Source organism: Enterobacter sp. DTU_2021_1002640_1_SI_PRY_ASU_LCPMC_013 (genome assembly GCF_032389435.1).
In the GTDB taxonomy this organism is placed as follows: domain Bacteria; phylum Pseudomonadota; class Gammaproteobacteria; order Enterobacterales; family Enterobacteriaceae; genus Enterobacter; species Enterobacter hormaechei_C.
Genome location: NZ_CP135594.1, coordinates 4139479 through 4370164 on the forward strand (window position 1 = coordinate 4139479; position 230686 = coordinate 4370164).

Genomic DNA, 230686 nt, shown 5'->3' on the forward strand with positions numbered 1-230686 from the left:
CGCCTTTCTCCTGTAGCCAGTTACGCCGGTCTTCAGAACGTTTCTTGGCCAGCAGCATGTCCATCACGGCGTTGGTTTGCTGTTCGTCTTCATCGCTGATGGTCAGCTGCACCAGACGGCGGGTGTTCGGATCCAGCGTGGTTTCACGCAGCTGCATCGGGTTCATCTCGCCCAGCCCTTTAAAGCGCTGAACGTTCGGTTTGCCCTTCTTGCGTTTGAGCTGCTCCAACACGCCCGCTTTCTCTTCTTCCGTCAGCGCATAGTAGACTTCTTTGCCAAGGTCGATACGGTACAGCGGCGGCAGCGCCACGTGGACGTGACCGTTTTTCACCAGCGTGCGGAAGTGCTTCACGAACAGCGCACAGAGCAGCGTGGCGATGTGCAGACCATCGGAGTCCGCATCCGCGAGGATACAGATCTTGCCGTAGCGCAGCTGGCTCAGATCGTCGCTGTCCGGATCGATGCCGATCGCCACGGAGATGTCGTGTACTTCCTGCGAGGCCAGCACTTCATCAGACGAGACCTCCCAGGTGTTGAGGATCTTACCCTTGAGCGGCATGATCGCCTGATATTCACGATCGCGCGCCTGCTTGGCCGATCCGCCTGCCGAGTCCCCTTCCACCAGGAACAGCTCGGTGCGGTTGAGATCCTGGGCGGTACAGTCCGCCAGCTTGCCCGGCAGCGCGGGGCCGCTGGTCAGCTTTTTACGCACCACTTTCTTCGCCGCGCGCAGGCGACGCTGGGCGCTGGAGATGGCCATTTCAGCCAGCATTTCTGCGGCCTGAACGTTCTGGTTCAGCCACAGGGTAAACGCATCTTTCACCACGCCGGAGACGAACGCCGCACACTGGCGTGACGACAGGCGCTCTTTAGTCTGACCGGCAAACTGCGGATCCTGCATCTTCACTGAGAGCACGTAGGCGCAGCGGTCCCAGATATCTTCTGCGGAAAGCTTCACGCCGCGCGGCAGAATGTTGCGGTATTCGCAGAACTCGCGCATCGCATCCAGCAGCCCCTGACGCAGGCCGTTGACGTGCGTCCCGCCGAGCAGCGTTGGGATCAGGTTGACGTAGCTTTCCGTCAGCAGCTCACCGCCTTCCGGCAGCCACAGCAGCGCCCAGTCCACCGCTTCGGTGTCACCTTCGAAATTCCCGACGAACGGTTTTTCCGGCAGGGTCGGCAGGCCGTTAACCGCTTCGCACAGGTAGTCGTTCAGACCCTTTTCGTAGCGCCAGCTCTGTTCGGTGTTGTTTACGTGATCTTTAAAGGTGATTTCCACGCCCGGGCACAGCACCGCTTTGGCTTTCAGCAGGTGCGTCAGGCGAGAAACGGAAAAGCGTGGGCTGTCGAAGAAGCTTTCGTCAGGCCAGAAATGGACGCTGGTGCCGGTGTTGCGTTTACCGCACGTCCCGACGACCTGCAAATCCTGCACTTTTTCGCCGTTTTCAAACGCGATGTTATACACCTGGCCATCGCGACGAACGTTCACTTCCACGCGCTTTGACAGGGCGTTAACCACGGAGATCCCCACGCCGTGCAAGCCGCCGGAGAACTGGTAGTTTTTGTTGGAGAACTTACCGCCCGCGTGCAGACGACAGAGGATCAGCTCAACGGCGGGAACACCCTCTTCCGGGTGGATATCTACCGGCATGCCGCGGCCGTCGTCGATAACTTCCAGCGACTGATCGGCGTGCAGGATAACGTCCACGCGTCTGGCATGGCCTGCCAGCGCTTCGTCCACACTGTTATCAATTACTTCCTGGCCCAGGTGGTTTGGGCGCGTCGTATCGGTGTACATCCCCGGGCGGCGGCGAACCGGCTCAAGCCCGGTGAGTACCTCAATGGCATCAGCGTTATAGGTTTGCGTCATGATTTAAGCTAGCAATTCGCATTGATTGTCAGTGGCTGTGCAGTCCAAGAAAATCGACAATCTGGGTGAAATGATCTTCAAAGCCCGTGAAAGCATGGTTACCGCCCTCTTCTACAGTCTGGCGGCAGGATGCGTAATACGCCACTGCCTGGCGGTAATCCAGCACTTCATCTCCCGTCTGTTGCAGCAGCCAGATAAGATCGGGCGCTTCAAGCGGGTCGACCTGCATAACTTTGAGATCGTAAATATGGCGTGACTCTAGCACATATTGTTGGCCGGTGTAGGGGTTCTCGTTTTCGCCAAGAAAGTCCCTTAACAGCTCAAATGGCCGGACCGCCGGGTTGACGACGACAGCGGGTAACATAAAGCACTGCGACAGCCAGGTGGCGTAGTAGCCGCCGAGCGACGACCCGACAACGCCAAACGATTCGCCGCCGTGTTCAAGCACGATCGATTCCAGCATCTCTGCCGCATCCGCCGGATAAGGGGGCAACTGCGGAATAATCATCTCCACGTGGGGATGATTCGCGCTCAGCCACTGGCGAAGCTGCGTCGCTTTCGCCGATCGCGGTGAGCTGTTAAACCCATGCAGATAGAGAAGCGTCGACATCAATAGCCTTCCGAAGCGGTATCCGGGCGGAATTGAGCCCCGGTCAGACGGCAAACTTCGGTGGTCAGCGAGCCATCGGCATGCAGCTCCAGCCAGCGCCAGCCCGGTGCGATGGTATCCAGCGTAAAGTTGGCGCAGTGCGGCTTAAACTGCACGCAGGTAGAGGGCGTCGCGAGCAGGCGGCGACCATTCCAGTCGAGATCCTGTTCCTGGTGAATGTGCCCGCACAGCAAATTTTTCACGCGCGGAAATTTCGCCAGTACGCCGTCCAGCGCCGCAGAGTTGCGTAAGCTGTGCTGATCGAGCCAGCTACAGCCCGCCGGCAGCGGGTGATGATGCAGCAACAGCAGCGTATTGCGATTCGGTTCGGCGGCCAGTTTTGTCTCCAGCCAGTCAAGCTGATAGTCGCTCAACTCACCGTGCGGAACGCCAAACACCTGACTGTCGAGGAGCAGAATTTGCCACTGGTCCCCCGCAAAGACACATTTTGCCGGTGAAATCCCCGCCTCCTGAAGCGAACTGTACATAGCGGGTTGAAAATCGTGATTGCCCGGTAGCCAGACGCAAGGCACGCTAAAGCTCGCAATCCCTTCAGCAAAATGCTGATAGGCTGCGGAGGATTGATCCTGCGCCAGATCGCCCGTCGCGACGATCAGATCGCATGGCCGCTTTTCAGCATGGATCGCGTCAAGAACCGCCTGATAACTCTCCCAGGTGTTCACGCCCAGAAGCGTCTCATGCTTTTCGGCAAAAAGGTGGGTGTCGGTGATTTGTAATATCCTGACTGGCGCCCCACCAGCAACAGTCAGGTTCAACAGGCTTTCCAAATGGTGTCCTTAGGTAGGTTTATGACGCTAACAAACCGGAATCGCCATTGCTCCATGTGCTAAACAATATCTTAGCCAGTCGGCTAAAAACTGGTTAATTTGATGCTTTTCGTCGCGTTGATGCAACTTTTTATTCGGGTAATCATACCGCGCTTTAAAGCGAAAGATCTGCTGGCTTGAACACACTTCAGCGACCATCGCGTCATGATAAAGACGTACCGTCATCGACGGCAGGCTCCAGTAGCTGATGCTCGGCGCCGTTTGCTCAATCTCCACCAGCGTAGTGTAGCGCGTTGATTCTGTTATCGTTAACCGATACTGCGCGTTGCTCACCTGATAGCTCACCGTTTCGCCGGGCGCATCGTTTCGCGGCAGCAGGCGGCGCAGCTGGGCGAAATTGGTTTCGCACAGGCGCATCATTTCTGGGAAGTCAGGTGTATAACGCTTCATTTTTTCCACTCGTGTCGTAATGTCTGATAATGCAGCTGTAGCCATTGCAGGGCGATGACAGACGCTGCGTTGTCGATTAAACCCTCTTCTACCCACTGGTAAGCCTGCTCCCGACTCACCACATGAACCCGAATATCTTCGTTTTCATCTGCCAGACCGTGGATCCCTTCCGCTGTCTTGGCGTCCACTTCGCCCACCATAATAGATGAACGTTCCGTTGTCCCACCCGGGCTTGCCAGGTAGCTCAACACCGGTTTCGTCCGGCCGATCGCCAGGCCCGCCTCTTCCAGCGCCTCACGGCGAGCGACGTCTTCGACCGACTCACCTTCTTCGATCATCCCGGCCACCATCTCCAGCAACCACGGCGTATCGCTGGTATCATAAGCCGCAATACGCACCTGTTCGACCAGCACCACTTCATCACGCACTGGGTCATAGGGTAGCAACACAGCCGCATGCCCGCGCTCAAAAATTTCGCGTTTGATTTCACCGCTCATCTCACCGTTAAACAGACGATGCCTGAAACGGTAAAGTTCCATTGAAAAAAAACCGCTATAAAGCGTTTCTCGTGCAATAATTTCTACATCGTTTTTGGCGAAGGTGACAGGCACGTTTTCTGGTTTTTGCATCGGTCGAGTCCTGGTAGCAATGGTGATGAAATTGTGAATTTCAAGGCTGTTTGGCTGCCGTTTGTATGGCTATATGGTAGATTGGAGCAAATTACCGCCAGATGGCACGTTACGCCAACCTTTTGGTGTGGATGATTCTGTTAGAATCGGCAATTATTTTTAATTAGATCAGCGCTAATACTGCTTCACAACAAGGAATGCAAATGAAGAAATTGCTCCCCATCCTTATCGGCCTGAGCCTGACGGGCTTCAGTGCAATGAGCCAGGCAGAAAACCTGTTACAGGTCTACCAGCAGGCACGTCTGGGCAACCCTGATTTACGTAAATCAGCGGCCGATCGTGATGCTGCGTTTGAAAAGATTAACGAAGCACGTAGTCCACTGCTGCCGCAGTTAGGCTTAGGTGCAGATTATACCTACACTAACGGTTTTCGCGATAACAATGGCATCGATTCGAATGCCACCAGCGCCTCTTTACAGCTTACACAAACCCTGTTCGACATGTCCAAATGGCGGGAACTGAGCTTGCAGGAAAAGAGCGCCGGCATTCAGGATGTCACCTATCAAACCGATCAGCAGACGCTGATCCTGAATACCGCGACCGCCTATTTCCAGGTTCTGAGCGCGATTGACGCCCTCTCCTACACCGAAGCGCAGAAACAGGCGGTTTACCGTCAGTTAGATCAAACCACCCAGCGTTTTAACGTGGGCCTGGTCGCCATTACTGACGTGCAGAACGCCCGTTCACAGTACGATACCGTACTGGCTAACGAAGTGACCGCACGTAACAACCTCGACAATGCCCTGGAAGCACTGCGTCAGGTCACCGGTAACTACTATCCTGAGCTGGCCTCTCTGAACGTGGACAGTTTCAAAACGGACAAACCGCAGGCGGTTAACGCCCTGCTGAAAGAAGCGGAAAACCGCAACCTGACCTTGTTGCAGGCTCGCCTGAGCCAGGATCTGGCGCGCGAACAGATCCGTCTTGCACAGGATGGTCACCTGCCAACTCTGAGCCTGAGCGCCTCTACCGGCGTATCGGACACCAGCTACAGCGGGTCTAAAACGACCTCTCAGGCCTATGACGACAGCAACGTTGGCCAGAACAAAGTGGGTCTCAGCTTCTCTCTGCCGCTGTACCAGGGCGGGATGGTTAACTCTCAGGTTAAACAGGCGCAGTACAACTTTGTGGGCGCCAGCGAGCAGCTGGAAAGCGCACACCGCAACGTGGTGCAGACCGTGCGTTCTTCCTACAACAACGTAAATGCCTCTATCAGCAGCATCAACGCCTATAAACAGGCCGTCGTCTCTGCCCAGAGCTCACTGGATGCGAACGAAGCGGGTTACTCCGTAGGTACGCGTACCATCGTGGACGTGTTAGACGCAACGACCACGCTGTATAACGCGAAACAGCAGCTCTCCAGCGCACGTTATCAGTATCTGATTAACCAGCTGAACATCAAGCAGGCGCTGGGTACGCTGAACGAGCAGGATCTGCAAATGCTGAACAGCACGCTAGGCAAACCGGTCCCTACGTCGCCTGACAGCGTCGCGCCGGAAAATCCACAGCAGGATGCCGCCGTTGATAATTTCACCCCTAACAGCAGCGCCCCGCTTGCGCAGCCAGCGGCAGCGCGTAGCACCGCACCTGCCAGCAGCGGTACGAATCCGTTCCGTCATTAAGCCTTGCCCGATGGCGCTGAGCTTATCGGGCCTACTTAATCGTAGGCCGGGTAAGCACAGCGCCACCCGGCGCAAAATCACACCTGAACGTAAGCCAACGTAAAGATCCCCCGCATTTCGCCCCTCTTCGCTTCATTTTCAACCACTCATCCTCTATCCTGAGCGTTATTACCACTGGGTCCTGGAAGACAAATATGAAACGGACAAAAACGATGAATCACGCGTCGTTCCGCAAAAGCTGGAACGCACGCCACCTGACACCTGTCGCGCTGGCGGTCACCGCCGTCTTTATGCTGGCAGGCTGTGAGCAAAACGACGAAACGGTTTCGCTGTATCAAAACGCCGACGACTGCGCGAGCGCAACCGGTAAAGCCGCTGAGTGTACGACGGCCTATAACAACGCCCTCAAAGAAGCGGAACGTACCGCGCCGAAATATGCCTCTCGCGAAGACTGTGTAGCCGAATTCGGTGAAGGCCAGTGCCAGCAGGCACCTGCTCAGGCGGGTATGGCACCGGAAAACCAGGCGCAGGCACAGTCCAGCGGCAGCTTCTGGATGCCGCTGATGGCGGGTTATATGATGGGCCGTTTGATGAGCGGCGGTGCGGGCTACCAGCAGCAGCCGCTGTTTAGCTCCAAAAACCCGAACAGCCCGGCCTACGGTAAATACACCGATGCCACCGGCAAGGGTTACGGTGCTGCAACGCCAGGCCGTACGATGACCGTACCGAAAACCGCAATGGCGCCGAAACCAGCCACCACCAGCACCATTACCCGTGGCGGCTTTGGTGAGTCTGTTGCCAAACAAACCACCATGCAGCGTAGTGCGACCGGCTCCTCAACTCGCTCAATGGGCGGCTGATCATGGAACGAGTCAGTATTGTTGAGCGCCCGGACTGGCGCGAAAAAGCCACCGAATACGGTTTCAACTTTCACACCATGTACGGCGAGCCGTACTGGTGTGAAGATGCTTACTATAAGCTCACGCTCGCTCAGGTCGAAAAGCTTGAAGAGGTAACCGCAGAGCTGCACCAGATGTGCCTGAAGGTAGTAGAAAAAGTCATCGACAGCGATGAGCTGATGACCAAATTCCGCATTCCGAAGCACACCTGGAGTTTTGTTCGTCAGTCCTGGAAAACGAACCAGCCTTCGCTCTACTCTCGCCTCGATCTGGCATGGGATGGTGTGGGTGAACCGAAGCTTTTAGAAAACAACGCGGATACGCCAACCTCCCTGTACGAAGCCGCGTTCTTCCAGTGGATCTGGCTGGAAGATCAGGCGAATGCCGGAAACTTGCCCGAAGGCAGCGACCAGTTCAACAGCCTTCAGGAAAAGCTGATTGAGCGTTTCGTCGAACTGCGTGAACAGCACGGTTTCAACCTGTTGCACCTCGCCTGCTGCCGCGATACCGAAGAAGATCGCGGTACGGTTCAGTATTTGCAGGACTGCGCAGCCGAAGCGGAAGTGGCGACGGAATTCCTCTATATCGAAGATATCGGTTTAGGTGAAAAAGGTCAGTTTACGGACATGCAGGATCAGGTCATCAGCAACCTGTTCAAGCTCTATCCGTGGGAATACATGCTGCGGGAAATGTTCTCTACCAAACTGGAAGACGCCGGCGTGCGCTGGCTGGAACCGGCCTGGAAGAGCATTATCTCCAATAAAGCCCTGCTGCCGATGCTGTGGGAGATGTTCCCGAATCACCCGAACCTGCTGCCTGCTTACTTTGCTGAAGATGATTTCCCACCGATGGAGAAATACGTCGTTAAGCCAATCTTCTCCCGTGAAGGGGCAAACGTCTCGATTATCGAAAACGGTAAAACGCTGGAAGCGGTTGAAGGGCCGTACGGTGAAGAAGGGATGATCGTCCAGGCGTTTTATCAACTGCCGAATTTTGGCGACAGCTATACGTTGATCGGCAGCTGGCTTATTAACGATCAGCCTGCCGGGATTGGCATTCGCGAAGATCGCGCGCTGATTACGCAGGATCTGTCGCGTTTCTACCCGCATATTTTCGTCGAGTAAGACTTGCCCGGTGGCGCTACGCTTACCGGGCCTACGCTCAATATGTAGGTCGGGTAAGGCGAGCCGCCACCCGACATGTTTTTACCCCACCTGCACCGACAGCATACTCAAGCTCCCCATCTCAATACCGTCGACCGGGATTGTAATAACCTCCTGACCATCCCACGCGCCTAATACATACAGCAATGGCAAGAAGTGTTCCGGCGTCGGGTTAGAGAGCGAACCGCCGTCATAATCCAGATAGTTCACCAAAGGGTGTCGTTCGGCCGGCCCTTGCCAGGTCAGGTTGTCTTTTACATAGTCATTAAAGGCTGTTGCCCAAGGGTACGGCGTATTTTCACCGTGCCAGCGTACCGTACGCAGATTGTGTACCACGTTGCCACTGGCAATCAGCATGATGCCTTCATCACGAAGCGAAGCCAGCTTACGCCCCATCTCCATGTGCCAGGCAGCCGGTTTGGTGCTGTCGATACTCAGTTGCACCATCGGGATATCGGCATCCGGATACATTTTGATCAACACCCCCCATGAGCCGTGGTCAAAGCCCCAGGCTTCTTTGTCCAGCGCAACCGGAACAGGGGCGAGCAGATCAACGAGCCGCTGCGCCAGCTCGGGGGAGCCCGGAGCAGGATAATGCGTGTCATACAGCGCCTGCGGAAAGCCGCCAAAATCATGAATCGTTTTTGGCGCTTCCATAGCCGTCACACCGGTACCCCGGGTAAACCAGTGCGCAGAGACCACCACAATTGCCTTCGGACGCGGTAACGTCTCACCCAGCTGACGCCAGGCACGGGTATAGACGTTATCTTCCAGGACGTTCATTGGGCTGCCATGGCCTAAAAACAGTGCTGGCATACGAGAAGAAGACATGGTGATATCCTTAGAGAAGGTGTCAATGTGATGGGCCTACATTACGCGCATTCAGGTGAAGATGAACGCAGATAACCGTGAAGATCATCATCAGGAAATTTGAATGTCAGATATCGCTTAAGGAGAATGCATGTCAGTACCGTTGATTTTGACCTTACTCGCGGGCGCCGCAACCTTTATCGGTGCGTTCCTCGGGGTACTCGGGCAAAAACCCTCTAATCGCCTTCTGGCCTTCTCGCTGGGTTTCGCCGCCGGGATCATGCTGCTTATCTCGCTGATGGAGATGCTGCCCGCCGCGCTTCACACCGAAGGTATGTCGCCTGTTCTGGGCTATGGCATGTTTATCATTGGACTGCTGGGTTATTTTGCGCTCGACCGTATTCTTCCTCACGCGCACCCGCAGGATTTAATGCAAAAAAGCGTTACCCCCATCCCGGGCAATATCAAACGCACGGCCATTCTGCTGACGCTGGGTATCAGCCTGCATAACTTTCCGGAAGGTATCGCCACCTATGTCACGGCCAGCAGCAACCTGGAAATGGGTTTTGGTGTGGCGCTGGCCGTGGCTTTGCACAATATTCCTGAAGGACTTGCCGTTGCCGGGCCCGTTTATGCCGCCACGGGTTCAAAACGTACGGCTGTCTTTTGGGCGGGTATCTCCGGGATGGCTGAAATTCTCGGCGGCGTGCTGGCGTGGCTGATCCTCGGTAGCCTCGTCTCCCCGATTGTGATGGCTGCGATTATGGCTGCCGTGGCCGGGATTATGGTCGCGCTCTCTGTCGATGAGCTGATGCCGCTGGCGAAAGAGATCGATCCCAACAATAACCCAAGCTACGGCGTGCTGTGCGGAATGTCGGTGATGGGGTTGAGTCTGGTTCTACTACAAATTGCAGGTATCGGTTAACCAGAAATACACCTTTGTGTTCATCACGCAAAGGTGTATTTCTTTGTGTAAGGCTCAACCAGTAGTACGTGAGATTGATATTCTTCATTTATTATTTTAATTTTAGCATTAACGTTATTTATAAAACTTAACAAATTTATATTCACACCAACCATAGCCTCTACCGCTTCCAAAATCTCTTGATTAAATAACATCATCCGCAACCCGATCTATCTCTCATTAATCTTTATCAACGTGTAGTTTAAATGAGAAAATTCTCAACATACACAAATATACTGAGTTCACCACCCGCAACATTCATCATCAAAATGGATATGATGAAATTTATTAAAAACATGTTTTAGATTATCTAACATAAAAAATCGGCGTTTTATTGATAGACTCGCTGTCGCAATACGAAAGTGACGATTCAATGTTTATAGCGACTCGCACTGCGAGCACTTCATTATTAATGAAATGTGAAGTTTTACCTATTATAAAGGATTATAGTTCATGTTTAACAAAAAAATGTTAGCTGTAGTTACCACTGCGCTTTTGTCTGGCGCCGCTTTCAACGCATCTGCTGCAGATGCAGGCCATGGTAAAATTGCCTTTGAAGGCATCGTTATCAGCGCTCCATGCTCTATCGCTCCGGGCGATGAAAACCAGACAATCAATCTTGGTGAAGTTGCTGACTCAGCCCTGAATGGCGGCAAATACTCGCTCCCAGTGGATGTTCAAATTCATCTTCAGGATTGCACCCTGACTGACGGGACCACCTCCATTACCAAAGCTAATGTCACCTTCACTTCCGCTAATGCAGATGCCACCACCAACCTTCTGAAAAATACAGCTGAAGGCAACTACGGTAGTGCTACAAACGTTGGCGTACGCTTGCTGACCGAAGGTCGAGAGAACGTTGAGATGGGCGTGAAACAGCCTGTAGATTTAGTTGCTGATAATTCCTACCAGGTGCTGAACTTCAAAGCCCGTATGGAATCCCCAACCAAAACTGCAACAGCGGGTAACGTGACGACTGACGTTAACTACGTCTTGAGCTACGAATAACCAATTAATTATTGCTTAAGGGATATTCAAGCCGATGAGGGAATCATCGGCTTTTTGAACTCATCTTCTTAGAAAGGGATTTCATGTATATGATTAAACGGATTGAATTAAACAAACTCGCCCTTTTTATTAAGAACATACTTCATCCAGTCCTGTTTACAGCGGTATTGTTCACTCCAGCCTATGCGGTTGAATTCAATACGGACATGATAGATGCAGAAGACAAAACAAACATCGACCTCAGCCAATTTGAGAAAAAGGGATATATCCCCGCGGGGCAGTATATCGCTAAAGTTGAAATCAACAAGAAAAAATTGCCTGACATCCATTCATTTGAATGGATAAAAGCAAACAACGAAAGTGGTACAGAAGTCTGCCTGTCAAAAGATGACCTGACAACATTTGGATTCGCAGAAGAATTTACCCAACAGTTAGGCACGATTAATAAACAAGGTTGCGTTGATCTTAGAGGTAAACCTGAATTCGCTGTACGTCTCGACAGAGCTGAAATGGTGGTATCCATTACGGCCCCCCAGGCATGGATGAAATATCAGGCGCAAAATTGGACTCCCCCAGAATTCTGGGATAACGGTGTCGCAGGTTTCATTTTCGATTACAACCTGTATGCCAGCCAGTACGATCCCGACAGTGGAGAAAAAAGTCAGGATCTCAGCTCCTATGGCACGCTTGGCTTTAATCTTGGTGCCTGGCGTTTGCGTTCAGATTATCAATACGATCACTCATATGAAAATGGAAAATCCGTAGGTACCACCAGTAACCTGGATCGGACCTATCTTTTCAGACCGATTCCATCTATATCCTCGAAACTTATCGTGGGTCAGTACGATCTGAATTCAGACATTTTCGATACTTTTCACTTCACGGGGGCATCGCTCGAAAGTGACGAAAACATGCTGCCGCCAGATCTGCAGGGTTATGCGCCACAAATAACAGGTATCGCTCAGACTAATGCTAAAGTCACAGTGACGCAAAATGGACGCATGATCTACCAGACGACTGTCGCACCAGGTCCGTTCAATATTACCGATATTGGTGACACATTCCAGGGTCAGCTTGATGTTACCGTTGAAGAAGAAGACGGACGCAAAAGCAGTTTCCAGGTGGGGGCGTCGTCAATACCCTTTCTGACCCGCAAAGGTCAGATCCGTTATAAAACCTCTACCGGAAAACCAACATCCGTGGGCCATACGGACGTAAACAATCCACTGTTCTGGACGGGAGAATTATCCTGGGGATGGACGGGTGATACGTCACTCTACGGAGGTGCCTTGCTTACTGCCGATGATTATCAGGCCATGACGGCCGGGATAGGTTTTAACCTGAACAGTTTCGGCTCACTTTCCTTCGACGTCACGCGCGCAGATGCAACGTTGCACAATCAGGACAACGAGGGCAAGCAAAGTGGCTATAGCTATCGCGTAAACTACGCCAAACGTTTTGAAGAAACGGGCAGCCAGGTCACATTCGCTGGTTATCGTTTCTCTGATAAAGAATATGTCACCATGAGTGAATATTTGACGGCACGCAGTGGGGACGATTCAAGCAGCAATGAGAAGGAGAGTTATGTCCTCTCATTTAACCAGTATATTGAATCTCTGGCGATTAACACTTATACCAACCTGACCCGCAACACATACTGGGATGAAAGCTCTAGTACCAACTACACATTTTCTATTAGTCGTAACTTCGATATTGGAAGCTTCAAGGGTGTTTCATCTTCACTGTCTATTGGCAAAACTCGCTGGGATGATAAAGAAGAAACGCAGTACTATCTTTCATTTACGATCCCACTTGAACAGAGCCGCAGCCTCTCTCTGAGCATGCAGAAAAATGGCAGCGACAGTACCTCCCAGATGGTGTCCTACTATGACTCCTCCGATAGAAATAATACCTGGAACGTCTCTGCCTCTGGCGATGAAAGCGACTTCCGTAAGGCTGAGCCTGCTATTCGCGGTAATTATCAACACTATTCGCCTTATGGCCGACTGAATATTAACGGCAGCGTCCAGCCGAATACCTACAATTCAATCACAGCCGGATGGAATGGCTCATTTACGGCTACTCGCTATGGCATGGCATTGCACGATTACAGTAATGGCAATAATTCACGCATGATGGTCGATACCGATGGTATTGCGGGTGTACCACTAAGCGACAATAGAACAGTGACAAATGCCATGGGCATTGCCGTAACTAATTCAGTGAGTGATTACACAACGTCCACCGTACGTATTGATAGCAATAAATTACCTGATGGTGTTGATATTGATAATTCTGTCATAAATACCACCCTTACAGAAGGTGCAATTGGCTACGCCAAACTAAATGCGACGAAAGGATATCAAATTCTTGGCGTCATCCGACTAGCTAATGGGCATTATCCTCCATTGGGCGTCAATGTTATTGATGTCGGTAGTGGTCGCAACGCCGGTTTGGTAGCCGAAGAAGGTTATGTCTATCTTAGTGGCCTTCAGGAAAACAGCACGTTGCGCCTGACCTGGGAGGGAAACAGCTGCGAGATAACACCACCAAACGAAAGCAAGACCGAAGGCAACTCCATTATTATGCCATGTAAAAACTTACATTAATTCAGGATGAATATGATGAAACCCACTTTGTTTGTAAAAGGACTTATCGCTATTTTCAGCATGTGCTCGTTAGCACATGCGACAGTATCACCTGACAGAACACGAATTATCTTTAATCAGACGGATAAAATCGTATCAATTAAATTGAAGAACCAAAGCAAAGTGCTTCCCTACCTGGCCCAATCATGGATTGAGGACAAAGAGGGTAAGAAGACACGCGAATTCCTTACACCGCTCCCACCGTTGCTTCGTCTCGAGGCGGGTGAGCAAAGTCAGATCCGTATCATTGGTCAGCCAAAGCTGACACAGCTTCCATCTGACAGAGAATCGCTTTTTTATTACAACATTCGAGAGATTCCACCGCGTTCAGAGCAAGCGAATATTCTGCAACTTGCGATGCAGAGCCGCCTGAAGGTGTTCTGGCGACCAAAAAGCATTGTGCTCAAAGAGGGCCAGGCCGTTCCGATGGATAAAGTCGAAGTATCACTCACGGCTATGGGTTTAACGATTAAAAATGGAACCCCTTACCATATCACCGTGGGTTATATCGGTACTGATGGAAAAACACTTTTACCAGGTGCAAAAGGATTTATGATCGATCCTTTCTCTCAGAACAATTCAGAGTTAAAAGCGTTACCAGCAAAATTCCAGATTGGCTATATAGGGGACTATGGCGGTTTGAATATGTTTAGCGTGAGCTGTACATCTGTGCAACTCGTTTGCCATAGTGAACCCGCGAAGAAGGGATGAAAATGAAAAAAACGTACCTACTTTTTGGCATTATTCTTTTTATCAGTTCATTTTCATCCTGGGCTGTTGACTGCTACCAAAATAATAAAGGTGGTGCCACAACCTATACCGCTAATCTTCCAAGTTTTACCGTCCCTTCAAATGCAGTTCTCGGAAGCAAAATATGGGAAAGCTCTGACGTCAATATTACGGTGTACTGCGACAACGCGCCAGGCTGGACAAAAACGGTTCAGACTGAAGACATTTTTGCCTGGATAAAACTATCCAAGGTCAACAGCGCAGATGTTATTAACAATCCCTATTTTACCTTTGGTGTTAGCTACAATGGTGTTGACCATGAAATGACGGATGAAGGAATTGATACTGGGGCTTGTCTGGATAAATATGAAGAATATTATGATGGTATCTGGCACAATCCCGTCTGTAATGGGTCAACCTTGCAAAAGAGCATCACTTTTCCTGCACGCTTTAGATTATATGTAAAGTTAAAAGCCTTCCCTAACGATCCAGATACCGTTTATAATTTCGGCAGTATTAACGTACTGCAGTTTGATGGTGAAGGCGGTGCCAACCTTGCCAAAAATGCAAAGAATTTGCGGTATAACATCGATGGACTCGATCATGTTCATTTTCTGGATTGTAGCGTAGATATTAAAATTTTCCCGGAAAATCAGACCGTTGATTTTGGTCAGGTGAATAATATCGACGTGGTAAACCAGAAAAAAAACTTCAGTGTGTCGACTATACGAGACGCAACGGCGGCATGCTCACAACAGTTTGATGTGACGATGAGTTTTAATACAGATGATTTATATGACACCAGTCGCATCGATATGGGTAATGGCTTATTAATGCAGATCCGTGATGAAGCATTAGGCCAGGATATTTTAATGAATACCTATTATCCCTTTGCAACCTATTATCCAAACAGCGGGACTTCCACTATAACCCATAATTATATGGCTAAGCTGACGCAAAACCCGAACAGAGAGATTACAGTAGGTCCCTTTAGCAAGGACATTATCCTCAAGATAAACTATGAATAATCAAATACAAAAAAGCCGGGTTTCCCCGGCTTTTTCACATCAACTCTTTTAGCTGGCTTTGCGCTCGTGCGCCTGGCGGTATTCGACCAAATCTTCAATCGTCACGACCGGCATGTTGTGCAGACGCGCAAAGGTAACGCACTCCGGCGCGCGCGCCATAGTGCCATCATCGTTGGTCAGTTCACACAGTACGCCTGCAGGTTTGAAGCCTGCCAGCGTCACCAGATCGATCGTCGCTTCGGTGTGACCGCCACGGGTTAGCACGCCGCCCGCCTGCGCACGCAGTGGGAAGACGTGGCCAGGACGGTGCAGGTCGGAAGGTTTCGCACCATCGGCAATCGCTGCACGCACGGTGGTTAGACGGTCAGCCGCAGACACGCCGGTGGTCACGCCGTGCGCCGCTTCAATGGTCACGGTGAAGCCGGTGCCAAAGGCGCTGGTGTTGTTCTCAACCATCATCGGCAGATCGAGCTGCTTGCGACGGTCTTCGTTAATACACAGGCATACGATGCCGCTGCCGTGACGGATGGTCAGCGCCATCTGCTCAACGGTCATGTTTTCGGCGGCGAAAATCATATCGCCTTCGTTTTCACGGTTTTCATCGTCGAGCACCATTACGCCGCGGCCTTCGCGCAGTGCATCAAGTGCATGTTCAACACGTTCAGTTGAAGTGCCAAAAGAGGAAAGTAGCGTCTGATTCATGGTAAAAAAACCTCATTAACATTATGGTTACCAGAATCAGGGCAGTCTTAGGAGCGCCGTATAAGCGGCAAAAAGATAACGTGAGCGGGCCAAGCCCGACTGGATCGTTACTCTCTCCCATCCGGACTCTAACCGTCGGCCCCGGAATTACACCGGATCTGCTGACCTTTGAGAATTCACCCAAAGCGCTCGCGGGCTTTCAGCGTTCAGCTGATTTACCGCCGGTGGGGAATTTCGCCCCGCCCTGAGAATAAGCGAGATAACTATAACGCTATTGATTACCCTGGGCAATGCATAAGCTTCAAACAATTTTGTTTAACCCACGGCATGACGCGCTACAATAGGCACTAACACCTTTTCATCAAGGGAAACGACAATGATTGACCCAAAGAAAATTGAGCAGATCGCGCGTCAGGTTCATGAGTCCATGCCGAAAGGTATTCGTGAGTTTGGTGATGACGTTGAGAAGAAAATCCGCCAGACGTTGCAGGCACAGTTGGTTCGCCTTGATTTAGTCAGCCGCGAAGAGTTTGATGTGCAGACTCAGGTGCTGCTGCGCACCCGCGAGAAGCTGGCGCTGCTGGAACAGCGTCTGAGCGAGCTGGAGAGCCGCAATGCGCCGGAAGAAGTGAAGCCAGCGCCAGCTATTCCACCGGTGGATGACCAGGCATAAGTGCGGCCTGATGCCCTCACCCCAGCCCTCTCCCACAGGGAGAGGGTGAAAAACGAACGGGCCAACTGGCCCGTTTTTTACTGACTGTCTTTCTGGATCTTCTTAATGATGTTGGTGGTTGAACACCCGTCCTCAAAGTTGAGCACCATCACTTCACCACCATTTGCCCAGACCTCTTCGCTACCTGCGATTTGCTCTGGTTTGTAATCACCGCCCTTCACCAGCAGATCAGGCAGAATTCCGGCAATCAGGCGCTGCGGGGTGTCTTCTTCAAATGAGACCACCCAGTCCACCGCTTCCAGCGCGCCGAGCACTATCATGCGCTGCTCCAGCGGGTTCACCGGACGCGTTTCACCCTTCAGACGTTTGGTTGAGGCATCGCTGTTGACCGCCACAATCAGGCGATCGCCCAGCTTACGCGCATTCGCCAGATACGAGACATGACCCGCATGCAGGATGTCGAACACGCCGTTAGTCATCACCACTTTTTCACCGCGTTTGCGCGCGGCAGCAACGGCCACTTTCAGTTCCTCTTCGGTCATGACGCCAAAGCCGGTATCCGCGCGCCCACGCACCGCGTTTTCCAGCTCGACTGGCGAAACGGTGGAGGTCCCGAGTTTACCGACGACCACGCCCGCCGCGGCGTTCGCGAAGTAGCATGCTTCTTCCAGGGAGTTACCCGCCGCCAGCGTCGCCGCCAGCACGCCAATCACCGTATCACCGGCACCGGTCACGTCGTACACTTCCTGCGCCTGGGTTGGCATATGCAGCGGCGCCTTGCCCGGTTGCAGCAGCGTCATGCCCTGTTCGGAACGGGTCACCAGCAGCGCAGACAGCTCGAAATCAGCGATGATTTTCATGCCGCGCTCAACCAGCTCTTCTTCAGTTTTGCACTTGCCCGCCACCGCTTCGAATTCAGAGAGGTTTGGCGTCAGCAGGGTTGCGCCGCGATAACGCTCGAAATCGGTGCCTTTCGGATCGATCAGCACCGGTACGCTGGCTTTACGCGCCAGCTGGATCATGGTCTGCACGCTCGCCAGCGCGCCTTTGGCATAATCAGACAGCACCAGCGCGCCGATATTGCCCAGCGCCTGGCTAATACGCTCGTGTAGCGGCTCAGGATCAACGCCTTCGAATCCTTCTTCGAAATCGAGGCGGATCAGCTGCTGGTTACGCGACAGGACGCGAAGCTTGGTGATGGTTGGGTGGGTCGGAACAGAAACGAAGTCGCACTTCACGTTCACGTCCGCCAGCGACTGACTCAGGGCACGCGCCGCATCGTCAATGCCGGTCAGGCCTACCAGACGCGAATGCGCGCCCAGCGAGGCTATGTTCATCGCCACGTTTGCCGCGCCGCCTGGACGCTCTTCAATGGTGTCGACCTTAACTACCGGCACCGGCGCTTCCGGAGAGATACGGCTGGTCGGCCCATACCAGTAGCGATCCAGCATCACATCACCGACAACCATAACTCCAGCACGTTCAAACTCTGGCAGTGTTACTTTCATTCCTGACTCCAGAAAGATTCACAATTTGCGCGCGATAATATCACACTTGTTTTGTTACGCACGGTTCCACCAGCCACTTCTGCCAGCTTGTGGTCACCTGCGCGCGTTCATCGGTGAAACAGTCCAGCGCCACATGGCCCGGCTGTTCCTGTAAGGCCAGATGGTGCAACTCATCACGCAACGTGGTGTAGGCGCGGGTTAATGCCTGCGCCTCCTGCTCATCCATAATGTCGTTCTGTGCCAGCAGTTCCAGTATGCGCACGTTATCCGACCAGCGGGTCAGCTTCGGCTTATCGTGCGCGTGCAGCAGCACCAGGTACTGAGTGATAAACTCGATATCGGTAATGCCGCCTTCATCGGCTTTAATATCAAAGCGATCGCGATGTTTGTTGCCAAGGTGCGCGCGCATCTTCTCCCGCATTTCCCGCACTTCGGTTTGCAGCGTACTGCCCTCGCGCGGGGTCGTCATGACCGCCTTGCGGATCGCATCAAACTGCGTTTTGAGCTGCGGATCGCCGTATACCACGCGGGCGCGCACCAGCGCCTGATGCTCCCACGTCCAGGCTTCGTTCTTCTGATAGTCGGCGAAAGCCTCCGTCGAGGTGACCAGCATGCCTGCCGCGCCGGACGGGCGCAGACGCGCATCCACTTCATACAGAATGCCGGATGAGGTGCGGGTGCTGAACAGGTGCATAATGCGCTGGGCCAGACGCAGGTAGAACTGCCGCCCGTCAATCTCACGTTCGCCGTCGGTCATGACGTCTGCCGGACAGTCGTGGAGGAAAATCAGATCCAGATCGGAGCTGTAGCCCAGCTCCCAGCCGCCCAGCTTGCCGTAACCCACCACCGCAAAACCGCGGCCTTCGCGCTCTGCAAGGTGTTTCGGCTGCCCGTAGCGGGACACCATCTGCACCCACGCCTGATGGACAACCGCGTCGATGATCGCTTCCGCCAGCCAGGTTAAGTGATCGCTCACTTTCATTACCGGCAGGGTGCCGGCGATATCTGCCGCCGCCACGCGCAGCATCTGCGCCTGCTTAAACTGACGCAGCGCCTCAAGCTGTTGCTCTTCGTCCTCTTCCGGTACGCGCAGCAGATACTGACGCAGCTCGTCGCGGTAGGCATCCGTCGCCGTCGGCTGATACAGCGTATTCGGGTCGAGCAGTTCGTCCAGCAGCAGCGGATAACGCGCCAGCTTGTTCGCCACCATCGGCGAGGCGGCGCAGAGAGAAATCAGGTGCTTCAGCGCGCCGGGAAACTCGCTTAACAGTTCGAGGTAAGTGGTACGCGTGACGATCCCGCTCAGCAGCGGCATCATGCGCGACAGCGGCACCGGCGCATCCTCGCGGGAGCAGACATCGCTCAGCAGATGCGGCATCAGATGATCCAGCACCTGACGACCGCGTGGGCCAATGGCGCGTTTGTTCAGTTCGAAGCGGAAATCGGCAATCAGCGCCACCACGCGATGGCGGGCATCGTCGCTTAAGTGCGCCAGCACCGGCGTGGTGTCATCTTCCTGGAGCGCGTCCTGCCACAGCTCGCGCCAGTGCTCGGAGAGCGCATCGTCCTGCGATTCACTTTCGTCGTCGCCGATCAGATCGTTAAAGATGCGGCGCACGCCCGCCATATGCGCTTCCAGCCGTTGCGTCAGCGCCGCCCAGTCATCCACCCGCATCCCCCAGGCCAGACGCGCCCGGTTCAGCTCGTCGCCCGGTAACGTCTGGGTCTGTTCGTCGTTGATACTTTGCAGCAAATTTTCCAGACGACGCAGGAAGAGATAAGAGTCACGCAGCGTTTGCGCATCGCCTTCCGGCAGCAGATGCAGCTGCTCGATAGCGCTCAGCGTCGGCAGCAGCGAGCGGGATTGCAGAGAAGGTTCACGCCCACCGCGTATCAGCTGGAAGACCTGGACGATAAATTCGATCTCACGAATACCGCCCGCGCCGAGCTTGATGTTGTCCTTCAGGCCACGGCGACGCACCTCGCGGGCAATCATCCCTTTCATATTTCGCAGGGACTGGATCACGCTGAAGTCGATGTAGCGGCGGAACACAAACGGGCGCAGCATGGCGCGCAGCTCGTTGGCCCAGGCATCGTCGCTGTCGCCCATGATCCGCGCTTTGACCATCGCGTAACGCTCCCAGTCGCGACCCTGCTCCTGGTAATAATCTTCCAGCGCGGCAAAGCTCAGCACCAGCGGACCGCTGTCGCCAAACGGACGCAGACGCATGTCCACGCGGTAGACAAAACCATCCTGCGTGGGCTGATCCAGTGCCTTAATCAGCCGCTGCCCCAGGCGAGTAAAGAACTGGGCGTTGTCCAGCTCGCGACGACCGCCGCGCGTGGAGCCGTTCTCCGGCCAGGCAAAAATCAGGTCGATGTCTGAGGAGAAATTAAGCTCGCAGCCGCCCAGCTTGCCCATCCCCAGAATCAACAGCGGTTGCGGAACCCCGGCTTCGCTGCACGGCGTGCCCCACTCTTTACAGCAGGCGGCGTAGAGCCAGTCCCGCGCGGCGACAATCAACGTCTGCGCCAGCTCGCTCAACTGCTGCAAAGTGCTCTCTTCGCTCACCAGCTCCAGCGCCTGCGCCCAGGCAATGCGTACCATTACCCGGCGGCGGAACTGACGCAGTACGCGCATCAGCGTGGCTTCGTCTGCCACCTCTGCCAGCGCGGTTTGCAGCCAGCCAGCATAATGCCGCCACTCGTCAGCCTGCGGCGGCGCGCTTTCCAGCTCTGCCAGCCAGTCCGGGTTGGCGCTGACGCTCTCCTGCACAAAATCACTGAACGTGAGCACGCTTTTCGCCTGCTCGCTTAACGATGACGCGGGTAACGACTCAGGCAGGCGTTCGCAAACGGTCTGCCAGTGCTGCTGTAACTGCGAAGAAAGCGGCATATCAGGGGTTCCTTGCCAGAATTAACGTTTTCCGCTGTGCAGCCAGTACGGATCCTGCGAAATGGCCTCGTTGCGGAAATGCTCGATCTCGATCTGCTGACGGGTCTCGATGGCATGCTTCAGCCCCTGCCAGTTCTCCAGCCAGGCCTGCGCCTTAACGCCCTCATACGCACCTGACAGCAGCAACATGCTGTCGATGTTACGCGCCAGGCGGGGAAGCTGATCGCCATACTGGTCGCCCAGCGGATGCGCAAAGGTGGTTCTCAGCTCGGCCGCGTGACGGGAGAGGTGGATATCCGCAAAACGTTTGAAGTTTTCCGCGATTTTGGTCTGCCCTTTCGCATCGAGGAAAATACGCCAGCCACGCGTCACCAAAAACTCGGTCAGCGCCAGTTTCGCGCTGGCGTTTTGCGGGCTGTAGATCGCCGTTTGTGCCGACACGTCGGAAAGCATCAGCGTTTCGGTTTGAGTGAGCAAATCACGTAAGTGAGTGCTGGCTTTACGCGGTACAATGCCGCCAAAGAGCGTCAGGGTATGACGCACCAGCCCCATAGCGGCCAGCACCTGTTTTTTGGCATTTTTCACGTTACGCGCCCACAGCTCCTCGTGGTACTGCCACTGAGAGAGCGCCAGCTCCAGCGCCGCTTCCATGCCCTGCTCAACGGAGGCTTTCGGCACAACGCGCAGAATCGGGGTTTCTCGCAGCACGCGCGGCGCATTCCCGGCGGCCAGGTGATAGCCGCGTGCCGCTTTACTCAGGCTGCCCTGACGCAGCCCAGGCTGGTTCACCAGCTTGTGCGCCAGCTTCAGCACGTCGCTCGCCTCGCCTTCCAGCAGTTCGAGTTCCAATTCGCAGATCGGCTCCTGCTCTTCACCCGCCTTAATTTCACCCCGATCAAACGCGATCTCAATGCGGCTCTTGCCTTCCGTCACCAGCCATTTTTCGCGCCAGAAATCGGTGCTGAACAGCGGTTGCGCCTCTGCCGACAGCGTTGCGGGCAGCGTCCCTTCCGGCCACACTTCCGCCGGAAAACGATCCAGCTCAAGTTCTGGCTTACTGATGTCGATATTGTATTCCGGACGCTGGTGCAAACCGCCCACCACGCGACCGGCGATTTTCATCGTCATCTCGTAGCGCCCGTTCGCACCCCGGATGCGCAGGCCCATATCGTGGTTGCGCAGCCAGTTGTCCGGCGTTTCGTAATAGATGTTGAGCAGCTGTACGGGTTCATGGTGCTCGCCGGACAGCGTATTCAGATGCTGGCGGAGCGCGTCAGCGCTGTCTTTTTCGACGATAAACTTTAATTCGATCTCTTGTGCCATAGCCTTGTACTTTTGCGTGCGTCACAGACGCGTCGATGAAGGCGAACTTCCTCGCCATTTGTTTGTCAGTACATAGTATTTTGCGCCAAATTGCCACGCAATGAGCAATTTGACGGGCGTAAAAGTTTAAAGCGGTGGAAATCATGACACAGATGATTCCGATTGATGATGAATCCTTTGCGTAGCGACACTGATACCACTACTATCGTTCCACTTTTTATGAAAATAACGACTGATATGCTTAAATTACGCCTGATTGGACTTACTTTACTCGCTTTTAGCGCCGCAACCGCGGTCCACGCTGAAGAGAAACGTTACGTTTCTGATGAACTGAATACCTGGGTACGCAGCGGCCCTGGAGACAATTATCGCCTCGTGGGTACGGTAAATGCCGGCGAGGAAGTGACTCTGCTGCAAACCAATGCAGACACCAATTACGGTCAGGTTCGTGACAGCTCTGGCCGCACCTCATGGATCCCGCTGAAAGAGCTGAGCACGGTGCCAAGCCTGCGCACCCGCGTGCCGGACCTGGAAAATCAGGTGAAAACCCTGACCGATAAGCTGAACAACATTGACGGCACCTGGAACCAGCGCACCGCAGAGATGCAGCAGAAAGTGGCGCAAAGCGACAGCGTGATCGCCGGTCTGAAAGATGAAAATCAGAAGCTGAAAAATGAGCTCATCGTCGCGCAGAAGAAAGTGAACGCCGCGAATCTACAGCTGGATGACAAACAACGCACCATCATCATGCAGTGGTTTATGTATGGCGGCGGGGTGCTTGGCGTCGGTCTGGTGCTGGGTCTGGTGCTTCCTCACCTTATCCCGAGCCGTAAACGTAAAGACCGCTGGATGAACTAACTCGTCTTCTCTGCCACACTTACGTATCATCTTGCGAAAAGAGAAAACGGGAGTGTTGGCGTGAAGAGTTATCTGGTCGGTGGTGCGGTACGTGATGCGTTATTAGGTCTGCCGGTCAAAGATAAAGACTGGGTCGTGGTCGGTGCCACGCCCGAAGCGATGATTGACGCGGGCTACCAGCAGGTAGGCCGCGATTTTCCTGTGTTCCTCCATCCGAAAAGCCGGGAAGAGTACGCCCTGGCGCGTACCGAACGGAAATCCGGTTCCGGTTATACCGGCTTCACCTGCTATGCCGCGCCGGATGTGACGCTGGAGCAGGACTTACTGCGCCGCGATCTCACCATTAATGCCCTGGCGCAGGACGAAAAAGGCCATATTATCGACGTCTACGGCGGCCAGAACGATCTGCGCGACCGTCTTTTACGCCATATTTCCCCCGCCTTTTCTGAAGATCCGTTACGCGTACTGCGCGTGGCGCGTTTTGCCGCCCGTTATGCCCATCTCAGCTTCCGCATCGCCGACGAGACGATGGCGCTGATGACGGCCATGACCGACGCGGGCGAGCTGGAACATCTGACGCCAGAACGCGTCTGGAAAGAGACCGAAAACGCCCTGACTACCCGTAATCCGCAGGTCTTTTTCCAGGTACTGCGCGACTGCGGGGCGCTGAAAGTGCTATTCCCGGAAATAGATGCGCTGTTTGGCGTGCCCGCCCCGGCGAAATGGCACCCGGAAATTGATACCGGCATTCACACCCTGATGACGCTAAGCATGGCCGCGATGCTCAGTCCTGAAGTGGACGTGCGCTTTTCCACCCTCTGCCATGACCTCGGCAAAGGGTTAACGCCAAAGGAGTTGTGGCCACGCCATCACGGGCACGGTCCGGCTGGCGTGAAGCTGGTTGAAGGGCTTTGCCAGCGCCTGCGCGTGCCGAATGACATTCGCGATCTGGCAAAACTGGTGGCCGAGTTCCACGACCTGATCCACACCTTCCCGATCCTGAAACCCGCCACCATCGTCAGGCTGTTCGATAACATCGACGCCTGGCGCAAGCCGCAGCGCGTGGAGCAAATTGCGCTTACCAGCGAAGCCGACGTGCGCGGCCGCACCGGGTTTGAAGCGTCCGATTATCCGCAGGGTCGTTTGCTGCGTGAGGCGTGGGACGTAGCGAAAGCGGTGCCAACGAAAGAGGTGGTGGAGGCAGGGTTTAAAGGCCCGGCGATCCGCGAAGAGCTGACGAAGCGGCGGATTGATGCAGTTGCAGCGTGGAAGGAAAAACGTTGCCCTCAGCCGAAAGACTGAGGGCGGTCGGTCATCAGAAGAAGACCACGTACACGGCAGCCGCGACGATAAAGCGGTAGATCGCGAACGGAATAAACGAAATACGCTTAATCAGTTGCAGGAAGGTTTTGATGGCGATCAAAGCCACAATAAAGGCGGTGATAAAGCCCACGGCGAACATCGGAATGTCACCCACGGTCAGGAAGCCGATGCTTTTGTAGAGATCCAGCGCGGTGGCGCCCATCATCATTGGCACCGCCAGCAGGAACGAGAACTCAGACGCCGCGTAACGGCTCACGCCCATCAGCATCCCGCCGGAAATGGTTGCCCCTGAACGGGAGAAGCCCGGCCACAGCGCCAGACACTGGAAGCAGCCAATCATAAACGCCTGGCGATACGTCATATCATCCAGACCTTCCGCACGCGGGGTTTTTGGCTTCAGCACTTCGGCGGCAATCAGCAGGAAGCCACCGACAACCAGCGCGTACATCACGTTAATCGGGTTGAAGAGCGATTTAATGGTGTCGTGGAACACCAGCCCCAGCACCACCGCCGGGATCATCCCGAGCAGAATATGAATCAGCGTCAGGCGCCCTTTGCCCTCTCCTTCACGCTGCGGCAAACGCCCGAAGTGGATGCCGATCAGTCCGAACAGACGACGCCAGAACATCACGACTACCGCCAGGATAGAGCCCAGCTGGATCACCACCTCAAACGTCTTTGCGGTATCGCCTTCAAAGCCCAGGAGATGGCCAACGATAATCATATGGCCCGTACTGGACACCGGCAAAAACTCCGTCAATCCTTCGACCACACCCAGTATTGCCGCCACCAGCAGCGAGTGCATATCGCTCATCTATAAACCCCTAAAAAGATATAAAAAAACGGTGTCCCACGCGGACAACCGTGAAAGATACAGCTTTAAGACCGATATAACCTAAAATGGTTTAGCTATTATGACGTTAAATCTTTCCTTTCAGATTTGTGCCACGCTCGATAATCACGCCCACATTGGCGGCGCGCGCCACCGCTCCCGGCTTGCTTAGCTTAATGCGCACCCATGGGGAGTTAAATCTGCTCAGCAGCAGGTCTGCTACCTCTTCCGCCACCCGTTCTACCAGCGCAAAACGTTGCCCTTCCACATGGGCGATGACCGTTTCACTGATGTCGGCGTAGCTCAGACAGTCATTCACATCATCGCTTTTTGCTGACTTACGGTTGTCCCAGCCCATTTCGATATCGAACACCAGTTTCTGCTCGATGGTCTGTTCCCAGTCGTAAACACCAATTGTGGTGATTACCGAAAGTTGCTCTATAAATACAATATCCATCACGACCTGCCTGCTTTTTGGCTAAACCGGATACCACTTCCGGCGAATTATGCGTATTATCCACAGATGCTGAGAATACAGATACATTTTCAAAACGGAACAGCGTTATGAGTGCAATCGCGCCTGGAATGATTATCCTCGCCTACCTTTGCGGCTCAATCTCCAGCGCCATTCTGGTCTGCCGCATCGCCGGGTTGCCTGACCCGCGTGAAAGTGGTTCCGGGAATCCGGGGGCGACCAATGTACTACGAATTGGCGGCAAGGGAGCAGCCGTAGCGGTTTTGATTTTTGATGTTCTGAAAGGAATGCTTCCCGTCTGGGGCGCGTATGCGCTCGGCGTCACACCCTTCTGGCTGGGGCTGATTGCCATCGCCGCCTGCGTCGGCCACATCTGGCCCGTTTTCTTTGGTTTTAAAGGCGGTAAAGGCGTTGCCACCGCGTTTGGCGCGATTGCGCCGATCGGCTGGGATCTCACCGGCGTGATGGCGGGCACCTGGCTGCTGACCATCCTGCTGAGCGGTTATTCGTCGCTGGGCGCCATCGTCAGCGCACTGATCGCCCCGTTTTATGTCTGGTGGTTTAAACCGCAGTTTACCTTCCCGGTGTCGATGCTCTCGTGTCTGATCCTGTTGCGCCACCACGACAACATTCAGCGCCTGTGGCGGCGTAAGGAAACCAAGATCTGGACGAAGCTCAGGCGTAAAAAGAAAGACGCTCAGTAAACCGTTCGTTATGCCTTATAACCAAATGTGATTTTTGTCACCTTCTGCCTGTGGTAACTGTTAGAGACACAACACAACCACACAAAAAGAAAATGGCAGAAATCACAGATTCAACTCCCCTTCCAACGGCAGGAAACACCCCGGATGGCGACATCAAGTGGGTGCGTAGCGCATCGGACGTTTCACGTCTCGTTAATGACGGCTCTCAGGGCCGGGCCAATGCCCGCATCGTGGTCGGTATCGCACTCGGGGGAATTTTCCTCGATGCCTACGATCTCGGCGCGCTGGCATTCGGCATCAAAGACATCACCCGCGAATTTAACCTGACGCCCGCCGGTACCGGCATGGTGGCCTCGGCGATTACCTTTGGTGCGATTGTCGGGGCGCTGCTCGGCGGCTATCTTACGGATAAAATCGGGCGCTACCGCGTCTTTATGGCCGACATGGTATTCTTTGTCGTTGCCGCTATCGCCTGTGCGCTGGCCCCGAACGAATATGTGCTGGCGGGCGCGCGCTTTGTGATGGGTCTTGGCGTTGGGATCGACCTTCCCGTCGCGATGGCGTTTCTCAGCGAGTTCGCCAGGCTGAAAGGCCCGGGGAATAAAGCCTCCAGCGTCGCAATGTGGTGCCCCACCTGGTACGCGGCCATCAGCATCTCTTATCTTCTGGTGCTCTTCTTTTACGCCGTGCTGCCGGAAAGCCACAGCGACTGGCTCTGGCGTCTAATCCTTGGCTTTGGCGCGGTGCCCGCGCTGGTGATTATCGCCATCCGCAGCCGCTATATGAGCGAATCCCCGGTCTGGGCGGCGAATCAGGGCAATCTGAAGGAGGCGGCGTCCATCCTGCGGCAGTCTTACAATATTAATGCCCACGTACCGCAGGATGCGCTCGACCAGCCCGCGCCTGTCGTGAACAAGGCAAAATGGTCGAACTACCTGAACCTGTTCCGCGGTATCTATCTGCGGCGTACCACGCTCGCCACGCTGCTGTCAGTGGTCTCCTCGTTCGCCTATAACGCAGTAGCCTTTGGCCTTCCGGTGATCATCTCCAGCTTCTTTGTGCAGTCGATGCTGACCACCATTCTGATCTCGCTGGCGCTTAACCTGCTGTTCGCCTTTGTCGGCGGGCTGCTGGCGGTGCGCTATGTTCCGCGCTTCGGCGCATGGCGGATGTCTCTGGCGGGTTATGCGTGCCAGCTTGCGGCACTGCTCGGCCTGGCGTTGATTGGCCGGCCTGACGGGGCCACGGAAGGCGTGTTCGCCGTCGCGATGCTGGCGCTGTTCCTGTTTGGTCAGGGTTTTGGTCCAGGTGCGCATACCATGACGTTTGCCTCCCTGAGCTACCCGACCTCGCTGCGCGGCGTGGGCGTGGGGCTTAACCAGACGCTGATGCGCAGCAGTTCAACGCTGTCACTGTTTCTGTTCCCGCTGCTGGTCGCCTCGCTGGATACCGCCGTGTTCTGGGTGATTGCGCTGGCGCCGTTTATCGGTCTGGCGTCGCTGCTGGCGATCCGCTGGGAGCCGTCGGGGTATGATGTGGATGCAGAGGATTATCGCTAGCCTTTCTTGCCGGGTGGCGCTGCGCTTACCCGGCCTACATTACTGAAACCGGCTCACATGAGCCGGTTTTTTTATCCATAAGCGACTCATATGACAGCCTTCATTTCCGCCAGGGCATACTGAAACGTACCCCGATAGTGTGGAAATGGAAGCACCATGTTAGCAACTCAGGTCACTGATAATTCATACAAAGGCTGGCAGGCCTCGCTTGCCCTCCAGTTTTGTCATACCCCTGAGAAAACCCTCCTCCATTCCGCGCGTCACAGCGGGCCGCTCACCGTTCAGCGTCCGTTTTATCCCGAAGGGGAAACCTGCCACCTTTACCTGCTGCACCCGCCAGGCGGAATTGTGGGCGGAGATACGCTGGATATTTCCGTGCGGCTCGACGCCAAAAGCCATGCCCTCATCACCATGCCCGGCGCCAGTAAGTTCTATCGCAGCAACGGCCCGCTGGCCTGCCTCAGTCAGCATTTTTACCTCGACGAAGAGGCCACGCTGGAGTGGCTGCCGCAGGACACCATTATTTTCCCCGGCGCTAACGCCGCGCTGCGTTCCGTCTTTCACCTGCACGCCACCAGCACGCTGCTGGCGTGGGAACTGTACTGTCTGGGCCGTCCGGTGATAAACGAAACCTTCAGCCACGGCACGCTGGAGAACCGCCTTGAGGTGTGGGTGGATGGCGAGCCGCGTCTGATTGAGCGACTGCATCTCAGCGGTGGCGATCTGACGCCCGTCGCGGACCATCCGTGGGTCGGCACGCTGCTGTTCTATCCGGCCCGGGAAGCACTTCTCGACGCGGTGCGTGCGCTTCTCGCCCCGCTGGAAAACGTTGGCGGGGCGACGCTCACCGACGATCTGCTGTCGGTGCGTTTTCTCTCCCACGACAACCTGATTTGTCAGCGGGTGATGCGCGATATCTGGCAGTCGCTTCGCCCGCTTTTAACTCCCAAAACCGCCTGTTCGCCGCGCATCTGGCAGACATAAGAGAAACGCTATGGAACTGACTCCCAGAGAAAAAGACAAGCTGTTGCTGTTCACCGCCGCGCTGGTTGCCGAACGCCGCCTCGCGCGCGGGGTAAAGCTCAACTACCCGGAATCGGTCGCGCTGATCAGCGCCTTTATTATGGAAGGCGCGCGCGATGGCGAAACCGTCGCCTCGCTGATGGAAGCCGGCCGCCACGTCCTGACGCGCGATCAGGTGATGGAAGGCGTGCCGGAGATGATCCCGGATATCCAGGTGGAAGCCACCTTTCCGGACGGATCCAAGCTCGTCACCGTCCACAACCCGATCGTGTAAGGAGCGCGTGATGATCCCAGGCGAATACCGGATCCAGTCCGGCAACATTGCTCTCAACGTCGGGCGCGAAACCCGAAGTGTGATCGTGGAAAACCACGGCGACAGGCCGATCCAGGTCGGATCGCACTACCACTTTTACGAGGTCAACCCGGCGCTGAAGTTCGCTCGCGAGGCCACCCGAGGTTACCGGCTGAACATCCCGGCCGGCACTGCCGTGCGCTTCGAGCCCGGCCAGAAGCGGGAAGTGACGCTGGTGCAGGTGACGGGCGCACAGCGCATTTTCGGCTTTCGCGGCGAGGTCATGGGCGAGGTGAAACATGGCTGAGATTTCACGCCAGGCGTATGCCGATATGTTCGGCCCCACTACCGGGGATAAAGTGCGGCTGGCCGACAGCGAGCTGTGGATCGAAGTGGAAGACGATCTCACGATCTACGGCGAAGAGGTTAAATTCGGCGGCGGAAAAGTGATCCGCGACGGCATGGGACAGGGGCAGATGACCGCCGACGACTGCGTGGATCTGGTGCTCACCAACGCGCTGATCGTCGATCACTGGGGGATCGTGAAAGCGGATATCGGCGTAAAAGATGGGCGGATCTTCGCCGTCGGCAAAGCCGGAAACCCGGACATTCAGCCCGACGTGACGATCCCGATTGGCGCGGCAACGGAGGTGATCGCCGCCGAAGGGAAGATTGTCACCGCCGGCGGGATTGACACCCACATCCACTGGATCTGCCCGCAGCAGGCGGAAGAGGCGCTGGTCTCCGGCGTCACGACGATGATCGGCGGCGGTACCGGACCGGCGGCAGGCACCAACGCCACCACCTGCACGCCGGGGCCGTGGTATATCGCCCGCATGTTGCAGGCCGCCGATACGCTGCCGGTGAATATCGGTCTGCTCGGCAAGGGTAATGGCTCGAACCCGGACGCGCTGCGCGAGCAAATCGCGGCGGGCGCGATCGGGCTGAAAATCCACGAAGACTGGGGCGCGACGCCAGCGGCCATCAACTGCTCGCTGGAGGTCGCTGAAGAGATGGATATTCAGGTGGCGCTGCACAGCGACACGCTGAACGAGTCCGGTTTTGTCGAAGACACGCTGGCCGCCATCGCCGGGCGCACCATCCACACCTTCCACACCGAAGGGGCGGGCGGCGGCCATGCGCCGGATATCATCACCGCCTGCGCGCACCCGAATATTCTGCCCTCCTCCACCAACCCGACGCTGCCCTACACGGTCAACACCATCGACGAGCACCTGGACATGCTGATGGTTTGCCATCACCTCGACCCAGATATCGCCGAGGACGTGGCGTTTGCCGAATCCCGCATTCGCCGGGAGACCATCGCCGCCGAAGACGTGCTGCACGATATCGGCGCGTTCTCGCTCACCTCGTCAGATTCACAGGCAATGGGCCGCGTGGGGGAAGTGATTATCCGCACCTGGCAGGTGGCGCACCGCATGAAGGTGCAGCGCGGCGCACTGCCGGAAGAGACCGGCGATAACGATAACTTCCGCGTAAAGCGCTATATCGCCAAATACACCATCAACCCGGCACTGACCCACGGCATCGCCCATGAAGTGGGATCGATTGAGGCGGGCAAGCTGGCGGATCTGGTAGTCTGGTCCCCCGCCTTCTTTGGCGTCAAACCCGCCACCATCGTCAAAGGCGGGATGATCGCCTGCGCGCCGATGGGCGACATCAACGCCTCGATCCCCACGCCGCAGCCGGTACATTACCGCCCGATGTTTGGTGCCCTTGGTGCCGCACGCCACGCCACGCGGCTGACGTTTGTCTCTCAGGCTGCTGATGCCAGCGGCATTCCGCAACGGCTCGGACTGCAAAGCGCCACCGCGGTGGTGAGAGGCTGCCGGTCGGTGAAAAAGGCCGACATGATCCACAACGATTTACAGCCGAATATCACCGTTGACGCGCAAACCTATGAGGTACGCGTCGACGGCGAATTGATCACCAGCGAACCGGCAGAGGTTTTGCCGATGGCGCAACGCTATTTTCTGTTTTGAGGAGTCATGATGATCTATTTAACCCAACGCCTGGACCATGCGCATCCGATTACCGCCAGCGTCACGCTACCGATTGATGTGCGGGTAAAAAGCCGCGCCCGCGTGGCGCTGAACGACGGCCGCGAAGCCGGGCTAATGCTGCCGCGCGGCCTGCTGCTGCGCGGGGGCGACCTGCTGACTACCGACGATGGCAGCGAGGTGATCGAAGTGATCGCCGCCCCGGAGTCGGTTTCCGTGGTGCGCTGCGCCGACCCGTTCCTGCTCGCCCGCGCCTGTTATCACCTGGGCAATCGTCACGTACCGCTGCAAATAATGCCTGGCGAACTGCGCTACCACCACGACCACGTCCTCGACGATATGCTGCGTCAGTTCGGGCTGGAGGTGACCTTCGCCAGCCTGCCATTTGAACCAGAAGCGGGCGCTTACACCAGCGATGCCCACAGCCATAGCCACTCTCACGCTCATTCACATTAAGGACTCATCATGCGCAAGTACTTACCGCTGTTACTGCTGGCCTTTTCCGTTCCCGCGCTCGCACATCCCGGCCACGGGACCGACAGCTTCCAGGCCGGATTTCTCCATCCGCTGACCGGGCTGGATCACCTGCTGATGCTGACGGGGGCTGGCGTGCTCTCCGCCCTGAGCGGCCGCAAGCTGCTGTTGCCGTTAGCGACGCTCGGCATGATGCTTGCTGGTGCCGTTGCGGGCAGCCTGCTCGGCGGCTTTAGCGGCATGGAGATGCTGATTATCGCCTCGCTGGCGGTCTGCGGCGTGATGATGTTTAAGACTGAAAATCGCCTGCTGCTGGCGGTGCCGGCCCTGGCGATGTTCCACGGCTGGGCGCACGGCGTGGAGATGTCCGGCCACAGCTTCTGGCTCTTCACGAGCGGGTTTATGTTAGCCAGCGCCACGGTGCTGTGTGCCAGCTTCGCGGCAGGGCTGCTGCTGCGCCGTCACGACGGCCTGCGTAAAACCTTCGGCGGCGGGCTGATCGTCTCCGCCCTGCTGGCGCTGATGAGCTGATGGAGCACGCCCGCCAGCGGCTGCGCCTGATGCAGCTCTCCAGCAGTAGCCTGCCGGTCGGATCGTTTACCTGGTCGCAGGGGCTGGAGTGGGCCGTTGAGGCCGGGTGGGTCACGGACGCTGAGGCCTTCAGGCGCTGGCAGATCCAGCAGATGGAGCAGAGCTTTTTCTGCGTCGACCTGCCGCTGTTTATCCGCCTGTATCGTGCCTGCGAGAAGCAGGACGTCGCGACAGCAAAACGCTGGACGGCATACCTGCTCGCCTGTCGGGAAACGCGCGAGCTGCGCGATGAAGAACGCAACCGTGGGGCGGCCTTTACGCGCCTGATTAAAAGCTGGGAACCCGCCTGCCCGCCAGAATGGCTGCCGCTGTTTATGCAGAGCCAGCTCGGCGGCATGGCCTGGCTCGGCGTGCGCTGGGGCATTAGCGCGCGCGAGCTGGCGCTGGGCCTCGGCTACAGCTGGATGGAGAGCGCGGTCATGGCGGGCGTCAAGCTGGTGCCGTTTGGGCAGCAGGCCGCGCAGCAGCTGATTATCGAACTGAGCGACCACTACGCCGCTGGCTTTGAACAGGCATTTTTACGTAGCGACGACGCGCTGGGGGCAGCAACGCCGCTGTCCGCCATCGCCTCCGCGCGACACGAAACCCAATATTCACGACTATTCCGTTCCTGAGGAGTCAACATGGCTGATTACAAACATCCCCTGCGCGTGGGCGTGGGCGGCCCGGTAGGGTCGGGCAAAACCGCCCTGCTGGAAGCGCTCTGCAAGGCGATGCGCGACACCTATCATCTTGCGGTGGTGACCAACGATATCTACACCAAAGAGGATCAGCGCATCCTGACCGAGGCGGGTGCGCTGGAGCCAGAGCGCATCGTGGGGGTGGAAACGGGCGGCTGTCCGCACACCGCCATCCGCGAAGACGCATCAATGAACCTGGCGGCGGTGGAAGCACTCAGCGAGAAGTTCGGCAATCTGGATCTGATCTTCGTGGAAAGCGGCGGGGATAACCTGAGCGCGACCTTCAGCCCGGAGCTGGCGGACCTCACCATCTACGTCATCGACGTGGCCGAAGGGGAAAAAATCCCGCGCAAGGGCGGGCCGGGGATCACCAAATCCGATTTTCTGGTGATCAACAAAACCGACCTCGCGCCGTACGTCGGTGCGTCGCTGGAGGTAATGGAGCGCGACACTCATCGCATGCGCGGCGAGCGTCCGTGGACGTTTACCAACCTGAAGGCGGGCGACGGTTTAGCGACGATTATTGCGTTTCTGGAAGAGAAAGGAATGCTGCGGATCTGAAAAAAGGCCTGGCATAACGCCAGGCCGTGATTGTTATTTGCAGCTGTTATTGGAAGACCCTTGTTCGCGCCATGCGCCCCACTGGCCGCCGGTTCCCGGCGTTTCTTGCCCCGGGTTGACATACCACTGGTTGAGCCAAACTTTACCGTTGTAAGACACTTTGGTGCATCGGGTTGGATAGGCAATTTTGGCGTTATAGGCCGGTGCCGCAGGATTTATCGGTGTGTCATCTTTTGCCGGGGTGTCATCCTTAGCCGGTACCGCCGGTTTACTGACGGTGATGGTCATGCTGTCCGTCGCGGTTCGCCCATCCGCGCCGGTCGTCGTCAGCGTAAAGGTCGCTTCACCCTCGCTGTTGGCAGGAATGACGGCATAGGCATGCGCGCTGTCCACGCTCTTCACCAGCGTGCCGTTCAGTGTCGCCTCCAGCGAGAAGGTTTCTGCCCCTTTCGTCACACGCCAGTTATACGATTTGGCATTCAGGCTCTTACTGCCGTCCAGCGCGTAGGTGATCACCCCCGTGGTCGGAGAAACCAGAGCGTAATCTGCGCCTGCCACAGCCGTTGGAGCCGGCGCGACAGGCGTGCTACCGTCTTTGAGCGCCATAATACGGGCCACCGCACGCTCCATGTCAGGTTGAGTACCCACTTTTGCCGAATCTCCGTTGGCCAGTGGCGTTCCGGTCTCCGCCAGAATCTGACGCATCTGCCGCGGTGTCACGGTAATACCGTTGGCTTTGGCGATGCCTGACAGGCTGGCTACCACACCCGCAATAATCGGGTTTGAGGAAGAAGTTCCGGCAAACGTCGCGGTATAAGAATCGTTAACGCCGCCATTTTTATAGAGATCGCCATAACCTGTGCTCACTACGTCCCAGCAGCCCCATGCAGAGCTGGTGACGCGCGAACCATAGGTGCTGAACGAGGCTTTTTTACCGTCCTTTGCACAAAACGCACCCGCCAGGATAGCCCCGGAGTCCCGCACGTTCACGTCAAACTCACCCTGGAAGCCAGGGCTATCCAGGTTGACGTTCCCGTTACCTGCCGCCTCAATAACGTGAACGCCTTTATCCGTCAGCGCCTTAATCACATCGTAATAGGCGGGCTCGGACTCCATTGCCACCCAGCAATCCTTCTGACAACCCGCTGGATAACCGCCCGCTACGTGTACCCCGATCTGCACCACATCGCCAGCTTTTAGCAACGGAATTAAATTATAGAGGTTATTATGCGCTGAGGCCGCGTACCCCAGTCGGCTTTTCCAGCTTATCCCTCGAATACCGGTGCCAATATCTTTCGCTGTCATAATCCCGACGGAAGCGGTGTCATGATCTTGCTTTTCAACATAGGTTGTCTTTCCAGAGCTGAGACTCATTGGCGGTAAGTTGAGGTGGTGGGTATTCCAGGGATAAATCTCCGTTGAAATAATCGTCACCCCTTCACCCGCACTGCCTGCATAGTGATCAACGCTTTCGCGGTTTACGCCCCCCATATAATAACCGGCGCGCTTAACATCAGGAGCTTTGAGATAATCCTGCTTATTGCGAAAATCCGGAACGGCAGCAGACGTTAAATTATTATTTACCGAAGATTTAACCTGAGGCGTAAGGGCGTTTTCATCCAGCGACACCGGTTCGGCCTCCGGATAAACAAACTCAACGTTCTGATTCTGCTCCAGCTCAGTAATAATATGGTTAATGTAGGTTTTATCCTGACGTTTATCTTGCGGTAACGCGATACGCAGATAACGGTCAAAGCCATAGCGTTTATTGAGTTCCGTTAACTCGGATGACTGATTTGAACTCCGCAAATTAGTCGGCCGAAACATATTTGTGGTGATAAGGGAAGGATCATTCAGGGTAATTTTATTGTTTGTCGCTTTTAGCAAACCTGTAGTGGGTTTTAGCTTGAGTACAATTGCTGTGTAGGTCGCATTGTCATGTGCAAACTCATTTTGCACCTGATTTTCTGCCGTAGCGGAAAATGAAATTGCTGCACAAATAAAAAGGGACAAGGTACTTTTTTTCATGGTAATCACGGTTCCTTTGTGAATCGACATTTCTCCTTTTTCAGTATCTGTGATACATGCACCGTGATGAATAAGAACTTCCTAATCTGGGGGAACGATCTTTCTATAATTGAATAAGAAAAATCCATATCTCATTTCTTTATATTTCGCAACACGAGGATACACCTGGATACAAAAGCCGTAAAGATTAAGCATAATGAAATAATCAATATCCGCCGCCGTTAAAAATACTCTCATTGTTACTGCTATTTTACCGCAGCCTGGATTTTAATAACGATATATCTTGCGAGGGATTCCAACCCCGCCATTATCATGTAAGGGTTAATACGACGCATCATTATGGACATTAAAATCGTTATCGCTGAAGAATCCTCGTTGATTCGCCGCGGCTTATCCTCAATGATGCAAGCGCTCTCGTTACCCGCCTCAGGCATGAATAAGAGATGTGTTTTGACCGGTGAAGCAGCCTCTTCCGCAGAACTTCTGTCGCTTCTTGGCCAGCATAACCCCGATATCGTTATCCTCAGCTATTCACTGACAACCAGGGTTAATCGCTCTCCTCTCACGGGTATGGACGGTCTGAAGCTGTTGAGATGGCTCCATCAGACTTATCCTACGCTCAGCATTATCCTGATCTCGCCCTATGCAAACGCCATGTTGATTCGTCAGGCGCTAAAGGAAGGCGTCAGATCGTATTTGTCGCGGGATATCAACGAGAAAACCTTAAGCCAGGCGATTGCTACAGTTCTTAAAGGTGAGATCTATATCGAAAGCCAGCTGGTAAATATACTTTTTCGTCATGAGATGACAGATATAGAGAAACTCTCGCCGCGGGAAATCGATGTGCTGCGTCTGATATGTAACGGATTAAATTTGAAGGAGATTGCACAACATATGCACCTGAGCATCAAAACAGTCAGTGCGCATAAGATCCGGGCGATGGAAAAGCTGGATGTGCAAAACGACTGCCAGCTTTACTCTCTGATCATCAAGAACCAGATGTTCGACATCAGAATATAAAACTCCCCCGCCGCGACGACGGGAGAGCCGTTCACGCCTCAGGCAGTTCCGCCAGCGGCCAGCGCGGACGCACAGACACGCTCAGGTCAGCCGTTGCGCCGGCGTTCAGACGCACCATCCCGGCGTAGGCGATCATCGCCCCGTTATCGGTACAGAACTCCGGACGCGCATAGAACACTTCCCCGCGACGCTTTTGCATCATCTCAGCAAGCTTCGCGCGCAGCGTGCGGTTAGCGCTGACGCCACCGGCCATCACCAGGCGCTTAAAGCCGGTCTGATCCAGCGCGCGCTTGCACTTGATCATCAGCGTATCCACCACCGCGTCTTCGAACGCACGGGCGATATCGGCACGGGTCTGCTCACTGTCGTCATTATTGCGGATGGTGTTCGCCGCGAAGGTTTTCAGGCCAGAGAAACTGAAGTCCAGCCCCGGACGGTCGGTCATCGGCCGCGGGAAGACAAAGCGCCCTTCCGTTCCCTGCGACGCCATTTTGGACAGCATCGGGCCGCCCGGGTAATCCAGCCCCAGCAGCTTGGCGGTTTTATCGAAGGCTTCACCGGCAGCATCGTCGATCGACTCGCCCAACAGCTCGTACTTGCCAATGCCCGTTACGCTAATCAGCTGGGTATGCCCACCGGAAACCAGCAGCGCCACAAACGGGAACTCTGGCGGATTGTCTTCCAGCATCGGCGCCAGAAGGTGCCCTTCCATATGGTGAACCGGAATGGCCGGAACATCCCACGCGAAGGCCAGCGAACGCCCTACCGTTGCGCCGACCAGCAGCGCGCCGACCAGGCCCGGCCCTGCGGTATAGGCCACGGCATCAATATCTTTTGCACTCAACCCGGCCTCTTTCAGCGCCGCCTGAATCAGCGGAACCGTTTTACGCACGTGGTCACGAGAGGCCAGTTCAGGCACGACGCCGCCGTAGTCAGCGTGCAATTTCACCTGACTATACAGCTGATTGGCCAGAAGCCCTTTTTCGTCGTCGTAAATCGCGATGCCGGTTTCATCGCAGGATGTTTCAATACCCAGTACACGCATGACTTGTTTTACCTCGTTTCAATACCGCGCAGTGTAGAGCCTGGGCGGATTGTTGTAAAACTTTGTTCGCCCCAGGAAGAAGCCTCGTGTATACTCCTCACCCTTATTAAAGTCCCTTTCAAAATCGCATCGGTGCTTTACAAAGCAGCAGCATTTGCAGTAAAATTCCGCACCATTTTGAAATAAGCTGGCGTTGATGCCAGCGGCAAACCGAATTTATTAAAGGTGAGAGTTACATGCCGGTAATTAAAGTACGTGAAAACGAGCCGTTCGACGTAGCACTGCGTCGCTTCAAACGTTCATGCGAGAAAGCAGGTGTTCTGGCTGAAGTTCGTCGTCGTGAGTTTTATGAAAAACCAACGACCGAACGTAAGCGCGCTAAAGCTTCCGCTGTGAAACGTCACGCGAAGAAACTGGCTCGCGAAAACGCACGCCGTACTCGTCTGTACTAATCTGTTGAGGGCCACAGCCCTCAATTGACAGACAGAGTTGTAGTCGTAAGGCCGTGCTTCCGGAAGGAATGCGCGGCTTGTTTTCGTTTATAAGTCGCTTAAATTTTTGGGGCATATGGCCGGAAGAATCCCACGCGTTTTCATCAATGACCTGCTTGCCAGAACCGACATCGTCGATCTCATCGACGCGCGGGTGAAGCTAAAAAAGCAGGGCAAGAACTACCATGCGTGCTGTCCGTTCCATAACGAAAAAACCCCCTCTTTCACCGTAAACGGTGAAAAACAGTTCTACCATTGCTTCGGCTGTGGCGCACACGGTAATGCCGTCGATTTTTTGATGAACTACGACAAGCTCGAGTTCGTTGAAACCGTCGAAGAGCTGGCGGCGATGCATAACCTTGAAGTGCCGTATGAAGCAGGCAGTGGGCCAAGTCAGATCGAGCGCCATCAGCGGCAAACGCTGTACCAACTGATGGATGGCCTGAATTCGTTTTACCAACAGTCTCTTAAGCACTCTGCGGCTGAGCCTGCGCGTCAGTATCTGAACAAGCGCGGACTGAGTGACGATGTGATTGCGCGTTTCGCTATTGGTTACGCCCCGCCCGGCTGGGACAACGTGTTAAAGCGTTTTGGCGGCAATAGCGAAGATCGTAAATCCCTCATCGACGCAGGCATGCTGGTCACCAACGACCAGGGACGAAGCTACGACCGCTTCCGTGAACGGGTGATGTTCCCGATCCGCGACAAGCGTGGCCGGGTGATAGGTTTTGGTGGTCGCGTGCTGGGTGATGCCCTGCCGAAATACCTTAACTCCCCGGAAACCGATATTTTCCATAAGGGCCGCCAGCTTTACGGTCTTTATGAGGCACAGCAGGATAATGCGGAACCTCCGCGTCTTCTGGTCGTCGAAGGCTATATGGATGTTGTTGCGCTGGCGCAGTACGACATTAACTATGCCGTTGCGTCGCTGGGAACGTCCACCACGGCGGACCATATCCAGCTGCTGTTCCGCGTCACCAACAACGTGATTTGCTGTTACGACGGTGACCGCGCAGGACGCGACGCCGCCTGGCGAGCGCTGGAAACCGCGTTGCCGTATATGACCGACGGGCGTCAGCTACGCTTTATGTTCCTGCCCGACGGTGAAGACCCGGATACGCTGGTGCGTAAAGAGGGCAAAGCGGCGTTTGAAGCGCGGATGGAGCAGGCTCAGCCGCTCTCCACGTTTCTGTTTAACAGCCTGATGCCGCAGGTTGATTTGAGTACCCCTGACGGGCGCGCGCAGCTCAGCACGCTGGCGCTGCCGTTAATCAGCCAGGTGCCCGGCGAAACGCTGCGCATCTATCTGCGTCAGGAGTTAGGCAACAAGCTCGGCATTCTGGATGACAGCCAGCTTGAACGTTTAATGCCGAAACAGGCTGAAAACGGCACGGTACGCCCCGCGCCTCAGCTAAAACGCACAACCATGCGTATACTGATAGGGTTGCTGGTGCAAAACCCCGAACTTGCTCCGCAAGTGCCGTCGCTGGCGGGTTTGAACCACGAAAAATTGCCCGGGCTTGGCTTATTTTCAGAATTGGTCAACACTTGTTTGTCTCAGCCAGGTCTGACCACCGGACAACTTTTAGAGCATTATCGCGGCACAAAAGAGGCCGCTACCCTTGAAAAACTGTCGATGTGGGACGATATAGCAGATAAGGATATCGCAGAAAAAACGTTCACCGACTCGCTCAACCATATGTTTGATTCGATGCTTGAGTTGCGCCAGGAAGAGTTGATAGCTCGCGAGCGCACCCATGGCCTGAGCAGCGAAGAACGCCGGGAGCTCTGGATGATTAACCAGGAACTGGCGAAGAAATAAAAAATTTAACGGCTTAAGTGCCGAATATCGATCGGGAAGCCCCCGGCAGCCGCACTGAGAGGCAGCGGCAAAAATATAAGTACGCCCTCGCTTTAAAGGTTGGCAGCCCATCGCCGACACCAATCAAACGAATTAAGTGTGGATACCGTCTTATGGAGCAAAACCCGCAGTCACAGCTGAAACTTCTTGTCCAACGCGGTAAGGAGCAAGGCTATCTGACCTATGCCGAGGTCAATGACCATCTGCCGGAAGATATCGTCGATTCAGATCAGATCGAAGATATCATCCAAATGATCAATGACATGGGCATTCAGGTGATGGAAGAAGCACCGGATGCCGATGATCTGTTGCTGGCTGAAACCTCCAACAACACTGACGAAGATGCGGAAGAAGCTGCTGCACAGGTCCTGTCCAGCGTGGAATCTGAAATCGGGCGTACCACTGACCCGGTCCGTATGTACATGCGCGAAATGGGTACCGTTGAACTGTTGACCCGCGAAGGCGAAATTGACATCGCAAAACGCATCGAAGACGGGATCAACCAGGTTCAGTGCTCTGTTGCCGAATACCCGGAAGCGATTACCTATCTGCTGGAGCAGTACGATCGCGTCGAAGCGGAAGAAGCGCGTCTGTCCGATCTGATCACTGGCTTTGTCGACCCGAACGCTGAAGAAGATATGGCGCCAACCGCCACTCACGTCGGTTCTGAGCTGTCTCAGGAAGAGATGGATGACGACGAAGACGAAGATGAACAAGAAGAGGACGACAGCAGCGACGATGACAACAGCATCGACCCTGAACTGGCGCGTGAGAAGTTTGCCGAGCTGCGTACCCAGTACGAAGTGACGCGTGACACCATCAAAGCGAAAGGCCGCAGCCATGCCGCCGCTCAGGAAGAGATCCTGAAGCTGTCTGAAGTGTTCAAACAGTTCCGCCTGGTGCCAAAACAGTTCGACTACCTGGTGAACAGCATGCGCGTGATGATGGATCGCGTACGTACCCAGGAACGTATCATCATGAAGCTGTGCGTTGAACAGTGCAAAATGCCGAAGAAGAACTTCATTACCCTCTTCACCGGCAATGAAACCAGCGAAACCTGGTTCAACGCCGCTATCGCGATGAACAAGCCGTGGTCTGAAAAGCTGCACGACGTGAAAGAAGACGTACAGCGCGGCCTGCAAAAACTGCATCAGATTGAAGAAGAGACCGGCCTGACCATCGAGCAGGTGAAGGACATCAACCGTCGTATGTCCATTGGTGAAGCGAAAGCCCGCCGTGCGAAGAAAGAGATGGTTGAAGCGAACTTACGTCTGGTTATCTCTATCGCCAAGAAATACACCAACCGTGGCCTGCAATTCCTGGATCTGATTCAGGAAGGTAACATCGGTCTGATGAAAGCGGTAGATAAGTTTGAATACCGTCGTGGTTACAAGTTCTCCACCTATGCTACCTGGTGGATCCGTCAGGCGATCACCCGCTCTATCGCAGACCAGGCGCGTACCATCCGTATTCCGGTGCATATGATTGAGACCATCAACAAACTCAACCGTATCTCTCGCCAGATGTTGCAGGAGATGGGTCGCGAGCCGACGCCGGAAGAGCTGGCTGAACGCATGCTGATGCCGGAAGACAAGATCCGTAAAGTGCTGAAAATCGCTAAAGAGCCAATCTCCATGGAAACGCCAATCGGTGATGATGAAGATTCGCATCTGGGTGATTTCATCGAGGATACCACCCTCGAGCTGCCGCTGGACTCTGCCACCACCGAGAGCCTGCGTGCCGCTACGCACGACGTGCTGGCTGGCCTGACAGCCCGTGAAGCCAAAGTGCTGCGTATGCGTTTCGGTATCGACATGAACACCGACCACACGCTGGAAGAAGTGGGTAAACAGTTTGACGTGACCCGCGAACGTATCCGTCAGATCGAAGCGAAGGCGCTGCGTAAGCTGCGCCATCCGAGCCGCTCTGAAGTACTGCGTAGCTTCCTGGACGATTAATCGGCCCTGAAATGAAAAAGCTCCCAATCGGGAGCTTTTTTTTTGTTTATTCCCTCTCCCTGTGGGAGAGGGTCAGGGTGAGGGCATCAGGCCGCAGAGGAGCTAAAGCCCCCTCACCACCAGCGCCTCATCCAGTTCCCGATACGCCTCCACCAGCTTGTCCAGCGTCGCCCTGTTCAGCCCACTCGGGTTCGGCAACACCCAAACCTGCGTTACGCCAATGGTAATGTTCTGCTTACCCCACCTGGCACCGCGCTGGCTGAACGCCTGCTCGTAGGCCTGCTTGCCGAGGATCGCCAGCGCCGCGGGCTGATAGTCTTCAATTTTCGCGATCAGCTCACGTCCGCCAGCGCGCAGCTCATGCAGATTCACTTCGCTTGCCTGTACCGTGGGTCGCTCGACCAGCATGGTGATGCCACAGCGCGTATCCAGCAGCTGCTGCTCTTCTTCCGGCTTAAGCTGTTTGTCGGTAAAACCGGCCTGGTGGATCACCTTCCAGAAGCGATTTCCCGGATGAGCAAAGTGAAAACCGGTGTGCGCCGATGACTTACCCGGATTGATACCGCAGAACACCACCCGCAGGCCAGGGGCCAGAATATCGTTGATCATCTCTACTCCTGTCTATGCATCTTAAGGTAAGTATAAAGGATTGATTATGCGTTGTTTATAAAAACAGCAGGCAGGTGTGAATGGCTGGATTGCTGAGGGGAGTTACTTTATAATTCACCGCCACGGCCCCTTAGCTCAGTGGTTAGAGCAGGCGACTCATAATCGCTTGGTCGCTGGTTCAAGTCCAGCAGGGGCCACCAAATTTTATCATTAAAATCATATAGTTAAGCCACTCGATTGAGTGGCTTTTTTGTAAGTAATCCACCACACGTAGCCCGGCCTGCCGCTTCCCCTCACAAACCCTAAAAACTAAAGAAATCCCCCATCGCGCCGATCATCATCCGTGTGTATTATTTCCTGTAGCTTTTACAACAACTAACCTTAACTCAAATACTTAAGCGCCAGAGCGAAAGGCATCATGAGCACACCGATCAAACGGCTAGAAATCATTAAAAATGCCATTGAGCTGGAAGATGACGACATCATCCGGAGCCAGCTGAAGCGTCTCAAAGAGGAAGCCTTTGACGATGAACTCCTGTCCATCGTCGCGGCGCTTGAGCAGAAAAATTATACCGCAGCCCTTCGCGCTATCACCGCCTGGCTGCAAAGCCAGCGCGCCGTTACCCCGTGGCGTGACCCACAGCTGGCGGCCAGCAAGCTGGAGCTGAAAGCCCTGGAAGAGCGTCTGCGCGATCTGATTGATCGCCGTAACGCCCGGGTACAGCAGCTTGATGAATTCAACGATCTCTATTTCTCCCGCCTCGGGCCGTTGATGCAGCAGATCCTCGCCCTGCGTAAAACGCTGGCGGAGCTTAACCTGCGTCGTCAGCAGGCGGAGACGCGTCGTCGGGAAGAGGATTACCGCCGCTGCCAGGACTATATGGCGCAGGCCGTAGAGGTTTTGTCAACGCTCACCCGGCGCTGGCGAGATCTGCCTGCGGATTCCGTTCAGGCGGCAGAGGCGCGCAAACATCTTCAGCAGCAAAGCAATCTGATTGCCAACCTGCTGGCCGAAGCAATGGAGCTGGAGACCGGTTTAACGCGTGAAGAAGAGCCGGCACGTCAGGCGCGCGATGAGGCCAACGAAGAGTACAAGAAGTATCGCGAACAGCATCATGATGCCGAAGTTCGCCTGCGTAAAGGCAAGGATCTCTCTGAAGAGGATCGGAACGAGCTGAAGCGGCTCTGGCGTCAGGCGAGCAAGCTATGCCACCCGGATCTGGTTGCCGATGATTTAAAAGAGGAAGCCAACAGGATGATGGTGCAACTCAACCAGGCCAAACAGCGCGGCGACGTGAAGGCCATTCGCTCGCTGGTCGCCCGTCTGCAACAAGGATTCGAACCGATGATGGCAAGCGACAGGCTGAACGACCTGGAACGTATTCGTAAAAAGATGGCGCAGGTGCGTGAGCAAATCGACACCCTGGTGAACGAGCTGGCAGAGCTGGAGAAGGAAGAGTCCTGGCTGCTCGTCTCGTCGCTCAGCAATATGGAAGCCTACTTTGCCCAGCAGGAGAAAGCGCTGAAAGAGGTATGCGCCTCGCTCGAACATCAGGTGAGCGAAGCGCAGCTGGATCCCGCGGCCTGATTATTTAGCGTGCCAGTATGCGCTGGCACGCACCAGCTGTGGGTCAATTGCGTCGGTTTCAAACTGACGGCTCAGGCGTTTCACCACCTTCCCCTCTCCGGTCAGCCAGATAAAGTAATCCTCTTCCGGTACGGCCAGCGCTGCAAGATGGTCGGCCACCGCCTGCTCGTTGTGGCCGATAACCCAGGTGATGTTGAACCCGCTCAGGTGCGCCAGATAGTCCTGGTACGCCGCATCGCCCACGGTGACGATGGCGTGGATCGCCGGGCGAACAGGCAGTTTTGCGATGCCTTCTAAACGGCGGCGCAGCGCGGGCATCCCCGACTCGTCGCACACGTACAGCTGCCAGGTGTAATCTTCCGGCACCACCAGCGAACCGCGCGGCCCGCCGATGGTCAGCTTGTCGCCCACCTTAGCCTCTACCGCCCAGTTGCTGGCAATGCCGCCATCATGAACGAAGAAATCGAGCGCCAGCTCATGTTTTTCGTCATCGTACAGCGGGGTATAGTCACGCGCCTGCGGACGCGCGCCGTCGCCCCAGTCGATGCCTTCATCGGTCACCACAGGCGGCACGAAAGTGGTGCCCGGTGCCGGGAAAAAGACTTTGGTATGGTCGTCAAAGCCGCGAGAGCTAAAGCCCTCCAGCGCCTCGCCGCCTAGCACAATGCGCTGAAATCCTGCGCTGACTCGCTCAGTGCGCAGCACGTTCAGCTCACGAAAACGCAGGTCATTGCGGACACGTTGAGGGTAACGGGTAGATGCCATGTTGATGCCCTTCTCAGGTGAATACGATATATCGGAATGAATTTTTAATGATAATGATTGCTATTAACTAAGAAATCAAGATTTTTTAGATTGCATCTGAATATATCTTAGATATAGTTTAGATATATCAAATTAAGGAAAAAACATGCGACACGAACACGACGGCGGCGGACGCCGGCCACGATTTTTTGGCCATGGCGATTTGCGGCTGGTGATCCTGGATATCCTGACCCGTAACGCGAGCCATGGTTACGAGCTGATCAAAGAGATCGAGAACCTGACGCAGGGACATTACACGCCTAGCCCTGGCGTGATCTATCCGACGCTGGATTACTTGCAGGATCAGGCGCTTATCACCATTACCGAAGAAGAGAACGGCCGTAAGCGGATTGCGATTAACGCCGCCGGAGAACAGTGGCTGAATGACAACCGGGAACAGCTGGAGCAGATCCAGACGCGTATCAAGGCGCGCTCCGTCGGTTTCCAGCTGCGCAAAAACCCGCAGATGAAGCGGGCGCTGGATAACTTCAAAGCGGTTCTGGATCTGAAGGTTAATCAGGGAGAGCTCAGCGACGCGCAGTTGAAACAGATTATCGGCGTGATTGACCGCGCGGCACTGGAGATCTCCCAGCTGGATTAAGCCAGCACGCCGTCGCTCACGCGGAACACCCGGACCAGCTCTTTCAGGTGCATCGCCTGTTCGTTAAGGGATGCCGCCGCCGCAACGGACTCCTCCACCAGCGCGGAGTTCTGCTGGGTGGTGGCGTCTATCAGGCCAATCGCGCTGTTGATCTGCGAGATGCCTTCCGTCTGTTCGTGGCTGGCCTGGCGAATCTCACGCAGGATTACGTCCATCTCCTCTACGTTGCCGACCATGCCGTTGATAAGCCCGCTGGCCTTCTCCACAAGGTTCATGCCGTCCTGCGTCTGGCTTGTGGAGCTTTCAATCAGCTGGCGGATCTCACTCGCAGATGTTGCACTTTTCTGCGCTAGCTGGCGTACCTCGCCCGCCACCACCGCAAAGCCACGACCATGCTCACCCGCGCGCGCCGCTTCGACCGCCGCGTTCAGCGCCAGAATGTTAGTCTGGAAGGCAATGGCGTCGATCAGGTCGATAATGTCGGACATCCTGTTCGATGTTTCGTTAATCAGGCGCATCTTGCTGGTGACCTGCTTCATCATCTCGCCGTTGTTTTTGACCACGGCAGCCGCATCGGCAGACAGGTTCGTCGCTTCTCCGGTGTGGGACGCGGTATTCTTCACCGTAGCGGTGATCTGCTCCATCGAGGCGGCCGTTTGTTCAACGGAACTGGCCTGCTCCTCCGTGCGGGCAGCCAGATCCTGGTTGCCCGCGACAATCTGCGCGGCGGCGCTGGAGATGTTTTCCGATCCGGTTTGCACCTGCTGCACAATCTCCAGCAGGCGCGTTTTCATCTCCATCAGTGCGGTGAGTAGCAGTCCGGTTTCATCTTTACCGTGCGAGGTAATGCTGCCGGTGAGATCGCCATCGGCAATGGCCTCCGCAAAATTCACCGCGTCGTTCAGCGGTCGGGTAATGGATCGCACAATGAACCAGCCAGTCAGGCTGGCTGCCGCGACGCTGAAAAGCGTAATCAGGACCAGCAGGAGACGATTGGTGCGGAAATCGCCTTCCACCTGCTCGCCCGCACTCTGCATTTCATGGTCCTGGATCGCAATCAGCGCCTGCACTTTCGCTTTGTAGGACTGTTGCAGATTCAGGGTGTTGGTCATCATTTCGTTTATCGCGCCCGCACGGTCGTTATTCTGCACGGCCTGCAAAATGCGGTAGCGCGAGTCAAGATATTGCTGGCGTACGCCGTGGATATCGGCCAGCACCTGTTGGGATTTTTTATCCTTGAGAGCGTTATCCAGCTCGCTCAGGATTGAGGAGATGCGCTCGCTGATCGCCTTCAGACGCTGCTCTGATTGCGCCGTGTACGTTCCCTGTTCGTCCAGCAGCATGAGCTGCTGCGTGCTTATAAATTCCTGGAAGTTGTCGATTAACTGGTTCGCTTTTACCGTCGTTGGATAGTCGCTGGTAAGGATGGTTTGCATTCCATTGTTTGCCCGATTCAGGCTCATCAGAGACAAGCTTGCGCTGACGACCATCAGGACAATAAATAATCCAAACGCCAGAAATAATTTCGTGCCGATCTTTACGTCATGTATGAACATATTTACCCCATCGATGTGATTATTTCTCAGACGATCGCTGTTATCGACAGGAAACACGCTAACTTTATGACTTTGATCGTTTTTTTATTTTTCACTCTCAATGAATCTGGATCGTAACAATTAAAAACCGGGCGCTTTTTTTAGTTACTTAATATTTCATTAACAACATAACTTATTCTGAAAAACAAAAAAACCGTTTACCCAGGAGGAATAAACGGCTTTATCGAAGCATGCATTTCTTAATGCAGCACGGTAACCGCATCTTCAAGGCGTCCGGCCCGGTGCTTAACCATCGCGGAAATCTGCGCGCTCTCTTCGACCAGGTCAGCATTTTTCTGCGTAATGCCGTCCAGCTCTGCCACGGCACGGGTCAGCTCTGTCAGGCCTGTCGCCTGCTCTGAGGTGGCGTGGCTGATCTGCGCGATAAGCTGCGTGACGTTTTTCACCTGCTCGACAATATCATCCATAGTACGTCCCGCGGCGTGAACCTGATCGGCGCCCGACTGCACTTTGCTGGCGCTGGCGTCGATCAGCTTGCGAATATCGTTAGCCGCGTTCGCGCTGCGGCTGGCAAGATGACGCACTTCGCCCGCCACCACCGCAAAGCCTTTACCCTGCTCGCCGGCGCGTGCCGCCTCAACCGCGGCGTTCAGCGCCAGAATATTGGTCTGGAAGGCGATGTCATTGATAAGCGAGGTAATAGAGCCAATGCGCTGGGTACTGTCGGCAATGTCATCCATGGTTTTCACCACGGTCTGCATCACGGTGCCCCCCTGCGTGGCCGCGCTGCTGGCGGCCATCGATAGCTTGTCGACTTCGGCTGCGGTCTCAGAGTTACTCTGCACCGACGCCGCCATCTGGTTCATTGTTGCCACGGTCTGCTGCACGTTAGCCACGGTCTGGCGCGTGCGGTCGTTGAGATCTTCATTGCCCTGCGCCAGCCTGTCGCTGCCGTCGCGCACGCTCACCACCTGGCTGGAGACGTCGTTGATCAGCCAGCGGCACATCAGCCCCAGCTGTCCGACGGCCCGCAGCGTCAGCCCCAGTTCATCGCTGCGGTTAAGATGCTGCACGCTGTTACGCTCTCCGGTAGCGACCCTGAGCGCCTGCCGTGCGACGTTTTCCACCGGGCGGACAATCTGTTGCTCAAACACCAGGGTGCCAAGCAGCATCACCACGGCTGCCGCCGCCAGCGAAGCCCAGCCCGCGGCACTGGCAACCAGCGTTGCGGCCATCACCGCGAAAAGTACCGCCATTACGCTACGCACGCGCCAGCGCAGCGGCATCGCCGGTAATTTGCCGAGCCAGCCTTTGCGTACCACCAGCCCTTTATGAATGCGTTTTTTGCAGCGTCCTTCGTTGAGCGCCTTATAAAGCGGCTCCACCGCGGCGACCTCGTCCTGCGTGGCGCGGGTACGAATGGACATATAGCCCGTCATCTGGCCGTTACGCACCATTGGTACCGCATTGGCACGTACCCAATAGTGATCGCCATTTTTACGTCGGTTTTTGACAATCCCGCTCCAGGGTTCGCCCTTTTGCAGCGTGTACCACATGTCGGCAAAAGCCGCTTTCGGCATATCCGGATGACGCACAATGTTGTGCGGTTGCCCGAGCAGCTCCTGGAGCGTAAAGCCGCTCACTTGCACAAAGGTGTCGTTAGTGTGGGTCATGTGGCTGTGGAGGTCGGTGGTCGACATAAGCGTGGTGTCATCGTCCAGCGGATATTCATTCTGGGTGACATAGTCAGGAGAGGACATAGTGAGCATCCCTTGCAGGTTATTTGAATGTTAATTTTGTGGCTTATGTTTTTTCGGCGATAAAAAATTTATCTTTAGTTGTTAAATATGATTGAGATCGCAAATCTCGGTTAAACCGCACTTTTCGTACGTTTTTCTAATTAATTGATTTAAAATACTTTCGGCATGAAACTACCTACAAAGCATGATACCCCGGCGCACACTTAAGGCGCATTCCCTGCCCTGGAGCAGTGCAATTGACGAAACCCAATCCCCGGCTCGTTATCCCTTATCCCGTGCGGCGCGCGATGGCATGATTAAATATTGTGCAACTTTGATTTCACCTGGCGTTTATCCCGATTTTTGTTAAGGCATCTGAGGTGGCGTAATCCCTGCAATACTTAACTCAGTATCATGTGATACGCGATCCCCGGGAGCATATTTTGAACAGGTTACCTTCCAGCGCCTCGGCTCTTGCCTGTACCGCGCACGCACTGAATCTCATCGAGAAGCGAACGCTTGATCATGAGGAGATGAAACAACTTAACCGTGAGGTCATTGATTACTTTAAGGAGCATGTGAATCCAGGTTTTCTGGAGTATCGCAAATCTGTTACCGCCGGCGGGGATTACGGAGCCGTAGAGTGGCAAGCGGGCAGTCTGAATACGCTTGTCGACACCCAGGGACAGGAGTTTATCGATTGCCTGGGTGGTTTTGGTATTTTCAACGTGGGGCACCGTAATCCAGTTGTGGTTTCCGCCGTACAGAATCAACTTGCGAAACAACCTCTCCATAGCCAGGAACTGCTCGATCCGCTTCGCGCCATGCTCGCGAAAACGCTGGCAGCCTTAACGCCCGGTAAGCTGAAATACAGCTTCTTCAGCAACAGCGGCACCGAATCGGTCGAAGCGGCGCTCAAGCTCGCTAAGGCGTACCAGTCACCGCGCGGGAAATTCACCTTTATCGCCACCAGCGGCGCGTTCCACGGGAAATCCCTGGGTGCTCTGTCGGCGACCGCTAAATCTACCTTCCGCAAGCCGTTTATGCCGCTGCTGCCGGGCTTCCGCCACGTGCCGTTTGGCGACATCAACGCCATGCGCACCGTGCTGAGTGAATGCCGTAAAACCGGCGACGACGTGGCGGCGGTGATCCTGGAGCCGATTCAGGGTGAAGGCGGCGTGATCCTGCCGCCGCAGGGCTATCTGCCCGCCGTGCGTCAGCTGTGCGATGAGTTTGGCGCGCTGCTGATCTTCGACGAAGTGCAGACCGGGATGGGGCGCACCGGCAAGATGTTCGCCTGCGAGCATGAGAACGTTCAGCCGGACATTTTGTGCCTGGCGAAAGCGCTCGGTGGCGGCGTGATGCCGATTGGCGCAACGGTCGCCACTGAGGAGGTCTTCTCGGTGCTGTTCGATAACCCGTTCTTACACACCACCACCTTTGGCGGTAACCCGCTGGCCTGTGCGGCGGCGCTGGCCACCATCAACGTGCTGCTGGAGCAAAACCTGCCCGCGCAAGCGGAGCAGAAAGGCGACATGCTGCTGGACGGCTTCCGTCAGCTGGGCCGGGAATATCCGGATCTGGTACAGGATGCGCGCGGGAAAGGGATGCTGATGGCGATTGAGTTCGTTGATAACGAAACCGGTTATAGCTTCGCAAGCGAGATGTTCCGCCAGCGGGTACTGGTGGCGGGAACGCTTAACAACTCGAAAACCATCCGCATTGAGCCACCGTTGACGCTTACCATTGAGCAGTGTGAGCAGGTGCTGAAGGCGGCGCGTAAAGCGCTGGCGGCGCTGCGGGTAAGCGTGGAAGAGGCGTAAAAAACGCCGGGTGGCGCTACGCTTACCCGGCCTGCAAAATACTGCATACGTAGGCCCGGTAAGCGTAGCGCCACCGGGCTGCTTTTTATCGGTGGAACTCCGCTACCGTCATGGTAAAGCGCAGCACTTTTTCTCCCTCATTGGCATAGCCGTGCGCGGCTTCCGTTTTCGCCACCGCCGACGCCCCGGCAGCCACCTGCGTTACCGTCTCGTCCACCGTCAGGGTTAACATGCCTTCGTTCACGTGCAGCAGCTCAAAGGTTCCCGCCGGATGTCCCGGAGAGGTGAAAGTCTCTCCCGGATGCATCTCCCACTGCCACAGCTCAATCATGTCCGGGCCTGCGGTGCCTGCCAGCAATCTGGCATAACCGCCCTGTGCGCCCTGCCACAGAACCGGGATCGCCTCTTCCTGAATAATGTGTACCTGCGGCTCGCTGGAGACGTTAACGATGTCTGCCACCGAGACGCCAAGCGCGGCGGCCAGTTTGCACAGAATGGCAATGCTGGGGTTGGCAGCCCCTTTTTCGATCTCCACCAGCATGCCTTTGCTGACGCTGGCGCGGCGGGAAAGCTCGTCCAGCGACAGCTTTTTCTCTTTCCGCCAGCTGCGGATACGGTTCGCCACGGCCAGGCTTACCTGGGCAACATCGGCGCCCGCATCGGTCATTATATTGACTTTATCAGTCATTGGTCACTACCATGGTATAAAACAGTCAATACAGGATTATTTATGTCTCTTCTAACACCGTCAATAGATTCGCGACTTGTCGGGATCGCGCCCGGCTTTCGGGCACTGAGCATTCTGGTTGAAGCTGCCCCGATTACCCAACCGGAGGTTGCGCCCGCTGCGCTGGCGCAGGCCTGCCAGCAGATGCTCAATGATGATGTGCCCTGGGCAGAAAATCATCTCGCCGCCTGGGATGAGGTGTTTAAAGCCTTTGGTGCAAAACCCAAACGTACGCCCTGCTCGGCCTCGGCCCTGCGCAAGCGCGTGATGAGAGACGGTTCGCTGCCGCCGCTCGACCCGGTGGTGGATGTCTATAATGCCATCAGTATCCGCTACGCTATTCCGGTAGGGGGAGAAAATCTGGCGGCTTACTCGGGAGCGCCGCGCCTGACGCTGGCCGACGGCAGCGAGCCGTTTGATACCTTTAAAGAAGGTGAGCCGGTTGTAGAAAATCCGGAGCCAGGCGAAGTTATCTGGCGTGACGATCTCGGCGTCACCTGCCGCCGCTGGAACTGGCGACAGGGGGTACGCACGCGTCTGGACAGCCAGGCGCAATCCATGTGGTTTATTCTCGAAAGCCTGCCGTCGATGCCGCTGGCGGCATTACAGGAAGCTGGCGATGAGCTGGTGAGCAATCTGCAAAAGCTGATGCCGGGCGCGACGGCGCGTATTCAGTTGCTGGAGCTGGCGTGAACAACGCCGGGTGGCGCTTCGCTTACCCGGCCTACAAATACTGCATATGTAGGCCCGGTAAGCGCAGCGCCACCGGGCAAACATCGCACCATCCCCCGTAGGCCCGGTAAGCGCAGCGCCACCGGGCAAACACCGCACCATCCCCCGTAGGCCCGGTAAGCGCAGCGCCACCGGGCAAAGCCGCTACTCCGGCAACAACCCCACAAAACAGCGTTTTTTGCGCGGCTCTGACATCAGCTCTTCAAGCTTATCTACGCACGCCAGATAGTGTGGCGTTTGCTTATGCGCCAGCACCGCCGCTTCGTCTTTATAGGCTTCGTAGATAAAGAAGCGGGTTTTCACCCGCGGGTCCTGCAAGACATCAAAGCGCAGGTTTCCCGGCTCCTTGATGGCCCCCTCGTGGTTGGCGCGAAATACCTCCAGAAACTCGTCCACCCGCTCGGGTTTAATATTAATCTCAACCAGCGTCACGTTCATTTTGCTTCTCCCTGTTTCTCTTCCTGCCAGAACTGGAACGCCTCCCGGGCGCTCATGTTCTCGTGAACGACTTTCTTCACCGCCTTCAGCATGGCGAGTGGCGCGCTGGACTGGAAGATGTTGCGCCCCATGTCCACGCCGGATGCGCCCTGGTCAATCGCCCGCCAGCACATCTCCAGCGCCTCGTGCTCCGGCAGCTTTTTGCCCCCGGCGATAACAATCGGCACCGGGCAGCTGGCGGTCACTTTTTCAAAGCCCTCGTCCACGTAGTAGGTTTTGACGAACTGCGCTCCCATTTCGGCGGCGATGCGGCTGGCAAGCGAGAAATAGCGCGCGTCACGCGCCATCTCTTTCCCCACGCCCGTCACCGCCAGCGTCGGCATGCCGTAGCGCGCCCCCGCATCCACCAGCTTGATGATGTTGTTGATCGACTGATGCTCAAACGGGCTTCCGATATACACCTGCGCCGCCACCGCGCAGACGTTCAGGCGCAGCGCGTCCTCCATCGCCACTGCCACGCACTCGTTGGACAGCTCGCCCAGAATCGAGTTACCGCCGGAGGCGCGCAGCACCACCGGTTTGTTCGTGGCGGCTGGCACCTGGCTCCTGAGGATGCCGCGGGTGCACATCAGCACGTCGGTTTCACCAAACAGCGGCGCGATGGAGAGATCGATACGCTCAAGGCCGGTGGTCGGCCCCTGAAAGTAGCCGTGGTCAAAGGCCAGCATCACCGTGCGGTTGCTCTGTGGGTTGAAGATGCGCGCAAGCCTCGACTGCATTCCCCAGTCCATCGAGCCGCAGCCCTTCAGGGTGTACGGCACATTCTGCTGCGGCGTGCCGATGCCAAAATCCTTGCCGTCTTTGATGTCATCTAAATCAGCCATTTGCTCCCCCGTCAGAAATCGTATTTGTTGATGTTCTCTTTGGTGAACACCACCCGCTCCGGCAGCAGCACGATGCCGTTGCCCTTCGCCTCATACTGGTAGCCCTGCACGCTGTTCGGCTCGACCTTCAGCGTCCCGATATCTTTCACGTCGACGCTGTCGCCAGGGTTAAGATCGCCTTTTTTCAGTAAACGATCGGCGACATTGACCGCAATTTTGCCCTGTTGCACCACATCCCACAGGCCGAAGGCTTTCACCGTGCCGCGCTCAACGTACGGGCGCATCACGTTCGGCGTGCTGAAGCCGACAATCGCCACCCCTTCCCGTTTCAGGTTTTCCGCCGCCTGTGCCGCGGCTGGCAGGGCGTTGGCGTCCGGGGCGATGATCGCATCCAGATCCGGATAGGCTTTTAAGATCCCTTCGGCGGTTTGCAGAGATTTGGTGGCGTCGTTATAGCCAAACTGGGTCGTCACGATCTGCCACTGAGGATGATCTTTCTCGATTTTGGCCTTCGCCTCTTTCACCCACTGGTTCTGGTCGGTAACGGTCGGGCTGGAGTAGAAGAACGCCACTTTCGCGTTCGGTTTGGTGACCTGCTTGCCCGCCATGTCCACCAGCAGGCCGCCGAGCTGTTCCGGCGTGCCCTGGTTGATATAGATGCTGCGGCACTCCGGTTTGGTGTCGGAGTCCCAGGTCAGGACCTTCACGCCGCGCTGCATCGCGCGCTTCAGCGCCGGGCAGAGACCGTCCGGCGACACGGCAGAGACGATGATGGCGTTATAGCCCTGGTTGACGAAGTTATTGATGAGCTGCACCTGGCCGGAGACGCTCGGCTCGGTCGGGCCGTCGTAGGTCACGTCCACGCCAAGATCTTTCCCCGCCTCTTTCGCGCCGTTGCCGCCGCTGGTGAAGAATCCCACGCCTACCAGTTTCGGGATAAAGGCAATGCGGTCCGCCGCTTGCGCCGAAGCGAAGCTGAGGGCCATTGCCAGGACGAATAGTTTTGTTTTCATCTTATGCTCCGGATAGTTTTCTGAAGAGAGAACGCACCCATTCGCGGTGCAGACTCAGCGAACGTCCCATCACCACCACAACCAGCAGCGCCCCTGACAGCGCGCTTGACACCTGGTTGGGGATGCCAACCATCTGTAAACCCTGTTGCAGGTACCCCACCAGCAGCGCCGCCAGCGCCGTACCGACAACCGAACCTGACCCGCCGTAGATATTCGCCCCGCCGAGCACGGCGGCGGTGAGCGCGGGCATGAGTAAATCGCGCCCCAGATCCGATCGCGCGGAACCGAAATAGGAAACCATCACCAGCGCGGCAATCGCCGAGGCCACCCCCACCAGGCCGTACAGCGCGTACGGCATGCCGTTGACCGACAGCGCCGCATAGCGCGCCGCGCGCGGGTTCTGCCCAATCAAAAACAGATGCCGACCAAAGCGCCCGCGGTGGGTAATCAGCCAGAAGAAAGCGGTAATCACCGCGAACAGCACCAGCGGGATCGGCAGGCCCACCACCGTGAGGTTAGCGAAGGCGGTAAAGCTATCCGGGAAGCCGCCTATCCCCTCGTAGCCCGTCGCCCCCGCCATGCCGGAGAGCAGCAGCGCCCCGCCGCCGTAGAGGTAGAGCGTGCCGAGGGTAATGACCAGTGGGCTGATGCCGGTGTAGTGGATCAGCGCCGCATTTACCAGCCCGCACAGCAGGCCGAGCAGCAGCGTCAGAGGGATGGCAACCGCCATCGGCCACCCTGCCTGCATCATCACCCCCAGCGCGATGGCGCACAGGCCGATGGTTGAGCCGAGGGAAATATCGATCCCGCCGCTGATAATCACAAGCGTAAGCGGCAGCGCCACGATGCCAATGCAGATAAAGTCGCTGGTGCTGAACAGCAGCATGTTGATATCAAGCATGCGCGGGTTGATGGCGCCGAAGAGCAGGATCTCCAGCACCAGTAAAATCAGCAGCGCGCTTTCCCAGTTAAGCCTCATTTACGCCACCTCTTTTTTGCGTTTAGGGAACGGGGTAACGTGCTTTCCCCCTTTGTTACCCGGCTGGAAACGGCTGTATTTCAGCGCCCGCTGATGCCGTGAGAGCGCCTGACGCAGCCGCCCGTCGAGCACCAGCACGCCCAGCAGCACCAGCCCGGCGATAAAGTCGTTCCACCACGCCGGGAGTCTGAACAGCACCAGCACGGTATCGATTTGGGTGAGGAAGAACGCGCCGAGGAAGGCGCCGACCAGCGTGCCGGTGCCGCCCAGCAGCGAGATGCCCCCCAGCACGCAGGCGGCGATGGCTTTCATCTCCAGCCCGCTGCCGGTCTGGTTGGGTACAAAGCCAATCTGCGCGGCAAACACAATTCCGGCGCAGGCCGCCAGCATGCCGTTGAGTGTAAAGGCGATCATGCGGGTGCGGTTCACCGCCACGCCCAGCTGGCGCGCGGCGGCGAGGTTATCCCCCACGGCGTAAAAATCACGTCCAAAGGCGGTGCGCGACAGCGTCCACGCGCCTGTGGCCGCGATAATCAACACCAGCATGCCGAGCGGCGAAATGTCGATGGCGGCGGGCTCAGAGAGAGATTTCAGCCCCGGCGGCAGCCCTTCTATCCACTTCCCGCCGGTCCACAGCAGCATCGCCCCACGATACAGCCCCAGCGTGCCGAGGGTGGCGACAATCGCCGGAATGCGCAGGCCCACCACCAGAAAACCGTTGAACGCCCCCGCCAGCGCGCCGAGCGACAGCGCGAAGAGAATGGAAACGGGCAGGCTGTAGCCGCCGTTCAGCGCCACGCCGACGGCAATAGCGGAAAGCCCGACGGTGGAGCCGACGGAGACGTCAATATTGCGGGTCAGCATCACCAGCGCCGCGCCGATAGCCAGCAGGATCAGGATCTGCGAGCTGGCGAAGATCATCCCCAGCGTCTGTAAGCTCAGGTAGGACGGGTTCAGCGCCACCAGCACCGCGAACAGCGCCAGAATGGCGAGAAACGCGCTCAGCTCGCGGTTTTTCAGTAAGATCTTCATGATTGCCCTCCAAACGCCAGCGCCATCATCCGGTCGAGGGTGACGGCGTGGCGCGGCAGCTCGCCGCTGAGCACGCCCTGATGCATTACCAGCACCCGATCCGCAAGGCCGGGAAACTCATCGAGATCGCTTGAGATCATCAGCACCGCCACGTTTTGCGCCGCCACGCTTTTCAGCAGCTGATAAATATCGGCGCGCGCCGATACGTCCACGCCGCGCGTCGGTTCATCGACGATCAGCAGCAGCGGATTGGCCTCCAGACAGCGCGCCAGCAGCACCTTCTGCTGATTACCACCGGAGAGCGTGCGCACGGTTTGATCCGCATGGTTGAGCTTGATCCCCAGCGCCCGGTGATAGCGTTCCACTACCGCAGACTCCCGCTTTCGCTGCTGCCAGAGCGACGGCTCGTTCAGCGCCACGGTGTTCCAGCGGATCGGCGCGTCGAGAAACAGGCCGGACACCTGCCTGTCTTCCGGCAGATAGACCAGCCCTTTTTGCAGGCGTGAACTGACCGGATCGGCGGTGATCTCATGGCTCTCCAGCCACACCCGCCCGCCGCGAACCGGACGCAGGCCGTAGAGCGTTTCGGCAAACTCGGTGCGCCCGGACCCCACCAGCCCGGCCAGGCCGACGATCTCCCCGGCGTAAATCTCAAGGCTGAGATCGATAAAACCCTCCCCGGTGAGCGCTTCCACGCGCAGCACGGGAAAATCCTGCGCCTGGGTGCGGCGGTTGCCCGGCAGCGCCAACCACAGCTTTTGCGTATCGCTCAGGGATGCTTCCCGGCTTACCGGCGTCATGGCGGCGATCAGGGCGTTATCGTCAAAATGCGCAGTTTCGCCGCTGAGCACCACCGCGCCGTCGCGCATCACTGAGACGTGACTCGCCAGCTGTCGAATCTCCGGCAGCTTATGCGAGATAAAAACAATCCCGACGCCAAGATCCTGCAAGGCGCGGATCTGGCGAAACAGCCGTTCGGTTTCACCGGGCGTCAGCGAGGCCGTGGGTTCATCAAGGATCAGAATTCTGGCGTTGCGCATCAGCCCGCGCAGGATCTCCACCATCTGCTGGTCCGCCACCTCGAGGGTGCTGGCGGTAGCGTCGAGGTTAAGCTGGCATTGCAGCTGTCGGAGTTTTTCCGCCAGGCGTTTTTCCCGATCGCGCTCTCGCGGCAGACGAAACAGGATGTTTTCCCGCACCGTCAGGTTGGGGAACAGCAGCGGCTCCTGCGGCACCAGATAAATGCCTAACCTGTGCGCCTGCGCCGGGGTAAGCCGTGCAAAAGACTCACCTGCAACCGAAAGTTCACCGCTATCCGGGGTTTCTACCCCGGCGATGATCTTCATCAGCGTCGATTTTCCCGCGCCGTTACCGCCCATCAGCGCATGCACCTGCCCCGCAAGCAGCGTGAAATCAATGCCTTTTAAGACCGGTACGCCTGAAAACTGCTTGCTGATATCACGCGCGTCGAGAAGTGGTGTCATCATCGCTCCGCTATTGAACAAATGATTTTTAGATTTAATAATGTTCAAAAGCGTAGACGGTGAACTATATTTACAACCGTGCAGGGATCACAGTTTTATCGATTGAGATTCAGATAAAGCGGAAACGATCGAAAAGATCCGTTTTGTCGCGTGGCTCACATTTTCACGTCGCACCATCACGAACATATGATCTAAATTTTTATAAGAGTTCAATTATGAGCGATAAACGCACTGCGGAAGAAGGACGGTTTGCCGGGCTGGCACTGGCGGAAGAGGAGCTGGTGGCGCGCGTGGCCTGGTGCTACTACCACGACGGGCTGACCCAGAACGACATCGGCGAACGGCTCGGGCTGCCGCGTCTGAAGATCTCCCGCCTGCTGGAGAAAGGCCGTCAGTCCGGGGTGATCCGCGTGCAGATCAACTCCCGCTACGAGGGCTGCCTGGCGCTGGAAACCGAGCTGCAACAACGATTTGGCCTGAAGCTGGTGCGCGTGATGCCCGCCCTGAATACGCCGCCGATGAACGTGCGGCTGGGCATTGGCGCGGCGCAGTCGCTGATGGGCGTGCTGGAGCCCGGCCAGCTGTTAGCGGTGGGCTTCGGTGAAACCACCATGAGCAGTCTGCAACACTTAAGCGGCTTTATCAGCTCGCAGCAGATCCGCCTGGTGACGCTCTCCGGCGGCGTCGGGCCGTATATGACCGGTATCGGCCAGCTGGATGCAGCCTGTAGCGTCAGCATGATCCCCGCCCCGCTTCGCGTGTCATCCGCTGAAGTCGCCGGGATCTTAAAGCGCGAAACCAGCGTGCGGGACGTGATCCTCGCCGCCACCGCGGCTGACGTGGCGGTGGTCGGGATTGGCTCGGTAAACCAGCGCCGTGACGCGACGATACTGCGCTCCGGCTATATCAGCGAAGGTGAACAGCTGATGTACGCCCGTAAAGGCGCGGTGGGCGATATCCTTGGCTATTTCCTCAATGCCGAAGGGGAATGCGTTGAGGAGCTGGAGATCCACAAAGAATTACTGGGCGTCACGCTCGATGAACTGGCGCAGCTGCCCACCATCGTAGGCGTGGCCGGAGGGGAAGAGAAAGCCGATGCGATTTATGCCGCACTGAAAGGTCGCCGTATTAATGGCCTGGTGACGGAAGAGACGACAGCCCGCGCGGTGCTGGCTCTGGCCGGATAAGAGCAGCCCTGCGCCTGACACGAGGCAAGCTCATGAGTTACCTTTTAGCGTTAGATGCAGGGACAGGCAGCGTTCGCGCCGTGATTTTTGATTTACAGGGCAACCAGATTGCCGTTGGCCAGGCCGAGTGGAAGCACCTGAGCGTGGAGAACGTGCCGGGCTCGATGGAGTTCGACCTCGACACCAACTGGCGGCTGGCCTGCCGGTGTATTCATCAGGCGCTGGAGCGCGCACGGCTTAGCGCGGCGGATATTCAGTCCGTCGCCTGCTGCTCGATGCGCGAAGGGATTGTGCTGTACGACCGCAACGGCGAGGCTATCTGGGCCTGCGCCAACGTCGACGCCCGCGCCAGCCGCGAGGTGGCTGAACTCAAAGAGATACACGACTACCGGTTTGAATCCGAAGTGTATGATGTTTCCGGCCAGACGCTTGCCCTCAGCGCCATGCCGCGCCTGCTGTGGCTGGCGCACCATCGTCCGGATATTTATCGTAAAGCCGCCACCATCACCATGATCAGCGACTGGCTGGCGGCGAAGCTCTCCGGTGAGCTGGCGGTCGATCCGTCCAATGCGGGCACCACCGGCATGCTGGATCTCTTCTCCCGCGACTGGCGTCCGGCGCTGCTCGACATGGCCGGGCTGCGCGCCGATATTCTCTCTCCGGTGAAAGAGACCGGCACCGTGCTGGGCGCTGTCACCAAAGAGGCCGCGCAGCAGAGCGGCCTGCGCGAAGGCACACCGGTGGTGATGGGCGGCGGCGACGTGCAGCTGGGCTGTCTGGGGCTGGGCGTGGTCCGCGCCGGACAAACGGCGGTTCTCGGCGGCACCTTCTGGCAGCAGGTGGTGAATCTGCCGCAGGTGCGCACCGACCCTGAGATAAACATCCGCGTAAACCCGCACGTCATCCCCGGCATGGCGCAGGCGGAGTCGATCAGCTTCTTTACCGGGCTAACCATGCGCTGGTTCCGCGACGCCTTCTGCGCCGAAGAGAAGCTGATTGCCGAACGAATGGGAATGGACACCTACTCCCTGCTCGAAGAGATGGCGAGCCGCGTCCCGGCGGGCTCCCACGGCGTGATGCCGATCTTCTCCGACGCGATGCATTTTAAGCAGTGGTATCACGCCGCGCCGTCGTTTATTAACCTCTCCATCGACCCGGAAAAGTGCAATAAAGCGACGCTGTTCCGCGCCCTGGAAGAGAACGCGGCCATCGTCTCGGCCTGCAACCTGGCGCAGATTTCGCGCTTCTCCGGCGTGACGTTTGAGAGCCTGGTGTTTGCGGGCGGCGGGGCCAAAGGCGCCTTGTGGAGCCAGATTTTAAGCGACGTTACCGGGCTGCCGGTACGCGTGCCGGAAGTCAAAGAGGCAACGGCGCTCGGCTGTGCCATTGCCGCAGGAGCTGGCGCGGGGTTGTTTGCGGATATGGCTTCAACGGGCGAGCGGCTGGTGAAGTGGAGCCGCGAGTTCACGCCGAACTCGCAGCACCGCGAGCTGTACGACGGCATGATGCAGAAATGGCAGGCGGTCTACGCCGACCAGCTTGGGCTGGTGGACAGCGGGCTGACGACGTCGATGTGGCAGGCACCGGGGTTAGTGCGCTCTGTTAGCCCCTAAAAACATGCCGGATGGCGCTGCGCTTATCCGGCCTACGGGAGGAGGATCGACTTGTATCTTAGCTTCTGTTGTTAACTCATACTTGAGATTACCTCCCTAAAGGAAAAACCGTGAATAACGATCGGAATATTCATCAATGCATATCTAGTCTTTCGACCGAGAGCCTAATGCCGGGATAGATTCTTAACGAAAAAATAATCGATTAAGGCTCTCCCCTAAACGATCATCTAAATCATCAAAGTAGTTTTCATAATTGCTTTTCTTAATTCCACCATCCATAGCCTGCACATAGATCCCACCAAAAGTATGAATATAGAATATCGAAACACCATCCTGGGCACGTTCAACATTCACTTGTAGATTTTTATCCACGCAACGAAAATCGCTCTCAACACAAGAGAAACAATAATAATCATCAACCCAATGACTATTTACATTTTTTATACCACCAACGGCTTCCATTATCGTAATTTGGTTAAAATTATTCATAGAAATAAAGTAACGACTCTCAAGCATTTTTTTATTATCATTAAACCAACTAATTTTATCTCGATCTGTTAACGGTAGATGATCGACCGCTATCACATACTTCCCTGGAAAAACAGTCTCAACAAATAATACGTTGACTTTTTGCAAGGTCCATAGATTATATAAAGAGACCGAGAAATATAATATTGCGAGAGGTTTTTTCAAATAAATAAGTAACCTCATATATATTAACCGATACGCAATACAGAATTAAAGTCGGTGAAAAAAGGTTTAAATGCAAAATTTTTGTGCCGCTGTAAAAAGAACCATACCCTGAAGAATCGAAATTGGCTATATATTTTACTATTAATATCCTTAACATCAAGACCGAAATGATCCTGGGCCTGAAAGTAAAGAGTTGCACTCCATCCAAAAGCATATTTATTTAAATCTAACAAACTTATATTTTGTGCTGAAATATCATGAACACTGATACCAAGCCCATTTACCCTATCCTCTACCGAATTAAATTTAGTTAATCGTGAACTATATAACGCCCCCTTCAATTCATATAAAAGTGATTCAAATGAAATTTTTTTAGTATTAAAAGTGAAGTATCTATGCAAAACATCTTTTATTTTAAAAATAGGACTTTCGTGATTGAATTTGTTTATCCTATCATGAAAGGCTGAGTTCAACCGTTCACTGTAAAAAAAACCACCATTCCCATATCTAAAATGATCAATCATTTCCCCAATTACCATTTTATACTCACCCTGAAATGAAAAAACGGTTGAAAGTTGTTTCATCTCAGTGAATAAAATATCGACGCATTCTTCGTGCGATATATTCATACTGGGTAGGTTTGGCCTAAAAAAGCTATCGAGGGGGTATGTGTTTGAGAAGTCATAACGCACTAGCCGGTAGGGATCTACTTTCGAAGATACATCCCTAAGACCAAGCGATTGCAGTTCCTGCTCGCCCATGTCACCACACTGCATATCGTCAGCATTCATGTCATTGAAAGGTTTGATCGTTTCAAAGAGGGTATAGGGAAGATACATTGAAGGGATAAGAGAATTAACCATTTCCTATTTCCATTGTGAATAATCAATAACTTATAAAAATCACCTCCTGAAGTTAGGATAAAAACCACACAAAAAAAAGGATTAATATCACATTCCGCAATTTTCCAACTCAGTTAATATCTTTGAATCCCATCACAATCACCACACTCCCCTTTTCCCTTTTCCTCGCGACTGGCTAAATTAGTAACTCATCCGACCACATAACAATAATTTTACATTGGAAGAGAGTATGAGCCGCTACCCGTCGTTATTCGCCCCTCTCGATCTGGGGTTCACCACCCTCAAAAACCGCGTGCTGATGGGCTCGATGCACACCGGGCTGGAGGAGCGTCCGGACGGGGCTGAACGTCTGGCAGCCTTCTATGCCGAGCGCGCGCGCCACGGAGTGGCGCTGATTGTCACCGGCGGCGTCGCCCCTGCCCCTTCCGGGGTGACGATGGAGGGCGGCGCGGTGCTGAACGATGCGTCACAGCTTGCGCATCACCGGATTGTGACCGACGCGGTACATAAAGAAGGCGGCAAAATTGCCCTGCAGATCCTGCACACTGGCCGCTACAGCTATCAACCGAATCTGGTCGCGCCGTCGGCCATTCAGGCACCCATTAACCGTTTTAAGCCGCATGCCTTGAGCCACGACGAGATCCTGGCGCTGATTGACGACTTCGCCCGCTGCGCCGCGCTGGCGCGTGAAGCGGGCTACGATGGCGTCGAGGTAATGGGTTCCGAAGGGTATCTGATCAACGAATTCCTCGCCGCCCGCACCAACCAGCGCGAGGATGAATGGGGCGGCGACTATGCCCGCCGCATGCGCTTTGCCGTGGAGGTGGTGCGCGCGGTACGCGAACGTGCGGGCGCGGATTTTATCATCATCTTCCGCCTGTCAATGCTTGACCTGGTGGAGGGCGGCGGCACGTTCGACGAAACCGTGCAGTTGGCGCAGGCGATTGAAACCGCTGGCGCCACCATCATCAACACCGGGATTGGCTGGCACGAAGCGCGCATCCCGACCATCGCCACGCCGGTGCCGCGCGCGGCGTTCAGCTGGGTAACGCGCAAGCTGAAAGGCAAAGTCTCCGTTCCACTGGTCACCACCAACCGCATTAACGATCCGCAGGTGGCGGAGGATGTGATCTCACGCGGCGATGCCGATATGGTATCGATGGCGCGCCCGTTCCTTGCGGATGCCGAGCTGCTGTCCAAGGCGCAGAGCGGCCGGGCGGATGAGATCAACACCTGCATCGGTTGTAACCAGGCTTGTCTGGATCAGATCTTCGTCGGCAAGGTCACCTCCTGCCTCGTCAACCCGCGCGCTTGCCACGAAACCAAAATGCCGGTCGTTCCGGCGGTCAATAAAAAACGTCTGGCCGTGGTGGGCGCGGGTCCGGCGGGGCTGGCGTTTGCGGTCAATGCCGCCTCGCGCGGGCACAGCGTGACGCTGTTTGACGCGCTGGCGGAAATCGGCGGGCAGTTTACTATTGCCAGACAGATCCCCGGCAAAGAGGAGTTCTACGAAACGCTGCGCTATTACCGCCGGATGATCGAGGTGACGGGCGTCGATCTGCGGCTTAAACAGTTTGTCAGCGCGGCGGATCTGATCGGTTTCGACGAGGTGATCCTCGCGAGTGGGATCGCCCCGCGCACGCCTGCGATCGAAGGCATCGATCATCCGAAGGTATTGAGCTATCTGGATGTATTAAGGGACAAAGCGCCGGTTGGCGAGAAGGTGGCGATCATCGGCTGCGGCGGGATCGGTTTTGATACCGCGATGTATTTAAGCCAGCCAGGCGAAGCCACCAGCCAGAACATCGCTGAGTTCTGCGTGGAATGGGGCATTGATACCAGTCTCAGTCAGTCCGGCGGTTTACGCCCGGAAGGTCCGCAACTGCCGAAAAGCCCGCGTCAGATTGTGATGCTCCAGCGTAAAGCCAGCAAGCCGGGTGAAGGGCTGGGGAAAACCACGGGCTGGATCCACCGCGCCACCCTGCTCTCGCGCGGGGTGAAGATGATCCCCGGGGTGAGCTACCAGAAGATCGACGACGACGGACTGCACGTGCTGATCGGCGGCGAACCGCAGCTGCTGCGCGTGGATCATGTGATTTTGTGCGCCGGGCAGGAGCCGAAGCGGGATCTGGCGGATCCGCTGCGTGAGGCGGGGAAAACGGTGCATTTGATCGGCGGGTGCGATGTGGCGATGGAGCTGGATGCGCGGCGGGCAATTGCGCAGGGGACGAAATTAGCGCTGGAGATCTAGAGCATTGCCGGGCGGCGCTGCGCTTGCCCGGCCTACGGGTTCGAGGCCATTGTAGGCCCGGTAAGCGAAGCGCCACCGGGCATCAGGCCGCACATACCCAATCTTACCGACGACGCCCCAGCTTCACCGATTTCAGCACCACGAATTTGTTATTGGTGGCAATGGTGACGCAGTTGCCGAAAATCTTCTTCAGCTTGTGGAAGTAGTCCAGGTGGCGGTTGGCCACGATATACAGCTCGCCGTTGATTTTCAGGCAGCGGCGCGCGTGATGGAACATCTCCCACGCGACGTTATCCGTCAGGGCGTGCTTCTGGTGGAACGGCGGGTTACAGAACACCGCGTTGAAGCGGAAAGGCTCCACGCCCGACAGCGCGTTGTTGATCATAAACTCGCAGCGATCCAGCGCTTCAGGCAGGTTGGTTGCCACGTTCAGACGGCTGGACGCCACCGCCATTGGCGATTCGTCGCTGAACACCACGCTGGCCTCCGGGTTCTTCGCCAGCAGCGTCAGGCCAATCACGCCGTTACCGCAGCCGAGATCAACGATTTCCCCTTCCAGGTTTTCCGGCAGATGTTCCATAAAGAAGCGTGCGCCGATATCCAGACCGGTACGGGAGAAAACGTTCGCGTGGTTGTGGATAGTCCAGTCGGTACCTTCCAGTTTCCAGCTCAGCGTTTCTGGCGCGTCGGCCAGCGCCGGTGCGCTGAAGGTACAGTTGATCAGGCGCGCTTTTTTCCAGGCAAGCGTAGTGGTGGTCGGGCCGAGCACTTTCTCGAACAATTCCAGCGTCGAGGTGTGAATATCGCGCGCTTTGGCACCCGCGATAATACGCGTATCCGGCGTCACGACCTTACGCAGCGCGCGAAGCTGCTGCTCCAGCAGCGCCATGGTTTTGGGCACTTTAATCAGCACCACGCCCGGCGCCTGCGGGTAGTCCGCGGTGCTGTCGAGGAACTTCACGCTGGATTCTTCGATATCGTTGTGACGCAGGTTTTCACGCGTCGCCAGCTCGCTTAAGTAAGAATCGCCGATACTGTAAGGCGCATGTTCCGCCAGCGCGCAGGCCAGCGCGCCAAACGCGTCATTCAGGATCAGAACCGGGCCGCTGATTTCAGTCCCATCCAACTGTTGCAGCAGATATTCATCCGCCGCTTCCCACGCCTGAAGCGGGTTAACGTCGTCCGTTTCCGGGAAACGTTTAAGGTTGAGTGAACGGAAACCGTTGTCTAAGTGGCTCATCGGCCCTCCTGAATGGTAAAATTTGGCGTATCCCTGAAAAGGGTGCGTGAGTATACCCGTTTTCATACTATTTTGGGGTTTTGATGAACCAGCTGACTTATCTCCAGGGCTATCCGGAGCATTTACTTTCCCAGGTTCGTGACCTGATTGCCGCGGGAAAACTCGGCGCGGTGCTGGAAAAACGCTACCCGGGCACGCATGATTTCGCGACTGACAAAGCCCTCTGGCAGTATACGCAGGATCTGAAAAACCAGTATCTTAAGAGCGCCCCGCCGATCAACAAGGTGATGTACGACAATAAGATCCACGTGCTGAAAAACGCGCTCGGCCTGCATACCGCCATCTCCCGCGTACAGGGCGGCAAGCTGAAGGCCAAAGCGGAGATCCGCGTCGCGACCGTCTTTCGCAATGCGCCGGAAGCCTTTCTGCGGATGATCGTGGTGCACGAGCTGGCGCACCTGAAAGAGAAAGAGCACGACAAAGCGTTCTACTCCCTGTGCTGCCATATGGAGCCGCAGTACCACCAGCTGGAGTTTGATACCCGTTTGTGGCTGACGCATTTATCGTTAAAGAGTAATGCGCAGTAGCGCACGCGAAATGTCATGATGACGTGCTACAGTGGCTTTAGGTTCCCTGCTACGGAGTACGTAAACGTTTATGATACGTTTCGCAGTCATTGGGACGAACTGGATCACGCGCCAGTTCGTCGACGCCGCCCACGAAACCGGCAAATATAAGCTCACCGCAGTCTATTCCCGCAGCCTTGAGCAGGCGCAGAGTTTTGCGAATGACTACCTGGTTGAACATCTGTTCACCTCGCTCGATGAGATGGCGCAAAGCGACGCCATTGACGCGGTCTATATCGCCAGCCCGAATTCTCTGCACTTCCCGCAAACGAAGCTGTTCCTCAGCCACAAAAAGCATGTGATCTGCGAGAAGCCGCTGGCCTCGAATATTGAGGAAGTGGAAGCCGCCATTGCGCTTGCCCGCGAAAACCAGGTGGTACTGTTTGAAGCGTTCAAAACCGCCAGCCTGCCGAACTTCCTGCTGTTGCAGCAATCGCTGCCGAAAATTGGCAAAGTGCGTAAAGCCTTTATCAACTACTGCCAGTATTCCTCGCGCTACCAGCGATACCTGGACGGCGAAAACCCGAACACCTTTAACCCGACCTTCTCTAACGGCTCGATTATGGATATCGGTTTTTACTGCCTGGCCTCTGCGGTCGCCCTGTGGGGTGAACCGCACGGCGTAACCGCCACCGCCAGCCTGCTGGAGAGCGGCGTGGATGCACACGGCGTTGTGGTGCTGGACTACGGTGATTTTAGCGTGACGTTGCAGCACTCGAAGGTCAGTGACTCCGTACTGCCAAGCGAAATTCAGGGCGAAGACGGCTCGCTGGTGATCGAAAAAATCTCCGAATGCCAGAAGCTAAGCATCGTTCCCCGCGGCGGCAAAGCGCAGGAGCTGACGCAGCCTCAGCATATTAACACTATGCTCTATGAGGCAGAGGTCTTCGCCCGTCTGGTAGAAGACAACGAAGTGAACCACCCGGGGCTGGCGATCAGCCGCACCACGGCGAAGCTGCAAACGGAGATCCGCCGACAGACTGGCGTGATCTTCCCCGCAGACGGCGTGAATGTGGAAGCCGTCGCGTAAAACTGTGTAATGAAATCGTGCAGACCATTGACGAAACCGATGGTCTGACATAATTTGTTACCTGCAAAGGGGAGTAACTTCTTCGCCGGTGGATCGTCATTACGATGCGTGCAAAACCGCATCCGGTCGCCGGGCAACCTTCGTGGTTGTAAGTGAGACCTTGCCGGAAGGCGAGGTCTATGCATAAAAAGCTAACGGCTATCGTCTTCTGACCATAGCCGTTTTTGTTTTTTATGTGTAAGGAAAATAGTATGCATTCTGTCGGCACTCCAATGCTGTGGGGCGGATTCGCGGTTGTCGTGCTCATCATGCTGGCAATCGACCTCTTTTTGCAGGGTCGTCGCGGCGAGCACGGCATGAGCGTCAAGCAAGCCGCCGTCTGGTCGCTGGTATGGGTTACCCTCTCACTCCTCTTCTGCGCCGCCTTCTGGTGGTATCTGGCCTCAACCGAAGGCCGCGCGGTGGCCGATCCTCAGGCACTCGCCTTCCTCACCGGCTATCTGATTGAAAAAGCGCTGGCGGTTGATAACGTCTTCGTCTGGCTGATGCTGTTCAGCTACTTCGCCGTGCCTGCGGCTCTGCAACGCCGCGTGCTGGTGTACGGCGTGCTGGGCGCTATTGTCCTGCGTACCATCATGATCTTCGCCGGTAGCTGGCTGATTACCCAGTTCGAATGGCTGCTGTATGTATTTGGTGCGTTCCTGCTGTTTACCGGGGTCAAAATGGCGCTGGCAAAAGAAGACGATACCGGTATCGGTGATAAGCCGCTGGTGAAGTGGATCCGGGGTCATCTGCGCATGACGGACAAGATCGAGAGCGAGCATTTCTTCGTGCGTAAGAACGGTCTGCTGTTCGCCACCCCGCTGCTGCTGGTGCTGATTCTGGTCGAACTGAGCGACGTGATTTTCGCGGTGGACAGTATCCCGGCTATCTTCGCGGTCACTACCGACCCGTTCATCGTGCTGACCTCGAACCTGTTCGCCATCCTCGGCCTGCGTGCGATGTACTTCCTGCTGGCGGGTGCGGCAGAGCGCTTCTCAATGCTGAAGTACGGTCTGTCGGTGATTCTGGTGTTTATCGGTATCAAGATGCTGATCGTCGATTTCTACCATATTCCGATCGCCATTTCGCTCGGCGTGGTGTTTGGCATTCTGCTGGTGACGCTGATTATCAATACCTGGGTTAACCGCCAGCACGATAAGAAGCAGCAGGCTTAGTGCAACGTTCGGTGCGGGCTGATGCCCTCACCCCAACCCTCTCCCACAGGGAGAGGGTGAAAAGCGCAGCGCCACCCGGCACTTTCGTTAAACAATAGTTAAAAAACATGACGCAACACGTAAAATCCAGCATTTTACGCTTCCCTCCGTACGCGCTTTCCCTATACTCGACCAGGCAAACATTTACTTACATCCGGACATAAATGTGACCTAGAGCACATCCGGGATGGAACGCAATTTCACTTAAGGAATCTCCATGACCCCATCACTATCTGGTCTGTTGGCGCGTTTGTCGCGCGGCAGCCTCGTTAAGCAAATACTGGTTGGCCTGGTGCTCGGCGTCGCGCTGGCACTGATCTCAAAACCTGCCGCCGAGGCCACCGGCCTGCTCGGCACGCTGTTCGTTGGTGCCCTGAAAGCAGTCGCGCCGGTTCTGGTTCTGACGCTGGTGATGGCTTCAATCGCCAACCATCAGCAAGGGCAGAAAACCAATATCCGCCCGATTCTGTGGATGTACCTGCTGGGTACGTTCTCCGCCGCGCTGACTGCAGTCGTAGTGAGCTTTATCTTCCCTTCCACGCTGCAGCTGACTACCGGCGCAACCGACATTACGCCGCCCGCGGGTATTGTTGAGGTGGTGCACGGCCTGCTGATGAGTATTGTGGCAAACCCGATTCATGCGCTGATTAACGCAAACTACATTGGCATTCTGGTGTGGGCGGTTGGCCTTGGTTTTGCCCTGCGCCATAGCAATGACACGACTAAAAACCTGATCACCGACGTTTCTAACGCCGTGACCTTTATTGTGACGGTGGTGATCCGCTTCGCACCGATTGGTATTTTTGGTCTGGTCGCATCGACGCTGGCAACAACAGGTTTTGGCGCATTGTGGGGCTATGCTCAACTGCTGCTGGTGCTGATCGGCTGTATGGCCGTTGTAGCGCTGGTGATTAACCCGCTGCTGGTGTTCCTGCAGACCCGTCGTAACCCGTACCCGCTGGTGCTGATGTGCCTGCGCGAAAGCGGCGTGACCGCCTTCTTCACCCGCAGTTCGGCGGCGAATATTCCGGTCAATATGTCGCTGTGTGAGAAACTGAACCTGGATCGCGATACGTACTCCGTATCGATCCCGCTGGGCGCAACCGTCAATATGGCAGGGGCGGCAATTACCATCACGGTGCTGACGCTGGCTGCGGTCAATACGCTGGGTATTCCCGTGGATCTGCCAACGGCGCTGCTGCTAAGCGTGGTTGCTGCGCTCTGCGCCTGCGGCGCATCCGGCGTAGCGGGCGGCTCCCTGCTGCTGATCCCGCTGGCGTGCAATATGTTCGGCATCCCGAACGAGATCGCCATGCAGGTGGTGGCGGTAGGCTTTATTATTGGCGTATTGCAGGACTCCTGCGAGACGGCGATCAACTCCTCCACTGACGTGATGTTCACCGCCGCCGTGTGCCAGGCGGAAGACGCGCGTTTGGCGAAGAACGCCGTGCGAGGTTAACAGCAAAACGGCAACCCTGAGGTTGCCGTTTTTAGTGTTTGTACCCTCTCCCCGTGGGAGAGGGCCAGGGTGAGGGCATCAGGCCGCACCGATTAAAGCGTCACACCACTCTTAAAGATCGCCAGCTCGCGGAAGTCGTTCTTCTCGTTGCAGGTCTGCCTGCCGCTGGCAAATTCCACAATCGTGTCCACGAATTCGCTCAGCAGCTGCGGCATCGCTTTGCCGTGGATCAGCTGGCCGGCATCAAAGTCGATCCAGTGTTTTTTCTTCGCCGCCAGCTCGCTGTTAGTGGCGATTTTCACCGTTGGCACAAATCCGCCGTACGGCGTGCCGCGCCCGGTACTGAACAGCACCATGTGACAGCCCGCTCCCGCCAGCGCACTGGTGGCGACCGCATCGTTGCCCGGTGCGCTCAGCAGGTTCAGACCGTGCGTTTTCAGCCGTTCACCGTAGCGCAGCACGTCCACTACCTGGCTGGCGCCCGCTTTCTGGGTGCAGCCCAGGGATTTCTCTTCCAGCGTGGTGATCCCGCCCGCCTTGTTACCCGGCGACGGGTTCTCATAAATCGGCTGGTTATGGGCGATGAAGTACTGTTTGAAATCGTTGACCATGGTGACGGTCTTCTCAAAGGTCTCTTCGTCGCGGCAGTGGCTCATCAGAATGCGCTCTGCGCCGAACATCTCCGGCACTTCGGTCAGCACCGTGGTGCCGCCGTTGGCGATGACGTAATCTGAGAAGCGGCCCAGCATCGGGTTAGCGGTAATGCCGGAAAGCCCGTCAGATCCGCCGCACTCCAGGCCAAACTTCAGTTCACTCAGCTTGCCCGGCTCGCGCTTGTCGTGACGCATCACCTCATACAGCTGGTGCAGCTGTTCAACGCCCGCTTCCACTTCGTCGTCCTGGTGCTGACACACCATAAAGTGCACGCGCTCAGGATCGAACTCGCCCAGCGTGTCGCGGAAGGCGTCGACCTGATTGTTTTCACAGCCGAGGCCAATCACCAGCACCGCCCCTGCGTTCGGGTGGCGCACCATATTTTGCAGCATGGTGCGGGTATTGATGTGGTCGTCGCCCAGCTGGGAACAACCGTAGGTATGGCTGAACAGATGCACGCCGTCGGTGCCTTCAGCATTGTTGGTCTCTTTCAGGAAACGCGTCTGAATTTGACGCGCGATCCCGTTCACGCAGCCAACGGTCGGGAGGATCCACAGCTCGTTGCGGATCCCCACCTCGCCGCTGGCGCGGCGGTAGATCTGAACGTCACGATCCGCCGGCTGATCGGCTTCCGCCTGGAAATCAGGTTGATAGCTGTACTCATCCAGATCGCTGAGATTGGTGCGGGTATTGTGGGAATGAATGTACTCACCCGGCGCAATATCCGCCAGCGCATGGCCGATGGGCAAGCCGTACTTCACCACGTTCTCCCCTTTCGCAATGGGGATCAGGGCAAATTTATGTCCACGTCCAATGGCCTGGCGTAACGTGACGGACTGGTTATCGAAAGTGACTTCCGTCCCTTCGGCCAGATCCGCCAGCGCGACGGCAACGTTATCCAGCGAATGGATTTTGATGTATTGCATATCAACCTCGAACGGCCTTAGTTCAGTTCAATGGCGAAGTAGTCACGCGCATTGTTAAAGCAGATGTTTCTCACCATTTCGCCCAGCAGCTGGATATCCGCTGGCGCTTCGCCCGCGTGCACCCAGCGGCCAATCATCTGGCACAGAATGCGGCGGAAATATTCATGGCGGGTATAGGAGAGGAAACTGCGGCTGTCGGTCAGCATGCCAACGAAGCGGCTCAGCAGGCCGAGCTGCGCTAGCTGCGTCATCTGACGCTCCATGCCGTCTTTCTGATCGTTAAACCACCAGCCGGAACCGAACTGCATCTTGCCCGGCATCCCTTCGCCCTGGAAGTTGCCGATCATAGTGCCCAGCACTTCGTTATCGCGCGGGTTCAGGCAGTACAGAATGGTTTTTGGCAGCAGGTTTTGCTCGTTCTGTTTGCTCAGCAGTTTTGACAGCTCTTCCGCCATCGGACGGTCGTTGATGGAGTCAAAGCCTACGTCCGCGCCCAGCAGTTTGAACTGACGCTGGTTGTTATTACGCAGCGCGCCGATGTGATACTGCTGAACCCAGCCGCGACGGGCATATTCCGCACCGAGGAACACCAGCACCGCGGTTTTAAACTGCGCCACTTCGTGGTCACTCAGGGCTTCGCCGGAGAGACGACGCGCCAGAATACTGTCCAGCTCAGCTTCACTGGATTCCGCGAACAGCACTACGTCCAGCGCGTGGTCAGACACTTTACAGCCGTGTGCGGCAAAGTGATCCAGACGTTTGGTCAGCGCGGTTTGCAGATCGTCAAAGCGACGAATGTCGGTATCCGAAACTTCCGCCAGCTTCGCCATGTAGTCGTTAAAGGTCGGCAGCTCGATGTTGAAGGCTTTATCCGGGCGCCAGCTTGGCAGCACTTTGATGTCAAACGTGCTGTCCTTCGCGACAACCGCGTGATGTTCCAGAGAGTCGACCGGATCGTCGGTGGTGCCCACCATCTTCACGTTCATCTGCTGCATGATGCCGCGCGCCGAGAAGCTATCCTGCGCCAGCAGTTCGTTGCACTGATCCCAGATTTCATCCGCCGTGGCGGGAGAGAGCAGCTTGCCGGTGATACCAAACGGACGACGCAGTTCGAGGTGCGTCCAGTGGTATAACGGGTTACCGATGGTGTGAGGAACGGTAGCGGCCCAGGCGTCAAACTTCTCGCGATCGGTCGCGTCGCCGGTACACAGGCGCTCGGCCACGCCGTTGGTGCGCATTGCGCGCCACTTATAGTGGTCACCCTTCAGCCAGATATCATACAGGTTTTTGAAACGGTAATTTTCGGCAACCTGCTGCGGCGGTAAATGGCAGTGGTAGTCGAAAATCGGCTGGTCTTTTGCGTAGTCGTGGTACAGGCGGCGAGCAAATTCGGTATCTAGCAGAAAATCGTCGGTCATAAACGGTGTCATTATCGTCTTCCTCATTACGGGAGCGTCAGAAAGCTTATGTTCAGATGCTGCAAAGTTATCACACCAATTTCCAGAGTCCGACGTTTTTTTCGTGAGTTAGATCAATAAACGTCGACAAATAAATTACCCTCAAAGGGGTAAACCCTCTCGCAGACCGCGCCAGTTCTGGCTTTGCGCGCGCCGCATAATGTCCCTACAAAGATTCACACTTTTGTGATGTCACTCACCTTTTAAAGTTGTATGACAAGTTATCTTTTCGCCGTCGCAAACTATAAGCCGACGGAATGCATTACCGGTGTTTGAGACATCGGATTTAACGGTACGGAAGCCGACTTAGCACGATTACTTATGGCAAGGTTCGGGCCGTTCCGGGACAGGTTCCCGGTTACGCCCCTCCCGTTACAGAACAACTCCCGGCAACGGTTGAGTTGTTGCCGTGTCCCGACACGGAAATAACATAACGATGAGGTTTTACATGCGTAAAATTAAAGGGTTACGTTGGTACATGATCGCACTGGTGACGCTGGGCACCGTGCTGGGCTACCTGACACGTAACACCGTGGCAGCAGCGGCGCCAACGTTGATGGAAGAGTTACATATCTCCACGCAGCAATACTCTTACATCATTGCGGCTTACTCTGCCGCTTACACCGTAATGCAGCCTGTTGCAGGTTATGTTCTTGATATTCTGGGTACAAAAATTGGTTATGCCTTCTTCGCTGTAGCCTGGGCCGTCTTCTGTGGAGCGACCGCGCTGGCCGGCAGCTGGGGCGGACTGGCGCTGGCGCGTGGTGCGGTAGGTGCTGCCGAAGCGGCGATGATCCCCGCGGGTCTGAAAGCCAGCTCTGAATGGTTCCCGGCAAAAGAGCGTTCAATCGCTGTCGGTTACTTCAACGTAGGCTCCTCCATCGGGGCGATGATTGCTCCGCCACTGGTGGTGTGGGCGATTGTTATGCACAGCTGGCAGATGGCGTTCATCATCTCCGGTGTGCTGAGCTTTGCCTGGGCCATGGCGTGGCTGATCTTCTATAAACACCCGCGCGATCAGAAAAAGCTGTCTGACGAAGAACGTGACTACATTATTAATGGTCAGGAATCTCAGCATCAGACCGACAACGGCAAAAAGATGTCCGTCTGGCAGATCCTGGGCACCCGTCAGTTCTGGGGTATCGCCCTGCCACGCTTCCTGGCAGAACCGGCCTGGGGTACGTTTAACGCCTGGATCCCGCTGTTCATGTTTAAAGTTTACGGCTTTAACCTGAAAGAGATCGCGATGTTCGCCTGGATGCCAATGCTGTTTGCTGACCTGGGCTGTATCGTCGGCGGCTACCTGCCACCGCTGTTCCAGCGCTGGTTTGGCGTGAACCTGATTGTGTCCCGTAAGATGGTGGTCACCATGGGCGCCCTGCTGATGATCGGTCCGGGCATGATCGGCCTGTTCACCAGCCCTTACGTGGCTATCGCCCTGCTGTGTATCGGGGGCTTTGCTCACCAGTCTCTGTCCGGTGCGCTGATTACGCTTTCTTCCGACGTGTTTGGTCGTAACGAAGTCGCCACCGCCAACGGCCTGACCGGGATGGCCGCCTGGACCGCAAGTACCCTGTTTGCGCTGGTGGTCGGCGCGCTGGCGGATACGATTGGTTTCAGCCCGCTGTTCGCGGTACTGGCTGTCTTCGACCTGATGGGTGCGGTGGTTATCTGGACGGTGCTGAAGAGCAAATCCGCCGATGAACTGGCGAAAGAGTCCCTTGGGGGACCGGCGACGCAGAGTTAGCGTTGTTGTGCCGGGTGCCGGCTCCGCCTTACCCGGCCTACAAAACCCAATAAAATCGTAGGCCGGGTAAGCGCAGCGCCACCCGGCCAAATCTTCTCAAAAGCCGCCTCCGGGCGGCTTTTTTCATGGCGAAATATGGAGAGTGGCACGCAAAAGTGGTATAACAAATCATTCGCCGTACCCTGCCTGGAGCGCATATGGAAATCACCGAATCACGTCGTTTATATCAACAACTTGCCGCCGAGCTGAAAGATCGCATCGAGCAAGGGGTCTATCTTGTCGGTGATAAACTTCCCGCTGAGCGTTTCATTGCGGATGAAAAAAGCGTCAGCCGCACGGTGGTCCGCGAAGCCATCATCATGCTGGAAGTGGAAGGGTATGTTGAGGTACGCAAAGGTTCCGGCATTCATGTGATTTCCAGCCAGGCGAAACACTCCCCCACCCCGGACGAAAGTCTGGAGTTTGCCAGCTACGGTCCGTTTGAGCTTCTCCAGGCTCGCCAGCTGATTGAAAGCAACATTGCGGAATTTGCTGCGACGCAGGTGACCAAGCAGGACATCATGAAGCTGATGGAAATCCAGGATCATGCGCGTAAAGAAAAATGTTTCCGCGATTCCGAATGGGACCTGCAATTCCACGTCCAGGTCGCCCTTGCCACTCAGAACACGGCGCTGGCGGCAATCGTTGAAAAAATGTGGACTCAGCGCGTTCACAACCCGTACTGGAAGAAATTGCACGATCACATTGATTCCCGCACGGTAGACAACTGGTGTGACGACCACGACCAGATTCTTAAGGCTCTGATTCGTAAAGATCCGCATGCGGCGAAACTGGCAATGTGGCAGCACCTGGAGAACACTAAACAGATGCTGTTTAATGAAACAAGTGATGACTTTGAATTTAACGCTGACCGCTATCTTTTTGCCGATAATCCGGTCGTTCACCTCGATACCGCGACCAATCTCGCAAAATAAGCTCCCGAACTGCTGGCAGGCGCACCGCCGCGCCTTCCGGCCAGACAGGGTAAGAAAACCTCTATAGTGTCAGCCTTTGTAAAATTTCTCGCTCCCCTCCGTGGCTTACGCCAAAATCGTGTTTCCCCTCAAATTCTGTGACGCAGAACGTCGGGCTTTGTTACAATTGGATTCACTTCGTTATTTTGTAAGTTAGTGCTTGCTAACCAGCCAATTAACAGGGAACAGTGTTGGCCACACATCAATGTGTCCGCGAGCGACCATAATGAAATCATAACAATGTCGCCGTGCTGTTTTCCCGAATGACAGGCGTGACGTTAACCGATTTCCAGGAACACTGAATGGAACTTTTGACCCAACTACTGAACGCCCTCTGGGCTCAGGATTTCGAAACGCTGGCCAACCCGTCCATGATTGGCATGCTCTACTTTGTGTTATTTATGATCCTGTTCCTTGAGAACGGTCTGCTGCCTGCTGCCTTTTTACCCGGCGACAGCCTGCTGGTGCTGGTCGGGGTGCTCTGTGCAAAAGGGGCGATGGCTTTCCCGCAAACGGTCCTGCTTTTGACCATTGCCGCCAGCCTGGGCTGCTGGGTGAGTTACATTCAGGGGCGATGGCTGGGTAACACGCGAATCGTTCAGAACTGGCTTTCGCACCTTCCGGCCCATTACCACCAGCGAGCGCACCACCTTTTCCATAAGCATGGGCTTTCCGCCTTACTGATCGGCCGCTTTATCGCATTCGTACGCACCCTGCTGCCCACCATTGCGGGCTTGTCCGGCCTGAGCAGTACGCGCTTCCAGTTCTTTAACTGGATGAGCGGCTTGCTGTGGGTGCTGATCCTGACCACGCTCGGCTACGCGCTGGGTAAAACGCCGGTCTTTATGAAATATGAAGATCAGCTGATGTCTTGCCTGATGCTGCTGCCCGTCGTTCTGCTGGTGTTTGGCCTGGTCGGGTCCCTGGTCGTACTGTGGAAGAAGAAATACGGAGCCAGGGGTTAACGATGGTTATCTCCCCGCTCGCGCTGCGCCGCTTCTCTTACGCTATCGTCGCGCTGATGATGTTCAGCGCTCTTATCCTGCTGTGGTCTGCGCTACAGCATCAGGAGTCGACGCTGGCTATCCGTCCTGTGAGCCAGGGAACCAGCGTGCCGGATGGTTTTTCCATCTGGCATCATCTGGACGCAAACGGGATCCGCTTTAAGAGCATCACGCCGCAAGACGATGTGCTGCTGATAAAATTTGACTCCAGTGCGCAAAGCGCCGCGGCGAAAGCCGTGCTGGACCGCACGCTGCCGCAGGGTTACATCATTGCGCAACAGGATGATGACAGCCACGTAGCCTCCTGGATGTCACGGTTACGCGACACGTCGCATCGATTTGGTTAACGACTAAGATTCCGAATATTTTCACCTACTTTGGTGAAACTCCCGTTTACTTACTATGCTTAAGTACGCGGAGCACCCCTCAGATGTTCTCCGCATAGTTCTGGAACACGGCTTACGCCGTAACACAATGGAAGGTTTCTATAATGAAATACCGCATCACCCTGGCTCTGGCCCTTTTTTCTTTAAGCACAGCTTCCTTCGCTATGTCTCTTTGTCAGGAGAAAGAACAGGATATCCAACGCGAAATCAGTTATGCCGAAAAGCATAACAATCAGCACCGGATCGACGGGCTGAAAAAAGCGTTGAGCGAAGTGAAAGACAACTGTACGGACAGCAAGCTGCGTGCCGATCATCAGGAAAAAATCGCTGAACAGAAGGACGAGATAGCCGAGCGCCGTCAAGACCTACAGGAAGCGAAAGAGAAAGGTGATGCGGAAAAAATTGCCAAGCGCGAGAGGAAGTTGCAAGAGGCGCAGGACGAACTGAAAGCGCTGGAAGCTCGCGATTATTGAGTTAACGGAAATCTCAACAGGAGAGAATCATGTCAAAAGATACAACTTCAGAAAATCTGCGCGCTGAACTGAAATCCCTGGCGGACACGCTGGAAGAGGTGCTGAACTCTTCTGCGGATAAATCGAAAGAAGAAGTAAGCAAACTGCGCAGCAAAGCGGAGCAGGCACTGAAAGAGAGCCGTTACCGTCTGGGTGAAACCGGTGATGCGCTGGCGAAACAGACCCGCGAAGCGGCAGCGCGCGCAGACGAATATGTACGTGATAATCCATGGACGGGTGTGGGTATTGGCGCCGCAGTGGGTGTGGTGCTGGGTGTCCTGCTGACGCGTCGTTGATTATGGACGATCCACGTCACGCACAAGGGCCTGCTAAAAACGTCCTCGGCATCGGCCAGCGTATTCTTACGACGCTGGTCGGGATTGCCGAAACGCGCGTCCGGCTTGCGGTAGTGGAGCTGGAGGAGGAGAAAGCGAATCTCTTCCAGATGCTGCTCATGCTTGGGCTTACGATGCTCTTTGCCGCGTTTGGTCTGATGAGCCTGATGGTGTTAATCATCTGGGCTATCGATCCACAGTATCGTCTGAACGCGATGATTGCGACTACCGTGGTTCTGCTGGTGGCGGCGCTGATAGGCGGTATCTGGACCCTGCATAAAGCGCGCACGTCGACCTTCCTGCGCCATACGCGCCAGGAGCTGGCCAACGACCGCGCCCTGCTGGAGGATGATAAGTCGTGAGCGACAAAGCCGAACGTCAAAAGCGGAAAGCGTATCTGTTGAGCCAAATTCAGCAGCAGCGGCTGGATTTGTCTGCCAGCCGTCGAGACTGGGTTGAAGCCACGCATCGGTTTGACCGTGGCTGGAACACGGTTCTGAGCCTGCGCTCATGGGCGCTGGTCGGCAGCAGCGTGATGGCGATCTGGTCGGTTCGGCATCCTAACATGCTGATCCGCTGGGCACGCCGCGGCTTTGGCGCCTGGAGCGCCTGGCGTCTGGTGAAAACCACGCTGCGACAGCAGCAGTTGCGCTAGCCTTCTTGCCGGGTGACGGCTACGCCTTACCCGGCAAAACCCCCTCCCTTACTCAATATCTTTGAAGAAGATTAACAGTTTTCCTTGCTAACATTTGCCATCCGCCCCGTTTACACTCCTCTCCATCGACAGCAAAGACGCGGTATCTACCCGAATTTGCACGCAAATAACGTTTAGCCGCTGATGTGGTTTCCTGGAGAGTAAAATGAAAAAATTAGAAGATGTTGGTGTACTGGTAGCGCGTATTCTGATGCCTGTTCTGTTCATCACCGCAGGCTGGGGCAAAATTACCGGCTATGCGGGCACTCAGCAGTATATGGAAGCGATGGGCGTGCCGGGGTTCCTGCTGCCACTGACCATTCTGCTTGAGTTCGGCGGCGGCCTGGCAGTGCTGTTCGGTTTCCTGACCCGCACCACGGCGCTGTTCACCGCAGGCTTTACCCTGCTGACCGCGTTCATCTTCCACAGCAACTTTGCGGAAGGCGTGAACTCCCTGATGTTCATGAAAAACCTGACCATCGCGGGCGGCTTCCTGCTGCTGGCTATCACGGGTCCGGGCGCCTACAGCATCGACCGTCTTCTGAATAAGAAGTGGTAAGCAGGCTATACTGATTACATTCAAAGCGAGGAGAAATCTCCTCGCTTTTGCTATCTGACGGAGGAGTAAAAAATGGGACAACTCGTAGACGGCGTCTGGCAGGATGTCTGGTATGACACCAAATCCACCGGTGGACGCTTTAAGCGCTCTGTTTCGGCCTTCCGTAACTGGCTGACCGCCGACGGCGCACCCGGCCCGAGTGGCGAAGGGGGCTTTGCGGCGGAAAAAGATCGTTATCATCTGTATGTTTCTCTCGCCTGTCCGTGGGCGCACCGCACGCTGATTGTGCGCAAACTTAAAGGTCTCGAATCGTTAATTCCGGTTTCGGTGGTCAACCCGCTGATGCTGGAAAACGGCTGGACGTTCGACAGTGGCTTCCCGGCCGCGACGGGTGATGAGCTTTATCATCACGATTTCCTGTATCAGCTCTATCTGCGCGCCGATCCGCACTACACCGGACGCGTAACGGTGCCTGTGCTGTGGGACAAGAAAAACCAGACGATCGTCAGCAATGAATCCGCTGAAATCATTCGCATGTTCAATACCGCGTTTGACGCTCACGGTGCACGCGCCGGGGATTACTACCCGGTTGAGCTGCGCGAGAAAATTGACGAGCTGAACGGCTGGATCTACGACAACGTCAACAACGGCGTCTACAAAGCGGGCTTTGCCACCAGTCAGGAAGCGTACGACGAAGCGGTCGGCAACGTGTTTGGATCCCTGGAGCGCCTGGAGCAGATCCTCGGCCAGCATCGTTATTTAGCGGGCGATCGCCTCACCGAAGCAGACATCCGCCTGTGGACGACGCTGATCCGCTTTGATCCGGTATATGTCACCCACTTCAAGTGCGACAAGCATCGCATCAGTGATTACCTGAACCTGCACGGTTTCCTGCGCGACATCTATCAGATGCCGGGGATTGCGGAGACGGTCAATTTTGACCATATTCGCACCCACTATTTCCGCAGTCATAAGACCATCAACCCAACGGGCATTATCTCCATTGGCCCGTGGCAGGACCTGGATGAACCGCACGGGCGCGACGTGCGTTTCGGATAATTATTTAGGGAATCAATTGATTCCCTTTTTTAATTCACAGCATACATCTATCCTTACCTCGATCGCTTAGAAAACAAGTGATTGACTGATTAAGAGGCAAGGAAAAATGGACTGGTATTTAAAAGTACTGCGCAACTACGTTGGATTTGGTGGCCGTGCCCGCCGTAAAGAGTACTGGATGTTCGTTCTGGTGAACTTCGTCCTGATTATGGTGCTGGGCATTGTGGACAAGATCCTCGGCTGGGAACGCGAGGGGGGTGAAGGCATTCTCACCACCATTTATGGTGTGTTAGTTCTGCTGCCTTCATGGGCCGTACTGTTTCGTCGTCTCCACGACACCGATCGTTCGGCGTGGTGGCTGCTGTTGCTGTTGATCCCGCTTATCGGCTGGATCGTGATTTTGATTTTCAACTGTCAGAGCGGGACGCCGGGCGAAAACCGCTTTGGTCCGGATCCTAAGGCAAGCGCGTAAATTCTGCCCGGTGGCGCTTACGCTTACCGGGCCTACGCTTATTTGTTGTGGTGGGCAAAGAGCTTTGGAATTTCACGCAAACACCACGATTTGGCTTCGCCCATGCTGTCGCGACGCCACGCCATAATGATATCCACTTCGCTGGTGTATTCCGGGCTGACGACGCGCAGCCGCCCTTCTGCAATGTCCTTTTCGACAAACGGGTACGGCATAGTCGCCACGCCCAGCCCCGCCAGGAGCGCCTGTCGCTTATCTTCCAGCGACGTTACCGTCAGTCGCGGCTGTTTATCCAGCAACTGTACCGTTAACACCGGGCGCTCTCGGGCGGTATCCGCGACCGCCACGCCGCGGTATTTCACGCGCGTGACCTCAGAGAGCGGCTCCGGCTCCTGATGGATAGGGTGATCCGGGGCGGCGACGTAGACGTTCATCACGCTGTACAGTTTGCGCGAATTGATTTCTGACGATGAGCGGAAATGCATGTCCGGCGCAATCACGATATCCGCCCTGCCCGTCTCAAGACGCTCCCACGCCCCGGCCAGCACCTCGGTGATGATCGACAGCTGGGTATTGGCTTTCGCGGCCAGTCTGTCCACCAGCGGGAACAGCGCCTCGGTGGGCACCAGCGCTTCGGTCACCAGCGTCAGATGGGTTTCCCAGCCGCGGGCCAGCGCTTCGGCATCGGTCGTCAGCTTATCCGCCGCTTCCAGCAATACGCGGCCGCGCTCCAGCAGCATCCGCCCAACGTTGGTGAATTTTGTTCGATGACCGGAGCGATCGAAGAGCACAACATCCAGCTCCTCTTCCAGCTTTTGCATGGTGTAGCTCAGCGCAGACGGAACGCGCCCCAGTTCATCTGCCGCCGCGGCAAAGCTGCCGCGCCTGTCAATCGCGTCCATGACGCGAAGCGCCTCAAGCGTCAATGCTCTCTCTTTAGCCATCTCGTTCTCATTCAGGAAATTTGAACATACCAGGCAGAATATCTGGCTAACAATGCAGCGTCCATACCTTTACCATTGATTTAGTGTAAAGAGAGGTCAAGTTTATGATTACGACAAGAACAGCGAAACAGTGCGGACAAGCCGATTTCGGTTGGTTGCAGGCCCGCTACACCTTTTCCTTTGGACACTACTTTGACCCTAAACTCCTCGGTTACGCTTCACTGCGCGTATTGAATCAGGAAGTGCTCGCCCCGGGCGCGTCCTTCCAGCCGCGCACGTACCCTAAAGTCGATATCCTGAACCTGATCCTGGAAGGCGAGGCAGAATACCGCGATAGCGAGGGCAATCATGTCCAGGCGAAGGCTGGCGAGGCGCTGTTAATTTCCACGCAGCCAGGTATTAGCTACAGCGAGCATAACCTCAGCAAAGATAAAACGCTGACCCGCATGCAGCTGTGGCTGGATGCCTGTCCGGAGCGGGAAAATCCGCTGGTGCAAAAAATCGATCTGAAGGGCGGTAAACAGCAGCTGATTGCCTCGCCAGACGGCAGCAAAGGCAGCTTGCAGTTGCGCCAGCAGGTGTGGCTGCACCATATCGAACTGAAAAAAGGTGAACAGGCGAGCTTCCAGCTTCATGGCCCGCGTGCCTATTTGCAGTCCATTCACGGAACGGTGCATGCGGTCACGCATACGGAAGAGAAAGAAGCGCTCACCTGCGGTGACGGGGCGTTTATTCGTGACGAAGCGAATATCACCCTGGTTGCCGATACGCCGCTGCGCGCGCTGCTGATTGATTTGCCGGTGTAAAGAACGCTACCCGCCCCTCACCCTGGCCCTCTCCCCAAAGGGGAGAGGGAACGATCGAGCCCCTCGCCCCTCTGGGGAGAGGGGTTGGGGTGAGGGGAAATTTTTACACCTTACTCGCCATAATCTCAATGATCTGCCGGTCCGTCGCCTGCATTGAGCGGCACGCCAGGGCGCACAGGTTAGAGATAGACTGTTCCACGTCGTGCGCCACAATCCCCTCGTTACCCGTCACCGCAGTATCATCCAGCGCCATCATCACGGCTTTCCAGGCGCTGGTGACGCTGGTCGAGACCTTCATTGCGCAGCTGTTAGAGGCCCCATCGCAGATCATCCCGCTCACGTCGCCGATCATACTGCCGATCGCCATGGCAATGGTCTGGTAAGATCCGCCCATCAGCCACGCCATCCCCGCCGCTGCCCCCATTCCGGCCGTTGTCGCCGCGCACAACGCGGACAAGCGCGGAAGCTGGTAGTGGATATAGATAGCCGACAGATGCGAGAGCATCAGCGCCCGCGCCAGCCGTTCGTCATCGGCCTGAACGTGCTCAGCCACCACCACTACCGGCATGGTGGCGGTGATGCCCTGATTCCCGGAACCCGAGTTGCTCATCGCCGGCAGCGTCGCGCCTCCCATGCGGGCATCCGAGGCTGCGCTGGTGCGGATAATAATGTCTGAACCCAGATCCTGCGCCATCCAGCCGCGTGCGCGCTGTTTATTGAGCGTCGCGCCAATATGCAGCCCCCAGTTGCCACGCAAACCTTCGCGGGAGAGCGCATCGTTCAGCCGCCCCGCATCGAGGATAAAGCGGATCGCGTCAAACGGCACCTGCTCTACAAACTCAAGGATCTGCGACAGCGTGGTGGTCGAGAGTACCGCCAGCGGATCGTCGTTGTTCTGGCTCTGACGATCGTCAAGCCTGAAGCGCGTTTCGCCCTGACAAACTACCTCCACCACGCGAGTGTGCCCGCCAGCGATGGTCACCATCGCCGAGGATTCACCGACGTAAACGCAGGCGCGTGAATAGAGGATCTCCTCGCACGGCTCCTGCAATTTAACCTGCACCAGACCCGCGTTCAGCAGTGCTTTGGCGCGCGTTAGCGCCTCGGCCGACGCGTCTTTCAACACCTCCAGCCCGGCGTGTGCATTACCGCCTGTCGCCCCCAGCGCGGCCGCGATGGGTAAACCGACCATACCGGTGCCGGGCACCGTTACGCCAAGCCCGTTTTTCATCAGGTTCGGCGATACCCACGCCTCGATACGCGTCACCTCACCGTCAAGCTGTCCGGCAGCCATCGCGCACGCCAGCGCCAGCGAGACGGGTTCGGTACAGCCCAGCGCAGGCTTTACCTCTTCCTGCACAGCGCGAATAAAATGGTTCCATAAAGGATTAATTTGCTCAGACATCGTTACGACCTTATTTAACCTCATGAGAAGGCGAGGAAAGGAGAAACACAAAGCAGCAGCCCGGTAATCACAATAATCACCAGCGATACGCCTTTATATTTATGAAGTGCGGGCACTTTGTAGACCAGCCACGCCGGAATTAAGCAACCCACCATCCCGAAAATAGGGCTACAGATGGAGGTGAAGCTCAGCACCGGCGCGTTTAACACAATCGCGCTCCAGGCAAGCAGGATAGCGAACAGCATAATCCCGCGCTGGACGGTGCTTTCATTGATTTTCTCCGCCGGCATTTTGCGGCGCAGGATGTTCATCACGATGCCCTGCGTCGCCTCACGAAAGCCGAGATAGACGCCAAAGAACGCGGTCATCACGGCAAAAATGTTGAGGATCACGCTGACGATTTTGACCCAGCCCGCACCGTCACCGCTGATGAACTGTGCTGCGATTGCCAGGGCGGAAATATTCTGCTCGTAGGCTTTTACCGCCTCGTCGTGCCCCATCGCCAGCGTAAAGGAGACCGCGTAGAAAAAGACCGTCACAAACAGCACGCCAAAAGCGATATTCATTGCCCGCAGCGCCTTATGACGCGCCACCTCTACGGATTTTTCCCGTGAACGATAGGAAATCACCATCGGGCTCAATGTCTGAATAAACAGAATGGAGGTTAAGGTGAAAGGCAGCGTAATAATGGCATTTTTAATCAGCAGGCCCATCGGCGGCAGCATACCGACGTTGGCTAAATGCCAGAGGCCAATCATCGAAAGCCCCAGCGCCGCAACCACAAATAATTTGGTCAGCACCATCAGGCTGGAGACTTTAAACAGCAGTTTTTCACCGCGCGACGAAATGGCGACCAGAATGCAGATCAGGAATAAGCCGTAGAACGGATTTTCCGACAGCAAACCGTCGGTTACGCCGAAGGTGTGCAGGTAGGATGCGCTGTCGTTGGTGATAGCCGTGGAATAGACAAACATCCAGATCACCAGCATCACGAAATAAAGCGCACCCAATAAGATGCCCCAGTTTTTACCTAAATAACCGCTAATGACGCTCGGGTAATCTTTGCATTCCGGTGATTCCGCCAGCGTATTAATAAACAGGCGCTGGAACAGGTACATAGCCGGATAACCAATTATCGACGAGAGTAAAAACACCCACAGCCCCATTAATCCAACCTGCACAGGAAGAAAAACGATGCCCGCGCCGATAGCCATCCCGATACTCATGATGACCCAGCCCGTATCGGTGCTGTCGAACTTGATCGCCTCTCGCCATTCGCTTTCGCTCATTCCCGCCCGCCTTGCCGCAGGGGAATCACTCACAATCACACTGCTGTTTGTTGCCATATTCATTGGGCACTCGCTTATTTTGTAGGGTAACTGGTTGTTTTTATAAGGTTCCGATCGCCAGCGATTGCGAGTCAGAGGGTGCAGGTGTGAGTTATTGATATGGGAAGATCATATCCGGAGCGCGAGAGAAAAAAGTCACAACTTTTATAGGGATTTTCTAAAGCGAGAGAATAATATTACTTCGGATAGCAGAAAGGAGAGTAAGTTTTCTAAAATTGACGGCGTTCACAAAATTAAAAGCCTCCTCATTTGAGGAGGCTGAAGATGAAGCCTGTATTACATCGCCTGCGTAAACGTCCTCGAAATCACGTCCTGCTGCTGCTCGCGCGTCAGGGCGTTAAACCGCACCGCATAGCCTGAAACGCGGATCGTCAGGTTCGGATAGTTCTCCGGATGGGCAATGGCATCCAGCAGCATCTCCCGGTTCATCACGTTGACGTTCAGGTGTTGCCCGCCCTCAATGGTCGCTTCGTGGTGGAAGTATCCGTCCAGCAGCCCGACAAGGTTGGTTTTGCGCACCGGTTCGTCCTTGCCCAGTGCCTGCGGCACGATGGAGAAGGTGTAGGAGATCCCGTCTTTGGCATAGGTGAACGGCAGCTTGGCGACCGAGGTTAACGACGCCACCGCCCCTTTTCTGTCGCGCCCGTGCATCGGGTTGGCGCCAGGCGCAAACGGCGTGCCGCCGCGACGTCCGTCCGGCGTGTTGCCGGTCTTCTGCCCGTAAACCACGTTGGAGGTGATGGTCAGGATCGACTGCGTCGGTACCGCGTTGCGGTACGTCGGCAGCGCCTGGATTTTCTTCATAAAGCGCTCAACCAGATCGCAGGCGATACTGTCCACGCGATCGTCGTTGTTGCCGTACTGCGGATAGTCGCCTTCGATGACGAAATCGATCGCCAGACCAGTGTGGTCGCGCACCGGTTTTACCGTGGCGTATTTGATGGCCGACAGGGAATCCGCCGCCACCGACAGCCCGGCAATGCCGCAGGCCATGGTGCGGTAGACGTCCCGGTCGTGCAGCGCCATCAGCGAGGCTTCGTAGCTGTATTTATCATGCATATAGTGAATGAGATTCAGCGCGCTGATGTACTGCACCGCCAGCCAGTCCATGAAGTGATCGAGGCTCGCCATTACGGTGTCGTAATCCAGTACCTCATCCAGCAGCGGCTCGGTTTTCGGCCCCACCTGGATCTTCAGCTTCTCATCCACCCCGCCGTTGATTGCATACAGCAGCGTTTTCGCCAGGTTGGCGCGTGCGCCGAAGAACTGCATCTGCTTGCCGATCACCATCGGGCTGACGCAGCAGGCAATGGCGTAGTCGTCGCTGTTGAAGTCGGCGCGCATCAGATCGTCGTTCTCGTATTGCAGCGAGGAGGTGACGATCGACACCTGCGCGGCGTATTTCTTGAACGCGATCGGCAGTTGTTCGGACCAGAGGATCGTCAGGTTTGGCTCCGGCGCAGGCCCCATGGTGTGCAGGGTATGCAGGTAGCGGAAGCTGTTTTTGGTCACCAGCGTACGGCCATCCAGCCCCATGCCGCCAATCACTTCCGTGGCCCAGATCGGATCGCCGGAGAAGAGCGTGTCGAACTCCGGCGTGCGCAGGAAGCGTACCATGCGGATCTTCATGATGAAGTGGTCGATCAGCTCCTGGGCCTGCACCTCATTCAGCCTTCCTGCCTGCATGTCGCGTTCAATGTAGATATCAAGGAACGAGGCCGTGCGCCCCAGCGACATCGCCCCGCCGTTCTGGGATTTCACTGCGGCAAGGTAGGCAAAGTAGACCCACTGCACCGCTTCCTGCGCATTCATCGCCGGACGTGAAATATCAAAGCCATAGTTCGCCGCCATCTGCTGGATCTGGAGCAACGCACGTTTATGCTCCGCCAGCTCCTCGCGCAGGCGGATCGTGGCCTCCAGATCTTCTCCGCGCTCCAGTTTCCCCTGGAGATCGGCGAACTGAAGTTCACGCTCGCGCACCAGATAGCTGATGCCGTACAGCGCCACGCGACGGTAGTCGCCGATGATGCGTCCGCGCCCGTAGCCGTCCGGCAGACCGGTCAGCACCCCCGATTTGCGGCAGCGCATCATCTCCGGGGAGTAAACGTCAAACACGCCCTGGTTGTGGGTTTTGCGCAGGTCTGTGAAGAGATATTCAAACTGCGGATCCATCTCGCGACCGTAGGCTTCGAACGAGCTGCGGATCATGTTGATCCCGCCGTACGGATGCAGGGCGCGCTTGAGCGGCTTGTCGGTTTGCAGGCCAACGATCGTCTCCAGCTCCTGATCAATATAGCCCGGCCCGTGCGCGGTAATAGTAGTGGCGATGTTGGTGTCAAAATCCACCGGGGCGTGAGTAGCATTCTCCTGACGAATGCCGACCATCACCTTCTGCCACAGCGCCGTCGTTGCTGGCGTCGCCTGCGCGAGGAAAGCTTCATCGCCTTCATAAGGGGTGTAGTTATGCTGAATAAAATCGCGCACGTTAATGGCGTTTTTCCATTCTTCACCGCGAAACCCGGCCCATGCGTCGCTGTAAGGCGCGACGCCCGTATCGATTGTTACTTTCATCAGATTCTCGCTTTATCAGGCGTAAGCCGCAGCCGGAGTAACCTTCCCAAGACGGAGGGCATCCAGTGCGATCATTTTTTCTTCATTGGTAGGGATCACCGCGCAGGCCGCGCGGGACGACTCGGTAGAGATCACGCGCTCGCCCGCGCTGCCCGGCAGGGCATTTTTGGACTCGTCGAGGATGATGCCAAACACCTTAAGATGCTCCACCACCAGCGCGCGGATAAGCACGGAGTTCTCACCGATCCCGCCGGTAAACACCACGCCATCCAGACGGTGCAGGGACGCGGCATGACCGGCGATATGTCGCGCAATCCGGTGGACAAAGGTCTTTATTGCCAGCCGCGCCCGCTCGTTGCCGTCATGCCAGGCTTTCTCCAGCGCGCGCAAATCGGAGGAGATGCCAGAGATCCCCAGCAGCCCGGACTCTTTGTTGACCACGCGCTCCAGATCCTCGAACGACTGGCCGGTCTGCCGGGCAATCCACGCCATCGCGCCAAAATCCACGTCGCCGCAGCGCGTGCCCATCACCAGTCCTTCAAGCGGCGTCATCCCCATGGACGTGTCCACGCTTACGCCGTTACGCACCGCGCAGATGGACGCCCCGTTGCCGAGATGGGCAATCACCAGGCCGCTGTCATCGGGAGAGAGCCCGAGAAGCGCGTGCGCCTGCGCCGACACGTAGCGGTGAGAGGTGCCGTGGAAACCGTAGCGGCGCACGCCCAGCTCTTCAAAATAGCGGTACGGCAAGCCGTACAGATACGCCTGCGGCGCCATGGTCTGGTGGAAGCTGGTATCAAATACCGCCACCTGCTGCACGCCGGGGAACAGGCGCCCGGCGGCTTCCACGCCGCTCAGGTTGGCGTAGTTATGCAGCGGCGCCAGCGGGGAGACCTCGCGGATCTGCGCCATCACCTCTTCCGTGATCAGGGTCGACTCGCTGAAGAGGTCGCCGCCGTGGGCAATGCGATGGCCAATCAAGGCCACGCTGCCCATCAGGTTGCGTTTCTCCAGCTCCAGGGCGATGGCGGCCAGCGCCCCTTCGTAGTCCTGGTGAGCCAGTCTGACCGGCTCACCCCCATTCACGGAAATAAAGGCTTTTTCTGTGTTGATGCCGTCCGCAATGCCCGTCATCAGGGCATCGCAGCCTGCGGCGTCCAGCACCGAGAACTTAACAGAGGACGATCCGCAGTTAATGACCAGTACTACCGGAAACTCAATCATGGTATGGCTCCGCTCTTCCTGAGCTTTGGTTTAAAACAGTTTGTACACGATGTTCAGAATGGTCAGCAGGCCGACCACGGTTACGAAGATGTTCTCGGTCCGGCCTTTATATTTCGCCAGCGCAGGCGCCTTGCGGATGGCGTACATCGGCAGCAGGCACAGCAGAGAGGCGATAATTGGCGCGCCCATGGCTTCAATAAGGTCCAGGATGTTCGGGTTGGCGTAGGCCACAATCCAGGTGGAGCCCATGATGAAGACCATGCTGATGGTGTTCAGCTTGCCCACGGAGACTTTCTTCTTGTCGCCCTTGTAACCGAACTTGAGGATCAGACCGTTCAGCCCCTCCAGCGTGCCCAGATAGTGGCCGAAGAAGGATTTAAAGATAGCGACCAGCGCGATGATGGAGGCGCCGTATTCCAGCACCGTGGCGAACGTGGTTTTACTGCCTGACATCGACGCGAAGTGGTTCGCCAGGTAAGAGAGCACCGGAATGTTCTGCGCTTTGGCGTCCGCCATGTTCTGCGGAGAGAGCGTAAACAGGCAGCTAAAGGCGAAGAACATCACCACCGCCACCATCAGCAGGCTGGCGCGACCAATGATTTTGGAACATTTCTGCTCGGTAAACTCTTTCCCGAACTCCGGTTCGTACTCTTCGCGCTTGGAGACCACAAACGAGGAGACGATAGGCGAGAAGTTGAAGGAGAAGACCATGATGGAGATCCCCAGCCACACCGTGACCAGAATGCCGTCATGACCGGTGAAGGCGATATCGCTCAGGTTAACCTGGTCGATCACCGCCGAGTTCCAGTACGGGATCAGCGAGAGAGAAATCAACACCAGGCTGGCGATGAACGGGAACACCAGATAGCTCATCACCTTCACCATCAGGTCTTTACCGAACCAGATAACAAAGGCCATCAGCAGCAGCAGGAACAGCGCCACCACGCCGCGGTTCAGGGCGGGCATCTGGAGCTGGTTTTCCCAGAAGGTCATAAAGGTGTTGGTAATGGTGACGCCGTAAATCCACAGCAGCGGGCAAATGGCAAAGAAGTAGAGGAAGGTGATCACCACCCCGCCGGTCTTACCAAAATGCTCCTCCACCGTTTCGGTGATGTTGCCGGAGACGTTACTGCCGGACAAACACAGACGCGCCAGCGCGCGGTGGCAGTAAAACGCAATCGGGAACGCGAGTACCAGCATCAGCAGGATAGGGATCAGGCCGCCAAAGCCTGCGCGGATGGGGAAGAACAGCACGCCTGCGCCAATGGCGGTACCAAACAGGCCGAGCGTCCAGGTGGTATCCGATTTACGCCAGGTGGACGTTTTTGTCTGGCCAACGATAATGCTTTCTGTGTTGCTCATAAGTCATCCTTTATGCGTCAACGAAGCCGGTAATTTGGGAAACACGGGAGAGATCGATATTGCCGCCGGAAATAATGCAGACGGTTTTTCGGCCCTGAATATAGTGGTCCAGCTTGCCGCTTAATAACGCCGCGCACGCCAGCGCACCGGCACCTTCCGTGACCACTTTATTTCGCTGAATAAGCGCGATCATGCTGTTGCGAATCTCGTCTTCACTGACCAGCACAATGTCATCGACTAATTCACGAACGATTTCGAAGGTTAAATTACCTGGGCGAGACACGTCGCAGCCGTCAGCTAATGTGCCGGTAACACGATGACTGGTTATTTCTCCGGCCTGATACGATGCCGCCATTCCGTGCACATTTTCAGACTGCACGCCGATAATATTGATAGTTGGGTTGATGGATTTAATTGCTGTCGCAATACCGGCAATTAAACCGCCGCCGCCGATGGGGACAATCACGTTATCCACGTCATATAAATCTTCGAGGATTTCCAGGCCGATTGTGCCCTGGCCGGCAATGACTTTCGGATCGTCGTAAGGCGGGATAAATATGCGCCCTTCCATCTCGACGATTTCGCTCACTTTGGCGATGGTGTCGTTAAAGTTCTCGCCGTGCAGCACCACTTCGGCGGAGTAGTCGCGCGTGGCGGCAACCTTGGATTTCGGCGCGCCCATCGGCATGACCACTTTGCCGTCGATGCCGAGCATGGCGCAGGAGAGAGAGACCCCCTGCGCGTGGTTCCCTGCGGAACAGGCCACCACGCCCTTGCGTTTTTCCGCATCAGTCAGCGAGCTTAATTTATTAAATGCCCCACGTATTTTAAACGAACCGGTACGCTGCATATTTTCAAATTTCAGGAATATCTCACCCTTACACCGTTCGCTCAGATAATTCGAGCGCGGCATACCGGTTTTATAGATCTTTCCCGCCAGTCTTTTTCTGGCGTCCTGAATATCTTCAATGGTCACCGGGAGATCGTAAGTAATGTGCATAATATCCTCGTTATAATAATTCATTGTTTTCAGGCAAAGTCAGGGTATCAGAGCGTTAAAAAGCGTCGCTCCGGGTGTTTTAAATCATCATTATTTCTATCGTCGTTTTTCGATATTCATCGACGAATATTGTTTTGCCAGTTCAACTAATACTGACGCCGATTTTTTAATACTGTAATTTTTTGACCACACGGCGGCATAACGCGCCACGGGTAATTCATCTTCCACCGGCAGAACAATAAACTGGTCCGAGCCGAATGGCGCAATCATGTCACGGGGGATCACCGTCAGGTAATCGGCATTGAGGACAAGGTTATAGATGGTGACGACGGAATCGGTCTGGACGATGTTTTCAATGCTGATGTGGTTGTCTTGCAGGGTGGTCAGGAGTTCGTTGTAGTAGCCCATATCGGTTTGCGGCATCACCCACTGCTCGTGCGTGAGCGATGCCAGTCTGGTCGGGCCGGTGCACGTTCGTGATTTACTCGCCACCAGCACAAACTCGGATTCAAACAGTGGCTCAACGTGAAGATCCTGAAGCTGCATCCCGTCGCTCAGCGTGCCGATGGCGAAATCCAGCCGGCCATCGCGAATGGCGGGCAGGAATGAAGAGAGCTGCGCTTCATACATTGAGACGCGCGCTTTCGGGAACACTTCCTTGAATTTTTTGATCATCCCGGACAGGAAGGTGAAGCCAATCAGCGACGGATAGCCAAAAGAGACGTCCATGACGGTACTGAAACTGAGGCTGTTGATCTCGCTCACCATGTTTTTCATTTCGCGGGTGATCGACTCAGCGTAGGACAGCAGCACCTGACCGGCGGCAGTGAGTTTTACGCCGGTGTTCTTACGCACCATCACTTCCACCCCAAAGTAGGATTCGATGTCGCTGATGATTTTGCTGACGGCAGGTTGCGTCAGCCCCAGTTGTCTTGCAGCAGAACCTATGGAGCCACTTTTGATGACTTCCTGAAATACCACGAGGTGCTGTGTTTTCGGTAGAATAATAGTATTCATAATATTCTGCGCTTATTTCCCTATGACGCAGCGGATTCTACCCAATATTGTTTCAGGGGGTATGTGCTGTTACTCACAATTTGCCAGGACGCTCTGTTTTCAATCGCACCCTAAATCTATTTATGTCTTTAAAAATCAAGTGCTTATCACAATAAAAATACGCATTTACGCTGATATTGATCAATAAAAAACGCGGTAATAAATTTATTTTATGGCAATAACCAGCGTGAATTTTTTTGCCTTAAAAATATTAATAAAGGCTATCTTTCAGGCAATTAAAGGTTAATAAAACACCATTATTCCTTTAAAACATTTTTGTGGTTTATCAACTTTACCAGGAATATTTATTCACTTTCCGGTTAAAGAGTGGGATATATCACACATTCACCAGAAGAATGTTTTTAGATTCAATATTAAATTATCAAATGAATAACATTCGGCATCACTGACTAAACATTTACAACATCTTCTCAACACTAAAATTTTCTAATTTTATAGCGTTAAATTTTGTGATTACGATCATGCGCAGCAGATGAGAGGAACACACAGTCAGGCAAATAGTGAAATGTGCTTAGCGTCGCAAAATTGAGAATTGATGTCGTTTGGCGCTTCGCTTACCCGGCCTGCAACCTTCAGAAAACAAAAACCCCGCCGAAGCGGGGTTTCGTAAGAAGTTGAAGCTGACCGATAAGCCGGGTTCTGTCGTGGACAGTCATTCATCTAGGCCAGCAATCGCTCACTGGCTCAAGCAGCCTACCCGGGTTCAGTACGGGCCGTACCATGTGAACCCCTATTTGGCCTTGCTCCGGGTGGAGTTTACCGTGCCACGGACTGTTACCAGCCGCGCGGTGCGCTCTTACCGCACCCTTTCACCCTTACCTGATCCCGCTTGCGCGGGCCATCGGCGGTTTGCTCTCTGTTGCACTGGTCGTGGGTTTCCCCCCCAGGCGTTACCTGGCACCCTGCCCTGTGGAGCCCGGACTTTCCTCCCCTCCGCCCGTCTCCCCCGAAAGGGACGACGACGAAGCGGCGACTGTCTGGTCAGCTTCGGCGCGCAGTATAGAGGGTTTGCGCGCCGCTGTCACCCCTGGCTACGCATGCCTACCTGCAATGTGGCCGCGATATTCCGCGAGGCGCGGTAAATGTTGTCATATGCTCCCTGGAACGCCTCTTCCAGTGAACCGATACTGGTCAGTACGCTGAACACCGCGTCGATGCCGTACTGATGCACCACACCCACATCCTGCGTCAGACTTCCGGCAATCCCGATCACCGGCTTATGGTATTTTTTGGCGACGCTCGCCACGCCGACGGGCACTTTGCCATTAATGCTCTGGCTGTCGATGCGCCCTTCCCCGGTCAGCACCCACGTGCAATCGTGAATATGTTCTTCAAGATTGAGCGCCTGAGTGACAATCTCGATGCCGCTTTTCAGCTCAGCGCCCAGGAAGGCCATCAGCGCCGCGCCCATGCCGCCCGCGGCGCCAGCCCCCGGAACCCGGTTGACGTCAATGCGCAGTGATTTTTTGATCACCCCGGCGTAGTGGCCAAGATTGGCGTCGAGTTCGAGGATCATCTCCTCCGTGGCGCCTTTTTGCGGGCCAAAGATACGCGACGCGCCGCTTTCACCCACCAGCGGATTCGTCACGTCACAGGCGACGCGGATTGCGCATCCCTGAAGACGCGGATCGAGATCGGAAATATCAATCCGGTTAAGCGCCATCAGGCTGCCGCCGCCGTAGCCGATCTCCGTCCCGTTCGCATCCGTAAACTTCGCACCCAGCGCCTGCATCATACCCGCGCCCCCATCGTTGGTTGCGCTCCCGCCGATACCGATAATGATGTTGCGCGCGCCTTTATCCAGCGCACTGAGGATCAGCTCCCCCGTCCCGCGCGACGTCGTGACGAGCGGGTTACGCTGCGCGGGAGGAACAAGCACCAGGCCGCTGGCGGCGGCCATCTCGATAAACGCGGTGGCACCGTCGCCCGAGATCCCCCAACTGGCCTTCACCTTTTCCCCTAACGGGCCGGTGACGACAGCCTGCTGCCAGGTGCCCTGCGTCGCGGCGATCATCGCTTCAACCGTACCTTCTCCGCCGTCAGCAACGGGAACAGACACGTAATGAGCGTCGGGGAAAATTTCCCGAAATCCTTTTTCTATCGCCTGCGCCACCTCGGTGGCAGACAGGCTTTCTTTATAAGAGTCTGGCGCGATTACGATTTTCATAGTTGTATGCCTGAGCCGTAGGCCCGGTAAGCGTAACGCCACCGGGCAGGACGTCATTAGCGAGCAATTTCAACCTTCGCCAGTTTTTCGTAATAGCACGCTAACGCGCTGTGATCGGCGGTGCCCAGACCGTCCGCGCGCAGCGCCTGCATCATCTCCATGACGGCGGCAGTCAGCGGCAGCTGCGCGCCCACGCCGTGGGAGGTATCCAGCGCATTCGCCAGATCCTTAATGTGCAGATCGATGCGGAAGCCCGGCCTGAAGTTACGATCCATCACCATCGGCGCCTTGGCATCCAGCACGGTGCTGCCCGCCAGACCACCGCGAATGGCCTGATAGACCAGATCCGGATTAACGCCCGCTTTGGTGGCCAGCGTCAGCGCTTCGGACATGGCCGCGATGTTCAACGCCACAATCACCTGGTTTGCCAGCTTGGTGACGTTGCCTGCGCCAATTTCACCGGTGTGCACCACGGAGCCAGCCATGGCTTTCATCAGGTCGTAGTATTTGTCAAACACGGCTTTATCGCCCCCCACCATCACCGACAAGGTGCCGTCGATGGCTTTCGGTTCGCCGCCGCTGACTGGCGCATCCAGCATCTCCACACCTTTCGCTTTCAGCGCCTCGCTGATTTCGCGGCTTGCCAGCGGTGCGATAGAACTCATGTCGATCACCACCAGACCCGGCTTCGCGCCGTCGATAATGCCGTTCTCACCCAGCGCCACCTCTTTCACGTGCGGGGAGTTTGGCAGCATGGTGATAATCACGTCGCACTGCTCAGCAATCGCTTTTGCGGTTGTCGCCGTTTCTGCGCCAGCCGCAATCACCTCTGCCACCGCGTCTGAATTACGATCTAAAACCACCAGTGAGTAACCTGCTTTGATGAGGTTTTTGCTCATTGGTTTGCCCATGATACCCAGGCCAATAAAACCCACTTTCAGCGTCATAATCTGTTTCCTCAATGATGGTTATTTTTTAAAAGCGTCCGCTAATTTCTGCGTGGCGGCGCGGAATACGCCGAGATCGCTGCCGACGGCGACAAACGTTGCGCCCCACTCCAGGTAGCGGCGGGCATCGGCTTCCACTGGCGCCAGAATGCCGCACGGTTTACCGTGCGCTTTGGCACGGGCAAAAATGTGCTGAATTGCGCGCTGCACGTCCGGATGGCTGGCGTTGCCCAGATGACCAAAGGCGGCCGCCAGATCGCTCGGGCCGACGAAAATGCCGTCTACCCCCTCCGTCGCGGCAATAGCGTCGACGTTATCGACCCCCTGCTGGCTCTCGATCTGAACCAGAATGGTGATGTTCTTGTTGGACTGAGCGAAATAGTCCGGCACGGTGCCAAACATGTTGGCGCGGTGCGAGACGGACACGCCGCGGATCCCTTCCGGTGGATAGCGGGTCGCCGCCACGGCCAGCACCGCTTCTTCTTCCGTTTCAACAAACGGGATCAGGAAGTTGTAGAAGCCGATATCCAGCAGACGCTTGATGATCACCGGCTCGTTGGTGGGCACACGCACCACCGGCGCGCTGTGGCTGCCTTTCAGCGCCATCAGCTGCGGAATAAACGTGTTGATATCGTTTGGCGCATGTTCGCCGTCCAGCACCAGCCAGTCGAACCCGGCCAGGCCCAGCACTTCGGTGCTGATGGGGTTGGCCAGCGCAGACCAGCAGCCAATCTGAATCTGGTGCGCCGCGAGGGCCGCTTTAAATTTATTCGGGAAGATGTCGTTACTCATTACTTATACCTTTTTTAATTCCGCAGTTTTAGCCAGTAGCTTTTCTTATTTATTCCGACTCAGCGTCAGCGTTATATTTATTTTCCTGACTGAATTTTGGCGTTATAAAATCGTCATTCAGTATAATCGTCACCACCCGGCAGCACATTGTCTCAATGCTCAATTATCCAACGGGAGTAGCACGCTATTTTGAGCATATGCCCAACACAGTGGGCGCTGATGCACAGAATCAACGATTAGTGGTTCGGGAGCGATCGCGATCACATTCTCACCTTTCCTCTCCTGGCATTCTTTATTTCCTCAATAAGAAACAATTAACCATCTGGCTATATTTAGTATCAGATATTTTGCTGGAGAAGAGTGAACAATGGCCGATATTGAAATTCGACAGGCGTCGCCGACGGCGTTCTATATAAAAGTGCACGATACCGATAACGTGGCGATTATTGTCAACGACAATGGCTTAAAAGCTGGCACCCGCTTTCCGGATGGCCTGGAGCTGATTGAGCACATTCCGCAGGGGCATAAAGTCGCACTGGTCGATATCCCGGCTCACGGTGAAATCGTGCGCTACGGCGAAGTCATCGGCTATGCGGTGCGCGCTATTCCGCAGGGTAGCTGGATTGAGGAGTCGCTGGTTGAGCTGCCCACCGCCCCACCGCTGGAGACGTTGCCGCTGGCTACCCGCGTCCCTGAGGCGTTGCCTCCGCTGGAGGGTTATACCTTCGAAGGTTACCGCAACGCGGATGGCAGCGTGGGAACCAAAAACCTGCTTGGCATCACCACCAGCGTGCATTGCGTGGCGGGCGTAGTGGATTACGTGGTGAAAATTATTGAGCGCGATCTGTTGCCGAAATACCCCAACGTTGACGGCGTGGTGGGTCTTAACCACCTGTACGGCTGCGGCGTGGCGATCAACGCGCCCGCAGCGGTCGTGCCGATCCGCACGATTCACAATATCGCCCTTAACCCTAACTTTGGCGGTGAGGTCATGGTGATTGGTCTCGGCTGTGAAAAATTGCAGCCAGAACGCCTGTTGCAGGGTACGGAGGATGTGAAAGCCATTCCGGTTGACGATGCCAGTGTTGTGCGTCTTCAGGATGAACACCATGTCGGCTTCAGATCGATGGTCGACGACATTTTACAGGTGGCAGAGCGCCATCTGGAGAAGCTGAACAAACGCCAGCGTGAAACCTGCCCGGCCTCTGAACTGGTCGTTGGGACACAGTGTGGCGGCAGCGATGCGTTTTCCGGCGTCACCGCCAACCCGGCAGTCGGTTATGCCTCCGATCTGTTCGTGCGCTGCGGCGCCACGGTGATGTTCTCCGAAGTCACCGAAGTACGTGATGCTATCCACCTGCTCACGCCGCGCGCCGTCAACGAAGAGGTGGGCAAACGCCTGCTGGAGGAGATGGCCTGGTACGATAACTATCTCGACATGGGCAAAACCGACCGCAGCGCCAACCCGTCTCCGGGTAACAAGAAAGGCGGCCTGGCGAACGTGGTGGAAAAGGCCCTCGGGTCGATTGCCAAATCCGGCCAGAGCGCGATTGTGGAAGTGCTCTCACCTGGCCAGCGACCAACCAAACGCGGTCTGATCTACGCGGCAACGCCTGCCAGTGATTTCGTTTGCGGCACCCAGCAGGTGGCGTCCGGCATTACGGTACAGGTCTTTACCACCGGACGCGGCACGCCGTACGGCCTGATGGCGGTACCGGTGATCAAAATGGCGACCCGCACCGAGCTGGCAAATCGCTGGTATGACTTAATGGATATCAACGCGGGCACCATCGCCACCGGGGAAGAGAGTATTGAAGAGGTGGGCTGGAAGCTGTTCCACTTCATTCTGGATGTGGCAAGCGGGCGGAAGAAAACCTTCTCCGATCAATGGGGATTGCATAACTCGCTGGCGGTGTTTAACCCGGCGCCGGTGACCTGATGGCCCCTCACCCAGCCCTCTCCCCACCGGGGAGAGGGTAAAAAACCGCACCGGGCAGTCCCCTCTCCCCTATGGGGCTGAGGGTTCCCCACAAAATAATGCCTGCACAGACGGCCCCCTCTCCCTTGAGGGAGAGGGCTGGGGTGAGGGGGAACATACGGCTCTGGTGGTCATTCCGTTCACGTTATGTTCCTTGCTACTCTGTCACGACATGACCGGTGAACGTGCCAGGGTGGCTCAGTCGCCACCACCCTGGCGACCCGGGCTTCCGGCGGTAAATCGCCGCTTCGCGGTGCCTTCGGCTTATTCCTTCCGGCTTATCGGGGACGGGCGGAGGTAACATCCCTGTAAAGCCCGCCCTCTCGGCGCATCCCTGCGCCTCGCCCCGGCCTCCAGGAAACGCCTCAGCGATTTACAGCCGGACCGAGGCATCGCTGAAAGCCCTCAGTTATTCTGAGGCAACGTTATCGCTTTTGCTTTCAAATTACTGGGGAACCCTCTCCCTATGGGGAGAGGGTTAGGGTGAGGGGAAAAGCCTCTTTAGACCAGCACCACATCGATCCCGCTTTTGCGTAATCCTTCAAGGCTTTCCGCCGGAATGCCTTCATCAACGATAATCATGTCGATCCGCTGAGTATCAATGATTTTATGCAGGCTTGAACGATTAAACTTGCTGGAGTCAGTGACAACGATAATACGCTCCGCCACCTCGCACATTTTGCGGTTCAGACGGGCTTCATCCTCGTTGTGCGTACTTACCCCCCGGTCGAGATCGATGGCATCGACGCCCAGGAACAGCAGGTCAAAATGGTAATTCTGTAAGGACTGCTCCGCCTGGTCGCCGTAGAAGGACTGCGACTGACGGCGCAAGTGCCCGCCGGTCATCAGCAGCTCCACGCCCTCCGCTTCCAGCAGCGCGTTTGCCACGTTCATCCCGTTGGTCATGGCAATGACATCGGTGTGCTGGCGCAGCATGCGGGCAATTTCAAAGGTTGTGGTGCCGGAGTCCAGAATAATGCGGTGACCCGGCTTCACCAGTTCAGCCGCCGCCTGCGCGATGCTGCGCTTCACTGCCGTATTAAGGGAACTTTTGTCCTCAACGGACGGCTCCACGCCGGGGGCATTGCCTTCGCAAATCAGCGCGCCGCCGTAAGCGCGAACGGCAATCCCCTGCTTTTCCAGAAAGGCCAGATCGTTACGGATCGTCACCGTCGACACGCCGAATAAAAGAGAAAGATCGTTAACCTGCACGCTTCCCTGCGCCCGCAACCGCTGAATGATCTGCTCTCGCCTTTCACTGGTGCCGGTGATGCGCTTCTCTGCGGATGAATCGGTGCTGCTCATACGAGCTCCTTAGTAAATACACTTTCGTTTCATTTCGTTTTGCTTATTAACGCCTTTCTTTTGAGGGAATGCAAGCCCTGTATGGTGTGCGGACGCAAGCTTAATCGCCGCTGAAACCTTTCATTATGTTTCTTTTGTGAAACAGATCGGAAAACTATTATCTTTCGTTTTATTTTTACCTCACCATAATGCAGTATCAAATGAAACAAAACGAAAGATGAATACCAACACCATCCGAAATGGAGAGGAAAGTGAAACATCTGACAGAAATGGTGGAACAACATAAACGGGGGAATACAAACGGGATTTATGCCGTCTGTTCCGCACATCCACTGGTACTTGAAGCTGCACTACGTTACGCCCATTCACAACAGACGCCCCTGCTGATAGAAGCCACCTCAAACCAGGTGGATCAGTTTGGCGGTTATACCGGTATGACGCCCGCCGATTTTTATGGGTTTGTCTGCAAGCTGGCGGGATCTCTTGGTTTCCCCACCTTGCAGCTGATCCTTGGCGGCGATCATTTAGGTCCAAACCGCTGGCAAAACCTGCCGGCTTCGCAGGCGATGGCGAACGCCGACGATCTGATCAGAAGCTACGTGGCGGCCGGATTTAAAAAAATTCACCTCGATTGCAGCATGTCCTGCGAAGACGACCCGGTTCCGTTAACCGATGCAATCGTTGCCGGGCGTGCCGCTCGGCTGGCTAAAATTGCCGAAACCACCTGTCTCGAGCAATTTGGCGTAGCCGATCTGGTCTACGTTATCGGCACGGAAGTTCCGGTTCCCGGTGGGGCACACGAGACGCTGACCGAGCTTGAGGTCACCACGCCAGAGGCGGCACGCGCCACGCTTGAGGCACACCGCCACGCATTCGAGAAGGAAGGGTTAAGCGACATCTGGCCGCGCATTATTGGCCTGGTGGTTCAGCCTGGCGTTGAGTTCGACCATGCGCAGGTTTGTGACTATCAACCGCATAAAGCCGTCGCGCTGAGCGAGATGGTTGAAGCCTACGACACGCTTGTATTTGAAGCACACTCTACCGATTACCAGACGCCGCAGGCGCTGCGCCAGTTGGTGAAAGATCACTTCGCCATTCTGAAAGTCGGCCCTGCGCTAACCTTCGCGCTGCGCGAAGCGCTGTTCTCACTGGCAGCAATTGAAGAAGAGCTGCTGCCGGCAAAAGCCTGCTCAGGGCTGCGTCACGTCCTGGAAAACGTGATGCTCGATCGCCCGGAATACTGGCAAAGCCACTATCACGGCGACGGCAATGCCCGTCGCCTGGCGCGCGGTTACAGCTATTCCGACCGCGTGCGCTATTACTGGCCAGACAGCCAGATTGACGACGCCTTTGAGCGGCTGGTACGCAACCTGGCGGATGAACCGATCCCGCTGCCGCTGATCAGCCAGTATCTGCCGTTGCAGTACAGCAAAGTTCGCGATGGCGCTCTCAGGTCCACACCACGGGAACTCATCCTCGACCACATTCAGGACATACTCCAGCAGTACCATGCCGCCTGCGAAGGCGTAACGACTCAACACGCATAATTAAAAAGAGGAAAACGCTATGCCAAACATTGTCTTATGCCGCATTGATGAACGCCTGATCCACGGTCAGGTGGGCGTACAGTGGGTGGGGTTTGCGGGGGCGAACCTGGTGCTGGTGGCAAATGACGAGGTTGCAGACGATCCGGTTCAGCAAAACCTGATGGAGATGGTGCTTGCGGAAGGCATCGCCGTGCGTTTCTGGTCCCTGCAAAAAGTGATCGACAACATTCATCGCGCCGCCGACCGGCAGAAAATTCTGCTGGTCTGTAAAACACCGGCTGATTTTTTAACGCTGGTCGAGGGCGGCGTGCCCATCACCCGTATTAACGTCGGAAATATGCATTACGCCAGTGGCAAACAGCAAATTGCCAAAACGGTATCTGTAGACGCGAACGATATCGCCGCGTTTAACGGCCTGAAGGCGGCCGGAGTGGAATGCTTCGTTCAGGGCGTTCCAACAGAGACTGCTTTGGATCTCTTTAAACTGCTCTGAGGGATTCACAATGGAAATCAGTCTGTTGCAGGCTTTCGCGCTGGGGCTTCTCGCCTTTATAGCGGGCCTGGATATGTTTAACGGCTTAACACACATGCACCGTCCGGTGGTGCTCGGGCCACTGGTTGGCCTGATTCTGGGCGATTTGCACACCGGAATTCTGACCGGCGGTACGTTAGAACTGGTCTGGATGGGACTCGCGCCGCTGGCGGGCGCGCAGCCGCCAAACGTGATTATCGGCACCATCGTTGGCACCACATTTGCCATTACTACAGGCGTGAAGCCGGATGTCGCCGTTGGGGTCGCCGTGCCGTTTGCCGTGGCGGTTCAGATGGGGATCACCTTCCTCTTCTCGGTGATGTCCGGCGTGATGTCCCGTTGCGATCGCATGGCGGCTAACGCAGACACCCGTGGTATTGAACGGGTCAACTATCTGGCACTGCTGGCGCTCGGCGTCTTCTACTTCCTGTGTGCATTTCTGCCCATCTACTTCGGGGCTGAACATGCGAAAACCGCCATTGACGTGCTGCCGGAACGTCTGATCGACGGTCTCGGCGTCGCGGGCGGCATCATGCCAGCGATCGGCTTCGCCGTGCTGCTGAAGATCATGATGAAAAACGTTTACATCCCTTACTTCATTATCGGCTTTGTCGCCGCGGCCTGGCTGAAACTCCCGGTGCTGGCGATTGCCGCGGCTGCGCTGGCGATGGCGCTGATCGACCTGCTGCGCAAATCGCCTGAACCCACGGCGCCTGCGGCCCAGAAAGAGGAATTTGAAGATGGCATCTAATCACACCACCCTGCCGGGCGTGTCTGAAAGTGAAGAGACACTGCTGACCGGCGTGAATGAAAACGTCTACGAAGACCAGAGTATTGGCGCTGAGCTAACGAAAAAGGATATTAACCGTGTCGCCTGGCGTTCCATGCTGCTACAGGCCTCGTTTAACTACGAGCGTATGCAGGCCTCCGGCTGGCTGTATGGGCTACTGCCCGCGCTAAAAAAGATCCACACCAATAAGCGGGACCTGGCGCGCGCCATGAAAGGCCATATGGGCTTCTTTAACACCCACCCGTTCCTGGTGACCTTCGTCATCGGCATTATTCTGGCAATGGAGCGTTCCAAGCAGGATGTGAACAGCATCCAGAGCACTAAAATTGCCGTCGGCGCACCGCTCGGTGGCATTGGTGACGCCATGTTCTGGCTGACCCTGCTGCCCATCTGCGGGGGGATTGGCGCCAGCCTGGCGCTACAGGGATCCATTCTTGGCGCGGTGGTCTTTATCGTGCTGTTTAACGTGGTGCATCTCGGCCTGCGTTTTGGTCTGGCGCACTATGCCTACCGAATGGGTGTCGCCGCGATCCCGCTGATCAAGGCCAACACCAAAAAGGTTGGTCATGCTGCGTCCATTGTCGGGATGACAGTGATTGGTGCGCTGGTGGCAACCTATGTGCGCCTGAATACCACACTCGAGATTAAAGCCGGGGATGCGGTCGTCAAACTGCAAACCGATGTGATCGACAAACTGATGCCCGCCTTTCTGCCGCTGGCCTACACCCTGACCATGTTCTGGCTGGTACGCCGTGGCTGGAGCCCGCTGCGCCTGATTGGTATCACCGTGGTGCTGGGCGTTGTCGGTAAATTCTGTCACTTCCTGTAATAAGCAAAGAGGTTGCGATGTTAGGCATTATTTTGACGGGTCACGGCGGTTTTGCCAGCGGGCTGGAACAGGCGATGAAGCAAATCCTCGGCGAACAGCCGCAGTTTATCGCCATCGATTTTCCGGAAAGCTCCACCACTGCGCGGCTGACCGGGCAGCTTGAGCAGGCAGTGAATGAACTGGATGCAGAGCACGATATCGTGTTTCTCACCGATCTTCTCGGCGGTACGCCGTTTCGTGTGGCCTCTACCCTCGCGATGCAGCGCCCCGGCAGCGAAGTGATCACCGGCACCAATCTCCAGCTTTTGCTGGAGATGGTTCTGGAGCGCGACGGGTTAAGCAGTGAAGCCTTTCGTTTGCAGGCGCTGGAGTGCGGCCATCGCGGCCTGACCAGCCTGGTGGATGAACTTGCACGCTGTCGCGAGGAAGCGCCCGCCGAGGAAGGGATATGAGGCAGCTGCTGCGCGCGCGTCGTCTGCTTACCGGGCAGGGCTGGCTGGATGACCATCAGCTGCGTATGGATAGAGGCGTCATCACCGCCATCGAGCCGATTCCGGCAGGGGTTAATACCCGCGAGGCAGACCTGCTTTGCCCGGCATACATTGATATCCACGTCCACGGCGGCGCGGGTGTGGATGTGATGGATGATGCGCCCGACGTGCTGGACCGGTTAGCCGTGCACAAAGCGCGTGAAGGCGTGGGGGCGTTTCTGCCTACCACCGTCACCGCTCCGCTGGAGGCGATCCATGGCGCGTTACGGCGCATTGCCCGTCGCTGTCATGCCGGTGGCCCCGGCGCGCAGATCCTGGGCAGCTATCTGGAAGGCCCGTACTTTACGCCGCAGAACAAAGGGGCGCACCCGCCAGAACTGTTTCGCGAACTGGATCTCGCGGAACTTGATGAGCTGATTGCGGTTTCGCAGAACACGCTGCGGGTGGTGGCGCTTGCTCCGGAAAAAGTGGATGCCCTGAAGGCGATCCATCACCTCAAGCAAAAAGGGATACGCGTCATGCTGGGCCACAGCGCCGCTACATACGCGCAAACCCTGGCCGCATTTGATGCAGGCGCAGCCGGGCTGGTGCACTGCTACAACGGCATGACGGGGTTACATCACCGGGAGCCCGGCATGGTTGGCGCCGGGCTTACGGACCCACGCGCGTGGCTGGAGCTTATTGCCGACGGGCATCACGTTCATCCTGGAGCCATGCGGCTATGTTGTGGCTGCGCGAAGGATCGTACGGTGCTGATTACCGATGCCATGCAGGCGGCGGGTATGCCTGATGGGCGCTATACGTTGTGTGGTGAAAATGTCGAGATGCAGGGCGGCGTTGTCCGCACGGCCTCAGGCGGGCTGGCGGGCAGCACGCTCGCGCTGGATGCCGCCGTGCGGAATATGGTGGAGCATACGGGGATCGCCCCAGAAAACGCAATCCATATGGCCTCGCTGCATCCCGCCCGTCTGCTCGGTATGGATCACCTGCTGGGAACGTTAGCGCCAGGCAAACGCGCCAATGTTCTTGCGCTGGATGCGGGTTTACACCTCCGGCAGATCTGGATCCAGGGTCAGGCTCTTTCCCTGTAGCCCCTTCACAGTGTGCCCTGTTGGCCTTACGGAAGACGATCGTAAGGCCTTTCTTTTCCTTTCCTTGACCTTTACCTTTCCTTTCGCGATCACACTTTTCGTTTTATTTCTTTTTCGCCATTGAACTTTCGATTTCTTTTCTATAGATTTTCTTTAACTGCTAAAGTGAACAAGTGAAACGAAACGAAAGATAGCGACACATTTGCCAGCGTCTGATGTGGAATTCACACGACTAAGGACTGAGTTATGCCACAAACCACTATCGCCACCACCGGCACCTGGACCGAAAAAGAGATCCGCCAGCAGCCAGCCAGCTGGCTTCGCTCGCTCAACAATATTGATAATCTGCGCGCGTCGATCGACAGTTTTCTGACGCCACTGTTGCGCAAACCCGATCTGCGGATCGTTCTGACCGGCGCGGGTACGTCTGCTTTTATCGGCGACATCATTGCGCCATGGCTTGCCAGCCACACGGGGAAAAACATCACCGCGATACCTACGACCGATCTGGTCACCAACCCGATGGATTATTTCAGCCCTTCGCACCCGCTGCTGCTGGTCTCTTTCGCCCGTTCTGGCAATAGCCCGGAGAGCGTCGCCGCCGTTGAGCTGGCGAATCAGTTTGTACCGGAGTGCTACCACCTGTCGATCACCTGTAATGAAGCGGGCAGCCTGTACCAGAATGCCGTCGACAGCGATAACGCGTGCGCCTTGCTCATGCCAGCCGAAACGCACGATCGCGGGTTCGCGATGACAAGCAGCATCACCACCATGATGGCGAGCTGCCTGGCGGTATTCGCACCGGAAACGATCAACAGCAAAACGTTCCGCGACGTGTCCGATCGCTGTCAGGCGATCCTCACATCGCTTGGCGATTTCAGTCCCGGCGTCTTTGGTAACGAACCGTGGAAACGCATTGTTTATCTGGGCAGCGGTGGATTACAGGGCGCCGCACGGGAGTCTGCGCTGAAGGTGCTGGAGCTGACCGCCGGCAAGCTGGCGGCATTCTACGATTCGCCAACAGGTTTCCGTCATGGGCCTAAGTCGCTGGTGGACAACGAAACGCTGGTCGTCGTGTTTGTCTCCAGCCATCCGTACACACGTCAGTACGATCTGGATCTGCTCGCCGAATTGCGACGCGATCGTCAGGCCATGCGCGTGGTAGCCATTGCAGCCGAAACGGATCCGGTCATTGAAGCTGGCCCGCATATCCTGCTGCCGCCTTCCCGTTCATTTAACGATATGGAGCAGGCGTTCTGCTTCCTGATGTACGCCCAGGTCTTCGCACTGACCCAGTCTCTGCACGTTGGCAATACGCCGGATACGCCATCCGCCAGCGGTACGGTTAACCGTGTGGTCCAGGGCGTCGTTATTCATCCGTGGCAGGCTTAAGAGGACAGGCTCATGAGTATTATTTCTACTAAATATCTTTTGCAGGACGCACAGGCGAAGGGCTATGCCGTTCCGGCCTTTAACATCCATAACGCCGAGACGATCCAGGCGATCCTCGAAGTCTGTAGCGAAATGCGATCGCCGGTGATCCTCGCGGGTACGCCGGGGACGTTTAAACATATTGCGCTGGAAGAGATCTACGCCTTGTGCAGCGCATATTCCCTTACTTATGACATGCCGCTGGCGCTACACCTCGATCACCACGAATCGCTGGACGACATTCGCCGCAAAGTCCATGCCGGCGTACGTAGCGCAATGATCGACGGTAGCCATTACCCCTTCGAACAAAACGTCAAGCTGGTGAAATCGGTCGTCGATTTCTGCCACCTCAACGACTGTAGCGTCGAGGCCGAACTGGGCCGACTGGGCGGAGTTGAAGATGACATGAGCGTCGACGCCGAAAGCGCGTTCCTGACCGACCCGCAGGAAGCAAAACGCTTTGTCGAAATGACAGGCGTGGACAGCCTCGCCGTTGCCATCGGTACCGCGCACGGTCTTTATACCAAACGCCCAAAAATCGACTTCCAGCGGCTGGCCGAGATCCGCGAGGTAGTGACAGTGCCGCTGGTGCTGCACGGTGCGAGCGATGTGCCGGATGAGGATGTGCGCCGCACCATTGAGCTGGGCGTCTGCAAAGTTAACGTCGCAACAGAGCTGAAAATCGCCTTCTCTGACGCAGTCAAAGCCTGGTTTGCCGAGAACCCACAGGGCAACGATCCGCGCTTCTACATGCGCGTCGGCATGGATGCCATGAAAGAGGTGGTCAGAAGCAAAATCACCGTTTGCGGCTCGGAGAACCGGCTGCTGCTTGCGGCTGAAGCCTGAACCCATCGCGCATAACGTTAGTACTTAAAAAAATAACTATAAGCCTCGCAAATATGAAGGCGCGTCCTTAAGCCGGACAGCGCCTTCCATTATCCTAAAAATCCGAGGAGTCCCTACATGACACAGGAAAAGTCGTTTAAATCGAAAGCGTGGGAGTTTTTCCAGAGCCTGGGAAAGACGTTTATGTTCCCGGTCTCACTGTTGGCCTTTATGGGGTTGTTGTTAGGTATCGGTAGTTCTGTCACCAGCCCTTCCACCATCAAAAGTTTTCCCTTTCTGGGCGGCGAGTTAACGCAGCTCACCTTTGGTTTTATCGCCATGGTCGGCGGCTTTGCTTTTACCTATCTGCCGCTGATGTTTGCCATGGCGATCCCGATGGGCCTTGCCAGACGTAATAAAGCGGTAGGCGCTTTTGCCGGATTCGTTGGCTACATGCTGATGAACATGAGCATCAACTACTACCTGACCGCCACCCACCAGCTTGCGGATGCCGCCACCATGAGACAGGTGGGACAATCCATCGTGCTTGGCATTCAAACGCTGGAGATGGGCGTGCTCGGCGGCATTGTGGTAGGGGTGATCACCTACTTCCTGCACGAACGCTTCCAGGACACGGTGCTGCACGACGCGTTTGCCTTCTTTAGCGGCATTCGTTTTGTACCGATTGTTACCGCCCTCACCCTGTCGCTGGTCGGCTTGTTTATCCCCCTGCTGTGGGAATATGTGGCAATGGGCATTGCCGGGATTGGTCATATCATCCAGAGCACCAGCGTCTTTGGGCCGTTCCTGTATGGCGTGGGCGTGCTGCTGCTCAAACCTTTTGGCCTGCACCACATTCTGCTGGCAATGGTGCGCTTCACCCCGGCGGGCGGCATTGAGATGGTTAACGGCCAGGAAGTGGCCGGTGCGCTGAACATTTTCTACGCCGAGCTGAAAGCTGGCCTGCCGTTTAGCCCGCACGTTACGGCATTTTTATCGCAAGGGTTTATGCCGACCTTTATCTTCGGCCTGCCTGCCGTGGCTTACGCTATCTACCGCACCGCGCGCCCGGAAAACCGTCCGGTGATTAAAGGGCTGCTGCTTTCAGGCGTGCTGGTTTCAGTTGTCACGGGTATTTCAGAGCCGATTGAGTTCCTGTTCCTGTTTATTGCCCCTGTGCTTTACGCGTTTCATATCGTTATGTCTGGCCTGGCGCTGATGGTGATGGCGCTGCTCGGCGTCACCATTGGCAACACCGACGGCGGCATTCTGGATCTGCTGATCTTCGGCGTCATGCAGGGGATGTCGACCAAATGGTATCTGCTGTTCCCGGTGGGTATTGCCTGGTTTGTTATCTACTTCTTCGTCTTCCGCTGGTACATCCTCAGGCACGATATTAAAACGCCGGGCCGTGAGGTTGACGCGCAGGGTGCGCTCCAGGCGGTGGAAGCCAATACCCGGGCACGTGGAAAATCGAAATACGATCATGGGCTTATTCTTCGCGCGCTTGGCGGTAAAGAGAATATTGAGTCGCTCGACAACTGCATTACCCGCTTACGTCTGGTGGTGAAAGATATGGGGCTTATCGACCAGCAGGCGCTGAAGGCCGCGGGCGCCTTGTCAGTAGTGGTGCTTGATGCCCACAGCGTTCAGGTGATCATCGGTCCGCAGGTGCAGAGCGTCAAATCCGGCATTGAAGCCTTAATTTAACAGGGGGACGTTGTGTTTGATTTCGACAGAATCATTGAGCGTAAAAGCGATAAATGCCGTAAATGGGATCATACGTTTGTGTGCTCGCGTTTCGGTGATGTCCCGGAGGGATTTATCCCGCTGTGGATAGCAGATATGGATTTCACCTCGCCACCCGCTGTGATTGAAGGCTTCCAGCGCATCGTGGAGCATGGCACCTTCGGTTACACCTGGTGCTTCGACGAATTCTACGATGCGGTCATCGCCTTCCAGCGTAGCCGTCATCAGGTTGAGGTGCATAAGTCATGGATCACCCTGACCTACGGCACCGTTTCCACGCTGCACTATACGGTTCAGGCGTTCTGCAAACCCGGCGACTGCGTGATGATGAATACCCCGGTGTATGACCCGTTTGCGATGGCGACACAGCGACAGGGCGTGCGGGTGCTTGCAAATCCGCTGAGCGTGAAGGAAAACCGCTATCAGCTGGATTTTAATCTGATTGAAGTTCAGCTCAAAACTCACCGTCCAAAACTGTGGTTCTTCTGCTCGCCGCATAACCCTTCGGGCCGAATCTGGCGCGCGGATGAGATACGTCAGGTGTCCGATCTCTGTAAGCGCTACGGCACGATTCTGGTGGTTGATGAGGTTCACGCCGAGCACATTCTGGACGGTACATTCGTCAGTTGTCTGACTTCGGGCTGTGCCGCCCAGGACAACCTGATTGTGCTGACCTCCCCCAATAAAGCCTTCAACCTTGGCGGGCTAAAAACATCCTACTCAATGATTCCAGACGATTCGCTGCGCCAGCGTTTCCGCCAGCAGCTGGAGAAGAACTCCATTACCTCGCCCAATATCTTCGGCGTGTGGGGAATTATTCTGGCTTATCAGCAAGGTCTGCCATGGCTCGACGCGCTGAATGGTTATCTGCGCGGCAATGCCCGCTACCTTGCGGATGCCATCCAGACCCATTTCCCTGCATGGAAGATGATGAACCCGGAGTCGTCGTATCTCGCCTGGATAGACGTCAGTGCGGACGATCGCAGTGCGACGGCGCTAACTCAACATTTCGCAAAACAGGCTGGCGTGGTCATTGAAGATGGCAGCCACTACGTACAAAACGGCGAAAACTACCTGCGTATTAACTTCGGCACCCAGCGCTACTGGCTGGAACAGTCCATCAACCGAATGCTGAAGCATTACTGATAAGGATCTTACCCCGATGAAAAAAATGCTCACTCTCTCGCTGCTGACTCTCTGTGTTTCTCATGGTGCGGCAGCAGCAAACTACGCGCTCAGTAACGACAATATTGCCCTTTCGTTTGATGATGCAAACGCAACGGTAGTGGTAACGGACAGCAAAGCTAACCATCCGCTCACGCCCCAGGAGTTGTTCTTTCTGACGCTACCGGATGAAACAAAAATCCACACCGCTGATTTCAAAATCAAGCACGTCGAAAAGCAGGACAATGCGATAGTCATCGACTTTACGCATCCGGATTTTAACGTAACGGTGAAACTGAACCTGGTGAAGGGAAAATACGCCAGCATCGGCCACACCATCGCCGCCGTCGGGCAGCCCCGGGACGTAGCGAAAATTACCTTCTTCCCGACGAAGAAGCAGTCTCAGGCACCTTACGTTGACGGGGCGATTAACAGCTCGCCAATCGTGGCCGACTCGTTCTTCATCCTGCCAGACAAACCGATTGTGAATACTTACGCTTATGAAGCCACCACGAACCTCAACGTGGAGCTGAAAACGCCAATTCTGCCTGAGACACCGGTTAGTTTTACCACCTGGTTCGGCACTTTCCCGGAAACTAATCAGCTGCGCCGCAGCGTAAACCAGTTTATCGATGCCGTGCGTCCGCGGCCTTATAAGCCTTATCTGCACTACAACAGCTGGATGGACATCGGCTTCTTTACCCCTTACTCCGAGCAGGATGTCATTGGGCGGATGGACGAATGGAATAAAGAATTTATTGCCGGACGCGGGGTGGCGCTGGACGCGTTCCTGCTGGACGATGGCTGGGACGATCGCACCGGACGCTGGCTGTTTGGCCCGGCATTCAGCAACGGTTTTGGCAAAGTCAGGGAAAAAGCCGACAGCCTGCATAGCTCGGTTGGGCTGTGGCTTTCTCCGTGGGGCGGATACAACAAGCCGCGCGATATTCGCGTCTCGCATGCAAAAGAGTATGGTTTCGAAACCGTAGACGGCAAGCTGGCGCTGTCGGGGCCGAACTACTTTAAAAACTTTAACGATCAGATCATTAAGCTGATCAAAAACGAGCACATTACCTCGTTCAAGCTCGACGGAATGGGTAACGCCAATTCGCATATCAAGGGCAGCCCATTTGCATCGGATTTTGACGCGTCCATTGCCCTGCTGCACAACATGCGCAGCGCAAACCCGAACCTGTTTATCAACCTGACCACCGGGACCGACGCCAGCCCGTCCTGGCTGTTCTATGCTGATTCAATCTGGCGTCAGGGCGATGATATCAACCTGTACGGCCCCGGCACGCCAGTGCAGCAGTGGATGACCTACCGCGATGCCGAAACCTGGCGATCCATCGTGCGTAAAGGTCCGCTGTTCCCGCTGAACTCACTGATGTACCACGGGATCGTCAGCGCAGAGAACGCTTACTATGGACTCGAGAAAGTGCAAACAGACAGCGATTTTGCCGATCAGGTCTGGAGCTACTTCGCAACCGGAACTCAGCTTCAGGAGCTGTACATCACGCCGTCCATGCTGAATAAGGCGAAGTGGGATACCCTGGCGCAGGCGGCAAAATGGTCGCGTGAGAATGCCAGCGTGCTGGTGGATACTCACTGGATTGGCGGTGACCCAACTTCGCTTGAGGTTTACGGCTGGGCCTCATGGAGTAAAGACAAAGCGATTTTTGGCTTACGCAACCCATCGGATAAGCCGCAACGTTACTTCCTGGATTTAACCAAAGATTTTGAGATCCCGGCAGGAGAGCGTTCGCAGTTTACCCTGAAAGCCGTGTACGGCAGTAATTCGACCGTACCAGAGGAGTATAAAAACGCTGTGGTGATTACGCTGCAACCGCTGGAAACGCTGGTGTTTGAGGCGATGCCGGGGAAATAAAAAAAAGTACAGCTGGCAGGTTAAGCCATGACCTGCCAGCTTCCCCCTTTCCTTGCCCCCAGGCGTTTTAATTTACCTTTTGTTTGCAAAGAACGGAGATAACGTTCCGCGGTGCGGGAAGTCACGCCCAATACAGAGGCCAACATCACCGCAGTCATTTGCGGTTGAACGGTAAGCAGTTCAAGGATAGTGTGTTCCTTTTCCGACAACTTTTCCGACATTTTTTCCGACATGGCGGATGTCATATTGATGCCTTCCCGCAAAGCTTCGGCCAAATTTTGCAACATAAACGCCACGAATGCCGTGCAATCACTGGCCCGATCACATTTTCCTAAAATCTGATAATAGCGCGCTTGCTGGAAGTGAATGAGTGTTTCAACGGGCAGCCATGCAAGTTCTGCACGCCACTGGCTTAAGATCAACGTTTGCCACAGCCGCCCCATGCGGCCATTTCCATCCGAAAAGGGATGAATAAATTCAAACTCGTAGTGAAATACCGAACTGGCAATCAGCGGGTGAAGATCGGTTTGCTTAAGCCAGGAAAGAAGATCGCCGATGAGGCGGTTCATCTGTGAGGCTGGCGGAGCCATGTGAACTAACTGGTTTCCACGGTACACCCCTACGTCCCCATTTCTGAGCTTTCCGGGATGATCGACCAGACCCATCATTAATAATCGGTGTGCACTGAGTAAGTCATTGAGCTTCCAGGGCTTCCATTCGGGCAATTTCTCATATGCCAGGATAGCATTGCGTACTTCCTGAATATCTTTTTCAGGTGCAAGCACGCGTTTGCCATCCATAATTGCCGTCACCTGCCCTGTCGTCAGCGAGTTGTGCTCAATGGCTAGCGATGCCTGAATGGTTCGAATACGATTCTCTTTACGCAGGAGTGGCGAAGTTCTGCCTGAATGTGCAGCCCAATGCCCCAATAGTTCACCAATCTCAACCACCTGATTGAGGATAAAGGGTGTGATGGTGAAAGGAGGCTGATAGCGGCTCATTTGGCTTACTCCCCCTGCTGCTCCAGCGCATATTTATACAGCGCATTTTTCTTCACGCCGTGGATCTCCGCCGCCAGCGCCGCCGCTTTTTTCAATGGGAGTTCAGTCTGTAGCAGAGCCAGCGTACGCAGCGCATCGGCAGGCAGAGCGTCTTCCTGCGCTTTGTGGCCTTCAACAATCAGCACCATTTCGCCCTTGCGGCGGTTTTCATCCTCTTTCACCCACGCCAGCAGTTCGCCAACCGGCGCACCGTGAATGGTTTCCCACGTTTTGGTCAGCTCGCGCGCCAGTACCACATAGCGGGCTTCGCCCCAGACGGTCACCATATCTTCCAGGCTTTCCAGCAGACGGTGGGTTGATTCGTAGAAGATCAACGTACGCGGTTCAGCTTCCAGATCCTTTAACACATCGCGACGGCCTTTGGATTTAGCAGGCAGGAAGCCTTCGTAGCAGAAACGATCGGACGGCAGACCCGCAGCGCTTAACGCCGCAATCGCCGCGCACGGCCCCGGCAGCGGCACAACGCGGATGCCTGCTTCCCGGCAGGTGCGTACCAGATGGTAGCCCGGATCGTTGATCAGCGGCGTTCCCGCATCGGAGACCAGCGCGATGTTCTGCCCTTCTTTAAGCTTCGCCACCAGCGTTTCGGCTTTTTGTTGCTCATTGTGATCGTGCAGGGCAAACAAACGGGCGTTGATGGCAAAGTGTTGTAGCAGTAAACCGGTATGACGGGTGTCTTCAGCAGCAATTAAATCAACAGCTTGCAATACGGTAAGCGCACGTTGGGTAATATCAGACAAATTCCCGATAGGAGTAGGTACAATATAAAGCTGGCCTTGAGAATTATCTGCCGTTTCGTGTTGTTTCATTGTTTCGTCCGTATTGCCGATTTAATATTGAGCATTGCGTAAAAAAATCACTGGATACAGTATGGTACCGTTAACGTTTCTTCGAAAAAAAGCCGCGCACAGCGTGCCCCTCCTGCTGGCAGCCCTGATCTTTACCGGCTGCGGCACCCAGGCACCTGACCAGAGCACTGCTCATATGCAGGGATCCGCTCAGGCTGATTCTGGCTTTTATCTGCAACAAATGTCGCAGAGTACAAATGATACCAGGATCAACTGGCAATTACTCGCCATTCGTGCACTGCTGAAAGAAGGGAAAACCCAGCAGGCCGCCGAGCTGTTCAGCCAGCTGCCGCAGGATCTTAACGACACTCAGCGCCATGAGCAGACGCTGCTGTCGGCAGAACTGAAGGTCGCGCAAAAAGATTACGACGGCGCGAAGAAGATCCTCGGCACCATCGATCTCAGCACGCTGGATAAAAACCAGCAGGCCCGTTTCTGGCAGGCCGGTATCACCGCTGAGCAGGGTCGCCCTTCCCTGACGCTACTCCGCGCGCTGATTGCCCAGGAGCCTCTGCTCGCGGGTGCGGACAAGCAGAAAAATATTGACGCAACCTGGCAGGCGCTCGCCTCCATGACCCAGGATCAGGCCAAAGCGCTGGTAATCAACGCCGATGAAAATGTCCTGCAAGGCTGGCTGGATCTGCAACAGATGTGGTTCAACAACCGCAGCGAACCGAACATGCTGAAAGCCGGCATTACCGACTGGCAAAAGCGTTACCCGCAAAACCCGGGAGCGAAAATGCTGCCAACGCAGCTGGTGAACGTGCAAAACTTTAAGCCCGCCTCCACCAGCAAAATTGCTCTGCTGCTGCCGTTAAACGGTCAGGCTGCGGTGTTTGGTCGCGCCATTCAGCAAGGTTTTGAAGCCGCGAAAAACGGCACCACCGCCGTCAGCGGCAGCGCGGTTCCGGCGCAGGCTGCACAGGCGGCGAATGTGAATGACGTTGTCAGCCCGTCCGCCGCCGAAACCAGCGACCTGACCACCGCGCAAACCCCTGCGCAGGGCACCATGCAGAATCCGGTTACCGCCCCAACGACGCAGCCTGCTACCCCAGCGCCTGCGGCAACACAGGCCCCGGCTGAAACACCGGCGCCCGCGACGGCAGAACAACCTCAGCCGCAAACCGCGCAGCCGGAACAGCAGCCAGCAACCCAGCCGCAGGCTGTGGCCACCACCAGCGCTAATCCTGGTGCAGAGTTGAAAATCTACGACACCAGCGCCCAGCCGCTTGACCAGGTGCTGGCGCAGGTTCAGCAGGACGGGGCCAGCATCGTTGTCGGCCCGCTGTTGAAAAACAACGTGGAAGCGCTGATGAAGAGCAACACCACGCTGAACGTGCTGGCGCTTAACCAGCCTGAGCAGGTTCAGAACCGCGCCAATATCTGTTACTTCGCCCTCTCTCCGGAGGATGAAGCCCGCGATGCGGCCCGCCATATTCACGAGCAGGGCAAGCAGGCGCCGCTGCTGCTGATCCCACGCAGCACGCTGGGCGATCGCGTTGCCAACGCGTTTGCGCAAGAGTGGCAGACCCTTGGCGGTGGCGTGGTGTTGCAGCAGAAATTTGGCTCAGCTTCCGAACTGAGAGCGGGCGTGAACGGCGGGGCAGGTATTGCCCTCAACGGTAGCCCGGTATCCGCCAGCCTGCCGCAGCAGCAGAGCGTCACCATCGGCGGTCTGACGATCCCGGCACCACCTACCGACGCGCAAATCAGCGGCGGCGGTAAAGTGGATTCGGCGTACATCGTCGCTACGCCGGAAGAGATCGCCTTTATCAAACCGATGATCGCCATGCGTAACGGCAGCCAGAGCGGTGCAACGCTCTACGCCAGCTCACGCAGCGCACAGGGTACCGCAGGCCCGGATTTCCGTCTGGAAATGGAAGGACTGCAATACAGCGAGATCCCCATGCTGGCAGGCAGCAACCCGCAGTTGATGCAGCAGGCGCTGGGCGCGGTGCGCAATGACTATTCCCTGGCGCGTCTGTACGCGATGGGCGTCGATGCCTGGGCGCTGGCAAACCACTTCACCCAGATGCGTCAGGTACCGGGCTTCGAGCTTAACGGGAATACCGGCGATCTGACCGCCGATCAGGATTGTGTGATTAACAGGAAGTTATCATGGCTCAAATACCAGCAGGGGCAGATTGTCCCGGCCAGTTAAGCCGTAAACAGACCGGCGACGCGTGGGAGTTAAAGGCGCGTCGCTGGCTTGAAGGCAAAGGACTGCGCTTTGTCGCCGCCAACGTTCGCGGGCGCGGCGGCGAGATTGACCTGATCATGAAAGACGGTCAGACCATCGTGTTTGTTGAAGTTCGCTTCCGACAGTCGTCCCGTTTTGGCGGTGCTGCCGCCAGCGTGACGCTCGCCAAACAACAAAAATTATTACAGACTGCCCACTTGTGGCTTGCCCGCCATAATGGGAGTTTTGATACTGTGGATTGCCGTTTCGATGTGGTAGCCTTCACCGGAAATGCGATCGACTGGCTTAAAAACGCGTTTGGCGAAGACGCATAAATAAGATTTTAAAGGGATACCGTGCTCGAACGAATTAAAGTGTGCTTCACAGAAAGCATTCAAACGCAGATTGCCGCGGCGGAAGCCCTTCCGGACGCGATCTCGCGTGCAGCGATGACGCTGGTTCAGTCGCTGCTCAACGGCAACAAAATCCTCTGTTGTGGCAATGGCACGTCCGCCGCCAACGCACAGCATTTTGCTGCCAGCATGATCAATCGCTTCGAAACCGAGCGCCCGAGTTTACCTGCCATTGCACTAAACACCGATAACGTGGTCTTAACTGCGATTGCCAACGATCGTCTGCATGACGAAATCTACGCCAAGCAGGTGCGCGCCTTAGGCCATGCCGGAGACGTGCTGCTGGCGATCTCCACGCGCGGTAACAGCCGGGATATCGTTAAAGCGGTTGAAGCGGCAGTGACCCGGGATATGACGATTGTCGCCCTGACCGGTTACGACGGCGGTGAGCTGGCTGGCCTGCTGGGGCCGCAGGATGTGGAGATCCGCATTCCTTCGCACCGTAGCGCCCGCATCCAGGAGATGCATATGCTCACGGTGAACTGCTTATGCGATCTGATCGATAACACGCTTTTCCCTCACCAGGATGATTAAGGAGTTCTCATGAAGGTTTTATCGGCCCTTGCAGTCGTGATGTCTGCATTACTGCTTCAGGGATGCATCGCTGCCGCTGTAGTCGGCACCGCAGCGGTCGGCACCAAAGCAGCGACCGATCCGCGCACCGTTGGGACGCAGGTGGATGACGGTACGCTTGAGCTGCGCGTAAACAGTGCGCTGTCGAAAGACGAGCAGATCAAGAAGGAAGCACGCATCAACGTGACGGCTTATCAGGGCAAAGTGCTGCTGGCAGGCCAGGCACCAAATCCTGAACTCGCCTCGCGCGCCAAACAGATTGCGATGGGTGTGGAAGGTACGGCGGAAGTGTTTAACGAGATCCGCCAGGGCCAGCCGATTGGTCTCGGCACCGCGTCATCTGATACCTGGATCACCACCAAAGTGCGTTCCCAGCTGCTGGGTACCGACCAGGTGAAATCCTCAAACGTGAAAGTGACCACGGAGAACGGCGAAGTGTTCCTGCTGGGTCTGGTGACGGAACGTGAAGGGAAAGCGGCGGCGGATATCGCCAGCCGGGTGAGCGGCGTGAAACACGTCACCACCGCCTTTACTTACATTAAGTAATTACCACCTGACTACAGGCCCGGTAAGCGCTAGCGCCACCGGGCTTTTTTCACACAAGCGCCATACTCCCCACAATAACTCCGCTCAACGCCACCAGCCCCGCAGTCAGCCACAGCGCTTTCGCCGGGAATGACTTACGCAGCATGATAAGCGACGGCAGGCTCACCGCCGGCAGCGTGATGAGCAGCGCCAGCGCCGGTGCGGTCCCCATACCAGCCATCATCATGGTCTGAATAATCGGGATCTCCGCCGCGGTTGGGATCACAAACAGGCACCCGGCCACCGCCATCGCAATCACCCACATCAGCGTGTTGTCGATAGCGCCATCCGCATGCGGGAACAGCCAGACGCGCGCCGCCCCCAGCACCAGTACGGCCAGGATATAGACCGGAATGGTGCTCCAGAAAAGCTGCCACAGCGCTTTGCCCCAGCGAGCAAAGAAATTGCCCTGCGGCTCGCTGACGTCCAGCTCAACGGAGGCAGGCCCGGCCTCGTTGTCTTTCACCAGGTGCTGCACCAGCGTAGCGACAAGCACCACCGTCAGCAGGCCAGCCGCCAGACGGATAAACGCGAAATGCCAGCCGAGAACGAAGCCCATAAACACCAGCGTTGCCGGGTTCAGCAGGGGGTTACCCATCCAGAAGGCAAGCGCGCCGCCCATCGACACGCGCTGTCGGCGCATACCCGCCGCCACCGGTGCGGCGCAGCAGGAGCACATCATGCCCGGCAGGGAGAAAATCGTCCCCAGCAGCGTGCCCTTCAAGCGCGGCTGTCCCAGGGTTTTCACCAGCCAGTTACGCGGGATAAGTACCTGAATCAGCGAGCCCAGCAATACGCCCAATACCGCCGCTTTCCAGACGGCAAGAAAATAGACCATGGCGTAATCCCACGCCGCGCGTAGCGGGCTGGAATCGGCCTGCGCGAGAATCGATTTACCGATGCTGTGGGTGTCGGCGGCGGTGAAGGCTTTACCGTAGTACGGCTGCCATTTCACATACCAGAGGCCAATGATGACCACGAGAAAGAAGAGTGCGGGCTTCCACCACTGAACAGGTGTTGCCGCCTGAGATGAAGACTGACCAGTCATACCATTCCCCGGAAGGTGTTATTTAATAAGCCGAGGAAGTTTACGCCTCGCCCTGCGCGATTTCACGCAGTTTTGCCGAAGGGATAATATTAACCCCCTCCTGCGACGGAGCCAGCGCCTCTTTTAGCATCGCCAGCGCGACATCCCGCGCCTCGATGGACTTCCAGTTACCCGGCAGAATGCGAAACAGCGGAGCGAAAATAGACTCGTTAAAACGACGTTCGTCACGGTGCCCCATCAGCATGGAAGGCCGCGCGATGGTCAGGCGCTCCCATTTCTGCGCGATTAACGCCTCTTCCATTTTGCCCTTCACCTGGTTGTAAAAAAACGGCGAGCCTGCGTTCGCGCCGTGCGCGCTGACCACCAGGAAATGTTTTGCGCCCAGCTTTTTCGCCGTCAGGGCGGTATCCACCACCAGTGTGTAATCCGCATGGACAAAAGCTTCTTTACTGCCCGCTTCCCGTCGGGTGGTACCAAGGCAGCAAAAGGCGATATCAATGGGATCCTGCACCTGCGCCAGCGCGTCGGTGAGCTGTGGATCGTGCGGGTTATAGACGCCGGTGATATCCAACAGCGGGCGACGCGTCGGGGCGGCGATATAATTGATATGCCGATCCTGGATCAGCAGCCGCAGCAGATGTCCACCCACCAGCCCGGTTGCGCCGGTAATCAGTACCTGACTCATCTTATCCCCTTTACAGAATTGTCCGTTTGCGTTCTGGGCCTGCTCTACCACACTTAAAAGTCTGTTACCGGTAAGTATTTACCACAAACGGGAAAAAAACAGTCTGAAGCGAAAACAACGGAGGAAGCATGGGTAAAAAAATCGCAGTCTTGATTACCGACGAGTTTGAAGATTCAGAATTTACGTCGCCAGCAGAGGCATTCCGCAAGGCGGGCCACGAGGTGGTCACCATCGAGAAAGAAGCGGGTAAAACCGTGAAGGGCCATAAGGGCGAAGCCAGCGTGACCATTGACGAATCCATTGATAACGTCAGCCCGTCGGATTTCGACGCCCTGCTGTTACCGGGCGGTCATTCACCGGATTCCCTGCGCGGAGACGAGCGTTTCGTCACCTTTACCCGTGACTTCGTCGGCACCGGTAAACCGGTATTTGCCATTTGCCACGGTCCGCAGCTGCTGATCAGCGCCGAGGTGGTACGCGGGCGTAAGCTCACCGCGGTGAAGCCGATCGTTATCGATCTGAAAAACGCGGGAGCCGAGTTCTACGATCAGGAAGTGGTGAACGATAACGATCAGCTGATCACCAGCCGTACACCGGACGATCTGCCGGCGTTTAACCGTGAAGCGCTACGCCTGCTCGGCGCGTAACCAGTGCAGCTTCTTGCCAAAGCCCAGGGTGTTGTCGGTAAATTTCAGCTCATCAAGGCGGATTTCCCACACCGGGGCTTTTAGCGCCGCGGCCACCGGGAAGCGGCGCGTATAGCGTTTACGTTGCGCGTCGCTCTCCTCACCTTCCAGGCGACGAATTTCGCCTTTAAACTGGACCCCGCGGATCAGCGCAACGGTTTTAGGCTGACCGTTTACCGTGCCCGCCACTTTTGCCCGCTGGCCCGTCATCTGCGCATGCCGCGTTTTATCTTCGCTCATCACGTAAAAGGCCACGCGCTCGGGATCGTAGTAATAAAAGGCATTTGCGCACCACATCTCCTCGTCTTTACAGACGCACCAGGTCACGACATGCTGCTTTGCCAGCCAGCGGTTAATGGCGGCCAGTGTTTCCATTTTCGCTCTCTCTCATGCTATGGTGCGTTCACCTTAACATACTGAATCTGTTTACCGTGTGCTGGTTTCTCTATCTTGTCCGAACCGCTGATAACGCACTCTACACCGGGATCACTACCGATGTGGCACGGCGTTTTTTACAACATCAAACGGGGAAAGGGGCGAAGGCACTGCGGGGGAAAGGTGAACTTCAGTTAGCGTTTTCAGCCGCCGTGGGCGACCGATCCCTGGCGCTCAGGCTGGAATACCGCATCAAGCAGCTGACGAAGCGCCAGAAAGAGCGTCTCGTCAACGGGGACGGCTCTTTCGAGGCGCTACGCGAAAGCCTGCTTAAAAACGATTGAAATGATCGTGATACTCCACCAGACCGGTAACGCCGTCGAGCGCATCATCCGCCAGAGGATGCACCAGGAAAGATGTTTCCGTGCCCGGCCAGTGGCAGCGCAGATCGTATCTGGACGCTGGCTTAAAACCTAAACGTTCGTAGAACGCCGGATCGCCCAGAACGACGACAGCGGCATAGCCAAATTCATTCAGTGAATCCAGCCCTTCATAGACCAGCTGGCGCGCCAGGCCCTGGCCACGGTAGTTTTCATCCACCGCCAGCGGCGCCATGCCGACCCACTGTAACTCTTCACCCTGCACAATCACCGGGCTGAAGGCCACGTAGCCGACCACCTGCCCTTCATCGTCGGTGGCAACCAGGCCCAGCGTAATCAGGCCATCTTCGCGAAGATCGTGAACCAGTTGGGCTTCGGCGTCGCCTGCAAAAGAGCGGCGTAACAACGCATCGATACCCGGCGCATCAATCCCAATTTCGACTCGAATCAGCATGGCTCACCTACTGAAGTGTGTTTACTGTCCGGCGGGGTTTTTAGCCCGGCCTCAACGAAATCTGCCATTTGCATCAACATCATACGCAGCGCTTTCGGCATCTGCTCCAGCTCAATGGCATCCATTAAATTTTTGACGTACAGACCGAGCTCCGTATCGCCTTCAATCACCAGACGACGCTGGAAGAAGAGGGTGTCCGGATCCTGTTTGCGCGCGGCGATCATCAGCAGATCGCTGGCATCCGCGCTAAAGCTGACATCCGCCTCGGCGGTTTCACGGACGATCAGCCGATCGTTCTCAACGGAAGTAAACCAGCGCAACCCGATATCGCGCACTTCAATCTTTAACCAGCGGCCTTCCAGAAACTCCAGCTCACCGTCCTGTAGCGCCTGGCGGAACTGCCAGCTCAGTACCTGTTCCAGCACCTGGCGTTTAAGCGCGAACGGCGCCAGTTTTACCGGCACGCTCAACATTGATGGACCAAATTGTACGAGACGTGAACGCAGTTTATCCAGCACGAGCTTTACTCCCTGATAGCTATAGTCCTGCTATTTTGCCATATCCCGACAAGAAGATAGCGGCGTAAATCAACAAACCGTTGTCCGGTATACCTCATTATTGGTGCCATCAATACGCCATTAGCTGCCTTAAATCAAAAATTGTCGCGTATGGGTTAATTAAAATCCCAGCTCGTTAACATTTTTTACGATCCCTGCGATCGACAACATCGGGATAAATTATGGAGCTGCTCTGCCCTGCCGGAAACCTTCCGGCGCTTAAGGCGGCCATCGAAAATGGGGCCGATGCGGTCTATATCGGGCTGAAAGATGATACCAACGCCCGCCATTTTGCGGGTCTTAACTTTACGGAGAAAAAGCTTCAGGAAGCCGTTAACTTCGTTCACCAGCACCGGCGCAAACTGCACATCGCCATCAATACCTTTGCCCATCCTGATGGCTATGCCCGCTGGCAGCGCGCTGTGGATATGGCGGCCCAGCTGGGCGCCGATGCGCTGATCCTGGCCGACCTCGCCATGCTTGAGTATGCGGCAGAACGTTATCCGCATATTGAGCGCCACGTCTCTGTTCAGGCATCGGCCACCAATGAAGAGGCAGTGCGTTTTTATCATCGACACTTTGACGTAGCCCGCGTGGTGCTGCCGCGCGTGCTCTCTATTCATCAGGTTAAGCAACTGGCGCGCGTCACGCCAGTGCCGCTGGAGGTTTTTGCCTTCGGCAGCCTGTGCATCATGGCCGAAGGCCGCTGCTATCTTTCCTCGTATTTGACCGGCGAATCGCCAAATACCGTCGGCGCCTGCTCGCCTGCCCGCTTCGTTCGCTGGCAGCAAACGCCGCAGGGACTGGAGTCACGCCTGAATGACGTGTTAATTGACCGCTATCAGGACGGTGAAAACGCGGGTTACCCGACGCTGTGCAAAGGCCGTTATCTGGTGGACGGCGAGCGCTACCACGCACTGGAGGAACCCACCAGCCTCAACACGCTGGAATTGCTGCCGGAACTGCTGGCCGCCAATATTGCCTCAGTGAAAATCGAAGGCCGCCAGCGCAGCCCGGCCTACGTGAGCCAGGTAGCGAAGGTGTGGCGTCAGGCCATCGACCGCTGCATGGCGGACCCGCAAAACTACGCCCCGCAGCCGGCATGGATGGAGACGCTCGGCGCGATGTCCGAAGGCACCCAAACCACGCTCGGCGCGTATCACCGTAAATGGCAGTGAGATAATCATGAAATATTCATTAGGGCCGGTGCTTTACTACTGGCCAAAAGAGACGCTGGAAGATTTTTACCAGCAGGCGGCTAACAGCAGCGCCGATGTGATTTACCTCGGCGAAGCGGTGTGCAGCAAGCGCCGCGCCACCAAAGTGGGCGACTGGCTGGATATGGCGAAAAACCTGGCCGGCAGCGGCAAGCAGGTGGTGCTCTCGACGCTGGCGCTGGTACAGGCGTCCTCTGAACTGGGCGAGCTGAAGCGCTACGTCGAAAACGGTGAGTTCCTGCTGGAGGCGAGCGACCTGGGCGTGGTAAACCTGTGCGCCGAGCGTAAGCTACCCTTTGTCGCCGGACATGCCCTGAACTGCTATAACGCCGTAACCCTGCGCCTGCTGCTCAAACAGGGGATGACCCGCTGGTGCATGCCAGTAGAGCTCTCCCGCGACTGGCTGGCCAACCTGCTGAATCAGTGCGAAGAGCTGGGCATTCGCAACAAGTTTGAAGTGGAAGTCCTGAGCTATGGCCATCTGCCGCTGGCCTACTCTGCCCGCTGCTTCACCGCACGTTCCGAAGATCGCCCGAAAGACGAGTGCGAAACCTGCTGCATTAAGTACCCGAACGGACGCAGCATGCTGTCGCAGGAGAACCAGCAGGTATTTGTCCTCAACGGCATTCAGACCATGAGCGGTTACGTCTATAACCTCGGCAACGAACTGGCGTCAATGAACGGGCTGGTGGATATGGTGCGTCTTTCGCCGCTTGATACCGGCGTTTTCGCCATGCTGGACGCCTTCCGCGCCAACGAAAACGGCGCCTCGCCGCTGCCGCTGACGGCAAACAGCAACTGCAACGGTTACTGGCGACGTCTCGCCGGGCTGGAATTGCAGGCGTAAAAAAAGGCTCACTTTGTTAACAACGGTTATCATTTTTTAATGCAGTATTAAAGATTGACCGTCGACAAAGTGAGCTGTTATGACTGACAAAACCATTCCGTTTTCGGTGCTGGATCTGGCACCGATCCCACAAGGCTCCTCGGCCAGAGAAGCCTTCACGCACTCTCTCGATCTCGCTCAGCTGGCTGAAAAGCGCGGCTACCACCGCTACTGGCTGGCGGAGCACCACAACATGGTGGGCATCGCCAGCGCCGCCACCTCGGTGCTGATTGGCTATCTGGCGGCAAACACCACCACCCTGCACCTGGGCTCCGGCGGTGTGATGCTGCCGAACCACGCCCCGCTGGTGATTGCCGAGCAGTTTGGCACCCTGAATACCCTTTATCCGGGCCGTATCGATTTGGGGCTTGGCCGCGCGCCGGGCAGTGACCAGCCGACCATGCGCGCCCTGCGCCGCCATATGAGCGGCGATATCGACAACTTCCCGCGCGATGTGGCCGAGCTGGTGGACTGGTTTGACGCGCGGGATCCGAACCCGCACGTGCGTCCTGTGCCGGGGTACGGAGAAAAGATCCCGGTATGGCTATTAGGCTCAAGCCTGTATAGCGCCCAGCTCGCCGCACAGCTGGGGCTGCCGCTCGCGTTCGCCTCACACTTCGCGCCGGATATGCTGCATCAGGCACTGCATCTTTATCGTACGCACTTCAAACCGTCTGAACGTCTGGAGAAGCCGTATGCGATGGTGTGTATCAATATCATTGCCGCCGACAGCAACCGCGACGCGGAATTCCTGTTTACCTCTATGCAGCAGGCGTTTGTGAAGCTGCGTCGCGGCGAGACGGGCCAGCTGCCGCCGCCGGTAGAGAATATGCATCAGCTGTGGTCGGCCTCCGAGCAGTATGGCGTGCAGCAGGCTCTGAGTATGTCGCTGGTGGGTGATAAGGCGAAAGTGCGTCACGGGCTGGAGGCGGTGCTGCGTGAAACCCAGGCGGATGAGATTATGGTTAACGGCCAGATTTTCGATCACCAGGCGCGTCTGCACTCGTTTGAGCTGGCGATGCAGGTGAAAGAGGAGCTGGTGGGGTAGTTTTTTGCTTTGCCCGGTGGCGCTTCGCTTACCGGGCCTACATTCTTTTCTCCCTCTCCCATGGGGAGAGGGCCGGGGTGAGGGGTTCAGACCGCACGTTTTACTGATACACAGGCAACAGATTAAAACTCGACAGCACGTGCACCACCGCATTGCCGATACCAAATACCAGAATCAGCGCAATCATCGGTTTTCCGCCCCAGACGCGGAATTTCGGGCTGCCGAAGCGCTTACGTGATTTGCGCGCCAGCAGCGCCGGTACAATCGCCGCCCAGATGGTGGCCGCCAGTCCTGCATAGCCGATGGCGTACAGGAAACCGTTCGGCCACAGCAGGCCGCCCACAATCGGCGGCAGGAAGGTCAACAGCGCCGTTTTGAAGCGCCCCATCGCAGAGTCATCAAAACCAAACAGATCCGCCAGGTAGTCAAACAGGCCCAGCGTCACGCCGAGGAATGAGCTCGCCACCGCAAAGTTCGAGAAGACCACCAGAAGCAGATCCAGGCTGCGGCTGTTCAGCACGCCGCTCAGCGCCTGTACCAGCACATCAATGTTACCGCCCTTCTGCGCAATGCCGATAAATTCCGGACGCGGGATGTTACCCATCGTCCCCAGCAGCCAGATCACATACAGCCCCAGCGCCAGCAGCGTGCCGTAAACCAGGCATTTCACGATGGTGCGCGGATCCTTGCCGTAGTACTTCATCAGGCTCGGTACGTTGCCGTGGTAGCCGAACGACGCCAGACAGAATGGCAGCGTCATCAGCAGGTACGGCGTGTAGGAGGTGTTCACTTCCGCAACGTTAAACAGCGTCGCTGGCGTGACGTGACCCAGCAGGCTGCCGAAGGTCAGGAAGAAGGTGATAACCTTTGCGCCCAGCACGATCGCCGTCATTCGGCTCACCGCTTTGGTACTTAACCAGACGATAAACGCCACAGCCAGCGCAAAGCACAGCCCCGCCAGACGCGCCGGTACGTTCAGCGACATCTCAGAAAAGGTGTGATGCAGAATCGAGCCGCTCGCTGAAATGTACGCGTAGGTGAGGATATAGAGAACAAACGCGATAGAAATCCCATTCACCAGGTTCCAGCCTTTGCCCAGCAGATCTTTGGTGATGGTGTCGAAGCTGGAGCCAATGCGGTAGTTCAGGTTTGCTTCGAGGATCATCAGCCCGGAATGGAGCATGCAGAACCAGGTGAAAACCAGCGCCGCCAGCGACCAGAAGAACCACGCACCGGACATGACCACAGGCAGGGAAAACATCCCGGCACCAATGATGGTTCCGCCGATGATCACCACGCCGCCAAGCAGCGAAGGTGACGTTTGGGTGGTGGTTAGTGTTGCCATGCGGCCTTATCTCCAGTGAAAAATGTGGTTCTGCATTTTAGTGTGTTGCACTGTACCAGTACAAGAGTACAAAAGGAATAAAAAAAGCCCCGATAGCAACTATCGGGGCTGTATATTTTACTTTACGTCAGAAGCGAAAGGCTTACGCGTCACCGAAACGACGACGGCTGGCACCTTCTTCACGGCGTGGACCACGGTTTTCGCGGCGCTCACCGGAGAAACGACGGCCTTCACCACCGCGACCTTCGCTGCGACCGCCTTCACGACGCTCGCCACCGAAACCGCGACCACCGCCACGACGTTCGCCGCCACGGTCAGGACGTGGCTGTGCATCGCCCAGCAGCTGCATGTTCATCGGCTTGTTCAGGATGCGGGTGCGAGTAAAGTGTTGCAGTACTTCGCCCGGCATGCCTTTTGGCAGCTCGATGGTGGAGTGGGAACCGAACAGCTTGATGTTACCGATGTAACGGCTGCTGATGTCGCCTTCGTTAGCGATCGCGCCAACGATGTGACGAACTTCAACACCATCATCACGACCCACTTCAATGCGATACAGTTCCATTTCGCCAGCGTCACGACGCTCGCGACGTGGACGGTCTTCACCACCACGCTCTGGACGGTCACCGCGTGGACCACGGTCGTTACGGTCGCCACGACGTTCGAAACGATCGTCACGGTCACGGAACTCACGCTTAGGACGCATCGGCGCATCAGGCGGCACGATCAGGCTACGTTCGCCCTGCGCCATTTTCAGCAGTGCTGCGGCCAGGGTTTCCATGTCCAGCTCTTCGCCTTCAGCGACAGGCTGGATCTGGGACAGCAGCGCACGGTACTGATCCAGATCGCTGCTTTCCAGCTGCTGCTGTACTTTCGCGGCGAATTTTTCCAGGCGGCGTTTGCCCAGCAGTTCTGCGTTTGGCAGCTCGGCTTCTGGAATGGTCAGCTTCATGGTGCGTTCAATGTTACGCAGCAGACGACGCTCGCGGTTCTCAACGAACAGCAGCGCACGACCCGCGCGACCCGCACGACCGGTACGGCCGATACGGTGAACGTAAGACTCGGAGTCCATTGGGATATCGTAGTTTACAACCAGGCTGATACGCTCAACGTCCAGGCCACGTGCTGCCACGTCGGTTGCAATCAGGATATCCAGACGACCGTCTTTCAGACGCTCCAGAGTCTGCTCACGCAGGGCCTGGTTCATGTCGCCGTTCAGCGCTGCGCTGTTGTAGCCGCTACGCTCCAGGGCTTCAGCCACTTCCAGGGTCGCGTTTTTGGTACGAACGAAGATGATCGCCGCATCAAAATCTTCTGCTTCCAGGAAACGCACCAGCGCTTCGTTTTTGCGCATGCCGTACACAGACCAGTAGCTCTGGCTGATGTCCGGGCGAGTGGTCACGCTGGACTGAATGCGCACTTCCTGCGGCTCTTTCATGAAGCGGCGGGTAATGCGACGGATCGCTTCTGGCATGGTTGCAGAGAACAGAGCGGTCTGATGACCTTCCGGGATCTGCGCCATGATGGTTTCTACGTCTTCGATGAAGCCCATACGCAGCATTTCATCGGCTTCGTCCAGTACCAGACCGCTCAGTTTAGAGAGGTCCAGGGTACCGCGCTTCAGGTGATCCAGCAGACGGCCCGGCGTACCGACAACAATCTGTGGACCCTGGCGCAGGGCGCGTAACTGCACGTCATAACGCTGGCCGCCGTACAGGGCTACCACGTTTACGCCGCGCATATGTTTAGAGAATTCCGTCATAGCTTCAGCAACCTGAACAGCCAGTTCACGGGTTGGAGCCAGGACGAGGATCTGCGGCGCGCGCAGGTCCGGATCAATGTTGTTCAGCAGCGGCAGCGAGAATGCTGCGGTTTTACCGCTACCAGTCTGGGCCATGCCCAGCACGTCACGACCAGAAAGCAGGTGTGGGATACACTCAGCCTGGATCGGAGATGGTTTTTCGTAACCCAGATCGTTAAGGGCTTCAAGGATAGGAGCCTTCAGGCCCAGATCTGCAAAAGTGGTTTCGAATTCAGCCATGTAGTACAAGTGCCTCGATATTAATGGCGGCCAGTCTACTTAGCTCATCGTGAAAATGATTAGCAATTTTCATTGAAAAGTGTGAACCGGCTCAAATTAGGTGTATTGACGAACAACAACGCCCTCACCAGTGAAGGTGATGGCAATCAAAAGATTACGGGCTGATGTTTATGTCGTCAGCTATTGCTGGTCCGATTCTGCCAGGTCGTCTTGCTCCTGGCCCAAGAGCGATAATTCCAACAATGCATAACGGTGCTCAACGAAGTTATGTACGTTGTTAGCAACCGCTAATTTGAACAGTGCCGTAGCGCTGTCCATATCCCCCAGACTTAGGTAGTACTTACCTAAATAGAAGTTGGTTTCACTGAGATGCTCAGCGAGCGAGGTGTTATCCGTTGCGTCCGCCTTGAGGCGTTCCATCAGCGTTGCTTCGCTAATGTTGCCCAGGTAGAACTCGACAATGTTCCATCCCCACTGTTCCTTGTCCGATTTATCGAAGCGCTGTTTCAGTGCTTCTTTGGCCTGCTTCTCATCGAGCTTCTGCTCAACAATGTAAAGCCACAGGCTGCGGAAAGGATCATTAGGATCGTCTTGATAAAACGCCAGCAGATCATCTTGCGCTAACTTATCACGACCGCCGTAATACAATGCGATACCGCGATTCAAGTGCGCGTAGTTGTAAGTTGGATCAAGCTCAAGTACAGAATCAAACGCTTCATAGGCAGCATCAAAATTGCCTGCCTGCGTTAAATAAATGCCTAAGTAATTGAATACTTCAGGCATATCAGGTCGAATCGCCAGCGCTTGTGAAAAATCATTTCGCGCTAGTGCCCTCAGACCGAGACTATCATACAACACTCCGCGCTCATATAAAAGCTGTGCGCGTTCGTCATCGGTTAAAGCCCGACTGGCAAGTATTTGTTCCATGCGTGCCAGAATGACTTCCTGCTGCAAAGTCGGTTGCAATGGCACTGCGAGGACTTCGCTCTTACGCCAGGCAGAGTTGCTGCATCCTGCCAGCGTTAAAGCTGTCGCAACGAAACACCAGCGCAAAAAAGGCTTCATTTCCCACTCCCGAAGACAACTATTGATGAACGTCCTGTCCCCCGGCGGCTTAACAAGGCGTCCTGCCTGATAATAAGCCCTCCGCCTGCGCGGAGGGCAAATGGCAACCTTACTCGCCTTGCTGTTCAGCAGCCGGGGCTTCCGGTGCCGCAGCAGGCTGAGACTGCTCGGTTGCTTCTTTAATGCTCAGACGGATACGGCCCTGGCGGTCAACTTCCAGAACTTTCACCGGTACTTCCTGACCCATTTGCAGGTAATCGGTCACTTTCTCAACGCGCTTGTCAGCGATCTGAGAGATGTGTACCAGACCTTCTTTACCGCCACCGATGGCAACGAATGCGCCAAAGTCAACGATACGGGTCACTTTACCATTGTAGATACGGCCCACTTCGATTTCTGCCGTGATCTCTTCGATACGACGGATAGCGTATTTCGCTTTCTCGCCGTCGGTTGCTGCAATTTTCACAGTACCGTCATCTTCGATTTCGATGGTGGTGCCCGTTTCTTCGGTCAGTGCACGGATAACAGAACCGCCCTTACCGATAACATCTTTGATCTTGTCTGGATTGATCTTGATGGTGTGGATACGTGGAGCGAACTGAGAAATATCACCACGCGGCGCATTAATCGCCTGTTCCATCACGCCCAGGATGTGCAGACGCGCACCTTTAGCCTGGTTCAGAGCAACCTGCATGATCTCTTTGGTGATACCTTCAATTTTGATATCCATCTGCAAGGCAGAGATACCGTCACGGGAACCCGCTACTTTGAAGTCCATATCGCCCAGGTGGTCTTCGTCGCCCAGAATGTCAGACAGAACAACGTAGTTGTCGCCTTCTTTCACCAGACCCATTGCGATACCCGCAACGGCGGCTTTAATTGGCACGCCTGCATCCATCAGCGCCAGAGAGGCACCACACACGGAAGCCATAGAAGAGGAACCGTTGGATTCGGTGATTTCAGACACCACACGTACGGTGTACGGGAATTTGTCTGCTTCTGGCATCACTGCCAGCACGCCGCGCTTCGCCAGACGACCGTGACCAATTTCACGACGCTTCGGTGAGCCAACCATACCGGTTTCGCCCACAGAGTACGGAGGGAAGTTGTAGTGGAACAGGAAGCTGTCAGTACGCTCGCCCATCAGTTCGTCGATGATCTGTGCGTCACGTGCGGTACCCAGGGTCGCGGTTACCAGCGCCTGCGTTTCACCACGGGTGAACAGCGCAGAACCGTGAGTACGTGGCAGTACGCCAGTACGCACGTCCAGACCACGGATCATGTCTTTTTCACGGCCATCGATACGCGGCTCGCCTGCCAGGACGCGGCTACGAACAACGTTTTTCTCGATGGCGTGCAGGATTTCGCCAATCTCGTTAGCGTCCAGCGTTTCGTCTTCGGCAACCAGGGTCGCGGTCACTTCAGATTTGATCACATCAACCTGAGCATAGCGCTCCTGTTTGTCGGTGATGCGGTATGCGTCGCTCAGACGAGATTCTGCCAGTGCAGCAACGCGTGCGTTCAGCGCCTCGTTCACCGCTTCTGGCTGCCAGTCCCAACGTGGTTTACCGGCTTCTTTCACCAGGTCGTTGATGTTCTGAATAACGATCTGCTGCTGCTCGTGGCCAAATACCACAGCGCCCAGCATCTGATCTTCGCTCAGCAGTTCAGCTTCGGATTCAACCATCAGAACCGCTGCTTCAGTACCGGCAACAACCAGGTCCAGCTTACTCTCTTTCAGCTCTTCCTGAGTTGGGTTCAGTACGTACTGGTCGTTGATGTAGCCAACGCGCGCGGAACCGATTGGGCCATTGAATGGAATACCAGACAGTGACAGGGCCGCAGATGCGCCGATCATAGCAACGATGTCCGGGTTAACCTGTGGGTTAACGGAAACAACGGTCGCAATAACCTGAACTTCGTTTACGAAGCCTTCCGGGAACAGCGGACGAACCGGGCGGTCAATCAGACGCGCGATCAGGGTTTCGCCTTCGCTTGGACGGCCTTCACGACGGAAGAAGCCACCCGGGATTTTACCGGCAGCGTAGGTACGCTCCTGGTAGTTAACGGTCAGTGGGAAGAAGTCCTGACCTGGTTTAGCTTTTTTCTGGCCAACTACGGTAACGAATACAGCGGTGTCATCCATGCTTACCATAACGGCAGCAGTAGCCTGACGCGCCATCATGCCGGTTTCCAGCGTGACGGTATGCTGACCATACTGGAATTTACGAACGATCGGATTCAGCAAAATTCTGTCCTTTCTTAAATGTTTGAAAGCACACCTCAGGTGTGCTGACGATTTAACCCGACCTTCTTCGCATCCTCGCGACTAATGACAACCGACACCCCCATGGGTGAAGCCTCTCATTAGCCGCGCGAACCTCTGCAATGAAGATCATTTATAGCAACAATACAATAGTTTCCATTGAATTGCTGCCGTCTGGTTGAAAAAAGGGGCCATCAGGCCCCCTTTTCTGAAACTCGCAAGAATTAGCGACGCAGGCCCAGACGCTCGATCAGCGCGGTGTAGCGTGCAACATCTTTACGCTTCAGGTAGTCGAGCAGTTTACGACGCTGAGAAACCATACGCAGCAGACCACGACGGCTGTGGTGATCTTTTTTGTGCTCTGCAAAGTGACCTTGCAGGTGGTTAATCTGTGCAGTCAGCAGTGCAACCTGAACTTCGGTAGAACCGCTGTCGTTAGTACCACGACCAAACTCAGAAACGATTTTAGCTTTAGCTTCAACGCTTAGAGACATTTTCAAACTCCAAAGTATAAAGAATGTAAGGATGCCGATCTCTAATTCAGCTATCCCATGTACGCCCCGCAGATTGTTAAACAATTTACCAGGCGTTAAGCGGCGATATTCTACTCGTCTCCCCTGCTTATCGCAAGGTGAGGCGTTATCACCGTCACGCTTCGACCGGATATTCGACGACCAGACGACGCGGCGCCACACGCCCTTCGCCGTCCATTTCGCCCATACCGATGAATTTCCCTTCGTCACCTTCCGTCACGCGTACCAGGCCCTCAAGCGGCGCCCCCGATGTGCGAACCGGGTTTCCGTTCTTAAAGTAAACGGACGATGTTAAAGGAAGATTAACAACCGGGAAGTCCACTGCCGGACTGTCCATTGGCATCAGCAGCGGGTCCAGCAGATCGGCTGGCGCAACGCCCTGCGCTTGCGCCTGTTCAACCAGGGCGTGCAGATGCTCAAGCGTCACCATGCGTTCGACCGGATATTTGCTGACCGCCAGACGACGCAGATAAATCACATGCGCGCCGCAGCCCAGCTTTTCACCGAGGTCATCAATGATGGTGCGAATGTAGGTCCCTTTCGAACAGTGTACTTCCAGCTCGAGTTCATCACCTTCGTGGCGAATGAACAGCAGCTCATACACGGTAATCGGACGAGCTTCGCGCGGAACCTCAATGCCCTGACGCGCATATTCGTAGAGCTTTTTGCCCTGATATTTCAGCGCCGAATACATCGACGGCACCTGTAGCGTATCACCACGGAAGCTGTCCAGCGCCGCATCAAGTTGCTCCGCGCTGAAGGTCACCGGGCGCTCTTCCACCACCAGGCCATCTGCATCGGAGGTATCCGTGCGCTGGCCCAGTTTGGCAATCACGCGGTAGCGCTTATCCGAATCCAGCAGGTACTGGGAAAACTTTGTCGCTTCCCCCAGGCAGATCGGCAGCATGCCGGTTGCCAGCGGATCCAGCGCGCCAGTGTGTCCTGCACGGTTGGCGTTATAAATACGCTTCACTTTTTGCAGCACGTCGTTGCTGGATGCGCCCTGTGGTTTATCCAGCAACAGCACGCCATGCACGTCACGACCGCGACGACGAGGACGACTCATCAGTCCTCCTTGCTGTCGTCCGCCGGGTTAACACGACGCTCATCGTCATGTTTCACCACGCTGGTCACCAGGTTGGACATACGCATACCTTCAACCAGCGAGTTGTCGTAGAAGAAGGTCAGCTCTGGCACGATACGCAGGCGCATTGCTTTGCCAAGCAGAGAGCGGATGAAACCAGAGGCTTCCTGCAACGCTTTAATGCCGTTCTTCACGGCGTCTTCATCCTGGTCATTCAGGAAAGTAACAAACACTTTGGCGTACGCCAGGTCGCGGGACATTTCCACGCCCGACACGGTGGTCATCATACCCACGCGTGGATCTTTGATTTCACGTTGCAGAATGAGAGCGATCTCTTTCTGCATCTCCTGCGCGACGCGCTGTGGGCGACCAAATTCTTTCGCCATAATAAATTCTCCAGACAAAAAAGGGGCTTAAGCCCCTTTTTAAAATTACTGCCGGGTGGCGCTTCGCTTACCCGGCCTACGCTAATTACTCTTCAGTTGACGAAGATTACGCGATGGTACGCTGAATTTCGATGATCTCGAACACTTCGATCATATCGCCAACGCGAACGTCGTTGTAGTTCTTCACGCCGATACCACATTCCATGCCGTTACGGACTTCGTTAACGTCATCTTTGAAGCGGCGCAGGGATTCCAGCTCACCTTCGTAGATAACCACGTTGTCACGCAGTACGCGGATTGGGTTGTGACGCTTGATGGTCCCTTCGGTAACCATACAGCCCGCGATCGCACCGAATTTCGGTGATTTGAACACGTCACGTACTTCAGCCAGACCGATGATCTGCTGTTTCAGCTCAGGAGACAGCATGCCGCTCATCGCTGCTTTCACTTCGTCAATCAGGTTATAGATGACGGAGTAGTAACGCAGATCCAGGCTTTCAGCATCAATCACTTTACGCGCAGATGCGTCAGCACGAACGTTGAAGCCAACCAGGATCGCGTTGGACGCTGCTGCCAGGGTTGCGTCGGTTTCGGTGATACCACCTACGCCAGAACCGATGATCTTCACTTTCACTTCGTCGGTAGACAGTTTCAGCAAGGAGTCGGAGATCGCTTCCACAGAACCCTGAACGTCCGCTTTCAGAACGATGTTCACTTCGTGAACTTCGCCTTCGGTCATGTTGGCGAACATGTTCTCGAGTTTAGATTTCTGCTGACGAGCCAGCTTCACTTCACGGAATTTACCCTGACGATACAGAGCGACTTCACGCGCTTTCTTCTCGTCACGTACCACGGTGACTTCGTCACCGGCAGCCGGAACACCGGACAGGCCGAGAATTTCCACTGGAATGGACGGACCCGCTTCCAGCACTTCCTGACCCAGTTCGTTACGCATCGCACGAACGCGACCGTATTCGAAACCACACAGAACGATGTCGCCCTTGTGCAGAGTACCTTCGCGAACCAGAACGGTTGCAACCGGACCACGACCTTTATCCAGGAAGGATTCGATTACCGCGCCGCTCGCCATACCTTTACGAACCGCTTTCAGCTCCAGAACTTCAGCCTGAAGCAGGATAGCGTTCAGCAGGTCGTCGATACCGGTACCTGCTTTTGCTGATACAGGGATGAACTGCGCTTCACCGCCCCACTCTTCCGGCATAACGCCGTACTGGGACAGTTCGTTCTTCACGCGATCCATATCGGCTTCTGGCTTATCGATTTTGTTAACTGCGACAACCAGAGGCACCTGCGCCGCTTTCGCGTGCTGGATAGCTTCAATGGTCTGTGGCATCACGCCATCGTCGGCAGCAACAACCAGAACAACGATATCCGTTGCCTGAGCACCACGAGCACGCATTGAGGTAAACGCTGCGTGGCCTGGGGTATCCAGGAAGGTGATCATGCCGTTTTCGGTTTCTACGTGGTAAGCACCGATGTGCTGGGTAATACCACCCGCTTCGCCGGAGGCAACCTTAGTAGAACGAATGTAGTCAAGCAGAGAGGTTTTACCGTGGTCAACGTGACCCATGATGGTCACGACCGGTGCGCGCGGTTCAGCCGCTGCGCCCGTATCACGGTCGCTCATTACTGCTTCTTCCAGCTCGTTTTCACGACGCAGGATAACTTTGTGACCCATCTCTTCGGCAACCAGCTGTGCGGTTTCCTGGTCGATGACCTGGTTGATGGTGGCCATTGCGCCCAGTTTCATCATCGCTTTGATGACCTGAGAGCCTTTCACCGCCATCTTGTTAGCCAGTTCGCCAACGGTGATGGTTTCGCCGATCACAACGTCACGGTTAACGGCCTGAGCAGGCTTCTGGAAGCCCTGCTGGAGAGCGGAACCTTTACGCTTGCCGCCTTTACCGCCGCGAACCGCTGCACGCGCTTCTTCACGGTCAGCTTTTGATTCAGCGTGTTTGTTACCTTTTTTCGCAGGACGCGCAGCTTTTGCACTGCGAGTACGGCCACGACCACCTTCAACTTCGCGGTCGTTGTCGTCTTCTGCCTGACGCGCATGCTGAGACGTGGTGACGTGATAATCGCTGGTATCTTCAGTTGGTTCAGCGGTATTCACACCGTTCTTCTCGTTTTCTTCTGCCATGCGACGCGCTTCTTCGGCGACGCGGCGAGCTTCTTCTTCAAGCTTGCGGCGGGCTTCTTCTTCCGCTTTACGCTTCAGCTCGGCAGCTTCATTTTCACGGCGGGCTTTTTCAGCCTGGGCAGTTTTGGTCATTTCGTCGGTCTGTTGATTGCTCACTTTGTCTTTTTCCGCAGCGTCACGCTTCGCTTTTTCACCGGCGTCGCGTTTCGCTTTTTCTGCGGCCTCACGTTCAGCTTTTAATTCTGCTTCACGTTTGGCAGTGGCTTCTGCCTCACGCTGAGCTTGTTCTTCCGCTTCACGCTGTGCCTGCTCTTCCGCGGCAAGGCGTTCTGCCTCTTGCGGATCACGTTTTACAAAGGTGCGCGTCTTGCGGACTTCAATTTGTACCGACTTGCTTTTGCCACCGGTACCAGGGATGTTCAACGTGCTACGCGTTTTACGCTGTAGCGTTAACTTGTCAGGCGTAGAGCCGTGTTCACGGTTCAGGTGCGCTAACAAGGTTTGTTTTTCTTGCGCGGTCACCGAGTCATCAGCGGACTTCGGGATCCCTGCATCAGCAAATTGCTGTACCAGGCGGTCCACGGAGGTCTGAATCTCAGCAGCCAGCGATTTTACAGTTACATCAGTCATGCTGTTCCTTCCTGCTACAGTTTATTACGCTTCGTCGCCGAACCAGCAAATATTACGTGCGGCCATGATGAGTTCGCCGGCTTTCTCGTCGGTTAAACCTTCGATATCGGCCAGGTCATCAACGCCTTGCTCAGCGAGATCTTCCAGCGTACAAACACCACGGGCAGCCAGCTTGAACGCAATCGCACGATCAAGACCTTCCAGATTCAGCAGGTCATCAGCCGGCTTCTTATCGCCAAGGCTTTCTTCCTGAGCCAGCGCCAGGGTGGTCAGTGCGTTTTTAGCGCGTTCACGCAGGGCTTCAACGGTTGGTTCATCCAGACCGTCAATTTCCAGCAGCTCTTTCATTGGCACGTAGGCCAGTTCTTCCAGCGTAGAGAAACCTTCTTCAACCAGCACAGTGGCGAAGTCTTCGTCAATGTCCAGGTATTTGGTGAAGGTATCGATCGCCGCGTGGGCTTCAGCCTGATGCTTGGCCTGAAGGTCATCAACGGTCATCACGTTGAGTTCCCAGCCGCTCAGCTGTGACGCCAGACGTACGTTCTGACCATTACGGCCAATCGCCTGCGCCAGGTTGCCCGCTTCTACAGCGATATCCATGGTGTGTTTGTCTTCGTCAACAACGATAGACGCCACATCAGCCGGTGCCATTGCGTTGATCACGAACTGCGCCGGGTTATCGTCCCACAGAACGATATCAATGCGCTCGCCGCCCAGTTCGGTAGAAACCGCCTGAACACGTGCGCCACGCATACCGACGCAAGCACCGACCGGGTCGATACGCTTGTCGTTGGTTTTCACCGCAATTTTCGCACGGGAACCCGGATCGCGGGCCGCCGCTTTGATTTCGATAACTTCTTCGCCGATTTCCGGCACTTCGATACGGAACAGTTCAACCAGCATTTCTGGTTTAGAACGCGTCACGAACAGCTGTGCACCACGCGCTTCAGGACGTACGGCATACAGCACACCACGAATACGGTCGCCTGGGCGGAAGTTTTCACGCGGCAGCATGTCTTCACGCAGGATCACGGCTTCAGCGTTACCCGGCAGCCCTTCGGATTTGATCTCCAGAGAGATGTTGTCGCGGTTCACTTTCTTCACCACACCGGTGATGATTTCGCCTTCCTGATCGCGGAACTGATCGACAACCAGCGCGCGCTCGGCTTCGCGAACTTTCTGCACGATAACCTGCTTCGCGGTCTGGGTGGTGATACGGTCGAAGGTAACAGATTCAATCTGATCTTCAACGTAGTCACCCACGTTCAGACTTTCGTCTTCAAAACGTGCCGCTTCCAGCGTGATCTCTTTGGTCGGTTGGGTCACTTCTTCTACGATTACCCAACGACGGAATGTATCGAAGTCACCGCTTTTACGATCGATTTCTACGCGAACATCGATCTCTTGTTCGTATTTTTTCTTGGTTGCTGTAGCCAGTGCACTTTCCAGCGCTTCGAAAATCTTCTCACGCGGCAGTGATTTCTCGTTGGAGACGGCTTCAACAACAGCCAAAATTTCTTTGTTCATCGCGGGCTTTTCACCTCAATCCAGACTGTTAAAAGTGGGGAACCAGGTTCGCCTTCTGGATATTACTCAGCGCGAACACTTCATCTTTGCCTTCGACTGTCACCGTGATCATTTCACCATCAACGGCTTTGATAATTCCCTGCCATTTACGGCGGTTCTGTACGGCCATACGCAGAACGAGAGCCACTTCTTCACCGGTAAAGCGCACATAGTGCTCGGCCGTGAACATCGGACGATCGAGGCCAGGTGAGGAAACTTCCAGGTTGTACGCAACGGTAATCGGATCTTCAACATCAAGAACCGCACTCACCTGGTGGCTGACATCAGCACAATCATCAACATTGATGCCATCTTCACTATCAATATAGATGCGCAGTGTGGATGTACGGCCGCGAACGAATTCGATGCCGACCAGTTCGTAGCCCAGTGCTTCGACCGGCGCAGTAATCATCTCTGTTAATTTTTGCTCTAATGTGGACAAGCCCACCCCCAAGACATAAAAAAAGGGCGTAAAGCCCAGTTATTCTGTAGTCAGATAACAAAAAACCCCGATAAATCGGGGCTTTAGATAACTGAACCCTATAGCCACAACTGTGGCCTGGAGCACTCTCCGAAAGCATTTTTTCAAATCCAGCTACGAAGGCTCTAAGTCTTCACAGTATATTTGAAAAAGAACTTTATGGGAAAGTGGTTGCGGGGGCCGGATTTGAACCGACGACCTTCGGGTTATGAGCCCGACGAGCTACCAGGCTGCTCCACCCCGCGCCTGAAACGTGGCAAATTCTACGCGTTTTGGACAGAATTTGCAAATAATGCTGGGATTTGGTACCGAAGACGGGACGTAAAATCGGCGTTCAGTATATTGATAGTTGACCCCACCTGTCAACCCAACTTCAGCCAGGGCAATAAAAGGGAAATTTTTACAAAAAACGCACACGTCTCTTTCGGTCGTCGATAAAAGATGATTAAATGAATACTCACTTATTTTGCATAAACATGCATCGAGAGCGAAAGCGGTCTCTAATCAGTCAATCAAGCAGGGTTTTATTATATGACGACGATTCTCAAGCATCTCCCGGTAGGACAACGTATTGGCATCGCTTTTTCTGGCGGCCTGGATACCAGCGCTGCACTGCTGTGGATGCGCCAGAAGGGAGCGGTTCCTTATGCATATACTGCGAACCTGGGTCAGCCGGACGAGGAAGATTATGACGCGATCCCTCGTCGTGCCATGGAATATGGCGCAGAGAACGCACGTCTGATCGACTGCCGTAAGCAGCTGGTTGCCGAAGGGATTGCCGCGATCCAGTGCGGTGCTTTCCATAATACGACCGGCGGCCTGACCTATTTCAATACCACCCCGCTGGGTCGTGCCGTCACCGGCACTATGCTGGTCGCCGCCATGAAAGAAGATGGCGTGAACATCTGGGGGGACGGTAGCACCTATAAAGGCAACGATATTGAACGTTTCTATCGTTATGGCCTGCTGACCAACGCCGAGTTGCAGATCTACAAACCGTGGCTGGATACCGACTTCATCGACGAGCTGGGTGGCCGTCATGAAATGTCTGAGTTTATGATTGCCTGCGGCTTTGACTACAAGATGTCCGTTGAGAAAGCCTACTCAACCGATTCCAACATGCTGGGTGCGACGCACGAAGCGAAAGACCTGGAATTCCTGAACTCCAGCGTAAAAATTGTTAACCCGATCATGGGCGTGAAGTTCTGGGATGAGAACGTGAAGATCCCGGCGGAAGAAGTGACCGTGCGTTTCGAACGTGGTCATCCGGTTGCCCTGAACGGTAAAACCTTCTCCGACGATGTTGAACTGATGCTGGAAGCAAACCGCATCGGCGGTCGTCACGGTCTGGGTATGAGCGATCAGATCGAAAACCGTATCATCGAAGCGAAAAGCCGTGGCATTTACGAAGCGCCGGGGATGGCGCTGCTGCACATCGCTTACGAGCGTCTGCTGACCGGTATTCACAACGAAGACACCATCGAGCAGTATCACTCTCATGGCCGTCAGCTGGGCAAACTGCTGTATCAGGGTCGCTGGTTTGATCCACAGGCGCTGATGCTGCGTGACGCCCTGCAACGTTGGGTGGCAAGCGCAATCACCGGCGAAGTGACGCTGGAACTGCGTCGCGGCAATGATTACTCCATCCTCAATACCGTGTCTGACAACCTGACCTATAAAGCAGAGCGTCTGACCATGGAGAAAGGTGAGTCAGTGTTCTCTCCGGACGATCGTATTGGCCAGCTGACCATGCGTAACCTGGACATCACCGATACCCGTGAGAAGCTGTTCAACTATGTTGAGAATGGCCTGCTCTCCGCCAGTTCCGGTAATGGCCTCCCTCAGGTTGAGAACCTGGAACACAGCGATAAGAAATAATCGACAGCAAGTCATGCAAAAGGCGCCCATTGGGCGCCTTTTTTGTGGTCTTCGTAGGCCCGGTAAGCGCAGCGCCACCGGGCAAAACGGCGGGTGGCGCTGCGCTTACCCGCCCTACAAAAGATCGGATACACAGAATGTACAGACGAAAAAAAAGACGTCTTGCGACGTCTTTCTTCTGGAATATTGGTACCGAGGATGGGACTCGAACCCACAAGCCCGTTAGGGCACTACCACCTCAAGGTAGCGTGTCTACCAATTCCACCACCTCGGTACGGAATACTTACTGCGGGATATCGCTGGTTGGCTTAGCCGGTGCAGCTGGCTGAGTTTGCTCAGTTTTTGCTGGCGCGCTCAGATTTTCCCACTCGCTTCCTTTACTGGTCTTGTTGCTGTTGATATTGCCCAGCACCAGACTGATGATGAAGAACAGCGTAGCCAGAATCGCCGTCGTACGGGTCATGAAGTTCGCAGAACCACTTGAACCGAACAGCGTACCGGAAGCGCCTGCTCCGAAGGAGGCTCCCATATCAGCGCCTTTACCTTGCTGTAGCATAATCAGCGCTACGAGAGCGATGGCTACAATAAGGAAAATAACTAAAAGAGCTTCGTACATAATCAACCTGTTCCTTGCGGATTTGCCGCATACCAATGCTTCGACCAATTAGCAGGATTTTGTTTCCCACTGAAGCGGGTGTGAATACTAACCAAAGCGAATCACCTTCGCAAGGGCATTTTCGAGGCATTGTATCAACTGCGGAAAAAAACAGCAAAAAGCCATTCATTGCTTAAAACAAAGGCGGCAAACGCCGCCTTTTTAAACACTTATTCTGAAAGATTATGCAGCTTTGACTGCATCCGCAATGCGGTGCGCAAATTCAGTTACCTGCGCTTCGTCTTCGCCTTCCACCATCACGCGGATCAGCGGCTCGGTACCCGACTTACGCAGCAGGACGCGCCCACGGCTGCCAAGAGTCGCTTCCACGTCTGCCATCACCGCTTTCACGTTATCATTTTCCAGCGGGTCGCCTTTACCCGCGGTGAAACGCACATTGACCAGAATCTGCGGGAACATTTTCATGCCGCTGCACAGATCGTGCAGGCTCATATGGTTACGCGCCATCGCGGCAACAACCTGAAGCGCCGCCACAATACCGTCACCGGTGGTGGTTTTATCGAGCAGGATCACGTGGCCGGAGTTTTCCGCGCCAATACGCCAGCCTTTCTCCTGGAGTTTTTCCAGCACGTAGCGGTCACCCACTTTCGCACGAACAAACGGGATGCCCAGCTGTTTCAACGCCAGTTCCAGGCCCATATTGCTCATCAGCGTGCCCACCGCGCCACCGCGCAGTTGCCCCTGACGCAGGCCTTCACGGGCAATGATGTAGAGGATCTGATCGCCATCGACCTTGTTACCTTCGTGGTCAACCATGATCACACGGTCACCATCGCCATCCAGGGCAATACCCAGATCGGCCTTTTCAGCCAGCACACGCGCCTGCAAGGCACGCACGTCTGTCGCGCCGACTTCTTCGTTGATGTTCAGACCGTCCGGCTCGCAGCCGATAGTGATCACTTTGGCACCCAGCTCGCGGAACACATTCGGCGCAATGTGGTAAGTCGCACCGTTGGCACAGTCCACCACAATTTTGAGGTGTGCCAGGCTCAGCTCATTCGGGAAAGTGCCTTTGCAGAATTCAATGTAGCGGCCTGCGGCATCGACAATACGGTTTGCTTTACCCAGCTCAGCGGAGTCAACACAGGTGATCTCTTTTTCCATTTCCGCTTCAATCGCCTCTTCCACGTCATCCGGCAGTTTGGTGCCGTCGATGGAGAAGAATTTGATACCGTTGTCATAGAACGGGTTATGGGAAGCGGAAATGACGATCCCCGCTTCCGCACGGAAGGTGCGGGTCAGATAGGCAACAGCAGGGGTCGGCATTGGCCCCGTAAAGGAAGCTGAAAGCCCCGCCGCCGCCAGCCCGGCTTCCAGCGCGGACTCCAGCATATAACCCGAAATACGGGTATCTTTCCCAATAATGATCTTACGGGAGCCATGACGCGCCAGCACTTTCCCCGCTGCCCAGCCCAGCTTCAGGACAAAGTCAGGGGTAATTGGCGCATCGCCTACGCGCCCACGGATGCCATCGGTACCAAAATATTTACGATTACTCATAGCGTTTGTTTTCCTTCGCTGCCAGTGTGGCTTCCACCACACGCATGGCTTCTACTGTTTCTTTTACGTCATGGACGCGAATGATGTGTGCACCTTGCATCGCGGCAATCACCGCGCAGGCCAGACTGCCGCTCAGACGTTCGCTCGGCCCGACATTCAACAACTGACCAATCATCGATTTTCTCGACATTCCCACCAGCAGTGGCAGGCCGAACTGATGAAACTCTGATAAGCGCGCAAGCAACGCGTAATTGTGTGAGAGATTTTTACCGAAACCGAAGCCCGGGTCGAGCAGCAATTTCTCTTTTGCGATACCCGCACGTTCACAGCGTTCGATATGCTCAATAAAGAAGCGGGTGACGTCGGCAAACACATCTTCATATTTTGGCGCCTCCTGCATTGTCTTAGGCTGACCCTGCATATGCATCAGACACACCGGTAGCCCGGTTTCTGCGGCGGCTTCAATCGCTCCCGGCTCGGTCAGCGAGCGGATATCATTGATAATGTGAGCGCCCACTCTCGCCACTTCACGGATCACTTCGGGTTTGGAGGTATCAACGGAGATCCACACTTCAAAGCGCCGGGCGATAGCCTCCACCACCGGCACCACGCGCGCCAGCTCTTCTTCCACCGAAACCTCCGCCGCGCCAGGCCGCGTTGACTCCCCTCCAACGTCAATGATGGTGGCACCCGCGTTAATCATTAAATTCGCGTGTTTAACCGCGTCGATAAGCGAATTATGCGTGCCGCCGTCAGAGAAGGAATCAGGCGTGACATTCAGGATCCCCATCACATGGGGATGTGAAAGGTCGAGATGCGAGTCCTGGGCGAATAGTTTCATGGTGAAGTCCCTGGGATTAATGTGGTTAAACAGATAAGAAAAACCCCGGAGCAAGCTCCAGGGTTTGAGATAAAGACAAACGCTTCAACAGCAGTGACTTACTTGTCGCCCAACTGCTCTGACATGGTGTTGCCCGGGTTTGGCGTACGCGGTTCATCGACCGGACGCGGCGCACGCGGGGTGCCATTGTTGTCAGAATTGTTAGACGCGCCTGGGTCTTCCCAGCCTGCCGGCGGACGCACTTCGCGGCGCGCCATCAGGTCGTCAATCTGCGGTGCATCGATGGTCTCATATTTCATGAGCGCATCTTTCATCGAATGCAGGATGTCCATATTGTCGTTCAGGATCTGACGGGCGCGAGCGTAGTTACGTTCAATCAGCGCTTTCACTTCCTGGTCGATGATACGTGCCGTTTCATCGGACATATGTTTCGCTTTTGCCACAGAGCGGCCCAGGAATACTTCGCCCTCTTCCTCTGCATACAGCAGCGGACCGAGTTTGTCGGAGAAGCCCCACTGAGTCACCATGTTACGCGCCAGGTTTGTCGCCACTTTAATATCGTTCGACGCACCGGTGGAAACATGTTCCGCACCGTAGATAATCTCTTCAGCCAGACGACCGCCGTACAGGGTTGAAATCTGGCTTTCCAGCTTCTGACGGCTGGCGCTGATCGCGTCGCCTTCAGGCAGGAAGAAGGTCACACCCAGCGCACGACCGCGCGGAATAATCGTCACCTTGTGTACGGGATCGTGTTCCGGCACCAGACGACCGATAATCGCGTGGCCCGCTTCGTGATATGCCGTGGACTCTTTCTGCGCTTCCGTCATCACCATGGAGCGACGTTCCGCACCCATCATGATTTTGTCTTTCGCTTTCTCGAATTCCACCATGGACACCACGCGCTTGTTACCGCGAGCGGCAAACAGTGCTGCTTCGTTGACCAGGTTAGCCAGATCCGCACCGGAGAAGCCTGGAGTACCACGCGCGATGATTGCCGCGTCGATATCTGGCGCCAGCGGTACGCGTCGCATATGCACTTTCAGAATCTGTTCACGACCGCGAACATCCGGCAGACCGACCACAACCTGACGGTCAAAACGGCCTGGACGCAGCAGCGCAGGGTCGAGTACGTCCGGACGGTTAGTTGCCGCGATAACGATGATACCTTCGTTACCTTCGAAGCCGTCCATCTCAACCAGCATCTGGTTCAGCGTCTGCTCACGTTCATCGTGACCACCACCCAGGCCTGCGCCACGCTGGCGGCCTACGGCGTCGATTTCATCGATGAAGATGATGCACGGTGCTGCCTTCTTAGCCTGCTCGAACATGTCACGCACACGAGATGCACCGACACCCACGAACATTTCAACGAAGTCAGAACCTGAAATAGTAAAGAACGGCACCTTCGCTTCACCCGCGATGGCTTTTGCCAGCAGGGTTTTACCGGTACCCGGAGGGCCGACCATCAGGACGCCTTTCGGGATCTTACCGCCCAGTTTCTGGAAACGGCTCGGCTCGCGCAGGTATTCAACCAGTTCACCCACCTCTTCTTTTGCTTCGTCACAACCTGCTACGTCAGCAAACGTGGTCTTGATCTGGTCTTCCGTCAGCATACGCGCCTTGCTCTTACCGAACGACATGGCACCTTTGCCACCACCGCCCTGCATCTGGCGCATAAAGAAGATCCAGACGCCGATAAGAAGCAGCATCGGGAACCAGGAAATGAAGATAGAAGCCAGCAGGCTTGGTTCTTCCGGCGGCTCGCCTACCACTTTGACGTTTTTGGTCAGAAGGTTATCAAGCAGCTTAGGATCGTTCACCGGGATGTAAGTCGTGTAACGGTTACTATCTTTCTTGGTAACGTTGATCTCACGTCCGTTGATACGCGCTTCGCGAACCTGGTCCTGATTGACCTCTTGCAGGAAGGTAGAATAATCCACCTTGCGGCCATTCGACTCGCTGGGCCCAAAGCTCTGGAATACTGACATCAGCACAACGGCAATGACCAGCCAGAGTATTAGGTTTTTCGCCATGTCACTCAAGGGATTAACCTCATATTACAACTGTGTTAAAAACAGCGTCAGGATACTCTATATCCAGTTTCATTCAAACTTTCGCCTGAAATCTACCGGTTATCATTTTCGCCCGGTCGCTACAATATACACTTCACGGGAACGGGCCCGGGAAGAGTCCGGCTTACGAACTTTGACCTTCGCAAACAGGGAGCGAATTTCCTTAAGATACTCCTCGAAACCTTCGCCCTGAAACACCTTCACAACAAAACTACCACCAGGCGCTAGTACATCACGACACATTTCTAACGCTAGTTCCACCAGATACATGGCGCGGGGGATATCCACCGCCGGTGTTCCACACATATTTGGCGCCATATCCGACATGACAACCTGGACCTTACTGTCACCTACACGATCAAGTAGCGCTTTAAGCACTAATTCATCACGAAAGTCGCCCTGAAGGAAGTCGACACCGACGATGGGATCCATTGGTAAAAGATCGCATGCGATGATTCGGCCCGTTCCGCCGATCTGCGTAACCGCATACTGGGACCATCCGCCAGGTGCCGCACCGAGGTCGACCACCGTCATTCCCGGTTTAAAAAGTTTGTCACTTTGCTGTATTTCATCAAGTTTAAACCAGGCGCGGGAACGCAACCCCTTTTTCTGCGCCTGTTGAACATATTTATCGCTAAAGTGTTCCTGAAGCCAGCGGCTGGAGCTGGCAGAACGCTTTTTACCTGTCATTTAACATTTCCGTCCTGGTTCATCGTTGCTTGCCTGTGACGTAAATTTCTACGCAGCTATTTGGCGATATTAGGGAGATGGCGGTAGAATGAACCGTTTTCAATCCCAACGTAAGCAAAAATATACGATGAATCTGAGTACTAAACAAAAACAGCACCTTAAAGGTCTGGCACATCCGCTCAAGCCTGTAGTGATGCTTGGCAACAATGGTTTGACCGAAGGGGTGCTTGCCGAGATTGAACAAGCGCTGGAACACCACGAGCTGATCAAGGTGAAAATCGCCTCTGAAGACAGAGACACTAAAAACCTGATCGTGGAAGCCATCGTGCGCGAAACCGGCGCCTGTAATGTACAGGTCATCGGTAAAACGCTGGTGCTCTATCGCCCATCAAAAGAGCGCAAAATCTCGCTGCCACGTTAAGGATATCCTGAATCGAACACATTTTCTGTGTGAAACGAGGGATTTCTTTCAGCAGGCGAGCAAAATGCCATGCTCCTTGAGTTGATAAAAGGCCGCTATGCGGCCTTTTTCTTTTCTTTACAATGTATCAACATCTTAGTAGAGAAGCGAATTACAGGTATTCAACCTTAATAATTTCGTATTCCACTTCACCCCCAGGGGTGCGGATGGTGACCACATCGTCCTGCTCTTTGCCAATCAGGCCACGAGCAATCGGCGAGTTCACCGAAATCAGGTTCTGTTTGAAGTCCGCTTCATCATCACCCACGATGCGATAGGTCTGCTCTTCGTCGTTGTCCAGATTCAGGACGCTGACGGTAGAGCCGAAGATAACACGGCCATTATTTGGCATTTTGGTGATATCGATAACCTGCGCGTTAGACAGTTTCGCCTCGATATCCTTAATGCGCCCCTCACAGAAACCCTGCTGCTCACGCGCCGCGTGGTATTCAGCATTCTCTTTCAGGTCGCCATGCTCACGCGCTTCCGCGATAGCGGCGATGATTTCAGGGCGACGCACGGATTTGAGAAAATCCAGCTCTTCGCGCAGTTTTTCGGCACCACGTAAGGTCATCGGAATAGCTTGCATTTGTTATACCTCTTAAACATTCCTGTTGGGAGCAGTGTTCCCTGCTCCAGCCCACCTGAACAGGCCAGAAGCAAAAAGAAAACCGACCCGGGAGCAACGCCCCAGGTCAGCAGCAATTTTTCAATTTGATACGCATTTTACCGCGAAGTTCACTATGGGTCATCGTTTACTTTACAGTGCCATGCACCGTAGTATGACGGTTTGTTTTCGGGTTGTTAGCGCGAGATTATGCGATTTTCCAGTTTTATCATCGGATTGACTACCAGTATAACGTTCACCGTTCAGGCCGCGAATGTTGATGAGTACATTAATCAACTGCCCGCCGGCGCGAACCTTGCCCTGATGGTGCAGAAGGTTGGCGCGCAGGCTCCCGAGATTGACTATCACAGTCAACAGATGGCGCTGCCTGCCAGTACCCAGAAGGTGATCACTGCCCTCGCCGCCCTGCTCCAGCTCGGGCCTGACTTCCGTTTTACTACCACCCTTGAAACCAGAGGTAACGTTGAGGGTGGCGAACTGAAAGGCGATCTTATCGCCCGTTTTGGTGGCGATCCCACCTTTAAGCGCCAGGATGTCCGCAATATGGTGGCGGTACTGAAAAAATCCGGCGTAACAAAAATTGATGGCAACGTGCTGATCGACACCTCCATTTTCGCCAGCCACGATAAAGCGCCTGGCTGGCCGTGGAACGACATGACACAGTGTTTTAGCGCCCCGCCAGCCGCCGCCATCGTTGACCGTAACTGCTTCTCCGTATCGCTTTACAGCGCGCCAAAACCAAATGACTTAGCTTTTATCCGCGTGGCCTCATACTACCCGGTCACGATGTTCAGCCAGGTGCGGACGCTGGCGAAAGGCTCCCCGGAGGCGCAGTATTGCGAGCTGGACGTGGTACCGGGCGATCTCAATCGCTATACGCTCACCGGCTGCCTGACCCAGCGGGCCGATCCCCTCCCGCTGGCCTTCGCCATTCAGGATGGCGCGGGCTATGCCGGTGCCATTTTTAAAGATGAACTGAAGCAGGCGGGCATAACCTACACCGGAACGCTGCTGCGCCAGACGCAGGTGAATGAACCAGGCACGGTGATCGCCAGCAAACAGTCCGCGCCACTGCATGATTTGCTTAAGATTATGCTGAAAAAGTCGGATAACATGATTGCCGACACGGTGTTCCGCATGATTGGGCACGCGCGCTTTGGTGTGCCGGGCACCTGGCGGGCCGGTTCTGATGCCGTACGTCAGATCCTGCGCCAGCAGGCGGGTATCGATCTGGGCAATACGATCGCCGTTGATGGTTCCGGTTTATCGCGTCATAACCTGATCTCGCCGGCCACCATGATGCAGGTGTTGCAGTACATTGCTCAGCATGACGCTGAGCTAAACTTTATTACGATGCTGCCGCTTGCCGGACACGACGGCTCTCTTCAGTACCGCGCGGGCCTTCACGCTGCGGGCGTGGATGGCAAAGTGTCAGCCAAAACGGGTTCCCTGCAAGGCGTTTACAACCTTGCCGGTTTTATCACGACCGCCAGCGGACAACGCATGGCATTTGTGCAGTATCTTTCCGGCTATGCCGTCGAACCGGCTGACCAGCGCAATCGCCGTATTCCACTGGTGCGTTTCGAAAGCAGGCTCTATAAGGACATCTACCAGAATAACTAGCGATGAAACTACTGATAGTTGAAGACGATCTGTTATTGCAGGAAGGGTTAGCGCTGGCGCTGGGGAATGAAGGCTACGCCCTGGATTGTGCCACCACGGCCGCTGAAGCAGATGCCCTGATCCAGAGCGGTGAATACAGCCTGGTGATCCTGGATTTAGGGCTGCCGGATAAAGACGGCGCGACGCTGCTCTGCCAGTGGCGTCGTCGCGGGGTGGAGAATCCCGTATTGATTCTCACCGCCCGCGATGCCATTGAAGACAGAATTAACGGGCTGGATTCTGGCGCTGACGATTATCTGGTAAAACCCTTCGCCCTTGCCGAGTTACAGGCTCGCGTACGGGCGTTGATCCGCCGCTATCAGGGCCACAGCGACAACCTGCTGACGGACGGAGATATCACCCTCAATCTGCAAACTCAGCAGGTGCTGCGCCAGTCTCAGCCTGTGGAAGTGACGCCTAAAGAGTTCGCTCTGCTGACGCGCCTGATCATGCGCAGCGGGCAGACCGTGCACCGTGAAACGCTGCAACAGGACATCTACTCCTGGCAGGACGATCCAGGATCAAACACGCTTGAAGTTCACATTCATAATCTGCGCCGCAAGCTCGGTAAAGATCGCATCAAAACCGTACGCGGCGTGGGTTACCGTCTGGAGAGCCAGAAATGAACAGTATGCGCCGGCGATTAATGGTGTTGCTGGCGGTTATTCTGCTATTTTTTCAACTCATTAGCGTTGTCTGGCTGTGGCATGAGAGCCGCGAGCAGATCGGTTTTCTGGTGAACGAAACGTTGTCCGCTAAAGCACGCAACAACCATGTCGAAAAAGAGATCCGCGAAGCCATTGCCTCCCTGCTGGTCCCTTCTCTGGTGATGGTCGGTTTTACCCTGCTCTTCTCATTCTGGGCAGTCACCTGGATCACCCGACCACTCAACAAACTTCGCGCCAGCCTTGCGAACCGTTCGGCGGATAATCTGACTCCCCTGCCGATGTATTCTGATATGGAAGAGATAGGCGCTGTGACCACATCGCTCAATCAACTCCTCGCCCGGCTGGACCACACTATTCAACAGGAACGCCTGTTTACCGCCGATGCGGCACACGAGTTACGTACGCCGCTTGCGGGGATCAGGCTCCATCTGGAACTGATGGCTCAGTCCGGTTCCCCGCAGGCCACGCCACTGATAAGCCGTATCGATCAGTTGATGCACACGGTGGAACAGCTGCTGATGCTGGCGCGTGCCGGGCAGGCAATGGCCAGCGGTCATTACGATACCGTGAACTGGACAGAGACGATCATTGCTCCGCTCAGCCTGGAGCATGAAGCCAAAGAGCATACGGTAATATGGCCGGCCCACAGCGCGATGACGGTACAGGGGGACGCCGTCCTGTTACGTCTGATGCTAAGGAACCTTCTGGAGAATGCCGCCCGCTACAGCCCGGCAGGCACAACCATTGAAGTGGCATTAACAGCGACGGAGGGCGGTACCCGGGTGAGCGTAATCGATCAGGGGCCGGGTATTGATGAGGCGCACCGCCAGTCGATCACCGAACCTTTCCGACGTCTCGACCAGCGCTACGGCGGCAGCGGCCTTGGGCTGAGCATCGTACAGCGTATCGTACAGCTCCATCATGGCCATTTAACGCTGGAGAACGGCGCTGAGGGCGGCCTCATCGCCAGCTGTTGGTTACCGGCGAAAATAGGATAAAAAAAAGCCCCGTTAAGGGGCTTTATACAGGGGTTAGTGCTTGTAGATGAACTCGACGCCTTCTTCGTCGTCTTCATCCCAGTCATCGTCCCAGTCTTCATCATCTTCTTCCGCTTCCAGCTCTTCGAGCTGCTGGCGGTGGTAGTCATCCCACATGAATTCGACTTTTTCAGGCTGTTTCGCCTCTTCTGCCTGAACAACCGGATTCTCGATGATAAAGGTCATCACATCCCAGCAGAGATCTTTCACGCCAACCTGGCTGGCGGCAGAGATCAGATAGTACTTATCTTCCCAACCCATCGCTTCGGCAATCGCTTTAGCTTTCGCTTCAGCTTCCGCTTTGTCCATCAGGTCGATCTTGTTGAATACCAGCCAGCGCGGTTTTTGCGCCAGTTTTTCACTGTATTTCTCCAGCTCGCCGATAATAATACGGGCGTTTTCAACCGGATCGGAACCGTCGATTGGATCGATGTCGATGAGGTGCAACAGTACGCGACAACGCTCAAGGTGCTTCAGGAAGCGAATACCCAGACCGGCGCCTTCTGCTGCCCCTTCAATCAGACCCGGGATGTCAGCGACCACAAAGCTCTTCTCGTTATCCATACGGACAACGCCCAGGCTCGGCACCAGCGTCGTAAACGGATAATCCGCTACTTTGGGTTTCGCCGCAGAGACCGCACGGATAAACGTCGATTTACCGGCGTTTGGCATACCCAGCATCCCCACATCCGCCAGCAGCATCAGTTCCAGTTGCAGGTCGCGCTTATCACCCGGGGTACCCATGGTTTTCTGACGCGGGGTACGGTTAACGGAAGATTTGAAACGGCTGTTACCCAGACCGTGCCAGCCGCCTTTCGCCACCATCAGGCGCTGACCGTGTTTGGTCATATCACCCATGGTTTCGCCCGTGCCCTGATCGATGACACGCGTACCCACCGGCACTTTGATCGTCACGTCTTTACCGCGTTTACCGGTACAGTCGCGGCTCTGGCCGTTCTGGCCACGCTCGGCGCGGAAAGATTTTTCGAAACGGTAGTCGATCAGCGTGTTGAGGTTTTCATCCGCCTCCAGCCACACGTCGCCACCGTCCCCACCGTCACCGCCGTCAGGACCGCCACGAGGAATATATTTTTCACGGCGGAAGCTTACACAACCGTTACCGCCATCACCTGCCACGACCAGAATCGTCGCTTCATCAACAAACTTCATTTTACTCTCCGTAACTCATTCGCCTGAGCGGGGGACTATTACAACCGCTTCATTTTTGCGCCAACGCCCCCAGAGACGATGACCAATGGCGGAATACATCGCGCCCGCAACCACGACAAACGCACCGAGATAACCCAACAGGTTGAGCATCGGCTTGACGAAGACATCGGGCCAGGCCATTGATAACAAATCTGAAAATAACAGCGTAAACAGCGGGGTAAGCGTGATTAAGGCGCTCACCTGTGCTGCCTGCCAGCGCGCCATGGCTTCAGCCAGAGCGCCATAACCGACCAGCGTATTCAGCCCACAAAAAATGAGGCACGCCAGTTGCCAGTCGCTGAGCTGGGTAATTACACCCGGCTTCGCTAAAGGCAATAATGCCAGTGTACATAAAGTGTACAGCAAAAAGAGGATCTGCTGTGAGGCAAGACGGCGCAATAACACCTTTTGCGCGACGCCATAACTCACCCAGACCGTTGCTGCACCCACCCCAAAAATGACACCCCAGGTGTAATCCGTCAGGCGGGTAAAAATCTCAATCAGGCTGGTGTTAAAGAACATCACCAGCCCGCAAAGCAGCATGCTTGCCCCGATGATCTGCGTACCGCGCATCTTCTCCTTGAGGATGAATACGCTGGCGACCATCATGCCGACCGGTGAAAGCTGACCAATCACCTGCGACGCTGTAGGGCTAAGATATTGCAGGGAAGAGCTGAACAGAATGAAGTTACCGAACAGACCACCCGTCGCGATAGCCAGTAACACCAGCCAACGCGGTTTTCGGAAGATGCGCAGCGGTGGCAGCTTACCTTTGACGGCCAGAATGGCGCCCAGGCCTATGCTTGCCATCAGGAAGCGATAAAACACCACCGTCGGTGGCTCCATGACTTCCAGTACCTGCTTCATTGCAATTGGCAGCGCACCCCAGCACATTGCGGTAGTGAGCGCCAAAAGAATACCCATGCCGGCCTGCTGCTTCATGCCCGTTTTCCCTACAGAAAATTTTCCGGGTTTCCAATGTAAAAAGCCCCGCAACACGTTGCGGGGCTTTAATCCGTTACCGGACCGAGAAAACCTTACTCAGCAACGATGCTGATGTATTTACGGTTGTTCGGGCCTTTAACTTCAAATTTCACTTTACCGTCTGCTTTAGCAAACAGAGTGTGGTCACGACCGCAACCTACGTTGGTACCCGCGTGGAACTTGGTGCCACGCTGACGAACGATGATGCTACCCGCCAGAACGGATTCGCCACCGAAACGCTTAACGCCCAGGCGTTTAGCTTCTGAATCGCGACCGTTACGTGTGGAGCCGCCAGCCTTTTTATGTGCCATTTAAATCTCTCCTCAGGTCTTAGGCGCTGATGCCAGTAATTTTCACATCAGTGAACCACTGACGGTGGCCCTGCTGCTTACGATAGTGTTTACGACGACGAAACTTAACGATTTTAACTTTCTCGCCACGACCGTGAGCAACAACTTCAGCTTTGATAACGCCGCCATCAACGAAAGGAACGCCGATTTTGACTTCTTCACCGTTTGCGATCATCAGAACTTCAGCGAACTCAACAGATTCGCCAGTTGCGATGTCCAGCTTTTCCAGGCGAACGGTCTGACCTTCGCTTACTCGGTGTTGTTTACCACCACTTTGGAAAACCGCGTACATATAAACTCCGCTTCCGCGCACATCCTCGTATGATTCAGAGTGCGCTATAAATATTCACAATAGGGCGCGAATATTACGCAAAACGCGAGCCTTTGACAAGTGCTACCATCAATACATGAAGAAAAAAAACACAACACGTACGGTAACGTTTATCTGAGCCGTTTTTTCAGTACAATCAGCAATACTATTTATAAACCGAAACCCTTTGTGTACCCATCTCGTGTGGGATAAACAGGATAAAAAGCCCGGCTTTTGCGATGAATTTAGAAAAAATCAATGAGTTAACCGCGCAAGATATGGCGGGTGTGAATGCAGCAATCCTGGAGCAACTCAACTCTGACGTTCAGCTGATCAATCAGTTGGGCTATTACATCGTCAGCGGCGGCGGTAAACGTATTCGTCCGATGATTGCCATTCTGGCCGCACGCGCGGTTGGCTATCAGGGAAATGCCCACGTCACGATCGCGGCGCTGATCGAATTTATCCACACCGCCACACTGCTTCACGACGATGTTGTGGATGAATCAGATATGCGTCGTGGTAAAGCCACCGCCAACGCCGCGTTTGGTAATGCGGCAAGCGTTCTGGTAGGCGATTTTATCTATACCCGAGCCTTCCAGATGATGACCAGCCTTGGCTCGCTGAAGGTGCTGGAAGTGATGTCAGAAGCCGTGAACGTTATCGCTGAAGGTGAAGTCCTACAGCTGATGAACGTCAACGACCCGGACATCACCGAAGAAAACTATATGCGGGTGATTTACAGCAAGACCGCACGTCTGTTCGAAGCCGCCGCGCAATGCTCCGGCATTCTGGCAGGCTGTAGCGAAGCTCAGGAAAAGGGCCTTCAGGACTATGGCCGTTACCTCGGCACCGCGTTCCAGCTGATTGATGATTTGCTGGACTACAGCGCGGATGGCGAAACGCTCGGTAAAAACGTCGGCGATGACCTGAACGAAGGCAAGCCAACGCTGCCGCTGCTCCACGCGATGCGCAATGGCACACCAGAGCAGGCGAAAATGATCCGGGAGGCTATCGAGCAGGGAAATGGACGCCATCTTCTGGAACCGGTACTGGAAACAATGGCTATCTGCGGCTCCCTGGAATGGACGCGTCAGCGCGCTGAAGAAGAAGCGGACAAAGCCATCGCCGCCATTCAGGTCATTCCCGACAGCCCATGGCGTGATGCGCTAATCGGCCTCGCGCACATCGCCGTCCAGCGCGACCGTTAATCCCCTCCTCATCTCCCTGCGCTCTCGCAGGGAGATTCCAGTACGCACCAATAAATTACATTTCCGCGTAAGCCCATCGGGTTACAGGCCGCATGTATAAAGCCGTGCCTTATTCTGAATATTGCTTCTCGTAACATGAACTTTTTAGAACGCATGTTCGAAGTGAGTATAGTAATGCTGTCTTTTCACACGAAACGACGTGGACGATAACGAACACAAGGACAGCATTATGGATACAAAATTCATCGACTGGCATTCTGCTGACATTATTGCGGCACTGCGTAAAAAAGGAACATCGCTGGCTGCCGAATCACGTCGTAATGGGCTGAGCTCGTCGACGCTGGCAAACGCACTGACCCGCCCATGGCCGAAGGGGGAACTGATTATCGCGACGGCGCTGGATACGCATCCGTGGGTGATATGGCCGTCACGCTACCACGATCCCATTACCCATGAATTTATCGACAGAACGCGCATGATGCGCCAGAGCAAAACGAAGAAAGGGCATCAGGACTGATGCACCAGGATTGACAGGAACAGCAATCCCCCGGCCAGTTCTGGCAGGGGGGTGCCGGAACGATTACTCGCCCTTCACACGCTCGATATTTGCACCCAGCGCGCGCAGTTTGTCCTCAATACGCTCGTAACCACGATCGATGTGGTAGATACGATCGACAACGGTAGTCCCTTCCGCAATACAACCTGCCAGTACGAGGCTCGCAGACGCGCGCAGATCGGTCGCCATCACCTGCGCACCGGACAGTTTTTCAACGCCGTGGCAAATTACCGTGTTGCTTTCAATCTCAGCATGCGCACCCATACGGATCAGTTCCGGTACGTGCATGAAACGGTTTTCGAAGATAGTTTCCGTGATGAAGCCCGTGCCTTCGGCCACCAGGTTCAACAGCGTAAACTGTGCCTGCATATCCGTCGGGAATGCCGGATGTGGCGCAGTACGCACGTTAACGGCTTTAGGCCGCTGCCCGTGCATATCGAGGCTGATCCAGTCTTCGCCGATTTCAATGTCCGCACCCGCATCGCGCAGTTTCGCCAGCACCGCATCCAGGGTATCCGGCTGGGCGTTACGGCAGACAATCTTACCGCCAGAAATGGCCGCGGCCACCAGGAAAGTACCGGTTTCGATACGATCTGGCAGTACGCGATACACACCACCACCCAGACGTTCAACGCCTTCGATGGTGATACGGTCTGTGCCCTGCCCGCTGATCTTCGCCCCCAGCGCGACCAGGAAGTTCGCGGTATCCACGATCTCCGGCTCACGGGCGGCGTTTTCGATGATGGTAGTGCCTTCTGCCAGCGTAGCAGCCGACATGATGGTGACCGTTGCGCCCACGCTCACTTTGTCCATGACAATGTGCGCGCCTTTCAGACGACCATTGACGGACGCTTTAACGTAACCCTCTTCCAGCTTGATCTCCGCGCCGAGTTTTTCCAGGCCGAAGATATGCAGGTCAACGGGACGCGCGCCGATAGCGCATCCGCCCGGCAGTGAAACCTGTCCCTGACCGAAACGCGCCACCAGCGGACCAAGCGCCCAGATGGAAGCACGCATGGTTTTCACCAGCTCATACGGCGCTGAGAAGTTGTTCACGTTGCTGGCATCGATCCAGACGGAACCGTTACGCTCCACTTTGGTGCCCAACTGGCCGAGCAACTTCATGGTCGTGTCGATATCTTTCAGCTTCGGTACGTTCTGGATCTCTACCGGCTCTTCTGCGAGCAGCGCAGCGAAAAGAATGGGCAGCGCGGCGTTTTTAGCGCCAGAAATTGTGACTTCGCCCTGGAGACGCGTGGGTCCCTGTACACGAAATTTATCCATCGTTTGCTCTCTTATAAATTCAACCGTGCTGCGGGCGTTTCGCCCTCAGCTCAAAAACCGTTTAGTTTGCGATCGCGTGCCCACTCCTGTGGGGTGAACGCTTTAATCGACAGGGCGTGGATGCGGTTATCCGCAATGTATTCCATCAGCGGCGCGTACACAGCCTGCTGTTTCTTCACGCGACTCATTCCGTCGAACATCTCACCCACAGCAATAACCTGGAAGTGACTGCCATCGCCAGAGACGTGGGCTTCCTGAAGGGAGAGTGCATTCATCAGCACAGTCTGGATTTCATTATTTTCCATGGGGTCTACATCATCTGATAGTGAAAACAAGCTCAACATCTTAGAGCAAAGTGGCGCGGTCTTAAACAAGCAAAAAGCCCCGACGCGTAAACTGTCGGGGCTTTCAGAAGTAACGTACTGAAAAAATTAGCGAGGTAATACGTCTTCGGGCAAATTGTAAAGCTGTGCAAGGGTAATCACGTTATCGCTTACCCCCGTCAGGGTAACGCGACTCCCCTGCTTTTTGCCCGTGGCCACCAGGTGCGCCAGCAGGGCGATACCGGCGGTATCTACCCGCGTAACGCCATGGAGATCAATCAGCGTCACGCCCTGCATCGCGTTATGGCGAGCGTCCCACAGCGGGTTAAGCAGATCCTGATCCAGCTCTCCCGTCAGCGTCAACGTCTCGCCGTCACGCGCCCAGCTAAGCTGCTGTGACATTACTTCTTCTCGTCCAGGGTAATTTTCTGACGAGAAATGGACTGAAGCTGAGCCGTCAGGCCGTCGATGCCTTTAGTGCGCAGCAGATCGCTCCACTCGTTCTGTTTAGTGGTGATCATGCTGACGCCTTCAGCGATCATGTCGTACGCCTGCCAGTTTCCGGTCTGGCTGTTTTTACGCCACTGGAAGTCCAGACGAACCGGTGGACGACCGTTTGGATCGATAATCGTCACGCGAATAGGAATGATAGTGGCATCGCCCAGCGGCTGTTCAGGGGCAATCTGATAGGTCTGCCCGTGGTACATCGCCAGCGCCTGGCCGTAAGCCTGTTTCAGGTATTCACGGAACGCCGCAAAGTAAGCCTCGCGCTGTGCCGGGGTCGCGTCTTTGTAGTAACGGCCCAGCACCAGTGCGCCCGCATACTTGATCTGCACATACGGCAGCAGTTCCTGATCCACCACATCACGCAGATAATCAGGGTTAGAACGGATTTTTGGCTGTTCGTTTTTAAGACGGTCGAAGGTTTTCTTCGCGGCCTCATCCATCAGTTTGTACGGGTTACTCTGATCCGCAGCGTGCGCCGCGGTAAGAGGGGCAATGACCAGCATGGCAACCATTAACAGTCGTTTAAACATGAATGACTTCTCCTGAAATTAATTCGTCGCGCCTGGCGTCGGTTCGACGTTGGTGTGGTCTTCACTCTGCGCAGGGGCATCGTCAGACTTTTTATCATCCCCTTTACTGTTGTAAAGGAACTGACCAATCATATCTTCCAGCACCATCGCTGACTTGGTATCCTGGATTACGCTACCGTCTTTAAGGATAGTCGTTCCCAGCTCAGGATCTTCAAAACCAACGTTAAGGGCCAGATATTGCTCCCCCAGCAGGCCAGAGGTGCGGATAGAAAGCGAGCTGGTGTCCGGAATGTGGTTATAGCGCTCTTCGATATCCATCGCGACGCGCGGCAGATAGGTTTTCTCATCAAGCGTAATGTCAGCGACACGTCCGATAACGACGCCACCAATACGCACCGGTGAGCGCGCTTTCAGGCCGCCGATGTTATCGAAAGTCGCGTAGACACGATACGTCGGCTCGGCGCGAACAGAGGTGATGTCCGCCGCTCGCAGGCAGATGAACAGCGCGGCCAGCAGCGCCAGAAGCAGAAACACGCCAACCCAAATTTCATTTTTTCTCGTTTGCATGAACTCAATTCCCAAACATCAGTGCGGTGAGCACAAAATCCAGACCTAAAACGGCCAGCGACGAATGTACGACAGTACGCGTCGTTGCACGGCTAATGCCCGCCGACGTCGGAATGGCATCGTAACCATTAAACAACGCAATCCAGGTAACCGTCACAGCGAAAACCACGCTCTTGATCAGACAGTTCACCAGATCCATCCGCAGATCGATGGCGTCCTGCATGGCAGACCAGAAGAATCCGGCATCAATGCCTTTCCAGTTAACGCCAACCAGCGCGCCTCCCCAGATACCTACCGCCACAAAGAGGATAGTCAGTAACGGCAAGGAGATAACCCCGGCCCAGAAGCGCGGCGAGATCACCCGGCGCAGCGGATCGACCGCCATCATCTCCATACTGGAGAGCTGCTCGGTGGCGCGCATCAGGCCAATTTCCGCCGTCAACGCTGACCCGGCACGCCCGGCGAACAGCAGCGCGGCAACCACCGGCCCGAGTTCACGCAGCAGCGAGAGCGCCACCAGCATGCCAAGGCTGGTTTCCGCGCTGTAGGTTGTCAGCACCAGATACCCCTGCAACCCCAGCACCATGCCAATAAACAGACCCGACACGATGATGATAAGCATCGACAGCACGCCGACGTTATAAAGCTGCCGCACCAGTAACGGCGCATGCTTGCGGAACTCCGGTTTGCCGACCAGCGCGTTGAACAACATTAATCCGGCACGCCCGAACGTACTGATGGTTTTTAGGCCACGGTGTCCAAGACCCGCCAACGCATTTAACAGCATGAGTGGCTTAACTCCCTATTCCGAGTAAATCGTCATGATAGTCGCCCGCCGGATAGCGGAAAGGCACCGGCCCATCTGCGATACCGTCCAGGAACTGCCGCACGCGCGGATCGCCATTCTCCTGCAACGCCTGCGCGCTGCCGTGGGCGACGATCTTTTTGTCAGCCACAATATAGGCGTAATCAGCGATACTCAGCACTTCCGGCACGTCGTGGGAAACCACCACGCAGGTGACGCCAAGGGCGCTGTTCAGCTCCGAAATTAACTTCACCAGCACGCCCATGGTGATGGGGTCCTGCCCGACGAACGGTTCATCGAACATGATTAAATCGGGTTCCAGGGCAATAGCACGCGCCAGCGCGGCGCGGCGCGCCATCCCACCCGAGAGTTCGGACGGCATGAGTTTCGCAGCCCCCCGCAGCCCCACGGCTTCAAGCTTCATCATCACCGTACTGTGCAACAGCTCAGGAGGAAGATGGGTGTGCTCACGCAACGGATAGGCCACGTTGTCAAAAACGTTCATATCCGTGAACAGCGCGCCCGACTGAAAGAGCATGCTCATCCGTTTGCGAACCGTGTAGAGGCGCGAGCGAGACATCGCCGGGACGTTTTCGCCGTCGAAGAGAATTTCGCCGCTGTCAGGGGGGATTTGCCCGCCGATAAGACGCAGCAACGTGGTTTTACCGATCCCTGACGGCCCCATGATGGCGGTGATTTTACCGCGCGGCACGGTCAGCGAAATATCATCAAATATTAACCGGTTGCCGCGAGAAAAACTGACGCCCCGGACATCGACTATATTCGCCATCGTTTGGCTCATTTATGGTTCCTTACTTACCTTGCTTCACGGCTGGCATGAAGCGTAAATCAGCCCTAAACCCCGCATTTTTACAGAATATTCACTATTGGGGTTAGCGAAAGCTGGCATTTGTTTTACTTTTCCGGCGCATAAAGTCAAAATTAGGAATTCGTTACGTCTCAGACTTCATCTGGCGCCAACATTCGTGCGCAGTGGACCAGCGAGTATACCTGAAGAAAGGACTTTTGATGCTTTTAGCAACAGCACTGTTAATAATTGGTTTACTGTTGGTGGTCTACAGTGCTGACCGTTTGGTCTTTGCCGCATCCATTCTCTGTCGACTCATTGGCATGCCGCCCATCATTATCGGCATGACGGTGGTCAGTGTAGGCACATCGCTTCCTGAAATCATCGTTTCTGTTTCAGCCTCGCTGCATGGGCAGGTCGACCTCGCTATCGGCACCGCGATTGGCTCTAACATCGTCAATATCTTACTGATTTTAGGCTTAGCCGCATTACTGCATCCATTTCGCGTGCATTCTGATGTTTTGCGCCGGGAATTGCCGTTAATGTTAGTCGTCAGTCTGCTGGCAGGCTACGTACTTTATGACGGGGTGCTGAGCGTCGGTGACGGTATATTCCTGCTCGCCCTGGCCGTGATCTGGTTGCTTTACAGCGTGAAGATCGCACGTCTGGCGGAAAAACAGGGTAACGATAGCCTCACGCGTGAGCATCTCGCCGAGCTGCCCCGGGAAGGGACCTTACCCGTCGCCCTGCTGTGGCTGGGCGTCGCGCTAATCATCATGCCAATGGCCACGCGGATGGTGGTCGATAACGCGACGGTGCTGGCGAACGCGTTTGCGATGAGCGAACTGACAATCGGTCTGACGGTAATCGCCATCGGCACCAGCCTGCCAGAGCTGGCCACCGCCATCGCCGGGGCGCGTAAAGGGGAAGATGATATCGCCATCGGCAATATCATTGGCTCGAATATTTTCAATATCGCAATCGTGACAGGGCTGCCGGCGCTAATCTCGCCGGGGCCGTTTAACCCTATGGTTTTCACGCGCGATTACGGTGTGATGCTGCTGGTCAGCGTGATTTTCGCCCTGCTCTGCTGGCGGCGAAAAGAGCAGATCGGCAAAGGCGCAGGCGCGCTGCTGACGGGTGGATTTATCGTATGGCTGGCGATGCTGTACTGGCTTTCGCCTCTTCTCTCTGGGTAAACGGAAACGCATTATGTCGCAAATAGAATTGCAGCCGGGTTTTGACTTTCAGAAAGCAGGCAAAGACGTTCTGGAGATTGAACGTGAAGGTCTGGCGCAGTTAGATCAGTACATTAATCAGGATTTTAGTCTGGCCTGTGAGAAGATGTTCTACTGTGCCGGCAAAGTCGTGGTGATGGGGATGGGCAAATCCGGCCATATCGGACGCAAAATGGCGGCGACCTTTGCCAGTACCGGCACGTCGTCATTCTTCGTTCATCCCGGTGAAGCCGCGCACGGTGACCTCGGCATGGTTACGCCGCAGGACGTGGTTATTGCGCTGTCCAACTCCGGGGAATCGAATGAAATCCTGGCGTTGATCCCGGTGCTGAAGCGCCTGCACGTACCGCTGATTTGCATGACCAGCCGACCGGAAAGCAGCATGGCGCGTGCGGCGGATATTCACCTGTGCGTGAAGGTGCCTAAAGAAGCCTGTCCGCTGGGGCTGGCGCCGACCTCCAGCACAACCGCCGCGCTGGTGATGGGCGATGCCCTTGCCGTTGCGCTGCTGGAAGCCCGCGGTTTTACGCCTGAAGATTTCGCCCTGTCTCACCCCGGCGGCGCGCTCGGGCGCAAACTGCTGCTGCGGGTTAACGATATTATGCACACCGGGGATGAGATCCCGCACGTGAGCAAAGAGGCCTCTTTGCGCGACGCGTTACTGGAGATCACCCGTAAAAACCTGGGCATGACGGTTATCTGCGACGATCTGATGAAGATTCAGGGCATTTTCACCGACGGCGACCTGCGCCGGGTATTCGATATGGGTGTGGATGTCCGAACGCTGGGCATTGCTGATGTGATGACGCCAGGCGGGATCCGCGTCCGTCCGGGCACGCTGGCGGTAGATGTGCTGAACCTGATGCAGTCCCGTCATATTACCTCAGTGATGGTTGCCGATGGCGACCAACTGCTGGGTGTGGTACATATGCATGATCTGCTGCGCGCTGGCGTAGTGTAATGAAGGATAAGACAATGAGTAATGCGGGTGCATCCCTTGCAACCTGTTATGGCCCGGTGAGCGCCCACATGATGGCAAAGGCGGAAAATATCCGCCTGCTGATCCTCGATGTGGATGGTGTGCTCTCCGACGGTCTGATTTATATGGGCAATAACGGCGAAGAGCTGAAAGCCTTTAACGTTCGCGACGGTTACGGTATCCGCTGTGCGCTCACGTCCGGAATTGAAGTTGCAATCATCACCGGGCGGAAAGCTAAACTGGTAGAAGATCGGTGTGAAACGCTGGGCATTACCCATCTGTATCAGGGGCAGTCTGATAAGATGGTAGCTTTCCGGGATCTGCTGGGAAAACTGGCCATTGCACCAGAGAATGTGGCATACGTCGGGGATGATTTAATCGACTGGCCAGTGATGGCGGAGGTGGGTCTGAGCATCGCCGTGGCTGACGCGCACCCGCTGCTGATCCCGCGTGCTGATTACGTTACCCATATTCACGGTGGCCGCGGCGCCGTCCGTGAAGTCTGCGATCTGCTTCTGCTGTCGCAGGGCAAGCTTGATGAGGCGAAAGGGCAATCGATATGAGTAAAACCAGACGTTGGGTTATCATTCTGCTTGCGCTTGTCGCCCTGGTACTGATTGGCGTCAACCTCGCTGACCGCGATGATACGCAAGCGGAAGTGGTTAACACGAGCGACCCGACCTATAAAAGCGATCACAGCGACACCGTGGTCTATAGCCCGGAAGGCGCGCTGAACTATCGCCTCGTTGCTCAGCATGTAGAATATTTTTCAGATGACGGTACCTCGTGGTTTACCCAACCGGTCATGACCACCTTTGATACGGACAAAGTGCCGACGTGGTCTATCAAGTCTGACCGGGCAAAACTGACAAATGACCGTATGCTTTACCTGTATGGTCACGTTGAAGTCAACGCCCTGACCGCTGACGCGCAACTGCGAAAAATTACGACGGATAACGCCCAGATCAACCTGGTCACCCAGGATGTCACGTCGCAGGATCTAGTCACCCTGTATGGCACAACATTTAATTCCAGCGGTTTAAGAATGCGCGGGAACTTACGCAGCAAAAACGCCGAGCTGATTGAAAAGGTTAGAACCTCCTATGAAATTCAAAACAAACAAACTCAGCCTTAAAGTTGTTATCGCCAGCGCGCTGCTGGCGGCCAGTCTTCCCGCGCTTGCTGTGACTGGCGACACCGAACAGCCGATTCATATTGAATCCGATACCCAGTCTCTGGATATGCAGGGTAACGTCGTCACCTTTACCGGCAACGTCGTCATGACCCAGGGCACAATTAAAATCAACGCCGACAAAGTGGTCGTTACCCGTCCGGGCGGCGAGCAGGGCAAAGAGATTATCGATGGTTATGGCAACCCGGCCACCTTCTACCAGATGCAGGACAACGGCAAGCCGGTGAAAGGTCATGCCTCGCATATGCATTATGAACTGGCGAAGGATCTGGTCATCCTGACCGGTAATGCTTACCTGGAACAGCTGGACAGCAATATCAAAGGCGACAAGATCACCTATCTGGTGAAAGAGCAGAAAATGCAGGCCTCCAGCGAAAAAGGCAAACGCGTCACGACCGTGCTTGTGCCTTCGCAGTTGCAGGACAAGAACAACGGTCAGGCTCCGGCACAAAAAAAGAGTAACTAATTCGTTATGGCAACTTTAACTGCAAAAAACCTCGCGAAAGCGTATAAGGGCCGCCGCGTCGTCGAAGATGTCAGTCTGACCGTCAACTCCGGCGAAATCGTGGGTTTGCTTGGCCCTAACGGGGCGGGTAAAACCACGACCTTCTACATGGTGGTGGGCATCGTCCCGCGTGACGCCGGCAACATCATCATCGATGATGAAGATATCAGCCTGCTGCCGCTTCATGCCCGCGCGCGTCGTGGCATCGGCTATCTGCCGCAGGAAGCGTCTATCTTCCGCCGCTTAAGCGTGTTCGACAACCTGATGGCCGTGCTCCAGATCCGTGACGATCTGACCAGCGAGCAGCGCACTGACCGTGCGAACGAGCTGATGGAAGAGTTTCATATTGAACATCTGCGTGACAGCCTCGGTCAGGCGCTGTCCGGTGGTGAACGTCGCCGCGTTGAGATTGCGCGCGCGCTGGCAGCAAACCCAAAATTCATCCTGCTGGATGAACCGTTTGCGGGCGTTGACCCCATCTCCGTTATCGATATCAAACGTATCATTGAGCACCTGCGCGACAGCGGGCTTGGCGTACTGATCACGGACCACAACGTTCGTGAAACGCTGGCCGTGTGTGAGCGCGCCTACATAGTGAGCCAGGGCCATCTGATTGCCCACGGTACGCCGCAGCAAATCCTCGAAGATGAGCATGTTAAGCGCGTGTACCTTGGGGAAGACTTTAGACTCTGATAGGGTAGAGGTTAAGTCACGCCGAACCGGAGAAAAACGCTCTGAACATGAAGCAAGGTTTGCAATTACGGCTCAGCCAGCAACTGGCCATGACGCCGCAGCTACAGCAGGCAATCCGTCTGTTGCAGCTGTCCACGTTAGAACTCCAGCAGGAGCTCCAGCAGGCGCTGGACAGCAATCCGCTGCTGGAGCAAACCGATCTTCATGACGAGGTAGACGCCCAGCAGACGCAGGACACAGAAACGCTCGACTCCGTAGATGCGCTTGAACAGAAAGAGATGCCGGACGAACTGCCGCTGGATGCCAGCTGGGACGAAATCTACACCGCGGGTACCCCTTCCGGGACGCGCGCAGACTACCAGGACGATGAACTCCCGGTCTACCAGGGCGAAACCACCCAGTCGCTTCAGGACTACCTGATGTGGCAGGTAGAGCTGACCCCTTTCTCCGATACCGATCGCGCCATTGCCACCTCGATTGTCGATGCCGTTGACGACACGGGCTATTTGACCGTGACGCTGGACGAGATTCTGGAAAGCATCGGCGATGACGAGATTGAACTGGAAGAGATCGAAGCCGTTCTGAAACGCGTTCAGCGTTTCGACCCGATAGGTGTCGCCGCGAAAGATCTGCGCGACTGCCTTCTGATCCAGCTTTCGCAGTTTGCCAAAGAGACACCGTGGATTGACGAAGCCCGGCTCATCATCAGCGATCATCTGGATCTGCTGGCGAATCACGACTTCCGCACCCTGATGCGCGTCACACGCCTGAAAGAAGAGGTGCTGAAGGAAGCGGTGAATCTGATCCAGTCGCTCGATCCGCGTCCGGGGCAGTCGATCCAGACCAGCGAACCGGAATATGTCATCCCCGATGTGCTGGTGAGAAAACACAATGGCCGCTGGGTCGTTGAACTGAACGCCGACAGCATTCCTCGCCTGCAAATCAACCAGCAATACGCCTCCATGTGCACCAGCGCCCGTAATGACGCTGATAATCAATACATTCGCAGCAACCTTCAGGAAGCACGCTGGTTGATCAAGAGCCTGGAGAGCCGTAATGACACGCTGCTGCGCGTCAGCCGCTGTATTGTCGAACAGCAGCAGGCGTTCTTTGAGCAGGGCGAAGAGTTTATGAAACCGATGGTGCTGGCAGACATCGCCCAGGCCGTCGAGATGCATGAATCAACCATTTCTCGCGTGACCACGCAGAAGTATCTGCACAGCCCACGCGGTATTTTTGAGCTTAAGTATTTCTTCTCCAGCCACGTGAACACCGAAGGCGGCGGCGAAGCCTCGTCAACGGCTATTCGCGCACTGGTGAAGAAGTTGATCGCCGCGGAGAACCCCGCGAAGCCACTCAGTGACAGTAAGTTAACCACCATGCTGTCCGATCAGGGTATTATGGTGGCACGTCGTACTGTCGCGAAGTATCGAGAGTCTTTATCCATTCCGCCGTCTAACCAGCGTAAACAACTGGTTTGACACAACCGATAAGGAAGACACTATGCAGCTCAATATCACCGGACATAACGTCGAGATTACTGAGGCTTTACGCGATTTTGTAAACACTAAGTTTGCGAAACTCGAGCAGTATTTCGAGAGGATCAACCAGGTCTATGTTGTGTTGAAAGTGGAGAAAGTGACGCATATCTCGGATGCGACCCTGCACGTCAACGGAGGGGAACTCCATGCCAGTGCGGAAGGGCAAGACATGTACGCGGCTATCGACGGCTTGATTGATAAGCTTGCGAGACAGCTCAATAAACATAAAGATAAACTGAAACAACACTAATTGTCCGGGCAGTTAACGGGTGCAGGACGGCCTGTTGTGAAACACAACAGGCCATTTGTACAGTTAGCGCTTAGGTGAAATTATGATAAACAACGATTCCGCTCTTCAACTGAGCAATGTCCTTAACCAGGATTGTACCCGCAGTGGCGTTCACTGCCAGAGCAAAAAACGTGCGCTGGAAATCATCAGTGAGCTGGCCGCAAAACAGCTGGGTCTGCCGCCGCAGATCGTGTTTGAAGCCATTCTGACCCGTGAAAAAATGGGCAGTACCGGCATCGGCAATGGCATTGCGATCCCGCATGGCAAGCTGGAAGAAGATACGCTGCGTGCCGTGGGGGTGTTTGTGCAACTGGAAACGCCTATCGCTTTTGACGCCATTGATAACCAGCCTGTGGATCTGCTCTTCGCGCTGCTGGTTCCTGCCGATCAGACCAAAACCCACCTGCACACGCTGTCGCTGGTTGCCAAACGCCTGGCGGATAAAACCATTTGTCGTCGACTGCGCTCAGCCCAAAGTGATGAAGAGCTTTATCAAATTATCACTGAAGCAGAAGGCAATCAGGATGAGGCATAATCGGGAAGGGGCCTTCAGAACGGCTGCCCTGAGGAGAAACGGAACATGGTGCTGATGATCGTCAGCGGTCGTTCGGGGTCCGGGAAGTCCGTGGCCCTGCGTGCGCTGGAAGACATGGGATTTTACTGTGTAGATAACCTGCCGGTAGTGTTGTTACCCGATCTGGCGCGGACGCTGGCGGACAGGCAAATCTCTGCCGCCGTCAGTATTGACGTGCGTAACATGCCGGAATCGCCGGAAATCTTCGAGCAGGCAATGAACAGCCTGCCGGAATGCTTCTCACCTCAGCTCTTGTTCCTGGACGCTGACCGCAACACGCTGATCCGCCGTTACAGCGATACACGTCGTTTGCATCCGCTCTCCAGTAAAAATCTTTCGCTGGAAAGCGCCATCGATAAAGAGAGCGATCTGCTTGAGCCGCTGCGTTCCCGGGCTGACCTGATTGTCGACACTTCCGAAATGTCCGTCCACGAGCTGGCGGAAATGCTGCGTACGCGCTTACTCGGCAAGCGCGAGCGTGAACTGACGATGGTGTTTGAATCCTTCGGCTTTAAGCACGGCATACCTATCGATGCGGATTACGTTTTTGATGTGCGTTTCCTGCCGAACCCACACTGGGATCCGAAACTGCGTCCGATGACCGGTCTGGATAAGCCGGTGGCGGCGTTCCTCGACCGACACACAGAAGTACACAATTTTATCTACCAGACGCGAAGCTACCTTGAGCTATGGTTACCTATGCTGGAAACAAACAATCGCAGCTACCTGACGGTGGCGATTGGCTGTACCGGCGGTAAACATCGTTCGGTCTACATTGCCGAACAGCTGGCCGATTACTTCCGCTCACGCGGGAAGAACGTTCAGTCCCGTCATCGCACGCTGGAAAAACGCAAAACATGACCGTAAAACAGACCGTCGAAATCACCAACAAGCTGGGCATGCATGCGCGCCCGGCGATGAAGCTGTTTGAACTGATGCAGGGTTTTGATGCTGAGGTACTTCTGCGCAACGACGAAGGAACCGAGGCAGAAGCCAACAGCGTGATTGCGCTGCTGATGCTGGATTCTGCCAAAGGCCGCCAGATTGAAGTTGAAGCCACCGGCCCGCAGGAAGAAGAAGCGCTGGCGGCAGTGATTGCCCTGTTCAACGCCGGGTTTGACGAAGACTAACGTTCGCCATGTCGGCGGGTAGCGCTGCGCTTACCCGCCCTACCTAAGATTATTTCGCTCCATAAACCCTTCCCCACCCAGCTGGCGCATCTGACGCATAATCCACGCCTGGCGGCTTCGCACATAGCCTGACGGGGCGCTGGCATTAAAACGCAGCGGGTTCGGCAGCACGGCGGCAAGCAGTGCCGCTTCGGACATAGTCAGCCTGCTGGCGGGCTTGCCAAAATAGCGCTGCGATGCCGCTTCGACACCAAACACGCCGTCACCAAATTCCGCGATATTCAGGTAGACGGTTAAAATGCGTTTTTTGCTCCACACCGTCTCGACGCCCAGCGTCAGCCCGGCCTCCAGCCCTTTTCTCACCCAGCTGCGGCCGTCCCATAAGAACAGGTTTTTTACCGTCTGCTGAGAAAGCGTCGATGCGCCGCGGACGCGGTTTTCATGACGTTCATTATGATCCAGCGCCTTCTCGATAGCCGCCACGTCAAAACCCCAGTGCTCCGGGAATTTCTGATCTTCTGCCGCAATGACCGCCAGCCCCATCCACGGCGAGATTGCATCCATGCTGACCCAGTCAGAATGGGCAACATAGCCAAAATTCCCAGAGAGCCAGGCGCTAATCTGCCGCTCTGCCATCACGGCCGAGAACGGGACGGGCAGGATGCTGAACAGCGCAATACCGCCGCCCCAGAACACAGCCAGGACCAGCACAATACGCAGCAGGATCCGTTTTAACCACCCGCTGGGGGAGAATTTACGACTCATTCGGTCAGGACCAGCACTCTGTCCACCAGCTTTTCAATGCCTGCGGCAGCCTCGGCGATGTTCTGCGCCAGCATATACGCTGGCGTGGTGATGATCTTGTTGTCCTCATCCACCACAATGTCGTCTACCGGACATGGCACGTGTTCGCCGCCCATATCCTCGACAATCTCAGCGGTATCAATGTCGGTTCCGATCGTGAGCCGCAGCGGGAAATCAAAAATCTTCGGCAGCATGGCCGGCGCAATGCAGATAAAGCCCTGCGGCTTACCTGCTGCATGCATCGCCAGCGATAGCGCTTTCAAATCGGGATCGACATGACACGCCGCGCCTTCCGTTGCAAACGTGCTCAGGTTTTTTGCCGCGCCAAAACCGCCCGGCACGATGAGCGCATCAAGCTCAGCGGCATCGGCCTGTGCCAGCGGGTGAATATCGCCGCGCACAATACGCGCCGCTTCAATCAGCACGTTACGGCTTTCCGCCATTGGCTCGCCGGTAAGATGATTAATCACGTCTGCCTGGGTTTTATCCGGAGCGAAGCAAATAACATCTGCTCCCTGGCGCGATAATGCCAGCAGCGTTAATACGGTTTCATGTATCTCTGAACCATCGTAAACACCACATCCGCTCAGCACGACACCAATCTTTTTCATTCTGACGATCCTTCTATGCAACTCGCTGAAGCACATTAAAAATTCTGATTAAAACGCTATGCTTCACACATTTCACTGATTCATGTAACAAACTGTTTAAGATTTGCTATCTTATCTGCGTGCGGCCTCAATTTTCAGGCGGCGTCCATGCGAAAACAACCCATAAAAATCAGGCGCAGCCACGATTTCCCTGGTGTTGGCGCAGTATTCGCGCACCCCGGTATAGCCGGGGTCATTTTTTTCTGGCATCCACCCAGGCTTTCAGCACTGCCACATCGTTTTGCCACTCTTGTTTCATCTCTTCGACCCAATCACCTACGTTATCTTCCCAGGCAGGTAAATCAGGAGACTGAATCTGTTGGCCCAGCTGCTGGAGATGGCGTAACCCGACAGATCCTGCCGCGCCTTTGATTTTATGTCCCTCTTCGACGATGCCCTTCTGGTCACGCGCCGTCAGGTTGGATTCGAGCACGTTCAGATAGCCCGGCATCATTTTTTCGAACACGGCGAGGCCATCGGTGATCAGTTTTGGTCCCACCAGATCGATATACTGCTCCAGCATGGCGGTATCCAGTATCGTTTGGGCTTTAGCGCTATCAACAGACGTCATGGTGCTCTCCTCTTCATCACAGGTATCCCAGAACTTCTTGATCATCGCCGTCAGGGCGGGTACCGCCAGCGGCTTGCTGAGCACATCGTCCATACCGGCCTCGAGATACTCTTTTTTATCTTTCAACACGTTTGCGGTCAACGCCACCAGCGGCGGCAGCTCGTCAGGAGCATATTTACGCGTCAGCTCGCGGGAGATATCCAGCCCGGTCATGTCCGGTAGCTGAATATCGAGCAGCACCAGGTCATACTCGCCCGGCGTGAACATCTCCAGCGCGGCTTTGCCGGTCATCGCCACATCCACGCTATTGCCGAGTTTTTCCAGTACCGACCGGGCGACAATGACGTTCAGCTCAATATCTTCCACCAGCAGGACGTGCAGGGCTGGCAGCGGCATATCGTCGTTCTCAAACGTATCTTCCACCTCTTCCGCCACGGCAGGCGCGTGGACGGTAAGCGTAAAGGTGGAGCCTTTACCCGGCTGGCTGGCAACGGTGATATCCCCGCCCATACTTTTCGCCAGACGTTTCGACACCGCCAGTCCAATGCCCGTACCGGTCGCCGGTTTACCGCCGTGGCTGTCTTTAACCTGATAATACATGGCGAAGATCTTATCCTGCTCTTCCTGAGGAATGCCGATACCCGAGTCCTCAACTTCAAAGTGCAGCATGTCGCCTTCGTCATAGCGAATGCGCACCGCAACCTGCCCCTTCTGGGTAAACTTCACGGCGTTGCTGATGAGGTTCCACAGGATCTGCCGCAGACGTGTGCCGTCCGTCACCACTTTGTGCGGCAACGGCAGCGTTGGCTCCATCACAAAGCTCAACCCTTTTTGCTGAGCCTGTAAACCTGACAGGTTTTCCAGGTCCGCGAGGAAGCCGGTAAAATCAACCGGCTGGTTGTCGAGCTGAACTTTACGGCGCTCCATCTTATCCATGTCGATAATATCATTGAAGATATTACCCAGCGTGACCGCCGAGACGTGGATCGTTTTCAGGTATTTTTCCTGCTCGCTGGTCAGCTCGGTATCCAGCAGAATGCGGCTCAGCCCGACAATGCCATTCAGCGGGGTGCGCAGTTCATGGCTGATGGTGGAGATGAAGGTGGTTTTATCCCGGCTGGCGCGCTCCAGCGCATCCTGATAGCGCTTACGCTCGGTGATATCACGGCCAAAGCCCATCAGACCATGACGTTTCCCCACCCGGTCGTAATAAGGCACTTTGCGGATCTCAAAGCAGGCTTTGCGCCCGTCAGGATAGTCCAGCCACTGCTCATAGGTCAGCGAAACGTTATGGCGGAAGACCTTTTCATCCGTCTCCATCACTTTTGCTGCCGCCTCTTCGGAATAGACATCCTGAGGTTTCAGGTGGATCAGCTGCTTTTCGCTTTTTCCGGTCAACAGTTCCATGGCCCGGTTACAGCCGGAGAACTCTTTATCTTCATTACGGTAGAACACAAGATCCGGCGACGCATCGAGGAACGAGCGCAGGAAAGAGGATTGCTGTTCAAGCTGGATCTGCGTCACTTCACGCTCTTTCATCTCAACTTTTAGCTGCTCAAGCGTGGTCTGACGCTCGGCTTCCGCCTTCTCACGGTCTGAAATTTCCTGATTCAGCTGGGCAATGTTGTCCTTGAGCTGGACGTTGAGTTTGAGATCGCGCTCGCGCATCTCTTCCAGCTTATCCACCAGTTTCGATAAACGCTGTCGGGACTCTTCCAGCTGCTCAACCACCACGGAGAGAAAATAGACCGCCCATGGGGTAATCAGCAGGCCAAAGAAAATAGAGCGGATCACGTCGATGCTCTCGACCTGACCATGCAGAACCATGGTCACGGCCATTTGCACGACGATGGCCAGAACGACCAGCGCCAGCGCCAGCAGCATGGAAAAACGCACCAGCCCGAGCTTCATCATCAGGTCGACGTAGTACTGGGCCAGCATTCGAATTTGCTTCATAGAGGATCCCTTCACGACTTTATCGCTCAATAATACTCAAATTCACGGCGAGGCGTTGAAGGTTGTGAGAAAAAGTGCGGGGTGAAACAGGAGATTAGCCTCGCCCCCGGGCAACCGGGAGCGAGGAAGAAGGTTTATCAGGAGCGTTTTAGCAGCATCCAGAGGCTGATCAGGAAGAAACTGGCGCTCGGCAAAAGTGCGCCGATAATTGGCGGAATGCCATACACCAGCGTCAGCGGACCGAAAATCTGATCGAGGACGTAGAACACAAAACCAAAGCTGATACCGGTTACCACGCGAACCCCCATCGGCACGCTACGCAGCGGTCCAAAGATGAACGATAGCGCCATCAGCATCATCACGGCCACGGACAGCGGCTGGAAGATTTTGCTCCACATGTTGAGCTGGTAACGCCCCGCATCCTGTCCGCTCGATTTCAGATACTTCACGTAATTATGCAGACCGCTGATGGAGAGCGCATCGGGATCGAGCGCTACCACCCCAAGCTTGTCCGGCGTCAGGTTGGTTTTCCAGGTACCGCTAACGGTCTGCGAACCGGTGATCTGTTTCGGGTTCGTCAGGTCAGATTCATCAACCTGGGATAACCGCCACAGCTTGTTGTTCGCATCAAATTTAGCGGAGGCGGCATAACGCACCGACTGTAAACGACGATCGTTATTGAAGGCATAGATACTCACGCCGCCCAGTTCATCGTCCCCTTTCACGCGTTCGATATAGACAAAGTTCTGACCATCTTTCGCCCATAATCCCTGCTGCGTGGAGAGCAGTGAACCGCCGTACATAGCCTGAGCACGGTAGTTACGCGCCATCTGTTCACCCTGCGGCGCGACCCATTCGCCAATCGCCATGGTCAACAGCACCAGCGGGATCGCGGTTTTCATCACCGACAGCGCAACCTGCATACGGGTAAAACCCGATGCCTGCATCACCACCAGCTCGCTACGCTGAGCCAGCATCCCCAGACCCAGCAGCGCCCCCAACAGGGCCGCCATCGGGAAGAAGATCTGCACATCTTTTGGTACGCTGAGCAGGGTATACATCCCGGCGCCCAACGCGTCGTAACTCCCCTGCCCAGCTTTTTTCAGCTGGTCGACAAATTTGATAATGCCCGAGAGCGACACCAGCATGAACAGGGTCATCATGATGGTGGTGAAAATCGTTTTACCGATATAGCGGTCAAGTACGCCAAACGCCTGCATTAGATGGCTCCTTTACGCGTAAACCGGGCACGAAGACGACGCACAGGCACCGTGTCCCACAAGTTGAGTCCGACTGCCAGCAGCAGATACAAACCATTCACGACCCAGGTCCAGATCATCGGGTCAATTTTTCCTTTCCCGCCGTTAGACTTGATTGAGGTTTGCAGCAGGAAGAACACCAGATACAGCAGCATCGCTGGCAGCATCGACAGCACGCGGCCCTGGCGCGGGTTTACCACGCTCAGCGGAACCACCATCAGCGCCATCATAAATACGGTGAATACCAGCGTGATACGCCAGTGCAGTTCAGCACGCGCACGATCGGTATCGGTATTCATTAAGGTGCGCATATCCATCTGCTCAGTATCCGTGGGATCGAGCGCGACGGCCTGATGACCAATGATGGCCTGGTAGTTCTGGAAATCGGTAATACGAAAGTCGCGCAGCATAGCCGTACCTTCGAAACGCGTTCCTTTGTTCAGCGTGACAACCTGAGAGCCGTCTTTACGCTGCGACAGCTGACCGGAGTCCGCCACCACCACAGAAGGCCGAGCGTTACCTTTCGGGCGCAGTTGAGCAAGAAACACGTCATTGAAGCGGTTGCCATCGACGCTTTCGATAAACAGCACGGAGTTACCGTCGGTCGCCTGCTGGAACTGCCCCTGCGCCAGCGCCGCCAGCCCTGGGTTAGCTTTTGCTTCCGCCAGCACCTCATCCTGATGACGAGAGGAGGTCGGCCCCGCCCACATGACGTTAACCGCGGCAACAATGCCCGTAAACAGCGCCAGCACCATGGCTGCTTTTACCAGTACGGCTTTACTGAGGCCGCAGGCATGCATCACGGTGATTTCACTTTCGGTATAGAGCTTACCCAGGGTCATCAGCAGACCAAGGAACAGGCTTAACGGCAGGATAAGCTGCGCCATTTCCGGCACGCCAAGCCCGAGCAGGGAAAGCACCAGATTCGTTGGGATTTCGCCATCAACCGCCGCGCCGAGGATCCTGACCAGCTTCTGACAGAAAAAGATCAGAAGGAGGATAAAGAGGATCGCCAGTTGGCTCTTCAGCGTCTCCCGAACCAGATATCTTATGATTATCACTTTAAATACGCCCGTTAAAACTCGTCTTATGCAGGAATTTAGCTTGTTTCATGGCTTAAACGTCATTTATTCTCTTGAGTCGTCGAAATCATCGCTAAGATTAAAAAACCCGGCGGATTCGCGCTTCATGACATTTATTGACGTGTCGAAACCGTAGTAACGTAAGATTAACACGAAGTCACCACAACGGCGGACATGAGTTACGAAAGGTTTCAATTCTATCCGTAGCCGCCGCCGTTGTCTTTAAGATTCAGGAGCGTAGTGCATGGAGTTCAGTGTAAAAAGCGGTAGCCCGGAGAAACAGCGGAGTGCCTGCATCGTTGTGGGCGTCTTTGAACCACGCCGACTCTCCCCGATCGCCGAGCAACTCGATAAAATCAGCGACGGTTATATCAGCGCCCTGCTGCGCCGTGGCGAACTGGAAGGCAAACCAGGGCAGACCTTGTTGCTGCACCATGTTCCGAACGTCCTGTCCGAGCGTATTCTGCTGATTGGCTGTGGTAAAGAACGTGAGCTTGATGAGCGCCAGTACAAGCAGGTTATTCAGAAAACCATTAATACACTGAATGATACTGGTTCGATGGAAGCCGTCTGCTTCCTGACGGAGCTGCACGTTAAGGGCCGCAACACGTACTGGAAAGTGCGCCAGGCCGTCGAAACCGCAAAAGAGAGCCTCTACAGCTTTGATCAGCTGAAAACCACCAAAAGCGAGCCGCGTCGCCCGCTGCGTAAAATGGTCTTTAACGTGCCGACCCGTCGCGAGCTGACCAGCGGCGAGCGCGCCATTCAGCACGGTCTGGCCATTGCCGCCGGTATTAAAGCGGCAAAAGATCTTGGCAATATGCCGCCAAACATCTGTAACGCCGCGTACCTGGCGTCTCAGGCGCGCCAGCTGGCTGACGCCTACAGCAAGAACGTCATCACCCGCGTTATCGGCGAACAGCAGATGAAAGAGCTGGGGATGCACTCTTATCTGGCGGTCGGTAACGGCTCCCAGAACGAATCCCTGATGTCGGTCATTGAGTACAAGGGCAATCCGTCAGAAGATGCGCGTCCCATCGTGCTCGTCGGTAAAGGGCTGACCTTCGACTCCGGCGGTATCTCCATCAAGCCTTCAGAAGGCATGGATGAGATGAAATACGACATGTGCGGCGCGGCGGCGGTTTACGGCGTCATGCGCATGGTCGCGGAACTTCAGTTGCCCATCAACGTGATCGGCGTGCTGGCGGGCTGCGAAAACATGCCTGGCGGCCGCGCTTATCGTCCGGGTGATGTGCTGACCACCATGTCCGGCCAGACCGTTGAGGTGCTGAACACCGACGCCGAAGGCCGTCTGGTGCTGTGTGACGTGCTGACCTACGTTGAGCGTTTCGAACCTGAAGCGGTTATCGACGTGGCTACCCTGACCGGCGCCTGCGTGATCGCGCTGGGCCATCACATCACCGGCCTGATGTCGAACCACAACCCGCTGGCGCATGAGCTGATCGGCGCGTCCGAGCAGGCCGGCGACCGCGCGTGGCGTCTGCCGCTGGGGGACGAGTTCCAGGAACAGCTGGAGTCTAACTTCGCAGACATGGCGAACATCGGCGGTCGTCCTGGCGGAGCTATTACCGCGGGCTGCTTCCTGGCGCGCTTTACCCGCAAGTACAACTGGGCGCACCTGGACATCGCGGGGACCGCATGGCGCTCCGGTAAAGCCAAAGGCGCGACCGGACGTCCGGTGGCGCTGCTGTCGCAGTTTCTGCTCAATCGTGCGGGTTTTAACGGCGACGAGTGATGTAAAACGCCGGGTGGCGGCTACGCCTTACCCGGCCTACACGCCACTCAACCGTAGGCCGGGTAAGCGAAGCGCCACCCGGCTTTGCATTTAAATCCACGACAAGAAGCCCCATATATTATGAAGAATGCAACGTTCTACCTTCTGGACAATGACACCCATCAGGATGGCCTCAGCGCCGTTGAACAGCTGGTGTGTGAAATTGCCGCAGAACGTTGGCGCGCAGGTAAACGCGTCCTGATTGCCTGTGAAGATGAGCAGCAGGCGATTCGCCTGGATGAAGCGCTATGGGCGCGCCCGCCGGAGAGTTTTGTTCCGCATAACCTGTCGGGCGAAGGTCCACGCGGCGGGGCACCGGTGGAGATTGCCTGGCCGCAAAAACGCAACAGCAGCGCGCGCGACATTCTCATTAGCCTGCGGACAGACTTTGCAGATTTTGCCACCGCTTTCACAGAAGTGGTAGACTTTGTCCCTTACGAAGAATCCTTGAAACAACTGGCGCGCGAACGCTACAAAGCGTACCGCCTGGCCGGTTTTAACCTGAATACGGCAATCTGGAAATAATGGAAAAGACATATAACCCACGCGATATCGAACAGCCGCTTTACGAGCACTGGGAACAGCAGGGCTATTTCAAGCCTAACGGCGACGAAAGCAAAGAGTCCTTCTGCATCATGATCCCGCCGCCGAACGTCACCGGCAGTTTGCATATGGGGCATGCTTTCCAGCAGACCATCATGGATACCATGATCCGCTACCAGCGCATGCAGGGCAAAAATACCCTGTGGCAGGCGGGGACTGACCACGCGGGTATCGCGACCCAGATGGTGGTTGAGCGTAAAATTGCCGCTGAAGAGGGTAAAACCCGCCACGACTACGGTCGCGACGCGTTCATCGACAAAATCTGGCAGTGGAAGGCAGAATCCGGCGGCACCATTACCCGTCAGATGCGCCGTCTCGGCAACTCCGTAGACTGGGAGCGCGAGCGCTTCACCATGGATGAAGGCCTGTCCAACGCCGTGAAAGAAGTCTTTGTGCGCCTGTACAAAGAAGACCTGATTTACCGCGGCAAGCGCCTGGTCAACTGGGACCCGAAACTGCGCACCGCCATCTCTGACCTGGAAGTGGAAAACCGCGAGTCTAAAGGCTCCATGTGGCACATCCGCTATCCGCTGGCCGACGGCGCAAAAACCGCCGACGGTAAAGATTACCTGGTGGTGGCGACCACCCGTCCGGAAACCCTGCTGGGCGATACCGGCGTGGCCGTTAACCCGGAAGATCCGCGTTATAAAGATCTGATCGGCAAATTCGTGGTGCTGCCGCTGGTGAACCGCCGTATTCCGATTGTGGGCGACGAACACGCCGACATGGAAAAAGGCACCGGCTGCGTGAAAATCACCCCGGCGCATGACTTCAACGACTATGAAGTCGGTCGTCGTCATCAACTTCCGATGATTAACATTCTGACCTTCGACGGCGATATCCGCGAAAGCGCAAAAGTGTATGACACCAAAGGCAACGAATCCGACGTTTATTCCAGCGACATCCCGGCTGAGTTCCAGAAGCTGGAGCGCTTTGCCGCGCGTAAAGCCATCGTAGCCGCCGTTGACGCACTCGGCCTGCTGGAAGAGATTAAACCTCACGATCTGACCGTGCCGTACGGCGACCGTGGCGGCGTGGTTATCGAGCCAATGCTGACCGACCAGTGGTACGTGCGTGCCGACGTGCTGGCGAAACCGGCTGTGGAAGCGGTTGAGAACGGCAGCATTCAGTTCGTGCCGAAGCAGTACGAAAACATGTACTTCTCCTGGATGCGCGATATTCAGGACTGGTGTATTTCCCGTCAGCTGTGGTGGGGTCACCGTATCCCGGCGTGGTACGACAACGAAGGCAATGTCTACGTTGGCCGCACCGAAGAGGAAGTACGTCAGGAAAACAACCTGGGCGTTGACGTTGCCCTGCGCCAGGACGAAGACGTGCTGGATACCTGGTTCTCCTCCGCACTGTGGACCTTCTCTACCCTCGGCTGGCCGGAAAACACCGACGCGCTGCGTCAGTTCCATCCAACCAGCGTGATGGTATCCGGCTTCGACATCATCTTCTTCTGGATCGCCCGCATGATCATGATGACCATGCACTTCATCAAAGACGAAGACGGCAAGCCGCAGGTTCCGTTCCATACCGTCTACATGACCGGCCTGATCCGCGACGACGAAGGCCAGAAGATGTCCAAATCCAAGGGTAACGTTATCGACCCGCTGGATATGGTGGACGGTATCTCTCTGGAAGAGCTGCTGGAAAAACGTACCGGCAACATGATGCAGCCGCAGCTGGCGGAGAAAATCCGCAAGCGTACCGAGAAGCAGTTCCCGAACGGGATCGAATCTCACGGTACCGACGCCCTGCGCTTCACCCTGGCGGCGCTGGCCTCCACCGGTCGTGACATCAACTGGGATATGAAGCGTCTGGAAGGTTACCGTAACTTCTGTAACAAGCTGTGGAACGCCAGCCGCTTCGTGCTGATGAACACCGAAGATCAGGATTGCGGCTTTAACGGCGGCGAAATGACCCTGTCTCTGGCAGACCGCTGGATCCTGGCGGAATTTAACCAGACGGTGAAAGCATTCCGCGACGCGCTGGACAGCTACCGCTTCGACATCGCGGCAGGCATCCTGTACGAATTCACCTGGAACCAGTTCTGCGACTGGTACCTGGAGCTGGCGAAGCCGGTCATGAACGGCGGTTCTGAAGCGGAACTGCGCGGCACGCGTAATACGCTGGTTACCGTTCTGGAAGGTCTGCTGCGCCTTGCGCACCCGATCATTCCGTTCATCACCGAAACCATCTGGCAGCGCGTGAAGGTGATTGCCGGTATTAATGCCGATACCATCATGCTCCAGCCGTTCCCGGCATTCGACGCCGCGAAAGTGGATGAAGCCGCGTCTGCGGATACCGAGTGGCTGAAGCAGGCGATCGTTGCGGTACGTAACATCCGCGCGGAAATGAACATCGCTCCGGGTAAACCACTGGAGCTGCTGCTGCGCGGTTGCAGCGAAGCTGCCGTTCGTCGCGTCACCGAGAACAACACCTTCCTGAAAACCATGGCGCGTCTGGAAAGCATCACCGTGCTGCCTGCCGATGACAAAGGTCCGGTTTCCGTGACCAAAATCATCGACGGCGCGGAGCTGCTGATCCCGATGGCGGGCCTGATCGACAAAGATGCGGAGCTGGCGCGTCTGGCGAAAGAAGTGGCGAAAGTCGACGTGGAAATTGGCAAAATCGAAAGCAAACTGGCGAACGAGGGCTTTGTGGCCCGCGCGCCGGAAGCGGTCATCGCCAAAGAGCGTGAGCGTCTGGTTGCCTTCGCCGATGCGAAGACCAAACTGATCGAGCAGCAGGCGGTTATCGCGGCGCTGTAATATCATGAAAACACCGGAGACTCTCTCCGGTGTTTTCTTTTATAACGCATTTTTTATTCGCACCAACTTCCCGTCCGGCATGGTTATCCAGTAATACTCACTCTTGCTGAAGGAGAATTTTTCATAGTAACCTTGCTCATAATCCACGCTCATAAGCATATTTTTCTCAACACAATGTTTTTCTGTTTCCTTTATCGGAGGCAGGCAATACATATCGCCACCCCCTGAGCTTGCAAAATCAGTAAAGCCATCACCGATATCCCAAAAGGTAATGTTATAGCCATCGGATGATGGTATGTGATAAAGGTTTTTCAGTTCTTCTTTATGATCCAGATACCAATGAATACGTCCCCACTCCGTTAAAGCCAGATGGTCTACCAGGATTCCATAGGCCTCAAATTTTCTGTCTTTGCTGGCAAACTCCTTGAGGACAAATCCGGGATCATACTCAGCATGGCTACCGGCGCGGATGATAGTCACTGGTCGTTGAGTCCAGAGTAAATAGCAGGTTATCAACAGCACCAGGCTAAGAAAAGCCGCTTTACGTTTCCGATGATTCTGCATCAAACGCCACCGTTTATATGAATATAAGCTCTAAAATTTGTCATGAAGGGTTTAAATGCATAATCGCGATGTCGTTGCAAAAAAAACCAAATGCGGAAGAAGCGAAAGTTCTTATAGAAGTCATTTGTAATATCTTCCGTCCCAAGACCAAAATGATCCTGTCCGGTAAATAACAGCACCCCCTCCCAGGATACAGCATTGCGATGGAAACTTTCCAGGCTGACTTTCTGGGCATAAATATCATGTACGCTTATTCCCAACCCATTAAACCTATCGATGAAACGGTTAAATTTTGGCAGCCTGACGTTTCTAGTGATGTGTCCGCTTAAAGCCGTAAGAAAATTAAAATCAATCCCTATCTGCTGTTTCAGATAGAAACGTTCATTTATCTCCGTCTGAATGTAATGCAACAAATGATTTGTTTCTGTACCTCTAATCACTTCTGCATATGCTCTACTCAGACGCTCACTGTGCCATGATCCTCCATTACCGTAATGAAAATGATTAATCAACTCACCTATAAGCGGGGCGTACGGCCCGTGAGCAAATTGTGTCGAGAGTTCTATCATCTCATCAAACATAATCTCAGCGCAGCGCTGATGGCTAAGTGACACACCCTGCGGTTTCCGTAGGCCGAAGTCCGCCACCCGAGGACTATAGAAATTATTCGCATTGAATTGCAAACACCTGAACGGGTCTACCCGCGCAGAAATGTCCTCAAGTCCTAATAACTGGAAATCCCTATCGACTAAATCTCCACACTGCATATCATCTACATAATAGTTTTCAAAACGATGGAACGTGGAAAAAACTTCACACGGCAAAGACATTGATAAAAGCGTATCTATATTCATAATTCATCATCCTGATAAATAATAACAGCGCACTTCACAACAACAGAAAATAATATAACTTTGAAAAAGAGAACATGAGCGAAATGGTATAAACACCATGTGGATGATGAAAATTCTTCCCTGTCATTATCTCTGCCTTGCATGATTGTAAAGAGGGTGGTATCAAATATCACTATGATGAATTTTTATTGATTGAGTAACAAAATGAGCTCCACGCAGTCCCTCCCTACACTCCGCCGGATATCCGCCAGCGACAACCCGGCTATCGCCGCCGTTATCCGCACGGTTTCTGCCGAATATGGCCTGACCGCCGACAAAGGCTACACCGTGGCCGACCCAAATCTGGACGAACTTTTTCAGCTGTACAGCCAGCCGGGCCATGCCTACTGGGTCATTGAACAGGACGGCCAGGTCGTGGGCGGCGGCGGCATTGCCCCACTGCTTTGCAGCGAGCCGGATATCTGTGAACTTCAGAAAATGTATTTCCTGCCAACGATACGCGGACAAGGCCTGGCGAAAAAGCTAGCGCTGGTCGCCCTTGAACATGCACGCTCACAGGGCTTTAAACGTTGCTACCTTGAAACCACCGCTTTCCTTAAAGAGGCCATTGGCCTGTATGAACATCTCGGCTTTGAGCATATCGATGCGCCACTGGGCTGCACGGGCCACGTGGACTGCGAAGTCAGGATGCTGAAAAATCTGTAAGTTTTGTTCCTGCCGTCTTCTGTTAAGCGTCTGTAAACTGAATGCTCTACACTCACAGTTCACACCAAAACAGGGGAAATGCGATGTCGAAGATAAAAAGCTACGCCGCACCGCAGGCGGGTGCAGAACTTGAGCTGTACGAGTACGATGCGGGCGAACTAAAAGCGGAAGACGTCGAAGTACAGGTTGATTACTGCGGGATCTGCCACTCAGATCTCTCGATGATTGACAATGAATGGGGCTTCTCCAGCTATCCGCTGGTGGCCGGGCACGAAGTCATTGGCCACGTCGTGGCGCTCGGCAGCGCCGCGCAGGACAAAGGGCTGAAAGTGGGCCAGCGCGTGGGTATCGGCTGGACGGCACGCAGCTGCGGCCACTGCGACGCCTGTATCAGCGGCAACCAGATCAACTGCCTTGAGGGCGCAACGCCGACCATCCTGAACAAGGGCGGTTTCGCCGATAAGCTGCGCGCCGACTGGCAATGGGTTATCCCGCTGCCGGACAGCATTGATATCGAATCCGCAGGTCCGCTGCTGTGTGGCGGTATCACCGTCTTTAAACCGCTGCTGATGCATCACGTCACCGCCACCAGCCGCGTGGGCGTGATCGGGATTGGCGGTCTGGGCCATATCGCCATCAAGCTGCTGCACGCGATGGGCTGTGAAGTGACGGCGTTCAGCTCTAACCCGGCGAAAGAGCAGGAAGTGCTGGCGATGGGTGCGGATAAAGTGGTAAACAGTCGCGATCCCCAGGCGCTCACCGCTCTGGCAGGCCAGTTTGACCTGATCATCAACACCGTGAACGTCGATCTCGACTGGCAGCCGTACTTTGAAGCCCTGGCCTACGGCGGTAACTTCCACACCGTGGGTGCGGTGATGAAGCCACTGCCGGTTCCGGCGTTTACCCTGATCGGCGGCGATCGCAGCATATCCGGCTCTGCTACCGGCACGCCATATGAGTTACGCAAGCTGATGAAGTTTGCCGGACGCACAAAAGTGGCACCCACCACCGAGCTGTACCCGATGTCAAAAATCAACGAAGCTATCCAGCACGTGCGCGACGGCAAAGCCCGCTACCGCGTAGTGTTGAAAGCGGATTTTTGATGTGACATTGCCGGGGAATGTGCGGCCTGATGCCCTCACCCAACCCTCTCCCACAGAGAGAGGGCGCAAGCACTAAAAACGGTAACGGTTGTTACCGTTTTGCATCTACCATGGTCTTAAATACTTCCGCCACCGCGACCGCCCCCGGATCCATCACCCCGTCCAGATTCTCTTTATTCACATACGACGAGCGTCCCGCGCCGGCTTTCGCCATTTTCGCCGTTGCTTCGGCGCCCTGCTGTGCGGCCTGCGCTGCCGCCTGAATATTGCCTTTCTGTAACGCCTCCAGCGCCGGTTGCAGGGCATCGATCAGCGTACGATCGCCGAGATCTGCACCGCCATACTGCTTCATCTGCGCCAGTCCGCTCAGCAATGCTTCAGCTAGCGGCAGTCCATCATGAAGCTTTTGTCCTGCCGCCGTGAAGAAGATCGACATCAGCACCCCACTCGATCCGCCCATTACCGTTGCCAGCCGCTCGCCTACCAGCAGGAGTAATGTCGGCACGTCGTTAAGGGGCAGGTTGTTCTCCTCAAGTCGCTGCGCAATATCCCGCGCCCCTTGCGCAAAGGTGGAGCCCGTATCGCCATCGCCTACTTTGGCATCCAGCGCGTTAAGGCGATTTTCCAGCTGGATCAATGTTTTCGTTACCGAGGCGACGGCCTCGCTCACCTGCGGATTGTCCGACGGGGTATATTCCACGCGATCATGAAGGGCGCTATGGGGGACGGTACGCAGGGGCGCGAACGCGACGGGCTTCTGCCAGCCCAGCGTCTCGACCTCGGCGTGAATCGCCTTCTCGAAGAAATCGTTGAGCTTTAACAGCGTTAGCGAAAAGCCTTTCATATCCAGCGCACTCATCAGCGGCGCCGGGCCAATCAGATACGCAATGTTCTCTTTCAACGCCGAATGCGCCAGCTCTTTGGTGAGCAGAGCCATCTCCAGCGCTGACACGCCGCCGAGGTTGTTGATCAGCACCGCAAAGCGCCCGTCACCCGCCTGGGCTTTTAGCGGCGTCACCAGCGTATCGATAATCGCTCTGCTGTTTTGCGTATCCACCACCGATGCCCCCGGCTCGCCGTGAATCCCCAGCCCCAGCTCCACGTGGCCTTGCCTGATGCGCCCTTCTTCATCATCGCTACCCGGCAGGTTACAGGTTTGCATCGCAACCCCCAGGCTCCAGAGGTTATCGCAGGCCTGTTGTGCAATATCCCGCACGTCGTTTAGCGATTTCCCCTGTTCTGCCGCATATCCCGCAATCTTATGCACCAGCGCCGTTCCCGCGATACCACGCGGCTGCTTGTTATCCGGTAGGGCGATATCATCCGCCACGATAACCATCTCGACCTTCAGGCCGTAGCGTTTGGCTTTTTCCGCCGCCAGGCCAAAGTTAAGCCGGTCACCGGTGTAGTTTTTCACAATCAGCAGGCAGCCACGATCGCCCGTCACCGCCACAATGGCATTGAGGACCGCATCCACGCTTGGGGAAGCGAACAGATCGCCACATACCGCTGCGGTAAGCATGCCTTTACCGACGAACCCGGCATGTGCCGGTTCATGGCCGGAGCCGCCACCGGAGATCACCGCCACGCGGCTTTTATCCCAGTCGCCGCGAGCCACCACGCGGATGGCCGGATCGATATCCAGTTTGACGAGATTACCGTGCGGCGCGGAGAGAAGTATGCCTTCAATGGCATCGTTGACAAGCTGTTTGCGGTCGTTAAAAAAGAATCTGGACATAGTTTCCCAAAATTTTGTTTACCGTATGCAAAAGCATAGTCCGCACTGGATAATGCGCCGCAAAGTGAGGAATTTACGCAGACATTTTGCCGTCAGGTTGCCTATACTCCACCCAGGACTACGAGAGGACGTGCATCATGAGTACACCATTGTTAATCGCCAGGACGCTGGAAAAAGAGCTGTTTTTACTGCCCGCGATGGCGAACCGTCATGGCCTGATCACCGGCGCGACCGGGACGGGGAAAACCGTTACCCTGCAAAAGCTGGCTGAGTCGTTGTCAGAGACTGGCGTGCCGGTTTTTATGGCTGACGTGAAGGGCGATTTAACCGGGGTGGCTCAGGAAGGTGCAGCGTCAGAAAAACTGCTTGAGCGCCTGAAAAGTATCGGCATCACGGACTGGACGCCGCACGGTAATCCGGTGGTGGCCTGGGATATCTTCGGCGAAAAAGGGCATCCGGTGCGTGCCACCGTCTCCGACCTCGGCCCGCTGCTGCTGGCCCGTCTGCTTAACCTCAACGACGTGCAGTCCGGGGTACTGAACATTATCTTCCGTATCGCCGACGATCAGGGGCTACTGCTGCTCGACTTCAAAGATCTGCGCGCCATCACCCAGTACATTGGCGATAACGCCAAATCCTTCCAGAACCAGTACGGCAATATCAGCAGCGCCTCGGTGGGCGCCATTCAGCGCGGGCTCCTGACGCTGGAGCAACAGGGTGCCGAACACTTCTTCGGCGAGCCAATGCTGGATATCAAAGACTGGATGCGTACCGACAGCAGCGGCAAAGGCATCATCAACATTCTGAGCGCAGAGAAGCTCTACCAGATGCCGAAGCTTTACGCCGCCAGCCTGCTGTGGATGCTCTCTGAACTGTACGAACAACTGCCGGAAGCAGGCGATCTGGAAAAACCCAAACTGGTGTTCTTCTTTGACGAAGCGCATCTGTTGTTTAACGACGCGCCGCAGGTGCTGCTGGATAAAATTGAACAGGTTATCCGCCTGATCCGCTCCAAAGGCGTCGGGGTCTGGTTTGTGTCGCAAAACCCGTCGGATATTCCGGACAACGTACTGGGGCAGTTGGGTAACCGCGTGCAGCACGCCCTGCGCGCCTTTACCCCGAAAGATCAGAAAGCGGTGAAAGCCGCGGCGCAAACCATGCGCGCCAATCCGGCCTTTGATACCGAAACCGCCATTCAGGCGCTGGGTACCGGTGAAGCGCTGATTTCGTTCCTCGATGCAAAAGGCAGCCCGACAGTTGTCGAGCGTGCGATGGTGATTGCGCCCTGCTCGCGCATGGGGCCGGTAACGGACGATGAACGCAACGGCCTGATTAATCACTCCCCGGTGTACGGGAAGTATGAAGACGAGGTGGATCGCGAATCCGCGTTCGAGATGCTGCAAAAAGGGGTGCAGGCGACTGCCGAATCGCAGGATGCCCCTGCCGCAAAAGGGCAATCTGTTGCCGTGGACGACGGCATTCTCGGCGGGCTGAAAGATATTCTGTTCGGTAGCACCGGGCCACGCGGCGGCAAACGCGATGGCGTGGTTCAGACCATGGCAAAAAGCGCGACGCGTCAGATTACCAACCAGATAGTACGCGGCATGCTGGGAAGTCTGCTAGGCGGCCGTCGCCGGTAGCGGGGGAACCCACGGGCGGCCAAGCGCCGACCCCTGTACGCCGTTCTCCTGTAGATAGCGGTCGATTTCCAGCATCCCCATCCAGCGGTTCTCACACCAGAGCGGTGCCAGAAGCGTTGGGCGGCGGGCGCTGGCCGAGATGCGGTGGTAAACAATCTCCGGAGGCGTGTGGCGAATCATCTCCCCCGCCGTCACCGTATAGTCGTCGAGTTCGATACCACTTAACCGCCCCGCTTCCCAGGCTTTCGCCATTATGCTGCCCTTCACGATATGCAGCGGATGCAGCTTAATGCCATCCACGCCGGTCTCGACGACTTTTTCCAGCGTTTCCAGCCCGTGCTGCTGCCCTTCTCCTGGCAAGCCGACAATCAGATGCGAGCAGACTTTTAATCCACGCTCACGGGCGAGACGCGTGGTGCGCTGGTAGCAGGCGAAATCATGCCCGCGATTGATACGGTGCAGGGTTTTGTCATGCGCGGTCTGCAAGCCCAGCTCCAGCCAGATCTCGTAGCCCTTCTCTTTGTACTCACTAAGTAAATCCAGCACGGCCTCCGGCACGCAGTCCGGACGCGTCCCCACGCACAGCCCGACAATGTTCGCTTGAGCAACCGCCTGCTGATACATCGAGCGCAGCACCTGCACCTCAGCCCACGTGCTGGTGTAGGCCTGGAAATAGGCCAGATACTGCTTCGCGCGATTCACCAGACTCGCCTGATGGGCGAGCTGTTCAGCGATAGATTTATGCTGCTGGGCCTCGTCAGCAAACGAGGCCACGTTACAGAAAGTGCAGCCACCACGCCCGATGGTGCCATCGCGGTTCGGGCAGCTAAAGCCGCCGTGCAGCGTCAGTTTGTGAACCTTTTGCCCATAGCGCTGCAAAAGATCCCCACCAAACATATTGACTAATTTCTGTAACTGCATAATCTGATAGACCGTCCCGAAGAAAGGGGACAAGCCTGCCATTTTTAGCCTCTGTCGGCGATGACCTGGATCAATCGCCCTGGACGGCCTTTATCTGTTTGAATAAATAATCACGATTACCGAGATTTCATTCACCCTGTACGTAATTACTTTTCCTTATGTTCTGATGGTTTTTTTCATTTATAGCGCCAGGACTGAAAAACAGTGATTTTATGCGGGTTTGAATGCAACACCAGATTAATATTCTGCTATAAATCTGCATTTCAGCACGCTGCATCGATAATACCGCTTTCATATAGTGAGTCAGATCACACTCCCCTGCACCTCCCCGGTGCTTTAAGTGGTTGTAAAAATAGTTAAATACATATTAAAAACAAAAAGATAACTACGCTTTAGCACATTTTTGTATAAATAAGATTGCCATTTGACCTGTGTACCAATTCCCGATAAGTTGGAAATCCGCTGGAAGCTTTCTGGATGAGCGGCCTGCTCATCATATTTATGCAGTAATTGAGATTCCCTCTGAAGCAAGTCCTCAAACTTGTTTACCTGCGCGAAAGGATGAAAAAGAGGGCGAATGCGAGGTCCGCGTATGAAACGCTAACCCCGTCGCCATGCTCTTTCTGCGCCTGTGCGCCACGGTAAAGTTCAGTGGGAAGCCCGACGAGCCTGGGGAGGTTCACTGATATGTTGTACGATAAATCCCTTGAGAAGGATAACTGTGGTTTCGGCCTGATCGCCCACATAGAAGGCGAACCTAGCCACAAGGTAGTGCGTACTGCTATTCACGCACTGGCCCGTATGCAGCACCGTGGCGCCATCCTTGCCGATGGTAAAACCGGCGACGGTTGCGGCCTGCTGCTGCAAAAACCGGATCGTTTCTTCCGTATCGTAGCGGAAGAGCGCGGCTGGCGTTTAGCCAAAAACTACGCTGTCGGTATGCTGTTCCTGAATCAGGATCCTGAAAAAGCTGCCGCCTCACGCCGCATCGTTGAAGAAGAACTTCAGCGTGAAACCCTGTCGATCGTCGGCTGGCGCGATGTGCCAACCAACGAAGGGGTGCTCGGTGAAATCGCCCTCTCCTCGCTGCCTCGTATTGAACAGATTTTTGTCAATGCGCCTGCGGGCTGGCGTCCGCGTGATATGGAACGCCGTCTGTTTATCGCCCGCCGCCGCATTGAAAAACGTCTTCTGGATGATAAAGAGTTCTACGTCTGTAGCCTCTCTAACCTTGTGAACATCTATAAAGGTCTGTGTATGCCGGCTGACCTGCCGCGCTTCTACCTGGACCTGGCGGACCTGCGTCTGGAATCGGCCATTTGCCTGTTCCACCAGCGCTTCTCCACCAACACCGTTCCACGCTGGCCGCTGGCGCAGCCGTTCCGCTACCTGGCGCATAACGGCGAGATCAACACCATCACCGGCAACCGCCAGTGGGCCCGCGCCCGTACCTATAAATTCCAGACACCGCTGATCCCGGACCTGCACGATGCCGCGCCGTTCGTGAACGAAACCGGCTCGGACTCCAGCTCCATGGATAACATGCTGGAACTGCTGCTGGCGGGCGGGATGGACATCGTGCGCGCCATGCGTCTGCTCGTGCCACCGGCCTGGCAGAACAACCCGGATATGGACCCTGAGCTGCGCGCGTTCTTCGACTTTAACTCCATGCACATGGAGCCGTGGGACGGCCCGGCGGGCATCGTTATGTCCGACGGTCGTTTTGCCGCCTGTAACCTGGACCGTAACGGTCTGCGTCCGGCACGCTACGTCATTACCAAAGACAAGCTCATCACCTGTGCCTCTGAAGTCGGGATCTGGGATTACCAGCCTGACGAAGTGGTCGAGAAAGGCCGCGTCGGTCCGGGCGAGCTGATGGTGATCGACACCCGCGGTGGGCGTATTCTGCATTCCGCCGAAACCGACAACGATCTGAAGAGCCGCCATCCGTACAAAGAGTGGATGGAGAAAAACGTGCGTCGTCTGGTGCCGTTTGAAGATCTGTCGGACGAAGAAGTGGGCAGCCGCGAGCTGGACGATGACACCCTCGCGAGCTTCCAGAAGCAGTTTAACTACAGCGCGGAAGAGCTGGACTCGGTTATCCGCGTGCTCGGTGAAAACGGTCAGGAAGCGGTCGGCTCAATGGGTGACGATACCCCGTTCGCCGTGCTCTCCAGCCAGCCACGCATTATTTACGACTATTTCCGTCAACAGTTTGCGCAGGTCACCAACCCGCCAATCGATCCGCTGCGCGAAGCACACGTCATGTCGCTGGCCACCAGCATTGGCCGTGAGATGAACGTATTCTGTGAAGCCGAAGGCCAGGCGCACCGTCTGACCTTTAAATCACCGATCCTGCTGTACTCCGATTTCAAACAGCTCACCACCATGACCGAGGAGCACTATCGCGCCGACACGCTCGATATCACCTTCGACGTGACCGAAACGAGCCTCGAAGAGACGGTGAACGCGCTGTGCGATAAAGCCGAGCAGATGGTGCGTAACGGCACCGTTCTGCTGGTGCTGTCTGACCGCAACATCGCGAAAAACCGTCTGCCAGTGCCTGCACCCATGGCGGTGGGGGCTATCCAGACGCGTCTGGTGGACAAGAGCCTGCGCTGCGATGCCAACATCATCGTTGAAACCGCGAGCGCGCGCGACCCGCACCACTTTGCGGTGCTGTTAGGCTTTGGCGCCACGGCAATCTACCCGTATCTGGCCTACGAAACGCTGGCCCGCCTGGTGGATACCCGCGCGATCGACAAAGACTACCGTGCTGTGATGCTGAACTACCGTAACGGCATCAACAAAGGTCTGTACAAAATCATGTCCAAAATGGGCATCTCGACCATCGCCTCTTACCGCTGCTCGAAGCTGTTTGAAGCGGTCGGCCTGCATGACGACGTTGCCAACCTCTGCTTCCAGGGCGTGATCAGCCGTATCGGCGGCGCCGGTTTTGCTGACTTCCAGCAGGATCTGGTGAACCTGTCGAAGCGCGCCTGGCTGGCACGTAAGCCGCTGGAACAGGGCGGTCTGCTGAAATATGTCCACGGGGGTGAGTATCACGCTTATAACCCGGACGTGGTGCGCACGCTGCAACAGGCGGTGCAGAGCGGCGAGTACAGCGATTATCAGCAGTATGCAGAGCTGGTGAACAACCGTCCGGCAGCGACGCTGCGCGATCTCATTGCCCTCAATCCAGGTGATGAAGCGGTCAGCATTGACGAGGTTGAGCCCGCGTCTGAGCTGTTCAAACGTTTCGACACCGCGGCGATGTCTATCGGCGCGCTGAGCCCGGAAGCCCACGAAGCGCTGGCGGAAGCCATGAACAGCATCGGCGGCAACTCCAACTCCGGCGAAGGCGGTGAAGATCCGGCCCGCTATGGCACCAATAAAGTGTCCCGTATTAAGCAGGTGGCGTCCGGTCGCTTTGGCGTAACGCCTGCGTACCTGGTTAACGCCGACGTGATTCAGATTAAAGTCGCGCAGGGTGCGAAACCGGGTGAAGGCGGTCAGCTGCCGGGTGATAAAGTCACCCCGTACATCGCCAAACTGCGCTATTCGGTGCCGGGCGTAACGCTGATCTCCCCGCCGCCGCACCACGATATTTACTCTATCGAGGACCTGGCGCAGCTGATTTTTGACCTGAAGCAGGTCAACCCGAAGGCAATGATCTCCGTGAAGCTGGTTTCCGAACCGGGCGTTGGCACCATTGCCACCGGCGTGGCGAAAGCCTATGCGGATCTGATCACCATCGCCGGTTACGACGGCGGCACCGGCGCAAGCCCGCTCTCCTCCGTGAAATACGCGGGTTGTCCGTGGGAGCTCGGCCTGGTGGAAACCCAGCAGGCGCTGGTCGCTAACGGCCTGCGTCACAAGATCCGTTTGCAGGTGGACGGCGGACTGAAAACCGGCCTCGACATCATCAAAGCGGCGATTCTGGGAGCGGAAAGCTTCGGCTTTGGTACCGGCCCGATGGTTGCGCTCGGCTGTAAATACCTGCGTATTTGCCACCTGAACAACTGTGCAACGGGCGTTGCTACCCAGGACGAAAAGCTGCGTAAGAATCACTACCACGGCCTGCCGTTCAAAGTGACCAACTACTTTGACTTCATCGCCCGTGAAACCCGCGAGCTGATGGCGCAGCTGGGCGTTAAGCGTCTGGTAGACCTGATTGGCCGTACCGACCTGCTGAAGGAGCTTGAGGGCTTCACGGCCAAGCAGCAGAAGCTGGAGCTGTCTAAGCTGCTGGAAACCGCTCAGCCGCATCCTGGCAAAGCGGTTTACTGTACCGAGAACAACCCGCCGTTCGACAACGGCGTGCTGAACGCACAGCTGCTGCAACAGGCGAAGCCGTATGTGGATGAGAAGCAGAGCAAAACGTTCTGGTTCGATATCCGCAACACCGACCGTTCCGTGGGTGCGTCCCTCTCCGGTTACATCGCGCAAACGCACGGTGACCAGGGTCTGGCGTCGGATCCGATTACCGCGCACTTCAGCGGTACCGCGGGTCAGAGCTTCGGCGTGTGGAACGCAGGCGGGGTTGAGTTATACCTGACCGGCGATGCCAACGACTACGTCGGAAAAGGCATGGCGGGCGGTCTGCTGGCGGTGCGCCCTCCGGTTGGTTCAGCCTTCCGTAGCCATGAAGCGAGCATCATCGGCAATACCTGTCTGTACGGCGCAACTGGCGGTCGTCTGTTTGCCGCGGGCCGTGCGGGCGAACGTTTTGCGGTGCGTAACTCCGGCGCCATCACCGTGGTGGAAGGCATCGGCGATAACGGCTGTGAATACATGACGGGCGGAATTGTGTGCGTCCTGGGTAAAACCGGCGTGAACTTTGGCGCGGGCATGACGGGCGGTTTTGCCTATGTCCTGGATGAAGACGGTGAGTTCCGCAAACGCGTGAACCCGGAGCTGGTGGAAGTGCTGGACGTTGATACGCTGGCCATCCACGAAGAACACCTGCGCGGTTTAATTACCGAACACGTGCAGCATACCGGTTCTTCGCGCGGCGAAGAGATCCTGGCCAACTGGCCGGCGTTCTCTGCGAAATTCGCGCTGGTGAAGCCGAAGTCCAGCGATGTTAAAGCCCTGTTGGGTCACCGTAGTCGTAGCGCAGCAGAGCTGCGCGTGCAGGCGCAGTAAGGAATTCAGATGAGCCAGAACGTTTACCAGTTTATCGACCTTCAGCGTGTTGATCCGCCAAAGAAACCGCTGAAGATCCGTAAAATTGAATTTGTTGAAATCTATGAGCCGTTTTCAGAAGGCCAGGCCAAAGCACAGGCAGACCGCTGCCTGTCCTGCGGTAACCCTTACTGCGAATGGAAGTGTCCGGTCCATAACTACATCCCGAACTGGCTGAAGCTGGCCAACGAAGGGCGTATTTTTGAAGCCGCCGAGCTGTCTCATCAGACCAACACCCTGCCGGAAGTGTGCGGCCGCGTGTGCCCTCAGGATCGTCTGTGTGAAGGCTCCTGTACGCTGAACGACGAGTTTGGCGCGGTAACCATCGGCAACATCGAACGCTATATCAACGATAAAGCGTTCGAGATGGGCTGGCGCCCGGATATGACCGGTGTGCGTCAAACCGACAAGCGCGTAGCGATTATCGGCGCGGGCCCGGCAGGCCTGGCCTGTGCGGACGTGCTGACCCGTAACGGCGTGAAGGCGGTGGTCTTTGATCGCCACCCGGAGATTGGCGGCCTGCTGACCTTCGGTATCCCGGCCTTTAAGCTGGAAAAAGAGGTGATGACCCGCCGCCGCGAAATCTTCACCGGCATGGGCATTGAGTTCAAACTCAACACCGAAGTGGGCCGCGACGTGCAGCTCGACGACCTGCTGAAAGATTACGACGCCGTGTTCCTGGGCGTGGGCACTTATCAGTCCATGCGCGGTGGTCTGGAGAACGAAGATGCGCCAGGCGTGTACGACGCGCTGCCGTTCCTGATTGCGAATACCAAACAGCTAATGGGCTACGGCGAGACCGCCGATGAGCCGTTCGTCAGCATGGAAGGCAAACGCGTGGTGGTGCTGGGCGGCGGTGATACCGCGATGGACTGCGTGCGTACCTCCATTCGCCAGAATGCGGCGCATGTCATCTGTGCCTACCGTCGTGACGAAGAGAACATGCCGGGCTCTAAGCGCGAAGTGAAAAACGCACGTGAAGAGGGCGCCGAGTTCCAGTTCAACATCCAGCCTCTGGGTATTGAAGTGAATGCCAACGGTAAAGTGAGCGGCGTGAAGATGGCGCGCACGGAGATGGGTGCGCCAGATGCGAAAGGCCGTCGTCGCGCGGAGATCGTGGCCGGTTCTGAACACGTGATCCCGGCTGACGCCGTGGTGATGGCGTTTGGTTTCCGTCCTCACAGTATGGAGTGGCTGGCGAAGCACAGCGTAGAGCTGGACTCTCAGGGTCGCATAATTGCGCCAGAAGGCAGCGATAACGCGTTCCAGACCAGCAACCCGAAAATCTTCGCCGGTGGCGACATCGTTCGCGGCTCTGACCTGGTGGTCACGGCGATTGCCGAAGGCCGTAAAGCGGCTGACGGGATCATGAACTTCCTGGAAGTGTAAGAGACAAGCCGGATGGACATCCCATCCGGCTTTTTTATGCGGTTAACAGGCTGGCCCGGACTTTCACCACGGCTTTTTTAATTTCCCCCTCCGATTCAACAAGACATCCCGGCTTATGCGGCTCACCCGGCATAAAGACCACGAACATACCAGGCTTTAATACAATGGATTGTTCATCATTGATGTGGCGGCAAAGCTGATAATCTTCTGCGCTATGCATTTCTTCACACGCCCGCGCGGACCCCATAACCCCAAAAAAGATGCGTTCTTCTCCAGCGAGCAGAAGCTGAATATCAATATACTGTGCGTGCAGTTCCGCCTTTTTCTGCTTCGGCTCTTGCGTGGCAAACTGCATCACGTTCATAAAGATATCCGTGCCCTGGAGTTCATAATGACCAGGGCGTTTCTCTTCTGGCCGTGCCGCCACGGCCAGCGTGAGGGCATTGATCAGAACCCCGGTCAGGCCAGATGTCGCCAGCGACTGCAACTCTCCCAGCATCATAACGCGTCTCCATGTGCTAACAACGCCGCACCTAACAGCCCGGCATCGTGGCGATAGTGTGCAGGCCGAAGTGCGGCCTGATAGACGGCGGGCTCCCGCGACAGATACGCCTCCACGAGCCCCAGATACCCCTCTGCCAGCCCCACGCTGCCTCCAATAACTACAATCTGGCAATCAGTCACGGCTTTGACATCGGCAATAAGACGCGCCAGCGTCTGCGCTGAACGCGCAATCAGCGCCTGTGCCTGTGGATTACCTTGCGCTGCAAGGCTGAATATCGCTTTCGAATCCAGCCCGGACAATACGCCTTCTGCCTGAGCAGCGATGCCGCGCCCCGAGGCGATAGCCTCAACGCACCCTCTTCGCCCGCAGCCACAACGCGGACCGGCGGGATCGGCCAGCGTGTGACCCAGATGTCCAGCCAGACCGCCGCTGCCCGTTTGCAGTGTTCGATTGAGGACCACGCCACCACCGACACCGGTTGAGACGGTCAGAAAGACCATATCGTCATCATCCGGCAAGGCGCAGAACTCAGCCCAGGCGGCGGCCTGCGCGTCGTTGATCGCCATCACCGGCAGATCGGTTATTCCCGAGAGAAATTCCACCAGTGGAAATTCCGCCAGCCCGCCCAGATTAGACGGATTAATGGAGGTCAAAATACCGTTGTGAATGATCCCGGTTGATGCCACCGCGACCCGCGTTGCCTGCGCCGTAAAGGGTGCAATCAGCGTTTGTAGCGCAGCCTGCAACGCCTCCGGCGTCTGGCTGGCAGGCGTCTGACACTCGCGACGGGCAGTAATGGTCTGCCCCTCCACGCACGCAGCCGCGAGTTTGGTGCCGCCAATATCAATAGCCAGGGTTGTCATTTCACCGCCTCGCGCTGCTGTCTTCTGGTTTAGCAATGACATCAGCTTATCCTTTGTGTTTGATCAGACCGCTTTTACTGGCACCAAAAGGGAGTGCGCCACTCAGCGGTTTACCGTCAATAGCATCATGCGTACGCAGGGCTTCTGGCCTGATCCAGCGCTGAACGCGGGAGGGCATATCCAGACCAATAAGCAAGATCACCACAAACGTCAGGCCAAAGGAGAGCGACCCCAGGGCCGTGCCCAGCGCCATATCCTGCGACAGCAGCGCGCCAATCACCGGGGCAATCGCGCCGCCCAACGCGCCAACGTTGTAGGTAAAGCCCAGACCCGCCGCACGCTGGTCGGTATCGAAATAGCCGCCGATGAGTTTGGGTAAGATCCCGGAGATCCCCTGCCCCAGCATCTGCTGGAAAAAGAGTAACAAGCCCAACCCCCAGACATTGGCGCCGCCAATCGCAAAGACGGGAACAATCAGGAGCTGTGAGGCCAACAGGCTACAGACATAGGCCTTGCGGGTGCCAAGCCAGTCACCGAGAAAACCACCTACGCAGCAGCCTACCGCCGCGCCGAAGCCGCTAAAGAACAGCACCTTCGCCACCGTTGACGGATCATAGGCCAGGTCGGTTTTCAGATAAGTGGGTAATAGCGCCTGAATCGGCCAGGAGTAGAGAAAGGCGAAGAGCACGACAACCATCAACGTGACGCCCGTCGGCCAGCGTTTGCCGCTGCTTTGCACCATAAAGCTGATAAAGACGATGGCGCACAGCAGGCCGAGAATAACGACCAGCCCCGCGTTGTTGAGTTCGCCTGCAAAACAGAACCACAGCGCCGTACCGGCAAACAGCGTCATCGCCATATTCATGACGCGGTATTTGCCGCGATACAGAATATCAACCATGGTGCGCACCGGGGCTTTGCCTTCGTGCTTCGCTTTCCAGTCCTCAGCTTCCGGAATATTTTTCCGCAGCCACAGGGCAAAGACGATGGGCAGAATGCCGATAAAGAACAGCGCCCGCCAGCCCCAGACGGGCACGACAAGGCTGTAGACCTGGGCCGCAACCACGGCGCCGACGGAGAAACCGGAAATCAGAAAACCACTCGCCTTGTTGCGCAAGTGCTTTGGCCAGCTTTCAATCACATAGGTTGCGCTGGAGCCATATTCCCCCGCCATCCCCATGCCTATCACCATGCGGGCGATAAACAGGGTGACGTAACCCGGCGCAAAACCGCAGGCCAGCGTACCGCAGGAAAAGAGCACGATGCTGGTGATCATCGCCAGCTTGCGGCCATAGCGATCGCCCATGGCGCCCAGCAGCAGGCCGCCGAACCAGCGCGATATAAAGGCCGCCGAAATCAAGCTCGCCGCTTCCACTGTCGTCAGGGCAAACTCGCTTTTTATTTCTGTCAGGACTAAGGCTATCAATACAAAATCGAAGCCATCAAGCAGATATCCCAGCCAGGCGGCGGAGAAGGCGCGCCACTGAGGACGGGTAAGATGGCGGTACCACGGGATGCTTTGGGTAGACTTACTCATTTCACTCTCCCGACGATTTCTCTGTCGTTTTGCCGGATGACGGCTGCGCCCCCGGCGATGTGTTAGCGTTTTTCCGCCATTAGCTGCTCCGCCAGCGCTTTCAGCGCTGGCACGAATTTTTCATCCACAGGGGCAAACGGCTTACGGCACAGCGGCACGGATACCACGTCCATATAGTGCAGAACCGTTTTCAGACCACGGAACACCCCGGCTTTAATCAGCAGATCGATCACCGTGTTGCATTCGCTTTGCAGGCGCTGTGCGGTGGCGTTATCCCCTTCACGAACCGCTTTAGCGATCGCCTGGTAGCGCCAGCCCATAATGTTGTAGGTGCTGCCGATCCCCCCGTCCGCGCCGGCCAGCAGGCCGGAGGCGAAGATCTCGTCATAGCCGTTGTAGAGCACCAGATCCGGATGTTCGCGACGGATCTGCTCCATCTGGAAGAGATCGCCGGAGGTTTGCTTCAGCGCGCCGACGCCGGGCAGCGTTACCAGCGTGTTGATCTGATCCAGGCTTAACTTCACGCCGCTTAACGCCGGGATGTTATAGACCACCATCGGCAGACCATCCGCCGAATCAATAATTGCACGGTAATGATCGCAATGTTCTTCAAAGCTAAAGGGATAGTAAAACGGTGTGACGGCGGATACAGCGTCAAAACCGACGCGGGCGGCGGCCATGGCTAACTGCTGGCTTTCCGCCGTGCTGACGCAGCCAACATGGGCGATGAGCGTGATTTTCCCCTTCGCCTCTTCCGCCACAATCTCCATCACCTGCTCCCGTTCCGAAAGGCTCTGTACAAAGGCCTCTCCCGTTGAACCGCCGACGTACAGCCCATCGATACCCTGTTCAATATTGAACCGCACCAGACGGCGCAGGCTTTCTTTATCCAGCATCTGCTCAGAGTTAAACGGGGTCAGGAGTGCGGCCATTACGCCGCGTAATTGCGTTGCCATAGTTACCTCAATCGATCGTGTGTTTGTTATAACGACATACCTTTATACCTGTTATACCAGATCAATTAAGCAGCAGTAGAATACAGAACGCTTATATTGCGATCTGCTTCACTAAAGGATCGTTATTTTTTGGCTTTTGAATGCTGGCCGAAAGCGTGCCAGGTGGCGGAGACGCTGTTAAGGTGAGTTTGCAACGCCCGATCCGCTTCATCGGGATCGCGGCGGCGGATCGCATCCACAATTGCGATATGCTGGCGATAGCTGACTTCATTATGCTGATAAAGCTCTGCGTCCGGCACTTTAGGACGCGCCGCAATTAACCAGTCAAGCAGCGCAACGTGGATCGCATTGAAGATCGGATTGCCGGGGATCTCCGCCAGCACGCGGTGAAAATCGACATCGGAACGAATAAATAGCGTGTTGTCATCCAGGGACTGGCTGTTGATCTCCAGGGCTTTTGTGAGCTGCGCAATCTGATCGTCAGTGGCATATTCTGCGGCATAACGAACAAGGCTGGATTCAAAGAACAGGCGAAGCTGCTCGAAATGGGCAATACCGCCGGGCTGGGTCAGAAAGTCTTTCGCCATTCCCGACAATTCACTGATGATGGTATCGGCAGACGGCATGGTTACGCGGGCACGTTCACCGTTGTTAATCTGCACCAGCCCTTTACGCTTTAGCGCCGCCAGCGCTTCGCGCACCGAGGGGCGACCCACGTTGAAGAACTCCATCAGTTCGCGCTCGGAGGGTAACTGCTCTCCCTGGGCAAATTCCTTCCGACGGATCATCTGCTCCAGCTCTTCTTCCACCATATCAGACAGTTTTTTGCGCGCCAGCGGCCGACGGCGCAGGCTGCGACCAATGGTTTCATCAGAGTTTTCAGCTTTAAGATCAGTCGGTTTCATTGCAGTCCGGTGCCATTGAAGGAAAACAGTTCATCATAACACAGGAAATTAGAGGGGGCGAAAAGGGACCGAAAGCAAAACAGGCCCGTCGGGCCTGTTTGTTTATTTCACAACGCGCAGTGCGGGACGACCACCACGTGGTGGTGGCTCGTCATCCGGATCGGTGTCGTCATTATGATCGGGTTTATCGCCATCGATGACAGACATTACCGTGTCGCTTTCGCGTTCATCGGATGCCTCATCATCATTCAGGCTGGCAACCTCTTCATCATAAGCCGCTTCCGGCTCAAACATGGTGCCCGCACCGTTTTCACGGGCGTAGATAGCCAGCACAGCTGCCAGCGGCACGGAAACCTGACGCGGCACGCCGCCGAAGCGCGCATTAAAGCGCACTTCGTCGTTCGCCAGCTCCAGGTTACCCACTGCGCGTGGCGCAATATTCAGTACAATCTGCCCGTCGCGCGCGTATTCCATTGGAACCAGCACGCCCGGCAACGTCACATCCACAACCAGGTGCGGCGTGAGCTGGTTATCCAGCAGCCATTCATAGAAGGCGCGCAGCAGATACGGACGGCGTGGTGAAAGTTGTGACATTTCCACAGTCATTAGCCTCGGCCGAGACGCATTTCACGTTCCGGTTCAGTTAAGGATGCCAGGAAAGAGTCGCGCTCAAAGACGCGAGTCATGTAGCCTTTCAGCTCTTTCGCGCCAGGGCCGCTGAACTCTACGCCCAGGGTTGGCAGACGCCACAGCAACGGAGCCAGGTAGCAATCCACCAGGCTGAACTCGTCGCTCAGGAAGAAAGGCTTTTGACCAAATACCGGCGCAATCGCCAGCAGCTCTTCACGCAGCTGTTTACGTGCAGCATCCGCTTCAGAAGAGGAACCGTTGACGATAACGTTCATCAGCGAGTACCAGTCTTTCTCGATACGCTGCATGTACAGGCGGCTTTCACCACGCGCAACAGGATAAACAGGCATCAGCGGCGGATGCGGGAAACGCTCATCCAGGTATTCCATAATGATACGGGATTCCCACAGGGTCAGCTCGCGATCCACCAGCGTCGGTACGCTTTGGCTCGGGTTGAGATCGATCAGATCCTGAGGCGGGTTATCCTTTTCCACATGCTCGATCTCAAAACTGACACCCTTCTCGGCCAGCACGATACGAACCTGATGGCTATAAATGTCAGTAGGACCAGAAAACAGCGTCATTACCGAACGTTTGTTGGCAGCGACAGCCATGAAAACCTCCAGGTATATTCAGAATTTTTACTGCTACCAGCCCAACGGGGCCAGCCAGATGATGTATCGCCCATCCCAGAGAAGACACATTGTTCAAGAATCGAACAAAAATCGAGTATTCACCGATATTTGGGCAGAAAATTGGATGATAGTTTACCAGATTTTGATGGCTTTGTGGTGAGGGGATTCCGGAAATGTGGAAAAAGAGAAGATATATGAAATGTTACTGTGGATAACCTGCGCATTATCCATAAAAAAACCCGCCGAAGCGGGTTTTTCGCCAATCGTTCTGCGTAAGCAGAATGGATTAACGTTTGGAGAACTGTGGACGACGACGTGCTTTACGCAGACCCACTTTCTTACGTTCAACCTGACGAGCGTCACGAGTAACGAAGCCAGCTTTACGCAGTTCAGAACGCAGGGATTCGTCGTACTCCATCAGCGCGCGGGTGATACCGTGACGGATCGCACCTGCCTGACCGGAGATACCACCACCTTTAACGGTGATGTACAGATCCAGTTTTTCTACCATATCAACCAGTTCCAGCGGCTGGCGAACTACCATGCGGGCAGTTTCGCGACCGAAGTATTGTTCCAGAGAACGCTGGTTGATTACGATTTTACCACTGCCCGGTTTGATGAAAACGCGAGCTGCGGAACTTTTGCGGCGACCAGTGCCGTAGTATTGATTTTCAGCCATTGCCTATAATCCCGATTAGATGTCAAGAACTTGCGGTTGCTGTGCCGCGTGGTTGTGCTCGTTGCCTGCGTAAACTTTCAGTTTACGGAACATAGCACGACCCAGCGGGCCTTTTGGCAGCATGCCTTTAACCGCGATTTCAATCACACGCTCAGGACGGCGGGCAATCATCTCTTCAAAGGTCGCTTCTTTGATACCACCGATGTGGCCGGTGTGGTGGTAGTACATTTTGTCAGTACGCTTGTTGCCGGTAACAGCAACTTTGTCAGCGTTCAGAACGATGATGTAATCACCGGTATCAACGTGCGGAGTGTATTCCGCTTTATGCTTACCGCGCAGGCGACGAGCCAGTTCAGTAGCCAGACGGCCCAGAGTTTTACCGGTCGCGTCAACAACATACCAGTCGCGCTGTACGGTTTCTGGTTTAGCTGTAAAAGTTTTCATTAAAAGCTTACCCAAATAATAAGTTACACGTTGGTGAACACCCAAACGTTTAGTCAGTTGAGGTTCACACGACAAAGTCCGGCAAACCTACCCCTTCGAATAGCACATGCCGACACATAGAAAGTTTCGGGAAAAAAACCTTCTCGTAACGTGGGGTCGCAAGATTATAGAGAAGTTGAGGTCAAAGATCGACCCTTAAATGTGATTTGGAATGGGTTTTTCGGGGTCAGGTATTGTGCGGTCTGGTGCCCTCACCCCCAGCCCCTCTCCCACGGGGAGAGGGGAGCATTTATTACGGCATATGCTCACGCTTGAGGTACTCTTCGCTCTGCATCTCTTGCAGGCGCGACAGGCAGCGCTGGAACTCAAACTTCAGGCGCTCGCCCTGATAAACCTCATATAAAGGCACCTCGGCGCTGACCACCAGCTTAACGTGGCGCTCGTAAAACTCATCTACCAGCGCGATGAAGCGGCGCGCTTCGCTCTCCATGAGTGGGGTCATAACGGGCACATCCCACAACATAACGGTATGGAACAGACGCGAAAGTGCAATGTAGTCATGCTGGCTGCGGGCGTCCACGCAGAGCGTTGCAAACGAGACGGCCAGCGTCTGGTTTTCTACGCCAAGCGTAGGCAACGGACGATGATTAATCTCCAGCGCTGGCGCGTTATCCCGCGGCGCTCCCGCCAGCGCCAGCCACAGTTTATCCATCTCGCGGGCTGTGTCGGCGTTCAACGGCGAAAGCCACAGGTGTGCCTGCGTTAATGTGCGCAGTCGATAATCGACGCCGGCATCGACGTTCATGATGTCGCAGTGCTGTTTGATAGCATCAATGGCCGGCAGGAAACGCGCCCGCTGGAGACCATTGCGATAAAGCTCATCCGGCGGGATATTGGAGGTCGCCACCAGAGTGATCCCACGCGCAAACAGCGCTTTCATGAGGCCCCCCAACAGCATGGCATCCGTAATATCGGAAACAAAGAACTCGTCGAAGCAGAGCACGTCCGTTTCCGCCTTAAAGCGATCGGCCACAATGTCCAGCGGGTCGGTTTCGCCCTGGAGCGCCGTCAGCTCTTCATGGACCCGCAGCATAAAACGGTGAAAGTGCAGGCGCTGCTTACGCGTGCCGGGCAGGCTCTGGTAGAACATGTCCATCAGCCAGGTCTTACCCCGCCCAACGCCGCCCCACATATATAAGCCACGAACCGGTGCGTTCACCGTGGGCTCTTTTTTGCCCAGTAAACGGCCGAATGCCGCCTTCAGCCCACTGCTCTGCACCGCATCGGCGGGTTTCGCCAGAAGTTCCTGATAAATCGTGTCCAGGCGGTTAACCGCTTCACGCTGGACATCATCCGGCTGGTGTGTGCCCTCGCTCAGGGCCAGTTGGTAACGCGATGAAGGGGACAGGTTTTGCATGATGTTGTTGTTATTCCTTTAGTTAAACCTCACCAGCGCGCGTGGCTGATGAAAAAAAGGCCGTTCTACACTACGCGATGATACGTCAGGATTCCACTTCTGCGGAAATAGCGGTTATAGTGGCATAATCAGGCACAGGCAGGAGCCGAGCCAACACCCTACGGAACAACAAGACAACGGGAGAAGTTCATGACCTGGGAATATGCGCTAATCGGTTTAGTCGTCGGCATCATCATTGGTGCTGTGGCCATGCGTTTCGGTAACCGCAAATTGCGTCAGCAGCAGTCACTGCAATACGAACTGGAAAAGAACAAAGCCGAACTGGAAGAATATCGCGAAGAGCTGGTCAGCCACTTTGCCCGTAGCGCTGAGCTGCTGGACAACATGGCGACAGATTATCGCCAGCTCTACCAGCACATGGCGAAAAGCTCCAGCAGCCTGCTGCCGGAAATGACCGCGGAGACCAACCCCTTCCGCAATCGTCTGGCTGATTCTGAAGCCGGTAACGATCAGGCTCCGGTTCAGATGCCACGCGACTATTCAGACGGCGCGTCCGGCCTGCTGCGCGGTGGCGTAAAACGCGATTAATCGCACAACCTGAATAAATTTTACGGGCGCACCTTATGCGCCCGTCCTTTCTTCCCGTCCCCAGCTATTATTTAGTCAAACACCTCATTGTTCAGCGGTTGAAAATTCAATAACATCAAGATGTTTTTGGGGCCGTTCTTTTTCATTCCAGGATACGAGAGTCAGCATCAATGAAGAAAAAAAACCAGCTGTTGAGCGCCTTAGCGTTAAGTGTCGGGTTATCTCTCTCGGCGTCCTTCCCCGCCAGTGCGGCACTGCCTTCGCAGGTGCCTGGACAAGAAGCCATTCCCAGCCTTGCGCCGATGCTTGAAAAAGTCCTGCCTGCGGTAGTCAGCGTTCAGGTGGAAGGGACGGCACGCCAAAGCCAGCGTATTCCTGAAGAGCTGAAGAAATATTTTGGCGAAGACGCGCCGGATCAGCAGGCTCAGCCGTTTGAAGGCCTGGGCTCAGGGGTGATTATCGACGCGGCTAAGGGCTATATCCTGACCAATAACCACGTGATCAGCCAGGCCGATAAAATCAGCGTTCAGCTGAACGATGGTCGGGAGTTTGACGCCAAACTGATCGGCGGTGACGATCAGAGTGATATCGCCCTGCTACAGGTGCAAAACCCCAGCAACCTGACCCAGATCGCCATTGCAGATTCCGATAAGCTGCGCGTCGGTGATTTTGCCGTCGCGGTCGGTAACCCGTTCGGTTTAGGCCAGACCGCCACCTCCGGGATTGTCTCCGCCCTGGGGCGCAGCGGCCTGAATCTCGAAGGGCTGGAAAACTTCATCCAGACCGATGCCTCCATCAACCGGGGCAACTCCGGCGGTGCGCTGCTTAATCTGAACGGTGAGCTGATCGGCATCAACACCGCTATCCTCGCGCCAGGCGGCGGCAGCATCGGGATTGGTTTTGCCATTCCGAGTAACATGGCGAAAACCCTGTCTCAACAGCTGATTCAGTTTGGCGAGGTTAAGCGCGGTCTGCTGGGCATCAAAGGCATGGAGATGAGCGCCGATATCGCCAAAGCCTTTAAGCTCAACGTCCAGCGCGGGGCGTTTGTCAGCGAAGTGCTGCCCAACTCAGGCTCTGCGAAAGCGGGCGTGAAATCCGGCGACATTATTGTCAGCCTGAACGATAAACCGCTGAGCAGCTTCGCTGAATTACGATCACGTATTGCCACCACGGAGCCGGGCGCTAAAGTGAAGCTGGGCCTGATCCGCGAGGGCAAACCACTGACCGTGGAAGTGACGCTGGACAAGAGCACCTCCTCTTCCGCCAGCGCAGAACAGATCTCCCCGGCTCTACAGGGCGCTACGCTGAGCGACGGTCAGCTTAAAAACGGCACGAAAGGCATTACCGTCACTACCGTTGAGAAGAGCAGCCCGGCCGCGCAGGCAGGTTTACATCAGGACGACGTGATCGTGGGCGTGAACCGCACTCGCGTGCAGTCTATTGCCGAAATGCGTAAGGTGCTGGAGAGTAAACCGGCGGTCATTGCCCTGCAAATTATCCGTGGCAACGACACCCTCTACATTTTACTGCGTTAACCATTTGCGACTCCGGACATCGCCGCTGCGTGTGATGTCCGGATAACTCATGTTATGCTGCAAACCGTTCCTTTTTTAACGACACACGCATCATGCTTTTAAAGCTCTTTCGTTCAATTGTCATTGGTTTGATCGTTGCCGGTCTGCTGCTGGTGGCTATGCCATCTTTACGCCAGTTCAACAAACTGTCGGCTCCTCAGTTCGACAGCACGGATGAAACGCCTGCGACGTACAATCAGGCGGTACGCCGTGCCGCCCCCGCCGTGGTTAACGTCTATAACCGCGGGCTTAACAGTTCCGCTCATAACCAGCTGGAGATCCGCACGCTCGGTTCCGGTGTGATCATGGATGACCGGGGCTACATCATCACCAATAAACACGTCATTAACGATGCCGACCAGATTATCGTCGCCTTACAGGATGGCCGCGTGTTTGAAGCCCTGCTGGTGGGGTCGGACAGCCTGACCGATCTGGCGGTGCTGAAGATCAACGCCACGGGCGGTCTGCCGACTATCCCGATTAATCGCAAACGCACGCCGCACATCGGCGATGTGGTGCTGGCGATCGGTAACCCGTACAACCTGGGCCAGACCATCACTCAGGGGATCATCAGCGCGACCGGTCGAATCGGCCTGAACCCGTCAGGGCGGCAGAACTTCCTGCAAACCGATGCCTCAATCAACCACGGTAACTCCGGCGGTGCTCTGGTGAACTCTCTGGGCGAACTGATGGGCATTAACACCCTCTCATTCGACAAGAGCAACGACGGAGAAACGCCGGAAGGGATTGGCTTTGCCATTCCGTTCCAGCTGGCGACCAAGATCATGGACAAGCTAATCCGTGATGGCCGCGTGATCCGTGGCTACATCGGTATTGGCGGGCGTGAAATCGCGCCGATGCATACGCAGGGCGGTGGTATCGATCAGATCCAGGGGATTGTGGTCAACGAAGTGGCGCCTGGCGGCCCGGCGGCCAACGCAGGTATCCAGGTGAACGACGTTATCCTTTCCGTCAACGGTACGCCAGCGGTCTCTGCGCTGGAAACCATGGACCAGGTGGCTGAGATTCGCCCGGGCTCCATCATCCCTGTTGAAGTCATGCGTAATGACAAGAAGCTGACGATTCAGGTCACCATCCAGGAATACCCGGCCACTAACTGACGGGCATAAAAAAACGGAGCTTAACGCTCCGTTTTTTTTACCGGGATAAGATCACTTGTTAACGAATTCTTCGCCCAGCGTAATGTCTTTCTTCAGCGTATCCAGCATGCCTTCCATCGCGTTTTGCTCAAACGCGCTCAGCGTGCCGATAGACTTACGCTCTTCAACACCGTTTTTACCCAGCAGCAGCGGCTGAGAGAAGAAGCGCGCGTGTTCACCGTCGCCTTCAACATAGGCGCATTCAACAACGCCTTTTTCGCCCTGCAACGCGCGAACCAGAGACAGGCCGAAGCGTGCCGCCGCCTGGCCCATAGACAGGGTTGCAGAACCGCCACCCGCCTTCGCTTCCACCACTTCGGTGCCTGCGTTCTGAATACGTTTGGTCAGGTCAGCCACTTCCTGCTCGGTGAAGCTCACGCCCGGGATCTGCGACAGCAGAGGCAGGATGGTCACGCCAGAGTGACCGCCGATAACCGGCACTTCCACTTCCGTTGGCTGCTTGCCTTTCAGCTCAGCCACGAAGGTATTGGAGCGGATGATATCCAGCGTAGTTACGCCGAACAGTTTGTTCTTGTCGTAAACGCCCGCTTTCTTCAGCACTTCTGCTGCGATAGCAACGGTGGTGTTCACCGGGTTGGTGATGATCCCGATGCACGCTTTCGGGCAGGTTTCAGCGATCTGCTGAACCAGGTTTTTCACGATGCCCGCGTTGACGTTGAACAGGTCTGAACGATCCATACCCGGTTTACGCGCAACACCCGCGGAGATCAGCACCACGTCGGCACCCTGCAACGCAGGACGCGCATCTTCACCGGAGAAGCCTTTGATTTTCACAGCTGTCGGGATGTGGCTCAGGTCAACCGCCACACCTGGGGTTACCGGAGCAATATCGTACAGGGAGAGTTCTGAGCCTGAAGGCAGTTGGGTTTTCAGTAGTAGGGCAAGCGCCTGGCCGATACCACCAGCAGCGCCGAGGACTGCGACTTTCATCCTAAACTCCTTATTATGGTTAACTTAAGTATCTGTAACTCCGTTGCGGCGACCATAATTCAGCACGTCATTAATTACAATTTTCATCGCTAAAGAATTTGAGGTCGCACGTCTTTCGCCTTCACCTGAATACTATCGGGATGTAGGCAACAACGAATTAAGAGGGGGTTACAATACACCCTGCCACGCCACCAAAACAACATCATTTTGATAACATTTAATTTACTTTTAAGCTTATTTGCGCGGCGTGACCCAGGCATGTTTTCCGATAACGAAATCTGATAAAATCTCTCCCTTTCATAACATTATTTCAGCCTGGTGCCAGGTAGATAATTTGCATAAAAATTCATCCACATGCATAATAATGTTGTTTCTATCGTCATATTCCGGGTGACTTATGCGAAGCTCGTCTAAGCAAGAAGAATTAGTGAAGGCGTTTAAAGCGCTACTCAAAGAAGAGAAATTCAGTTCTCAGGGAGAAATTGTTCAGGCGTTGCAGGAACAAGGCTTCGACAACATCAACCAGTCGAAGGTCTCTCGCATGTTAACCAAGTTTGGTGCGGTGCGTACGCGCAACGCCAAAATGGAAATGGTTTATTGCCTGCCTGCTGAACTTGGCGTGCCAACGACCTCCAGCCCGCTGAAAAACCTGGTTCTGGACATCGACTATAACGATGCCGTGGTTGTGATCCACACCAGCCCGGGCGCAGCCCAGCTGATTGCCCGCCTGCTGGACTCGCTGGGTAAAGCAGAGGGGATCCTCGGGACCATCGCCGGCGATGACACCATTTTTACCACCCCGGCAAATGGTTTCTCGGTGAAAGACCTCTACGAAGCGATTCTGGTCCTGTTCGAACAGGAGCTGTAATTGTCTGCCCCGTAGCGCCTGGCTGCGGGGATCATTCTGCTGTTGCCGCGTTTTACCCTGCTTTTCTCTACCTGCTACTTTTGCAAATAGTGCTTTTTACCGCCTATTAACATTCATTCAGTGAATGATCTGCCGCAAAATCGCACAAAAAATCAAATTGCCCTATCCCTTTGATTTATACAAGAAAAAACTAAAAACCTCGCATTGTGACGCCCTTTTTTATGCATTCTCGTTATAAAAAATGAATTTTTTAACGCGTAATAACAGACGAAACCATTAGTCTGGTATTAATTTTTTGCGTGATTAGTGTATACTTGATTTTGTGATGAGGGTCACAGAACAAAGACCCCAGTAAAATAATTGACGAGGTAAATAATCATGAAAATTAAAACCACTGTAGCTGCCCTGAGCGTACTGTCAGTCCTGTCATTCGGTGCGTTTGCAGCCGACACCATTAATGCTGAACAGGCACAATCCCGTCAGGCTATCGGTACTGTTTCTGTTGGCGCCATCGGTACGTCTCCGATGGACATGCACGAAATGCTGAACAAAAAAGCGGAAGAACAGGGTGCGTCATCCTATCGCATCATCGAAGCGCGCAGTGGCGACCACTGGCACGCTACCGCAGAACTGTACAAATAAACCCTCGTCGTATCTCATCATACGACTTGCCCCTGACCTCCCGGTCAGGGGCTTTTTTATCACTGGCGCACGTTGAAACGCAGTTGCCCTTCCAGCTCCTCCTCCGCTTCATCAAACAATAAAATCAGTGCGCCAAAGCGTCTGCGTAGTTTTTCAGGCAGATGGGTAAATTCGATTTCCAGCGGTAACGGCAGACGATCGCCGGTAACCACATCCCACAGCATATCAAGATTGCTTACGCTGCCCCGCTCCAGGTCGAACGCCCGAATAAACTCGCGATAGAAGTCTTCCTGACTCTCAATTTCGTCAAAATCAAAGGTATAAATTTTCATTGCCAACCACCCGGTACAGGCGGGCGGCAAATGCCGCCCTGTCTATTATAATCCCCCGATATGCAGGGTTTTGACTTCCAGAAACTCCTCCAGCCCCAGCACGGACCCTTCGCGGCCCAGCCCGGACTCTTTTACGCCCCCAAACGGACCCAGCTCGGTCGAGACCGCACATTCGTTAATTCCGATCATGCCGCTCTCAATGGCCTGCGAGACGCGGAACACGCGCGAGAGATTCTGGGTATAAAAGTAGGCTGCCAGCCCGTAAGGCGTGTTGTTAGCGCGCATAACCACTTCGTCTTCCGACGTGAAGCGGAAGCAGGCGGCAACGGGACCAAAGGTCTCCTCTTCTGCCAGCTTCATGCCTTCATGGCAGTCACCGAGTACGGTTGGCATCCAGAAGTTGCCGCCAAGTTCGTGCGGTTTACCCCCAGCCAGCACCGTGGCCCCCTTCGCTACCGCATCTTCGACATGCTCTCGGACTTTCTCGACAGCCGAAGGCTCAATCAGCGGGCCGACAACGACGCCCTCGTCCAGACCGTTACCCACCTTCAGCGCCTTCACCGCATCGGCAAGTTGATTGACAAACTTGTCATAGACCGTCTCCTGAATATAGAAACGGTTTACGCTGACGCAGACCTGCCCGGCGTTACGGAACTTATTGGCGATCGCGCCTTTGACGGCGGCCTCAATATCCGCGTCCTCGAAAACGATATATGGCGCATTACCGCCCAGCTCCATCGATACCTTTTTCATGGTCTCTGCGGAATTGCGAACCAGCGTTTTCCCGACGGCGGTTGATCCGGTAAACGAGATTTTGCGCACGTCATGGCTGGCCATAATGGCGTCACTAATTTCTGAGGTGCTCCCCGCGACCGCATTCAGCACACCATCCGGCACACCGGCCTGCTTCGCCAGCGTCAGCAGCGCAAAGGCGCTCAGCGGCGTGTTGTTTGCAGGCTTGATGACGCCGGTACATCCTGCTGCCAGCGCCGGGCCGAGCTTACGGGTGAGCATGGCCATCGGGAAATTCCATGGCGTGATAGCAGCAACCACCCCGACAGGTTCACGAGTGGCCAGAATACGGGAGCCGGGTTTAACCGGAGGAATGATTTCACCGTTGGCGCGCTTGGCCTGCTCGGCAAACCACTGAATGAAGCTGGCAGCGTAGTCCACCTCACCCTCAGCCTCTTTCAGCGGCTTGCCCTGCTCGGTAGTCATCAGCCGCCCGAGCCAGCTTTTGTTCTCGATAATCAGTTCATACCAGCGATAGAGGATCGCGGAACGCTCTTTTGCCGTTTTTGCGCGCCATGCGGGAAAGGCCTTCGTCGCGGCCGCAATGGCCTCTTCGGTTTCGGCTTTCCCTGCTTTCGCCACTTTCGCGACCACCTCGCCCGTGGCCGGGTTTAGCACATCAAACGTGGTGTCGAGTGTTTTCCAGATACCGTTAACCAGATACCCGGTCTGAAAAAGAATACTGTCCTGAAGAGCCTGGGTTGTCATGTGTCCTCCCTTCCTGAATGTTTGAACCTGCAAGAATAAGTATAGCCACAAAAAAACCGACGCTTTTGGCGTCGGTTTTCTCTTCGTTAGCTGTCTGTCAGCGCATTCTGGTAGCGGTGCAGCATAAACACCAGCCGCTCTACCGGCTCGGTAACCTGCGGCGGCGCTTCCCAGATCCGCAGTTTCTCCTGGTAGATATCCAGTTCCTCCAGCAGTTGCTTAAAGTAGCGGCGACGTTTGTCATCACTCGATGCCGATATCACATGGTCCGCCGTTCGCCGTAGCTGGCGGTGGTAGGCGGACAAATCGTCGTTGATCGGCACTGGCGCGTTCCGCAGACGCTGGTGCGCGATAATCATGGTTAACGCCAGGCGGAAGCGGGCGACATCGCCCGGGAATTTATTCAGCAACAGGAACAGCTGCTGATAGAGCGCCGGCAGGTGGTTCTCCTTGCGCCGCGCGGTGTTGGTGGTTAAGGACGATACGGCGGCCGACACAAACTGATTCAGCAGCACGCGTCCTGTCCGCGCCTGAGAGTTATCCCGCACCAGCAGGATCACCATCATCGCCAGGAAACAGCCCACCAGCTGACCTAATGCGCTATCCAGGAACTGGCTGAAATGGAAAGTCATGGGGTTATCCAGCACGATGATGTTAATCGTGCTCGCCAGCGCACCCAACGATCCCAGACGGCGTTTTTGTACCTCAATTCCGATAAAGAACGCCATCACCGCCAGGCTGATGCAGAGCAAAAGCATGCTTTGCTGCGTCGAGGGGATAATCACCAGGAAGTAGAGCGCGCCAATGGGTAACGCCGCAATGGTGCCGTACAGAAAATCGATAGCGACCATGCGCGGGTTGGGCAGACGCATCGCCAGCGCGGTGACGACGGCAATCATCACCATCGCGCCGCTGCCGGACGTCCAGCCGGTCCACAGCCAGAACAGCGTGCCGAGTATACAGGCCAGGGTGGTACGCCAGAAGTTAACCATCGCATGGTGGCGCTCGGCGGACTCCGGTTTGATCACCACTTCGCCCTGTAACACCTCTTCTTCCGCCGCACTGATTTTGGTGTTGCTAATCACGCCGCGTTTCAGGAGCAGGTAACGCGTTGCGGCGCCAACCCAGGTATAAATGGTGACTGGCGTATCCCGTTCTCCTGTCCAGGCAATCACACGACGCATGCGTTTGAGCTGTCGATGCACGTCCTGCACCGTCTCCACGGGCTCATCAAACAGTTCGCGGAAAGTATCCGTTACCACTTCGGGGCGGGTGTTCTGAATCAGGTAGGTTTCACACGCCTGGGTGATCAGCGTTAGCGAGACGGTATTGATCGCTTTCAGACGACGATTGGCCCGCTCCCAGCGGGAAGACTCCATGTTGAGATTACTGCGCATCCCTTCCAGCGCCTGCGTGCGGCGCACCAGCGCGCTCCAGGCCTTGTCGACCTCTTCGCTGTCGCCGTGCTTAATGCACAGCTGCATAAGCTGGTACTGAGCAACAATCAGCGCGTCCAGCTCACGATCGACTTCCTGCTTGATGGATCGCGGAGAGAAGAGCAGATCTGCGACAATCGCGCAGACGATACCAATGACAATCTCGCTACAACGTTCGACGGCGAACTGCGGAGCAAGCAGCGGTTCACTCTGAATGGTGATGATAATAATCAGCGCGGTATATCCCGCCAGGCCCCAGGCGTACGAGTTCTCCACCTTCACCAGCGAAGAGACCCAGGTGCAAAAACCTGCCCAGATACAGCACACAATCAGCATCAGCAGCGGCGTGCGGATCATCAGGATGATAATGGTCAGAGCGGCGATACAGCCGATAAAGGTGCCGATAATACGCAGCATCCCGCGATAGCGAATTGCCCCGGAGTAAGGTTCGCCACCCGCCGCGAAGGCAGGACCGGCGGCGACGATCGCGGCGGTCAGAACGGCCCAGCGCGGTGTTTCAAGCTGGAAATGGAAGCCAACAAACAGCGCCAGCACAATGGCGCATGCCAGCTTCACGGCGAAGCGGATATGCTGGCTGGCGATGGAAAAAATGCCCATAGCGATCAACCAAACTCGCGCAGGCGATGGGCGATTTGACGGAAGATAGAATCCTGGCTGGCATCACGGTCTTTTTCACCTGTGATCACCACCGTCGCGGTGGTGCCTGCGGGCCAGAGGTTGCTCTGCTGCTCATCCAGACGAATGCGTACCGGTACGCGCTGCGCCAGGCGAACCCACTCGAGGTTAGAATCGACGGTCGCCATCCCTTTTGTATCATTGGTACTGCTGGAGTTGGTCACCCCCGCGGCCACGCTGTCCACGGTTCCCTTCAGGACCCGGTTGCTGCCGAGCGGCGTGATTTCGGCGCGATAGCCCGGACGCACGCCTTCCAGCTTGGTCTCTTCCATATAGGCGAGGACGTAGAAGGAGTTCTGTTTCACCAGCGCCACGGCAGTTGAGCCGCGCGTGATAAACTCACCCGCATAGACGTTGAGGTTGGTCACCCAGCCATCGGACGGCGCGCGGATAACGGTACGTTCCAGATCGAGCTTCGCCAGATCGCGCGTCGCCTGCGCTTTTGCCAGCTGATGCAGCACGGTTTGCAGCACGTTATTAGACTGGTCAATCTCTTCCCGGGACATAGCCTGGATGCCCAGCTTGTTACGGCGACCTGCTTCACGGCGTTTTTCAGCGGCCAGCGCGTTGTAATACGCCACGTCGGCTTCCGCTTCTTCCAGCGCTTTTTGATAGCGCGGCTGGTCGATGGTGAACAGCACCTGATCTTTTTTCACCAGTTGGTTATCGTGGACGTTGACCGCCGTAATGAGACCGGCGACATCGGGCGCTATCGCGACCACCTCCGCGCTGAAACGCGCATCGCGCGTCCACGGGGATTCGGTGTAATAAACCCAGGCGCGAAAAATAGCGATGAACGCCAGGATGACCAGCGCCATAGTGATGGCAGTGCGGGAGATTTTTCTTGTTAGCGTTTTCACATCAACCTCAGACAAACATGCGCGATATTAAATAGAACAGGCAGCAATACAGCGCGGTATTGAACAATGCAGGATGCCAGACGAAATCATAAATCCCGGTAGGGACCAGCACCTTGCGCACCAGCCAGAAGATCGCCAGTGATAAAAGAAGCTCGAAAAATATCGGTGGGAACGACAAACCGAACACCACGATAACGGGAAACAGACTCATGTTGACCTTGATTAAAGAGAGTGCAGGTTACTGGATTTTTAAGCTCGCGCCGCCGCAGGAGAGCAAGAATTGCCGGGCGAGAGTGGCGCAGCCGTTATGTAATTAATAATATATTAACGTAACTGTTATGCTGTTATCTATCATATGTGATCTAAATCACTTTTAAGCCAGAGTGAATAATGGAACGTCTAAAACGCATGTCCGTCTTTGCGAAAGTGGTTGAGCAAGGCTCTTTTACCGCCGCAGCACGTCAGCTACAAATGAGCGTCTCATCCATTAGCCAGACAGTGTCAAAACTGGAAGATGAGCTCCAGGTGAAGCTGCTCAACCGCAGCACCCGCAGCATTGGGCTGACGGAAGCGGGTAAAATTTACTATCAGGGCTGCCGTCGAATGCTGCATGAGGTGCAGGATGTTCACGAGCAGCTTTATGCCTTTAACAACACGCCTATCGGCACGCTGCGTATCGGTTGTTCTTCAACTATGGCACAAAATGTTCTCGCTGCCATGACGGCGGAAATGCTTAAAGAGTATCCCGGTTTAACCGTTAATCTGGTTACGGGCATTCCGGCACCGGACCTGATTGCCGATGGGTTAGACGTGGTGATCCGCGTTGGCGCGTTGCAGGACTCGAGCCTGTTCTCGCGTCGACTGGGCAGCATGCCGATGGTGGTCTGCGCTTCGAAAAGCTATCTGGCACAGTATGGCGTGCCGGAAAAACCTGCCGACCTGAGCAACCACTCGTGGCTGGAATACAGCGTTCGGCCAGATAACGAATTTGAACTGATCGCGCCGGAAGGGCTTTCCACTAAACTGCTGCCTGAAGGCCGCTTCGTCACCAACGATCCGATGACGATCTCCCGCTGGCTGGTCGCCGGGGCCGGGATCGCTTACGTGCCGCTGATGTGGGTGATCAATGAGATCAACAGCGGCGTACTGGAGATCCTCTTCCCGCGTTACCAGTCCGATCCGCGCCCGGTGTACGCGCTCTATACTGAAAAGGACAAGCTGCCGCTGAAGGTGCAGGTCTGTATTAACTATCTGACGGACTATTTTGTGGAAGTGGCGGAGCTGTTTCAGGGCATGCGAGGCAGAAGGAAGGAGTAATAAAGTAATCGCTATAATCATATCTGGCATGAATATTCCCCGGATGGCACTCACATTCATCCAGGAATATTTCCGCCCTCCTCTCAGGAATGGCTAATTGACACTCCCGCCACCCGCCATTTACCTTATAAGCAGTCTGAACATCAGACTGTTATATATTTGTTACCAATATGAATAATAAAATGTATTTCGCAGGATGACGTTAAACAAGGAAAAGAGATGAATATATTCGAACAAACACCGCCTTCACGCAGGCGCTATGGACTCGCCGCGTTCATCGGTTTAATTGCAGGGATCGTCTCCGCTTTTGTCAAATGGGGAGCCGAAGTGCCACTTCCGCCACGCAGTCCCACCGATTTATTCACCGGCGCATGCGGACCTGAGCAATTAATAAGAGCCGCAAGCCAGATTGACTGCTCCCGCAATTTTTTAAACCCTCCCTATGTATTTTTACGCGACTGGCTGGGCGTTGCTGATCCTAACGCAGCCGTTTATACATTTGCCGGACATATATTTAACTGGGTCGGTGTGACCCATATTATTTTCTCAATCGTCTTCGCTGTGGGGTATTGCGTTGTTGCGGAAGTCTTTCCGAAAATTAAACTCTGGCAGGGTTTGCTGGCGGGTGCGTTAGCCCAGCTTTTTGTGCATATGATCTCCTTCCCGCTGATGGGTCTGACGCCACCGCTGCTTGAGTTGCCGTGGTATGAACACGTGTCAGAGATCGTGGGGCATCTGGTCTGGTTCTGGTCGATCGAAATCATTCGTCGTGACTTGCGTAACCGCATTACTCACGAGCCTGATCCAGAGATACCGCTGGGTAACTTACGTTAAAAAAAAGGCGCTACATCTGTAGCGCCTTTTTTAAGCATCCTAAGATCAGGCCGTGCCGCCCACCGTCAGATTATCCACTTTCAGCGTAGGCTGACCGACGCCCACAGGCAGGCTCTGGCCCTCTTTGCCGCAAACGCCCACGCCGTTATCCAGTTTCAGGTCGTTACCGACCATGGAAATCTGCTGCATGGCCTCAATGCCGGAGCCAATCAGGGTTGCGCCCTTCACCGCTTTGGTCACTTTGCCCTTCTCAATCAGATACGCCTCTGAGGTAGAGAAGACAAATTTGCCGGAGGTGATATCCACCTGACCGCCGCCAAAGTTTGGCGCGAAGATACCGTAATCAACGGATTCGATAATCTCCTGCGGCGTGGACTGGCCCGGCAGCATGTAAGTGTTGGTCATGCGCGGCATCGGCAGATGTGCGTAGGATTCACGACGGCCGTTACCCGTCGGCGCAACGCCCATCAGGCGCGCGTTAAGCTTGTCCTGCATGTAGCCTTTCAGTACGCCGTTTTCGATCAGCACGTTGTACTGACCCGGCGTACCTTCATCGTCGATAGAAATCGAGCCGCGGCGGTCGAGCATGGTGCCATCATCCACCACGGTACAAAGCTCGGAGGAGACAAGCTGCCCCATCTGACCGCTGAATACGGACGTCCCGCGACGGTTGAAATCACCTTCCAGGCCGTGACCGACCGCTTCGTGCAGCAGCACGCCCGGCCAGCCTGCGCCCAGTACCACCGGCAACGTACCGGCGGGTGCAGCCACGGCAGACAGGTTGACCAGCGCCATGCGCACGGCTTCTTTTGCCCAAGCATCCGCGCGGGCTTCGCCGTCGACATCACCCAGGAACCAGTCATAACCAAAACGACCGCCGCCACCGCTGGAGCCGCGCTCGCGCTTGCCGTCGTCTTCAACCTGCACGCTGATAGAGAGACGCACCAGCGGGCGAACATCCGCCGCCAGGGTACCGTCCGTCGCCGCCACCAGGATCAGTTCATAAACACCGGTCAGGCTGGCAGAGACTTCCTGCACGCGTTTATCCGCCGCGCGAGCCACTTTGTCCACGCGACGAAGGATGTCCAGCTTCTCTTCGCGGCTCATGCTTTGCAGCGGGTCAATGCTGGTATAGAGCGCAGCGTGCTGCACTTCACCCAGCGTTTTCACCCGTCCGTCGCCCGTATCGCGCACAATGGTTCGCGCCGCCTGCGCGCTCTGCTCCAGCGCGGCCAGGCTTATCTGGTCTGCATAGGCAAAACCGGTTTTTTCGCCGCTGACGGCGCGCACGCCGACGCCCTGGTCAATGTTATAAGAGCCATCTTTAATGATGCTGTCTTCTAAAACCCAGGATTCGTGATAGCTCGACTGGAAATAGAGATCGCCGTAGTCGAGGCGGCGTTCGGTCAGTTGACCAAGAATGGAGAACAGGTCCTGATGGCTCAGGCCGTTCGCTGCGAGCAAATGTTCACTTACCAGGTTCAGACTCATCTATTGCTACTCGTTCGTTGCCGCCCGTGGCGGTATAAAGATCGTATTTATTGAGAGTGAGGCAATTACCTGCCCACGTCAAATCATTGCTGTGCTTCTTTGCGCGGCTGGCGCAGCACCTCATTAATCTGTGGTTTATCAACCGGCCCGGTAATGCGATAGCGCAGAATCGAGACTTTGCTCCAGAGCGGTCCCAGCACTTTACTGGCCGCAAACACCGCCGCCCCGACGATCGGATTGACCACAAAGGCTGCCGCAACGCCCACGCTTGCGGAAATCTCCGGCGCCACCACGGCTTCCATATCCAGCTCGCGGCGCACGAGATCCACTGACCCTTTCATCGCGATATCCGCTTCCAGGCCGTCCACCAGCGTGTCGTCGGTGTGCAGAACGCCATCTTTGATCCACGCCGTGCTGCGAATGGAATCGTAGTAGAAACCTTCGCTGAAGGTGTCGCTAAAGTCGAAGCGCAGCTTGCGCAGCAGCGCGTCAAAACTCAGCAGACGCAGGATCTGCCCGGCGCGCCCCGTGCTCACATCGGCAATCTCACCCTTACCGAAGTTGGTTTTCAGGATGCCGTTAAGCGAAGCTTCATCGGGTGTCCATGGCGCTGCGCGCCAGTGCAGATCGTAATTCACATCGAAGGACGATCCGCGAAGCGGCGTGCTAATGCCGAAGAAGTTAGCTGCGGCGTCCAGCTTGTTGCCTTTAATATCGCCTTTCAGCGAGGTGCGCTGTTCACCCGGTTTGTTCACCCATTCGCCAGCGGCAGTCATGCGGCCAAAGCCGGTATCCACCAGCCCACCAGAGAGGCTCAGCGTATTGCCCTGAATAGCAAAATCACCGTCGATACGGCCATATTTTTGCCCCCACAGCCAGCACTCCGCACAGCGCAACTGGAGATCGGGCCAGCCGCTGAAATCCACGCGCGACCTCCCACTGCCACTGACAGGAGAAGCGCTTGTCGACTCTGCTTTAGACGCCGTAAAGGTCGGATTGTAATAGAGGTAACGGATAGCCGCCTGCCATGGCGCGTGATCGCGCATGGTCAACGAACCGTTGATCTCACGCCCCTGCGCCTCGACCTTTGAGCCGTTTACCGTCGGCCGGGAGACAATACTCAGGTTGTTCCACTGCTGCCCGCCCAGCGTCAGCGCAGGCGTGCGCAAGGTAATGGACTGTGGGAACTGCGCCGTTTGGTCGACGTTTTGCCCGACACCTTTCTGGAACAGTGCCAGCCACTCTGCGCCATCCATCGGCGGGAGATTCAGTTCAACGCCCGCCAGCTCCGGCAGCGGCGGCGTGGTACGGCTGTCCGTCGTCCAGATCGCTCTGTCCAGCGTCAGCTTGCGGTTAAGCAGCCAGCGGCTGTTGAAGTGGTTTGTTCCACCAGCGTTTCCGGTTAAATCGAAGCTGTTAAGGTTGCCCGCAACCTTAACATTGACGGGCAATGCTTCACCGCTTTTCTTATTCAGCGGCGCGGGAAGTTGGCTGCTGAGGTTTTTCAGATCGCCCGTAATGTCGACGTTATAGCGCGCACCGGCATGATAAGGCAGGTCGATGGCGACCTTGCCATTCCATGACACCGCGCCGTCCACCGCATTCTCAATCGGCTTCGGCAGAACATCCATGCGTGACGGCTGCCAGTTCGCGTCCATATTGACCGCCACCTGGTAGGCTTTATCGCCCTCGGTGGTGGAGAAATCGATATTGACGGGTTGATTGAACCAGGTCGCTTTCAGCGGCTCACTTTTCAGCGTGCCGTTAACAAAGCTGAACTGACCGCTGAGGTTTTTCAGCGTGCTGTCCAGCGGCTTGATATAGAGGCTGTTGTTATTAAGGCTAACGTCGCCTTTGGCGGTGGTCATTTCACCGTCCAGCGGGATATCCAGATGTAAGCGAGCATTCACATCGCCATCTAACTGCAACTGCTGAAGGGTGGCTGCCAGGGAGTCATTCAGCGGCGTATCTTCAAAGTACGGGCCAACCGCTTTACCTGGCCCCTTAATATCCGCATCAATCAGCAGTTTCTCTTTGGAGTAATCCGGGATGTTTGCCGTCAGGTTGCTTGCCGTTACGCCGCCCAGCGCAACGCTGTCCGTCTTCATCCACAGGCCGTCATTCAGGAAGTTGAGTTCAATATCCAGATTCTTCAGCGCCGGCCAGTCCGGCTGGAAGGCATAGGTGGCGTTGCGTAGAGGCACCAGAACCTGGAACTGGCCTTCGTTGTGCTTATACGGGAACAGGTGCGGGTTGCCGCCGTAGACCAGCGTGGCGTTATCCGCCTGGCCGCCCTGAATAGCGCCGCTGAGATAGTCCACCAGCGCTTTCCCCATCAGGTTTTCCGGGAAGTAGCGCCACGCCTGCGAACCGTCATCCGTGCTGATGCCCGCCAGAATACCCAACCACGGCTCATCGCCTTCAGGCTGTAGATAACGGAAATTACCGCGGGCATGTACCGCTTTGGCTTTCACATCGATATCGCGGCCATCGAGCTGAAAACCTTTGTCATTCTTCAGCCAGTTGAGGGTGGCATTTCCCTTTTCGATCTCCAGTGGCGCACGGAAGACCGTTTCGTACGGCATTTTCGCGTCCTGCATTTCTGCCGTCAGCCTGCCGTTTTCCACGCTTCCTTCCAGTTTACCGCTGAAGTGCTCGGCACCCGGCAGCAGTTTCCACTGTTTCCATGCGAGATTTTTCCATGCCGCCTGAAAACGCGTCTTTTCCGTAGCCTGGAGCGGAATATCCAGCGCCAGCCGGTTTATCTGCCCGCTCGGCTGCGTCGCCAGCCAGATTTCGCCCAGCTCCGGGGAGAGTTTTGCGGCCATTGAACGCAGCCCTTCGATCGCCGTCAGATCCAGGTTACTGGCGCGGATACGCAGCTCGTCGCTGCGTTTACCGTTTATCCCGCCGACGTCCTGCTCCGGCATCCACGCCAGCGTCAGCGCGCCGCGCGGCCAGGGTTTGTTATCCATGGAGATGCGCGTATCCGGAATAGCGAACTGCCAGCCGCCTTTATCCTGCGTCACGTGTGCGGTGAGGTTATCGACGGAAAGTTGATGCTGATGGTTTTCCCCTTTCCAGCTCGCGCCCCCCTGCTTAAGCCAGATATCGCCGCTGGCGAACGTCCCGTTCGTCAGGGTCATCCAGCCTTCCAGGCTGAAGCGCGCGGTCTCCAGCTGCATGTTCTGCTGTAGCCACTCACCGAGCCATGGCTTCACGTCCACGTCGTCCGCCTGTAGCCACACCCTGCCGTTGTTCAGCAAGCCATTGTCGTCACGCAGATCCATCCGCACCTGCATAACGCCGTGCTGCCCGTTCAGGCTGGAGAGATTCACCTGCCCCTCGGCGCGGTGGCGATCTTTCCCGTTTAACCAGGTCAGCTGTGGGATCGCCAGCTCAGCGCGCTGGCCGGAAAGAGTAATAAAGCTCACTTCGCTGTCGCGCAGATCGAAATGATCGAACTGCCGCAGGAACAGATCGCTGATACGGCTGGTTTCCAGCCCCCGATCGCTGTCGCCGCTTCGCAGCGGCGTGTTAGTCATCAGCTGAAGTTGCCAGAAGGTGAGATCGCGAAACTGCCAGCGCAGATGCAGCAGGCTTTGCCAGATATCCAGCGCCAGGGTGACGCGTTTGATTTTGAGGTGGCCGCCATCTTTCAGGCCGGCGCTGATATCCCGGGCATCTAGCGTCGGGCCAAAGTTCTGCCAGCTTGCCTCGATATGACTCACGTCCACCGGCAGGCCGGTGGCGGATTCGATTTTTGCCAGGATCTGCGGACGCCAGCTGTCCAGATGCGGCAAGGCGAGACGCAGCCCGCTCACGAGCAACGCGACAATCACGACCAGCGTTGCCCCTGTAAGCAGTAAAATCCCCGGCAATCGCCTCACGCGTCTCTCCTTGTCAGCCTTAAATCTCGCAGCGAACTGCGTTTACATCATGACGACGTCAAACTGCTCCTGGTTATAGAGCGGCTCAATTTGTACTTTTACCTGTTTGCCGACAAAGATTTCCACTTCTGCCAGCGCGTGCGACTCTTCCCCTTTCAGGGCCTCCGCCACCGCAGGGGAAGCATAGACCAGAAAACGGTCTGAGTCGTAGGCATGATGGACACGGACAATCTCACGCATGATCTCGTAGCAGACCGTCTCCACCGTCTTTACCGTTCCGCGTCCATGGCAGGTTGGACACTCATTACACAGGACATGTTCCACGCTTTCGCGGGTCCGTTTCCGGGTCATTTCCACCAGACCGAGCTGCGAGAAGCCATTGATGCTGGTTTTCACGCGGTCCTTACTCAGCGCCTGCTCCAGTGAGTGCAGCACGCGACGGCGGTGATCTTCATTGTTCATATCGATAAAGTCGATGATGATAATGCCGCCGAGATTACGCAGGCGAAGCTGGCGCGCGATGGCCTGCGTCGCTTCTATGTTGGTGTTGAAGATGGTGTCATCGAGGTTGCGATGGCCGACAAACGCGCCGGTGTTGATGTCGACGGTGGTCATCGCTTCGGTTTGATCGATGATCAGATAGCCACCCGATTTCAGCTCAACCTTACGCTCCAGCGCACGCTGGATTTCGTTTTCAACGTCATAGAGGTCAAATATTGGCTGGCGTCCGGTGTAATGCTCCAGCAGACCCGGCATTTCCGGGATATACTCGGCGGTGAACTCCAGTAAGGCTTCGTACGTCAGACGGGAGTCCACGCGGATGCGGTCAAGCTGGGCGTCGGCGAAATCACGTAATACGCGCTGAGCGAGCGCCAGCTCACCGTACAGCCGGTAGCGGGTCTGGTTGCGTTTTTTACGCTCCATCACTTTGGTCCAGACGCGCTTCAGATAGGCCGCATCCGAGGCCAGATCTTCTTCGCTGATCCCTTCCGCCGCGGTACGGATAATAAACCCGCCCTGCTCGTCGCAGTAGGCGCTGACCACCTTTTTCAGGCGCTCACGCTCGCTTTCGCTCTCAATGCGCTGTGACACGCCGACGTGCGACGCCCCCGGCATAAAGACCAGATAGCGTGAAGGCAGGGTGATGTCGGTGGTCAGACGCGCGCCTTTGGTGCCAAGCGGATCTTTTACCACCTGTACCATCAGATCCTGGCCCTGACGCACCAGCTCAGAGATGTCGCGCACGGCAAATTGCTTTTGCTCTTCGCCTGCCACACATTCGGTGTGCGGCATGATATCGGAGGCATGTAAAAACGCCGCCTTATCGAGCCCAATATCTACAAAAGCCGCCTGCATACCCGGCAGGACACGACTGACACGACCTTTGTAGATATTGCCTACGATTCCGCGTCGCGCTTCACGCTCAATATGAATTTCCTGGAGAATGCCACCATCAATGTAGGCCACACGGGTTTCCGATGGCGTTACGTTTACCAACAATTCAGCCGTCATAATTATCCCTTCCCTCACGCAGTGAGTTAAAATTGCTCAGCAACTCATACGTTTCCACCAGCGGTAAGCCGACTACGGCGTGATAGCTGCCATTTATCTTCCTGACAAAACAGCCACCCAACCCTTGAATACCGTATGCACCTGCTTTATCCATAGGTTCACCGCTGGCGATATAGCCGGCGATCTCCTCGTCGGTGAGGACTCTGAACGTCACTTCCGTTACCACAAGGCAATCCAGAACGTACTGGCTATCAGCCAGCGCTACCGCCGTCATCACCTGATGGGTTTGTCCGGACATATTACGCAGCATCCGCGCCGCATGGTCTGCGTCGCGAGGTTTCTCAAGCACCTCACCATTGAGAATGACGATGGTATCCGCACCCAGCACCGGTAAGTCACGCGGCACGCATGCCACGCCCGCCTGCGCTTTTTCACGCGCCAGACGAGAGACATACTGCTGAGCGCTTTCACCCTCAGCGCGTTTTTCTTCGATACCGGTAACGATGCGTTCGAAGGAGACACCCAACTGCGCGAGCAGTTCCTGGCGACGCGGAGAACCGGAGGCAAGATACAAAGACGTCATAGAAACCTTTTATTGCACGGCAAACTGCTGACGAATTTTACGCATCAGCAGGAACAGCCACGGCCAGAGCACACCGTTTACTACACTACTCCAGAACACTTCCGGTCGGAAAGAGACGTTGATCACTAAAAACTCTGCCCAGAAAACAACGATATCCGCAGCGAGCGACAACAACATCACTACCAGCGCCTGTTGCCAGAGCGCAAGGTTACGAAAGAGCTGGAATTTGAGTGCGACGAGATACGCAATAATGCTCATGGATAAGGCGCGGACGCCAAGCGTAGAGCCACTGATAAGATCCAGTATGGCACCCATCACAAAACCTGTGCCGACATTTACGCGGTGCGGCAGGGCAAGGATCCAGTAGAGCAAAATGAGCAATACCCAGTTTGGCCGGAAAACAAGAATGTCGTCCGGCCAGGGCATAATTTGCAGCAACAGTGCAACGAGGAATGAGAGCCAGATTACCCAGCGCCCCTGGCTACGATAACTGGCCACTACTGCCCTCCACCCGAGACTTGCGGCGGTGGCGGCGCATCCGGCAGCGGCTGCGTTAACCCCGTCGCCGGAGCCGGTACGGGTGCAGGTGGTCCCATCGCATCCGGCGCAGGCAGCACCTGCGGCATCATCTGCATCAGGCGTTCGTTGGCCACGCGATGCACATCTTCCGGGGTCATCGGGTTAGCGCCGTTACGATCGGCGCCCCACAGCAGCAACAGGTAGCGCAAACGCTGCAAGCCGGCCGTTGGACGCGCCTGAATCACGGTGTAGGCACGCTGAGTGTCGAGCTTCACGGAAGAGACAACCGCAACCGGGTAGCCCTCAGGGAAACGACCGCCCAGACCGGACGTCACCAGCACGTCGCCCACGCGGATATCCGTGTTGGCAGGCAGGTGTTCCAGTTGCAGATCGTCCGTGCAGCCATTACCGGCGGCAATCACGCGAATATCGTTACGCAGCACCTGAATCGGCAATGCATGGGTGGCATCGCAAATCAGCAACACGCGGCTGGTCAGTTTGGCAACCGCCACAACCTGGCCCACGACGCCCTTATCGCTGATGACAGGCTGACCTTCGTATACGCCGTTCACGCTGCCTTTATCAATCACCACCTGATCGCTGTACGGATCGTTTACGGTGGAGATCACCTGGGTGACCATTTTCTGTTCATCCTGGCGCAGCGGCGAGCCAAGCAGTTCGCGCAGACGGGCGTTTTCCTGCTTATATTGCCCCAGCATCAGCAGCTCGCTATTTTTCAGCAGCAGTTCCTGGCGTAACGCACGGTTTTCGAGTTCGAGCTGGTCACGCGATGAGAGCGTTTGCGACACGGAGTCGAGCAGTTCACGGGGACCATTTGAAATAAAGTAGAAAGGACTGACGGCGGTATCCATGTACGTTCGGATCTGGCTGAACGTACCGAGGCGGCTATCGGCAATAATGACCCCGAGCGCAACCAGAACCGCCAGGATCAGGCGAAACTGTAGCGACGGGCCACGGCTAAAAATTGGCTTCATAGGCTATGCGTATTCTCGCGTCAGAGAGAAAGGGTAGCGAATTGCTACCCTCTCACACCCGACTACTCTTCGCTAAACAAGTCGCCGCCGTGCATGTCGATCATTTCCAGCGCCTTGCCACCACCACGGGCGACGCAAGTCAGTGGATCTTCTGCAACTACGACAGGAATACCTGTCTCTTCCATTAACAGGCGGTCGAGGTTACGCAGCAGCGCACCACCACCGGTCAGAACCATACCGCGCTCGGAGATATCGGAGGCCAGCTCTGGCGGGCACTGTTCCAGCGCAACCATCACCGCGCTCACGATGCCGGTCAGCGGCTCCTGCAACGCTTCCAGGATTTCGTTGGAGTTCAGGGTGAATCCGCGTGGCACGCCTTCCGCCAGGTTACGACCGCGAACTTCGATCTCGCGTACTTCATCACCCGGATAGGCAGAACCGATTTCATGCTTGATGCGCTCTGCGGTTGCTTCACCGATCAGAGAGCCGTAGTTACGGCGAACGTAATTGATGATGGCTTCGTCGAAACGGTCGCCGCCGATACGCACGGAAGAGGAGTAGACCACACCGTTCAGGGAGATAACGGCCACTTCAGTGGTACCGCCACCGATATCCACCACCATAGAACCGGTAGCTTCAGAAACCGGCAGACCCGCACCAATTGCCGCAGCCATCGGTTCTTCAATCAGGAACACTTCACGCGCACCTGCGCCCTGAGCGGATTCACGGATCGCACGACGTTCAACCTGGGTCGCGCCAACCGGCACACACACCAGCACGCGCGGGCTTGGGCGCATGAAGCTGTTGCTGTGAACCTGCTTGATGAAGTGCTGAAGCATTTTTTCGGTCACGAAGAAGTCAGCAATAACGCCGTCTTTCATAGGGCGGATCGCGGCGATGTTGCCCGGCGTACGGCCCAGCATCTGCTTCGCATCATGACCTACTGCGGCCACGCTTTTTGGCGAGCCGGCACGATCCTGACGAATGGCCACAACGGAAGGCTCATTCAATACGATGCCTTGTCCTTTTACATAAATAAGGGTATTCGCGGTACCCAGGTCAATGGACAGGTCATTGGAAAACATGCCACGAAATTTTTTCAACATACTAAGGGATAATCCTGAAAGCTGGGGCGGAAAACAAAATCCGCTTACTTTACCAACCACACGCAGCAGCGACAAGGCGCAAAAATCGTCTGCTACGGTGAAAATTAGTGCAGCACGTTTCCTTTGTTACAAATTCATCCCCTGAATCCCTCAGGGCTGAGTAAACAGCAGCGTCCCTCACTTTCACTTGTAACCCACTAAAGGTCGTTCACTGGCTTTTATGCTCGTCTTACTCAAAGCTACAGGCGCGATATTCTACGTGAAAACAAAGTAAACGGCAGGTCAAACAGAGTATCTTTGCAAATATTTTTTCACATTGGTGTCAAGCGGCTGAGAGGCGGCAAAAAAATCCCCCTGACCGCCCGTCACGCCGCGCTCTGTCAACATCTGCCATTCACTACGTGAACGTACGCCTGTGGCAAATACTTGCGTTTGCGTTCCTTTGCACGCTTCCACCAGGCTTTGTACCAGCAGCTGGTTTTCCGTGCGTTTTTCAATATTCCTTACCAGACCCGGATGCAGCTTCAATAATTCAACATCCAGCTCTTTGATCCAGCGGGTGCTCACCAGCGTCAAACCCGCCTGGGTTACCGCCACGCGAGCCCCAAGCGCATTGATTAAACGCACTACCGGGCGCAACCGGCTGATGTGTTGACCTACATCTGCCTCTGCAAGTTCAAAAATAATGCGTTTGCGTTGCGATTTTTCGCATTGCATTAACGTGTCACGTAACCAGCGCTGGAAACGCGGACGGATCAGCGATTCGACGGTCACCTGTAAAGCCAGATTTTCTTCAGGCCAGTACGATAAAAACGGAATGAGACGGGTGATTTGCTGACGGTCATACTCTTCGGACAATCCGAATTGCAACACCATGGGCAGATATTCCGCGGAGATAACCTCTTCAGTGCCATCAAAAATACGGCACATCAGCTCACGATGATGAACATGACCATTCTTCATGACCGCCGGTTTTTGATAGATGCGCGGTCCGCCCCGGCTCAGCATCTGTTCAATCAGGGTTCGCCAGCGCACGTTGCCGCGCCCTTTCTCCGGCAGCGTATCATCATAGACCGCCCAGCCGTTCGCCCCCTGCAATACGGCGTTACGCGTGGCCGCTTCCGCATGTTCCATCACCTGCTCCGTCGACTGACCGCCGCGCCAGGCACAGATGCCCATATGCACCATATCGTCTCTGTCGAGCATTTTGCTCTGGGGCAGCGCATCGACGGCTTTCAGCAGCTGACTGGCGATACTCTCGGACTCCTTTAAGGTGCGATGCGGCAGCAAGACGGCAAAGTCGCTGCGGTGGTAGCGTGCCAGTAACGCGCCGGGGTAGCGCATAATAAAGGTGGACAGCAGGTTAATCAGCGTGAAGAGGTTCTCTTCCGCCACGCGCTGGCCCCAGGTATCACGGAGCAGATCGAAGTCGGGCAGGCGAATCATCATTACCACGCCATGCGTACCCACCTTTTCGGGGTCATCAAGAAGCGTAGCCAGCTGATTATCAAAGAAGAGACGGTTGTTGAGGCCCGTTTTGTTATCCTGCGCGGCGTAAGAGCGAATCAACGTGTCCATACGGCTACGCTGATCGCTGGCAAACTGGATTTCAGAGAGCAGCACGTCCAGGGCGCTACTGGTGCGTGATGGCCATTCATAAACCGATCCCCGCACCTGCGGACCCCGTTCGCCATTCAGTATCCGCACGGAGCGTGTTTCCAGCAGTTCCTGGCCGGAAAGTTGACGACGCTGCCAGCGAACGGCGAGGAAAATCAGCAGTACGATAAAGGCAACGGCGATGGTTAAGGGCGCGGTGGTCATAAGCGAGCGTAAATAGTTGCTCATCGGATCCTGGTACATCAGATGAATTGTCATACCCGGATGTTTAAGTGAATTAACCGTGACGTCCCGATACTGATCTACCGTGCCGGCAGGACGATAGCTGCCCTGGCGGGTATGGCTGAAAACGGTCTGCTTCCCCTGTTTAATGTCGATCTGCACGATATCCACAGGCACCATTAACTCATCCAGCTCACGCGAAAGCGCCGGGAAGGAGGTTGCAATCAGGCGAGTGTCGATAACCGATGCAACCGATTCAACCCGGTTAACCAGCTTATCCTGGATGGCATTGTAAAAGCTCAGCGAGCAGCCGATTAGCGTGACAAATATGGTCAGCCCCGTCAGCAAGGTGATAAAAGCTGAGAACTTCGTCGTTAATCGCATCCTTGAGATTACTCCGTGGGTTGAAGGGGGGTGCAAGTGAGCACTAACTTGCATTTCAAATGCGGCATACTACCAAACCTGGCGTATCTGGCAATTTATTGCGTTAAATCGGCACTGCGTTTCATTGAGCGAGTATAGTCATCAGAACATATTTTCCCATCATCAAACCTAGTGAGGACCCAGTATGCAGGCTTTGATCTTAGAACAGCAGGACGGCAAAACCGTTGCCTCAGTGCAAGCCATCGAGGAGAGCCGCCTGCCGGAGGGCGACGTGACCGTAGATATCGACTGGTCCAGCCTGAACTATAAGGATGCACTGGCCATTACGGGAAAAGGTAAAATCATCCGAAATTTCCCGATGGTGCCAGGAATCGACTTTGCAGGCCGCGTACATACCAGTGAAGATCCACGTTTTCACGCCGGACAGCAGGTGCTGCTCACCGGCTGGGGCGTAGGTGAAAACCACTGGGGCGGACTGGCAGCGCAGGCGCGCGTAAAAGGTGACTGGCTGGTCCCGATGCCGAAAGGCCTGGACGGTCGTAAGGCGATGATCATCGGCACGGCAGGTTTCACCGCCATGCTGTGCGTGATGGCGCTGGAAGAGGCCGGGATCCGCCCTGACTCTGGCGAAATTGTCGTCACCGGCGCCAGCGGCGGCGTGGGCAGCACGGCCGTCACGCTGCTGCACAAGTTGGGGTATCAGGTCGCCGCTGTCTCAGGCCGCGAAAGTACGCATGATTATCTACGTCAATTGGGCGCAAGCCGCATTCTGAGCCGCGATGAATTCGCCGAGACCCGCCCGCTGGAAAAACAGGTCTGGGCTGGCGCAGTAGATACCGTCGGCGACAAAGTGCTGGCGAAGGTGCTGGCGCAAATGAATTACGGCGGCTGCGTGGCGGCCTGTGGTCTGGCGGGCGGTTTTGCCCTGCCGACGACGGTGATGCCATTTATTCTGCGTAATGTGCGTCTTCAGGGTGTCGATTCGGTCATGACCCCAGCCGAGCGGCGGGCTGAGGCCTGGGAACGTCTGGTGCAGGATCTGCCAGCCTCATTCTTTGACCAGAGCGCCACTGAGATTACCCTGAGCCAGGCGCCAGAGTTCGCCAATAAAATCATGGACAACCAGTTCCACGGTCGTGCGCTGGTTAAAATCGCCTAATCTTCAAATTTTCGTGACATATTCGCGCTAACCCTCCTCCTCCGTCATGCTTAGAAAAACGCCTGACGGAGGATGCCATGAAAACCCGAAAACTGACGGAAGCCGACGTAACGTCTGAATCTGTCTTTATGCTACAGCGCCGCCAGATCCTGAAAATGCTTGGCATCAGCGCCACCGCCCTGACGCTCACCCCTGCGGCCCATGCCGATCTGCTCGACTGGTTTAAGGGCAACGATCGCCCGAAAGCCCCCTCCGGCGCACCGCTTAACTTCACCAAACCGGCGCAGTGGCAGAATAAACTGGCGCTGACGCCGGAAGATAAAGTCACCGGCTATAACAACTTCTATGAGTTTGGTCTCGATAAGGCCGATCCTGCCGCCAACGCCGGGAGCATGAAAACCGATCCCTGGACGCTGAAGATAGATGGCGAGGTGGCAAAACCGCTGACGCTGGATCATCATGACCTCACCACCCGCTTCCCACTTGAAGAACGCATTTACCGTATGCGCTGTGTGGAAGCCTGGTCGATGGTGGTGCCGTGGGTAGGTTTCCCTTTGCACAAACTGCTGGCGCTGGTTGAGCCCACCAGCAACGCGAAGTATGTTTCCTTCCAGACGCGCTACGCCCCGGATGAGATGCCAGGCCAGAAGGATCGGTTTATCGGCGGCGGGCTGGAGTATCCCTACGTTGAAGGTTTACGTCTCGACGAAGCCATGCATCCGCTTACGCTGCTTACCGTTGGGGTTTACGGCAAAGCGCTGCCGCCGCAAAACGGGGCGCCCATTCGCCTGACCGTACCGTGGAAATATGGTTTCAAGGGCATCAAATCGATCGTCAGCATTAAGCTCACCCGTGAACGCCCCCCCACCACCTGGAACCTGGCAGCGCCTGACGAGTATGGTTTTTTTGCCAATGTTAACCCGCACGTTGACCATCCGCGCTGGTCGCAGGCGACGGAACGTTTTATCGGCTCCGGCGGCGCGCTGGATGTTAAACGCCAGCCAACGCTGCTGTTTAACGGCTATGCGGATGAGGTGGCATCCCTCTACCGTGGTCTGAACTTACGGGAGAACTTCTAAGTGCGTTTAACGGCAAAGCAGATAACCTGGCTGAAGGTACTCCTGCATTTAGCCGGATTGCTCCCCTTTATCTGGCTCTTCTGGGCAGCCAGCCAGGGACAGTTCAGTGCCGATCCGGCGAAAGATATTCAGCATTTTACGGGTCGGATGGCTCTGAAATTTTTGCTGGCGACCTTGCTCGTCTCACCGCTGGCGCGCTACGCTAAACAGCCATTATTGATACGCATCCGTCGGCTTTTAGGGCTATGGTGTTTTGCCTGGGCGACGCTGCATCTCACCAGCTACGCCCTGCTGGAACTGGGCATTAACAACCTGGCACTCCTTGGCAGCGAACTGGTGACGCGTCCCTATCTGACGCTGGGTATCGTAAGCTGGCTGGTTTTACTGGCGCTGACGCTGACATCCACGCAGTATGCGCAGCGAAAACT

General features: G+C 55.7%; 216 protein-coding genes, 3 tRNA genes, 1 other RNA gene and 1 riboswitch (2 of these 221 running past the window's edge). Of the genes, 106 read left to right on the forward strand and 114 right to left on the reverse strand.

What is annotated here, in order from left to right:
• The 5 genes in view from parE to nudF are tightly spaced (at most 28 nt apart) and all read right to left on the reverse strand, a layout consistent with a single transcriptional unit that may run on beyond the window.
• On the reverse strand, window positions 1-1870 hold the 5' portion of the coding sequence (gene parE, locus RS584_RS19770) for a DNA topoisomerase IV subunit B (protein WP_017384044.1). It extends 23 nt beyond the left edge of the window; 1870 of the gene's 1893 nt are visible here — the first part of the coding sequence; its start codon is at window positions 1868-1870; its stop codon lies beyond the left edge, outside the window.
• A gap of 28 nt (window positions 1871-1898) precedes the next feature.
• Window positions 1899-2480: an esterase YqiA gene (gene yqiA / locus RS584_RS19775; protein WP_015571888.1), complete on the reverse strand. Its 582-nt coding sequence runs from the start codon at window positions 2478-2480 to the stop codon at window positions 1899-1901.
• On the reverse strand, window positions 2480-3307 hold the full coding sequence (gene cpdA / locus RS584_RS19780) for a 3',5'-cyclic-AMP phosphodiesterase (protein ID WP_040118119.1): 828 nt from the start codon (window positions 3305-3307) through the stop codon (window positions 2480-2482). The genes yqiA and cpdA overlap by 1 nt, the downstream gene beginning before the upstream one ends.
• Before the next feature lie 27 nt (window positions 3308-3334).
• The gene (locus RS584_RS19785) at window positions 3335-3757 is read right to left on the reverse strand and encodes a DUF1249 family protein (RefSeq protein ID WP_003862516.1); all 423 of its coding nucleotides are present in this window, start codon (window positions 3755-3757) and stop codon (window positions 3335-3337) included.
• Window positions 3754-4386, reverse strand: a complete 633-nt coding sequence (gene nudF / locus RS584_RS19790) for an ADP-ribose diphosphatase (RefSeq protein WP_047741508.1) — start codon at window positions 4384-4386, stop codon at window positions 3754-3756. The genes RS584_RS19785 and nudF overlap by 4 nt, the downstream gene beginning before the upstream one ends.
• A 203-nt stretch (window positions 4387-4589) precedes the next feature.
• Between nudF and tolC the strand changes: the two genes are divergently transcribed.
• From tolC to RS584_RS19805, 3 genes are all read left to right on the forward strand, one after another.
• Window positions 4590-6068, forward strand: a complete 1479-nt coding sequence (gene tolC, locus RS584_RS19795; RefSeq protein ID WP_017384041.1) for an outer membrane channel protein TolC — start codon at window positions 4590-4592, stop codon at window positions 6066-6068.
• A 194-nt stretch (window positions 6069-6262) separates the two neighbouring features.
• Complete coding sequence (locus RS584_RS19800; protein ID WP_003862522.1) at window positions 6263-6928, forward strand: DUF1190 family protein; 666 nt, start codon at window positions 6263-6265, stop codon at window positions 6926-6928.
• 2 nt (window positions 6929-6930) lie between these two features.
• The gene (locus tag RS584_RS19805) at window positions 6931-8091 is read left to right on the forward strand and encodes a glutathionylspermidine synthase family protein (protein WP_069596017.1); all 1161 of its coding nucleotides are present in this window, start codon (window positions 6931-6933) and stop codon (window positions 8089-8091) included.
• An 81-nt stretch (window positions 8092-8172) separates the two neighbouring features.
• Here RS584_RS19805 and ygiD read toward each other — a convergent pair whose 3' ends face one another.
• Window positions 8173-8961: a 4,5-DOPA dioxygenase extradiol gene (ygiD, locus tag RS584_RS19810; protein ID WP_315748510.1), complete on the reverse strand. Its 789-nt coding sequence runs from the start codon at window positions 8959-8961 to the stop codon at window positions 8173-8175.
• A 130-nt stretch (window positions 8962-9091) separates the two neighbouring features.
• Here ygiD and zupT point away from each other — a divergent pair, with 130 nt between their 5' ends.
• Complete coding sequence (gene zupT, locus RS584_RS19815) at window positions 9092-9865, forward strand: zinc transporter ZupT (RefSeq protein WP_315748511.1); 774 nt, start codon at window positions 9092-9094, stop codon at window positions 9863-9865.
• A 23-nt stretch (window positions 9866-9888) separates the two neighbouring features.
• Here the strand turns inward: zupT and RS584_RS19820 are convergent, their stop codons facing one another.
• Window positions 9889-10062, reverse strand: coding sequence for a hypothetical protein (locus RS584_RS19820; RefSeq protein WP_315748512.1), 174 nt, complete (start codon window positions 10060-10062; stop codon window positions 9889-9891).
• A gap of 295 nt (window positions 10063-10357) precedes the next feature.
• Between RS584_RS19820 and RS584_RS19825 the strand changes: the two genes are divergently transcribed.
• The 4 genes from RS584_RS19825 to RS584_RS19840 all read left to right on the forward strand — a co-directional run bounded on the left by RS584_RS19825 (window position 10358) and on the right by RS584_RS19840 (window position 15317).
• The gene (locus RS584_RS19825) at window positions 10358-10912 is read left to right on the forward strand and encodes a fimbrial-like protein (protein WP_315748513.1); all 555 of its coding nucleotides are present in this window, start codon (window positions 10358-10360) and stop codon (window positions 10910-10912) included.
• 83 nt (window positions 10913-10995) lie between these two features.
• A complete protein-coding gene (locus RS584_RS19830) occupies window positions 10996-13521 on the forward strand; it encodes a fimbria/pilus outer membrane usher protein (protein ID WP_410493104.1) in 2526 nt (841 codons plus the stop codon).
• Window positions 13522-13536: 15 nt separating this feature from the next.
• On the forward strand, window positions 13537-14271 hold the full coding sequence (locus tag RS584_RS19835; protein ID WP_410493177.1) for a molecular chaperone: 735 nt from the start codon (window positions 13537-13539) through the stop codon (window positions 14269-14271).
• A gap of 2 nt (window positions 14272-14273) precedes the next feature.
• Window positions 14274-15317, forward strand: coding sequence for a pilus assembly protein (locus RS584_RS19840; RefSeq protein ID WP_315748515.1), 1044 nt, complete (start codon window positions 14274-14276; stop codon window positions 15315-15317).
• Window positions 15318-15365: 48 nt separating this feature from the next.
• Here the strand turns inward: RS584_RS19840 and ribB are convergent, their stop codons facing one another.
• The gene (gene ribB / locus RS584_RS19845; protein WP_131633480.1) at window positions 15366-16019 is read right to left on the reverse strand and encodes a 3,4-dihydroxy-2-butanone-4-phosphate synthase; all 654 of its coding nucleotides are present in this window, start codon (window positions 16017-16019) and stop codon (window positions 15366-15368) included.
• A gap of 105 nt (window positions 16020-16124) precedes the next feature.
• Window positions 16125-16275: riboswitch (FMN riboswitch) on the reverse strand.
• Window positions 16276-16395: 120 nt separating this feature from the next.
• Between ribB and ubiK the strand changes: the two genes are divergently transcribed.
• Complete coding sequence (ubiK, locus tag RS584_RS19850; protein WP_000566823.1) at window positions 16396-16692, forward strand: ubiquinone biosynthesis accessory factor UbiK; 297 nt, start codon at window positions 16396-16398, stop codon at window positions 16690-16692.
• 77 nt (window positions 16693-16769) lie between these two features.
• On the opposite strand, the gene hldE is transcribed toward ubiK, so the two are convergent.
• From hldE to RS584_RS19865, 3 genes are read right to left on the reverse strand one after another with little or no spacing between them, the layout of a single operon-like run.
• Window positions 16770-18200: a bifunctional D-glycero-beta-D-manno-heptose-7-phosphate kinase/D-glycero-beta-D-manno-heptose 1-phosphate adenylyltransferase HldE gene (gene hldE / locus RS584_RS19855; RefSeq protein WP_315748517.1), complete on the reverse strand. Its 1431-nt coding sequence runs from the start codon at window positions 18198-18200 to the stop codon at window positions 16770-16772.
• A gap of 40 nt (window positions 18201-18240) precedes the next feature.
• Complete coding sequence (glnE, locus tag RS584_RS19860; RefSeq protein ID WP_315748518.1) at window positions 18241-21096, reverse strand: bifunctional [glutamate--ammonia ligase]-adenylyl-L-tyrosine phosphorylase/[glutamate--ammonia-ligase] adenylyltransferase; 2856 nt, start codon at window positions 21094-21096, stop codon at window positions 18241-18243.
• A gap of 21 nt (window positions 21097-21117) precedes the next feature.
• Complete coding sequence (locus RS584_RS19865; RefSeq protein ID WP_039269735.1) at window positions 21118-22419, reverse strand: inorganic triphosphatase; 1302 nt, start codon at window positions 22417-22419, stop codon at window positions 21118-21120.
• A gap of 237 nt (window positions 22420-22656) precedes the next feature.
• Between RS584_RS19865 and RS584_RS19870 the strand changes: the two genes are divergently transcribed.
• Together RS584_RS19870 and RS584_RS19875 are read left to right on the forward strand one after the other, a co-directional pair.
• The gene (locus RS584_RS19870; RefSeq protein ID WP_001303390.1) at window positions 22657-23277 is read left to right on the forward strand and encodes a TIGR04211 family SH3 domain-containing protein; all 621 of its coding nucleotides are present in this window, start codon (window positions 22657-22659) and stop codon (window positions 23275-23277) included.
• Window positions 23278-23337: 60 nt separating this feature from the next.
• The gene (locus tag RS584_RS19875) at window positions 23338-24579 is read left to right on the forward strand and encodes a multifunctional CCA addition/repair protein (RefSeq protein ID WP_017384033.1); all 1242 of its coding nucleotides are present in this window, start codon (window positions 23338-23340) and stop codon (window positions 24577-24579) included.
• Between the two features lie 13 nt (window positions 24580-24592).
• Here the strand turns inward: RS584_RS19875 and bacA are convergent, their stop codons facing one another.
• A complete protein-coding gene (gene bacA / locus RS584_RS19880) occupies window positions 24593-25414 on the reverse strand; it encodes an undecaprenyl-diphosphate phosphatase (RefSeq protein WP_003862545.1) in 822 nt (273 codons plus the stop codon).
• A 106-nt stretch (window positions 25415-25520) separates the two neighbouring features.
• A complete protein-coding gene (gene folB / locus RS584_RS19885) occupies window positions 25521-25889 on the reverse strand; it encodes a bifunctional dihydroneopterin aldolase/7,8-dihydroneopterin epimerase (protein ID WP_017384032.1) in 369 nt (122 codons plus the stop codon).
• Window positions 25890-25996: 107 nt separating this feature from the next.
• On the opposite strand from folB, the gene plsY reads away from it, so the two are divergent.
• The 10 genes from plsY to ureG all read left to right on the forward strand — a co-directional run bounded on the left by plsY (window position 25997) and on the right by ureG (window position 33812).
• The gene (gene plsY / locus RS584_RS19890; RefSeq protein WP_017384031.1) at window positions 25997-26611 is read left to right on the forward strand and encodes a glycerol-3-phosphate 1-O-acyltransferase PlsY; all 615 of its coding nucleotides are present in this window, start codon (window positions 25997-25999) and stop codon (window positions 26609-26611) included.
• Between the two features lie 92 nt (window positions 26612-26703).
• Window positions 26704-28170 carry an MFS transporter gene (locus RS584_RS19895; protein ID WP_032619001.1) on the forward strand — a complete coding sequence of 489 codons (1467 nt, stop codon included), beginning with the start codon at window positions 26704-26706 and terminating at the stop codon, window positions 28168-28170.
• Window positions 28171-28326: 156 nt separating this feature from the next.
• Complete coding sequence (locus RS584_RS19900; protein ID WP_032619000.1) at window positions 28327-29154, forward strand: urease accessory protein UreD; 828 nt, start codon at window positions 28327-28329, stop codon at window positions 29152-29154.
• A 10-nt stretch (window positions 29155-29164) separates the two neighbouring features.
• Complete coding sequence (locus RS584_RS19905) at window positions 29165-29467, forward strand: urease subunit gamma (RefSeq protein ID WP_003862556.1); 303 nt, start codon at window positions 29165-29167, stop codon at window positions 29465-29467.
• A 10-nt stretch (window positions 29468-29477) separates the two neighbouring features.
• Complete coding sequence (locus tag RS584_RS19910) at window positions 29478-29792, forward strand: urease subunit beta (RefSeq protein WP_315748520.1); 315 nt, start codon at window positions 29478-29480, stop codon at window positions 29790-29792.
• Complete coding sequence (gene ureC / locus RS584_RS19915; protein ID WP_315748521.1) at window positions 29785-31488, forward strand: urease subunit alpha; 1704 nt, start codon at window positions 29785-29787, stop codon at window positions 31486-31488. The genes RS584_RS19910 and ureC overlap by 8 nt, the downstream gene beginning before the upstream one ends.
• A gap of 9 nt (window positions 31489-31497) precedes the next feature.
• A complete protein-coding gene (gene ureE, locus RS584_RS19920) occupies window positions 31498-31962 on the forward strand; it encodes an urease accessory protein UreE (protein WP_017384028.1) in 465 nt (154 codons plus the stop codon).
• A gap of 9 nt (window positions 31963-31971) precedes the next feature.
• Window positions 31972-32511 carry a HupE/UreJ family protein gene (locus RS584_RS19925; protein ID WP_015571909.1) on the forward strand — a complete coding sequence of 180 codons (540 nt, stop codon included), beginning with the start codon at window positions 31972-31974 and terminating at the stop codon, window positions 32509-32511.
• A complete protein-coding gene (locus tag RS584_RS19930; protein WP_315748523.1) occupies window positions 32511-33185 on the forward strand; it encodes an urease accessory protein UreF in 675 nt (224 codons plus the stop codon). Before RS584_RS19925 ends, RS584_RS19930 begins: the two co-directional genes overlap by 1 nt.
• A gap of 9 nt (window positions 33186-33194) precedes the next feature.
• Window positions 33195-33812 carry an urease accessory protein UreG gene (gene ureG / locus RS584_RS19935; protein WP_033487688.1) on the forward strand — a complete coding sequence of 206 codons (618 nt, stop codon included), beginning with the start codon at window positions 33195-33197 and terminating at the stop codon, window positions 33810-33812.
• Between the two features lie 33 nt (window positions 33813-33845).
• Here the strand turns inward: ureG and RS584_RS19940 are convergent, their stop codons facing one another.
• Window positions 33846-35621 (reverse strand): S8 family peptidase, encoded by a 1776-nt coding sequence (locus tag RS584_RS19940; RefSeq protein WP_223230155.1) that lies wholly within the window; start codon window positions 35619-35621, stop codon window positions 33846-33848.
• Window positions 35622-36179: 558 nt separating this feature from the next.
• Between RS584_RS19940 and RS584_RS19945 the strand changes: the two genes are divergently transcribed.
• Entirely contained in the window at window positions 36180-36860 is a 681-nt protein-coding gene (locus RS584_RS19945; RefSeq protein WP_315748525.1) for a response regulator transcription factor, read from the forward strand.
• Between the two features lie 31 nt (window positions 36861-36891).
• On the opposite strand, the gene tsaD is transcribed toward RS584_RS19945, so the two are convergent.
• Window positions 36892-37905 (reverse strand): tRNA (adenosine(37)-N6)-threonylcarbamoyltransferase complex transferase subunit TsaD, encoded by a 1014-nt coding sequence (gene tsaD / locus RS584_RS19950; protein WP_063451126.1) that lies wholly within the window; start codon window positions 37903-37905, stop codon window positions 36892-36894.
• Between the two features lie 236 nt (window positions 37906-38141).
• On the opposite strand from tsaD, the gene rpsU reads away from it, so the two are divergent.
• The 3 genes from rpsU to rpoD all read left to right on the forward strand — a co-directional run bounded on the left by rpsU (window position 38142) and on the right by rpoD (window position 42215).
• Entirely contained in the window at window positions 38142-38357 is a 216-nt protein-coding gene (gene rpsU / locus RS584_RS19955; RefSeq protein ID WP_001144069.1) for a 30S ribosomal protein S21, read from the forward strand.
• Between the two features lie 115 nt (window positions 38358-38472).
• Entirely contained in the window at window positions 38473-40218 is a 1746-nt protein-coding gene (dnaG, locus tag RS584_RS19960) for a DNA primase (RefSeq protein ID WP_003862574.1), read from the forward strand.
• A 152-nt stretch (window positions 40219-40370) separates the two neighbouring features.
• Window positions 40371-42215, forward strand: coding sequence for an RNA polymerase sigma factor RpoD (rpoD, locus tag RS584_RS19965; RefSeq protein WP_315748526.1), 1845 nt, complete (start codon window positions 40371-40373; stop codon window positions 42213-42215).
• 102 nt (window positions 42216-42317) lie between these two features.
• Here the strand turns inward: rpoD and mug are convergent, their stop codons facing one another.
• Entirely contained in the window at window positions 42318-42824 is a 507-nt protein-coding gene (gene mug, locus RS584_RS19970; protein ID WP_032649590.1) for a G/U mismatch-specific DNA glycosylase, read from the reverse strand.
• 124 nt (window positions 42825-42948) lie between these two features.
• Here mug and RS584_RS19975 point away from each other — a divergent pair.
• Window positions 42949-43024 (forward strand) — tRNA-Ile (locus RS584_RS19975).
• A gap of 218 nt (window positions 43025-43242) precedes the next feature.
• Window positions 43243-44412: a DNA repair protein gene (locus RS584_RS19980; RefSeq protein ID WP_315748527.1), complete on the forward strand. Its 1170-nt coding sequence runs from the start codon at window positions 43243-43245 to the stop codon at window positions 44410-44412.
• Here RS584_RS19980 and RS584_RS19985 read toward each other — a convergent pair whose 3' ends face one another.
• The gene (locus RS584_RS19985) at window positions 44413-45177 is read right to left on the reverse strand and encodes a siderophore-interacting protein (protein WP_315748528.1); all 765 of its coding nucleotides are present in this window, start codon (window positions 45175-45177) and stop codon (window positions 44413-44415) included.
• A 145-nt stretch (window positions 45178-45322) separates the two neighbouring features.
• Between RS584_RS19985 and RS584_RS19990 the strand changes: the two genes are divergently transcribed.
• On the forward strand, window positions 45323-45817 hold the full coding sequence (locus tag RS584_RS19990; RefSeq protein ID WP_315748529.1) for a PadR family transcriptional regulator: 495 nt from the start codon (window positions 45323-45325) through the stop codon (window positions 45815-45817).
• Here the strand turns inward: RS584_RS19990 and RS584_RS19995 are convergent.
• Both RS584_RS19995 and RS584_RS20000 read right to left on the reverse strand, forming a co-directional pair.
• Window positions 45814-47373 carry a methyl-accepting chemotaxis protein gene (locus RS584_RS19995; RefSeq protein ID WP_163371132.1) on the reverse strand — a complete coding sequence of 520 codons (1560 nt, stop codon included), beginning with the start codon at window positions 47371-47373 and terminating at the stop codon, window positions 45814-45816. The two genes, RS584_RS19990 and RS584_RS19995, sit on opposite strands and share 4 nt — an antisense overlap.
• Window positions 47374-47612: 239 nt before the next feature.
• On the reverse strand, window positions 47613-49133 hold the full coding sequence (locus RS584_RS20000) for a methyl-accepting chemotaxis protein (RefSeq protein WP_315748530.1): 1521 nt from the start codon (window positions 49131-49133) through the stop codon (window positions 47613-47615).
• 422 nt (window positions 49134-49555) lie between these two features.
• Here RS584_RS20000 and ygjG point away from each other — a divergent pair, with 422 nt between their 5' ends.
• Window positions 49556-50935 (forward strand): putrescine aminotransferase, encoded by a 1380-nt coding sequence (gene ygjG / locus RS584_RS20005; protein WP_063848004.1) that lies wholly within the window; start codon window positions 49556-49558, stop codon window positions 50933-50935.
• Between the two features lie 85 nt (window positions 50936-51020).
• On the opposite strand, the gene RS584_RS20010 is transcribed toward ygjG, so the two are convergent.
• Window positions 51021-51623 (reverse strand): helix-turn-helix domain-containing protein, encoded by a 603-nt coding sequence (locus tag RS584_RS20010; RefSeq protein WP_033487682.1) that lies wholly within the window; start codon window positions 51621-51623, stop codon window positions 51021-51023.
• Window positions 51624-51665: 42 nt separating this feature from the next.
• On the opposite strand from RS584_RS20010, the gene RS584_RS20015 reads away from it, so the two are divergent.
• On the forward strand, window positions 51666-52355 hold the full coding sequence (locus tag RS584_RS20015) for a B3/4 domain-containing protein (RefSeq protein WP_017382414.1): 690 nt from the start codon (window positions 51666-51668) through the stop codon (window positions 52353-52355).
• A gap of 183 nt (window positions 52356-52538) precedes the next feature.
• On the opposite strand, the gene lsrG is transcribed toward RS584_RS20015, so the two are convergent.
• From lsrG to lsrA, 6 genes are read right to left on the reverse strand one after another with little or no spacing between them, the layout of a single operon-like run.
• Window positions 52539-52832, reverse strand: a complete 294-nt coding sequence (gene lsrG / locus RS584_RS20020) for a (4S)-4-hydroxy-5-phosphonooxypentane-2,3-dione isomerase (protein ID WP_023295476.1) — start codon at window positions 52830-52832, stop codon at window positions 52539-52541.
• On the reverse strand, window positions 52829-53716 hold the full coding sequence (gene lsrF, locus RS584_RS20025) for a 3-hydroxy-5-phosphonooxypentane-2,4-dione thiolase (RefSeq protein ID WP_315748531.1): 888 nt from the start codon (window positions 53714-53716) through the stop codon (window positions 52829-52831). The genes lsrG and lsrF overlap by 4 nt, the downstream gene beginning before the upstream one ends.
• Window positions 53717-53727: 11 nt before the next feature.
• On the reverse strand, window positions 53728-54729 hold the full coding sequence (lsrB, locus tag RS584_RS20030; RefSeq protein ID WP_049134857.1) for an autoinducer 2 ABC transporter substrate-binding protein LsrB: 1002 nt from the start codon (window positions 54727-54729) through the stop codon (window positions 53728-53730).
• Between the two features lies 1 nt (window position 54730).
• Complete coding sequence (gene lsrD, locus RS584_RS20035) at window positions 54731-55708, reverse strand: autoinducer 2 ABC transporter permease LsrD (RefSeq protein WP_047365706.1); 978 nt, start codon at window positions 55706-55708, stop codon at window positions 54731-54733.
• On the reverse strand, window positions 55709-56740 hold the full coding sequence (gene lsrC, locus RS584_RS20040) for an autoinducer 2 ABC transporter permease LsrC (protein WP_193041867.1): 1032 nt from the start codon (window positions 56738-56740) through the stop codon (window positions 55709-55711).
• A complete protein-coding gene (lsrA, locus tag RS584_RS20045) occupies window positions 56737-58224 on the reverse strand; it encodes an autoinducer 2 ABC transporter ATP-binding protein LsrA (RefSeq protein ID WP_315750022.1) in 1488 nt (495 codons plus the stop codon). Before lsrA ends, lsrC begins: the two co-directional genes overlap by 4 nt.
• A gap of 215 nt (window positions 58225-58439) precedes the next feature.
• Here lsrA and lsrR point away from each other — a divergent pair, with 215 nt between their 5' ends.
• Together lsrR and lsrK are read left to right on the forward strand one after the other, a co-directional pair.
• Complete coding sequence (gene lsrR, locus RS584_RS20050; RefSeq protein WP_023295481.1) at window positions 58440-59411, forward strand: transcriptional regulator LsrR; 972 nt, start codon at window positions 58440-58442, stop codon at window positions 59409-59411.
• 32 nt (window positions 59412-59443) lie between these two features.
• Window positions 59444-61024 (forward strand): autoinducer-2 kinase, encoded by a 1581-nt coding sequence (gene lsrK, locus RS584_RS20055; RefSeq protein WP_315748532.1) that lies wholly within the window; start codon window positions 59444-59446, stop codon window positions 61022-61024.
• A 183-nt stretch (window positions 61025-61207) separates the two neighbouring features.
• Here the strand turns inward: lsrK and RS584_RS20060 are convergent, their stop codons facing one another.
• Window positions 61208-61735 (reverse strand): DUF943 family protein, encoded by a 528-nt coding sequence (locus RS584_RS20060; protein WP_315748533.1) that lies wholly within the window; start codon window positions 61733-61735, stop codon window positions 61208-61210.
• Window positions 61736-61740: 5 nt separating this feature from the next.
• Window positions 61741-62580, reverse strand: a complete 840-nt coding sequence (locus tag RS584_RS20065; RefSeq protein ID WP_315748534.1) for a YPO3983 family protein — start codon at window positions 62578-62580, stop codon at window positions 61741-61743.
• A 229-nt stretch (window positions 62581-62809) separates the two neighbouring features.
• Here RS584_RS20065 and RS584_RS20070 point away from each other — a divergent pair, with 229 nt between their 5' ends.
• A complete protein-coding gene (locus tag RS584_RS20070; RefSeq protein WP_315748535.1) occupies window positions 62810-64831 on the forward strand; it encodes an NADPH-dependent 2,4-dienoyl-CoA reductase in 2022 nt (673 codons plus the stop codon).
• A 103-nt stretch (window positions 64832-64934) separates the two neighbouring features.
• On the opposite strand, the gene rlmG is transcribed toward RS584_RS20070, so the two are convergent.
• Window positions 64935-66071, reverse strand: coding sequence for a 23S rRNA (guanine(1835)-N(2))-methyltransferase RlmG (gene rlmG / locus RS584_RS20075; protein WP_315748536.1), 1137 nt, complete (start codon window positions 66069-66071; stop codon window positions 64935-64937).
• Window positions 66072-66154: 83 nt separating this feature from the next.
• Here rlmG and RS584_RS20080 point away from each other — a divergent pair, with 83 nt between their 5' ends.
• From RS584_RS20080 to sstT, 4 genes are all read left to right on the forward strand, one after another.
• Window positions 66155-66658, forward strand: coding sequence for a YgjP-like metallopeptidase domain-containing protein (locus RS584_RS20080; protein ID WP_003862622.1), 504 nt, complete (start codon window positions 66155-66157; stop codon window positions 66656-66658).
• Window positions 66659-66728: 70 nt separating this feature from the next.
• Window positions 66729-67727 (forward strand): Gfo/Idh/MocA family oxidoreductase, encoded by a 999-nt coding sequence (locus RS584_RS20085; RefSeq protein WP_315748538.1) that lies wholly within the window; start codon window positions 66729-66731, stop codon window positions 67725-67727.
• 251 nt (window positions 67728-67978) lie between these two features.
• Window positions 67979-68944: a TerC family protein gene (locus RS584_RS20090; RefSeq protein WP_017382424.1), complete on the forward strand. Its 966-nt coding sequence runs from the start codon at window positions 67979-67981 to the stop codon at window positions 68942-68944.
• Between the two features lie 256 nt (window positions 68945-69200).
• Window positions 69201-70442: a serine/threonine transporter SstT gene (gene sstT, locus RS584_RS20095; RefSeq protein WP_315748540.1), complete on the forward strand. Its 1242-nt coding sequence runs from the start codon at window positions 69201-69203 to the stop codon at window positions 70440-70442.
• 92 nt (window positions 70443-70534) lie between these two features.
• Here the strand turns inward: sstT and RS584_RS20100 are convergent, their stop codons facing one another.
• Together RS584_RS20100 and uxaC are read right to left on the reverse strand one after the other, a co-directional pair.
• Complete coding sequence (locus tag RS584_RS20100) at window positions 70535-72022, reverse strand: altronate dehydratase family protein (protein WP_315748541.1); 1488 nt, start codon at window positions 72020-72022, stop codon at window positions 70535-70537.
• 17 nt (window positions 72023-72039) lie between these two features.
• Window positions 72040-73452, reverse strand: coding sequence for a glucuronate isomerase (uxaC, locus tag RS584_RS20105; RefSeq protein ID WP_315748542.1), 1413 nt, complete (start codon window positions 73450-73452; stop codon window positions 72040-72042).
• Between the two features lie 475 nt (window positions 73453-73927).
• Here uxaC and RS584_RS20110 point away from each other — a divergent pair, with 475 nt between their 5' ends.
• The 11 genes from RS584_RS20110 to RS584_RS20160 all read left to right on the forward strand — a co-directional run bounded on the left by RS584_RS20110 (window position 73928) and on the right by RS584_RS20160 (window position 81260).
• The gene (locus RS584_RS20110; RefSeq protein WP_047747010.1) at window positions 73928-75226 is read left to right on the forward strand and encodes an MFS transporter; all 1299 of its coding nucleotides are present in this window, start codon (window positions 73928-73930) and stop codon (window positions 75224-75226) included.
• Between the two features lie 197 nt (window positions 75227-75423).
• Window positions 75424-76200 carry a transcriptional regulator ExuR gene (exuR, locus tag RS584_RS20115; protein WP_003862635.1) on the forward strand — a complete coding sequence of 259 codons (777 nt, stop codon included), beginning with the start codon at window positions 75424-75426 and terminating at the stop codon, window positions 76198-76200.
• A 341-nt stretch (window positions 76201-76541) separates the two neighbouring features.
• Window positions 76542-77204, forward strand: coding sequence for a DedA family general envelope maintenance protein YqjA (gene yqjA / locus RS584_RS20120; RefSeq protein WP_003862638.1), 663 nt, complete (start codon window positions 76542-76544; stop codon window positions 77202-77204).
• Window positions 77205-77206: 2 nt separating this feature from the next.
• The gene (gene mzrA, locus RS584_RS20125) at window positions 77207-77590 is read left to right on the forward strand and encodes an EnvZ/OmpR regulon moderator MzrA (protein WP_003862640.1); all 384 of its coding nucleotides are present in this window, start codon (window positions 77207-77209) and stop codon (window positions 77588-77590) included.
• 143 nt (window positions 77591-77733) lie between these two features.
• Window positions 77734-78102 (forward strand): DUF1090 domain-containing protein, encoded by a 369-nt coding sequence (locus RS584_RS20130; RefSeq protein WP_017382428.1) that lies wholly within the window; start codon window positions 77734-77736, stop codon window positions 78100-78102.
• Window positions 78103-78131: 29 nt separating this feature from the next.
• A complete protein-coding gene (locus tag RS584_RS20135; protein WP_003862645.1) occupies window positions 78132-78437 on the forward strand; it encodes a YqjD family protein in 306 nt (101 codons plus the stop codon).
• Window positions 78438-78439: 2 nt separating this feature from the next.
• On the forward strand, window positions 78440-78838 hold the full coding sequence (locus tag RS584_RS20140) for a phage holin family protein (protein WP_315748543.1): 399 nt from the start codon (window positions 78440-78442) through the stop codon (window positions 78836-78838).
• A complete protein-coding gene (locus RS584_RS20145) occupies window positions 78835-79131 on the forward strand; it encodes a YqjK-like family protein (protein WP_003862649.1) in 297 nt (98 codons plus the stop codon). Before RS584_RS20140 ends, RS584_RS20145 begins: the two co-directional genes overlap by 4 nt.
• Before the next feature lie 205 nt (window positions 79132-79336).
• Entirely contained in the window at window positions 79337-79729 is a 393-nt protein-coding gene (locus tag RS584_RS20150; protein ID WP_006812075.1) for a DoxX family protein, read from the forward strand.
• Between the two features lie 72 nt (window positions 79730-79801).
• Window positions 79802-80788: a glutathione S-transferase family protein gene (locus RS584_RS20155; RefSeq protein WP_017382429.1), complete on the forward strand. Its 987-nt coding sequence runs from the start codon at window positions 79802-79804 to the stop codon at window positions 80786-80788.
• 106 nt (window positions 80789-80894) lie between these two features.
• The gene (locus RS584_RS20160; protein WP_015571946.1) at window positions 80895-81260 is read left to right on the forward strand and encodes a DUF805 domain-containing protein; all 366 of its coding nucleotides are present in this window, start codon (window positions 80895-80897) and stop codon (window positions 81258-81260) included.
• 38 nt (window positions 81261-81298) lie between these two features.
• On the opposite strand, the gene yhaJ is transcribed toward RS584_RS20160, so the two are convergent.
• Window positions 81299-82201, reverse strand: a complete 903-nt coding sequence (yhaJ, locus tag RS584_RS20165) for a DNA-binding transcriptional regulator YhaJ (protein WP_003862655.1) — start codon at window positions 82199-82201, stop codon at window positions 81299-81301.
• 104 nt (window positions 82202-82305) lie between these two features.
• On the opposite strand from yhaJ, the gene RS584_RS20170 reads away from it, so the two are divergent.
• Window positions 82306-83007, forward strand: a complete 702-nt coding sequence (locus RS584_RS20170) for a pirin family protein (RefSeq protein WP_017382430.1) — start codon at window positions 82306-82308, stop codon at window positions 83005-83007.
• Between the two features lie 103 nt (window positions 83008-83110).
• Here RS584_RS20170 and RS584_RS20175 read toward each other — a convergent pair whose 3' ends face one another.
• From RS584_RS20175 to garL, 11 genes are all read right to left on the reverse strand, one after another.
• Complete coding sequence (locus RS584_RS20175) at window positions 83111-84412, reverse strand: serine dehydratase subunit alpha family protein (protein WP_126766432.1); 1302 nt, start codon at window positions 84410-84412, stop codon at window positions 83111-83113.
• A 20-nt stretch (window positions 84413-84432) separates the two neighbouring features.
• On the reverse strand, window positions 84433-85764 hold the full coding sequence (locus RS584_RS20180) for an amino acid permease (protein ID WP_017693942.1): 1332 nt from the start codon (window positions 85762-85764) through the stop codon (window positions 84433-84435).
• Between the two features lie 273 nt (window positions 85765-86037).
• On the reverse strand, window positions 86038-88332 hold the full coding sequence (gene pflB / locus RS584_RS20185; protein ID WP_315748544.1) for a formate C-acetyltransferase: 2295 nt from the start codon (window positions 88330-88332) through the stop codon (window positions 86038-86040).
• A gap of 15 nt (window positions 88333-88347) precedes the next feature.
• On the reverse strand, window positions 88348-89556 hold the full coding sequence (gene tdcD / locus RS584_RS20190; protein WP_045344033.1) for a propionate kinase: 1209 nt from the start codon (window positions 89554-89556) through the stop codon (window positions 88348-88350).
• A 30-nt stretch (window positions 89557-89586) separates the two neighbouring features.
• Window positions 89587-90918: a threonine/serine transporter TdcC gene (tdcC, locus tag RS584_RS20195; protein ID WP_315748545.1), complete on the reverse strand. Its 1332-nt coding sequence runs from the start codon at window positions 90916-90918 to the stop codon at window positions 89587-89589.
• Window positions 90919-90928: 10 nt separating this feature from the next.
• Window positions 90929-91918, reverse strand: a complete 990-nt coding sequence (tdcB, locus tag RS584_RS20200; protein WP_023304478.1) for a bifunctional threonine ammonia-lyase/L-serine ammonia-lyase TdcB — start codon at window positions 91916-91918, stop codon at window positions 90929-90931.
• Between the two features lie 96 nt (window positions 91919-92014).
• Window positions 92015-92935 carry a transcriptional regulator TdcA gene (gene tdcA / locus RS584_RS20205; RefSeq protein WP_006812085.1) on the reverse strand — a complete coding sequence of 307 codons (921 nt, stop codon included), beginning with the start codon at window positions 92933-92935 and terminating at the stop codon, window positions 92015-92017.
• 672 nt (window positions 92936-93607) lie between these two features.
• An RNA gene (rnpB, locus tag RS584_RS20210) (RNase P RNA component class A) lies at window positions 93608-93984 on the reverse strand.
• A gap of 32 nt (window positions 93985-94016) precedes the next feature.
• Window positions 94017-95162 (reverse strand): glycerate 2-kinase, encoded by a 1146-nt coding sequence (gene garK, locus RS584_RS20215; RefSeq protein WP_315748546.1) that lies wholly within the window; start codon window positions 95160-95162, stop codon window positions 94017-94019.
• 56 nt (window positions 95163-95218) lie between these two features.
• Window positions 95219-96109 carry a 2-hydroxy-3-oxopropionate reductase gene (garR, locus tag RS584_RS20220; RefSeq protein WP_017382435.1) on the reverse strand — a complete coding sequence of 297 codons (891 nt, stop codon included), beginning with the start codon at window positions 96107-96109 and terminating at the stop codon, window positions 95219-95221.
• A 21-nt stretch (window positions 96110-96130) separates the two neighbouring features.
• Entirely contained in the window at window positions 96131-96901 is a 771-nt protein-coding gene (gene garL, locus RS584_RS20225; protein ID WP_003862676.1) for a 2-dehydro-3-deoxyglucarate aldolase, read from the reverse strand.
• A 367-nt stretch (window positions 96902-97268) separates the two neighbouring features.
• Here garL and garD point away from each other — a divergent pair, with 367 nt between their 5' ends.
• Window positions 97269-98840 carry a galactarate dehydratase gene (gene garD / locus RS584_RS20230; protein ID WP_315748547.1) on the forward strand — a complete coding sequence of 524 codons (1572 nt, stop codon included), beginning with the start codon at window positions 97269-97271 and terminating at the stop codon, window positions 98838-98840.
• A gap of 540 nt (window positions 98841-99380) precedes the next feature.
• Here the strand turns inward: garD and RS584_RS20235 are convergent.
• Window positions 99381-100184, reverse strand: coding sequence for a DeoR family transcriptional regulator (locus RS584_RS20235; RefSeq protein ID WP_017693937.1), 804 nt, complete (start codon window positions 100182-100184; stop codon window positions 99381-99383).
• Between the two features lie 239 nt (window positions 100185-100423).
• Between RS584_RS20235 and kbaZ the strand changes: the two genes are divergently transcribed.
• From kbaZ to RS584_RS20290, 11 genes are all read left to right on the forward strand, one after another.
• Window positions 100424-101731: a tagatose-bisphosphate aldolase subunit KbaZ gene (kbaZ, locus tag RS584_RS20240; RefSeq protein WP_315748548.1), complete on the forward strand. Its 1308-nt coding sequence runs from the start codon at window positions 100424-100426 to the stop codon at window positions 101729-101731.
• Window positions 101732-101750: 19 nt separating this feature from the next.
• Entirely contained in the window at window positions 101751-102224 is a 474-nt protein-coding gene (gene agaV / locus RS584_RS20245) for a PTS N-acetylgalactosamine transporter subunit IIB (RefSeq protein ID WP_003861728.1), read from the forward strand.
• 10 nt (window positions 102225-102234) lie between these two features.
• Window positions 102235-103014, forward strand: a complete 780-nt coding sequence (agaW, locus tag RS584_RS20250; RefSeq protein ID WP_003861730.1) for a PTS N-acetylgalactosamine transporter subunit IIC — start codon at window positions 102235-102237, stop codon at window positions 103012-103014.
• Window positions 103004-103882: a PTS N-acetylgalactosamine transporter subunit IID gene (gene agaE / locus RS584_RS20255; RefSeq protein WP_315748549.1), complete on the forward strand. Its 879-nt coding sequence runs from the start codon at window positions 103004-103006 to the stop codon at window positions 103880-103882. Before agaW ends, agaE begins: the two co-directional genes overlap by 11 nt.
• 17 nt (window positions 103883-103899) lie before the next feature.
• Complete coding sequence (gene agaF / locus RS584_RS20260) at window positions 103900-104334, forward strand: PTS galactosamine/N-acetylgalactosamine transporter subunit IIA (RefSeq protein WP_032104425.1); 435 nt, start codon at window positions 103900-103902, stop codon at window positions 104332-104334.
• Window positions 104331-105464, forward strand: coding sequence for an N-acetylglucosamine-6-phosphate deacetylase (nagA, locus tag RS584_RS20265; RefSeq protein WP_315748550.1), 1134 nt, complete (start codon window positions 104331-104333; stop codon window positions 105462-105464). Before agaF ends, nagA begins: the two co-directional genes overlap by 4 nt.
• Before the next feature lie 246 nt (window positions 105465-105710).
• A complete protein-coding gene (locus RS584_RS20270) occupies window positions 105711-106856 on the forward strand; it encodes an SIS domain-containing protein (protein ID WP_032104421.1) in 1146 nt (381 codons plus the stop codon).
• A gap of 12 nt (window positions 106857-106868) precedes the next feature.
• Window positions 106869-107741, forward strand: coding sequence for a tagatose-bisphosphate aldolase subunit KbaY (kbaY, locus tag RS584_RS20275; protein WP_315748551.1), 873 nt, complete (start codon window positions 106869-106871; stop codon window positions 107739-107741).
• Window positions 107742-107858: 117 nt separating this feature from the next.
• Window positions 107859-109430: a maltose/glucose-specific PTS transporter subunit IIBC gene (gene malX, locus RS584_RS20280; RefSeq protein WP_040118142.1), complete on the forward strand. Its 1572-nt coding sequence runs from the start codon at window positions 107859-107861 to the stop codon at window positions 109428-109430.
• A 12-nt stretch (window positions 109431-109442) separates the two neighbouring features.
• A complete protein-coding gene (locus RS584_RS20285) occupies window positions 109443-110615 on the forward strand; it encodes a MalY/PatB family protein (RefSeq protein WP_032104417.1) in 1173 nt (390 codons plus the stop codon).
• A 16-nt stretch (window positions 110616-110631) separates the two neighbouring features.
• Window positions 110632-112521: an enterotoxin gene (locus tag RS584_RS20290; protein WP_315748552.1), complete on the forward strand. Its 1890-nt coding sequence runs from the start codon at window positions 110632-110634 to the stop codon at window positions 112519-112521.
• Between the two features lie 20 nt (window positions 112522-112541).
• On the opposite strand, the gene RS584_RS20295 is transcribed toward RS584_RS20290, so the two are convergent.
• Together RS584_RS20295 and rsmI are read right to left on the reverse strand one after the other, a co-directional pair.
• Window positions 112542-113522 (reverse strand): Fic family protein, encoded by a 981-nt coding sequence (locus tag RS584_RS20295; protein ID WP_315748554.1) that lies wholly within the window; start codon window positions 113520-113522, stop codon window positions 112542-112544.
• Window positions 113523-113527: 5 nt separating this feature from the next.
• Window positions 113528-114391: a 16S rRNA (cytidine(1402)-2'-O)-methyltransferase gene (gene rsmI / locus RS584_RS20300; protein WP_193041855.1), complete on the reverse strand. Its 864-nt coding sequence runs from the start codon at window positions 114389-114391 to the stop codon at window positions 113528-113530.
• 61 nt (window positions 114392-114452) lie between these two features.
• Between rsmI and RS584_RS20305 the strand changes: the two genes are divergently transcribed.
• Genes RS584_RS20305 through dolP form a run of 4 tightly spaced genes read left to right on the forward strand, consistent with a single transcriptional unit; the run spans window position 114453 to window position 118141 of the window.
• On the forward strand, window positions 114453-116591 hold the full coding sequence (locus RS584_RS20305) for a penicillin-binding protein activator (protein ID WP_315748555.1): 2139 nt from the start codon (window positions 114453-114455) through the stop codon (window positions 116589-116591).
• Window positions 116549-116944 carry a YraN family protein gene (locus RS584_RS20310; protein WP_017382447.1) on the forward strand — a complete coding sequence of 132 codons (396 nt, stop codon included), beginning with the start codon at window positions 116549-116551 and terminating at the stop codon, window positions 116942-116944. The genes RS584_RS20305 and RS584_RS20310 overlap by 43 nt, the downstream gene beginning before the upstream one ends.
• A 21-nt stretch (window positions 116945-116965) precedes the next feature.
• Complete coding sequence (diaA, locus tag RS584_RS20315; protein WP_003861754.1) at window positions 116966-117556, forward strand: DnaA initiator-associating protein DiaA; 591 nt, start codon at window positions 116966-116968, stop codon at window positions 117554-117556.
• Window positions 117557-117565: 9 nt separating this feature from the next.
• Window positions 117566-118141: a division/outer membrane stress-associated lipid-binding lipoprotein gene (gene dolP, locus RS584_RS20320; RefSeq protein WP_006812102.1), complete on the forward strand. Its 576-nt coding sequence runs from the start codon at window positions 117566-117568 to the stop codon at window positions 118139-118141.
• Between the two features lie 49 nt (window positions 118142-118190).
• Here the strand turns inward: dolP and RS584_RS20325 are convergent, their stop codons facing one another.
• The gene (locus tag RS584_RS20325; protein ID WP_315748556.1) at window positions 118191-119228 is read right to left on the reverse strand and encodes a permease; all 1038 of its coding nucleotides are present in this window, start codon (window positions 119226-119228) and stop codon (window positions 118191-118193) included.
• Between the two features lie 40 nt (window positions 119229-119268).
• Complete coding sequence (locus RS584_RS20330; protein WP_023295493.1) at window positions 119269-119913, reverse strand: NAD(P)H-binding protein; 645 nt, start codon at window positions 119911-119913, stop codon at window positions 119269-119271.
• A 128-nt stretch (window positions 119914-120041) separates the two neighbouring features.
• On the opposite strand from RS584_RS20330, the gene RS584_RS20335 reads away from it, so the two are divergent.
• Window positions 120042-120560, forward strand: a complete 519-nt coding sequence (locus RS584_RS20335; protein WP_015571965.1) for a type 1 glutamine amidotransferase domain-containing protein — start codon at window positions 120042-120044, stop codon at window positions 120558-120560.
• Here RS584_RS20335 and RS584_RS20340 read toward each other — a convergent pair.
• Window positions 120540-120974 carry a YhbP family protein gene (locus tag RS584_RS20340; RefSeq protein WP_015571966.1) on the reverse strand — a complete coding sequence of 145 codons (435 nt, stop codon included), beginning with the start codon at window positions 120972-120974 and terminating at the stop codon, window positions 120540-120542. The genes RS584_RS20335 and RS584_RS20340 overlap by 21 nt on opposite strands.
• Before the next feature lie 14 nt (window positions 120975-120988).
• Between RS584_RS20340 and RS584_RS20345 the strand changes: the two genes are divergently transcribed.
• A complete protein-coding gene (locus tag RS584_RS20345) occupies window positions 120989-121318 on the forward strand; it encodes a GIY-YIG nuclease family protein (RefSeq protein WP_003861768.1) in 330 nt (109 codons plus the stop codon).
• Here RS584_RS20345 and RS584_RS20350 read toward each other — a convergent pair.
• Window positions 121305-121808: a GNAT family N-acetyltransferase gene (locus tag RS584_RS20350; protein WP_015571968.1), complete on the reverse strand. Its 504-nt coding sequence runs from the start codon at window positions 121806-121808 to the stop codon at window positions 121305-121307. The two genes, RS584_RS20345 and RS584_RS20350, sit on opposite strands and share 14 nt — an antisense overlap.
• Window positions 121802-122326: an SCP2 domain-containing protein gene (locus tag RS584_RS20355; RefSeq protein ID WP_003861771.1), complete on the reverse strand. Its 525-nt coding sequence runs from the start codon at window positions 122324-122326 to the stop codon at window positions 121802-121804. The genes RS584_RS20350 and RS584_RS20355 overlap by 7 nt, the downstream gene beginning before the upstream one ends.
• A gap of 221 nt (window positions 122327-122547) precedes the next feature.
• Here RS584_RS20355 and RS584_RS20360 point away from each other — a divergent pair, with 221 nt between their 5' ends.
• From RS584_RS20360 to RS584_RS20370, 3 genes are all read left to right on the forward strand, one after another.
• Window positions 122548-123543, forward strand: coding sequence for a peptidase U32 family protein (locus RS584_RS20360; protein WP_045329228.1), 996 nt, complete (start codon window positions 122548-122550; stop codon window positions 123541-123543).
• A 7-nt stretch (window positions 123544-123550) separates the two neighbouring features.
• Entirely contained in the window at window positions 123551-124429 is an 879-nt protein-coding gene (locus RS584_RS20365) for a U32 family peptidase (protein WP_315748558.1), read from the forward strand.
• Window positions 124430-124508: 79 nt separating this feature from the next.
• Window positions 124509-125516: a luciferase-like monooxygenase gene (locus RS584_RS20370; RefSeq protein ID WP_315748559.1), complete on the forward strand. Its 1008-nt coding sequence runs from the start codon at window positions 124509-124511 to the stop codon at window positions 125514-125516.
• 100 nt (window positions 125517-125616) lie between these two features.
• On the opposite strand, the gene mtr is transcribed toward RS584_RS20370, so the two are convergent.
• From mtr to RS584_RS20430, 12 genes are all read right to left on the reverse strand, one after another.
• Window positions 125617-126861: a tryptophan permease gene (gene mtr / locus RS584_RS20375; RefSeq protein WP_315748560.1), complete on the reverse strand. Its 1245-nt coding sequence runs from the start codon at window positions 126859-126861 to the stop codon at window positions 125617-125619.
• A gap of 142 nt (window positions 126862-127003) precedes the next feature.
• A complete protein-coding gene (locus tag RS584_RS20380; protein ID WP_003861780.1) occupies window positions 127004-128899 on the reverse strand; it encodes a DEAD/DEAH family ATP-dependent RNA helicase in 1896 nt (631 codons plus the stop codon).
• Window positions 128892-128972 carry a protein YrbN gene (gene yrbN, locus RS584_RS20385; protein ID WP_097397692.1) on the reverse strand — a complete coding sequence of 27 codons (81 nt, stop codon included), beginning with the start codon at window positions 128970-128972 and terminating at the stop codon, window positions 128892-128894. Before yrbN ends, RS584_RS20380 begins: the two co-directional genes overlap by 8 nt.
• A 107-nt stretch (window positions 128973-129079) precedes the next feature.
• A complete protein-coding gene (gene nlpI, locus RS584_RS20390) occupies window positions 129080-129964 on the reverse strand; it encodes a lipoprotein NlpI (RefSeq protein ID WP_017693920.1) in 885 nt (294 codons plus the stop codon).
• A gap of 109 nt (window positions 129965-130073) precedes the next feature.
• Entirely contained in the window at window positions 130074-132212 is a 2139-nt protein-coding gene (gene pnp / locus RS584_RS20395) for a polyribonucleotide nucleotidyltransferase (RefSeq protein WP_017693919.1), read from the reverse strand.
• 242 nt (window positions 132213-132454) lie between these two features.
• Window positions 132455-132724, reverse strand: a complete 270-nt coding sequence (gene rpsO / locus RS584_RS20400; protein WP_003861789.1) for a 30S ribosomal protein S15 — start codon at window positions 132722-132724, stop codon at window positions 132455-132457.
• Window positions 132725-132878: 154 nt separating this feature from the next.
• On the reverse strand, window positions 132879-133829 hold the full coding sequence (gene truB, locus RS584_RS20405) for a tRNA pseudouridine(55) synthase TruB (RefSeq protein ID WP_017693918.1): 951 nt from the start codon (window positions 133827-133829) through the stop codon (window positions 132879-132881).
• Window positions 133829-134233 (reverse strand): 30S ribosome-binding factor RbfA, encoded by a 405-nt coding sequence (rbfA, locus tag RS584_RS20410; protein WP_003861793.1) that lies wholly within the window; start codon window positions 134231-134233, stop codon window positions 133829-133831. Before rbfA ends, truB begins: the two co-directional genes overlap by 1 nt.
• A 106-nt stretch (window positions 134234-134339) precedes the next feature.
• Window positions 134340-137027, reverse strand: coding sequence for a translation initiation factor IF-2 (gene infB, locus RS584_RS20415; RefSeq protein ID WP_006812117.1), 2688 nt, complete (start codon window positions 137025-137027; stop codon window positions 134340-134342).
• Window positions 137028-137051: 24 nt separating this feature from the next.
• A complete protein-coding gene (nusA, locus tag RS584_RS20420; protein ID WP_003861798.1) occupies window positions 137052-138554 on the reverse strand; it encodes a transcription termination factor NusA in 1503 nt (500 codons plus the stop codon).
• A 28-nt stretch (window positions 138555-138582) separates the two neighbouring features.
• Complete coding sequence (gene rimP / locus RS584_RS20425; RefSeq protein WP_014833432.1) at window positions 138583-139035, reverse strand: ribosome maturation factor RimP; 453 nt, start codon at window positions 139033-139035, stop codon at window positions 138583-138585.
• Between the two features lie 207 nt (window positions 139036-139242).
• A tRNA-Met gene (locus tag RS584_RS20430) sits at window positions 139243-139319 on the reverse strand.
• Between the two features lie 286 nt (window positions 139320-139605).
• On the opposite strand from RS584_RS20430, the gene argG reads away from it, so the two are divergent.
• Window positions 139606-140952, forward strand: a complete 1347-nt coding sequence (argG, locus tag RS584_RS20435; RefSeq protein WP_015571974.1) for an argininosuccinate synthase — start codon at window positions 139606-139608, stop codon at window positions 140950-140952.
• Between the two features lie 187 nt (window positions 140953-141139).
• Here the strand turns inward: argG and RS584_RS20440 are convergent.
• The 6 genes from RS584_RS20440 to rlmE all read right to left on the reverse strand — a co-directional run bounded on the left by RS584_RS20440 (window position 141140) and on the right by rlmE (window position 146731).
• Window positions 141140-141226: transfer RNA gene (locus tag RS584_RS20440), tRNA-Leu, on the reverse strand.
• A 9-nt stretch (window positions 141227-141235) separates the two neighbouring features.
• Window positions 141236-141568: a preprotein translocase subunit SecG gene (gene secG / locus RS584_RS20445; RefSeq protein WP_003861803.1), complete on the reverse strand. Its 333-nt coding sequence runs from the start codon at window positions 141566-141568 to the stop codon at window positions 141236-141238.
• A 222-nt stretch (window positions 141569-141790) separates the two neighbouring features.
• Entirely contained in the window at window positions 141791-143128 is a 1338-nt protein-coding gene (gene glmM / locus RS584_RS20450) for a phosphoglucosamine mutase (RefSeq protein ID WP_017693917.1), read from the reverse strand.
• Window positions 143121-143969 (reverse strand): dihydropteroate synthase, encoded by an 849-nt coding sequence (gene folP, locus RS584_RS20455; protein WP_003861807.1) that lies wholly within the window; start codon window positions 143967-143969, stop codon window positions 143121-143123. Before folP ends, glmM begins: the two co-directional genes overlap by 8 nt.
• A gap of 98 nt (window positions 143970-144067) precedes the next feature.
• Window positions 144068-146002, reverse strand: a complete 1935-nt coding sequence (gene ftsH / locus RS584_RS20460) for an ATP-dependent zinc metalloprotease FtsH (protein WP_003861810.1) — start codon at window positions 146000-146002, stop codon at window positions 144068-144070.
• A gap of 102 nt (window positions 146003-146104) precedes the next feature.
• Window positions 146105-146731, reverse strand: coding sequence for a 23S rRNA (uridine(2552)-2'-O)-methyltransferase RlmE (gene rlmE / locus RS584_RS20465; RefSeq protein WP_003861812.1), 627 nt, complete (start codon window positions 146729-146731; stop codon window positions 146105-146107).
• A gap of 127 nt (window positions 146732-146858) precedes the next feature.
• Between rlmE and yhbY the strand changes: the two genes are divergently transcribed.
• Window positions 146859-147152, forward strand: a complete 294-nt coding sequence (yhbY, locus tag RS584_RS20470) for a ribosome assembly RNA-binding protein YhbY (RefSeq protein ID WP_003861814.1) — start codon at window positions 146859-146861, stop codon at window positions 147150-147152.
• A 151-nt stretch (window positions 147153-147303) separates the two neighbouring features.
• Here the strand turns inward: yhbY and greA are convergent, their stop codons facing one another.
• On the reverse strand, window positions 147304-147780 hold the full coding sequence (gene greA / locus RS584_RS20475; protein WP_006812122.1) for a transcription elongation factor GreA: 477 nt from the start codon (window positions 147778-147780) through the stop codon (window positions 147304-147306).
• 228 nt (window positions 147781-148008) lie between these two features.
• Between greA and dacB the strand changes: the two genes are divergently transcribed.
• From dacB to pmrB, 3 genes are read left to right on the forward strand one after another with little or no spacing between them, the layout of a single operon-like run.
• Window positions 148009-149442, forward strand: a complete 1434-nt coding sequence (dacB, locus tag RS584_RS20480) for a serine-type D-Ala-D-Ala carboxypeptidase (protein ID WP_003861817.1) — start codon at window positions 148009-148011, stop codon at window positions 149440-149442.
• A gap of 2 nt (window positions 149443-149444) precedes the next feature.
• Complete coding sequence (gene pmrA / locus RS584_RS20485) at window positions 149445-150107, forward strand: two-component system response regulator PmrA (RefSeq protein ID WP_015571977.1); 663 nt, start codon at window positions 149445-149447, stop codon at window positions 150105-150107.
• Window positions 150104-151147, forward strand: a complete 1044-nt coding sequence (gene pmrB, locus RS584_RS20490; protein ID WP_193041850.1) for a two-component system sensor histidine kinase PmrB — start codon at window positions 150104-150106, stop codon at window positions 151145-151147. Before pmrA ends, pmrB begins: the two co-directional genes overlap by 4 nt.
• Window positions 151148-151180: 33 nt before the next feature.
• Here the strand turns inward: pmrB and cgtA are convergent, their stop codons facing one another.
• The 4 genes from cgtA to rplU all read right to left on the reverse strand — a co-directional run bounded on the left by cgtA (window position 151181) and on the right by rplU (window position 154021).
• Window positions 151181-152356 carry an Obg family GTPase CgtA gene (gene cgtA / locus RS584_RS20495; protein ID WP_003861823.1) on the reverse strand — a complete coding sequence of 392 codons (1176 nt, stop codon included), beginning with the start codon at window positions 152354-152356 and terminating at the stop codon, window positions 151181-151183.
• 15 nt (window positions 152357-152371) lie between these two features.
• On the reverse strand, window positions 152372-153337 hold the full coding sequence (locus RS584_RS20500; RefSeq protein ID WP_015571979.1) for a DMT family transporter: 966 nt from the start codon (window positions 153335-153337) through the stop codon (window positions 152372-152374).
• Window positions 153338-153432: 95 nt separating this feature from the next.
• Entirely contained in the window at window positions 153433-153690 is a 258-nt protein-coding gene (gene rpmA / locus RS584_RS20505) for a 50S ribosomal protein L27 (protein ID WP_003861831.1), read from the reverse strand.
• 19 nt (window positions 153691-153709) lie between these two features.
• The gene (rplU, locus tag RS584_RS20510) at window positions 153710-154021 is read right to left on the reverse strand and encodes a 50S ribosomal protein L21 (protein ID WP_003025032.1); all 312 of its coding nucleotides are present in this window, start codon (window positions 154019-154021) and stop codon (window positions 153710-153712) included.
• Between the two features lie 257 nt (window positions 154022-154278).
• Here rplU and ispB point away from each other — a divergent pair, with 257 nt between their 5' ends.
• Together ispB and sfsB are read left to right on the forward strand one after the other, a co-directional pair.
• Window positions 154279-155250: an octaprenyl diphosphate synthase gene (gene ispB / locus RS584_RS20515; protein ID WP_006812126.1), complete on the forward strand. Its 972-nt coding sequence runs from the start codon at window positions 154279-154281 to the stop codon at window positions 155248-155250.
• Between the two features lie 229 nt (window positions 155251-155479).
• On the forward strand, window positions 155480-155767 hold the full coding sequence (sfsB, locus tag RS584_RS20520) for a DNA-binding transcriptional regulator SfsB (protein WP_315748561.1): 288 nt from the start codon (window positions 155480-155482) through the stop codon (window positions 155765-155767).
• 63 nt (window positions 155768-155830) lie between these two features.
• Here the strand turns inward: sfsB and murA are convergent, their stop codons facing one another.
• The 7 genes from murA to mlaF form a co-directional block, all read right to left on the reverse strand.
• Window positions 155831-157090 (reverse strand): UDP-N-acetylglucosamine 1-carboxyvinyltransferase, encoded by a 1260-nt coding sequence (gene murA / locus RS584_RS20525; RefSeq protein ID WP_006812128.1) that lies wholly within the window; start codon window positions 157088-157090, stop codon window positions 155831-155833.
• 50 nt (window positions 157091-157140) lie between these two features.
• Window positions 157141-157395, reverse strand: a complete 255-nt coding sequence (ibaG, locus tag RS584_RS20530; protein ID WP_003861840.1) for a BolA family iron metabolism protein IbaG — start codon at window positions 157393-157395, stop codon at window positions 157141-157143.
• Window positions 157396-157521: 126 nt separating this feature from the next.
• A complete protein-coding gene (gene mlaB / locus RS584_RS20535; RefSeq protein ID WP_040118153.1) occupies window positions 157522-157815 on the reverse strand; it encodes a lipid asymmetry maintenance protein MlaB in 294 nt (97 codons plus the stop codon).
• A complete protein-coding gene (gene mlaC / locus RS584_RS20540; protein ID WP_006812130.1) occupies window positions 157815-158450 on the reverse strand; it encodes a phospholipid-binding protein MlaC in 636 nt (211 codons plus the stop codon). Before mlaC ends, mlaB begins: the two co-directional genes overlap by 1 nt.
• 18 nt (window positions 158451-158468) lie before the next feature.
• Window positions 158469-159017 carry an outer membrane lipid asymmetry maintenance protein MlaD gene (gene mlaD, locus RS584_RS20545; protein ID WP_006812131.1) on the reverse strand — a complete coding sequence of 183 codons (549 nt, stop codon included), beginning with the start codon at window positions 159015-159017 and terminating at the stop codon, window positions 158469-158471.
• Between the two features lie 4 nt (window positions 159018-159021).
• Window positions 159022-159804, reverse strand: a complete 783-nt coding sequence (gene mlaE / locus RS584_RS20550; protein ID WP_003861848.1) for a lipid asymmetry maintenance ABC transporter permease subunit MlaE — start codon at window positions 159802-159804, stop codon at window positions 159022-159024.
• A 7-nt stretch (window positions 159805-159811) separates the two neighbouring features.
• On the reverse strand, window positions 159812-160624 hold the full coding sequence (gene mlaF, locus RS584_RS20555; RefSeq protein WP_017382730.1) for a phospholipid ABC transporter ATP-binding protein MlaF: 813 nt from the start codon (window positions 160622-160624) through the stop codon (window positions 159812-159814).
• A 227-nt stretch (window positions 160625-160851) separates the two neighbouring features.
• Between mlaF and RS584_RS20560 the strand changes: the two genes are divergently transcribed.
• The 11 genes from RS584_RS20560 to npr all read left to right on the forward strand — a co-directional run bounded on the left by RS584_RS20560 (window position 160852) and on the right by npr (window position 168771).
• On the forward strand, window positions 160852-161829 hold the full coding sequence (locus RS584_RS20560; protein ID WP_003861852.1) for a calcium/sodium antiporter: 978 nt from the start codon (window positions 160852-160854) through the stop codon (window positions 161827-161829).
• A gap of 13 nt (window positions 161830-161842) precedes the next feature.
• Window positions 161843-162829, forward strand: coding sequence for an arabinose-5-phosphate isomerase KdsD (kdsD, locus tag RS584_RS20565; RefSeq protein WP_003861853.1), 987 nt, complete (start codon window positions 161843-161845; stop codon window positions 162827-162829).
• A gap of 14 nt (window positions 162830-162843) precedes the next feature.
• Entirely contained in the window at window positions 162844-163410 is a 567-nt protein-coding gene (gene kdsC, locus RS584_RS20570; RefSeq protein ID WP_017693909.1) for a 3-deoxy-manno-octulosonate-8-phosphatase KdsC, read from the forward strand.
• Entirely contained in the window at window positions 163407-163982 is a 576-nt protein-coding gene (lptC, locus tag RS584_RS20575) for an LPS export ABC transporter periplasmic protein LptC (RefSeq protein WP_015571983.1), read from the forward strand. The genes kdsC and lptC overlap by 4 nt, the downstream gene beginning before the upstream one ends.
• Window positions 163951-164505 carry a lipopolysaccharide ABC transporter substrate-binding protein LptA gene (lptA, locus tag RS584_RS20580; RefSeq protein ID WP_006812136.1) on the forward strand — a complete coding sequence of 185 codons (555 nt, stop codon included), beginning with the start codon at window positions 163951-163953 and terminating at the stop codon, window positions 164503-164505. The genes lptC and lptA overlap by 32 nt, the downstream gene beginning before the upstream one ends.
• Before the next feature lie 6 nt (window positions 164506-164511).
• Window positions 164512-165237 (forward strand): LPS export ABC transporter ATP-binding protein, encoded by a 726-nt coding sequence (gene lptB / locus RS584_RS20585; protein ID WP_003861862.1) that lies wholly within the window; start codon window positions 164512-164514, stop codon window positions 165235-165237.
• Between the two features lie 47 nt (window positions 165238-165284).
• Entirely contained in the window at window positions 165285-166718 is a 1434-nt protein-coding gene (rpoN, locus tag RS584_RS20590; RefSeq protein ID WP_003861864.1) for an RNA polymerase factor sigma-54, read from the forward strand.
• Between the two features lie 22 nt (window positions 166719-166740).
• Entirely contained in the window at window positions 166741-167028 is a 288-nt protein-coding gene (gene hpf, locus RS584_RS20595) for a ribosome hibernation promoting factor (RefSeq protein ID WP_003861866.1), read from the forward strand.
• A gap of 82 nt (window positions 167029-167110) precedes the next feature.
• On the forward strand, window positions 167111-167602 hold the full coding sequence (ptsN, locus tag RS584_RS20600; protein WP_003861869.1) for a PTS IIA-like nitrogen regulatory protein PtsN: 492 nt from the start codon (window positions 167111-167113) through the stop codon (window positions 167600-167602).
• A gap of 45 nt (window positions 167603-167647) precedes the next feature.
• On the forward strand, window positions 167648-168502 hold the full coding sequence (gene rapZ / locus RS584_RS20605) for an RNase adapter RapZ (protein ID WP_003861870.1): 855 nt from the start codon (window positions 167648-167650) through the stop codon (window positions 168500-168502).
• Entirely contained in the window at window positions 168499-168771 is a 273-nt protein-coding gene (gene npr / locus RS584_RS20610; RefSeq protein WP_003861872.1) for a PTS phosphocarrier protein NPr, read from the forward strand. The genes rapZ and npr overlap by 4 nt, the downstream gene beginning before the upstream one ends.
• 39 nt (window positions 168772-168810) lie before the next feature.
• Here npr and mtgA read toward each other — a convergent pair whose 3' ends face one another.
• From mtgA to lptF, 5 genes are all read right to left on the reverse strand, one after another.
• Window positions 168811-169536 (reverse strand): monofunctional biosynthetic peptidoglycan transglycosylase, encoded by a 726-nt coding sequence (mtgA, locus tag RS584_RS20615; protein ID WP_017382728.1) that lies wholly within the window; start codon window positions 169534-169536, stop codon window positions 168811-168813.
• Window positions 169533-170186, reverse strand: a complete 654-nt coding sequence (gene elbB, locus RS584_RS20620) for an isoprenoid biosynthesis glyoxalase ElbB (RefSeq protein WP_047365700.1) — start codon at window positions 170184-170186, stop codon at window positions 169533-169535. The genes mtgA and elbB overlap by 4 nt, the downstream gene beginning before the upstream one ends.
• Before the next feature lie 232 nt (window positions 170187-170418).
• Window positions 170419-172752 carry an aerobic respiration two-component sensor histidine kinase ArcB gene (gene arcB / locus RS584_RS20625; RefSeq protein WP_017382727.1) on the reverse strand — a complete coding sequence of 778 codons (2334 nt, stop codon included), beginning with the start codon at window positions 172750-172752 and terminating at the stop codon, window positions 170419-170421.
• A gap of 137 nt (window positions 172753-172889) precedes the next feature.
• On the reverse strand, window positions 172890-173972 hold the full coding sequence (gene lptG, locus RS584_RS20630) for an LPS export ABC transporter permease LptG (protein ID WP_001147540.1): 1083 nt from the start codon (window positions 173970-173972) through the stop codon (window positions 172890-172892).
• Window positions 173972-175072, reverse strand: a complete 1101-nt coding sequence (lptF, locus tag RS584_RS20635) for an LPS export ABC transporter permease LptF (RefSeq protein ID WP_003861881.1) — start codon at window positions 175070-175072, stop codon at window positions 173972-173974. Before lptF ends, lptG begins: the two co-directional genes overlap by 1 nt.
• Before the next feature lie 265 nt (window positions 175073-175337).
• On the opposite strand from lptF, the gene pepA reads away from it, so the two are divergent.
• From pepA to RS584_RS20650, 3 genes are all read left to right on the forward strand, one after another.
• A complete protein-coding gene (gene pepA / locus RS584_RS20640; RefSeq protein WP_003861882.1) occupies window positions 175338-176849 on the forward strand; it encodes a leucyl aminopeptidase in 1512 nt (503 codons plus the stop codon).
• Between the two features lie 120 nt (window positions 176850-176969).
• On the forward strand, window positions 176970-177413 hold the full coding sequence (holC, locus tag RS584_RS20645) for a DNA polymerase III subunit chi (protein ID WP_315748563.1): 444 nt from the start codon (window positions 176970-176972) through the stop codon (window positions 177411-177413).
• Window positions 177413-180268, forward strand: coding sequence for a valine--tRNA ligase (locus tag RS584_RS20650; protein WP_315748565.1), 2856 nt, complete (start codon window positions 177413-177415; stop codon window positions 180266-180268). Before holC ends, RS584_RS20650 begins: the two co-directional genes overlap by 1 nt.
• Before the next feature lie 39 nt (window positions 180269-180307).
• Here the strand turns inward: RS584_RS20650 and RS584_RS20655 are convergent, their stop codons facing one another.
• Window positions 180308-180832 (reverse strand): DUF943 family protein, encoded by a 525-nt coding sequence (locus tag RS584_RS20655; RefSeq protein WP_315748566.1) that lies wholly within the window; start codon window positions 180830-180832, stop codon window positions 180308-180310.
• The gene (locus RS584_RS20660; RefSeq protein ID WP_048973243.1) at window positions 180832-181686 is read right to left on the reverse strand and encodes a DUF3289 family protein; all 855 of its coding nucleotides are present in this window, start codon (window positions 181684-181686) and stop codon (window positions 180832-180834) included. Before RS584_RS20660 ends, RS584_RS20655 begins: the two co-directional genes overlap by 1 nt.
• 204 nt (window positions 181687-181890) lie before the next feature.
• On the opposite strand from RS584_RS20660, the gene RS584_RS20665 reads away from it, so the two are divergent.
• Both RS584_RS20665 and RS584_RS20670 read left to right on the forward strand, forming a co-directional pair.
• Complete coding sequence (locus RS584_RS20665) at window positions 181891-182391, forward strand: GNAT family N-acetyltransferase (RefSeq protein ID WP_045141585.1); 501 nt, start codon at window positions 181891-181893, stop codon at window positions 182389-182391.
• An 83-nt stretch (window positions 182392-182474) separates the two neighbouring features.
• On the forward strand, window positions 182475-183494 hold the full coding sequence (locus tag RS584_RS20670) for an NAD(P)-dependent alcohol dehydrogenase (protein WP_109937895.1): 1020 nt from the start codon (window positions 182475-182477) through the stop codon (window positions 183492-183494).
• Between the two features lie 91 nt (window positions 183495-183585).
• On the opposite strand, the gene RS584_RS20675 is transcribed toward RS584_RS20670, so the two are convergent.
• Window positions 183586-185232 carry a dihydroxyacetone kinase subunit DhaK gene (locus tag RS584_RS20675; RefSeq protein WP_315748570.1) on the reverse strand — a complete coding sequence of 549 codons (1647 nt, stop codon included), beginning with the start codon at window positions 185230-185232 and terminating at the stop codon, window positions 183586-183588.
• A 137-nt stretch (window positions 185233-185369) separates the two neighbouring features.
• Between RS584_RS20675 and RS584_RS20680 the strand changes: the two genes are divergently transcribed.
• Window positions 185370-186872: a helicase HerA-like C-terminal domain-containing protein gene (locus RS584_RS20680; protein WP_023295502.1), complete on the forward strand. Its 1503-nt coding sequence runs from the start codon at window positions 185370-185372 to the stop codon at window positions 186870-186872.
• On the opposite strand, the gene RS584_RS20685 is transcribed toward RS584_RS20680, so the two are convergent.
• Entirely contained in the window at window positions 186852-187793 is a 942-nt protein-coding gene (locus RS584_RS20685; protein WP_123249619.1) for a TIGR01212 family radical SAM protein, read from the reverse strand. The genes RS584_RS20680 and RS584_RS20685 overlap by 21 nt on opposite strands.
• Before the next feature lie 687 nt (window positions 187794-188480).
• On the opposite strand from RS584_RS20685, the gene gltB reads away from it, so the two are divergent.
• Together gltB and gltD are read left to right on the forward strand one after the other, a co-directional pair.
• On the forward strand, window positions 188481-192941 hold the full coding sequence (gltB, locus tag RS584_RS20690; RefSeq protein WP_045334237.1) for a glutamate synthase large subunit: 4461 nt from the start codon (window positions 188481-188483) through the stop codon (window positions 192939-192941).
• Window positions 192942-192950: 9 nt separating this feature from the next.
• On the forward strand, window positions 192951-194369 hold the full coding sequence (gene gltD, locus RS584_RS20695; protein ID WP_315748572.1) for a glutamate synthase subunit GltD: 1419 nt from the start codon (window positions 192951-192953) through the stop codon (window positions 194367-194369).
• Window positions 194370-194403: 34 nt separating this feature from the next.
• Here gltD and nanQ read toward each other — a convergent pair whose 3' ends face one another.
• The 10 genes from nanQ to zapE form a co-directional block, all read right to left on the reverse strand.
• Window positions 194404-194871: an N-acetylneuraminate anomerase gene (nanQ, locus tag RS584_RS20700; protein ID WP_047054290.1), complete on the reverse strand. Its 468-nt coding sequence runs from the start codon at window positions 194869-194871 to the stop codon at window positions 194404-194406.
• Window positions 194868-195737, reverse strand: coding sequence for an N-acetylmannosamine kinase (nanK, locus tag RS584_RS20705; RefSeq protein WP_032645685.1), 870 nt, complete (start codon window positions 195735-195737; stop codon window positions 194868-194870). The genes nanQ and nanK overlap by 4 nt, the downstream gene beginning before the upstream one ends.
• A gap of 46 nt (window positions 195738-195783) precedes the next feature.
• A complete protein-coding gene (locus RS584_RS20710) occupies window positions 195784-197274 on the reverse strand; it encodes an MFS transporter (RefSeq protein WP_315748574.1) in 1491 nt (496 codons plus the stop codon).
• Window positions 197275-197336: 62 nt separating this feature from the next.
• Window positions 197337-198230: an N-acetylneuraminate lyase gene (gene nanA / locus RS584_RS20715; protein ID WP_015572001.1), complete on the reverse strand. Its 894-nt coding sequence runs from the start codon at window positions 198228-198230 to the stop codon at window positions 197337-197339.
• 122 nt (window positions 198231-198352) lie between these two features.
• Window positions 198353-199135, reverse strand: coding sequence for a transcriptional regulator NanR (nanR, locus tag RS584_RS20720; protein ID WP_017382717.1), 783 nt, complete (start codon window positions 199133-199135; stop codon window positions 198353-198355).
• 102 nt (window positions 199136-199237) lie between these two features.
• Window positions 199238-199735, reverse strand: coding sequence for a ClpXP protease specificity-enhancing factor (gene sspB / locus RS584_RS20725; protein WP_026080566.1), 498 nt, complete (start codon window positions 199733-199735; stop codon window positions 199238-199240).
• A gap of 5 nt (window positions 199736-199740) precedes the next feature.
• Complete coding sequence (sspA, locus tag RS584_RS20730) at window positions 199741-200379, reverse strand: stringent starvation protein SspA (RefSeq protein WP_003860438.1); 639 nt, start codon at window positions 200377-200379, stop codon at window positions 199741-199743.
• 307 nt (window positions 200380-200686) lie between these two features.
• Window positions 200687-201079 carry a 30S ribosomal protein S9 gene (rpsI, locus tag RS584_RS20735; protein WP_003860436.1) on the reverse strand — a complete coding sequence of 131 codons (393 nt, stop codon included), beginning with the start codon at window positions 201077-201079 and terminating at the stop codon, window positions 200687-200689.
• Between the two features lie 15 nt (window positions 201080-201094).
• Entirely contained in the window at window positions 201095-201523 is a 429-nt protein-coding gene (gene rplM, locus RS584_RS20740) for a 50S ribosomal protein L13 (RefSeq protein WP_003860434.1), read from the reverse strand.
• A 292-nt stretch (window positions 201524-201815) separates the two neighbouring features.
• Window positions 201816-202940, reverse strand: coding sequence for a cell division protein ZapE (gene zapE, locus RS584_RS20745; protein ID WP_017693899.1), 1125 nt, complete (start codon window positions 202938-202940; stop codon window positions 201816-201818).
• A gap of 189 nt (window positions 202941-203129) precedes the next feature.
• On the opposite strand from zapE, the gene zapG reads away from it, so the two are divergent.
• The 3 genes from zapG (at window position 203130) to degS (ending at window position 206226) form a co-directional block, all read left to right on the forward strand.
• On the forward strand, window positions 203130-203528 hold the full coding sequence (gene zapG, locus RS584_RS20750) for a Z-ring associated protein ZapG (RefSeq protein WP_003860432.1): 399 nt from the start codon (window positions 203130-203132) through the stop codon (window positions 203526-203528).
• A gap of 170 nt (window positions 203529-203698) precedes the next feature.
• Window positions 203699-205066 carry a serine endoprotease DegQ gene (degQ, locus tag RS584_RS20755; protein WP_015572006.1) on the forward strand — a complete coding sequence of 456 codons (1368 nt, stop codon included), beginning with the start codon at window positions 203699-203701 and terminating at the stop codon, window positions 205064-205066.
• Between the two features lie 92 nt (window positions 205067-205158).
• Window positions 205159-206226 (forward strand): outer membrane-stress sensor serine endopeptidase DegS, encoded by a 1068-nt coding sequence (gene degS / locus RS584_RS20760; RefSeq protein WP_003860430.1) that lies wholly within the window; start codon window positions 205159-205161, stop codon window positions 206224-206226.
• 51 nt (window positions 206227-206277) lie between these two features.
• On the opposite strand, the gene mdh is transcribed toward degS, so the two are convergent.
• On the reverse strand, window positions 206278-207216 hold the full coding sequence (gene mdh / locus RS584_RS20765) for a malate dehydrogenase (RefSeq protein ID WP_003860429.1): 939 nt from the start codon (window positions 207214-207216) through the stop codon (window positions 206278-206280).
• A gap of 397 nt (window positions 207217-207613) precedes the next feature.
• On the opposite strand from mdh, the gene argR reads away from it, so the two are divergent.
• Together argR and yhcN are read left to right on the forward strand one after the other, a co-directional pair.
• A complete protein-coding gene (argR, locus tag RS584_RS20770; RefSeq protein ID WP_003860428.1) occupies window positions 207614-208084 on the forward strand; it encodes a transcriptional regulator ArgR in 471 nt (156 codons plus the stop codon).
• Between the two features lie 378 nt (window positions 208085-208462).
• Complete coding sequence (yhcN, locus tag RS584_RS20775; RefSeq protein WP_006812160.1) at window positions 208463-208726, forward strand: peroxide/acid stress response protein YhcN; 264 nt, start codon at window positions 208463-208465, stop codon at window positions 208724-208726.
• Between the two features lie 59 nt (window positions 208727-208785).
• Here the strand turns inward: yhcN and RS584_RS20780 are convergent, their stop codons facing one another.
• The 5 genes from RS584_RS20780 to aaeX form a co-directional block, all read right to left on the reverse strand.
• The gene (locus RS584_RS20780; RefSeq protein ID WP_003860424.1) at window positions 208786-209058 is read right to left on the reverse strand and encodes a barstar family protein; all 273 of its coding nucleotides are present in this window, start codon (window positions 209056-209058) and stop codon (window positions 208786-208788) included.
• Between the two features lie 45 nt (window positions 209059-209103).
• The gene (locus tag RS584_RS20785; RefSeq protein WP_022649558.1) at window positions 209104-210558 is read right to left on the reverse strand and encodes an NAD-dependent succinate-semialdehyde dehydrogenase; all 1455 of its coding nucleotides are present in this window, start codon (window positions 210556-210558) and stop codon (window positions 209104-209106) included.
• A gap of 86 nt (window positions 210559-210644) precedes the next feature.
• A complete protein-coding gene (gene aaeB, locus RS584_RS20790) occupies window positions 210645-212612 on the reverse strand; it encodes a p-hydroxybenzoic acid efflux pump subunit AaeB (protein WP_015572008.1) in 1968 nt (655 codons plus the stop codon).
• 5 nt (window positions 212613-212617) lie between these two features.
• Entirely contained in the window at window positions 212618-213550 is a 933-nt protein-coding gene (gene aaeA / locus RS584_RS20795) for a p-hydroxybenzoic acid efflux pump subunit AaeA (RefSeq protein ID WP_017382713.1), read from the reverse strand.
• Window positions 213551-213557: 7 nt separating this feature from the next.
• The gene (gene aaeX / locus RS584_RS20800) at window positions 213558-213761 is read right to left on the reverse strand and encodes a p-hydroxybenzoic acid efflux pump operon protein AaeX (protein ID WP_003860416.1); all 204 of its coding nucleotides are present in this window, start codon (window positions 213759-213761) and stop codon (window positions 213558-213560) included.
• A gap of 179 nt (window positions 213762-213940) precedes the next feature.
• Between aaeX and aaeR the strand changes: the two genes are divergently transcribed.
• Both aaeR and RS584_RS20810 read left to right on the forward strand, forming a co-directional pair.
• A complete protein-coding gene (gene aaeR, locus RS584_RS20805; protein ID WP_003860415.1) occupies window positions 213941-214867 on the forward strand; it encodes an HTH-type transcriptional activator AaeR in 927 nt (308 codons plus the stop codon).
• 219 nt (window positions 214868-215086) lie between these two features.
• Window positions 215087-215701 carry a YagU family protein gene (locus RS584_RS20810; protein ID WP_017382711.1) on the forward strand — a complete coding sequence of 205 codons (615 nt, stop codon included), beginning with the start codon at window positions 215087-215089 and terminating at the stop codon, window positions 215699-215701.
• A gap of 45 nt (window positions 215702-215746) precedes the next feature.
• Here RS584_RS20810 and tldD read toward each other — a convergent pair whose 3' ends face one another.
• The 8 genes from tldD to csrD all read right to left on the reverse strand — a co-directional run bounded on the left by tldD (window position 215747) and on the right by csrD (window position 228020).
• On the reverse strand, window positions 215747-217192 hold the full coding sequence (gene tldD, locus RS584_RS20815; protein WP_017382710.1) for a metalloprotease TldD: 1446 nt from the start codon (window positions 217190-217192) through the stop codon (window positions 215747-215749).
• Window positions 217193-217275: 83 nt separating this feature from the next.
• On the reverse strand, window positions 217276-221082 hold the full coding sequence (yhdP, locus tag RS584_RS20820) for an AsmA2 domain-containing protein YhdP (protein ID WP_315748578.1): 3807 nt from the start codon (window positions 221080-221082) through the stop codon (window positions 217276-217278).
• 42 nt (window positions 221083-221124) lie between these two features.
• A complete protein-coding gene (rng, locus tag RS584_RS20825) occupies window positions 221125-222594 on the reverse strand; it encodes a ribonuclease G (protein WP_003860405.1) in 1470 nt (489 codons plus the stop codon).
• On the reverse strand, window positions 222584-223177 hold the full coding sequence (locus RS584_RS20830; RefSeq protein WP_003860403.1) for a Maf family protein: 594 nt from the start codon (window positions 223175-223177) through the stop codon (window positions 222584-222586). The genes rng and RS584_RS20830 overlap by 11 nt, the downstream gene beginning before the upstream one ends.
• A 9-nt stretch (window positions 223178-223186) precedes the next feature.
• Window positions 223187-223675 (reverse strand): rod shape-determining protein MreD, encoded by a 489-nt coding sequence (gene mreD / locus RS584_RS20835; protein WP_003860402.1) that lies wholly within the window; start codon window positions 223673-223675, stop codon window positions 223187-223189.
• Window positions 223675-224691, reverse strand: a complete 1017-nt coding sequence (gene mreC / locus RS584_RS20840) for a rod shape-determining protein MreC (RefSeq protein WP_003860400.1) — start codon at window positions 224689-224691, stop codon at window positions 223675-223677. The genes mreD and mreC overlap by 1 nt, the downstream gene beginning before the upstream one ends.
• 62 nt (window positions 224692-224753) lie before the next feature.
• Window positions 224754-225797 carry a rod shape-determining protein MreB gene (gene mreB, locus RS584_RS20845; RefSeq protein ID WP_000913396.1) on the reverse strand — a complete coding sequence of 348 codons (1044 nt, stop codon included), beginning with the start codon at window positions 225795-225797 and terminating at the stop codon, window positions 224754-224756.
• A 282-nt stretch (window positions 225798-226079) separates the two neighbouring features.
• Window positions 226080-228020: an RNase E specificity factor CsrD gene (gene csrD / locus RS584_RS20850; protein WP_032669091.1), complete on the reverse strand. Its 1941-nt coding sequence runs from the start codon at window positions 228018-228020 to the stop codon at window positions 226080-226082.
• Window positions 228021-228204: 184 nt separating this feature from the next.
• On the opposite strand from csrD, the gene RS584_RS20855 reads away from it, so the two are divergent.
• From RS584_RS20855 to msrQ, 3 genes are all read left to right on the forward strand, one after another.
• Entirely contained in the window at window positions 228205-229179 is a 975-nt protein-coding gene (locus RS584_RS20855; RefSeq protein ID WP_015572015.1) for an MDR family oxidoreductase, read from the forward strand.
• A 77-nt stretch (window positions 229180-229256) separates the two neighbouring features.
• Window positions 229257-230258: a protein-methionine-sulfoxide reductase catalytic subunit MsrP gene (gene msrP, locus RS584_RS20860; RefSeq protein WP_015572016.1), complete on the forward strand. Its 1002-nt coding sequence runs from the start codon at window positions 229257-229259 to the stop codon at window positions 230256-230258.
• Window positions 230259-230686, forward strand: partial view of a protein-methionine-sulfoxide reductase heme-binding subunit MsrQ gene (msrQ, locus tag RS584_RS20865; RefSeq protein ID WP_315748581.1) — the 5' portion only. Its footprint extends 172 nt past the window's final position; only the first 428 of its 600 coding nucleotides appear in the window; the start codon lies at window positions 230259-230261; its stop codon lies beyond the right edge, outside the window.

What these genes read in the sequence shown, in the direction of transcription:
- RS584_RS20660 (WP_048973243.1), bottom strand. Translation starts at nt 181,686, where the DNA reads ATGAATATAGATACGCTTTTATCAATGTCTTTGCCGTGTGAAGTTTTT.
- rpsO (WP_003861789.1), bottom strand. Translation starts at nt 132,724, where the DNA reads ATGTCTCTAAGCGTTGAAGCTAAAGCTAAAATCGTTTCTGAGTTTGGT.
- plsY (WP_017384031.1), top strand. Translation starts at nt 25,997, where the DNA reads ATGAGTGCAATCGCGCCTGGAATGATTATCCTCGCCTACCTTTGCGGC.
- yqjA (WP_003862638.1), top strand. Translation starts at nt 76,542, where the DNA reads ATGGAACTTTTGACCCAACTACTGAACGCCCTCTGGGCTCAGGATTTC.
- nusA (WP_003861798.1), bottom strand. Translation starts at nt 138,554, where the DNA reads ATGAACAAAGAAATTTTGGCTGTTGTTGAAGCCGTCTCCAACGAGAAA.
- rbfA (WP_003861793.1), bottom strand. Translation starts at nt 134,233, where the DNA reads ATGGCGAAAGAATTTGGTCGCCCACAGCGCGTCGCGCAGGAGATGCAG.
- RS584_RS20180 (WP_017693942.1), bottom strand. Translation starts at nt 85,764, where the DNA reads ATGAATATGGCAACAAACAGCAGTGTGATTGTGAGTGATTCCCCTGCG.
- kdsC (WP_017693909.1), top strand. Translation starts at nt 162,844, where the DNA reads ATGAGTAATGCGGGTGCATCCCTTGCAACCTGTTATGGCCCGGTGAGC.
- mreC (WP_003860400.1), bottom strand. Translation starts at nt 224,691, where the DNA reads ATGAAGCCAATTTTTAGCCGTGGCCCGTCGCTACAGTTTCGCCTGATC.
- RS584_RS20780 (WP_003860424.1), bottom strand. Translation starts at nt 209,058, where the DNA reads ATGAAAATTTATACCTTTGATTTTGACGAAATTGAGAGTCAGGAAGAC.
- aaeX (WP_003860416.1), bottom strand. Translation starts at nt 213,761, where the DNA reads ATGAGTCTGTTTCCCGTTATCGTGGTGTTCGGTTTGTCGTTCCCACCG.
- RS584_RS20150 (WP_006812075.1), top strand. Translation starts at nt 79,337, where the DNA reads ATGAAAAAATTAGAAGATGTTGGTGTACTGGTAGCGCGTATTCTGATG.
- dacB (WP_003861817.1), top strand. Translation starts at nt 148,009, where the DNA reads ATGCGATTTTCCAGTTTTATCATCGGATTGACTACCAGTATAACGTTC.
- gltB (WP_045334237.1), top strand. Translation starts at nt 188,481, where the DNA reads ATGTTGTACGATAAATCCCTTGAGAAGGATAACTGTGGTTTCGGCCTG.
- pmrB (WP_193041850.1), top strand. Translation starts at nt 150,104, where the DNA reads ATGAACAGTATGCGCCGGCGATTAATGGTGTTGCTGGCGGTTATTCTG.
- csrD (WP_032669091.1), bottom strand. Translation starts at nt 228,020, where the DNA reads ATGCGATTAACGACGAAGTTCTCAGCTTTTATCACCTTGCTGACGGGG.
- rpmA (WP_003861831.1), bottom strand. Translation starts at nt 153,690, where the DNA reads ATGGCACATAAAAAGGCTGGCGGCTCCACACGTAACGGTCGCGATTCA.
- RS584_RS20675 (WP_315748570.1), bottom strand. Translation starts at nt 185,232, where the DNA reads ATGTCCAGATTCTTTTTTAACGACCGCAAACAGCTTGTCAACGATGCC.
- pepA (WP_003861882.1), top strand. Translation starts at nt 175,338, where the DNA reads ATGGAGTTCAGTGTAAAAAGCGGTAGCCCGGAGAAACAGCGGAGTGCC.
- ispB (WP_006812126.1), top strand. Translation starts at nt 154,279, where the DNA reads ATGAATTTAGAAAAAATCAATGAGTTAACCGCGCAAGATATGGCGGGT.
- glmM (WP_017693917.1), bottom strand. Translation starts at nt 143,128, where the DNA reads ATGAGTAATCGTAAATATTTTGGTACCGATGGCATCCGTGGGCGCGTA.
- agaV (WP_003861728.1), top strand. Translation starts at nt 101,751, where the DNA reads ATGCCAAACATTGTCTTATGCCGCATTGATGAACGCCTGATCCACGGT.
- kbaZ (WP_315748548.1), top strand. Translation starts at nt 100,424, where the DNA reads ATGGAGAGGAAAGTGAAACATCTGACAGAAATGGTGGAACAACATAAA.
- sspA (WP_003860438.1), bottom strand. Translation starts at nt 200,379, where the DNA reads ATGGCTGTCGCTGCCAACAAACGTTCGGTAATGACGCTGTTTTCTGGT.
- pflB (WP_315748544.1), bottom strand. Translation starts at nt 88,332, where the DNA reads ATGAAAGTAACAATCGATACGGGCGTCGCGCCTTACAGCGACGCATGG.
- nanQ (WP_047054290.1), bottom strand. Translation starts at nt 194,871, where the DNA reads ATGATGCTGGGAGAGTTGCAGTCGCTGGCGACATCTGGCCTGACCGGG.
- ygiD (WP_315748510.1), bottom strand. Translation starts at nt 8,961, where the DNA reads ATGTCTTCTTCTCGTATGCCAGCACTGTTTTTAGGCCATGGCAGCCCA.
- garR (WP_017382435.1), bottom strand. Translation starts at nt 96,109, where the DNA reads ATGACGCTGAAAGTGGGTTTTATTGGCCTGGGTATCATGGGCAAACCA.
- RS584_RS19840 (WP_315748515.1), top strand. Translation starts at nt 14,274, where the DNA reads ATGAAAAAAACGTACCTACTTTTTGGCATTATTCTTTTTATCAGTTCA.
- RS584_RS19900 (WP_032619000.1), top strand. Translation starts at nt 28,327, where the DNA reads ATGTTAGCAACTCAGGTCACTGATAATTCATACAAAGGCTGGCAGGCC.
- RS584_RS19995 (WP_163371132.1), bottom strand. Translation starts at nt 47,373, where the DNA reads ATGTTCATACATGACGTAAAGATCGGCACGAAATTATTTCTGGCGTTT.
- rlmE (WP_003861812.1), bottom strand. Translation starts at nt 146,731, where the DNA reads ATGACAGGTAAAAAGCGTTCTGCCAGCTCCAGCCGCTGGCTTCAGGAA.
- agaW (WP_003861730.1), top strand. Translation starts at nt 102,235, where the DNA reads ATGGAAATCAGTCTGTTGCAGGCTTTCGCGCTGGGGCTTCTCGCCTTT.
- tolC (WP_017384041.1), top strand. Translation starts at nt 4,590, where the DNA reads ATGAAGAAATTGCTCCCCATCCTTATCGGCCTGAGCCTGACGGGCTTC.
- RS584_RS20065 (WP_315748534.1), bottom strand. Translation starts at nt 62,580, where the DNA reads ATGGTTAATTCTCTTATCCCTTCAATGTATCTTCCCTATACCCTCTTT.
- mtgA (WP_017382728.1), bottom strand. Translation starts at nt 169,536, where the DNA reads ATGAGTCGTAAATTCTCCCCCAGCGGGTGGTTAAAACGGATCCTGCTG.
- RS584_RS20080 (WP_003862622.1), top strand. Translation starts at nt 66,155, where the DNA reads ATGAACCAGCTGACTTATCTCCAGGGCTATCCGGAGCATTTACTTTCC.
- mtr (WP_315748560.1), bottom strand. Translation starts at nt 126,861, where the DNA reads ATGGCAACACTAACCACCACCCAAACGTCACCTTCGCTGCTTGGCGGC.
- lsrD (WP_047365706.1), bottom strand. Translation starts at nt 55,708, where the DNA reads ATGAGGCTTAACTGGGAAAGCGCGCTGCTGATTTTACTGGTGCTGGAG.
- RS584_RS20710 (WP_315748574.1), bottom strand. Translation starts at nt 197,274, where the DNA reads ATGAGTAAGTCTACCCAAAGCATCCCGTGGTACCGCCATCTTACCCGT.
- RS584_RS20670 (WP_109937895.1), top strand. Translation starts at nt 182,475, where the DNA reads ATGTCGAAGATAAAAAGCTACGCCGCACCGCAGGCGGGTGCAGAACTT.
- hpf (WP_003861866.1), top strand. Translation starts at nt 166,741, where the DNA reads ATGCAGCTCAATATCACCGGACATAACGTCGAGATTACTGAGGCTTTA.
- degS (WP_003860430.1), top strand. Translation starts at nt 205,159, where the DNA reads ATGCTTTTAAAGCTCTTTCGTTCAATTGTCATTGGTTTGATCGTTGCC.
- tdcA (WP_006812085.1), bottom strand. Translation starts at nt 92,935, where the DNA reads ATGAATACTATTATTCTACCGAAAACACAGCACCTCGTGGTATTTCAG.
- lsrB (WP_049134857.1), bottom strand. Translation starts at nt 54,729, where the DNA reads ATGAAAACAAAACTATTCGTCCTGGCAATGGCCCTCAGCTTCGCTTCG.
- tldD (WP_017382710.1), bottom strand. Translation starts at nt 217,192, where the DNA reads ATGAGTCTGAACCTGGTAAGTGAACATTTGCTCGCAGCGAACGGCCTG.
- ureG (WP_033487688.1), top strand. Translation starts at nt 33,195, where the DNA reads ATGGCTGATTACAAACATCCCCTGCGCGTGGGCGTGGGCGGCCCGGTA.
- RS584_RS19870 (WP_001303390.1), top strand. Translation starts at nt 22,657, where the DNA reads ATGCTTAAATTACGCCTGATTGGACTTACTTTACTCGCTTTTAGCGCC.
- ubiK (WP_000566823.1), top strand. Translation starts at nt 16,396, where the DNA reads ATGATTGACCCAAAGAAAATTGAGCAGATCGCGCGTCAGGTTCATGAG.
- RS584_RS20665 (WP_045141585.1), top strand. Translation starts at nt 181,891, where the DNA reads ATGAGCTCCACGCAGTCCCTCCCTACACTCCGCCGGATATCCGCCAGC.
- mlaB (WP_040118153.1), bottom strand. Translation starts at nt 157,815, where the DNA reads ATGTCACAGCAGCTTAGCTGGGCGCGTGACGGCGAGACGTTGACGCTG.
- murA (WP_006812128.1), bottom strand. Translation starts at nt 157,090, where the DNA reads ATGGATAAATTTCGTGTACAGGGACCCACGCGTCTCCAGGGCGAAGTC.
- RS584_RS20360 (WP_045329228.1), top strand. Translation starts at nt 122,548, where the DNA reads ATGGAGCTGCTCTGCCCTGCCGGAAACCTTCCGGCGCTTAAGGCGGCC.
- RS584_RS20380 (WP_003861780.1), bottom strand. Translation starts at nt 128,899, where the DNA reads ATGGCTGAATTCGAAACCACTTTTGCAGATCTGGGCCTGAAGGCTCCT.
- tdcC (WP_315748545.1), bottom strand. Translation starts at nt 90,918, where the DNA reads ATGAGCAACACAGAAAGCATTATCGTTGGCCAGACAAAAACGTCCACC.
- RS584_RS20325 (WP_315748556.1), bottom strand. Translation starts at nt 119,228, where the DNA reads ATGACTGGTCAGTCTTCATCTCAGGCGGCAACACCTGTTCAGTGGTGG.
- ftsH (WP_003861810.1), bottom strand. Translation starts at nt 146,002, where the DNA reads ATGGCGAAAAACCTAATACTCTGGCTGGTCATTGCCGTTGTGCTGATG.
- exuR (WP_003862635.1), top strand. Translation starts at nt 75,424, where the DNA reads ATGGAAATCACCGAATCACGTCGTTTATATCAACAACTTGCCGCCGAG.
- npr (WP_003861872.1), top strand. Translation starts at nt 168,499, where the DNA reads ATGACCGTAAAACAGACCGTCGAAATCACCAACAAGCTGGGCATGCAT.
- argG (WP_015571974.1), top strand. Translation starts at nt 139,606, where the DNA reads ATGACGACGATTCTCAAGCATCTCCCGGTAGGACAACGTATTGGCATC.
- mlaC (WP_006812130.1), bottom strand. Translation starts at nt 158,450, where the DNA reads ATGTTTAAACGACTGTTAATGGTTGCCATGCTGGTCATTGCCCCTCTT.
- RS584_RS19785 (WP_003862516.1), bottom strand. Translation starts at nt 3,757, where the DNA reads ATGAAGCGTTATACACCTGACTTCCCAGAAATGATGCGCCTGTGCGAA.
- RS584_RS19865 (WP_039269735.1), bottom strand. Translation starts at nt 22,419, where the DNA reads ATGGCACAAGAGATCGAATTAAAGTTTATCGTCGAAAAAGACAGCGCT.
- garK (WP_315748546.1), bottom strand. Translation starts at nt 95,162, where the DNA reads ATGAAAATCGTAATCGCGCCAGACTCTTATAAAGAAAGCCTGTCTGCC.
- kbaY (WP_315748551.1), top strand. Translation starts at nt 106,869, where the DNA reads ATGAGTATTATTTCTACTAAATATCTTTTGCAGGACGCACAGGCGAAG.
- garD (WP_315748547.1), top strand. Translation starts at nt 97,269, where the DNA reads ATGGCCGATATTGAAATTCGACAGGCGTCGCCGACGGCGTTCTATATA.
- RS584_RS19990 (WP_315748529.1), top strand. Translation starts at nt 45,323, where the DNA reads ATGCGACACGAACACGACGGCGGCGGACGCCGGCCACGATTTTTTGGC.
- rapZ (WP_003861870.1), top strand. Translation starts at nt 167,648, where the DNA reads ATGGTGCTGATGATCGTCAGCGGTCGTTCGGGGTCCGGGAAGTCCGTG.
- RS584_RS19830 (WP_410493104.1), top strand. Translation starts at nt 10,996, where the DNA reads ATGTATATGATTAAACGGATTGAATTAAACAAACTCGCCCTTTTTATT.
- rplU (WP_003025032.1), bottom strand. Translation starts at nt 154,021, where the DNA reads ATGTACGCGGTTTTCCAAAGTGGTGGTAAACAACACCGAGTAAGCGAA.
- truB (WP_017693918.1), bottom strand. Translation starts at nt 133,829, where the DNA reads ATGAGTCGTCCTCGTCGTCGCGGTCGTGACGTGCATGGCGTGCTGTTG.
- RS584_RS20305 (WP_315748555.1), top strand. Translation starts at nt 114,453, where the DNA reads ATGGTACCGTTAACGTTTCTTCGAAAAAAAGCCGCGCACAGCGTGCCC.
- lsrK (WP_315748532.1), top strand. Translation starts at nt 59,444, where the DNA reads ATGAGTTACCTTTTAGCGTTAGATGCAGGGACAGGCAGCGTTCGCGCC.
- RS584_RS20295 (WP_315748554.1), bottom strand. Translation starts at nt 113,522, where the DNA reads ATGAGCCGCTATCAGCCTCCTTTCACCATCACACCCTTTATCCTCAAT.
- rsmI (WP_193041855.1), bottom strand. Translation starts at nt 114,391, where the DNA reads ATGAAACAACACGAAACGGCAGATAATTCTCAAGGCCAGCTTTATATT.
- RS584_RS20085 (WP_315748538.1), top strand. Translation starts at nt 66,729, where the DNA reads ATGATACGTTTCGCAGTCATTGGGACGAACTGGATCACGCGCCAGTTC.
- RS584_RS20345 (WP_003861768.1), top strand. Translation starts at nt 120,989, where the DNA reads ATGCTATGGTGCGTTCACCTTAACATACTGAATCTGTTTACCGTGTGC.
- lsrG (WP_023295476.1), bottom strand. Translation starts at nt 52,832, where the DNA reads ATGAACGTGACGCTGGTTGAGATTAATATTAAACCCGAGCGGGTGGAC.
- lptG (WP_001147540.1), bottom strand. Translation starts at nt 173,972, where the DNA reads ATGCAGGCGTTTGGCGTACTTGACCGCTATATCGGTAAAACGATTTTC.
- sfsB (WP_315748561.1), top strand. Translation starts at nt 155,480, where the DNA reads ATGGATACAAAATTCATCGACTGGCATTCTGCTGACATTATTGCGGCA.
- RS584_RS20110 (WP_047747010.1), top strand. Translation starts at nt 73,928, where the DNA reads ATGCGTAAAATTAAAGGGTTACGTTGGTACATGATCGCACTGGTGACG.
- elbB (WP_047365700.1), bottom strand. Translation starts at nt 170,186, where the DNA reads ATGAAAAAGATTGGTGTCGTGCTGAGCGGATGTGGTGTTTACGATGGT.
- nudF (WP_047741508.1), bottom strand. Translation starts at nt 4,386, where the DNA reads ATGCAAAAACCAGAAAACGTGCCTGTCACCTTCGCCAAAAACGATGTA.
- yhbY (WP_003861814.1), top strand. Translation starts at nt 146,859, where the DNA reads ATGAATCTGAGTACTAAACAAAAACAGCACCTTAAAGGTCTGGCACAT.
- lptC (WP_015571983.1), top strand. Translation starts at nt 163,407, where the DNA reads ATGAGTAAAACCAGACGTTGGGTTATCATTCTGCTTGCGCTTGTCGCC.
- RS584_RS20060 (WP_315748533.1), bottom strand. Translation starts at nt 61,735, where the DNA reads ATGAGGTTACTTATTTATTTGAAAAAACCTCTCGCAATATTATATTTC.
- RS584_RS19820 (WP_315748512.1), bottom strand. Translation starts at nt 10,062, where the DNA reads ATGATGTTATTTAATCAAGAGATTTTGGAAGCGGTAGAGGCTATGGTT.
- RS584_RS20680 (WP_023295502.1), top strand. Translation starts at nt 185,370, where the DNA reads ATGAGTACACCATTGTTAATCGCCAGGACGCTGGAAAAAGAGCTGTTT.
- uxaC (WP_315748542.1), bottom strand. Translation starts at nt 73,452, where the DNA reads ATGACACCGTTTATGACCGACGATTTTCTGCTAGATACCGAATTTGCT.
- tdcD (WP_045344033.1), bottom strand. Translation starts at nt 89,556, where the DNA reads ATGATTGAGTTTCCGGTAGTACTGGTCATTAACTGCGGATCGTCCTCT.
- RS584_RS20135 (WP_003862645.1), top strand. Translation starts at nt 78,132, where the DNA reads ATGTCAAAAGATACAACTTCAGAAAATCTGCGCGCTGAACTGAAATCC.
- RS584_RS20010 (WP_033487682.1), bottom strand. Translation starts at nt 51,623, where the DNA reads ATGACTGATAAAGTCAATATAATGACCGATGCGGGCGCCGATGTTGCC.
- agaF (WP_032104425.1), top strand. Translation starts at nt 103,900, where the DNA reads ATGTTAGGCATTATTTTGACGGGTCACGGCGGTTTTGCCAGCGGGCTG.
- RS584_RS19835 (WP_410493177.1), top strand. Translation starts at nt 13,537, where the DNA reads ATGAAACCCACTTTGTTTGTAAAAGGACTTATCGCTATTTTCAGCATG.
- RS584_RS20830 (WP_003860403.1), bottom strand. Translation starts at nt 223,177, where the DNA reads ATGACGTCTTTGTATCTTGCCTCCGGTTCTCCGCGTCGCCAGGAACTG.
- RS584_RS19825 (WP_315748513.1), top strand. Translation starts at nt 10,358, where the DNA reads ATGTTTAACAAAAAAATGTTAGCTGTAGTTACCACTGCGCTTTTGTCT.
- RS584_RS20330 (WP_023295493.1), bottom strand. Translation starts at nt 119,913, where the DNA reads ATGAGTCAGGTACTGATTACCGGCGCAACCGGGCTGGTGGGTGGACAT.
- RS584_RS19980 (WP_315748527.1), top strand. Translation starts at nt 43,243, where the DNA reads ATGAGCACACCGATCAAACGGCTAGAAATCATTAAAAATGCCATTGAG.
- RS584_RS20855 (WP_015572015.1), top strand. Translation starts at nt 228,205, where the DNA reads ATGCAGGCTTTGATCTTAGAACAGCAGGACGGCAAAACCGTTGCCTCA.
- RS584_RS20810 (WP_017382711.1), top strand. Translation starts at nt 215,087, where the DNA reads ATGAATATATTCGAACAAACACCGCCTTCACGCAGGCGCTATGGACTC.
- rlmG (WP_315748536.1), bottom strand. Translation starts at nt 66,071, where the DNA reads ATGAGCCACTTAGACAACGGTTTCCGTTCACTCAACCTTAAACGTTTC.
- tdcB (WP_023304478.1), bottom strand. Translation starts at nt 91,918, where the DNA reads ATGCACATTACTTACGATCTCCCGGTGACCATTGAAGATATTCAGGAC.
- yqiA (WP_015571888.1), bottom strand. Translation starts at nt 2,480, where the DNA reads ATGTCGACGCTTCTCTATCTGCATGGGTTTAACAGCTCACCGCGATCG.
- holC (WP_315748563.1), top strand. Translation starts at nt 176,970, where the DNA reads ATGAAGAATGCAACGTTCTACCTTCTGGACAATGACACCCATCAGGAT.
- rpsU (WP_001144069.1), top strand. Translation starts at nt 38,142, where the DNA reads ATGCCGGTAATTAAAGTACGTGAAAACGAGCCGTTCGACGTAGCACTG.
- hldE (WP_315748517.1), bottom strand. Translation starts at nt 18,200, where the DNA reads ATGAAAGTAACACTGCCAGAGTTTGAACGTGCTGGAGTTATGGTTGTC.
- nanR (WP_017382717.1), bottom strand. Translation starts at nt 199,135, where the DNA reads ATGAAACCGACTGATCTTAAAGCTGAAAACTCTGATGAAACCATTGGT.
- pmrA (WP_015571977.1), top strand. Translation starts at nt 149,445, where the DNA reads ATGAAACTACTGATAGTTGAAGACGATCTGTTATTGCAGGAAGGGTTA.
- cgtA (WP_003861823.1), bottom strand. Translation starts at nt 152,356, where the DNA reads ATGAAGTTTGTTGATGAAGCGACGATTCTGGTCGTGGCAGGTGATGGC.
- RS584_RS20000 (WP_315748530.1), bottom strand. Translation starts at nt 49,133, where the DNA reads ATGTCCTCTCCTGACTATGTCACCCAGAATGAATATCCGCTGGACGAT.
- lptB (WP_003861862.1), top strand. Translation starts at nt 164,512, where the DNA reads ATGGCAACTTTAACTGCAAAAAACCTCGCGAAAGCGTATAAGGGCCGC.
- aaeB (WP_015572008.1), bottom strand. Translation starts at nt 212,612, where the DNA reads ATGGGCATTTTTTCCATCGCCAGCCAGCATATCCGCTTCGCCGTGAAG.
- RS584_RS19800 (WP_003862522.1), top strand. Translation starts at nt 6,263, where the DNA reads ATGAAACGGACAAAAACGATGAATCACGCGTCGTTCCGCAAAAGCTGG.
- mdh (WP_003860429.1), bottom strand. Translation starts at nt 207,216, where the DNA reads ATGAAAGTCGCAGTCCTCGGCGCTGCTGGTGGTATCGGCCAGGCGCTT.
- RS584_RS20130 (WP_017382428.1), top strand. Translation starts at nt 77,734, where the DNA reads ATGAAATACCGCATCACCCTGGCTCTGGCCCTTTTTTCTTTAAGCACA.
- RS584_RS20650 (WP_315748565.1), top strand. Translation starts at nt 177,413, where the DNA reads ATGGAAAAGACATATAACCCACGCGATATCGAACAGCCGCTTTACGAG.
- yhaJ (WP_003862655.1), bottom strand. Translation starts at nt 82,201, where the DNA reads ATGGCTAAAGAGAGAGCATTGACGCTTGAGGCGCTTCGCGTCATGGAC.
- bacA (WP_003862545.1), bottom strand. Translation starts at nt 25,414, where the DNA reads ATGAGCGATATGCACTCGCTGCTGGTGGCGGCAATACTGGGTGTGGTC.
- aaeR (WP_003860415.1), top strand. Translation starts at nt 213,941, where the DNA reads ATGGAACGTCTAAAACGCATGTCCGTCTTTGCGAAAGTGGTTGAGCAA.
- RS584_RS19905 (WP_003862556.1), top strand. Translation starts at nt 29,165, where the DNA reads ATGGAACTGACTCCCAGAGAAAAAGACAAGCTGTTGCTGTTCACCGCC.
- dnaG (WP_003862574.1), top strand. Translation starts at nt 38,473, where the DNA reads ATGGCCGGAAGAATCCCACGCGTTTTCATCAATGACCTGCTTGCCAGA.
- secG (WP_003861803.1), bottom strand. Translation starts at nt 141,568, where the DNA reads ATGTACGAAGCTCTTTTAGTTATTTTCCTTATTGTAGCCATCGCTCTC.
- nanK (WP_032645685.1), bottom strand. Translation starts at nt 195,737, where the DNA reads ATGACAACCCTGGCTATTGATATTGGCGGCACCAAACTCGCGGCTGCG.
- RS584_RS20140 (WP_315748543.1), top strand. Translation starts at nt 78,440, where the DNA reads ATGGACGATCCACGTCACGCACAAGGGCCTGCTAAAAACGTCCTCGGC.
- malX (WP_040118142.1), top strand. Translation starts at nt 107,859, where the DNA reads ATGACACAGGAAAAGTCGTTTAAATCGAAAGCGTGGGAGTTTTTCCAG.
- RS584_RS20785 (WP_022649558.1), bottom strand. Translation starts at nt 210,558, where the DNA reads ATGACAACCCAGGCTCTTCAGGACAGTATTCTTTTTCAGACCGGGTAT.
- RS584_RS20310 (WP_017382447.1), top strand. Translation starts at nt 116,549, where the DNA reads ATGGCTCAAATACCAGCAGGGGCAGATTGTCCCGGCCAGTTAAGCCGT.
- glnE (WP_315748518.1), bottom strand. Translation starts at nt 21,096, where the DNA reads ATGCCGCTTTCTTCGCAGTTACAGCAGCACTGGCAGACCGTTTGCGAA.
- RS584_RS20340 (WP_015571966.1), bottom strand. Translation starts at nt 120,974, where the DNA reads ATGGAAACACTGGCCGCCATTAACCGCTGGCTGGCAAAGCAGCATGTC.
- RS584_RS19985 (WP_315748528.1), bottom strand. Translation starts at nt 45,177, where the DNA reads ATGGCATCTACCCGTTACCCTCAACGTGTCCGCAATGACCTGCGTTTT.
- RS584_RS20175 (WP_126766432.1), bottom strand. Translation starts at nt 84,412, where the DNA reads ATGTCTGAGCAAATTAATCCTTTATGGAACCATTTTATTCGCGCTGTG.
- ribB (WP_131633480.1), bottom strand. Translation starts at nt 16,019, where the DNA reads ATGAATCAGACGCTACTTTCCTCTTTTGGCACTTCAACTGAACGTGTT.
- ureE (WP_017384028.1), top strand. Translation starts at nt 31,498, where the DNA reads ATGATCTATTTAACCCAACGCCTGGACCATGCGCATCCGATTACCGCC.
- RS584_RS20170 (WP_017382430.1), top strand. Translation starts at nt 82,306, where the DNA reads ATGATTACGACAAGAACAGCGAAACAGTGCGGACAAGCCGATTTCGGT.
- garL (WP_003862676.1), bottom strand. Translation starts at nt 96,901, where the DNA reads ATGAGTAACGACATCTTCCCGAATAAATTTAAAGCGGCCCTCGCGGCG.
- RS584_RS20090 (WP_017382424.1), top strand. Translation starts at nt 67,979, where the DNA reads ATGCATTCTGTCGGCACTCCAATGCTGTGGGGCGGATTCGCGGTTGTC.
- degQ (WP_015572006.1), top strand. Translation starts at nt 203,699, where the DNA reads ATGAAGAAAAAAAACCAGCTGTTGAGCGCCTTAGCGTTAAGTGTCGGG.
- RS584_RS20335 (WP_015571965.1), top strand. Translation starts at nt 120,042, where the DNA reads ATGGGTAAAAAAATCGCAGTCTTGATTACCGACGAGTTTGAAGATTCA.
- RS584_RS20685 (WP_123249619.1), bottom strand. Translation starts at nt 187,793, where the DNA reads ATGCAGTTACAGAAATTAGTCAATATGTTTGGTGGGGATCTTTTGCAG.
- rng (WP_003860405.1), bottom strand. Translation starts at nt 222,594, where the DNA reads ATGACGGCTGAATTGTTGGTAAACGTAACGCCATCGGAAACCCGTGTG.
- RS584_RS20365 (WP_315748558.1), top strand. Translation starts at nt 123,551, where the DNA reads ATGAAATATTCATTAGGGCCGGTGCTTTACTACTGGCCAAAAGAGACG.
- folB (WP_017384032.1), bottom strand. Translation starts at nt 25,889, where the DNA reads ATGGATATTGTATTTATAGAGCAACTTTCGGTAATCACCACAATTGGT.
- RS584_RS20155 (WP_017382429.1), top strand. Translation starts at nt 79,802, where the DNA reads ATGGGACAACTCGTAGACGGCGTCTGGCAGGATGTCTGGTATGACACC.
- RS584_RS19945 (WP_315748525.1), top strand. Translation starts at nt 36,180, where the DNA reads ATGGACATTAAAATCGTTATCGCTGAAGAATCCTCGTTGATTCGCCGC.
- zupT (WP_315748511.1), top strand. Translation starts at nt 9,092, where the DNA reads ATGTCAGTACCGTTGATTTTGACCTTACTCGCGGGCGCCGCAACCTTT.
- RS584_RS20290 (WP_315748552.1), top strand. Translation starts at nt 110,632, where the DNA reads ATGAAAAAAATGCTCACTCTCTCGCTGCTGACTCTCTGTGTTTCTCAT.
- arcB (WP_017382727.1), bottom strand. Translation starts at nt 172,752, where the DNA reads ATGAAGCAAATTCGAATGCTGGCCCAGTACTACGTCGACCTGATGATG.
- RS584_RS19805 (WP_069596017.1), top strand. Translation starts at nt 6,931, where the DNA reads ATGGAACGAGTCAGTATTGTTGAGCGCCCGGACTGGCGCGAAAAAGCC.
- RS584_RS20070 (WP_315748535.1), top strand. Translation starts at nt 62,810, where the DNA reads ATGAGCCGCTACCCGTCGTTATTCGCCCCTCTCGATCTGGGGTTCACC.
- lsrA (WP_315750022.1), bottom strand. Translation starts at nt 58,224, where the DNA reads ATGACACCACTTCTCGACGCGCGTGATATCAGCAAGCAGTTTTCAGGC.
- mlaE (WP_003861848.1), bottom strand. Translation starts at nt 159,804, where the DNA reads ATGCTGTTAAATGCGTTGGCGGGTCTTGGACACCGTGGCCTAAAAACC.
- RS584_RS19895 (WP_032619001.1), top strand. Translation starts at nt 26,704, where the DNA reads ATGGCAGAAATCACAGATTCAACTCCCCTTCCAACGGCAGGAAACACC.
- rpoN (WP_003861864.1), top strand. Translation starts at nt 165,285, where the DNA reads ATGAAGCAAGGTTTGCAATTACGGCTCAGCCAGCAACTGGCCATGACG.
- RS584_RS20500 (WP_015571979.1), bottom strand. Translation starts at nt 153,337, where the DNA reads ATGAAGCAGCAGGCCGGCATGGGTATTCTTTTGGCGCTCACTACCGCA.
- gltD (WP_315748572.1), top strand. Translation starts at nt 192,951, where the DNA reads ATGAGCCAGAACGTTTACCAGTTTATCGACCTTCAGCGTGTTGATCCG.
- rpsI (WP_003860436.1), bottom strand. Translation starts at nt 201,079, where the DNA reads ATGGCTGAAAATCAATACTACGGCACTGGTCGCCGCAAAAGTTCCGCA.
- ibaG (WP_003861840.1), bottom strand. Translation starts at nt 157,395, where the DNA reads ATGGAAAATAATGAAATCCAGACTGTGCTGATGAATGCACTCTCCCTT.
- msrP (WP_015572016.1), top strand. Translation starts at nt 229,257, where the DNA reads ATGAAAACCCGAAAACTGACGGAAGCCGACGTAACGTCTGAATCTGTC.
- RS584_RS20015 (WP_017382414.1), top strand. Translation starts at nt 51,666, where the DNA reads ATGTCTCTTCTAACACCGTCAATAGATTCGCGACTTGTCGGGATCGCG.
- yrbN (WP_097397692.1), bottom strand. Translation starts at nt 128,972, where the DNA reads ATGAAAATTGCTAATCATTTTCACGATGAGCTAAGTAGACTGGCCGCC.
- RS584_RS20655 (WP_315748566.1), bottom strand. Translation starts at nt 180,832, where the DNA reads ATGCAGAATCATCGGAAACGTAAAGCGGCTTTTCTTAGCCTGGTGCTG.
- lsrC (WP_193041867.1), bottom strand. Translation starts at nt 56,740, where the DNA reads ATGAAGATCTTACTGAAAAACCGCGAGCTGAGCGCGTTTCTCGCCATT.
- RS584_RS20235 (WP_017693937.1), bottom strand. Translation starts at nt 100,184, where the DNA reads ATGAGCAGCACCGATTCATCCGCAGAGAAGCGCATCACCGGCACCAGT.
- RS584_RS20560 (WP_003861852.1), top strand. Translation starts at nt 160,852, where the DNA reads ATGCTTTTAGCAACAGCACTGTTAATAATTGGTTTACTGTTGGTGGTC.
- argR (WP_003860428.1), top strand. Translation starts at nt 207,614, where the DNA reads ATGCGAAGCTCGTCTAAGCAAGAAGAATTAGTGAAGGCGTTTAAAGCG.
- dolP (WP_006812102.1), top strand. Translation starts at nt 117,566, where the DNA reads ATGAAGGTTTTATCGGCCCTTGCAGTCGTGATGTCTGCATTACTGCTT.
- zapE (WP_017693899.1), bottom strand. Translation starts at nt 202,940, where the DNA reads ATGCAAAACCTGTCCCCTTCATCGCGTTACCAACTGGCCCTGAGCGAG.
- greA (WP_006812122.1), bottom strand. Translation starts at nt 147,780, where the DNA reads ATGCAAGCTATTCCGATGACCTTACGTGGTGCCGAAAAACTGCGCGAA.
- lptA (WP_006812136.1), top strand. Translation starts at nt 163,951, where the DNA reads ATGAAATTCAAAACAAACAAACTCAGCCTTAAAGTTGTTATCGCCAGC.
- agaE (WP_315748549.1), top strand. Translation starts at nt 103,004, where the DNA reads ATGGCATCTAATCACACCACCCTGCCGGGCGTGTCTGAAAGTGAAGAG.
- nagA (WP_315748550.1), top strand. Translation starts at nt 104,331, where the DNA reads ATGAGGCAGCTGCTGCGCGCGCGTCGTCTGCTTACCGGGCAGGGCTGG.
- sstT (WP_315748540.1), top strand. Translation starts at nt 69,201, where the DNA reads ATGACCCCATCACTATCTGGTCTGTTGGCGCGTTTGTCGCGCGGCAGC.
- RS584_RS20160 (WP_015571946.1), top strand. Translation starts at nt 80,895, where the DNA reads ATGGACTGGTATTTAAAAGTACTGCGCAACTACGTTGGATTTGGTGGC.
- RS584_RS20350 (WP_015571968.1), bottom strand. Translation starts at nt 121,808, where the DNA reads ATGCTGATTCGAGTCGAAATTGGGATTGATGCGCCGGGTATCGATGCG.
- lsrR (WP_023295481.1), top strand. Translation starts at nt 58,440, where the DNA reads ATGAGCGATAAACGCACTGCGGAAGAAGGACGGTTTGCCGGGCTGGCA.
- RS584_RS19930 (WP_315748523.1), top strand. Translation starts at nt 32,511, where the DNA reads ATGGAGCACGCCCGCCAGCGGCTGCGCCTGATGCAGCTCTCCAGCAGT.
- mzrA (WP_003862640.1), top strand. Translation starts at nt 77,207, where the DNA reads ATGGTTATCTCCCCGCTCGCGCTGCGCCGCTTCTCTTACGCTATCGTC.
- mug (WP_032649590.1), bottom strand. Translation starts at nt 42,824, where the DNA reads ATGATCAACGATATTCTGGCCCCTGGCCTGCGGGTGGTGTTCTGCGGT.
- ureC (WP_315748521.1), top strand. Translation starts at nt 29,785, where the DNA reads ATGGCTGAGATTTCACGCCAGGCGTATGCCGATATGTTCGGCCCCACT.
- zapG (WP_003860432.1), top strand. Translation starts at nt 203,130, where the DNA reads ATGACCTGGGAATATGCGCTAATCGGTTTAGTCGTCGGCATCATCATT.
- yhcN (WP_006812160.1), top strand. Translation starts at nt 208,463, where the DNA reads ATGAAAATTAAAACCACTGTAGCTGCCCTGAGCGTACTGTCAGTCCTG.
- kdsD (WP_003861853.1), top strand. Translation starts at nt 161,843, where the DNA reads ATGTCGCAAATAGAATTGCAGCCGGGTTTTGACTTTCAGAAAGCAGGC.
- mlaF (WP_017382730.1), bottom strand. Translation starts at nt 160,624, where the DNA reads ATGAGCCAAACGATGGCGAATATAGTCGATGTCCGGGGCGTCAGTTTT.
- lsrF (WP_315748531.1), bottom strand. Translation starts at nt 53,716, where the DNA reads ATGGCTGATTTAGATGACATCAAAGACGGCAAGGATTTTGGCATCGGC.
- RS584_RS19910 (WP_315748520.1), top strand. Translation starts at nt 29,478, where the DNA reads ATGATCCCAGGCGAATACCGGATCCAGTCCGGCAACATTGCTCTCAAC.
- nanA (WP_015572001.1), bottom strand. Translation starts at nt 198,230, where the DNA reads ATGGCAACGCAATTACGCGGCGTAATGGCCGCACTCCTGACCCCGTTT.
- rplM (WP_003860434.1), bottom strand. Translation starts at nt 201,523, where the DNA reads ATGAAAACTTTTACAGCTAAACCAGAAACCGTACAGCGCGACTGGTAT.
- nlpI (WP_017693920.1), bottom strand. Translation starts at nt 129,964, where the DNA reads ATGAAGCCTTTTTTGCGCTGGTGTTTCGTTGCGACAGCTTTAACGCTG.
- RS584_RS20100 (WP_315748541.1), bottom strand. Translation starts at nt 72,022, where the DNA reads ATGCAATACATCAAAATCCATTCGCTGGATAACGTTGCCGTCGCGCTG.
- RS584_RS20270 (WP_032104421.1), top strand. Translation starts at nt 105,711, where the DNA reads ATGCCACAAACCACTATCGCCACCACCGGCACCTGGACCGAAAAAGAG.
- mlaD (WP_006812131.1), bottom strand. Translation starts at nt 159,017, where the DNA reads ATGCAAACGAGAAAAAATGAAATTTGGGTTGGCGTGTTTCTGCTTCTG.
- tsaD (WP_063451126.1), bottom strand. Translation starts at nt 37,905, where the DNA reads ATGCGTGTACTGGGTATTGAAACATCCTGCGATGAAACCGGCATCGCG.
- infB (WP_006812117.1), bottom strand. Translation starts at nt 137,027, where the DNA reads ATGACTGATGTAACTGTAAAATCGCTGGCTGCTGAGATTCAGACCTCC.
- mreB (WP_000913396.1), bottom strand. Translation starts at nt 225,797, where the DNA reads ATGTTGAAAAAATTTCGTGGCATGTTTTCCAATGACCTGTCCATTGAC.
- rpoD (WP_315748526.1), top strand. Translation starts at nt 40,371, where the DNA reads ATGGAGCAAAACCCGCAGTCACAGCTGAAACTTCTTGTCCAACGCGGT.
- ptsN (WP_003861869.1), top strand. Translation starts at nt 167,111, where the DNA reads ATGATAAACAACGATTCCGCTCTTCAACTGAGCAATGTCCTTAACCAG.
- RS584_RS20370 (WP_315748559.1), top strand. Translation starts at nt 124,509, where the DNA reads ATGACTGACAAAACCATTCCGTTTTCGGTGCTGGATCTGGCACCGATC.
- RS584_RS19925 (WP_015571909.1), top strand. Translation starts at nt 31,972, where the DNA reads ATGCGCAAGTACTTACCGCTGTTACTGCTGGCCTTTTCCGTTCCCGCG.
- folP (WP_003861807.1), bottom strand. Translation starts at nt 143,969, where the DNA reads ATGAAACTATTCGCCCAGGACTCGCATCTCGACCTTTCACATCCCCAT.